The organism is Algibacter sp. L1A34, assembly GCF_009796805.1.
Lineage (GTDB): Bacteria > Bacteroidota > Bacteroidia > Flavobacteriales > Flavobacteriaceae > Algibacter.
The window spans coordinates 2278529-2509214 of the sequence record NZ_CP047029.1 but is presented as its reverse complement, the minus strand read 5'-3'; the positions used below and the strand labels follow the sequence as shown (position 1 = coordinate 2509214).

Genomic DNA, 230686 nt, shown 5'->3' with positions numbered 1-230686 from the left:
TAAAAAAAAGTTAAATTTGTACCGCCCAAAATCTATAACTAATACCTCTCAATTATGCTGAAACTAAAAAAAAACATGAGTAATTTTGATAGACTTGTAAGATTTATAGTCTCCTTACTATTGCTATCATTATTTTTTATAGGAGAAATAAGAGGTGTTTTTGGCATAATGTTAATTGTTGTTTCTGTTATGTTTGCCTTTGCAAGTATAACCGCTTTTTGTCCTTTTTATAAAAGCGTTAACTTCAATACAAATAATAGAGACGATTATATTTAATTATAAAACTATGTAACTTTAAGTTCGTATTAATTAACACCTATATGATCTTTATTGAGCTATAATTTTCATGCTTTCTCGACACTGAAGTATTGACAAATCGATAACATTTTTATTCTTACTAGAGTTTAGTATAGATAATTCTGTACATGCAATAATAACAATATAATTCTCTGAATACTTTTCAATCAACTTATTGTAAATTATAATATCCTCATTATTTTCAGTATTAGCATATACATTTTTTCTTAAATCATCCAAAAAGAGAACCTCATCATCCCTTAATTTCTCTATTGATCTATCCTTAATATACGATGCTATATAAGAATCATTATTGGTAAACTTGGTTCCGAAAAACACCAAATTACTCAATTCACTATTTTCTAACTCCTTATTTAACAACTCGTAAGGGTGAATAATCTGTAAATTAAACTCAATCCTATCCAATATTTTATGAATGGTAATGTTTGGAACTAACAACTTAACTTCTGCGCGATTGTAATCTTTAAGTTCACGCTGAAGTATTGGCGCTATAACAGAGGTATTATTAGGTAAATATGGGTTAATAGAATTAAAATCGAGTTGCTTTAATATAAAAGGAAATGTACTGTAACCTCCTTTTTTACAGAAATATAACTCATGTAATTTCTCTTGATAAAACAATGTGCTTCTAGCTCCTAAACCTAAAATAATTAACTGCTCCATTGTTAAACACGTTCTAAAATATAACTATTAAAAATAATTATTAGAATCACTGATTTTAGAAATCTGAACTAAATTTGTATTTCTTAAAAGCGTCTGTAAAATACGGTCATTATATTTTCTGGACGTTTCAGTTTGAATTTTTTCTCCTTTTGAAAACTTGTAATATGTTTTATCCCCATTGAAACTTACTTTTTGTTCTTTTTTACTAACTAAAAAACTTTTTGCAATACCTGTTTTTTCATCATACTCAGGTACATGATCAAAATTCGACACATCAAAATCGGCATGAAGTTCTTTGTTTATTCGATGTAGTAAGTTTAAATTAAATGCTTTAGTCACGCCTTGGCTATCGTTGTATGCAGGTAGCACAATCTCTTCCGGTTTGATACAATCTAATCCTAAAATTATTTTATCGCCCACTTGTAAAGCATTACTCAGTTTGGTTAAAAAATCTTGAGCAGCTTCATCTTCTAAGTTACCTAAATTAGAACCTAAAAACATAATTATTTTTTGCGATTTATTTGTTTTTACATCCTCTAAAACACCAAAATATTCACCTTGTTTTATTTCTATATCAAGATTAGAAAACTCCATTTTACAAGATGTTTCTAAAGCCTTCAATGCATGTATAGAAATATCTATTGGTACATATTTAAAATTATATTTTTTCTCTAATAATACCTTTAAAAAGGTTTTTGTTTTTTTACCATCTCCAGCCCCTAACTCTATTAAATCGATAGTATCCGAAGGATTTATTTTTAATTTACGAATTATATCTTCAGATTTCGTATCAAAAATCTCATATTCTGCACGCGTTAGATAATACTCGGGTAAGTTCATGATTTTAACAAAGAGTTTATCCCCTATTTCATCATAAAAATACTTTGAAGGTAAAGTTTTTGGTGATTTGGTTAAACCACTAGAAACATCTATTTTAAATTGTATATTCATATTATTTTGCTAAACGTATACCAGAAAACTGCCAACGTGTTTCCGGTGAAAAAAAGTTTCTATAAGTTGGTCTACTATGGTTTGGTGATGTTGCAACGCTATGCCCTCTCAAAACCATAAGATTAATCATAAATTTACCATTGTACTCGCCAACAGCACCTTCATCTTGTTTATAATTAGGGTATGGTAAATAGGCAGAATTAGTCCATTCCCAAGTTTTTCCCCAATTAAATTGCGCATTGGCTATTTCCCACTCAAACTCGGTAGCCAATCGTTTATTTTTAAAGCTAGCATAAGCATTTGCTTCATAAAATGAGATGTGAGTTACCGGAGCATCCAAATTTAAGAGCTCTTTTCCTGCCAATGTATAAACATACCAAATCTCATTTTCTTGTTCCCAATACAATGGGTATTCTATGTTATTTGTATTAATAAAATACCAACCATCATCTAACCAATATTTAGATGTGCTATATCCATTTGCATTTATAAACTCAATGTATTCTCCATTAGTAATTAATCTATTTGCAATAGCATAATTTTCTACAAATACACGATGAAAACCAAACTCGTTATCATAACAAAATTCATTTTTATTATAACCAATATTATAAATACCTTCCTTTATATCAATAAATTTTAAAGGATCTGTTTCCTGTAACATGTTTGCATATGCTACTTCATATAATTTTGGATACGTAGGGTTTCTAGAAAGTGTATATTTAATATCCGTAATTAATAACTCCTGATGCTGCTGCTCATGATTAATTCCTAAAACAATTAGCTTAGAAACGTCTTCATTAATTTGAGAATCTCCCAAAAGTTTTTCTATATGCTTATCTACGTATTCTCTGTATTTATAAATATTTTCAACACTTGGCCTTGTAATTAAACCGCGTTCATGCCTAGCTATACGCTTACCTAAAGTATTGTAATAACTATTAAACAAAAAACTAAACTCAACGTTAAACACCATATAATCCTTTAAAAATGGTTTTAGAATCATCTCTTCAAAAAACCATGTAGTATGAGCTAAATGCCATTTTGGTGGACTTGCAAAAGCTGCAGACTGCGGTGTATAATCTTCAATTTCTAAAGGTTTACAAAGCGAATTAGTAAGATTTCTTGTTTGCTTATAGTGTTCAATAATATTCATTCTAAATCATGTAATTAAATATCAGACGGGTTTTGTATTAGAAACTTACCTTATATCTCTTCTAGAATTGGTAAATTAAAGAAAATAAAGATTAAAACAATTTTTACTAATTGCTTTGGTTATTCTATTGGTAATCTATCTGTATTCCGGGTTTTTAAAAGCCCAATGTGTACCATCATCCCATTTCTCTCGAGAATTACCATAATTGGAATAACCATTATTTTCTTTTAGCATTTTTGCCAAATGCAGTAAGTTGTAAGTCATAAATGTAGCGTTTCTATTGGTGAAATCCGAATCAAAACCGGCGGGAGCATCTAATTTTTCCTTTTTCCATTCTGTATCTCCATAACTTGGACCAGGACCAACTTTACCAATCCACCCACAATCTGCTTGAGGTGGAATGGAATAACCAACATGTTGCAAAGCATACAAAATACCCATAGCGCAATGCTTAACACCATCTTCATTCCCTGTTATCATACAGCCTCCAACTTTTCCATAAAATATGTATTGCCCTTTATTATTAGTTTTAGAACTCATAGCATACAAACGTTCTATAAGTTTTTGAGCTTCGGAAGATTTCTCGCCTAACCATATTGGTGTGCCAATAATTAGAACATCTGCAGCCATTACTTTATCAAATATTTCTGGCCAAGCATCTTTATCAAAACCATGTTCCGTCATATCAGGATATACACCAACGGCAACTTCTTCATCTACTAATCGAATAGTTTCAAAAGACACATTTTCTTTTTTCAAAATATCTTGAGAGATCCCCATTAAGGTATCGGTATGACTTTTTTGAGGTGATTTTTTTAATGTGCAATTAATGTAAATAACTGAAAGGTTTGAAAAATTCATAATTATAGTTTTTTAAATTTAAGTTGAAACATGCCCGATTTAAGACAAACAAAAACACATCTATTATAATATAATGATAAAATTAAAGTCAAAAGATGACTAACCTGTGCTCAACCGCTTATAATGTTAACTCTTTTGAATACCCTCCTTATATATTTCTATTCCTCTTGTTTTGCCATTCCAAAAAATTATCACTCTTAGTTAAGTTCTTTGTAAACATAATAACAAGTTGAATTTTAAGCATAAAAAAAACGGCCTAGAGAAAACTAAACCGTTTTTTTATGAGTTAAAATTTGTGACTCAGACTATAGCTAAATCACTATTATTAATTAATTCCAAAACGAAGCATACAATGCCGCCACAATAAGAAAAACTGCAAAAGCACCTATATTAAACAACGGACTCGTTTTAAAAGACTCTTTTGTAATTTCTATTCCTTTTTCATCATCTGCGCCTTTATGTTGAATGTAACTATACACTGCAATTACAATCATAGTTAATAGAGTGGTATACCCCATTTGGTCCATAAATGGCACATTAACAAAAATTGCTGAGCCAGACCAGCCATTTGGTGCTACTTTAAAATACATAGCTATTGGTACTGATACTAAAGCTCCAAAAATGGCTGCCTTGTTTGTTGTTTTCTTCCAGAATAATCCTAACATAAATACAGCTAAAATACCAGGACTTACAATACCTGTATATTCTTGTATAAATTGAAATGCTTGATCTATACCACCTAACAATGGCGCCATAATACATGCTATAATTAAAGCTGCAGCAGCAGATAATCGACCTACATTAACCGTTGCTCTATCTGTAGCTTTTGGATTAATATATTGCTTATAAATATCCATTGTAAAAATAGTTGATGTTGAATTTAGCATCGATGCTAAAGACGAAACAATGGCCGCTGCCAATGCTGCAAATGCAATCCCCTTCATTCCTGTTGGTAAAAACTGTAATAACCAAGGGTATGCTTTATCTGCTTGTTCTAATGATGGTAAATTATTCAAGGCTGAATCTCCTAACCTTGCCATAATCTCAGGATCGTTAATCATAACATAAGCTGCAATTCCAGGAATCACTACTATTAATGGAATCACTAATTTTAAAAATGCGGCTAATAATATCCCTTTTTGCGCTTCTTTTAATGATTTTGCCGCTAATGTTCTTTGAATGATATATTGATTGAAACCCCAATAATAAAGGTTTGCAACCCACATACCACCTATTAAAACACCTATACCTGGCAACATATCGTAATATGCGTTCGATTTATCAAAAATCATAGTAAATCGATCTGGTGCTGCTTCGTAGACTATTTTTATACCCGAGATAACACCTTCACCTCCAGAAACTGTATTTAAAGCAATATAAGTTGTAACTAAACCTCCTAAAACTAAGAAGATGACTTGAATAACATCGGTCCAAGCTACTGCTGAAAGTCCACCATATAATGAATAAGCCGCTGCAAATAATGCCAAGCCAATAACACCATACATCATAGGTATTCCCATAATAGTTTCTAAAGCCAAACTACCTAAATATAATACTGATGCTAAGTTTACAAACACATATAATGCAATCCAGAAAACGGCTAAAATGGTTTTTAAATTGGTAGAGAATCTCTTTTCGACAAACTCAGGAATGGTATACAATCCTTTTTCGATAAAAATGGGTAGAAAATATTTACCAACAATTATTAAGGTTATAGCTGCCATCCACTCATAAGATGCTATGGCGAGTCCTAAAGCAAATCCAGAACCAGACATCCCTATAAATTGTTCTGCAGAAATATTGGCTGCGATTAGTGAAGCTCCAATAGCCCACCATGGCAATGATTTACTTGCTAAAAAATAATCTTCTGCATTTTTTTGATGTCCTTCTTTATCTCTAGAAACCCATAAACCGACGCCTAATATTAAAACAGCATAGGCTACAAAAATAAAGTAATCCCAAAATTCAAAATGTGTTGTCATATTCTATTAATTAGTTTGATTGTTTTTTTAGTTTGAAACTATCCTGAAGTAATGCTCCAGAATCGCCCCCAATATAAATATTAAATTCACCCGGTTCTATGACATATGTTTCATTATTATCATAAAAACCCAATTCCTTTTCTGATAATGTAAAATGAACAGTCTTAGTTTCTTTTGGCTCTAATTCTACGAGTTCAAATCCTTTTAATTCTCTTACAGGTCTAGTAACTGAAGCAAATAGATCATGGATATATAATTGAGCAACTTCCTTTCCTTTTACTTCCCCTGTATTAGTTAAATCGACAGAAATTTTAATCTCTCTATCACTCACGGTATCAATTTTTAAATTTTCATATGAAAAAGTAGTATAACTCAAACCGTATCCAAACGGATATAAAGGCGTATTTTCTTCATCTGAATAATGAGACCAAAAAACGTTTTCTGCACTTGGTCTACCTGTATTTTTGTGATTGTAATAAATAGGTACTTGCCCCACGCTTCTAGGAAACGTCATGGGTAACTTACCACTTGGATTATAATCACCATAAAGTACTTGTGCAATGGCATTTCCACTCTGCACACCTAATTGCCATGCTTCAACAATAGAAGGAATATTTTCATCGGCCCATGGAATAGCCAATGGCCTTCCGTTGGTTAGCACGAGAACAATGTTTTTATTCACTTTATAAACAGCTTCCAAAAGCTCCTGTTGCACTCCTGGTAAATCAATATTCGCTCTACTTTTTGCTTCTCCACTTTGCATACCATGTTCTCCCAAAACCATAACAACAACATCAGATTTTTTAGCCAATGCAATAGCTTCAACAAAACCAGAGGTATCCGTTTTATTTACAACAACCTCATCAGCCCAAGCAGCTTTAGATTTTGGAACAACTACATCTGCTCCTTTAGCATAAGATAAATTATTTCCTTTATACTGCTGTAATCCTTCTAAAACTGAAATTGCAGATCCTGGTTCTCCTGCCAAACTCCAGTTTCCTAATGGACTTGTTTTATCATTTGCTAATGCACCAATTAAAGCAATTTTTTGATTCTCCTTTTTTAAGGGTAATAGGTTATTATTATTTTTAAGAAGAACAATCGATTTTTTTGCCATATCTAAAGCATCATCAATAAACTCTTTTTTTCCGGTTATTGCTTTTTCTCTTTCTTCATCACAATACCTATAAGGGTCTTCAAAAAGACCCAATTCAAATTTCACTTTTAAAATACGTCTTACAGCATCATCTACAAGTGAGACATCGACAGTGCCTTCGTTAACTAAATCGGCTAAATGCTCTACATAAACATAAGATTCCATATCCATATCTGAACCTGCTTTAATAGAAAACTCGGCAGCTTGCTTTAAGTCTTTCGCATGTCCGTGGGCCGTCATTTCCATCATAGATCCCCAATCTGAAACAACAAATCCATCAAAACCCCATTTCCCTTTTAAAACTTCTCGTTGTAAATATTTGTTACCTGTAGCAGGGATTCCATTAAGTTCGTTAAAAGAATTCATAAATGTTTTAACTCCAGCTTCAGCCGCAGCTTTAAAAGGAGGAAAAATGATATTATTTAAAGTAGAAGTACCAACATCCACCGTATTATACTCTCGGCCTGCTTCTGCAAAACCATAACCTGCAAAGTGTTTTGCACATGCCGCGATAGTATTTGAAGTGGATAAATCTTCACCTTGAAAACCTTTTACTCTTGCAATAGCTATTTTAGAACCTAAAAAAGGGTCTTCTCCTCCACCTTCCATAACCCGTCCCCAACGTGCATCTCGAGAAGTATCTATCATAGGAGCAAAAGTCCAGTTTATACCTGATGCAGCAGCCTCTTCGGCAGCATTTTGGGCAGATTTTTTTATTGTTTCCATATCCCAACTTGCAGATTCTGCTAATGGAATAGGTGCAATAGTTTTAAACCCATGTATCACATCGAAAGCTATTATTAACGGAATACCCAATCTGGTTTCTTCTACTGCTATTTTTTGGACAGCTTTCACTTGTTTTACCCCTCCTTTGATATTAAGCATAGAACCGACATATCCATTTCTTATGTGCTCATATTTCATTGCCGATTTTCCTTTATCTGGACTTGGGCCAGTAGCATCCCAAAACCCATTGTATTGATTCATTTGACCAATTTTTTCTTTTAAGGTCATTTTAGCCATTAAATCGCTAATTTGATCATCAAAACCCGAATGAATAATCTGTTGTCCTGGATCTTTTTGAGATACACTTGTGTTATTTTTTAAATCGTTGCATGATGTAATGATGCAAATAAGCAAGATGTAGAGTGAGTAGTTTTTCATATTTTTAATATAGTATAGATTGCATAGCGTGAGGTTCAATTTCTAAAGAAACCTTACGGTTTTTTACAATTAAGTTGTAAGTTATTTTATTATCAGTTTTATTCATTACTACTGTTACAAATGAACCATCTGTATTTTGGAATGTTGTACTATCTAGTGTACTTCTACTTGAGGTAGTGCTTACACGCAAAGCTCCTTTTTTTATAAATTTGGAAAAGTGTCCAATATAATAGTAAGCAGGTGTATAAATAAGTTCTCCAGTTTGTGTATCTGCATGCACAGGGGCAAAACATAAATTACCAACATGATTAGGGCCTCCTTTTTCATTTAGGAGAATATTCCAATCTGTCCAACCTACGGTGCCATTATTAAAATCGCTAATCATAGAATTGCCATAACGTTCGGCATTTGGCCAATATTGGTATTTATCGGCATCAAACTTTTCGTTACATCCTTCTGTAAATAATAAATTTTTAGAAGGGAATGATTCTTTAAAATTTTTAAGATTATCATACATGGGTTCTCCTCCTGTCCATGTCTCATACCAATGAAAACCAGTTCCCCAAGCGTATTTTGCAGCTTCTGGATCTTCAAAAATTGTATTAGAACGCTGCGATAATAAATCTCTATTATGATCCCAAACTACAATGTTTTTATCACTCATTCCAGCTTTTTCAAACGTTGGTCCTAAATAGTTTTTTAGAAAATCGCGTTCTTCTTCCGCAGTGTAAATACAAGATTCCCAAATTTGCACCGCCATTGGTTCGTTTTGTATGGTTACACCCCAAACAGGCAATCCTTCAGCTTCATAAGCTTCAATAAATTTTACATAATAATTTGCCCAAGCTTGATTAAACTCTGGTAGCAACTTACCACCATGCAGCATATCTTTATTAGATTTCATAAAAGCAGGAGGGCTCCAAGGGCTAGCATAAAACACCATACTATTTCCTATTAACGCTGCCGCCCTTTTTATCATAGGCAATCTAAATTGCTTATCTTTTTCTATAGAGAAGGATTTTAACTCAGCATCACCTTCATCTATATAAGTGTAACTTCCAGAACTAAAATCACAACTATGGATATTAGTTCTAATTACATTATAACCAATACCATCTTTACCAAAATAAGATTGCAAAAGTTGATCTTGTTTTTCTTGGCTAAGCGTTGCAAAAACCTCAGCCGATGCATCTGTAATTGCTCCACCAATACCCAAAAATTTCTGAAATGTTTTATTTGGATTTACAAAAATTGAAATCTCAGTTTCTGTTGGTTGGCTACTAGGTTTAAAAGTTGTTTCTTTAGTTAGGGATAGTTTTAAATTACTGTCTTTAGCGGTTGTATATACTTTTACATTTTTTTTATTAAAGCCTTGTTCTCGAACCATATTTTCTTGTGCATTAATAACTCCTAAAGTAATAAAAAACAAAACAGCAAACTGCCCTATTTTAAAATTGTTTCTCTTTCCCATTTTTTATGTTTTCGATTATATTCAAACCAAATACAACTAAGTTTAATTTAAAATAAACCCTGTAATAAGCTTAAGTACAAAGTTATTTTAAGCGATAAGTAGACGATAGCAAAAATTGCGCATATACTATAAAAAATGTTGTATAATTCAGTTTAGCAGCTTTAAATGTTTATAAAAATTATACGAATTGAATTAAAAACTTTAGTTTAGAGCATTGCTAAATTAATTGAGATTATTAATCTATTTAAAAACGAATATGTCTTTATCTTAGAATTAATTCAGATACGATTTATATTTTAAATATTTTCCTTAATTTCTAATCCTAAAGTTTCGTTATTTTTTTGAAAATTTAAATTTTATAGGATAAAAGAGTAATGTTTTTATGAAGAAAAAATACTGGTTTTTTGTTTGCTATCTCCTATTATTATCATTAAATATTTGGGCCCAAAAGCCTAGTAAAAAATTCGCTTTTGTTAATATAAAGGAAAGTGTTTCAAAAATTGGGGTACATACTATAATTCAGGATCAGCATGATTTTATTTGGATAGGCACCAATGGTACTGGTTTAAATCGTTTTGACGGCATAGATTATAGAAGCTATAAATCTGAAATAAACGATTCTACATCATTAAGCAGTAATACAGTTAACTGCTCTTTCCTTGATTCAAAAAACAGACTATGGTTTGGAACCGATAACGGAATTAATTTATATGACGATAAGAATGATCGATTTAAAAGAATTAAATTAATAGGTAATGAAGAAAGCAAAACAATACTTCGTGTAACAAGTATTAAAGGTGACAAAAAAGGAGATTTATTTGTAGGCACCTACGGCTTAGGCTTGTATAAGATTAATTCGGATACTTTTAAAGCCGAGAAGATAACTGAAAAAGGAGTCGGTTTTTCAACCCCTTTAATTGTAAATGCTCTTGAAATTGATGCTAACGGACAAGTTTATGTTGCAACAGATGAAGGAATAAAACAATACAACCCTGATACAAATACGCTAGATTCATTTTTGTATAATAGTAACAAATATAAAGACATTGTTAAAGAAAACTTTCAATGTTTACTTATAGACCAAAACAATCTATGGGCAGGTTCTATGTCTAAAGGTCTTTATAAAATTAAAAATATTGATAACGACAGCATAGAAAGTAGAAAGCTCGATAAAATTTTAATTTCGGAAAACAGAACTTTATCTATTCTCAAATTACCAGATGGTTCAATAATGAGTACTATCGAAAACGATGGCTTATACCACATGAACAATAAGGGAGACGTTTTTAATCATTACCTATCTAAAAAAACAAATGCAAAAGGTATAATGTCTAATTCAATATGGGTTCTATTTTTAGACCATAATGAGCGTATTTGGATGGGATATTATAACGCAGGAATAGGACTTTATGATGAACTATATGATAAGTTTGATGATATAGAAAGCTTACCCAACAATCCAAATTCATTACAAAATGCTGCTGTAACGGCTATAACAAAAGACGAATTCGATAAAATATGGATTGCCATGGATGGAGGTGGTATTGATGTTTACAACCCCAATTCAGATCAATTCACCCATATTAATAGTTTAACAAACGGAGCATACTCCGGCATAACTAATGATTACATTGAATCTCTTTTTATAGATAGTAAAAAAAATATTTGGGCAGGTAGCTGGAACCAAGGCTTGTATTTTTTAAAGTACGGAACCAAAAAATTTATTAATTACAATAAAACGAATAAAGTAGGAGAATTAGAATCTAATAACATCTTAAGTATTGCAGAAGATCTAGAAGGTACCATTTGGTTTGCTAGTTGGGATAAAGGTTTGCATTCTTACAACCCCAATACCAAAAAATTTACGCATCATGAAAGCGATGTTTTCATTAAACATGGCATTGTAGATGCTTACTCAAGAAAGATAATAATAGATAAAAAAGGCAACCTATGGTTAGCTACCACCAATAAAGGCCTATTTAAAATTAATAAATTAAGTGATGGTAACTTTTCAATAACATCTATGGCAAGTAGAATGTCTAAAGAATTTAATAATCATTCTACAGCTAAGCATGTACTATCCTTAGCAGAAGGAACCAATGGATCCATATGGATTGGAACAAGAGGAGCCGGCTTATGTAAATACAACATTAAACTTGATACTCTCTTTTGGTATAACAAGCTAAATGGCCTAGAAGCAATAAACATAACTAGCGTTACTGAGGATTTAGAAGGTAATATTTGGCTTAGCTCTAACTCTGGAATTACAAAATTAGATGTAAAAACAGATACATTTACCCAATTCACAAAAAACGATGGGTTACTTTCTAACGACTTTTATATAAATTCAACTTTTAGAGATGACGACGGAAGTCTTTATTTTGGAAATTATAAAGGAATCGACTATTTCAAACCTTCAAATATTTTAGTTAACAACACCGTTCCTTCTTTATATCTAACAGGTTTCAAGCTATTTAATGAGACTATTTTCCCTAATAAAGATAAATCGCCTCTAGAAAGTGTTATTGGAGAAACAAATCATATTACCTTAAATCATAAAGAATCTGTTTTTACTATTGAGTACACTGGAATTAATTATACAAGACCAGAGAAAAACCAATACGCTTACTACTTAGAGGGCTTAGAAGAAAACTGGAATTATGTTGGCGATTTAAGAAGTGCCACCTATACCAATTTAGATCATGGTGAATACACCTTTAAATTAAAATCGTCTAATAGCGACGGGGTTTGGAATGATGAACCACTAAGCTTAGATATATGTGTATTGCCACCATGGTGGAAAACATACGAGGCTTTATTTATATATATAATTTTATTTGTTTCTGGAATCTATTTTTTAAATAGACTAGCACAATTAAGAATGATTGAAAAACAGGCAATAACCTTAGAACAAAATAAAAGGTTGCAAGAAGCAGCTTTAAACGAGAAGAAATTTCAATTTTTCACTAATATTTCTCATGAGTTTAGAACGCCACTTACTCTCATTATGAATCCTATAAACGATATTATAAAAGATCATAGTTTAAATTTACCTCTTGCTGTAAAGCAAAAACACAACATAATTTATAAGAATACGCAACGGCTTTATAGATTAATAAATGAACTCTTAGATTTTAGAAAACTAGAGTTGAATAAAGCTAGAGTTAAGGCAGAGAATTTAAATTTAGTAGATTTCACAAAAGATATTGTTGGGTATTTTAAAGAAGAAGCATTGTCTAACGGAATAGATCTTAACTTAGATGCAGACGTAACAAATATTCCGCTGTGGTGTGATGCAAGTATGATGGAAAAAGTAATATTCAACATACTATCAAATGCTTTAAAAGTAACGCCAAGAGGTGGTTCTATAAGTATAGATTTAGAGTCTACCGATACGCTATACGTATTACCTTTGGTTAACGAAAAAGAACCTGTTCAAGTTGTGAAAATAATAATTTCTGATACAGGACCAGGAATTGAAGAAGAAGAAGTCGAACGTATTTTTGAACGTTTCTATCAATCTAAAAGCCTTAATAAAGGTTACTATGGAGGCACAGGAATAGGCCTAGAAGTTGTTCGAGATTTTATAAGCTTGCATAAAGGTGCCATTAAAGTTGAAAGTAAAATAGGAGAAGGCACAACTTTTACGATAAAATTACCTGCAGGAAACACACATTTTAACGAAGCTGAAATAAGATCTGAAAGTACAGAACTCCAAAACCAAAAAGAAAGGCTTGTAGCTACAAGTGTTTTAACAGATACTGAAGTTAACGATACCCCAGACGCTCATAAATACACATTATTAATAGTAGAAGATAATATAGAACTCTTAGATTATTTAAAACAAGAAATAGGAAGTGAATATAAAGTACTACTCGCTAGTAACGGAAAAAAAGGACTTGAACTAGCTAAAGAGTTACTTCCAGATGTAATTATGACAGATGTTATGATGCCTGAAATGGATGGAGTCGATTTTTGTAAACATATAAAAAGTGATATTCGCACAAGCCATATCCCTCTATTAATGCTAACGGCAAAAGCTAAAATTGAAGATAGAATGGATGGTATAGAAGTTGGCGCAGATGCTTACATGGTAAAACCTTTTGATATGAGGTTGTTAAGGCTACGTTTATCTCAGTTAATAACCAGCAGACAACTTATATTTAATAAATACTTTAGTGCCATTAGTGAAATGCCAGAAGGTATTAGAACCTCCTCAATAGATAAAGAATTTATAGAAAAAGTACTAAACCATATTCATAAAAATATTGAAAACCCAGAGCTAAATGTGGGTATGCTAGCCGATAAATTAAGCTTAAGTAGAAGCCAATTTTACAGAAAAATTAAAGCGCTTACAAACCAAACTGCGAATGAGTTTTTACGAAATATTAGACTCCAAAAGGCGAAACAAATTTTAGAAACAGGAAATGTTAGTATTAGTGAGGTTTGCTTTAAAACAGGTTTTTCTTCACCTTCGTATTTTACAAAATGTTTTAAAAGTTACTTTGATATTTTACCTACCGAGGTATTTAATAAAAATAAATAATTATTCAAACTATTAGGCTACTCCCCTTTTTTATTTCTTCAACAGAAAATTTAATGTTAAAATTAATTCAACCTGACTGCTTTAGAATAAAGCACTTACCTCTAATAGCTCTAGTTGTCCAACTTCATTTATCATATAAAGTTGCAAACCGTATGGGCCTTTTACTCATTAGCCTAATCAAACTTCAATATAATTTAATGCTCATATTCATATAAAACAAAACCTTTTTCAGAATGTTATTAAGCCTAAATACGTATTCAATTGTAAAACTAAAACCTACCTTCTACAATGTTTTAAATCAACGTCTTAAAACCTCTTATTACTTCATAATAATTGTTGCATAAACTATAATAAATGTTGCATTGAAAGTGTGAAATCAATAAATGCTACAAAAATATCATAGGTCGCTCTAAAGTTCATATTAATATTTTAATATTTTCTTAACATTTGTATTGTATGAAAATCGATTTTTCCAAATGGTATAAAGTTATAGAAATAGTATTATTAGTAGCTATAATAGCTCTAGTAGTATTTGTTATAATCTATATTTTTTAGAAATCTCTTTTCTTGTATACAACTTAAACAAAACCTAATTCTAAACTAAATTTTATGAAAAACAGATTACTAAAAAAATTAGTACTTCCCGTATTTTTATTAATAGGAAGTATTATTTATGCGCAAACAACCGCTAAGGGTACGGTTTCCGATGTTACAGGACCAATTCCCGGTGTTAATGTTGTTGTTAAAGGAACTACTGTAGGAGCTGTAACCGACTTTGATGGAGAATTTGAGGTTAAAGCCAGTAAAGGAGATGTTTTAATCTTTTCTTTTGTTGGATATGTTACACAAGAACTCAATTACACAGGACAATCTTCAATAAAAATATTATTAGAAGAAGATGCAGCCCAATTAAACGAGGTTGTTGTAGTTGGTTACGGTACAAAACAGAAAAGTTTGGTTACTGGAGCCATTTCTAGTATTGACTCTAAAGATATTCAAAACAACTCAGCGCCTCGTATAGAGGGTGTTTTACAAGGTAAAACTTCTGGGGTAACTGTAGTATCTTCATCTGGAGCGCCAGGATCAGGAGCAAAAATAAGAATTAGAGGTGCAGGATCTAATGGAAACTCAGATCCATTATATATTGTTGACGGAATTAAAGTAAGTTCTATTGATAATATCTCTCCTAACGATGTTGCCAACATTGAGGTTTTAAAAGATGCAGCCTCTTGTGCTATTTATGGTACACAAGGAGCAAATGGCGTTATTATAATTACAACTAAACAAGGTAAAGTTGGTGAAACGGTGGTTAGCTACAGTACGCAAATAGCAACGCAATCGGTTAGAACATCAATGGAACTAATGGATGCTTCTCAATTTGTAACCTATTTTCAAGAAGCAGGCCAAACTCAAGTAGTTGATAATGGAATTAACACCAATTGGTTAGATGAAACCTTTAACAACGCTTTTAGCCAAAGACATGATATTAGTGTTTCTGGTGCAAACGAAAAAACATCATTTTATTTTTCAGGATCTTATGTGGATCAAGAAGGTGTAGTTGGAAATGATTCTGATTATAAAAGGTTTACCGGCAGGCTTAATTTAAAAACCCAAGTGAATGATTGGTTAGAATTAGGTACTAACATTACATATTCAAATATAGCATCATCACCTATTGCAGAAGATGATTCTACTGGAGGAATTATAAACCATGCATTACTTATAGATCCATTAACACCTGTTATTTATTCGGGAACATTACCACAAAGAGCTCAAGATGGAGTTGCAGCAGGTACTGCTATGGTAGATGAAAATGGTAACGTTTATGGATACCCAACATATTCTACTGGAGAGGTTACAAATCCTGTAGCATCTGCTAATTTTAGATATAGAGGCGGTATTGATACAGATAAAATTTTATCATCAGTTTATGCCAAATTAAAATTAGCCGAAGGTTTATCATTCACATCAAGATTTGGATATGAAAGATCCAATACATTCGATAATAGATGGACACCTATCTGGTCTGTTTCATCTGAAGCACAAAACACTTCAGTACTTTTAAATAATAAAATCGATAGAAACTCAAGATGGTTATGGGAAAACTTTGCAACCTATACTAAAGAATTAGGTAATCATAATTTAACTGGATTATTAGGATATTCATCTGAAAAAGTTAAAGCACCATCATATACTTTAAGAGGATCTGATGTTCATGAACAAACAGATGAATTTGCTTATTTCGATTTTGCTAACAGAGATAACGATGTTATTGGTGGTGGTATTTTTGAAAGAACAGGCAAATCTGTTTTTGGCAGATTATCTTATGATTATTTAGGAAAATATTTACTAGAAGGATCGCTAAGATATGATACCTCAAGTTTCTTCCCTACAGATAAAAAATCAGGATATTTCCCTGCTGTTTCCGCTGGTTGGGTTGTTTCTAAAGAGAGTTTTTGGAATGAAAATTCTAAATTAAACTATGCTAAGTTTCGTGCTAGTTGGGGACAAAATGGTAGTGATAATAATTTAGGAACTTATATTAACAGTTTAATATTTCAAACAGTAGCTCGCGAAAGCGGTGTTGTACCTGTTGTTTATGAGGGTGTTACAGGGATTACACCAGGTAATTTACCAAATCCAGATTTAGGTTGGGAACGTTCTGAGCAATTAGATCTTGGTGTAGATTTTAGAGCTTTTAATAGTAAACTAAACTTCTCTGTAGATTATTATATTAAAACAACCAAAGACTTACTTCTTGTTGATGGAAACATTATTGCTCCACCTTCTTTAGGAGTAGGTGTACCTTCAATTAACGCAGGAACCGTAGAAAATAAAGGACTTGAATTCGAAATTGGCTATGGAGACACCACAGAAAGTGGCTTTACTTATGGTATTAACTTAAATTTATCTACCCTTAAAAATGAAGTTACCGAAATTAATTTTGTAGGTGATGATGGATTTATTGTTGGTGCTGGTGCGCCTCAAAATAATGATGGTGTTACACGCTTTAAAAAAGGATTACCGCTTTGGTATTTTCATGGATATAAAACAGATGGTATAGATCCTGCCACAGGCGAAATTATTATTGTAGATACCGATGGTGTAGCAGGAATAACATCTAATGATAAAACTAATATAGGTTCTCCACATCCAGATGTACTTTATGGAGGTAGTATAAATTTAGGATATAAAAACTTAGATTTAAATGTTAGATTTCAAGGTACACAAGGCAACGATATTTTTGCAGCTTACCATCAACCTTCAAGACCAATTACTAACAAACCTGTTGAGTTTTTCACAGGGAGATGGCAACAAGCAGGAGACAATGCAACATACCCATCTGCAGCGAATGCTACTACAGCATACGACACAGATTTAATGGTTGAAGATGGATCCTATATGAGAATTAAACAAATTCAATTAGGCTTTAATTTTCCTTTAAATTTAGTTGAAAAAATTAAGCTTAAAAAGTTAAGAACTTATATTTCTTTAGATGACTATTTCACCTTTACAAAATACAACGGTTTAGATCCAGAAGCAGGAAGTTTTTCTGATAATAGTATTGGTGTAGATAGAGGATTTTATCCAATACCTTCAAAAATATTGTTAGGGTTATCAATTGAATTTTAATAAAAAAATAATAAATATGAAAAAAATATTATATAGCGTTGTACTTGTATTTTTTGCAGGTGTATCGTGTAGCGAAGATTTTACAGAAGTAGCACCTGTAGGTGTTCTAGAGAGTTCTACATTCTTTCAAAGTGAAAGTAATGCGGAAGAAGCCTTAATAGGTTTGTATGATATCATGCAATATAACTATTCTAAGGATTGGAGTAGTGCCTTCTTTTTAAAACAATTACCAGGTGATGCAGCAAATGCAGGCGGAGGAAGCTCAACAGATCAAACTCAATTACAAGACATCGATGATTATACAAGCATCTCAATATCAAACCCTTCCATAGAAAGTGTTTGGTCTGGATATTATAAAACTATTGCTTTAGCTAATACTATTATAAATGAAGTTGAAACAGGTACGTTAAGTAACAAAGAATTTGTTCTTGCAGAAGCTAAATTTATGAGAGCTTGGTGCTATTTTGAATTAACAACCATGTGGGGAGATGTACCATTAAGATTAGTAAATCCTACAGCAATTAGTCCAGAAGCGTTTGCAATACCAAAGAGTACAAGAGCACAAATTTATACACAAGTAGAATTAGATTTAGTTGATGCCATAGCTGGTTTGCCAGATAAAAGCGCCGTAAGTCATAACTTTAGAGTATCAAAAGGTGCAGCTCAAGCATTTTTAGGAAAAGTATTAGTCTTTCAAGGAAGAAATGATGAAGCGATTCCGTTTTTGGCAGCTGTAATAGCTAATCCAGCTCACGATTTAGAACCAAACGTAGCAGATATTTGGTTAGAAAGCACAGAGTTTGGAGTTGAATCATTATTCGAATTAGGTTATATATCAACTAATGGTGTCGATTGGGGTAATGTAGCTTGGGGAGGTAGAATGGAAAGTAATTTACACATCCAATTAATGGGACCTCGTGGTGATGGTTTCTTCGATTTAACAGGAACAGGACTTATAAATGGTTGGGGATTTAATTTACCAACAGCTAAATTAGTAAGTGCATTTGAAGCAGCTGGAGATGTAGATCGCAAAGCCGCTACCCTAATGACGGAAGCCGAACTTGTTGCCGTAGGTGGAAGTCTTACAGGTACGCCTTGGGATTACGAAGGCGCATTTAGAACCAAGTATGCTACACGTTCGTCACAAACAGTTAGTGATGGTGTTGCAGAACTAAATTACACCACAAACTGGAGAGTGTTTAGGTATGCGGAAGTATTACTTTTAGCAGCAGAGGCCTATAATGCAGAAGGACAAGATGATAATGCGAGAACAGAGTTAAATAAAGTAAGAGATCGAGCAGGGTTAGATGATGTAGATGCAACCTTAGCAGATGATGCTTTATTTGATGCTATTGTAAATGAAAAATATTTAGAGTTAGCACATGAAGGTCAACGTTTTTGGGATTTAGTGAGATGGGGAAAAGCAAACGAAGAATTATCTTCTGCTGGTTATACATCAAAAAATGATTTATTTCCAATTCCAGCATCAGAAATTGATAAAAATGACGCACTAACCATTGCAGATCAAAACTCTGGATATTAATAAAAAAGAATTTCATAGTTTGAGTTTGTTTAGTTTTGAAAAGCAGCGTGGTAATTCACGTTGTTTTTCTATTTAAGAAAGCTTGTATATCTATATTAAAACATAAAAAAGAGTAAAGATGCCATATAAAAACATATTTTTTCTAATAACTTTATTGGTTTTATCTAGTTGTAAAAAAGAGGAGAACAAACTTACTGGCAAAATATTTACAAGCTTAAAGGCTAATTCTACAGGAATTAATTTTAAAAACATTTTAATTGAAAATGATTCTATGAATTACTTCAACTACACCTCTATTTATTTCGGAGGAGGTGTTTCTACTGGAGATATTAATAATGATGGTTTAATCGATGTGTTTTTTACAGGAAACCAAGTTGAAAATAAATTATTTCTAAACAAAGGAGGTCTACATTTTGAAGACATTACTAAAAAAGCAAACGTAGCAGGAGATAAACGTTGGTATACAGGCTCTACAATGGCAGACGTTAACGGTGATGGCTTTTTAGACATTTACTGCTCGGTAGCAGGAATTTCGAATGAAAAAAGAAATCAACTTTTTATGAATAATAGAGATGGTACTTTCATTGAAATGGCAGGAAAACTTGGTATTGATGATGCCGCGAACTCTGTACAAGGCACTTTTTTTGATTATGACAAGGATGGCGATTTAGATTTATATGTTGCTAATTATCCAATTTCTAATGTAAATACTTCAAACTTTACTTATTTAAATAGAATGAAAACGGTTACAGATAAGGAGTCCGATAAACTTTTCAGAAATGATGGAGATATATTTACAAACGTTTCAGAAATATCTGGGGTAAAAAGCTACGGGTTTTCTTTAGGTGTAACAGCTGGTGATTTAAATAATGATGGATGGCAAGATTTATATATTTCTAGTGATTACAGCGTTCCAGATTACTTCTATCTCAATAATAGGGATGGCACATTTAAAGAAGTTTTAAAACAAGCCACAAGCCAGACCGCCTTTTATGGTATGGGTCTCGATATTGCCGATTTTAATAACGATGGGAATTTAGATATTTTTCAAGCAGATATGGATGCTAATAGTAACCGCAGACAAAAAGCCAATATGTCTAGCATGAACCCTAGCGTATTTAAAGAGATCATTTTTATGGGTTTTCATTATCAATACATGCATAATTGCATGCAGTTAAATAGCGGTATATTAGTAGATAGTGTTCCGCAGTTTTCAAATATTTCAAGATTAACAGGAACCTCTTCAACCGATTGGAGTTGGGGACCTCTCTTTGCCGATTTTGATAACGATGGAAATAAAGATTTATTTATTACTAATGGCATACGAAGGGAAATTAATAACACCGATTTCTTTAATACTTATTCAAAGAACGATACAACCAATTATACTAAACTTGAAAAGAGTTTAAAAATTCCTTCAGAAAAAACTGATAATTTTATCTTTAAAAATAAAGCAAACTTAGACTTTGAAAAAGCGAATCAAGAATGGGGTATTGAATACAAAGGGTTTTCTAATGGTGTTGCTTATGCCGATTTAGATAATGATGGCGATTTAGAAATAATCACGAATAATATTGACGATTTTGCTTCTGTGTACAAAAACAATAGCTCGGAAACGAATAACTATTTAAGCATACGTTTTGAAGATGAATCTCAGAATAAATTCGGAATAGGCAATAGAGTTTATGTTACCACAGAAAACGAAACCCAAATGCAAGAATTAACCTTGAGTAGAGGCTTTCAATCGTCTGTATCCACAAGACTTCATTTCGGTTTAGGAACTTATAAAAACATAGATAAACTAAAGATTGTATGGGCAGATGGGCAAGTACAGACTATGGATAATGTAAAAGCAAACCAAAACCTTGTTTTAAATCATAAAGATTTGGAGATTTCCGCTAATAAAATCAATAAAACAGCGACATTGTTTAAAACAGATACTACAAGTTTTTTTCCAAAACATAAACACATTGAAAATCAATATGACGATTTTTCAACACAAATATTACTACCACATAAAATGTCTGCATTTGGACCAGCTCTAGCCATAGAAGATTTAAATAATGATGGTCTAGAGGATATTTTTATTGGAGGCGCATACGGGAATACGGGAAGTATTTATTTTCAAAATAATAAAGGTTTTAATGAAGCTACAGTAAACTTTTTAAAACAAGATAATTTAAGTGAAGATGTTGGTGCCTTGATATTTGATGCTGATGCCGACGGAGATAACGATTTATACGTAGTAAGTGGAGGTTATGAGTTTGCAAAAGAATCTAAATTATGTCAAGACAGATTGTATTTAAATAATGGAAAGGGTGAATTCTTAAAAACACCACTTCCAGAAATGAAAACTAGTGGTTCCAAGGTATATCATGCCGATTTTGATAAAGATGGAAAAGAAGATTTATTAGTCCTTGGAAGGCAAATTCCTGGACACTACCCTACTCCTGCTAGTAGTTATTTATTAATGAACAGAAGTTCGGAAAAAGGAGTTCTTTTTGTAAATGAAACGGATAAATTAGCGAAAGAATTTTTAAATTTAGGAATGGCAACAAGTGCTATTATTTCCGATTTTGATAATGATAGTTGGTTAGATATTATAATTGTTGGTGAATGGATGCCGATAAAAGTATTTAAAAACATTAAGACCGGTTTTAAAGATGTATCTAAAAAAATGGGTTTAGGCCCTGATACTGCCGGTTGGTGGTGGAGTATTAATCAAGGTGATTTTGATGGTGATGGTGATATGGATTATCTCTTAGGAAATAATGGCTTAAACTATAAATACAAAGCTACAGAGAATGAAACTTTCGATATTTATTTTAATGATTTTGATCACAACAATCAAGAAGATATAGTATTAAGTTATTATAGTGAAGGCAACCAAGTTCCTGTAAGAGGGCGTTCGTGCTCTTCTCAACAAATACCTGGTATTAAACAAAAATTTAAAGATTACAATACTTTTTCTGAAGCTACACTAGTAGATGTTTATACTAAAAAAGGATTAGAATCGTCGTTGCATTATCAAGTAAAATCGTTTGCAAGTATTTATTTAGAAAATAAAGGCACTCAATTTGTATCTCATAAACTACCAGTTGAAGCACAGTTTTCAAGTATTAATAAGATATTGGTGGATGATTATGATAAAGACGGCAATTTAGATGCTTTAATTGCTGGCAACTTATATGTTTCGGAAGTTGAAACTCCACGAAATGACGGCAGTTTTGGTAACTTTTTAAAAGGAAATGGAAAAGGTGATTTTAAAGCAATTACCCCAAGTAAAAGTGGTTTCTTTATTAAAGGCGACACAAAAGATCTAGCAGAAATTGAAGTGCAAGGTGTAAAATATATTGTTGTTGCAAAAAATAACGACTTTTTACAATTTATAAAAGCCAGCCATTAATTGGTTGGCTTTTTTTGGCAGTATCTTATTCCTGAATAATAAAAACTAAATAATCTTTTATGAAAACAAATTGTGCGATTATATTCAGATTAATAAAAATTAGAACTTTTGGCATTTCTTTAATTATTGTTTTTAGCGTGATAAACTCATAATAGCGGGCAGGTTTCTTATAATTAATTTCAAAAGAAATTACAGGTAGTATTATATTGTTATTTTCTCGTTTTAGCATTGCGATCCCCAATGTTCGTCTATATTTTATTTATCAGGTTTCTTTTTAAAGATTGGCGTTAATTTATTTTCCCTCAAATTTTCTACTTTCAAAATAGAGATGAATTTAAATAGATATACTTCATAATTATGCTTAAGCTTTCTTTATTTTTTTTTTGATACTCATAACTTCTTATGAATTAACTACTTTCCTGAAGGAAGGTTGATAAAATAGTACCTTTAAAGGTGTTTTTATTTTTAAATATTCAAATTAATTATCTTTATTTACAATATTTACATTTTTAATTATTATTTTTCAACCATATTAAATAATAAAGCTCCCTTCATTATTATTAATAGTTCTAACTTTTTTAATAGCATATTACTAGTAATATGCTAAACTAAAAAATAGAATCTATGCAAAAACACAGAAAAGAACTAAAACCCATCGTTTTTAACGATCATATATTAAAACCATTCATTAATCAGATTAATAAAGATTTAAATGCTTTCTGTATAAATGAAACATTTTTTACATATAAAGACTTTACTAAAAGTATTTCTAAAATTAGAGATTGTTTACAACTACAAAAAGTTGTTTCTAAAAATGTAGGCTTAGTTGTAAATGACGATTTAGAAACTTACGCCTCAATATTTGCTATTTGGTTAGAAGGTTTAGCCTATGTACCTCTGCATCCGCTACAGCCAATTGAAAGAAATATTGAAATAATCGATCAAGCAGAGGTGAGTTTAATATTAGACTCGTCATTGGTTAGCAAATATGAAAAATTCGAAAAAATAGCTACAAACGAATTAGTCTTTAATAAATTCAATTTAGAAATAAAGGAAATAGCAGATAGCGAACTCGCTTATATATTATTTACTTCAGGAAGCACAGGAAAACCAAAAGGTGTGTCGATTACAAGAGGAAATGTTGGAACATTTATCAAATCTTTTTTTGAAATAGGATTTGATATTACCGAAAAAGACAGGTGTTTACAGGTTTTCGATTTAACGTTTGATGTTTCTGTTCAATCATACTTAGTCCCACTAACTAGAGGAGCATGCACATTTACAATACCCCACGACCAAATAAAATTTAGTTATGTATTTGGCCTTTTAGAAGATCATGAAATTACTTTTGGAGCTATGGCACCGTCTATGTTAAGATATCTTCGTCCTTATTTTGATGAAATTAATATTCCTAGCATGAGGTATAATATTCTTACAGCCGAAGCCTCTCCTATTGAATTGGTTGATGAATGGAAAACATGCCTGCCAAATGCACGATTATTTAATTTTTATGGACCAACTGAAGCTACAATATATTGTACATATTATGAGATTCTTAGAGATTCTAAAAATAAATCATTAAACGGCATGTTTTCTATTGGTAAAGCAATGGAAGGTTTAGAGGCTGTTATTCTTATTGATGGTGATATTACGAAAGCGCCAGGAATTAAAGGAGAATTATGTGTTGCTGGAGACCAAGTTACTCCTGGTTATTGGAAAAATGATAGCAAGAATAAAGACTCGTTTATCACTAAAATAATTAATAATAAAGAGCTAAGGTTTTACAGAACTGGCGATTCATGTAATTTTGATAATGATGGAGACATTTTATTGTACGGGAGAATTGATTACCAAGTAAAAATACAAGGGTATAGAATAGAGCTTGGAGAAATAGAATATAAAGTTAGAGATTATCTTAATGGTGTAAATGCTATATCAATCGCTTTTACTAACAATACCGGTAATACTGAACTAGCATTATTTGTAGAAAGCAAAGAGGTTTCTGGCGATGACATTAAAAATTATTTATCAACACAGTTACCTCCATACATGCTTCCTTCTAAACTATATTTTTTAAATGAATTTCCATTAAATACGAGTGGAAAAATTAATCGACTAGAACTAAAATCATTAATAAAATAAGGTGTATTATGAACATTAACTATAAATTTCATCATATAGGGATTGCAACAAAGAGCATTAATAAATGCATAACATTTTATGAGAAGCTGGGGTATTCACCGTCTGACATTAAAATCGAACCTTCCCAAAATGTACGAATTTGTTTCTTAAAAAAAGAAGATAATCCAATAATTGAGATAATTGAAGAATTAAATGAAGATTCAGCCATATCCTTAATACTGAAGAAAATGGGATCAACAGTATATCACACTTGTTATGAGGTAACTGATATTGTTGCCGCAGCAGACGAATTAGAAGATAGTGGGTTTAGATTGTTATTTGAACCTAAAATTTCAGACACAATGGATAATGGTTTATTTTGCTACCTATATTCTGTTAATTGTGGATTTATAGAATTATATCAAAAACAAATTTAAGATACTCGTTAATTATATTTATATAATAATACTAATAGGAATTCATTCTTTTATTCTTGCATTTAAATTTAAAATATAAAAAAGAGCTATAAAATAAATTTTCAGCCTATTCAGTTTAAGGTCAGTATTTTAAAACTAAATATGTTAAAAAAAAAAGATTAATTAAATCTCATAAAATAAAGTTTAATACATACTCTATACCTTAGCTATTAATAGATCATAGAAAAATATTACTAACCATAAAATAATTAATATGAATAAGACTAAAATAACACAAGAAGTTGAAGATATCTTCAGAAAAGTTTTTGATGACGATAAATTAGTAATTAACATGACAATGACTGCAAACGATGTTGATAATTGGGATTCTTTAACCCACATGTTACTAATTGTAGAAGTGGAGAATACTTTTAATATAAAGTTTAAATTAAGAGATTTGAATAAAATGAAAAATGTTGGAGATATGATTGATCTTTTAGTATTAAAAACAGAATAACCAATCATGATTTTTAACTCTCTCAGTTTTTTAATATTTTTTGTTATTGTATTCTTTTTATATTATTTCTTATTTAAAGAAAATACCAAGTACCAAAATTGGATATTACTTCTTTCAAGTTATTTCTTTTATGGATATGTAAATTGGAAAATTATCCCAATACTCTTAATTGCTACTGTTATAATATTTACTTTAGGTATTGCAATTCATTCAACTGAAGAAAATGAAAAGAAATCTTCTTGGTTAGCAACCCTAGGTATACTGCTAGGAGTTGGTTTATTAGTTTATTTCAAGTATTTCAATTTTTTTATTGATTCATTTTCATCCGTTTTAAACACGTTAGGATTAAAATCAAATATAGGAACCTTCAATATTATTATGCCTATTGGTATAAGTTTTTTTACTTTTAAACTAATTAGTTATATTATTGAAGTTCATAGTGGCCAAATTGAACCATCTAAAGATTTTGGAGTCTTTGCAACGTATATAGCTTTTTTCCCTACAATTATGTCTGGCCCAATAGATAGACCAAATAATTTTATTCCTCAACTTTTAAGCAAACGATCATTCAAATATGATTTGACCGTAAATGGTTGTAGACAAATTCTGTGGGGTTTATTTCAAAAAGCAGTAATTGCAGATAATTTAGCTACGATTATTAATGAAGTTTGGGATGATATCCCAAACCAATCAGCGAGTAAATTACTCCTTATTGCAATTCTTTATAGCTTTCAACTATACACCGACTTTTCTGGATATTCGCATATGGCAATTGGTGTTGGTAAAATTCTTGGTTTCCATATTACTAAAAACTTTAATTACCCATATTTTTCGCGAAATATAGCAGAATTCTGGCGAAACTGGCATATATCTTTAACATCTTGGTTAACAGATTATATTTTTATGCCATTAAGTTTCAAGTTTCGATCTTTTGGTAATTGGGGTTTAATTTTGGCTATAATTATTAATTTCATATTAGTTGGGCTATGGCATGGAGCAAATTGGACCTTTGTTATTTATGGTCTTTTTCATGGGTTACTTTTTATTCCTCTGATTCTTACAGGAACAATTTTTAAAAAGAAGGAACTAAATGTAAACAAGTATGGGCTACCATCGATAAACGATTTTTTTAGAATTATTGGTACATTTTCAATTTGGACATTAAGTTTAATCATTTTTAGAGCTGATAATATTCTTCAGGCTTGGAATTATTTCTTAAACATTTTTTCTCCCTCCATTCTTAATGCTCCAAAATTCACAAGTCACAATTTAGCATTAATTTTTATAATTATTATTTTTATAATTATTTTTATGCTGATTGAATGGTATGGTAAAGAAACAGAATGTCCATTATTCCAACTAGATAAAATGAAAAATAAATATAGCCGTTGGGTTATCTATATTCTTATTTTATTATCAACAATAATATTTACTGGAGGAAAACAAGTCTTTATTTATGTTCAATTTTAAATGAAAAAATTAAATGAAAAAATTTATTGGAAATATAATTTTATTTTGCTCAATTATAATCTCCATTTTATATTTATTAGATTATACTGTTACAAAAGGTTTAAGAAAAACGCATTTTCATACATTTAATAATTTAACAAAAATATACAATAGTGAGTTAAATTCTGATTTAATAATTAACGGTAGCTCTGCAGCTAAATTTCAAATATCACCATACTTACTTGATTCTATTTTGGAGCTAAACTCCTATAATCTTGGTATGGAAGGAATAGGATTTATCCCTCAAAACTTACAAAGTGATCTCTATTTAAAATATAATAAAAAGCCAAAAATAGTACTTCAAATATTAGGTGACCTTGAATTATTTAAAAGAGAAAAATTAATTGGTTATATGCAATTCTCTCCTTATTTAGATACGAATGAGGTTAAAAAAGTAACCAAAATGTATAAAGGGTTTTCAGTTTTAGATTATTATATTCCGTTTATTAGATATTATGGAAGTCCTTTAGATATTATAGATGGATTTTTCAGTTTTTTCGGTTTAGAATTAAGAAAACCCACTGGATATAAAGGCTATTTTGAACAGAACTTGGAATGGAATAGTGCTTTTGATAAATTCAAAAAAAACTATAAGGACGGTAGATTTATAAAAATGGATCCTGAATCAATGAAATTATTTGAGATTTATATTGCAAAGTGTAAAAAAAGTAAAATAAATATCTTTTTTGTTTATCCTCCAAACTACTACGAATACAACCAATATATAAAAAACCAAGATCAGATTATCTCATACTACACTAAAATATCTAAAAAATATCAAGTTCCCTTTCTTAATTATTCAAATAATTCACTTTCACTTTCAAAAGAATACTTCTATGATTCACAACATTTAAATAAAAAAGGAGCTGAGTTATTTACAAAAATACTAGCTCAAGATATTAAAAAACTTACAAATTAAAAAAAATCTAAATCATTACAGATGCACAATAATTCTATGTTGAACTATTTTAATAACAGAAGTACCAATGTCTCTGCCGAATCTTTTAATGCCAAATTTAAAGAATTTAGAACTCAGTTCAGAGGCGTAAGAGGTGTAGAATTCGTCTTCTTTAGACTAACTAAATTATATGCATAAATTGAGTTGCCTCCTATAACATTACTTGATCCTTGAAATGTTGTGCCCAAGGCATAAAAAAGCTCTCAAATTCCTGTAAAGGCTTAATTTTTCTAGTAGCGGGAACTGGAATCGAACCAGTGACCTTTGGGTGATGATCTCCGAGACCTTCATTTTTTAAACCATTTTACTGGTGTTTAGTGCTATTGTTTTGTAGAATTGTGTTCAACTTTATGTTCACTTGTTGTATAAATATTTGAATAAAATATAATAGATTATTTTATTACTCCATATACTCCTGCCATTTTATTAAAATGTATTTTTCAACATTATTTTCTTTCTTTTTCAAAAAGCCAAATTCATAAACAAAAAGATAAACATCCCCTTTTGCATTTTTCCAATAATGTGTAAAAAAGCTAGGATTAAAACCTAAACCTAAAACTGTCAATGCTCGTATAGTTGCTTTTCCAGATTTATTGTAGTTCTTAAGAATTTTTCGATTCAGTTTTAACTGATTATCTACTTTACTATAAAACCTAGGAGTTTCTTCTAAAGATTTACGATAATGATAAGAACTTTTGCAATGCAAATCACAAAACCTTTTATCCGAACGTCCAATCAATTCTTTTCCACAAGCTAAACATTCTTTTTTCTTTAATTTCATAAATAAATTTAAGTGTGTATTACACGAATACTATTCGTTTAAGATACGACTATTTCGTTTCATATAAATACCTTGTATTCAAAATATTTATATGCTAAATAAACATATCACATTGAAACATCTTTTTATTAAAGAAAAACAATGTATTGGCTTACAATTCAACTCAGATAAAGTCATTCAAGCTCTAATTAAAGAATTACCAAACCCTAAATGGAGTAAAGAGTTTAATATGGTATATATTCTAAACAACAAATCTAATGTCAGTTTGGTTTTTGAAAAATTTAAGGGTGTTGCCTGGGTTAATTGCAACTACTTTTTTAAAGACAGAAAACTTAATAGTGATAACAAAACTACGGATGTATCTTGGTTTAGAGAACGATCTATAAAAAAAAATTTTAGAACATGTCCTGATGAATTTCTACAAAAATTAGAACTAAAAAAATATTCGAATAGCACAGTAAAAAACTATGTTCATAGTTTTGAGAAATTTATTAATCATTATAAACAAAGGGAATTATTTAGTATTAACGAAAATGATATTAGGCTCTATCTTCAAAAACTAATTAAAGAAGACAAGTCTAATTCATATATTAATATGTCTATCAATGCTATTAAATTTTATTACGAAATGGTTTTAGGAATGCCTAACCGGTTCTACTCTATTGAAAGACCTAGAAAAGAATCTAAATTGCCAAAAGTATTATCGAAAGAAGAAATAATTACAATAATTAACTTTACGAACAACATAAAACATAAATGTATTATAAGCTTATTGTACTCTTCTGGCTTACGAAGAAATGAACTCTTACAATTAAAAATAAAAGACATTGATAGTAAAAGAATGGTTATTAGAGTTGAACAAGCTAAAGGTAATAAAGACCGCTATACAGTTCTCAACAAAAGTGTTCTGGAAGACATGAGAACGTATTTTAAAATTTACAGACCTAAAACATATTTGTTTGAAAATCCCATTCCTGGCAATCCATACAGTAGCTCTAGTGTATTACAAATTGTTGTTAAATCTGCCAAAAATGCAGGTATTAAACAAAGAGTTACTCCCCATATGTTAAGACATAGTTTTGCCACGCATTTACTGGAAAGTGGTACAGATATTCGCTACATTCAATTACTTTTAGGACATAACTCTACTAAAACTACAGAAATTTATACACATGTTGCTACAAGTTCCTTTACAGAAATTAAAGATTTACTATCTTAGTGCGCATATAATAGATATATAGTTAGTACTACATATAATAGATATATAGTTAGTACTAACTATATACAATTGTTACCAACAATGTGGTTCGTGAAAAGCAAAAACCTGTTCCGAATCCGAATTTATCGCTTTCTGAATTTTAAGAAAAATACGTTACCAAAAATGAAAAAACTTATATTTATATCGATTGTTCTTGTTCAAATTAATTTATTTGGACAGAATAAAGAATATAAAGAATATAAAGAAATAACTAGAATAGAGGATTTTAAACCAGCTCGAATTGTTAGCCTCTCAGATACTATTAACTCTAAAAAATGGGAAAGTTTCACTCAAAAAAGAAAAGAAAAAATAAAACTGAATGCATTAGAAAAGCAAATAGCGATTAAAAATGACACATCAAATGTTATTCAACTTCTATATTATGGAATAAAGGAAAATATTGAAATTAAAATTAGTGATACTCTATATCTGACTAAAGACTTGAGTAAACAATCTGATAAATATGGTTATGTAATTAATGACCATCCAAGTAGCTCAAAAACATTTGAAATAGGAACTTTAATGAGACACAATGGTATTCAACAATTGACTATTTATTTTAAAAATATAAAAAGATTTGGTCGATTAGATATCGATACAGATTATTCGCAAGTTTATATAATTCCAGAGACCAATATTGAACTGATTGAATTTGATGAATCAGAACCGCATCAAAAAGAGGATAACCAAACACCAAAACCTGCAAAAACGAAGTTAGTCAAAATTGAAGATAGGATTTCGATAAATTATAGAATCCCAGATAGAAAACACAGTTGGTAACACCGTGTATAATTAATTGCTTGGTTCACTGCCGACTTACGAACATTCCTGCGGAATATTCTATCTGTGATTTATTTACTAAATTAGTTGCTTAACCACGCAACTAACCATACACAATCACGTTGCCATTCATTGCGTAACGCACTCGAAAAGGGAAAGCTGAATTTAGAAAAAGCTAATTTTTGACAAATAAAACGTTGAATAAAAAACTGAATTGAATAACTTTACGAAAATCTAACTAAAACAAATTGAATATGAATTACATAAAAACTGGATTAATAATTTCGACAATTATTATTTTCCTTTCGATGATATTTTTACAATATGACGTTCTGGGAATAAACACAGTTAAAGATGTTTTTATAATTCCTGCATTTATTATTAATGCTTCATTAATTTTTAAAATTTTCAGGAATAAAAAGCAAACGGCTGAATAAAAGACTCTGTATAATCACTCAAACGCTGAATGAATTTTGAGTAGAATTTAGCTAGTTTCGGAATTGAAAATATTGCGGAATAAAACGCTGAATGAATTTACTCAATCGCTGAAAAGTGGAAAACGGAGTTTAATCGGATAATTTGAACTCTGAAAAACAACGAAATGGCAACACCGTATAAAAATAATTGCGGTTTAGTGCTTAATCAAAGGTCGTTGCGTGTTTGTAACGTCTGATTTTCCTTCGGAAAATCTTCGCATACAAACCCGCAACTATTCTTATACATAAACGTTGGCAGTAATTATGAAACACCTGTACATATTAATAATTTTTATTTTCATTTTGAGCTGTAAGAATGATATCTATTCTGACAAAGAAAAAATTGTTACAACAAAAGACGGAAATACAAATGTGTTTTATAAAAACTCGTTTGAAAATGGACTGATTAAAGACTCAATAGCTGCTTTTGACTTTGACAAAGGTATTGAGCAAAGTTCCCAACTGAACTTTAAAAGCTCTAGAGGATTTTATGAATCCGCAAATAAACTAGAACCTAATAATACAATTATAATTAATGCTTTAGGGAATGTAAGTGCTGACCTTAAAGACTTTGATAAGTCCTATGAATACTTTGAACAATCTTTGCGGATTGATAGCCTTGATGCAATAACCTATTTGAATTATGGCTTTTCAAGAGCAAGAAACGATGAATTTAATAAAGCAATCGAACCTATACAACAAAGGAATTAGTCTTGAAAAGAAGTGGAGAAAAAAGAGGTTATTTTCATTATAATATGTCACGAGCATATTATCAACTGTATGACGATAGCAATGCTAAAATTAACATCAATAAATCAATTCAATTGGTTAACGACGAAGTTTTGAAAAAAGAGATTCTGAAATTTAGAGAAACAATAAATGAAAAATAACTACTGCCAACATTGTATATAAAAAATTGCTATTTTTAGCTTAACCAATCTTAGTTGCTTTGTTTGCTAGCTGCTGATTTTCCTTCGGAAAATCCTCGCATACAAACACGCAACTTTCCATATACGTAACCGTTAGGCACAATTTGACAGACCAATGAAATTAACGATTTTAATATTACTTTTTTCTACCATTTCTGGATTTAGTCAAGAAATTAAATTCAATCTATTTTTGAAAGATTCTTGCTCAAACGAAATTGAAAGAAGTGATTACTATCATCTTGAAAAGGACGGAACCAAGTATAATATATCGGACTTTGACGGAACAATAATTCTTCTGACTAAAGGAGAGTATAAACTTGTCGCAACCGAAATTGGAGAAGTACGTAAAATTGTAATTGACAAACTAATAAATTCAGACACTTTAGTTAAACCGAGAATCGAAGAATATATAAAAAAGACAAATGTTTCCTATAAAAAAGGCACAAGTCGGGAACAACTTAAAAAACTTGGAATAATTCCTAACTATAAGTTTATGAATTGCGAAAAGGTTTGTGACGGAATTGAAACTGATTATTACTCAAACGGAAAAATTCGGCTGAAAGCGGAATTTAAAAACGGACTTGTAATCGGAGAATTAAAAAGATATTATCAAAACGGAAAAATTAAAGAAGTTTCTGTTTATGACAATGACGGAATTTTAATAAAAACAACTCTGTTTAACGAAAATGGAGAAATAAAAAAAGAATAAAAACTGTGCCTAACACCGTATAAAAATAATTGCGGTTTAGTGCTAAAAAAAAGGTAGTTGCGTGTTTGCTACATCTGATTTTCCTTCGGAAAATCCTCGCATACAAACCCGCAACTATTCTTATACATCAACGTTGCCAGTAATTTGAGAATGACGAAATCAGAAAAAAAATTATTTATCGGAATTGGAGTTCTGATTTTATTAATTGACATATTTCTACTGAAAATATGGGTTGCTGATATTGAGCCGAATATATTTATGTCTAATGGAATTACATTCCCTAGATTTATAACTATCGGAATAAACTTATTGATTGCAATAATTCTATACTTCATAAAAAAAGGATATTCAGCTTTGTTCCTTATTAACGGAATTATTTGTCCCCTACTTTTTACTTTCTTTTGGAATTCTTGGTTGGAAAATCATCCATTCGATTATTCGGAATTTAGTTTCACGAACGATAACAGAAGTTTTATAATACACATTGAAAAAAATCCTGATGGAGTAAGTTTAAGAGAAATAAAGAAACATTCTAAAGATTCTATTTTGACTCTATATTATGGAGAATATGAAAAACTTGGAGACAGTCTGAAATTATCATTACGGTTTCTAAATAACTATGATTATAAAATAGAAAAGGATAGTTTAATAATGAGAGATAGAGTAATGTATATCTTTGAAAATAAACTGATAGGTTTTCCCGAAAGTTCGATTGAAATAAAACTGACCGAAAAGGAATAAAAACTACTGGCAACACCGTGTATAATTAATTGCTTTGGCAAGTGCTTATTTGGAAAATTCCTTCGGAATTTTCTCGCGTTCGTTTTTGTTTACTAAATTAGTTGCTTAAACACGCAACTAACCATACACAAAACCGTTGTATGCAAGTACTAACCCACTCATACAGTATAGAAGTATATAAAAGAGTTGTTGAAATAACAATGACTTATGAATACTGAACTTGGACCAAGCCTTGTAAAAATAACTGGAGATGATTTATCAAGATTTATGCTTGGAAAATTAGTATATATTGAACATCCAGAAAAAGGTGTATGTGAAGTAGATTATAAGTGTATCTACATAAATACTTTGAAACAAATAAATACAGAGCCTTAATTAAGAGTTACTTTTTCTATAGAAATGTTCAGGGTTTTTAAAAAGCCTTTAAAATCTTCATTATTAGAATATAAAGGGTATCTAACACTACAGTCAAAACCGTAATATTTCATAATAGATTCTAACATAACTTTCATATTACCATACTTTGACATACTCTTATCACTGAAATTATAATCGTCTATCTCTTTTAGTACAGAATTTAAAATAAAGTCTTTATGAGCTTGATAATCACCTTTTATAGCTAAATGAATATCATCTATTAAAAACTTATGGTTAAAACCTGTCTGCACAATAGTAAACTTATTACCGTCATATTTTAATGAAGACTTTCTCAAATTAGAAGGTTTGATGGTATTAAGATTATCCAAAAGAGTATTAGCTAACCCTAAGTTTTGGTTTTGTTCGCTAGTTAAGTTTTCTAAATTATGATTGATTGACATTGAAAATATATTTTTTACTAATATAATAAAAATCTGACTGACCAAAGCACAACGCAACTGTTACGTATGACTGACAAGTAGTACGTGAAAAGCTCACTCAATCGGAATTACTAACTGTGCGGCATATAACGCACGAAATGAAATAAGAATATGACAGAAGAATTAAAACAGTTTATAGAAAAGGAAGAACGAACAGAAAAGAGAATGGTATTAATTGGAAAAATAACAGATATAGCTATACCAATATTTATAGTAATTTCAGTTATACTCTCTATCTATCTGTAAAATGAAATATGGAATTTAGAGTTCCAAATAAAGCGAGTGCTAACCCAATAACTTTGAATATGTTATCAGTCTTATAATACCAAACGAAGTTGTTTTCGGATATAGCATTTCGTCCTTTATCAGTTATTCCCCAAAAATCAGTTTCGCCTTTACCGTGTAATCGGAATTTTTTAATATAGTCGTTATAGTGGAGAGCACCTATGAGTAAATTAACTGAATCTAAACTATAATTAGTTTTTCGATGGATATCCTCAACACTTAATGTTTTACCACCATCTGTTGTTCTTGACGTTGTATAACTATTGTCATCATAGACTTTTAAAAGCAGTTTTAGAATTTTATCTTTTTTAATACCTGACATAAATTATATTTTTGAACAAGTTATAAAAAAGAATTAACTTACAATCTGAAAATAAAAACACCTGACATACAACACAGTATATAATCAATAAGGAGTTAAGTAATCAATTTGAGTAAATCGCGCGTTTAAAAAAGACAGTTAAACATCTGAAAATCAGTTAATTTTAAATTCCTTACTGAATTATATACATAAACGTTGTGGTGCATTTACCAAAACGAACGCTGGAATCAAAAACTGACTAAAACCGAACTGACATTTTAATGAATTTTTCACGACATTGTGATTTATGCGAAAACCAAATAACGAGTCTTGAAAAAGGATTGACTTGTAATTTGACCAATAAAAGACCTGATTTTAATAATATTTGCTCAAAAATTACACTTGACAAAAAATTTCAAGAAAAATTAGAAATTGCAAATCTCGAATTGGAAATAATCCGCAGAAACCAAAAGTCAACACATCTGACTTTTTACGGCACAATAATTATTGGTTTTCTTTTAATACTTCTTGGGTACTTTTTATCTGACTGGAAAATATTTAGCTTGTATTTATGGTATGTGAAAATTGGAATGATTGCAGCTGGATTTTCATTTCTGGCAGCTGCTTACTCTAAACTGAATAAATATAGAGGAGAATATAAAAAAGCGGAATTGGAAAAAAACAAAATTGATGAAGTCCTAAATAAATATGGAATTTCATATCAAGAAAACTTTGATTTTAAAGAAAAAATTCACGGAACACAAGAAGTAATTGTGAACGTTGAATTTAAAAATTGGAAAAAAGGACATACAACTAATTCGTATAAATTTGATTATTAATAGAAGTAATAAAAAACGACACCACAACACCGTGTATAATTAATTGCTTATTTTAAGCCTACTTACGAACATTCCTGCGGAATATTCTATCTGTGATTTATTTGCTAACTTAGTTCCTTAAATCACGCAACTAACCATACACAATCACGTTGGCATTCATGTCTCACTCAGCTCAAAAAAATATATAAACGAGCTTAAAAGTTGTTAAAAAACTCACTCAACCGACTTCTGACCATTTAAAGCGCAACTGTTGCTTACGACTGACTTTACTCTTGCGCAAAACATCTGACTTTTGACAAACGAAACTCAAAGATTACGCGCGACTGACTTTACTCATGCTCAAAAAAACTCTCACTTTTCTAAATTCAAACGCATATCTGTCGTAAAATAAGTCCAACAAAAAAAACACGCATGCCAACATTGTATAAAAATAATGCTTAGTTTAGTACCTAACCAAGAGTAAATGCGCGTTTGGTTGCATCTGATTTTCCTTCGGAAAATCCTCGCACACAAACTACGCACTATTCTTATACGTAACCGTTGTACGTAATGTGAACCAAATGAGAAACTTCATTCTTATATTAATGATTTTGACTTTTTTATCGTGTGATACGAATAATCAAATCGAACTGGATGGGAATTGGATTATAACTGAAATGACTTATGATGGAAAAAGTGTATTTCCAAAAACTCTGAATCAAACAATCCGAATTATTTATGCTGGATATGAAAACTCTGAAAGTTTGACTTTTAAAGTTGCTGACTCAACTATAACTCTTCCTGGATTTGAATCAGAGAAATTAAAAACAGAATTCACTTTTGATAAAGGGAAATTGAAAATTAACTCTAATCACTCAAACTCTGAATCTGAATTGACAAATAAAATTTTTAGCGGAACTTATGATTGGAGCTTTTCGAATATAGAAAAAACATTAAAATTGAAATCGGATAAAACCTATATAAATATGATAAGTCAAGAAAAAGTTATAAGTGATGCTGTTGACAAAGTATTTGATGGATTTTAAAAACACTACGTACAACAAAGTACTGTGGTAAAAAACAAGTAAAAATGTATTAATTTTTCACTAAAGTACTTTTATAGTTTCCATCATATATTAATCCTGATTTAGCTAGTGCAAAAGCCTGTTTTAGTAGCTTATTACACACGGCAATTAATGCTAATTTTTTGCTCTTTCCTTTCGCTACGATTCGCTCATAAAGATCGCGGCAAGCTTTGTTGTATTTACACGCATTAAAACTGCACATAAATAATAAATTCCGAAGCTTTTGATTCCCCATTTTACTTATTCGTGGCCTCCCTTTTACACTACTTCCACTTTGCCGGATCATAGGTGTAAGGCCAGCGTAACTACAAAGTTCACTTGCGCTCGTAAAACGATCAAATCCACCTGTTAATACCACTAACATAATGGCTGTTTTTGGTCCTATACCTGGAATGGTTTTTAAACGGGTAAATAAATCTTGATGTGATTGTTTTACTAATATTAACAGCTTATCCTCCAAAGTTTTCATCTCTTTTGTTAGTTGTCTTAAACTACGTTTTAAAGACGTTACAACAAGCTTACTTGGATTTCCCAAAACCGCTTCTCCATGTAGTTTGTTTTTTAGCATAGTGCTTTGTTTTGTATATACAGAAAGGGTTCTAACGATTTGAAGACATTCTATTTCTTCCTTAGAATTTCCTTTCCATAGCTTTAATTCTACTTGCTCTGAGTAAGCACAAATAAGTTTTGAATCGCTCTTATCTGTCTTAACTTTTGATAGTCCCATCTGTATAAAGCGTTTTACTGACAATGGATTTTCAACCGATACTTTGATACCAGATTCTAGCAAATGATACGCTAACTGATAATGATAATAGCCTGTGGCTTCCATAACGCAATGACTCTTATTATTTAAAAGTTTCGTGAACTTTTTAAAGCCAAGTTCATTGTTTTTAAACTGATAGTAATTACCATCAGAGTCCGTGACATCGAACACCAAATGACTAATGTCTATTCCAAAATATTTAATATCTTTATTCATAAGAAAATGTTTTTTTGAAAGGACGATCTACGCGAGTTTCAACGACTTAAAATCGAGGTCTAAAAGCCTCATAGAACTGTACGAAATCTGTGTAGAAAAGAGAGGGGATTTTCAATGTTGACGAAGTCTAAAGCTTCTGCGTGTATATTAACCTTACTCCTCTCTTTTGTGCTTTCTTATTTTTAGGCCTTAATTTAGTGTTTTTATTAAAATGCTAACTTAAGCCGTGTATATTTAATTGCTTCATTGAGCTTACTTGCGAATATTCCTGCGGAATATTCACGGGTTCGTTAAAGTTTACTAACTTAGTTGCTTAACCACGCAACTAACCATACACAAACACGTTGCCATTCATTGCGTAACGCACTCGAAAAGGGAAATCTGAATTTAGAAAAAGCTAATTTTTGACAAATAAAACGTTGAATAAAAAACTGAATTGAATAACTTTACGAAAATCTAACTAAAACAAATTGAATATGAATTACATAAAAACTGGATTAATAATTTCGACAATTATTATTTTCCTTTCGATGATATTTTTACAATATGACGTTCTGGGAATAAACACAGTTAAAGATGTTTTTATAATTCCTGCATTTATTATTAATGCTTCATTAATTTTTAAAATTTTCAGGAATAAAAAGCAAACGGCTGAATAAAAGACACTGTATTATCGCTCAAACGCTGAATGAATTTTGAGTAGAATTTAGCTAGTTTCGGAATTGAAAATATTGCGGAATAAAACGCTGAATGAATTTACTCAATCGCTGAAAAGTGGAAAACGGAGTTTAATCGGATAATTTGAACTCTGAAAAACAACGAAATGGCAACACCGTATAAAAATAATTGCGGTTTAGTGCTTAATCAAAGGTCGTTGCGTGTTTGTAACGTCTGAATTTCCTTCGGAAATTCCTCGCATACAAACCCGCAACTATTCTTATACATAAACGTTAGCGACAATCCACTTCGCAAATTTTTGCCAGCTTCTTTTCTCGCGATTTTTTTTAGAATTTTAAGCCAAATAAAACAAAAAACTCAACTCCTAAAAAACAACTTTGACGTCGGACTCGTTTCTCATCAGCCAAATTCAGTTCCGTAGTGATCTGCCTCGCTCACCTACTCTACTGCGTCGGACTGACAAGCTGAACGGCCAATCTGGAGTTATAATACCCAACTATTACGCTGGACTTGTTTCTAATCCGCCAAATTAGAGCCTTAGAGATTGTCGCAGTCAATCAGCTTAACAATGTCGGACTGATAAGCTGAACGTGATTCTCTGATTCTTAAATCAATAAACTGTCGCTAACATTGCCTATAGTTCATTGCGCTGGAATTTTCCGCTGGAAAATTCCTCCCATTTTTACTATCTTAGTGCCTTAACAAAAAAACCGTCTATGTTTCGCGCAACGAAACCATAGCCGTGACCGTTAGCCACAAGCAATGAAACCGAACTACACATATAAAAAATCATCGGAATTTATTGAAAATATAGATTTTGAATACTTTGAAACTTATTCTCTTCAGCGAGGAGAAAAGTTTGAGGAAAAAATAAAATCTTTAGAATCTGAATTTGCTAATATAAAATCCAAAAATGGCGGAAATGAAACGCAGAAAAATCGCTTGTCTGAATTAAATGAATTATTGAATTTCACTCAAGTAATTATCAATAAAAAAGGACAATTTCATTTTTCAGCAGAAAAGATAAACCGAATTGAAAAAACAGATTCTAAATCAAAACGCTTGATTGAGATTCTGAAAACAGAAATAAAAGATATTCCGAATTGGATGTGTGCGCCAATTTATCGAGATGCAATTTTATTTTATGACAAAAATGAAAATCTTGTTCAACAATTGAATATTTGTTTAAGCTGTGAATATATGGAAACTGAATTGTTTAATCATATCAATGCTGATTTCAAAACTTATGAATTAATGCGTGAATTCTTAATTGAAATCGGACATAAAATAGAAACGGAAAAAGCCAATGGCTAACACCGTATAAACTTTATTGCTAGTTTTGGCTCACTTGGGAAATTCCTCCGGAATTTCGCCGTTCGTGTTTTATTTACTAAATTAACTGCTTAAACCACGCAACAAAGCTTATACAACAACATTAGCGTGCATTCCACTCTACTCTGAAAAGCAATTCCTTATCCCCTATTTTCTTTCGCAAAAATTTAATTTTAACAAAAAAATTAAAGAACTATTAGCTCTTGGAATCGAAGCGAAAACAGATGTTTAATAGATTACGCAACGGACAACTCACTCAACCGATTTCTGACCATTAAATACGCAACTGTTGCGGTGGACTAACTTTCTACACGGCAAAGCTAAATCTATAATTTCTGATCAAAGCAAAGCGCAACTTGTACGGCGGATTGAATTTCTGGACGTTTTAAAAATTACTTAACAAGAACGGATAAGTATTTTTGTGAAATATGTAAACGCACGCTAACAATATGTATAAAAAATTGCTATTTTAGGCAAACACTTTGGTTAGTGCTTTTTTCGATAGCGGCTGATTTTCCTGCGGAAAATCCTCGCACTCGAAAACGCAACTTTCCATACATGCAACGTTACCTACAATATTGAAAAAACTGCTTCAAATAATAATTCTGACTTTAATCACAGCTTGTGGTTCAACTAAAAATACGACTGACCTAATTGCGGACGAAAAGTTTGAATTATGCTCTGAAATCAAATATAATCGACTCGTTACGGAAGTTGGACCGATTGAGGGAAAGCTGATTTACAAACAAAATATTCATAGTTTATTAGAAAATTCACTAATTCAAGAAAAATATCTGATTGAAATAAGCAAAAACGGATATACGGAATTATTAAAAAAGGCAAGTCGCAAAGAAATAGAGCCTGAGTTTTTTGAGAAACTTAAATCGGATTTAGGATTTGACCCATATTTGTTATTTCCGATTAATTCCCATTTATCTTGCTATGGTTATTTATTTGAACAACTAAAAATTTTAGACAAGTCAAGTTGGCAATTTGAATTTGGATTAGCTTATAACAAATTTGAGGCTTACGGAGATTTAAAAACTGATAGCGAATATTTAATTGACGCGCTGAATAAAATTCCAGAAGATAAATTTCAAAAAATAATGTATCGGAAATTATTCTTGGATTTAATATACACGAATCTGAATTAAAAATACTGTAGGTAACACCGTATATAAAAAATTGCTATTTTTAGCTAAATCAAAAGGTCGTTGCACGTTTGTTACGTCTGATTTTCCTTCGGAAAATCCTCGCACACAAACACGCAACTTTCCATATACATAAACGTTGGCATTCATTTATGACAAAACCGCAAACATATTTACTAATTCTGATTTCACTCATAATTGGGTGCTCTAAAAAGAGAACATCTGAATTAAACGGAGTTTGGTACAATTTGGACTCAACGGAAAAAGAAAGATACTACGAAGCTCATATAACTGACACAGGATTCGTGGTTGTTTATCAAAGTGGATTGAGCTATTTATCATCTTATGAATTCAAATCTGACACACTGATTCAATATTTGAGAGACCCTTTCTCTAACCGAAAGATAATTGACACTCTGAAATTTCAAGTGGAACAAAAAAAGGATTCATTCAAAATGGTGAATTTAATAAACGGAAAATCTAATTCGAAATGGATTAAAATTCCGAATGTAAAACCTTTTGAATTCTATGAAAACCAATCTGTAGACTCTTTTGCATTAGGATTTAGGGAAAGATATTTTAAAAACTATGTTTCAAAATATGTTCCTGAAAACTATGTGAATTCGACAATGAAATATTTTGATTTAGATTGGAGTTTAAAAAAAGAATAAAAAACGAAATGCCAACAATGTATAAAAATAATGCGTAAGTTTATTCCTCAATCTAAAGTTAGTGCTTGTTAGCTTGCATCTGATTTTCCTTCGGAAAATCCTCGCACTCAAACTACGCACTATTCTTATACGTAACCGTTGGCAATAATTATGAGAAACCTAATCTTAGCATTTATAATTCTGACATTTTTGAGTTGCAAAACCGAAACTGACAAAATAATTTCTAAAAATTCTGGAGATTCAGAAATCTACTATTTGAACCTATTTAAAAGTGGCGAAATCAAAGACTCAATCGCTTCTCTGACTTTTGACCTAGCATCTGCTAAAAGCGCAAAAAACGACCATTTAAAAGCTAAAAGTTTATATAAAAAGGCAAATATTATCGAACCAAATAATAAAATAATACTTAACGCTTTAGGAAATGAAACAGCGGAATTATCTCAATTTAAAAAGTCTTCTGAATATTTTGAAAAATCACTTAAAATTGATAGTACATATTCACTTACTTACTTGAATTATGGAGTTGCTTTGAATAAGGATAAGGAATTTGACAAAGCAATTGCTATTTACAATAGTGGATTGAATTATGAACAGGACTCTGAACGAAAAGGATATTTTTTTTACAACATAGCTAATGTTTATTACAAAATGAATGATTTTAATAATTCCAACAAGTATAATAATAAGGCATTAAATTTGGTAAAAGACAAAAAAGTTAGAGAAGATATTTTGGAATTAAGAGATGTTATTTCGGATTAAAAAACTATTGCCAACAATGTATAAAAATAATGCTAAATTAGTTGCTTAATCAAAGGTTAGTGCACTTTTGTTACGTCTGATTTTCCTTCGGAAAATCCTCGCACACAAAACCGCACTATTCTTATACGTAAACGTTAGCGCACATTGCTCACTCAGCTCAAAAAAAACAATAAACCTTCTCAAAGTATTTTAAAAACAATTACTAAAACTTACTCAATTGATTTTTGTCAAATCAAAACGCAACTGTTACCTAAGTCTGATTTTACTCTCGCAAACTAAAATTAAATAAAAAATTAAACCGACTTCTGACAAAGCAATACGTAAAGTTTACGCGCAACTGACTTAACTCTTGTGTTTAAAAAATTCTGACTCTTGCCAAACAATACGAAACTGTTGCTTCGGACTTTTCTTTGTTGCGTGAAAAAATCATATTTAAATACTCTTGTGAGAAAAACATAACAACGTGCGCTAACATTGTATAAAAATAATGCGTAATTTAGTGCCTAATCAAGACTAAATGCGTGTTTGCATGCATCTGATTTTCCTTCGGAAAATCCTCGCACACAAACTACGCACTATTCTTATACGTAAACGTTGGCAAACATATGAAAAGACACTTACTAACTTCAATCGGAATTCTAATTTTATTGATTTCTTGCAAACAAAAAGAAACTCAAAAGATTGAAATTCACGAACAAAAACCAACAACTGAATTAAAAGCAGAAACGGAAAAAATAGTTGAGGAAATTCCTATTCCTGAACAATATTTTGAAAACGATAGTTTACGAATTCTACTGGAATCTGATTTGGAAAAACTTGCTCTAAACCCAAAGTTTGATTTAAAAACTGAACCAAGAATAAATACACATAACGAAACAATAACTGATACTGTTAAAACACAGACATTTGACAAAACAAAAATTTACTCTTATCGAGCTAAAGACAAAGAATGGATTTATGCTGCGAAAATAAGAAGTTCGGAATTTAAGTTTTTAGAATTTATCAAAATTGGAGTTAATAAAAAAACTCTTGAAAATATATTAAAATCGGAATTAGAAACTGATTTAGTCAAAATTGGAGATTTAGAGAACACATCTGTTTTCATTTTTACTTTTGAGAATGACACGCTGAAAACAATAGACTATCAAGGTTGGGTAGACTAAAAAATACGATTTGCCAACAAAGTACTGTGGTAAAAAACAAGTAAAAATGTATTAATTTTTCACTAAAGTACTTTTATAGTTTCCATCATATATTAATCCTGATTTAGCTAGTGCAAAAGCCTGTTTTAGTAGCTTATTACACACGGCAATTAATGCTAATTTTTTGCTCTTTCCTTTCGCTACGATTCGCTCATAAAGATCGCGGCAAGCTTTGTTGTATTTACACGCATTAAAACTGCACATAAATAATAAATTCCGAAGCTTTTGATTCCCCATTTTACTTATTCGTGGCCTCCCTTTTACACTACTTCCACTTTGCCGGATCATAGGTGTAAGGCCAGCGTAACTACAAAGTTCACTTGCGCTCGTAAAACGATCAAATCCACCTGTTAATACCACTAACATAATGGCTATTTTTGGTCCTATACCTGGAATGGTTTTTAAACGGGTAAATAAATCTTGATGTGATTGTTTTACTAATATTAACAGCTTATCCTCCAAAGTTTTCATCTCTTTTGTTAGTTGTCTTAAACTACGTTTTAAAGACGTTACAACAAGCTTACTTGGATTTCCCAAAACCGCTTCTCCATGTAGTTTGTTTTTTAGCATAGTGCTTTGTTTTGTATATACAGAAAGGGTTCTAACGATTTGAAGACATTCTATTTCTTCCTTAGAATTTCCTTTCCATAGCTTTAATTCTACTTGCTCTGAGTAAGCACAAATAAGTTTTGAATCGCTCTTATCTGTCTTAACTTTTGATAGTCCCATCTGTATAAAGCGTTTTACTGACAATGGATTTTCAACCGATACTTTGATACCAGATTCTAGCAAATGATACGCTAACTGATAATGATAATAGCCTGTGGCTTCCATAACGCAATGACTCTTATTATTTAAAAGTTTCGTGAACTTTTTAAAGCCAAGTTCATTGTTTTTAAACTGATAGTAATTACCATCAGAGTCCGTGACATCGAACACCAAATGACTAATGTCTATTCCAAAATATTTAATATCTTTATTCATAAGAAAATGTTTTTTTGAAAGGACGATCTACGCGAGTTTCAACGACTTAAAATCGAGGTCTAAAAGCCTCATAGAACTGTACGAAATCTGTGTAGAAAAGAGAGGGGATTTTCAATGTTGACGAAGTCTAAAGCTTCTGCGTGTATATTAACCTTACTCCTCTCTTTTGTGCTTTCTTATTTTTAGGCCTTAATTTAGTGTTTTTATTAAAATGCTAACTTAAGACGTGTATAATTAATGGCTGTATTATTCTCTACTTGCGAATATTCCTGCGGAATATTCACGGGTTCGTAAAAGTTTGCTAACTTAGTTGCTTAACCACGCAACTAACCATACACAATCACGTTGTAAATAATGCTAAAAAATGAAGAAGATGTTATGGAATGAGTGAATTCAAAAATCTCATACTTTTCATTAAGCTTGTAACCTCTAAATATCCTTTAAAGATTAAATAAAAAAATATGAAAAAACACAATCTCGCTTTTTTACTAATACTATTAGCGTTAAGTTCTTATGGACAAGTAAATATCGGAATAAGTAAATCATGGGCAAACATTTACGTTTCTGAATTAAAACAAGATGTATTTGATGAAATTAAAAATTCAAAAACAATATTTGTAATTCCCAATGAATTAGATGAAAATAGTTTCAAGCAAATAATTAATAATGTTTGGACAATAAATGATATTGAGTTCATTTCCGAAGATAATTTTGATTATAATAAGTTCTCCAAGAATGTAATTATTAAATTAATAAATAAAGAAGGACGCAAAGACAAAGTAACATTCGATAGTGCTGTTCCTGATAAAACAGTAAAAGAATATATTATATTTAATTTTAGTCTTTTTACTCCAAGTCAAAGTAATGCAGTCGCCCAAATATTTTTCACTCCAAACATTAAAAAGAGGGAGGTTATAACCAATTCTTCTAACAGAAAATCTATACTTGAGAAAGCTATAATTAAGAAAAAGCAGAAAAAAAATAAAGAAATTGCAGGTTTTTACAATTTCGAGTTAGGGTATATTAAAAATTATTTTCAATTTTTAAACAGTCATTTAGACAAAAATATTAATGCTAAATTGAGAGACCTCTATATTGATAAACATGAAATTAAAAATTTAAAAAAATCAACTTTATTTGCTCCTCATTGGATGATGAAAAGGTATGACCCTTTTTCATCTACAATTAAAAAAATAGAGAAACCTGAAAAATATTTTTCGAAATATAATCATAATTATGCTCTAATTTCTAATGAAGATTTAAATAATAAAATATTAAATTCGAAAGAAAATTTTTACTATTTAATGCATACTCAGGTAAATGAAAATAAAATTATATCAGTTATTAATGGTAAAACTGGGAACATAATATTTAGAAAAACTTCAAAAACATCTTACAATATTAATTCTAAAGATATTAGTGACCTAAACAAAGAAATTTAAAAAACATTTTAAAACAACTTTTTTTTTATGCTTTTCTATACAAAATCATAAGAAAGTTACTTATTATATACTACTCGTAACATGAATAAAAATGTAACTTTTAAATCTAAAAATGAAAAACATCATGAAATAAATATGGAGATTTATAAGTTAAAATGGTATAGAAATCACTATTTACAACACCGTATAAAAATAATTGCGGTTTAGTGCTTAATCAAAGGTATTTGCATGTTAGTAACGTCTGATTTTCCTTCGGAAAACCCTCGCATACAAACCCGCAACTAATCTTATACATAAACGTTAGCATTCATGTCTCACTCAGCTCTGGAAAATAAAAATCACTCAAAAGTAGTTTAAAATAGATTCCTTAAAATCTCACTCAACCGACTTCTGACCATTCAAAACGCAACTGTTGCGTGCGACTGACTTTACTCTTGCGCAAAAACATCTGACTTTTAACAAACATTACGCAAAGTTAACGAGCAACTGACTTTACTCATGCTCAAAAAATTCGAGGTTCTAAAAAATTAAACGCAACTATTTCGTAAAATAAGTCCGACAAAAATAAACACGCATGCTAACATTGTATAAAAATAATGCTTAGTTTAGTGCCTAACCAAGAGTTAATGCGCGTTTGCTTGCATCTGATTTTCCTTCGGAAAATCCTCGCACACAAACTACGCACTATTCTTATACGTAAACGTTGGCAGTAATTTAAGACAGACGAAATCTAAATGGAAAAATTAAGAAATAAAAAGAGTGTATTAATTTATTCAGCAATAGGAATGCTATTTACATTTGCAGGAATAATACTTATATCCTTAAAAAAGTATGACAAAACTGCTTTAATTTTAATAATTATTGGAATATTAATTGCGTTTTATGGCATTATGAGAACAGTAACTATAAAGTCAAATAAAAAAAATGAACAATAAATTATTCTTTCATTATTTAAGTTATTTACAATACCCTTTTTTAATAGGTGGTATGTATTTTACATTTAAATTAAACTCAAGTGAATTTAATTTCCTGAAAGCCCTTAATAATATGTTGATTTTTCTGGGACTTGCAATTAGTTTTGCTTCTCTTCAAGATACAAATAAAGTTTCTATTAAATTTGAAAAAAAACTTTGGGAAAATCCAAAATTTGGAAAAATATTTATTCGTTATCTTACGATATCAACTCTTTTAGTTTTGGCTTTTGGAGTTTTTGGATATTTTATTTCAGAGAATCAAAATATAAAAGAAGTTTCATTTGGAATTATCATTTTTGGAGTTGGATTAATTGGAATGCTAAAGACAGGAATGGAAATTTTTGAAAATCATAGAAAAGATAAAAATACTGCCAAATCTTCTATAAATAAAAATGAACAATTAACACAAACGGAATAAGACTCATTAATGAGGTATAAAAACTACTGCCAACAACATATATAATTTATTGCTGGCTTTTTGCCTACTTGCGAAAATCCTCGCGGATTTTGAACTGCCCCCAAAAAGTTAGACACTATTTGAGGGTATTATTATGGGAAGAAAAGTCAAGTATGATTACGCATTTAAACTTCGATGTGTAAAGCAAGTTTTAAAAAATCACCAAACAGTTGAAGATGTGTCTAAGTTATATGGTTGTCATCATACAACCCTTCATGATTGGATTCGATTTTATGAAAAATATGGTAAAAAAGCACTATTACCAAGAAAAACCAAAGTGTATAGCATTCCTTTTAAACTTAAAGTTTTAAAAGCTATTGACAAAGATTCATTATCTTTCAGTCAAGCTTGTTTAGAATTTAATATTCCTACTAAATCTGTAATTATGAAGTGGCAACGTAATTATAAAAAAGAGGGTATTGTAGGCTTAAACATTAAACCTAGAGGTAAACCAAAATCTATGCAATTTAAGAGAGCTAAAAAAAAGTCTAATAAACCTTTAACAAGAGAAGAGGAACTTTTATTAGAAAATGAATCATTACGTGCAGAACTGGACTTGCTAAAAAAGTTACAGGCCTTAATTCAACAAGAGCAAAACAAAAAGCAAAAGCCATAACAGAATTAAGGCATAAGTATGATTTAGATATTTTATTATATCATACGAACATGGCAAGAAGTAGTTATTATTATCATCATAAAAGAAGTCTTTTAGTTGATAAATATAAAGAGATAAAACTATTGATTCATCAAATATATCATCGTCACAAAGGAAGATATGGCTATAGAAGAATCTCTTTAGAAATCAACAAAATAGGCACTCTAATAAATCATAAAACAGTACTCAAGTTAATGCGTGAATTAGGTTTAAAAAGTTTAGTCAGAGCTAAAAGATACAAGTCTTATAAAGGGCGAATAGGAGAAACAGCTCCTAATATATTACAACGAAATTTTAAAGCTATTAGGCCAAATAAAAAATGGGCTACCGATATTACAGAATTTAAAGTTTTAGGAAAAAAACTATATCTATCTCCAATAATTGATCTCTTTAATAGAGAAATAATAAGTTATCAATTATCTGAAAAACCTGATTTTAAACAAGTAGCTATTATGCTGAAAAAGTCTTTTAAGAAAATACCAGATCAAACAAATTTAATATTACATTCAGATCAAGGATGGCAGTATCAAATGAAACAGTATCGAAGATTATTAACAGAAAAAGGAATTACTCAGAGTATGTCTCGTAAAGGAAATTGTTTAGATAACGCTGTGATAGAAAATTTCTTCGGTATTCTAAAATCTGAATTGTTTTATATAAATAAATATAAGTCGATATCTCAGTTAAAAAAAGAGATTAAAGTCTATATAAAATATTATAATAATGAGAGAATTAAACAAAATTTAAATGGTATGAGCCCGATTGAATATCGAGCTAATTATTATCAAAATTAATTATAAATTTGTCTAAACATTTGGGTGCACTTCAAAATCTTCTGAGTGTTGAATTTTATAATCTAAATTATAACCAATAGAGCGAAAATATTTTTGCATGTTTTTAAAATACAAACCTTTTTCAGCCGAAATAAGACCTAATACATTTTCAAAAACAAATGCTTTTGGTCTATAGTTTTTTAAAAATTTAGCATATTCTTTATAAAGGAAATTTCTAGGGTCATCTTTCATTCCTTTTTCATCTCTAGCTCTTCCAACTAATGAATATGCTTGACAAGGTGGTCCGCCAATAACTAAATCAATTTCGTTATTTCCAGCCAAGTCATCAATTTTCTTGAAAATATGGTCATTATTTTTGCCTCCAATACCAATATTTAAAATAGTATCTGATAAAGATTTATCGCCAAATTTAGATATGAAGTTTTCACGTGAAAATTTCTCGTTTAGGTAATCGTTGTAATGGTCTAGATTATTTTCGTTTTTTAGTTTGTGATAAACTAATCTGGTTTCTAAAGTATTACAAGCATGAGAGTCTATCTCAACATGAGCAATAGGATTGAACCCAGCTTTTATAAAGCCTTCGGAAAGTCCACCTGCACCTGAAAATAAGTCAATAAAATTCATAATGTGAATATACTAATAATATAAATTTGCGCAATATTTTCTTATAGAATTATTAACACATTTATCCACTCCACACAAATTTCACTTATCTCCTATCGTCGTTTCGTAAAAGCGTGTCCCATTAATATCATAGAGAAAGTTTTAGAAGGAAAAAATAACAAAATGTAGTAGTTTAAACTTTCGCTTTTAACCAAAGTTCAAGTTATATAACGCAGAACATTATAGTACATTCCATAATATTGGTTTATCGAATGGATAAATCACAATTAAAAGATTTGGTATAGAACCCAAATAACAAATTTATGAATGAAACAAAAACACCACATCCCCAGTTTCAACATCATAGAATGGAGATCTTCCCATTGAATCTTTGCCCGTATTGTTAACGGGTAAATAGCGACCGAATATAAGAGCTCTGAGGTCTTGAATATCTTTTTTTGTGGCTGGTTTGTTTTCAGGCGTAGTGAGTATATGTTTTACTCCTTCTACGACTACTGTTCCTACAACAGCATTTCCAATACCTGCTAGACTCATTGTTTCAACTTTTGTTTTTTGCTTTTCAACTTTTTCTTCAGTAGAATCTTTTACAACATCTTTTGTGTAATTTTGTTTCAGATACCAATATCTGGACTTACAGGATTTGGAACAAAATTTCTGCACACCTCTGCGGGTTGGGATATAATCGTCGTTGCAATGCAGACAAATTTCAGTTTTTTTCATATTTATGAGTCAATTATACGTGTAATTTACGTATAATTTTTATTCTAGCTGTTTAATATCTAAATTAAATACATGCTTTAATAGCACTGTTTCTGCCTCTAAATCTGTAACCAATAGTGTTTTGTGTAGTTTTTTTTGTTGTGGCTTCTTTTCCGATTGGTTATCTATTTGAACTATTGGTGCGGTAACCGTTCTTTTCTTTGAGTTGTTATATCCACTTTCAATATCTGGAAAATAGGTCTCTATTAAATGTTGGGCATTAAAGTTTCCCTTAGGAAGAATAGCCCTGCTTGGATAAAAGTTCTTGACCAAACTCTCGAAATGTTTTTTATAATTTAGGGACTGGATATGGAATATACCCAAAACGCCATCGCTATATTGATCCATTTGAGCCATGTTGTCTTTCATCCAATTCGTTATATAAAACAAACATTCCGCTAATTCAAAATACTTCTCCAGAATATAATCAAATTCATATTCCTTTACTTCGCTCTTCTTTTCCAATAAGCTAAATAAATTTTTGTCCAGATCACTTGTTTTTAACAAAAGGTGCTTATTACTCCTTGTATTTTTATATTCCATTGGACCTTGGTTATAATCCATGACATATATTTTATTGAAAATGTTTGTTGTTTTAAAAAATTCAAACTTTTCAATAATATCTTGACTGATTTCATTTTTAGGTATGAAGAAAAATAATTCCGTCAATAAATTCGGAATCAGGCTTAAATAAAACTGATGTAAAATAGGTTTACCCATGAGTATTCTTTAGCATTTCGGAATAATCGGCTGGCAATTCAGCGTCAATATCTCGTAAATATTTTTCTAATGCGCTCATTGAAGAATGACCAGTTATCAACATCAATTTACTTTTTGCCTCAAATGGTGACGAATCATTCATTAGTGCACGGTATAGTTTAGTTATATAGGTGTGCCTAAAACTATACAGTCCGTAATCTTTATTCAACTCAAAATGGTCTTTTACAACCTTTTTAAAGCGCTTTGAAAAGTAGTCCCTTTTGTTGTTAATTTGCGTTTCCCAGACACCTCCAATTTGCAGAGGTGTAAATAAAACCCATTCTTTATTTAATTCAGATAAATCCGGCAAATCATCCCATAAAATTTCTGGAATAATTTTTGTTTTTAACGGGCTATTCTTTGCCTTAAACTGTATGGTCCTATCTTTCGTGTTTATGTCACCTACAGTTAGCCTAGATACCTCTATGGGACGCAGAAAATTATAGGAGATAAACTTGATGTAAAGCAAAAGTATAGGGTCTTTCTTTTCCAAGTATTCAAAAATATCTTCTTGAATTTCGGTTGTATAGGTTTTGTTTCTTTCTGGTATGGATTTTAGAACTGGTATTTTTTTAATAAAATTTAATTTTACAATATCATTGTCTTCTAGGACTTGCATGATACTACTTAAATCCGTTCGAAAATTATTCCTATTCCGTGCACTTGTTTTCCCCAATATCTCGTTTAAAAAGCCTGAAACTACTCGTTTGTTTAAGTTGTTGATAGTCTTAAGCTCTGAATGGTTTTCATTCAGCCACACTAAAAAATTCTTTACACGATTGTCATAACTTCTTTTGGTAGTTGAATTTACGATCTTTTCTTTTTGTTTCAATCCAAAATCAAAAGCATCTTGCAAAGTCATTGCTGGTTTATCGTCAACAGTAGTCAAGCTTTTGTTTTCTGCATGATCTAAAACGTGTTGCTCTTTAAGGTTTTCCTTGGTCTTTAAACGTAAATAGAGCTCCGTATTGTTATCATATGGGTTATACCCCTGTTTTAAGAGCTTTAATAACACTTTTCTATAAGTAACCAGAACGGAGAGTCTTTCTTCCTTCGTTTTATATTTATTGGCATTGCCATAAAATGGGGTTACCCGTTTTAACTTACCGGTTTTTGGGTGTCGGTAAGAGAAATAGAGATACCAGCGCTTTTTTAAATCGCCGCTCGCTGAATAGATTTTTGGGGTTGAAAATTTTTTGTTTACTGACAAATCGTATGCACTTTCGTATTCATTTTGTGCATCTAAGGTAATTAATTCTTTTAAACTATGCATAAAAAAACGGCTTAGTGAAAACTAAACCGTTGTTTTTAAATAATTTATACTTTGTAGCGGGAACTGGACTCGAACCAGTGACCTTCGGGTTATGAGTTTGAAAAAAAACCCATTTTCCGTGCTATTTTGCTATATTTTAATAAAACCGTGTACCGAATTGTGTACTCTGATTTATAATTAATTTCTATTCAAATATACACATTATATAATAACGTATTACAAATAAAGTTTTCACAAAACAGAATAATTCTCTTTTGACTAAAAAACACTATTTAATCTTATCACAACAAAATAACATATTCGGCAGAGTATTCAATCTTTTATAATTTCTTGTTGAAAAGCAACTAACATTTCTGCTAAATTATCGGTCAAAATAAAATTAACTCCAGCATCCAATAACTCTTTTAGCTCCTCTTTTTTTTCTGAATGGAAGTAATTAACTTTAATTCCATTTTTTTTAAGCTTTTTAATATCCGATAACATATTCTCGTCATTTCTATTACTTTTTACTTGAAGAAAAGGAAAACCTTTTTTTATAGTTTCATTTATATAATCGGTTCGAGAAGACAACCTTTCCATATTACAAATTTTTATACTTGAATTTATCCGATTTACACCTTTCGATGCCTTTTTTCCACAAGCAATTATAGATTGACTTACTTTATTTTCAGCAGTCACCATTTTAGCGACTTCTACACCTGTTTTCTTATCCCCCTTTAAATGAATGTTTAACCATATATTATTCGGCATTATTTGTAAAACATCATGAAGAGTCGGTATTTTTTCACCCACATACTTTACAGATTTCCAAGAACCTGCATCTAGCTTTCTAATTTCTTCAAAAGTTAACTTAGACACCAAACCATGCCCATTTGTTGTTCTATCAACTGTATCATCATGCATAATGATAAGTATGTTATCTTTTGTGAGTTGCACATCAAACTCTATCATATGAGCACCCAAACGAATAGCTTCTTTAAAAGCTGAAATAGTATTTTCAGGGTGAGTGGCTTTTGCTCCACGATGAGCACAAACCCCTTGGGACGGCAACATTTCTAATTGCCCAAAAAGTAAAAAGTTAAAAAAAAGAAGAGGAATTAAAAATAAATATTTTTTTAAAAATAGTATTCTTTTCATAGTTGTTACTTTTAAGTATCTATCTAATAACTATAATAATGACTCCATCTTATTCTTTTACAAAATCTTTTTTAAGTCTTAAATTTACTTCGGGTTTATTATTTGTAAGCGTTTTTTCTCCTTTGTCATTTTTCACCAAATCAAAACTATCATAAACCTTTCCTTTTGTGGTATACGAATTGTATTTAATCGTATCATTTTCAACTGTTATAATTTGAAAAAGCTGTGTGAACTCACCTCTTTTAACCATCCATTCTTGATCTTGAGATTCGTACATTTTTGGACCACTAACAGATACTGCGTAAACAGTACCAGCATCTTTTACAATAGTTTTCCCCAAGCCTTCATTAGAAGCGTATCCTCTAGCATATGTATGATCGTGACCTTGCAAAACTAAATCAACATTATATTTATCTATTAAAGGTTTCAAATTTTCACGTAATTCTTTATTATCTCTACCTTTTTTGGTTGAGTAAATAGGATAGTGCATGGTAATGGTTACCCATTTCTTTGTATTACTAGCTAAAACAGAATCTAACCATTTTGTTTGTGCTTTTGCAGAATATTCACTGTTATAAAAACTTTGAGCATCAATAGAAACAACTTTCATATTTTGATAATCTAAAGCGTAGCAAGTTTCTTTTAACTCATCTAAAGGCCCATTCTCTGGCAATGTAAATTGTGGCCTCCATAAGGCTGATAAATTTTTACGATCTACACTTTTATCATATTCATGATTTCCTGGAGTCATAATACTGGGTACGGTTGCGTGTATAAAACTTCCTGCATAAAACCATTCTCCCCATTCTTTGTCAGATTCGCTATGATTGATTAAATCTCCAGCATGTAACATAAAATCTACCTCTGGCATCATTTTGTACGATTTACGAATCACTCTAGACCACATAGATTTCACATCGTTTTGTGCATCTCCAAAATAGATAAAGCTAAAAGGCTCGTTTTGGTTAGATGGAGGTGTTTTTATTTGAAACCATTCACTCCAAGTATCATCGTTTTTATTCCCATCTCCAACTCTATAAACATAGTTAGTTCCCTCTTTTAAGTTTTTTACAATTGCTGAATGAAACGCTGCATTCACTAAAGGTTCTTGATCTCTTGTGTTTTCTAATGTTATTAGTTCTGTTTTTGCAGTAAACTGTTGTTTGTTGTTATCCAATAAAAAATCTGGACCATGTGTTTCTTCTGCTATTTCAACATAAGCCGATTCAACTTCTTGATTTGTTCTCCAATTAACAGCAAAACTATGATTAGCATCCTCTGTTAAACTCACAATAATTCTATCGGGAACTTTAGATGGAAATATAAGTTTATGTGCATCTATACCAAACATTTCTGAATAATGTGAATGTGAATGAGGGTATTCATCATCATGATGGTGACCTTCTTTTACGGCTGTTTTACATGCTGCTAAAATGACAAGACTTAAAAGCACAATTATTATTTTTTTCATGATTTATGTTTATTTAATAATAAAAACCAGAAGTATAAAAATACCCCTGGTTTTTAGTTAATTATTGCAACAGCCACATAGTGGACCACTGATCGTTTTCCGACGGTTGTAAATTGTCTATAGCTTTTAACATGTTTTCTTCATTATAAGCATCTGTGTAAATAAACCTTACAGGCGTTTGTTTCCCTTTTGTTCCAGAAATAATATTACTGTTTAAATTAGGATAACCTGTTCTTCTAAAGTCAAACCATGATTCTGTTGTTAACCACAAAGCAATCCATTTTTGATGAATGATTGGCTCCAGTTTATCACTAGCATTGTCATAAATAAGTTTTACGTTTGCAATGTAATTCGCTTGATTAAAAGCAACTAATGTATTGTTTGCTTCATCATAAACCGCTTCGGATTCTCCGTCAGTAATTTGGTATTGATTAAAAGATAATTCTATTCCTTCTTTGTAATACTCATATGCATCGCTACTAATATAGCCACGAAAACTTGCTTCTGCTAATAGAAATTTTACTTCTGCGGCAGTCATTAACATAGAATTTACCAATTCATGGGTGTTTTCTGAATACATATCTGTTAAATAAGATGTATGCGGATTTGCCGCAGCATTTAAATATATGTTTTCATCTAAATTCCCAATATCAGTAATCACATCACTCAATGTACCACCTAAATTAAAATCGTTTGGAGCACTTAAAGCAATAGGTAACCCCACAAATAAATTTGTATTGATGTCATTCTCTAAATTAGCATCAGTATTAATAGCATTAATATCTACATCTATATAACGTTTTACTCTGTTGTTTTCTAATACTACTTGGTTTGTTGGTCCTTGTGCTAATTGAACATCTACAGGTTTTACCCACTTCGTTAAACGAGGATCTTTTAAATCTATCAAATTATTTACAATGGTAGATGATGGCTTTCTTCTATAAAACTCAGATCGGTTGCTATAATTTAAAGCTCCTCCTGGCCAACTATTATCGCTATCCGTCCCTACATAAGAAACGAAAGCATTATCACTATTATCTTGCATAATAGGAAACTCACTAGGGTTATTTACAATAGACGCAATTTCCGAAGAGACGTTTAAATCTGCATCATTTTTTTCAGACAAACGCATGTAAAACCTAAGACGTAATGAATTGGCTAATTTCCTCCATTTTTGACCATCACCAGCATATAAAATATCACTACTTATAGCTTCTGTACAAATATCTGTATTTTTTAAAAAGATGTTAGCTTCTTCTAAATCATTAAGAACACCAATAAACACATCTTTTTGTGAATCGTAAGTAGGTTTAAAAAACTCATCTCCTCCTTTTTCTGCTTGTAACGCACTACTGTAAGGAATATCTCCAAAAGCAGAAGTAAGAAACCCAAATTGGTAAGACTTCATGATCAATGCTACTGCTTGATAATAATTTTTTACCTCATCTGTTTTTTCTGTTTCTGCTCTTTTATAAATGTAATCACTATCTTTTAAAGGCTCATAATAATTAGAAAAACTATTAGCTCCCCATTGGTAATTATTTTCTTCGTAGCTCGTAAAATCTCTTTGTAAATATTGATTAGCAGCAGACAAATCTCCAGACTTATAAGCTAAATTTGTTGCTATTTTTGCTGTTTCAGAAATAACTCCAGCTAATACAAATTTAATATCTACTTCTGTATCTGGAAGCGTATTTGGACTTATGTTAATATCGTCTAAAGACTCACTACATGATGAGACCAAAAGGATAAATATTAATAGTGCTATTGATATTATATTATTTTTCATTTTTGTTTCGTATTTATAAATTAAAAACTAACGTTTAATTTTAACCCCATTGGTATGGTCCATGGTGTAAGATTCCATTTTTCAAAACCTTGACTTCCTCCATCATATGCTGTTTCTGGATCTATACCAATATCGGCTTTTGTCCATAACATGATGTTTTTAGCATATACCGAAAGTGAAATGTTTTCAGCTGAAATATATTTTGCTACCTTATTTGAGAACTTATAAGAAAGCGTAATGTCTCTTAATTTCACAAAAGAAGCATCGTACATAAATGTTTCTCCTGTTCTCCAGAAACTACCACTAGATTCAACAACTCTGTAAGCATCAAAAAACTGAGTTCCTTCTGCCCCAAAATTTTCGGTATAGGTACCATCTCCATTATCTATAACTCCTGGAAAGAAGGCTCCATTGTAGTTTCCATTGTAATCAAAACCACCTAATTCTTGGTTTCTACCTCCAACCCATACATTGTTATCTCGATAAATAGGATTTGTTTTAATTTCATTAGCAAGTGCTGCTCTATCTCCATTAAAAGAATTAGCGTTTAAAACACCAGTAAAAGTACTTGTACTAATACCATTATTCCAGCTTTCTATTTTACCAGAACGCGCCATTCTTTTCATAGATTCTGAAAAGAAATCACCACCTTGTCTCCAATCTAGGCTAGCAGATAAAGTAAAGTTTTTATAAGTAACAGATGTATTAAATCCTACGGCAAAATCGTTATTAGAGTTTCCAACTTTTTTCTGGTTCTCTTTAGTTCTATCTACATCCCATCTACCATTGGCATCCAATAAATTCCAACCTTCGTATTCGCCTTCTTCTACTTTTTTCACATAAGGCGCATATAAATCTCCAATAATTCCACCCACTCTTGTAAAGGATCCCATATCGGTTCCACCTCCAAAATCGACTCTATCAATACCATCTACCAAAGCCACTAATTTACTTTGCTGTTTGGTAAAATTAAAGTCCATATTCCACACCAAATCTTGAGTTTTAATTGGGGTGATGTTCATCCCCAACTCAACACCATAGTTTTCAACATTACCAGCATTAATTGTTGTACTAGTATAACCTGTTAAGGGAGATACAGCAACATTTAAAATTTGATTTTTATTTTGTGTTTTGTAGTAAGTAGCATCAAAACCTAAACGTCCATCAAATAATTTAATATCTGTACCAAACTCATAAGATGTTGCTATTTCTGGCTTTAAGTTTGTATTTGGCATGCTACTAGGCAAGGAATAGGTAAAATCATCTCCCCAATATCCTTGAGATAATGTAGGGTTTATTAAGTAAGGTGAAGTATCCTTACCTACTTGTGCCCAACTTGATCTAACTTTAAAAAGAGATACCCATTTTGGCATATCGACAAATTGAGATACCAATATACTTGTAGAAACTGATGGGTAAAAATAAGATCTATTTTCTTTTGGCAATGTACTAGACCAATCGTTACGAGCAGTGACATCAATATAAGCGTAGTCCTTATAACTAAGAGAAAGCATCCCATAAACACTATAGATTGATTTTTTGAAACGCGCACTATTGTAAGACAAACCACCTCTTGCCACGTTAGACAAAGTATATAACCCAGGTAAAACCAAATTATCTCCTCCTGCATTAATAGAAGTACTAAGCGTATTTAAAATATTTCCTCCTACAGATGGGTCTATTCTAAAATCTCCCAATTGTTTTTTGTAAGAAACAAGGAAGTCAATATTAGTTTCTCTAGAATTGCTATCACTAATATTATAAGAACCAAATGGTTTACTACTTCCAAAACCATCATAAGACCAAGGTCTAATAATTTCTGTTCTATTACTATTACTGCTATTAGAAACTCTTGCCATAGCATTTAAATCATCGTTAATTTCCCAATCTAATTTGATATTCCCAAATCCTCTAACTTTATCAAATTTGTTAATTCTTTCATTTGCAAAAAACCATGGATTATTATAGCCTTCCGTAATTTTACGTTGTTGTGCATTATTAACTTCCCAGTAATTGTCTTTCAAATCGTTAATATTAATATGTGGAGCAATATTATAAATATCAAAATATTGATCATCTCCACCAATTGAATTAATAGGATAGTTGTCTGAATTTGGGTTAGAAATATTAATACTGGTAGAAACAGTTACTTTATCAGTAATTTTAAAACTAGTCGATAGATTAGCTCCAATTTTTTGTAATTCTGTACCAGGAGTAAACCCCTCTCCTTTTAAATGAGAGATTGACAAACGAAAGTCCCCTTTGTCATAAGCTCCAGAAACACTTACATCGTTAATGGTAGTAACTCCCGTTTTAAAATAATCCTTTAAACTATTGTCATAAAACTCCAAAGGAACCTCTTCTCCATTACTATTCCACTGTACAGCAGGAGTTCCTTCTTCTGCTCCGTACCAATGTTGCCAAGTCGCTTCGTTAAAAATTCCTTTCTGTCCATTAGTAAATTGATTTTGTAACTCTACATATCTATAAGGCGTGTTAATAGTTGTAGTAGTATTAAAATTGACTCCAATGCCTTTTTTAGTGTTCTTTCCAGATTTTGTAGTTATTAAAATAACACCGTTACCCGCTCTAGAACCATAAAGAGCTGCAGCACTTGCTCCTTTTAAAACAGATATATTTTCAATATCCATAGCACTAATATCTCCCATAACATTAGTGTCTCCTACTGGTGAACCATCAATAACAACAAGGGGTTGATCATTTCCTGTTAAAGAGGTTTTACCTCTAATGTAAACATAAGTTTCGTTGTTTAAATCGTTTCCACCACGACGAATATCTAAACCAGAAATTTTACTAGATAACCCTCCTAAAACATTCTCTTGAGGAACAAGGTTTAATTTTTCATCATTTATTTCACCTACAGAATACCCTAAGGCTTTCTTTTCGCGTTTCATTCCTAAAGCAGTAACCACTACTTCACTTAAATCTGCTACTTTTTCTTGTAACGTAATATTAAAATTATTTTGATCATTAATTGAAATCTCTTGATTTTGATAGCCTATAAAAGAAATAATTAATATCGCATTAGAACTTGAAGTCGTGATAGAAAATTTACCATCAAAATCTGAGGTAGTTCCGTTTACAGTACCTTTTTCAATAATAGTAGCTCCAATAAGAGGAAGACCACTTCTATCTTTAATTGTTCCAATAGTTGTTTGTTGAACATTGAGCTTCTTAGTTTTTTTCACTAAAACAGTAGTCTCATCAACCTGGTATTTAAAATGACCTTTAGACGCTAAATCGTTTAATAAATTAGTAAGTAGTATGTTTTGGTAATTAACAGAGTACGTAGTAGGGTCATCAATAATCTTTTGCCCATAAGAAAAATTAATATCGTATTCATTTTTAAGTTTTGAAAAAATGGCTGTTAGTTTAGCATTTTCTAATTTTATGCTTATTTTTAACTCCGTTATTTTTTTTTGGTTTTTTCCAAAACTTGTTATTGGAACTAAACTTATAATAAGGAGTATAAATAACTTAGTTAAGTAATTTTTAAATTTCATTTTTAAGTGTTGTTTTGTTATATATTTCGACGCTTTCTATAGAGGAGAATCTGTGACCGCAGATTCTTCTTTTTTTTTAATTTCTATTTCACTTCTACCATATTATTTGCTTTTAAGGTTAATTTTAATTCACTTATGTAATTAATCTTTTTTATAATATTTTCTATACTTTCATTTCTCTTTATAGTAATTGACATCTGAACGTTTTCGGTATCTTTAGATATAAAATAAAAATCTATACCATAGCTGGTTTTCATAAAATCTGCCAATTTCTTCATACTTATTTTTTCTAAATAAATAGCGTCTTCAAACCATGCCATTGAAAGTTCGTGATGTACATGTTCTATTGAAAATAACTGGGTTTTTCGACTGTATTGTACACCCTGATTCGGTTTAAGCAACACCGAATTATTGGCATCGGACACTTCTACTAATCCAGTAGCAACTACAACATTTACAATAGAATCTATATCTGCTACATTAAAACTAGTACCAAGTACTTTGGTGGTTACATTTTTTGTTTTCACCACAAAAGGCTTTTCCTCATTACGGCATATCTTAAAAAAAGCCTCCCCTTCTAATTCTAAATATCTGGTACCATTAAAAGTATCCTTGTATTCTATAGAACTATTTTTATTTAAAATAACGGTACTACCATCTGCTAAAATGACTGTTTGTATTTTATTTGAGGTATTGAATACCATAAGTTCTGAATCTTCCTGTGGGTTCAAAAACAGCATACTCCCTAAACCTATTAACAAAACAATAGAAGCAGCTATACAAACCTTAAAGATGTTGTTAGGTTTTGTACGCTTTTTAATGTTTTTATATACGCCCTTTTTAATTTGATTTTTTTCTAAATCACTTCTAAAAACCTCTTCTTTACTTTGCTGAATAGCTTGGTCTTCAAATCTTTTTAAAAGATCTAATTCGTCTTGAGTTATTTCTTTATTTAAAAATTTATCCAGTAGGATTTTAAATTCTTTCTCTGTCATAATAAAGTATCTATAGGTAAATACCCAAACAGTTAAAGTGCACGTAAAGAAAAAGTGTATCTTTAGGTTAAGTAATTGTTAAGAGAAGTTAACACCTTAAAAAACAAAGACTTAAATATTATATTTTAAAGAATTTAATATAAATTTGTTTCTCTTTTAATACTTTTAAGCGCTAAAGAGATATGAGTTTCAACAGTGCGCTTAGAAATACCTAGCTTTTTTGAAATCTCATAATTTGAAAGCTCATTATATCTGCTTAACGTAAAAACCTGTTGACGTTTTTTAGGTAAACGCTCAATAACTTTATCAATTTGTTTTTTTGTTTCATTTAATTGAAAATCATCCAACACACCACTAGCATGTGGAGTATTTATAGAATCCAATAAATCTATATTGGTTTTATTAAGTTTTGTATCTCTTAACTCCTTATAAACTCTAAAACGTATAGCCTTAACAAGATAAGCTTCAATATTATTGTTTTCAATTTCTAATCTTCTAATCCAAAAATCTGTAAAAACGTCTTGTACAATATCTTTAGATAATTCTTTTTTCTTTAATAATGAAAATGCAAATGCATACAAACGCTCCCATAACTTATCATAAAGTATAGAGAAAGCATGCTCATCAGAACATTTGATCTTCCTCATTAATTCTTTATAAAAATTAATATCATTAGATTGTTGTTGCATATGAACAAAGCAAACAAAAACAGAAAGAAACTAGATTACCAAAAAGTAAAGTATTTGTAAAGAAAATTATTTGTTTTACTTTAAAGAATCGAAAACCAAAACATTAATTTTAGAAAACATCCACTACGCGCTAAATAAACTGTTTCAATTTACTTAAAAGATAATCCCCCTAGTTATATTCCGAATAACATAAGTTTTTATAATAACACAACCTGCAATAAAACCTTTACCTAAATTACAATCCTTACTTTGAGCTATAAATTAAACTTTTATAGCTCAAAATTAACGTATATTTGAGCTATAAAATACATATTTATAGCTCATGGCACGTAATATCTGGAACTGGCAGCAAAAAAAATGGCCTCATTTTACATACAATGAGGATGCTCTAAACGCTTTAGAACTGAAATTCTCCCAAAATACAGGAACTGTTCTAGGTGCTTTTAAACATGTTAATGAGAACGAAAAGGAACAGTTAATTATTGAAATACTATCCAACGAAGCTCTTAAAACATCCGAAATTGAAGGTGAATATTTAGATAGAGATAGTATCCAATCTTCTATTAAGAGAAACTTAGGTTTAAAAGTTGATAATAAAAAGATAACTCCTGCCGAGTTTGGTATTTCTGAAATGATGGTAGATCTATATAAAAACTTTAGTACGCCACTCACCCACCAACAATTATTCAATTGGCACAAAATGCTTACTAATGGCAGGCGTGATTTAACAGATATTGGTACATACCGCACACATGAAGATCCTATGCAAGTTGTTTCTGGACGTTTAGATAGACCAACCGTTCATTTTGAAGCACCGCCTTCTCATGAGATGCATAAAGAAATGGAACAGTTTATTTTATGGTTCAACAACTTGTCTTACAAAAAGGAAAATAATGTATTACCAATTGCTAAAGCTGGTATTACACATCTGTATTTTGTGTGTATCCACCCTTTTGAAGATGGTAACGGACGTATTGCACGTGCGCTCACGGAAAAATGTGTAGCTCAAAGTGTAGGACAACCTGCTCTTATATCCTTATCCAAAACCATTGAAGCCAACAAGAAAACATATTATGGCGCTCTTGAAAACAATAATAAAGATTTAGACATTACAGATTGGTTGCTCTATTTTGGACAAACTATATTAGATGCGCAAGAAGACACTCTAAAACTTATAGATTTTTTAATTGAAAAAGCAAAATTCTTTGACCGTTTTAATACCGAAATGAATAAACGTCAACTAAAAGTGGTCACACGTATTTTTAATGCAGGACATCAAGGTTTTAATGGTGGGTTAAGTGCAGATAACTATACCAAAATAGCTAAAACCTCAGCTTCTACTGCTACTCGTGATTTAAAAGCTATGGTAGACAAAAAGATGTTTATTAAAACAGGGGAATTGAAGGGCACTCGGTATTGGTTGAATATAAACCTTAAATAGCATTCCCGTAAACATTACCTCAAAAACATCTTACTTTGTATTTCGAATAAACTTTACATCTTCTCGGTATTTTACAATTTTAATGAATTAAACTTAGACATTTACTCAAAAAAACATTACTACTACTACTAAAAGAATCAAGTACACCCTTCTCAAGTTTTCTGTCATTTTTTTTATTAAATTAGGCACCTAATGTTTGAACAAACTATTAACGCTCATAACATGTTCAAAATAAACTTAAAATCTCTTGCTTTTTTAAGCTTAATCCTACTTATGGCCTGTAAAAAGGATGACGAAGGTATTACTCAAAATGAGGAATCAGAAACAGAGTTAAATATATCAATTGAAAATACTGATGTTAAAACTTTTGAAGTATTAAGCTTAACGTCTTCTCTTTCTAGTTTAAGGACAGCTTATTCAGGAAAATTAGGAGAGACAGAAGTAACATTAGCCAACTTAACCCCTGCCTAATTCAATGCTATTTTTTTATAAACCTGTCACTTAATAAATTAAAAAAACAACTGCTTACAAAGCAAAAGATAGAACACCATCCATAAATAGATGATATTCTATCTTTTATAAAAAAGAGCCTCGAACTCTTAACCAATGAGATGATCATGATTGGTAAAAGCATGTTTATTAAACTATTGAATTAAAAGGAACTAAATATTGGTTAAGATTAAAAGACAACTTTTTCACCTATTTAAAACCAAGAAGTAAGTCATGGCACTCATAAAAACCAACCAACCAACCAACCAACCAACCAACCCATCACTTTTAATTAGCATTTTTCTTCTTTAAAGCTCCCAAATATTCGAAAATTGGTATATCAAACCCAAAACTTACCATTGAATTATCATAAGACATGGAATTATTTATTACTGGTACCGAATAAGATATATTAAATTCTAAATTATTAAAAAAAGTTATCCCTCCTCCCAAACCAACTAGAGGAAAATCAAAATTATCTTGAGATTTTAAATCAACAACATTATATAAAATACCCGAACCATAAACTGAAAGATATACATCATCAATTAACGGATCTGCGGATGGCACATTCCATTTACGGTATTTCCCTCTATACTTATACCATTCTTTAGGCTTTTGCGATCGAGTATATCCAAAATCGAATAAAATCAACTTAACTCCAATCTTTTCACTCACATAAGATATATCAGAAATATTATCTGTATTATCATTATTCAATATTGTTGAGTTAGAACCTGTAAAGGAACCGTAATTGAGTCCGATAATAAAAAATGGTTTTATTCCTATTTTATGTTCTTTTATACTCGAAATACCAATATTTATAAACTCTTCTTCAAAAGATAAAATAATAGATTCTACATCTATTTTAAATTCAAACACCATGTCATTATCACCTTCAAATGATTCATAAATAACATATTTGTTTATTATTTCTCCTATTTTAGCCAAAAAACTATTTCTTCCAATTTCTTGTTCAAAATCGGACAACGATATAGAGAAAAGATCAAATACTACTTTAATTACACCCTCTTTGGCGCTCTTTAATTGATCAAATTGTAAACTATTGTTTTTTAAAGAATCAATCAAATTAAATACCTCATAAGAAGCGTCTGAAATAGAATCAATATCATCTATAAACACCTGCATCTTATTGCTTATATCAAGTTTAATATCAGAATCTATCTTTTTATAACCTGTATCTAAGCCGTATGTAAATTTTTTTTCTAAATCCTTTTTGTCAAATAACCCATTAGACTCAAAGAAAGAAAATTCACTCGACAATAATTTATCATTCATTTCATCCATGATGTAATTAGCTATTAAAGCAGCCTCTAATTTATCTTCATCTTTAGTTCTAGCTTCAACATTATTATTAGCACTAAACTCGTCATTTATTAAAAAATTTAAAGCATTTTTATCTGGGTTAACTATCAAAGAATCCAATGCAAATTCAGGCTGAGAATTTGAAAGATTGACTCTGAAATAATTGGCTAATGAATAGCAAATTGCATATTCTGTAATTTCAGCTAAAATACTTTTAGTCATTACCGTTTTATTCTTCTCATTGGTAATAACCTCCATTAAATCATACATGGTTTTATAAGTTGTATAATTTGTGGTCTTTATATTCTTAACTATTAAATTTTTTAATATTCGCTGTTTTACTTCATCTTGTTTCTGACTGACCAATTCGGAAATTAAATCCGTATCCGGTGTAAGTTTTTGTGAAAATGCATAGCAGGAAAATAAAAATAATAACAATAACGAAAAATGATTTTTACAAGTCATAAATAATTGGTTTTAAGTTAGTCGCTATTAAAGAGTATATAAACACTTAAACGAAGTCAAAAACTTAATTAAAGCATCGGGAAAATTTCAAATTTGTAAGTAGAAATAAATAGGCAAAGAACAGTTTTGTAGAAAAGGTATTCTCAAAACATAATAATTTCTATTCCTATTCAAAAGAACACTAAGGCTCCCAACTTCGCTTAATGATGACCAATAAAAACTCATTCATTAAAAATGAATTAATACAGCATAATTGTAAAATAACTTTGTATCGCATTAAATTAAGTATTAGATATTAAACTTAATGCTATTATAGTTTTATAGGGAGAAAAAGTAAATATAAAAATTTTACACAACTAACAATCAATTACTTAATATTTTTTTTATCAAACATTAATTCTACTTCCTTTTTTCATTTATGCTTAAAGTATCCCTATCAATACCATCAAACAACTCATCTTCCTTCTCAACTAAAAGTAGTTACACGTATTTTTAATGCAGGACATCAAGGTTTTGATGGTGGACTAAGTGCAGATAACTATACAAAAATAGCTAAAACCTCAGCTTCTACTGCTACTCGTGATTTAAAAACTATGGTAAACAAAAAGATGTTTATTAAAACGGGGGAATTGAAGGGGACTCGATATTGGTTGAATATAAAAAACTAAGCTACAATTATAAATTTAAATAGTACCCCTATCAATACCATCAAACAGCTCATCCTCCTTCTCAACTAAAGGATCATACCAATCTGCTTTATCTTTTATCCACTTAAGCCAATCTTTTAACTCCTTTGTTAACTTGTCATTTTTTATAGCGTTAGATTCGACAACTTGGATATAGTTTCTTAAATCCATTGCTTTCTGCCAACGACTAGAATGATTTATTACAGACTTAAAAGCTTCCAATTCCTTGTTTCTTTTAGCTTTTAGTTCTTCTTCAATCTTCCGCTTTCGTTTATATTCTTTATGCCATATTTCACGTTTAATACGCTCCTTTATTTCTCTTTTAGCTCGAAGCTCCAAATAGGCTAAAATATTTGGCAACTTATACTCTAAAAGTTGATTCTTTGTATCTGTCCAAGCATAATCATGTAAATCATCTAACTTCAGCATTAATTTACCTGTTGGATAATACTTAGCCTCTTTCCAACTATAAGTTGGGTGATCTTCCATAATTCGATAATCTGGTTCACGAATCCTAATATTATAATACTCTCCAAATACTACAAGTTTGTCGCCATTACCAGAAGTGTATTCACTATCTGTAACATTTATAAAATCATGACCTCTTGCTTTCATTAACTTTATCAAAGTATCTGCGAATAAATATGCTCTTTTTTCAAGTGATTTTGAAACTTGTATAGTAAAAACATATTCTTTTGGTTTGTCTACTTCTCTGGGATATTTCGTTTTTGCTACAGCATTATAATACCGTTTTGTTCGAACTATGATAGCATCAGTTTTATTAAAATTTTCAGGTACTTTTAATGGTAATGACTCATCATTTTTTATTGCTCTAACAAGCTCATTCAATTTAGACAAAGTCTTTAAATCTTCCTTTAAACAAATTTCACCTTGTTCTTTATCTAATTCTGGTAAAGGAATAACAATAACCTTTTTGTTATGTTTTATTTTTTGCCAGTGCCCGTTTTTAGGTAGAGGAATATTATTATCCTTACATAGTGCCTTAAAAGTTGAATTTGATATAGAGTATTCTTTTATAATTTGAGATACTGGTTGAGACCAAACCAAATCATAAAGCTCTTTTCTTGAGAATTTTGAAGACATAAGCTAAACATTTACGCTTATACTAATTTAATCTTTTTATTTATTTTTTTCATCTCACTCAAATTATATTATATAAACAAATAGAAACCAACAACTAACATATCGAATTCGTTATAAATTCAATTGTGAAAAGCATTACTAAACAATCAAAGATGATTTCACGGGTAATATCAATCCCTCATTCCATAAAGCCAAAACAACATCCATTTGTGAGTTGTGAGCTTTTTTTTCAATAAATAATTCTTCTTTTACTTTTGCCCAAAGTTCCTTTGGAGTGTAATTGATTTTTGTATTACTCCTTAATATATCAATAGCTTTTACAGCATAGGCTTTATTGTCAATGGATCTAGTATATTTACCTTCAGTTATTCCTTTGACTAAACCTTTTTCACACAAACCCAAAAAAGCACTTTTCGGACAACTTTTTTTCTGAGAACTTTCGGAATTAGGAAAAGTATTTTTTACTTCAGCTTTCCAGCTATCCTTTGGGTTTCCATTTTCTTTCGCGACTGTTATAGCTACTTTTCCGTATTGATTATAATTGACCATTATTTATTTTCTTTTTAACTCATCTAATGTTACTCCGTTTTTATCTTTCCACGACGTCCAACCATTAGCAGAACGACCTAAAACAGTAGCTGCTGCTGCACTTGGTGAATTAAATATATAATCTTGCTGAAAAACATAAGTATTATTCTCATTCTTAAGAATATCCTCTTCTATTAAGCGCTTACGTAAAACTCCAATCCATTTATTCATACCCTTGGTTGTTTCCAAATTAGCTTTACCATCTTTGTAAACTAAGAAACCATCATCCGTTAACTCACCAACCGCAGAAGCCTCTTTACCTTGACAATAAAATAATTCTTTTGGGCTTTTTGCTTTACGTTTTTCTTCAAAAATTGGATAGCCTAATGTTGCTAATAGTATTTTGGCGGTATCAAAATTATCTAACAAATCATACTCTCTACTTTCACTTATAGAAGGCTTTTTTGAGCCTGTATCATTATCTGTAATATATCTACCAATTTCTTTGGCTTTCGCTAAACAATAATGCTCTAAATACTTTCCATCTGTTTTGGTGTACTCGTCTGTTTTTGTTGTGATGATGACGCAATGTGTCCAGAAATCTTTTTTACGGTTATGCGACTGTATACGTGTAAAACAATCTTCACCTTCTCCTATATATACTAATGGTTTTGCACCATCGTCTGTACTACCAAATAAAAAATAAACACCAGTAAAATGTACCATCTCGCGTTTGGCTACTTCTTGCATTTTATTTCTAGGAAACAAAATAGCTTTTACCAATCTATTGGTTAATTCTGCTTCACGAATACTAGTTGGTGAACCGTCTGGTAAAAAAATTTGTATGGTTTGTGGTCTTGTTATCTCCATTTATCCTCTTTTAAAAAGTGGTTTCCAATCCGTAGTTTCTTTCCACAGTATTGGTAACGAATTATTTGGACAAGTTGTAGGAAAAACAACTGTAGCTTGACAATTACCATAACCCAATGGGTGTCTTTTTTCAAGTTTAACACCAATTTTTTCACATATTCTTTTCGCTTTTTCTCTTTCTATTGGTTTAGGATAAATTAAAGAATTGTCATCAAAACATTTATCATTATTATTTAATGGATCTAGTAATTTAACTTCAATTGCAAACTCTTCTTTCTTTGCGAATTTCAATATTTTGTGTTTCGCTTCTTCAAATCCTGTTATTACACCAATTATAACAATTATATTTCGTTTTTTTATTTCATCTTTATTAACGAGTAAAATTGGTTTTAAATTTTCAATAATACTATTACCGCTACCGACAAAATCATCTACAAAAACTAAAGAATTAATATTTTTTAATTCAATAAGTTTCCTATCAATCTTATCTGGATTAGTAGAATTATCCTTATAAATATTGTTTGTTTCAACAAATATTTTAGCATATTCCGGACCACTTTTAGCCGGATTTTTATCAAGATAACTAACTAAAATATCATCTCTCTTTAATTTCCCTTGCTCTTTATAAACTATTTTTTTGCTTTTTGCAATTTCTTTTCTAACTTCATGAAATAAGTCTTCCATTTTTTCCCTTACTTCATTTGTATCATAAACCTTTAGGTTACTCAATAATCCAAAAACACTACGTTGTTCTTCAAAACCTCCAAATTGTTCTAACCATGATCTGATTGCATCATTCGAAACCTTGTTACTCCTATAGTTAGGCCAACTTTGTGCCAATAAATTTATTTCGCTGGAACTTACTTTGATTGTATCCTCATATTGTTTTCTAAGAATTAACCTTTGCTCTTCTTCAAAAGTAGTAATGATTTTGTTTAATCCATGTGAAATTAACCAATCTTCAAAAAACTTGACAACAAAACTATACTCGTTTGTATCGATTTTAATTATTTTTCTTTGAACAAATTCATCTAAAGTTTTTTCAGCCTCTAAAACGTTTAACCCACTTGCCATAGATTTATCAATAACAGATTGTTTTGTTGTTTTTATCTTACTTTCTAGTAACTGACCTAATGCCAACAAAACTTTACGTCTATTAATTGAAATCTCCTCTTCCTTTGCTTCCTTTTCTTTTATACCATCCATCCAAAAATGAGAAAAATCAGTAGCTGCGATATTATTACTACTTCTTGCGTTTTGAGTCGCTTGTTTTGTTTCCTCTTCTGTTGCATGACTATCTCTGTTTTCAACCATTAACTGAAATAATTCGATGCATATTTTTTTTGTGAAATAAGGATTTCCAGAAGTTTGCTTATATAAATAATCAATTGCTTTATCAGAAATCTCTATCATGCCTTTTACTGGTATTCTAATTAAATTTTTAAAATCTTCCCATTCAGATTTTTTGTCAAAATAATCTATTCTTATAGGCTTGAATTTATTAAACTCCTGCCATTGGCTTAAAATATATTCCATCTTTTCTCCACCAACTAGCACAAAACCAAATTGATCTCTATTACTAATTGAGCGAATTGTTAAAAGAAAGGATTTAGCAATATCTCCAGGATAAAGTAGATTATTTGTAATTCTATCAAATTCATCTAAAATAATTAAAACTTTATATTCAGAATCTATTTCCGAAATTTCATCTAAAAAATCTGTAATACTATTAAATGAACCACTGAATTCTGGGACCGATAAATATTTATATTTTATATGTGATTTGATAATCTTATTACAAATTTTTCTCCCTAAATCATTCATGCTTTTTTGAGGACTTGTTGCACTACACCAGTCTCCAGCTTCTAAATAAATTATTAGCAGATTATCAGATTTAATACTTGACTGTATCGTTTTAACAATTGATGTTTTCCCAACACGTCTTTGACCAAAAATATATGAAGAGCCTACTTTTTTACCTATTTTTTTTAAGGCATTAATTATTTTCTTTCTCCCAATAAACTCTTCTTCATTTGTTACAGCCTCAAGATCATACGGCTCAATACTTTCTATTTGCTGCCATTCAATATTTGAATTTTGACTATCTAGTTCAATAAAAAAATCATTTTTACATTTTTTTCCATCAAAATTAACCCATTCAACAAAACCTTCTATAATCAAACTATCCGATACCTTAGTTCCTATGTAGTCAAAACTCAGCAAAGCGAAAGTCTTAACTTGACCGACGAATTGGCTGCTCTCGATTAATTGAATATTTGTTACATCTTTAATATACATTTTTGTATCGTTTGCAAAACCTGTGCTTTTATTTTCAATTCGGAATTGTAATTTATGTTTAACATTCGGAATTATTGGGTACTTTTTTTCGGTTTTTAAAACATGTAAATCTGCAGGTTTAGAATTAGGATTACTTGCAAAATCTTGAATTAGCCCATTTTTAATTTTTTTAAATGGCTTACAACAATAATCTATACTATATTTAGTGTCAACTTCTTCAGAAGAGTCTATTATCTTGTATAATAATTTGATAATACGATTATATGTTTTATACTTATTGATTGGATCTCCTTCAACATATTCAAGAAGTAAATCAAAAAGCAAATCCAAATATTTATTAACAATACTAAAATCAGCAAAATCATCAAGTAAGAATTTATTTGGCCTTTGATTTATAGAAGCTAATATCGATTTTCTATATGTTTTTACTGATCGAAGATCAAATTCCTTAATGATGCTTTCATTAATTTTATTTTCAACTGTGGTCACATAACTACTTAAATGACTTTCCTTTTGATAACTTTCAGTCTTATCATCTATTTTTAAATATTTATAAACTTCAGGTGTTGAATCTTCAATCAGTTTAAATATTTTATGCTTTACTAATCCCTCTGTAAGTAAAGAAGAATTTAGACTGTAAACACGAAGTAAACAATAAGCGATGAATCTTTTATTTTTTTGATTTAACCCCTTATCAAAAAGTTCTCGATTAGAAGTACTTTTTTCTTCTGACTTGTTCAAATAAGAAAATATCAGACTTGACAATTTATCTAAAAAAATATCAGATTTATTATGTGACTTTGCGTTTAATATATATTTGTCTACAGTTGAAATCTTTACTTCTGCCATTTTTAATAAATTTAATTGTTAATTACTTTCCCCCGCAAAAACCTCACGCAAACAACTCTGCATTAACTGCTCACTATGCTCTTGGCTTTGTTGTACTTCTTGCTCTAAACTATCACATAAACCCATTAAAGCATTTACTTTTTCTACGATGGCTTTTTGTTCTTCTTTAGAAGGTATTGGTATTATTAATCTTGAAATTTCAGTACTATTAATATTTTTAACACCACTTGTTGTTCTTAATGGTCCTTCAATTGCTGTTCTTATCATTGCTGATTCTAACACTGTGTGTAAATAACTACTTTCAACATAATCAGTAAAAACCTGTAATCTAACGAGATAACCCGCAAAAGAATAACCTACACCAACATTAGTTACGACAGAACTTCTTCCTACTAAATTTTCACTGCCATTTGACCTAATTATTAATAAATCTCCTCTGCCTAATGATAAATCTTTTAATTCTCTTTCTGAAAGATTAGTTGTTTTTAAATCTGTTACATCTATTCCTCCATATTTTAAATTTGGTATTCTTAAAACTGGATTCACTCCTAATTTATAGTCACATTTTTTTGATGTGCCATATCGCAAATCTTTAAAAACATCCTGCATCCTACACCAAACCCAACCTTCAGGTAACTCATAAGGAATCTCCTCTTTAGTAATTTTCGGCAACGCCTTTTCCTTTTTTATTTTTTTGTCTTTAATGAGTTGCGCTTTCTCTTCTTGTATGCGTTTTAACAAAACAGAAGCATCTTCTGTATCTGGATTATTTACTCTCCAATCTGCTGTTAACTTACCTTGTACAGCTAATTGCAAAACCGTTTCTCGTAATTTTTTAATGTTGGTGGTTTCATTAAAGAAACTTTTAAAATGTTCTTGTAAAAAAGTCCATTCTTGGTTGGCATTATTGGTGGTAAGTTGGTTTAAAGCAGAAGTAACAAAGTCTTCTTTTAAACTAATACGCTCAACCGTTAATTGCTCTAATTGTTCTACTTCTTTAAAAAGGGTTTCTACTACTTTTACAATTTCTTTTTGTTCTTCTAGTGGCGGAAGTGGGATTGGTATTTCTCCAAAACTATTTATGGAAACACCTCCAATTATTCCTGTCATTTTACTTAGAAAAACCTCAAAGAAAACAGGTGCTTTATAAATTGATAAAATATAAACAGATTCAATATCTCCATACTGTTCTAAAGCATATAATTTATTTCCAAAACAAATATCTTCTGTTGTAATACCACATTTTTTACCAGCACTACCACCTTCAGAACAGATTAAGGCTGTATTCTTGTGAGCAATTTTAAACTTAGGCTCATCAAATGGTATTTTAACGCCATTATCATAATTTAAAGCTTCAAAACCATAATTAACATCTTTAGTACCTAAATAAGGTAAGCCCTCTTCAAGTCCCTCATACTTTGATTCTTTAATCGCTTTATTAACACTATTACCGTTGAATATATTACCTGTTTCAATTAGCCTTATCCAAACCCAATTTTGTGGTATTTCTAAATATTTTTCTTCCTTTTTTATTGGTTGAATAGGTTTTCCTTTTCGGACCTTTTTTTCTTTAATTAATTGAATTCTTTCTTTTCTTATTTCCTTCAATAATTCAGAAGCAGATTTAATATCTTTATTTTCACTTCTCCATTTACCTGTTAACTTTCCTTGAATTGCCAATTGTAAAATCAATCCTTTTAACTCTTGGGCATTTTTGGGTCTAACCGTAAGTTCTTTAAAATGTTGTAGTAACTGCATATTATTTTAAAGCTTCAGTTAATACATTTATAATTTCGTCTTGTATGCTAGAAATTTTTTGTTCAGTAGTTCTAAATTTTTCTAACAACACTTCTGGACTTGCTAATGTATCTAGCTCTTGGTGTGGGTTTTTAATATCTAAATTATAACCTCGTTTTTTAATCTCTTCAATAGAGACTTTCCAAGCTTGTGTGTTTTCTTCACGATTATTCCACCACGCCTTTTCTGTATCAAACTCTTTAATATGGATAGGCTTTCCTTTATTATAGCTTTTTACGCCATCTGGATAAGGATGCTCATAATACCAAACGTCTTTGGTTGGTGTGCCTTTTTCAAAAAACAACAAATTAGTTCTAATACCTGTATATGGATTAAATACTCCATTTGGTAAACGTACTATGGTATGCAGGTAGCATTTGTCTAACAACTCTTCTTTTAGGCGCGTTTTCATCCCTTCGCCAAACAAAGTGCCGTCTGGTAATACTATAGCGCAACGCCCATTGGTTTTGAGCAACTTAATTATTAAGGCTAAGAATAAATCGGCGGTTTCTTTGGTTCTAAACTTTTTAGGGAAGTTGGTTTCGGTACCATCTTCCTCTACCCCACCAAAAGGTGGGTTAGAGAGTATAATATCTAGTTTGTCTTTTGCTCCCCAATCTGCATAGGGTTTGCTTAGTAAATTATCTCTACGTACTGCTGGTAAATCAAAACCATGTAACATTAAATTAGTGGTACATAGTAAATGTGGTAATGGTTTTTTCTCAATACCACGTATGGATTTTTGTAATACGTCTCTATCTTTTGGTGTTTTTACTTGATTACGAACCGCATCAATAGTACAGGTTAAAAAACCACCTGTTCCACAAGCAGGATCTAATACGCTTTCTCCTAATTGTGGATTTATCATATCTACCATAAACTGCGTTACCGCTCTTGGTGTGTAATACTCACCAGAAGAACCTGCAGATTGTAAGTCCTTTAAAATGGTCTCATAAATATCATTGAACACATGACGTTCTGTGGTGCTATTAAAATCAATCTCATTGATAACATTGATGACTTGACGGAAGAGTGTTCCGTTTTTCATAAAGTTATAGGTATCGTCAAATACCGAACGTATAATTTTTGCTTGTGGACTTATGGTAATATCCAACTCTTTTAAAGCAGGGAATAATTCGGTTTCTATAAACTCCATCAAGGCATCACCTGTTAAGCCTTCATCGTCAGCTGCCCAGTTTTGCCATTTAAGATGTTCAGGAATTGGGCTTTCGTAATTATCTATTGTAATTTCCCATTCTTCTTCTTTGTCGGCAAAAATTTTCATAAACAGCATCCACACCATTTGCGAGATACGTTGTGCATCTCCATCTACTCCTGTGTCTTTACGCATAATATCGCGTATGCCTTTTATGTTGGTTGTTATGTTACTCATTAAGCTATATTGTATATTTCGTTTTCTAATTCTTTTATGGCTTGTTCAAAATCTTTCTTTTTTCCAAAAGCGCGTACTAATTCTACAGCAGAACCCATTTGGTTTAAGGGTTGTACTTTTAAAATAGAACCTTGTTCTATAGATGTTATACCTTCTTGTTCGTATTTATCTAAAAGACTATTTAATACTTTTTGTGCCGTTTCGCTGTATTTAGCAAAGTAGTTACGTTTGCGCACGTTATTTGCACGTTCTTGTCTGGTTAATGCAGGTTGGTCGAAGGCGATGTGACAGATTAAATCGAAATCATCCAAATCCTGACCTACTTCTTCACGTAATGCTTCTAATAACACTCCGTGTTCTGCTAATTCTTTTATGAGTTCTTCTTTCTTTTCAGAGTCATTCCATTTTTGGATAAAATCATCAAGCGAAGTAAACTCTTTTTCTATGTTCTTTTTAGAATAATCTTTTAAAGATTCTGTAATTAACTTTCCGTCTTTTCCATAATACTGTACACGCTCATTTACTACAGAAACAGGAATATTATTTACATAGTATTTTGTTACTTCGGTTTCTCCTCCTTCAATATCAATGTTTGGGTTAGTAGGTCTAAAATCGTCTGGATTTAAAGGCTCCTCTCCATTTGTAGGTTGTGTATTGTCTTCTTCCTCTGGCGGTACCACAGGTTCGTCTGGTGTAGGCTCATAAATTTGAACAGGATCACCATCAAAATCGGGTCTTGCAAAAATATTAGTAGCTTTTCTAAAATCCATTATGGTAAAAAACACTTTGCCTTCTGCTTCTCGTATTCTTGTTCCTCTACCAATAATTTGTTTAAATTCTGTAACGGATTGTATGTTAGATTCCAATACAATAACCTTTACCATTTTGGTATCAATACCTGTAGTTAACATTTTAGAAGTAGTGGCAATTACAGGGAAGCGTTCCTCTACATCTGTAAAATTATCTAATTCTTGTTTTCCTACTTCATCATCCCCCGTTATTTTTACACAATAGTTCCAATGCTTCGCTACTAAGTCTGCATTTTCATTTATTAATGCTTGTCTCATTCTATTGGCATGATCTATATCTACGCAAAACACAATGGTTTTTGCAAAACGATCTGTCGCTTTTAAGCATTCCGTTATTTTCTTTGCAACAACTTCTGTGCGTTCATCTATGGCTAGTTTTCTGTCATAATCTTTTAAATTGTAAATACGGTCTTCTACTTCATTTCCGTATTTATCGATTAACCCAGCAGTAGGACGCCAACCTTCATCTACATTCGTGGTAATTCTTACTACTTTATAAGGCGCTAAAAAACCATCAGAAATACCTTGTTTTAAAGAATAGGTATATACAGGTTCTCCAAAATATTCCATATTAGAAACATCTTTGGTTTCTTTAGGTGTTGCTGTTAAACCTATTTGTGTTGCAGAATCAAAATATGTTAGTACATCTCTCCAAGCAGAAGCTTCGGATGCAGAACCTCTATGACACTCATCTATGACTATTAAGTCGAAAAAATCCTTACTAAACTCTTTGTATGCGTTTTTATCTTCATCAGTGCTTGTTAATCCCTGGTATAATGCAAAGTATATTTGATACGATTTATCAATCTTTCTGTTTTTAATGATATGCATAATATCATTACCAAAAGGAGAAAAATCACCATTTTTGGTTTGGGTTAAAAGTGCATTTCTATCGGCAAGAAATAAAATACGTTTCTTGATTCCTGTTTTCCATAAACGCCAAATAATATTAAATGCCGTATACGTTTTTCCTGTACCAGTTGCCATGACAAGGATAATTTTATCTTGTCCTTTAGCAACCGCTTCTAAGGTTCTATTCACCGCATTTTGTTGGTAATATCTTGGCGTCATACCACTATCATCTGCATAATAGTCTTTTTCTACAATTTCTTTTGCCTCAGGAGTATCAATATTTGTATGCTTTAAGTACTTGTTCCATAAAGTTTCTGGAGACGGAAAATTATCTAACGTTAATTCTTCTTCCAAAGTTCCGTCTGATCTTGTTTTATCATGAAATACAAAAGAATCTCCATTGGAAGTAAATACGAATGGAATTTGCAGAATTCCTGAATACTCTAAAGCTTGTTGCATGCCATGTCCAACGGCTTTTTTATTGTCTTTTGCCTCAATTATAGCTATGGGAATATTGGACTTGTAATAAAGGATATAATCTGCTCTTTTACTTTTTCCTCTTGTGTACATTTTACCTTGTACAATAATACGACCATCCGTAAAAGAAACTTCTTCTCTTACTTGTGTTCTCATATTCCAACCTGCTTTTTGAATGGCAGGATTTATAAATTTAGTACAAATATCTCTTTCAGAAAGGTCTTTCTTATTCATAAATTTATCTTATTCAAAAGTCGCTACTGTGTTTAATAATCTTGATATTATCAATTAATTATTAGGAGAGCGTTAAAAATATGAAATCCGTTGGATATACGACTACGGTTTTCCGTAATTATAACCAATTAAAATTATTAATTTACAAAGAGGTAAGAAACACATCTACTAAATCACTACCATCTTCTAGGTCTCTATTTTCTAATAGATTACTACAACTTATAGCAAACTCCGATTTCTGTAATCTTAAAACCCTTGTATTCCAATCTTGGAATTCCGTTTTATCAGGAAACACAACGATATTATAATCTTTTATAGGCTTAAGAAGCTCCTCTTTTAAGTTAGCTTTAGACCCTGTAGCTAGCCATAGGCAGTGAGGAAATAATATACTCATAATTATGGTTGTTTTCTCGGACTCTACAATACAAACCGTATTACTGTTATCGTAATCACATAAATTATGTAATCCAAACAGACATTGCTGCAATACAAAGCCTTTTACTTGTAATACCTTATGCATCCAATTGATGTGTGGATATGGTTTTTTAACTCTTTTGCCAGTAATATTGTCATACAACATGACTTTACCTGCACAAATATTCATTTGTTCATCTACTTGCCAAAAAATGGTTGATCCATACCAATGGCTGGAAGTACCTATAAAATATTTTTTTATCGCATGTTTTACATCTACAGGTGCAAAGTACTTTAATAAATAACTTATAAAGTTATTATTAGTATAGTTTCGACCATAAGCGCCTAAAACAGATTCGTTGTGAGACGATGGCAGTTGCTGTACAACATGTGTATTACAATTAACTAAAGGTTGATTTCCTTTTGGTGACTTATGATATTGGCATTTACTTTCTCTATCACATCTACCTGAATCTTCATTTATATAATTATTTGTTTCTACATCTATATACCGCACAAAAGTTTTCTTGCCGCAAGATGGACATTTGTATTTTTTACTGCTTTTATCTAAAGTGTATTTGTAATTCATTTTCAAATTTTATGTTTCGTACCACTCGTACCTATAATTAGGTACGAGTGGTACGAGGTATGTTTACGGGGTTCTTATTTTATTAAAATGATTATCTAATAAATATCTGATACCATCTTCCTCCGTAAAACTTGGTAATGGTTTTACTTTTCTTTTTATACTTTTTTTAGGTTGTGTTTTAATTTCGAGCATATTACATAGCCTTGCTAACTCCTCTTTAGGAAGCGCACTTGCTATATTATATACATCGTTAGCATTCATGGATTACAGACCTAAGGCTTTTTTACGTTTTCTAATAGCCCCTTCAGACAAACCAAACTCTTCTCCAATTTTAACGTTGGACATACCTTGACTAATTAAATCTTTCATTAACTCATCACGTTCTGATACATCATTATAAACAGACTGCTTTAAATGCTCTTTTTCTGATCCATACTCAACAAACCCGAAAGACAAAAAGTTATACTCCTTTTTTAACTCACATACAATCACATTTTCATTGTGAAACACGTGCTCTGTATTTCTCTGTTTCACCTGCAATAAGTACCTTAACGAGGGACTCAGAGCACTTCCTCCAATAGCAAAAGAGCTATCACAAAAATTCATTAACATTTTACTCCCTGCTAAATCATTTTTAGTTATTGGTTTTGAGGCATCACGTTTAGGTGTATGTGCCAATACTAATATTGACACATTACTCTTCTTAGTGAGTTGTTTTAAAAGCTTCATGAGCACTAAAGCATCTTTTGCTCGCTCGTTATCGCTTTTCAAAAAGGTTAAATTATCAATGATCACAACACCTGCATCTCTTTTAAGAATTGTACTTTCAAGAGATTTAGTCAAAAAATCTTCAATACCATTGTATTCTTTTGGAATATCCACCTCAGTATTTATTTCTGCCCTTAAAAAATTAGTATTAAAATTGTAATGGTTTTGGTAGTTCTCTGAACATCGATTCTCAAATTGTTTATCTGAAAGCTCAAAATCTAGATACAACACTTTTTTAGGCAGACATTCATTAATAAACCCTGGAATTGCAATCCCTTGACTTAAGCTATCGGCTATTTGCACTGCCAAAATAGACTTACCTATATTAGTATCTGCATATAAAATACAGAGTTCGTTTTCATGCCAAAACTGACTAAAAAGCATATTTGGAATAGGACGATTTTTGGCTTCATCAATCCATTGATTAGCCGTTTTAACAATAAGACACCCGCTTTCTGCTTTTTTATTGTTCAATATCACTTCTCTCTTCTGGATTTCCTTATTAATTTCATCACAGAACTTCTGTTTATTTTTTACAGCCATAACATCTATGATTTATGAGACCATACCTCATTCATTAACATATTGTAATTAAATGATAAATGGTTATTAGGAATAGAAAAAACAAAATGTTTGTTCTCATAGCTAGACTCAACTAGAAATCTATTAATATCGCTTAGGACTTTTACGAACTCAAGCTTTAATTCTCTAGAAAACGAACTTTCTAAAATTACGAGTTCAACTTTATTTTTTAAGTTATTAATAACATTATGACTATTAATTTCAACTGGCTGCATATACTTACAGAAAAGCCATGTGAGCAGATAAGTAAAATCAAATGATTCCTCATATCTTTTCTGTGAAGTCTCTTCAATTGGTCTTAAATATATCGATTCGGGCAAATCAAGACAATCATCTTCATAACTATCTTCACTCACATGATTAGTAAGTAAATCTCTTAAATACACAGATAAACTCATGTCATTTAGAGTAGCTAGTTCTTCAAGCTGATGTTTTACAGCTTCATCTATTCTAAGATTAATTTTTGCATCCATAATTTTTAGTTTTGAAGTGAATAATTAGCATCATCAGATTTTTTAAACCTAACGCTGTTTCTAAACTTAGAAAATAGATGTTCTATAATGTTGGTAATTTCAAAAGACTCTATTAAAGAGATAAGTTCTTTCTGAAATTTGTTCTTAGAGGTATTCTTGGAATTCGCTTTAAGCGCCTCTTCTTTTGTAGATAATCGTATTAAGTTATCTGATTGACAGATAACACGATTTAATTTTTTAAAACTTGATTTTAAATACATAATTATAATAGATTTTAATTTATCACAATTAAGACCTATTATAACTCTGCATCAAGGGATTAAAAAGGGTAATTCAGGGTAATTCAGGGTAAAAACATAAAGATTAGGGTAATAGTACTTATACCCCTTCTGGTTTTGAAAATAGCTCCCATTTTTTTGTGTAATAATCCAGTCTTTTTACATATTCCTGATTGCTCGAATCAGATACTTTTAAAACCCCCAATTTTTTGATTTTATAATGTTTTGCGATTTCTTCTCGAAAAACTTTTTCAACAACATGAATTTTATGAAGATTCTTTAGACTAAAAAATAAGGCTACCAAATAAGAATGATACTTATCTCTAATTTCATTAATACAAACATCTATAAACCGAAGGACATCTATTTCCATTTTGCCTTCAAATGCTTCATAGAGTAAATCTACTCTTGATTTAGGAGAAAAACAGGTTTCCTTTTCAAATTCATATTCATTATTTAGATCCAATAAAGTAATTAAATGACCTTCGAAGTTAACAATATCTACAACTGTGAGGTTAGTTTCAAATAATTCACGATTGAAATAAGCTCTATTACCCGTCAAGAATTGAATAATTAAATTACGCTCTTTTTCTAAATCAAAAACAGCCATATCTTGCCGATTTTTTAAAGACTTAAAAACACTTTCTAATCTTGGTGTTCCATTATTATCCATTTTCAAAAAGTGGTATTGCTTAGGGCATATTGATTCAAATATATTCATAAACTGATCTCTAGCATATTGGTAAGTATCTCCCTTCTGCTTTCCATAAGTCAATTTATCAAAATCACTAAAAAAACTGTATGACGCCCCCTTAATACCTCCTTTATAAACAGCAATAAAAAAAAGGTATATCTCTTTAAGTAATTCTTTGACAGGTTTACAATCATATACCATATCCTGTATATATCCACTCCCAATTATTTGACCTATATTTAAATCATCACGTTTTGTTGTTAATTTGAGCACCTCTTTCTTTCTAAAAAGATTTTTTTCAACTAAATAGCTATCTTGATGAATGGCTTCTTTATTAATAAAATCTTTATCCGTAATAATCCCGAAATACTTTGAGTCCATTTAATTTAAGAGATTTGAATAGTCATTAGGAAGTGCGGCATCTATATCTCGAAGATATTGTTCAAGCGCTTTCATTGTAGAATGACCAGTTATTAATTGTAATTTACTTTTCACTTCAAAAGGAGAAGCCGCCTTAGCCATTTCTCTGTATAACTTAGTTATAAAAGTATGTCTAAAGCTATATAACCCATAATTTACCCCCAAGCCAAAGTGATCTTTAACCTTTTTATATTTTTTTGTGTAAAAATCCCTTTTATTGGTTTCTGCTGTCTCCCAAGCTCCACCTATTTGAGTATCTGTAAAAAGAAAATCATCTTTACTGAAACTAGACAAGTCGGGTATTTCATCAATTAATATATTGGGGATTATTTTAATTTTTACAGGCTGATTTTTAGCTTTCAGGTATAACTTCTTATCAACTAAATCAATATCACCAACTTTGAGTCGACAGACTTCTATTGGCCTCAAAAAATTGTAACACACAAATTTCACAAACAAAAGCAATAAAGGATCTTCCTTTTTCATGTAACTAAAAAGATCTGCTTGCTGTTTAGGAGTATAAGTCTTATTTCTTTCTGGTTTTGCTTTTAAAACATTAATCTTTTTGACAAAGTTTTCTTGTATCACTTCATTGTCTTCTAAAATTTGATAAAAAGACGCTAAATCTGTACGTGTATTATTTCTATTTCTAGGGCTAGAATTTAGTAATACATCATTCAAATATTGTATTACCGTTTTTTTATTGATTAAAGTCATGGATTTCCCTCCCTTTATGTCATTTAAGTCTAACCATTTTTTAAATCTCGTAATACGACTTCTAAACTTCACAAATGAGTTAGGGTTCATGACTTTACTTTTGAGACTTAAAGCAAGCTCAAAAGCTTCATCAAGACTTAATGACACCTCCTGAATTGGTTCAACAGTAGGCTCAATACTTACTACAGGAGCATGAATGACATTAGGCTTTTTATCAGTAAGCTCTTCTTTCCCATCTAACCTTCTCTTTAAATAATCACTTAACTCGCTATTATCTTGATAAGGATTAAAACCTTCTTCCAAAACAATAGACAAACTTTTTGCCATCATTTTTAAAATATGATGTCGCGATCGTTTATCAGCATATTTATTTACACCTCCCTTAATATTGGTTTGGCGTTCTAACCTATTTGTTTTTGGATTACGAAAAGAGTAGTATATGTACCATGGTTTAGCTAGTGCTGCTTTTTGCTCTTTTTTAGTAAGCTTTGACCAAGAACTAATGTCAACGCCTCCTGCATAAATTTTAGGCTCTGAAAAGTTTACCTTCATAGGGAAATCGTGTACTGTTTCGTGTACTCTTTGTAAAAGTAAGAAAATTGACGACATAAAAAAACGGATTGTGAGAACACAATCCGTTAGTTTTATTAGCATGAAGCTTAGTAGCGGGAACTGGACTCGAACCAGTGACCTTCGGGTTATGAGCTCCGTGTTTAACAATTTTTAAACACGTTTACTGACTTCACAAGCCTTCAAATTATAAAATCGTATGCAAAAACGTATGCAGTTTTTAGTTTTCGGATTATTAAAATAATACGTGCAAGTTAATCAAAATTTCGCATACTGAAATTTTAAAATATTTAACATAAAACTTTTGGACTTGCAACAAAAAGTTGAACAATTAATTACGAAATTTAAGCTGCCACATTTTCGTTGTAGTTTAGGATTCACTAAAAAGGAGAAGTCTACACTTCTATTTACTTGGCAGGAATACTTTAAAGGTTTGTTCAAATTTACGTTGAAAAGTAGACAAACTCATGTAACATAAAAAAGCTATTGATAATTTCATCAAAATAGGGGAAGATCTGAAAGTTATTTAAGTTTTTAATGTCAATCTCAGTTTTATTAAAATCAACTAGACATAAGAATAATTATAGTACAAAAATATAATATGAGTAAAACGGCGAATAGAACTTTTTCTGTTCTATTTTACATAGATGCAGATATTGCGCCTTTAGGTCTATATCGTCAGCATTTATGTAAAAGCCGTTTTATATCCTGAGTTTCATTTATATTCGTAAGCTATAATGTAGTATTATGTAAAATATCCCAGAAGCATTTGTTTTCATAAGAATAATTGGAACTTGGGTCATTAAACTAATAAGCGGTTTGCTTCGCAGCGTTTAAAAAACATTTGTATCTATAATTAGCCGTTATGTAAAATAGCCGCTACCAAGCGCTCGATTGTTTTATAAAATCAAATTGCTCTGGCAATTTATTTTACACACAATTATCCAACGCTTGCCAGCACCAAAATAAAAGCTAACCTTTTTGCTCTTATTAAAAATCGCGTATTCGATAAAATGTACGTAATAAAAAATTTTAGACGATTCTCGTGGCTTTCCGTAAGAGCTTAAATTTTATGAAATCGACTTTCCAGGAGATTCACGAACACCTTTAAACTTCAACAGTACATAAAGATGTGAGTAAAAATAAAATTCTAAGCACTTACTATATTCTCTAGTTATTATTTAAACTTTCTTTTTTGATTGCAACTATTAATATTATGTAAAATAGAAATTAATATTTTAAACTTCTAAAGGTTTTATTAATTCTTTTTTTCTTGATAAAAAAAGAAACAAAAAAATCAAGACTGCATAAACTTTTGGAAACAATTACGCCTCGTTACGCTATATTTTAGGAAGCATTTTAACTAATCAAGATTGCTTTGAAATTCGTTGCATATTTTGTAATAATTAAAAAGCATTACTACTAAACCCCTAAAATATGTACGCTCCTCTCACCTATTGTTTTACCAAAATTTTAAGAGGTCAAGTTTAACATCGAGGTTCTATTTTACATAAAATAATAAAAAACATTTAACTTAAACCCACATAATTTCTTTTTGTGGAATAACAAAATACAGAGGGTTTTGGGTACTAACTCCAAGTCATTTTCTGTAATCGTACAGCGTTTAAGATTGCTAATAAAGCCACACCAACATCTGCAAATACTGCTTCCCACATTGTAGCTAAACCACCTGCTCCTAAAATCAGTACAATTACTTTGACACCAAATGCTAAAATGATGTTTTGCCAAACGATTTTTCTTGTGGAACGACTAATTTTAATCGCCTTTACCACTTTTGAAGGTTGGTCTGTTTGAATAATAACATCTGCTGTTTCAATAGCGACATCACTTCCTAAACCACCCATTGCAATTCCTACATCACTTGCTGCTAAAACTGGCGCATCATTAATTCCATCACCAATAAACGCAATTTTATTTTCTGGGTTTTGTTTTAAAAGCTCGACTTCATTTAGCTTGTCTTCTGGTAATAAACCGCCTTTAGCTATTTCGATTTTTAATTCGGAAGCTACTTTTTGAGTAATGGAATCCTTGTCGCCAGAGAGCATCATTATATTTTTGACACCTACTTTATGTAACGCAATAATCGTTTCTTTTGCATCTTCTTTTAATTCATCTGCAATGACAACATAACCTGCAAATGAATTGTCTACAGAAACTAATACTATAGATTCTACGATAGTTTCCGTTTCCTCTAAAACATTAATATTATTGGCTGTCATTAGGGCTTTATTACCAACTAAAACAGTCTTGCCATTCACGATACCTTTTAAACCTTTGCCTGCGATTTCAGACACTTCGGAAGCTTCATAATCTTCGCCTTCTGCTTTATATTCCAAAATGGCTTTAGCGATTGGATGTGTTGATTGTTCTTCCATAGCCATCAGGAACTTCATAAACTCTTTTTCATCCCAACCAATTGCTTTGATTTCTTTTATTTTGAAAACACCTTTAGTAACTGTTCCTGTCTTATCCATTACCAATGTATTTATCTTGGTCATTGCATCTAAAAACGAAGCTCCTTTAAATAAAATTCCATTTTTTGAAGCTGCTCCCAAACCGCCGAAATAGCCCAAAGGAATAGAAATAACCAAGGCACAAGGACAAGAAATCACCAAGAAAATTAAGGCTCTGTATAACCAATCTCTAAAAACATAATCATCTACAAAAAGGTATGGTAGAAACGTAACTCCAATTGCTAAAAACACAACTATTGGCGTATAAATACGTGCAAATTTTCTAATGAATAATTCTGTTTTAGATTTGCGAGCTGTTGCGTTCTGTACCATATCCAAAATTCTTGCAATGGAACTATCTTTAAATTCTTTGGTGGTTTCTATTTCAATTACACCGTCCAAATTAATGCTCCCAGCAAATACTTTTTCGCCTTTTGCAATCGTATCAGGTTTGCTTTCGCCTGTTAATGCTGCTGTGTTGAATGAGCCTTTGTCGGAAAGTAGAATCCCATCCAAAGGGATTTTTTCTCCCACACGTACTTGCACTTTTTCGCCAAGTTCAACCGTTTCGGGACTTACCAATACATAATCATTGTTACGATAAACCAAAGCTTCATTAGGTCGTACATCAAGCAAGGCTTTTATATTTCCTTTTGCTCTGTTTACTGCTGCATTTTGGAATAATTCGCCAACTGCGTAAAACAACATTACTGCAACACCTTCAGGATATTCGCCAATGATGAATGCGCCAATTGTTGCAATGGACATTAAAAAGAACTCTGTAAACACATCGCCTTTTTTAATACTTTCCCAACCTTCCTTTACAACAGGAAGTCCGACTGGCAAATAAGCAATACCATACCATATAATGCGAATCCAATCCTTGAAAAAGGTAACATCAAAATAGTCTAACCAAATACCAATAATAAGCATTGAAAAACTTATGATTGCTGGAATATAGGCTTTTATATTACTGGAATTACCACTATGATTATGACCATCATCGTGACTGTGTTGCTCTTCTGAATTTGGTTTTAAATCTCTTAAATTGATTTTCTTTTTTTTCATCATTATTTAATTCTTTAGATAAGAAATATTTATATCCAACGTCTTACTTTTTTTGCATACTCTAAATAATTATTCTCGAATTCTCTTTTTAAAAACTCTTCTTCTAATCTAATTTGGGTATTTATACTAATTGTTGATAATGAAATTATTAATAATGTAAAAGTGTTTGGTATCACTAAAAACAATCCGATATTTGCTATCATAATACCAAGAAAAATTGGGTTTCTTGAAATTGAAAACATTCCATTTGTTACTAATTTAGTTTTGTTATTTTCATCAATCCCAATTCTCCAAGAATTCGCCATTTGGCTTTGAGAAATCCATACTACAATTAACGATAGAAACAAAAGTGCCCAACCAATCTTTTGTAAAGTAGAGTTTTCTAAATACCAAAATGGAAGCAAGTATTCATACCATTCACTTTTAAAAGCATAGATTCCAACAACTATTAATTCCAAAAACGAGATAAATGTAAATACCTTGCCATTAAATCCGTGAGCATCATCAGTTTTATTAAACGTAAATGGGTTTATACCTGTTTTTTTCCATAGTAATAAGGACCTTAATACAAAGACTAATAAAAAATATAATACGAGATAAGCGAATAATAACATAGTTTCTAATTTGATACAAAAATGCTTTAAATTTCAATGCAATGGAAGTGCATTATTGTCCACTACATTTATCACAAATACCTTTTACCACCAAGTTTACATTTTCTGAAACGAAGCCTTCTGGCACTTTAATCTGGGGAATTTTATGATCTGTTAAGCAAATGGTTACATTACAGTTATTGCAATGAAAATGCAAATGCAAATCGGTTTCAATCTCGCAATTACATCCGTTTTCACACAAAGCATATTTAGTAATTCCTGTGCCATCATCTATTTGATGCACTATCGCTTTTTCCTCAAATGTTTTTACTGTTCTATACAATGTCGTTCTATCTGCTTTATCAAAAGCATTTTCGATATCACTTAAAGTTACTGCTACTTGTTTCTCTGCAAGAAACTTATAAATAAGTAAACGCATTGCCGTAACTCGTATACTTTTTGACCCTAATAATTGTTCTATTGTTTGCATAATTAATGTTCGTGTTCTGTTTCGCCTTTTTTCATTTCAGCTATTAAATAATACGCATTATTATAAGCAAATTTTGTGGTTTTATCTTGTTCTTCAGTAAATTGAACTGCTATCCAATTGCCATCTTTTGCACTCAAAATAACTTCAATGGGTTTAAAGCTCCAATCATTATTTTCTCTTTCTGCCGAAAACACGAAAAATCTATCGCCTTCTTTTACTATGGCACTTTCGGGCAACGCCATAGTTTCCGTATTTTCTGTTTGAATTTTTCCTTGAATATACATTCCAGGAATAAGAATCCCTTTTTTATTCTCAATTTCTGCATGTACGTGTACCGCTTTAGGATTGTCTTCGAAAGTTTTACTTACCGAATATATTTGTGCTATTAATTCTTCATCTTGCATTGTTTGTACATTAAAGGTTACTTTTTGACCTTTCTTAACTTTATACACATCTTTTTCAAACACCATTAAATCAGCGTGAACGTGATGTGTGTTTACGATTTCAAAGAGTTCGGTTTGTGGTTCAACATACTGTCCTGTTTTTACTTCTACTGTTTGCACATAGCCTTCAATAGGACTGCGTAATGATATACTTTGAGCAATTGTTCCATTTCGTACTGATGAGGAATTAATGTTTAATAATCTCAATTGAGCTTCCAATCCCTTAACCATTGCCTTTGAGGCTTCATATTCTGCTTCAGCTTTTTGGTAATTTGCGCCAGATCCTACACCTGCATTGTAAAGTTTTTGTTGACGCTCATAATTTTTCTTTAAAAAATTACTATCACTATACGCATTTAAATAATTGGTTTGCATTTGAATAATATTTGGATGTGACAGATATGCCACTACTTGACCTTTATTCACTTTGTCTCCTTCAATCACTTCAATAGAAACTACATTAGCACCAACTACTGATGTTATGGCAGCTTCGTTTTGTGGTGGCACTTCTAAAGTCCCATTGGCTTCCACATAGCCACTCATATTGCGTGAAGCAATGGTGTCTATTTTCATTTTTAAGGCTTCAAACTGTTGTTCTGAAAGCATCACTTCTTCGCCTTCGCTATGGTCATCTTTTTCTTCAGTTTTTTGTTCTTCGTTATTAGAATGACCATCACCTGCTTTGTGGCTTTCTTTATTTCCGCAAGCAGAAACAAAAATGGATAACATTATTATGGTTAAAAATTTATATAATCTATTTTTCATTTTCTTATTGATTAAAATATTGTAATTGAAATATACTTTCTAAATAGTTTGCTAACGCTGTTTGTGCTTCCAGTTCCGATTGAATAGCTTCTTTAATAAGTTGTGTAAACGCTGTGTAATCAATCTCTCCTTCTCTATAAGCAAACAAAGCACCTGTTTTTTGTTCTTTAATAAGTGGTAATACTTCATTCTTATAGAACAGCCAAGATGTTTTCCATTTTTGGTAATTTTCTTTAGCTTGATTAAATTTAGATTGTACTTCCTTTTGTTTGAACTGCATATTTGATTCGGCAATTTGTCTATCAATTTTGGCTGTTCTAATTTGTGCTTTTGTTGTACCTGATAAAAACGGTATGGAAATACCAGCCTGATAGCTATAAAATCCAGAATTTCCATTTACTTTTTGCAAGCCACCTTGAAGGTTGAATTTTGGTAAATTTTCGGCTTTAGCAGCTTTATAGTTTGTTTCTGCTTCTGTGACTTGAAGTTGAGAAATAGTAAATATAGGGTGTGCTTCTAAACTGAAGGAATCTACATTTAATTCGCTCTCAATATTAATTTCATCTGAAACCGTAAAAAATCCATCTGAAACCAACCAAAGGTTTAACTGTTGTAATGCAATAACATAGTCACTTTTTGATTGCATAAATTTATTCTGAATTTGTAAGGCTTGATTTTTGGCAGCCGAATATTCTAAACGTGAAATTGCTTCGACTTCATAATTTAATGCAACTGATTTTTCAAAGTTGGTATAAATAGAATCTAACTCTTTGTATAAATTATAATTCCTTTTACTCTGTAAGGCATTTGCCCAAGCTTTTTTTACTTCCAATTCTAAAGCTAATTCTGAAAGCTGAAAGGCTTTTTGGGCTAACTGAATACGTTGCTCCTGTAATTTTCTCTTTGGTGAAATACCAAACACGTCTATATTTGATTGACCAATACCTATAGTTGTATAAATACCTGTACCATTGTTGATTTCTTCGCCACCCGTAAAAATTTGGGTAGTACCAAAATCGAAAGCAGTTCCTTTTAATTGTTGTTGCTTATCAATTTCAAGCTGTTGTTGTTTTAAACTTGGATAGTTTTCTTTAGCCAATTTCACAGCTTCTTGCATTGAAATATTAGGTAACGAATCGTTTATTTGTTGTGCGTTTCCTGTAATTGGCAACAAAAACATAAAAGCTACCATAGCAGTAACTGTAATTACTTTTTTGCCTGCTCTAAAATTGAATGATTTGTTTTCTACCCAATGATATAATATAGGTAAAACGAATAATGTTAATAATGTAGACGTTAATAAACCACCAATTACAACGGTTGCTAAAGGTCGCTGAACTTCTGCACCAGCTGATGCTGAAATTGCCATAGGTAAAAAGCCTAAAACATCTGTAAAAGCGGTTAACATAATTGGTCTAATTCTTCGCTTTGTACCTTCAATGATTCTATCTTTTAGATTGGTAACACCTTCTTCTTTTAACTCATTCAGACCACTAATCATTACCAATCCGTTTAATACTGCAACACCAAATAAAACAATAAAACCAACACCTGCCGAAATACTAAAAGGCATATCACGCATCCATAAGGCAACAACACCACCAATGGTTGCCATTGGGATTGCTATGTAAATCATCAACGTTTGTGATAACGATTTTAGAGCAAAATAAATTAGTACAAAAATGAGTAACAAGGCAATAGGAACAACAGTTTGTAAACGGTTACTGGCACGTTCTAAATTTTCAAAAGCACCACCATAGCGAATGAAATAACCAGAAGGCAGTTCTAATTGTGCATCTAATTTTGATTTTATTTCTGTTACCAATGATTTTACATCACGCCCTCTTACATTGATACCAACATAGGTTCTTCTATTGGTATTGTCCCTGCTGATTTGCATTGGACCTCCTTTGTAACTTACATCTGCTACTTCGCGAAGTGGAATTTGTGCACCAGAAGGTAAGTTGATATACAAATTTTGCACATCTGTTATGTCTTTACGATTATGAGAACTTAACCTAACCACCAAATCAAATCGTTTTTCACCTTCAAAAATAGTTCCTGCTATACCTCCTGCAAAAGCTGATTGTACAATTTGATTTAATGTGTTTATTTGAAGTCCGTATTGTGCCAATTTACTTCTGTTATACGTAATTGTCATTTGTGGCAAACCTGTTGTAGCTTCCGCTTTCATATCGCCAATACCTTCTGTACCAGCAATGATTTTAGATATTTCTTCTGCTTTTTGAGACAGTAGATCTATATCTTCTCCATAAAGTTTAATCGCAATATCTTCTCTAACACCTTCAAGTAATTCATTAAAACGCATTTCAATGGGTTGTGTAAATTCATAGTTAACACCAGGAATTATTTCCACAGCTTCTTTCATTTTTTCAATGAGTTCATCTTTTGTCTCTACAGTAGTCCATTCGCTTTTTGGTTTCAGTATTACAAAAACATCAGCAATATCCATTGGCATTGGATCTGTTGGTATTTCTGCAACACCAATTCGACTTACAATTTTTTCGACTTCTGGAAACTTTGCTTTTACAATTTGCTCAATTTTTGTAGTTGTTTCAATCGTTTCTGTAAGTGAGCTACCGGGTTTTAAGATAGCGTGAAATGCAATATCACCTTCATCTAATTGTGGAATAAATTCGCCACCCATTCTTGTAAACATAAAAACTGCAATACCAAATAATACAACAGAAACACCAATTATTAATTTTCCTTTCTTTAAGGCTTTTTCTAATAGCGGTTGGTATTTACGTTCTACCCAATGCACAAATTTATCACCATATGATTGTTTGTCATTTTTTGGTGCTCTTAAAATAAGTGCAGACATCATTGGTACATACGTCAAACAAAGTACCATTGCACCAATCATTGCAAAAATGAAAGTCAATGCCATTGGTTTGAACATTTTTCCTTCAATACCTTCTAATGCTAATATTGGTAGAAATACAATTAGGATAATCAGCTGGCCGAAAAAGGCAGCATTCATCATTTTTTTTGAGGCATTTGCTGCAACACCATCACGCTCTTTGGATGTCAATTTCCTTTTCTTTAGAACTTGCGAAGCAATTAGGAAAACGGTACTTTCTACAATAATCACAGCACCATCGACGATAATTCCGAAATCTATTGCTCCCAGGCTCATTAAATTAGCCCAAACATCAAATACATTCATTAGTATAAATGCGAATAATAGTGATAATGGAATTGTTGAAGCTACTATTAAACCACCACGCCAATTGCCTAATAAGAAAATAAGAACAAATATTACTATTAATGCACCTTCAATTAGATTGGTAGCGACTGTTGAAGTTGTTTCTGCTATTAATTTACTTCGGTCTAACAAAGGTTCGATAATGACTCCTTCTGGCAATGATTTTTCAATTTGAGCCATTCGCACTTTTACATTCTCAATAACATCGTTTGAATTAGCGCCTTTAAGCATCATAACCAATCCACCAACTACTTCGCCTTCTCCATCTTGGGTTAAAGCGCCATAACGAATAGCTGCACCAAATTGTACCTTAGCAATGTCGCCAACGGTAATTGGAATATTGTTTGTGTTTTTAACCGTAATCTTTTTAATATCATCTAAACTACGCACCAAGCCTTCGCCACGAATAAAATTGGCTTGATGGTTCTTTTCAATGTATGCACCACCTGTATTTTGATTGTTAGCCTCAAGTGCTTCAAAAACATCGGTAATTGTTAAACCAATAGCTTTTAGTTCGTTTGGGTCAACAGCAACTTCGTACTGTTTAATTTTTCCACCTATTGCGTTTACTTCAACAACACCTTCTACCATAGCCATTTGACGCTGTACAATCCAATCTTGCATTGTGCGCAAATCAGTAACCGAATATTTGTCTTTATACTCTGGTTTTACTTTAAGTGTGTATTGATAAATTTCTCCTAATCCAGAAGAAATTGGACCCATAGTTGGCTCTCCAAAACCACTCGGAATTTGTTCTTTGACTTCGTTTAGTTTTTCAGCTACTAACTGACGCGGTAGATAAGTTCCCATATCATCGTCAAAAACTATAGTAACCACAGATAAGCCAAAACGAGAAATGGAACGGATTTCCTTTACATCAGGTAAGTTACTCATTGCGACTTCCACAGGATACGTAACAAATTGCTCAATGTCCTCTGTACCTAAATTGGGTGCTTGCGTAATGACTTGTACTTGATTATTGGTAATATCTGGAACAGCATCGATTGGTACTTGGGTCATACTCCAAATACCTGCTCCAACAATGGTAAGCGTTAGCAAACCAATAATGAATTTGTTATTGATTGAAAAATCAATGATTTTATTAATCATAGAAAATATTTTAATTCAGTTAAACTTTTCGATACAATTCTGCTATAAGAAATAGAATTACACGAAATGAAAAGAACCATATAGGCTCGAAATTGGATATAGTTATCCTTTAAAAAACTGAATTATGCCCTTGGTGGCTGTAAAATGGAAGTAGTAAAATCTTTTTCTGTACCGTTTAAGTAAAGAAAATCTTGAGTAGAAATATAAGGAAAATCAAGCTTTAAATCTGCAAATTGAAAATGTGTAGCACTAATATGGCAACATTGACAAATACAAAAAGGTGAACAAGAATCTGAATCTTGGTGATGATGTTCGTCCGTAGCTTGAGATATTTCAGTTTTAGCATCATCATTAGTCGGTATATAATCTGCACAAGGTGCTAAATTAAGTACGAAGATGTAAATTGATAATATGAATGCTAAATATTTCATTGTAGCAAATATATAAATTATTTAATGCAATGGTCGTGCAAAGGTATATTTGTCATTCCACACACATTATGCTTCCCTCCTACGTCGTCGCATAAAAAGTGTTCCATTAACATTGTAGAAGAAACATTTTAGGATAAATTTTTTCAAGAAACTTAAGAGGAACTTTCGCTTTTAACCAAAGCTCAAGTTACATAACGCAGAACATTATAGTACAAATATAATATATGAGAAAAATAGTGATCGGTTTTGCTTCGCAGCGTTTAAAAAACATTTGTATCTATAATTAGCCGTTATGTAAAATAGCAGCTACCAAGCGCTCGATTGTTTTATAAAATCAAATTGCTCTGGCAATTTATTTTACACACAATTATCCAACGCTTGCCAACGCCAAAATAAAAGCTAACCTTTTTGCTATTATTAAAAATCACGTATTTGATAAAATGTACGTAATAAAAAATTTTAGACGATTCTCGTGGATTGCCATTTAAATAAAAAAAGGGTAAAACCCCTCTTCAAATATAGGTTTTACACTCTTTTATATAGATGTTTTAAAGATTACTCTTGTATTAAACAAATCATTCACCTAATGAAATCATACTTGCTATTAACCTACTTTGTAGGACTGTTTTTGAGTTTTACCGAATGTGGAGGAAGTTCGTTCCTAAAAAAAGAAAGCAAAGAAATGGCTATAAATAAACAGGATACCACGATTACGGTTCTTCAACATTATCGCATAACTGTTCCAGATGTTTACAATATAAAATTTGGAGAGGGCGATGATACTGAGTTTTTTGAAGTATCGCGTCCGGACCAACATCTCTTAATTTCGTATGAAATAGGCCCAGGTGCAAAGAAAAAAAACATCACTGAATATATTGAAAAAGCAAATGTAAAAACCATTTTTATTAAAACGTTAAATTCAAATGACTTAAAGTTTTCATATATGAATACAGGAAATAATTTTAGGCAATTGGAGGGTATCGTTTATTTGGAAAGTAGAACAGACTCATTACTTACTCCCCTTTTTGACTTCAGTGTAAAAAGAGAACTCTTAAAAAACACCATCATCATATTTGAAACATTAACTATAATTAAAAACTAGAATTATGAAAACTCAATTCATTTCAGCAATCTTATTATTCTTTTCCGTTGCCATATTTAGGGCACAAGAAACACAATGTACAGCAAAACCATCTCAGCAACATGTAAAGGCATGGAGTAATTCTAATTCTGTATTCAATAAACGATTAAAATTTGTAAAAAACTATTCTATCGAAACGTTGAAGAATGTTAAAAAAATAGAGTTTCAGCAAAATAATTTTAAACTAAAAGAGCTGACATTAAACAAAAAAATTAATGGAGGCGAACTTTTTGGATCCGCAAGAAGCATCCCTATAGCCGCCCATATTGTTCGAAGAAGTGACAAAACAGGAGGACTTTCAGAAGCTGATCTTCAGGTATCCTTAACTAGAACTAACGTAGCGTATGCTTCTCTTAATATGAATTTTTTCGTTGACGCCATTTATTATATTGATTCGGATCAAATATTCAATAAGTCATACGGATACTTAGACGAGATTGTTGGTTTATCAGTCAATAGTCGAAACATTGCTAAAAAATTAAACGTCTATTTCGTACCGAGTTCGAGTACATCTTGGGCAAACTTTCCTAGTAAGGATGCAAAAGAACAACATATTTTAATGAATAATTCACACGTTAAAAACGAATCTACATTTGCTCATGAATTAGGACACTGGTTTGATTTATGGCACACCCATGAAACCGCTGCTGGATCCGAATTGGTAAATCGAAGTAATTGTTCATCGGCAGGAGATCAAATATGCGATACACCTGCCGACCCTAGCTTGTCTGGAAAAGTAAACTCAAATTGCCAATACACAGGAAATAATATAGATTCCAACGGTGAAACTTATACCCCAAACCCAAAAAATATGATGAGCTACGCTCCTAAAATATGTAGAACAGAATTTACAAACGAACAGATATTTAGAATTCAATCTGCATATCTAGGCATGGAAACAGACCGCGGATATACTTTTGATGAGGCTAGCAATGGTGTAATTCAAAGCTTTGGGTCGTCTTTTGCTACTGGAGACTTTAATGGTGATGGATTTAAAGATGTGGCCATTGGCGCTAAGGCCAGCGAAAATAACGAAGGAAGAGTTATAATTTACAAAGGAAATGCAAACAATTTTCTTGTTTATGACAAGACTTTAGATCAACAAGGATTGGGTAAAAATGAGGAAGGCGACCAATTTGGTGCATCGTTGACAGCTGGTGATTTTAACGGAGATGGGAAAGATGACCTTGCTGTTGGACTACCAGGGGAATCTCCTGGCAATTCACCTAAGTCTGGTTTTGTAATGACTTTTAAGGGTTCTAGCAATGGCCTCATTCCGTGGCAAGGCATCGATCAAAAAGGACTTGGTAAGAATGAGAATGGAGATCAGTTTGGTGCATCGTTGACGGCTGGTGATTTTAACGGAGACGGGAAAGATGACCTTGCTGTCGGACTACCAGGGGAATCTCCAGATAATTCGCCTAAGTCTGGTTTTGTAATGACATTTAAAGGTTCTAGCACTGGCCTTAAGCCGTGGCAAGGTATCGATCAAAAAGGACTTGGTGAGAATGAGAATGGCGATCAGTTTGGTGCATCGTTGACGGCTGGTGATTTTAACGGAGACGGAAAAGATGACCTTGCTGTTGGACTACCAGGGGAATCTCCAGGTAATTCACCTAAGTCTGGTTATGCCATGACTTTTAAAGGTTCTAATAATGGTCTTAGCCCATGGCAAGGAATTGACCAAAAAGGGTTAGGGAAAAATGAAAAAGGAGACCTCTTTGGAGCATCAATGATTGCAGGCGACTTTAACGGTGACAACAAAGACGATCTTGTTATTGGTCTTCCCGGAGAAGCTCCTGGTCAATCCCCAAAATCTGGATATGTAATGTCTTTCAAAGGTTCTACAGCCGGTCTTATTCCATGGCAAGGAATTGATCAGACGGGATTAGGGCAGAACGAAAATGGCGATCAATTCGGGGCGTCACTCACAGTTGGTGATTTTAACGGAGACGGAAAAGACGACCTTGCTGTTGGCCTTCCTGGTGAAGCTCCTGGCGATTCACCTAAATCAGGTTATGTTATGATTTTTAAAGGGAATAATAGTAAATTGACGCCATGGCAAGGCATCGATCAAAAGGGACTTGGCCAGAATGAGAATGGCGATTTATTTGGTGCCTCTTTGATTGGTTCTGATATTAATAATGATAATAAGTGTGATTTATTGGTTGCTGCTCCTAACGAAAAGCCAGGAAATAGCCCTATTAGATCTGGATTTGTTTTTCTTTTTAAAGGAGGAGTATCAAATTTATCTACTGTAAAAGGTGTAAACCCTTAGTTGAATGCCCTCGAGGGTTCAAACAAAAGAAGGAGGACTTATAAGCCATTTATATCCTTACCACTTCAAACCGCTTCAGGTGTTTATATTGTGATAGTGGAAACGTTAACAGGTAAAGTAAAAAAGAAAATAATTATTTATTAACTGATAATTGGCTACTTATTAGATTAAAAAAGACACTATCCTAAAAAGTGTATAAGTTGAAAATTTCAGGGTTAAGTTATTTATAGCTTAATCCTGTTTTCAAATATAGCTAAAAATTGATTTAGTATAACTCCCCAATTTCTAATGGGCATCGTCCATTTTTTTAGTGCTTTTGTAGGCTTCCATTTTTTGTAGGCTTTTAATCTTAAATTAGAATTTTATAATTAATCCATTTCACACATATTACACTTCCCTCCTAGGTCGTCTCATAAAAAGTGTTCCATTAACATAGCAGAAGAAACTTTTGAGAATAAAATTTTTCAAGAAACTATAGTAAAAACTTTCACTTTTTACCAAAGCCCAAGTTACATAACGCAGAACATTATAGTACAAATGCTATTATTGGTGTTATATGAGAGAAGTCCATTTGATAGCTATAATTCTATATTAAGTTAAATAACCCAGAAGCATTCATTTTCATTAGAATAATTTGAACTTAGGTTATTAAACTATTAAGCCGTTTGCTAGGCAGAGTTTATAAACATTTGTATCTATAATTAGTCGTTATGTAAAATAGCCGCTACCAAGCGCTCGATTGTTTTATAAAATCAAATTGCTATAGCAATTTATTTTACACACAATTATCAATCGTTTCCAGCGAACAATATAAAAACCTTTACTTTTTTTTACTTACTCGATATTAAAACTAATCTATTATAATAAGACAGTGCCCTTAGTTAATTATACCTACTTTCGCATTTAAGTGATAATTGAAGCCCCAATTATACAAATTCACAGGTAGCAAATGGTTGTTTGACAACTTTCACCTAAAGGGTATGATTAGTACAAATCTTAATACCCAAATTTATGATTCCGACAACAAAATTCTTGTTTCCCATTTTTCTGATTATTATATTTTTCTTAAGAATTGATAGAGCTGAGTCTCAAATTAATCTTGAATCCATTGAAAATTTTTCTCTTTACACAAACACCGGCGCGGTATCGAACACTAGTACTTCATATATCTCAAATGATATTGGCACGAATTCAGGTGCGATATCTGGTTTTGGACCTCCGTCAGTTGTAAAAGGGAGTATTCAAAACACAAATGCTATTTCCTCACAAGCGGCCTTAGATTTAAATGCTGTTGTTGTTCAAATAAACACTGCCGTAACTACAGACACTCATCTTCCGGTTTTTGGTAGTGAGACGTTAACTCCAGGGGTTTATTATCAAGCCGGTGCAGCCTCTATAGCTGGGACGCTTACTTTAGATGCTCAAGGAGACCCAAATGCGGAATTCATCTTTAAAATAGGCGGTGCTTTATCAACTGCTGCAGGTACGACCGTAGTTTTGATTAATTGCGCTTCATCAGATAAAATATTTTGGTTGTCTGGTGGTGCCATTTCAATGGCGGCTTCAACAACTATCAGCGGAAATCTAATTAGTAATCCTGGAGCGGTCGATATAGGTTCGGGCGGTAAAATAACAGGTAGAATGCTTTCTACGACTGGGGCTATTTCTGTTTATGGATCGGAAGTAGATCATGGAATCCCGAGAGTAGGTAACGTTACTCAACCAACATGCGGTATGACATCAGGAAGTTTCCAGATTATAAACTACAATGCTACCAGCACCTATACCTTTACACCAAGCGTGGTTAGTATTTCGGGTACAGGATTGGTAACCGCAAATGCAAATACCTATACTTTTACAGTTACAAATGCTGGTGGTTGCAGTCCTTCGGTTGGTTCAGTAAATGTGGTAATTACACCAACCATAAATTATTGGACAGGAGCAACCAGTTCAGATTGGAATGATGCAGGAAACTGGACCTGCGGTACTCCTACTACTTTAAATGATTTAATTAATATTATTCCTGTAGTAACAACATACCCAATAATTGGAGCGGAACCTGATAATGCTGGTCTTGCAAAAAATCTTGAAATTCAAAGTGGTGCTTCATTAAACATAATAAGCAATAGTTTACAGGTTACCACGAATTTAATGCTGAATGGCAAAATTGACTTAGAAGGAGGATCGCAATTATTACAAAATACCGGAAGTATTTTTGATGCGGCAAGTACAGGCTCTATAGAAATTGACCAACAAGGAACGGGTAATAATTTTAGATATAATTATTGGAGCTCGCCGGTTCACTCAATTGGAGCAAATTATACGATTGGAGACGTTTTAAATGATGGTACAGACCCAAACGCTATTAAAACTATTGATTTTGATGCACCTTATACATATGCTGACGGGATACCAAGTTCACCAATTAAACTTAGTACCTATTGGATGTACAAACTAGAAGATTCTAATTTGGGTTATAGCGCTTGGACTAGAGTTGGTAATTCAGGGGATTTAAAGGTTGGACAAGGCTATTCCATGAAAGGTTCAAATACCGATGCCACAGAACAAAACTATACGTTTTTGGGCCAACCAAATAATGGTATTATTGAATTAACTATAGGCGCTAATAATGAATATTTGATTGGAAACCCTTATCCTTCTGCCATAGATGCTAATAAGTTTATTGATGACAATGGATTAGCGCTGGGAACAGGTTCAATAACTGGAACTATTTATTTGGGGGAACATTATGGCGGCGACACCCATTATTTGGCAGATTATCAAGGAGGTTATGCAACCTATTCTAAAGGTGGTGCCATTTCAGCGTCTTCAAACCCACCTGTTCCAGGCATGAGCACTATAGGAACGTCAGTAAAAGGCGTACCAAAGCAATATATTCCTGCTGGTCAGGGCTTTTTTGTTGTGGGTGATGCAGATGGCGGACAAATTCAATTTAATAATAGTCAGCGTGTTTTTATAAAGGAATCTTCTGGAAATTCTATTTTTATGAAATCCAATAATTCAAAATCGGAAACCGCTACTATGCAAGGAGATGATTTCAGGCCAAAATTCAGAATTGGTTTTGATTCCCCTGAATTAAATCACCATCAAATTTTACTGACTCTTGATAAAAACACGTCGGATGCTGTAGATTGGGGGTACGATGCCGAAATCTACGAGGTTTCTGATAATGATATCTATTGGGATCTTGACAATAAAAAATACGCCATCCAAGTCACTAATGAATTTGGTTTTGACAAAGAAATTCCCATAGGGATTCAAACAAAAACAGGTGGACTTATAAGTATTAATGTGGATGAGTTAGAAAATGTAGAAAAAAACACTTCTCTTTATATTAAAGACATTTTAACAGGTGAAACACATGATATTACAAATAAAACTTTTGAAATTAATTTAGAGGCAGGTGAATATAAAAATAGATTTTTACTTGTATTTCAGTCCCTTTTAAAAACTACGGAAGCGGTGGCTTTATTTGAAGGTGTCGATGTTTATATGAATAATTCAATTTCCAAATTAGAATTGAATAGAATTGCAGATATAGAAATACTCAATGTTAGTTTGTTTAATTTTTTAGGACAACAAGTAAAAGCATGGAGTATTAAAAAAAATGAGCCATTTATATCCTTACCACTTCAAACAGCTTCAGGTGTTTATATTGTGATAGTGGAAACGTTAACAGGTAAAGTAAAAAAGAAAATAATTATTTATTAACTGATAATTGGCTACTTATTAGGTTTAAAAAAACACTATCCTAAAAAGTGTGTAAGTTCAAAATTTCAGGGTTAAGTTATTTATAGCTTAACCCTATTTTAAAATATAGCTAAAAATTGATTTAGTATAACTCCCCAATTTCTGATGGGCATCGTCCATTTTTTTAGTGCTTTTGTAGGCTTCCCTTTTTTAGGACACCTTAAAATTCGACAAATAATCATTATTAAGTTCAGATTTGATCAAGAATTTAAATTCTTGATCAAAGAAGAAAGAAAAATCAAGACTACATATTATTTTGACCAATTGCTTTTCCAATGAAATAAGACTTATTAATTCTTCTTACACAATAAAGACCTTTACTGTCATATTTCATTAACTTCCATAAGACTTCTCCTCCAAAATCAATAAACACATCGGTTTTGGATCTAAACCAAACATCTCGTCTTTTTACCCAATCAAATAAATGATGACCAATATAAGATTCTTCTACTTCATTCTTTATCTCACTATAATCATGCAATCTAACTAGTATTATTTCATCATAGCTACTTTTCCAATCTGGGTTTTCCGAATATTTAAAGAAACCTCGACCTAAGTGGTCTTTTTTTGTAGATTCAAATGCAATATCTATAAAAGTCTTATCCCTAGGGTTTGGAAGTTCACCAAGAATATGGAAGTTCTTTACAAATTTTTCGCCATTAACAATCCACAACATTTTTTTATAAAATTTTTCTCTGGATTTAAGTTCTTCAATTGACATTGGAGAATTTTGAATTTCTATTACAAAGTCTTTTTCTGTTTTTATGTCTGCAATATGTTTCTCACCAGTTATTTTATCATATTGAATGACTTCTTGCCATTCAATTGGAAAGTAAGATTTCCACTTTCGATGCCACTCAGTTTCATTTTCCCACCAATTATCGCAATGTTCAAGAGTTTTATGCGCCCAATGGTGGATTATTTTTGAACCACATTTAGCAACAGTTTCTTGATTACAACATATACAAAGCCCTTTACCTTTTGGAAACGCTTCAACCCTATTACCATTAACAATTGAGAACTTCATACTTGTTTTTTGAACTTAATTTAGTCAGAATACAATTATATTAATGCTTTTCATTTAGAATAATTTTTTTAATCAAATTTTTAAAGTTCTTCATCTTTTTTTTTTGATAAAAAAAGAAACAAAAAAATCATGACTGCATATAATTTCGGAAACAATTACGGCTCTTTACGCTATATTTTAGGAAGCATTATAACTCGTTAAGATTGCTTTGAAATTATTGTGTATTTCCAGCTCTTAAGAAACTTTATTACTAGACCCCTAAAATATGAACGCTCCATTAACTTATTGTTTTACCAAAATTCTATGAGGTCGTAAATTGATGTTTTAAATAATAATTATTCTATATCAACAATGTCTTTGTATTCGAAAACCCATTCCTTTCTATCAATTGGAAGACTAATATCAAGTTCGTTTACAACTATTTGTAAAACCATTTGTATTGAATTTCTATCTTTATGATCAATTTCTTTTATACTTTTTATTATTTCAGATAACTCTTGTTTACTACCAACATACTCGTTTTTAACAGCGTTTATACTTCTTTCAAGAACAAATGGGAGTAAAATATTTTTTCTAATACTTGTATGCGTTTTATAAATATTAATTAAATATGGAAAAATGTTAATTATCTGTTCAACAATATTGTTTTTAGTTAAATAAATTACACCTAATTGACTTAATATTTGCAAATTTTTTAGATCGCGATTACCATAGTCATTAGCTTGCTCAATTAAATCTCTTTTTGATAATTTATTTTGTAATATTTCTTGAGTTACATTTAAGACTTCTGTCCACAGGTTACTATCTGAGGCAATACTTTGACAGCCTTCTATTCCTTCGATAAAATTTATTCTTTTTTTTGTTTTATCAATATCTTCAATTAAAAAGGCATTTAGTAGTTTAATGAAAAGTGGAATTACAGCAAAAGTAATAGTTAGATTTTCAGCAATACCCCATTTTTTACTTGGCTTTTCTTTGATAAGCTCTTCAATATCTATGTTTTTAATTTGATCAAATTTCTCTTTCCCTTCTCCTTGAATATGAGTATTTATAGCTGAAAACATTAAATTAGCTTCTAAAGTTTCTTCAACTTTAAAATTAACAAGTGAATATTGTGAACATAAAGCAGAAACCATTAGTAACACATCGTTACTTTCTACTTTTCTAGCTAAATCAAAAGCCTTCAAAGACCAAGTATATGCTTTATTGATATCATCAACTCCATCAGCAAATGAAGCCATTAGAGCCATAGTTAAAGGCTCCTTCTTAATATCATATAAATCTGATAAATCTTTTGTATTAAATGTTAATATACCTTGATATGGTTTTCGGTAATCACTTCCATCATGTACAAATTTAGGTATATCTTCTTTCCCTACAGCAGATGAAATATAACCTATTGCATGAGAAGACCAAGAAAATAAACGTATCCAAAACTCATTAAAATGTTCATTTTTTGATTTAAATAACCTATTTATAAATAGTTCAAAATATTTAAAACTATTTTCAAAATCATTATTCAACCAGTATGCAATTGCAAGTTCACCTTGTATTTGAATAAAATCTAATTCAAAAGTATCTTCATTTAACTGAGCTAATTCATAAGCTTCTTTGAAATAATCTACTGCTTTTGAAGTGTTTGATTCTGATATAGATGTACCTGCATAAATCAAAGTATCAATATAATTTAATTGATTGACACAATTCAATTCCAAAGCTTTACCTAGATACATATTACTAGAATTTATATCATCATTTCTATATTGTAGTTTTCCTAAATTTTCATACAATAAATACTTAGCCTCTTTTTTCTCGTATAAATTAGCCTTTTCAATAGTTATTTTTTCAGATTTAGCATAATCTTTATTTATATTACATTCAATTGAAATTATCTCTTTGATTACTACTGCTTCTAAAATTTCTTCGTTACGATTACTAAAGTATTCTGCTAAAAAAATCAAATTAGACAAGACTATTTTCCAGTCACGATCTACTTCATTTTTTTCATCTTCTCGATTAATAATTTTTGAAGAAACTAGAGATATTATTGTTTGGGAAATTTCATTTTCAAAAAAATTAAAATCAAATTTTTCTTCTAAAATATTTACTGTTACTAACCATTTTTTAATATCACTCCATTCAATGAATTCATTAATTGGATACCACAAAATTCCTGATAAAGTTTCCTTATCAATTACATCTTTATACAGTTTGTCTAGTTCAGTTATATTATTTAAAACAGCATCAATGTGAAACCAAAATTTTGAAATATTTTCGTGTGCTTCAAAACCAAGACATTGAAGATGTATTAATATCCTCTCTGAAGTAGTTATTCCAGATTCATTTAAATATTCCTCTAAAAATATCTTTTGTCTACTAGAATCTTTTCCTATAATTTTATGCAATCTAATTTGTTCAGTTCTGATATGTGACCTTAATATAATGTCCATCTGAATGGGAATTTTTAATTCTGTCCAAAAACTAAAATACCCCCAACTTAATAAATGATTTACCTGTGATGGATTTGTTGCTGTTTTATATATATTAATTAATACTAAACCTGCATTGTTATAGTCTTTACCATTTAAAAAAGAAGTTATACATCTAGATGCATTTATCTCATCAATCAATCCATCTTGAATTATTGAATTAGCAATTGCTAAATGTATATTTTGTATTGTATCATCTGATAAATTTTTTTTACCGATTTCGGATATTAATGGAGAAACATTAAATAGTTTATCATTAGATTCTTGTATCCATAAATTAAGTAAATCTTGCAATCTTTCATATGGATGAGGGATTTTCAAATTTATGTTTGATACTAACTTTACAGTTGTAAAATCAAAATCCCAATAAATCAAACTAAGTCGATAAAGTAACTCTTTAGAATCATTATTTGATATAAATTTTTTAATTAAAAGTTGAGAATCATCTAGTACTCCATCAGTGAAGTTCTTTTTTAATAGCGTGTCAAATATGTCAGTAGATTTTTCTCCCCAATCAATCGATTTTAAATGGTTTAAAATACCACTTAAAAGTCTTGGGTTTCTTTTTGAAAAAGATACAATTAAATCAATGTAATCGTGTACATACTCGTTTGCTTTGATATTTTTTAAATATTCTTTTATTTCTTCATCTGAAAATTCAAACTTATCTATTTCTATAAGTGAACTATCTGATATAACCGACTTTATAGACTCAGTAACTTTATAATTCGAAGTAGTCAACAACTTTATTTTGGAATTCTCGAACTTGTTTACTATTAATACGAATAAGTCTCCGAATGAAGTTCCTAACTCAATTTTAGGAATATCATTTAAAATAATTAATGTATTATTTGGTACTGAGCTTATTATATTGTCTAGCCAAAAACTTCTAATATGATCTATATTCTTTTTAGATATAATGGACAAAAACGCTTCTAATAATGCAGATGATTTCTCTAAATCTTGATTGTAAGCTCTTAAGTCTAGCCAATAATAGCTTTCAAATTTTTGACTAATTAATGAGGCTAGTTGAGACTTCCCTGTTCCATTTATTCCTTGAAATCCAACCCAAGAGTGACTATTAAAATAGTTTAAAATAGTTTCAACTTTTTTTTCTCTAAGTGAACCATTTCGAATCACTGGAGGCGATTTTATCGATAAGTTTTTCACTTTGTATTCAAAAACAGCATTAGAATTTGCAATTAATTTAGCATCACCAACCAATTCAGCTATTTTGCCACTATTAATAGCAACTTTATCCTCCAATATTGTAATTCTACCATCAATATCAAACAATAGTTTATTCAATATTTCTAAAACTTCTAAATCACTCGAATCTAATTTTGGTAATGCAGCTTGAATATTTAATTTTTCTTCATCTAATTGCTTTAATTCTTTTTTACATAAAAGTTTAAAAACAAAAAGAAAAAGTCTAGAATATATTAACTCAGTAGAATCTATTTCTGTACTAAAATTATCAGATATTTTATTTTTAACTCGATTAGCAATTTGTTCAATATTCTCATTATTAAAACTCCATTCAAAATCTTTAATAAAACCAATTAATTTTTTTTTATCCTCAATTAATTCATTAAAAGCTATCCAATCTTTTTTTAATTCTGATTCTTCAGAAATTTTTTTATTAATTTTTTGAGTTAAATGTGTTTTTATTTTTATTAACCGTTTATCGTCTATTTTTATATCTTTTATATTTCTTAATTCGTTCCAAGTCTCTATTCCACTTTTACTTTTCACAAATAGAGCTGGTCTCTCTAATACATAGCTAGTATTCGTTATAAATCTATATAAGATTCTATTGGATGGGTTGTTCTTTTTATGAATGAAAAAATTTAATAATAGTTCAAGTACTTCTGTTTGATTTAATGATAGGCCACCTTCTCTATATTTTACTTGTTCTAAATCTCTAGATATCTCTTGATTAGACAAATCTCTGGTAACTATATCAATGTCTTCTCCTTTTTCTAACTCTAAAACTTCATTCGATTTTAAATCCAACCACCTCAAAATAGTAAGATCGACTTGATATACAAAACCTCTTATCGTAGACCAAGCATCTCTATTTTTGATTTTTTTGAACATATGATTTTATAATTAATTTAATACTAATTTATTCAGGTTTTGGAATATGCAACCTTTATTCTTATTCTAAAGAGGTATTACATTGGTTTCACCAAACCATTCTTTAGCTTTTGCAATTACGTCATCACTTGGTGAATTGAAATAGATAGCCAATTTTTCTTTAGACCTTGTACAACAAACATAGAATAGTTTTTGAGTTCTTTCTAGTACAGATTCAGAACCTGCAACTAAAAAGAGGTTTTTAAAATTATAATTATTCCACCCTCCATTGTCCAAAATCACTAATACATTATCAAATTCCGCTCCTTTAGTCTTATGTTGAGTTGAAAAGGGAGTAAAACCTTCTAAGTAAATAAATAATTTTTGGAACTCCTTATATTTTACATTTTTAACTCTGTTAAATAAATACTCCTTATCAATTTTAAACCTTTCTAATTTATCATCAATTAAACAAACACCATTTTCATTGGCTTCATTTATTACTTCTTCAATCGTTTTTTCTCCAACATTAATTAATGATTCGATACTCGCTTTTAAAACTCTTTTGTCTTCTATTCTTCGAATGTTAAATCTATAATCTGTGTCTCTTAAAAACTCATTATAACGTTTGTTAGAATAAAGAAAAATATTAGTTTCTATTTTAAACAAATGTCTAATTAAAGCATCTCTTTTTGAACCTTTTTTGTTTTCATTATCTTCATTTTGTTTCTTATCATCAAGTAATTGGTCTTTATCTACATATATTTTTGAAAAAACATCCCAATTTTGATTCCTGGCGACATCATATAATTCTGGATTATTATCGATAAACTGTTGCATACTATTTGTAGGGTTTACACCTACTAAAAAATCTAAAACTTCTCCAAAAGTCATAACAGAGAAATCTTCATCAATTCCATTATCTTTAATGTATTTGCGAACTCGATTTTTGTATTTTAATACCCCATCACTATTATAGATATTCATTAAGTTTCTAATTCCAGCTTTATCTGCAATTAGATTATGAGTTAAATTAAGTTCTTTTGTGTTTTTTGAATCACTAAAATTCCAACTAAGATGTTCTTTTATCTTTTTAATGTTTTCATTGTCAGAGTATAAAAATTGAATATCTCCAACTTTTAAAACACCTCCTTCATCCATATTTGGAGCATTTTCATCATCCGATTCAGTTTGTACTAAACCATCTGTTCTAAGTCTATTAGCCAAATCGATAATTAATTTTGGGTTTCTTCTATTTTGTAGTTTTTTAACTTCTCGAACTTCGTCATCTTCTTCACCTTTATATGCATCTAAATTACCAACAGTGTTATCATAAATACATTGCATTGCATCTCCAAAAAAACCAATAATATTTTTTTTATTACTTAGCTTAAAATGCTCTAAAAAAATCTCTATCACCAATTTGCTGGTATCCTGATATTCATCAACAAAAATGAACTTAAACCTATCTTTTAGTATGTCATTTAGTTTTGGGTATGTTTTAAATAAGTGATTAGCTAATATCAATAATTCGTCGTGAGATATTATACCATCTTGTAAACGTAAATACTCTTTATATTGAATTCCTTTTTCTAAATCATCAAAAAAATCATTAGGAACTGGATTAACACTTGAAATATTAATTCTAGTAATTAAATCATCATTAGCCAAAACAGTAAGACTTTGTTTTAGTTCTTTTTGAAAATGCTTTATATTATCCCATAGGAAGTCGTGAATTGTAGTAACATTTAAGTTTTTATGATTTACTCTTTCTTCAATTTCTTTCACAGCTGCATTCGTATATGTCATACAAGCAACTTTTGCAGTAGGAAAATCTTCAATACATTTTTTAATAACTTGAACTAAAGTATATGTTTTTCCACTACCAGCTCCACCACTTAATAAGAAATTGTTACCATTTCCAATATGGTTCATTATCTGTTGAAATTCATCCATAGATCTTTAATTTTTAATCTTTTTGTAGCCATAATAAACCTTCTGAAATATATAGTGGAGTATTCCAATTAATAAACTGATTACCTTCAGGTGACATTTCACTATTTAATAAAACTTCTATTGCAAATGGAGGCTTCTTTTCAATAGCCTTTTCGGCTAGAATAAATTCATCAATTTCGTTATTTCGATATTTTTTAACCCATTTAGAAGTTAAAGAAGGAAAAGTATTGTTAAGGATAAAATCTCTATTGATTTTAAAAAAGGCATCCTCAAAACTTCTTGCATGGTAACCATCTTCTTCAATTTGGTACGCTAATAACAGCTTGCCTTTTCGATTTGAAACCCATTCTTTTTTTCTGTTTTTCCTCAGTATTTTCCAATCAAACGAGAGGTTTTTAAAATAGTTTAGATTCTTGGTCTTTTCATGAAAGAAAATCAATGAGTTATTAGAAGTATAATTTGCATTTGGATTACTGGGAGTACATTTTATGGTTTTCATTTTATCGTTACCATTAGCGTGCTTCTTAGCCGTAACTCCATCATCTTCAAGTTTTAATTCATCGTAGTTACTATCGATATCGGTTATAATAAGACATTTTTTTAAATCAATAAAATCAATAAATTTTTCAAATATTTGAGAATGTGCACCAACTTCTATAATTGAAATATTTTGAGATAATAATTGATTGGTGGTGCAATCTTGATCAATTTTCTTCATCATCGCAGGTAAAAGTAATCTTTCAGTATCACCTTCTATTAATATTGCTTTATCTGCAAAAAATAATTCTGACCTATTTAAAGTTAAATACTGTTTTAAAAATCTATAGTTTTCTTCTTCCCCATTATCAGTGTACTCTTTCTCTAGGCTTTTTAGATTTTTAGAGATAACACTGTTCTCTCCATCTTTTTTTAAATACTTAATATCATCAAAAACACTTTCAGCAACGATATGTGAAGAATGTGTTGTTATTGCTGCTTGTAACTCTCTATTATCACCATCTTCACGAACAATCCCCCTTTTAAGCAAAGATTTAATGTTTTTAATAAAAACATACTGCATTTGAGGATGTGTATGTGCTTCAGGCTCTTCAATAAATAATAAGTTTATATCAGCAGGCTTTTCATCTTTACTCTTTTTAAATTCTTGTATTAATATTTCAATTTGAAATATCATACTAATCAAATTCATATACCCCAAACCATTGTTATATTCAGGTAAAGTTGTATCATTATGTTTGTACATAACTGTTGTATTTCCTGACAATAACTCCCTGTGTTGTAAAGAAGATTCTATTTTAATGGTGGAATCATCACTTTTTATACCTCCAAATAATCGAACTTGTTCAATAACATCTTCAAATAGAGTTTCATAAATTTCTGATAGAGTATAATCTGTTGATATTAGTTCTTCTTTAAATTGCTCTATTTTCTCATTTTGCTCATCAGTTTTCTCTGTTTCATTATAAATTTCTGACGTTTGACCTGACAATGCTTTATCATTCTCCTTATTGGTAACACTTCTTTTAGCGCTAATAAATTTAAAGCTTATAATATCTTTAGTAGATATTTTCTCTGGAGAATCTAAATCAATGAAATTATCATCATTTTCAATTTCATCAATTCTATTGTACTCTATAGATTTTCGACTAGATTTAAAAAAATCTCCTTGATATACCTTTAAAAAATAAAATATATCTCTCTGTCTATAGTTTTCGTCTTCACCAAGTTTTACAACTTCTTTAGCTTGAAATTCAGCATACTTATGCTTAATTCTCTCTAATGAATCATATGTTAAATGATATTCAAAACCTAAAACAACAAACTTGTTTTCAGGATCTAAGTCCATCATAACTCTACTAAGGTTAGCTAAGTTATCATCTTCATTATATTCTATAAAAAGCTTAAGCTTTATACCGACTGATTTATAATTCTCTTGTTGCGGTATATCTTCTTCAATTAAAGTTCTTAATTCATTTTTAAAATCGATATTGAAATCATCAAATGAAAACCTGCTCTTATCTGAACCATTTAAAAAACTATTTATAACCGTTAATAGTGAAGTCTTTCCTGTATTGTTTTTTCCAATCACTAAAGACATTATTTCTTCTAAATCAATTGAAAACTGTTTTAAAAGTCTATAGTTTTCAATTTTAATCTTCTTAATTTTCATACATAAATAGTTGTGACTTATAGTACAAGAACTATAAAACAGTATTAGTTTGAGATAGTGTTTAGGGAGAATTTATTACTCAAAACGCTGTCTCTCAAAGATAGAAAAAATTAACAAGAAGTTATTTACGGAATTCCGTAATTGATTGAAAATTAGAAATAATAATCCCATTCCATACACATCAGGAACATCATAATATTGCCAACGCGCCATCTGTGTTCTAAATAGATTCATCCCCAGGATAAAACTATAACATCCTTAGCTTAATAATACAATCTAAAATCAAGCAGTTTACAAATTTTATAATGTCTTTGATGCAACTCTTCCACCACATCTAGCATATTATCATCTTCGTTAAATAAGTTAAAAAAGGCTATATCCAGACTTGAGCTAGTAATTCCGTTAGAAACATTACCGTATCCAGAAATACCTCTTGCTCCAGTAATGTCTAAAAAATATTGAGCTTCTTCTTCGTCTAAATCTAAAACTTTTGCATTGGAAAAATGTAAAATCTTTCCGTCTAATCGTCCTTCAAAAATTTCTGCAATTTCTTGTAAACTGTAGTAATAGTCATTTAAACAAATACTATTAGCTTCACCTGTAATAACTAGGTAAATTATTTCGTAATCTTTAAAACTATGATCTCCTAAAACTAATGTGTTTAAGTTGTCTTCTAATCCTTCAATGGTGTCGCATGTATTATAAATACTAGCAACTCCATATTGCGTGGTTAAATGTTTTAGTTTTTTTTGAGCTTCAGTAACCAGATTTATTTCTACATCTTCTACCGCTTCTAAGCAGTAAATGAAATAATCTGTATCTATGAATTGTTCTTGGGGTAATTGTTGTCTTTTTTCTAACAAATCTCAGAATTTAGGAAAGTATTAAAACACAAAATTAATGTAAATCTTTTATTCTTTTCAGTAAGTTAATGTAAAACATGTGAAAAAATGTACGCACCACTCGCATATTATAAAGAAAAGTTAAATAATCCATTTAAAAAAATTGTTTTATCGAGTGGATAAATCACAATTAAAAGATTTGGTATAGAACCCAAATAACAAATTTATGAATGAAACAAAAACACCACATCCCCAGTTTCAACATCATAGAATGGAGATCTTCCCATTGAATCTTTGCCCGTATTGTTAACGGGTAAATAGCGACCGAATATAAGAGCTCTGAGGTCTTGAATATCTTTTTTTGTGGCTGGTTTGTTTTCAGGCGAAGTGAGTATATGTTTTACCCCTTCTACGACTACTGTTCCTACAACAGCATTTCCAATACCTGATAGACTCATTGTTTCAACTTTTGCTTTTTGCTTTTCAACTTTTTCTTCAGTAGAATCTTTTACAACATCTTTTCTGTAATTTTGTTTCAGATACCAATATCTGGACTTACAGGATTTGGAACAAAATTTCTGCACACCTCTGCGGGTTGGGATATAATCGTCGTTGCAATGCAGACAAATTTCAGTTTTTTTCATATTTATGAGTCAATTACACGTGTAATTTACGTATAATTTTCATTTTAGCTGTTTAATATCTAAATTAAATACATGCTTTAATAGCACTGTTTCTGCCTCTAAATCTGTAACCAATGGTGTTTTGTGTAGTTTTTTTTGTTGTGGCTTCTTTTCCAATTGGTTCTCTATTTGAACTATTGGTGCGGTAACCGTTCTTTTCTTTGAGTTGTTATATCCACTTTCAATATCTGGAAAATAGGTCTCTATTAAATGTTGGGCATTAAAGTTTCCCTTAGGAAGAATAGCCCTGCTTGGATAAAAGTTCTTGACCAAACTCTCGAAATGTTTTTTATAATTTAGGGACTGGATATGGAATAGACCCAAAACACCATCGCTATATTGATCCATTTGAGCCATGTTGTCTTTCATCCAATTCGTTATATAAAACAAACATTCCGCTAATTCAAAATACTTCTCCAGAATATAATCAAATTCATATTCCTTTACTTCGCTCTTCTTTTCCAATAAGCTAAATAAATTTTTGTCCAGATCACTTGTTTTTAACAAAAGGTGCTTATTACTCCTTGTATTTTTATATTCCATTGGACCTTGGTTATAATCCATGACATATATTTTATTGAAAATGTTTGTTGTTTTAAAAAATTCAAACTTTTCAATAATATCTTGACTCATTTCATTTTTAGGTATGAAGAAAAATAATTCCGTCAATAAATTCGGAATCAGGCTTAAATAAAACTGATGTAAAATAGGTTTACCCATGAGTATTCTTTAACATTTCGGAATAATCGGCTGGCAATTCAGCGTCAATATCTCGTAAATATTTTTCTAGTGCGCTCATTGAAGAATGACCAGTTATCAACATAAGTTTACTTTTTGCTTCAAAAGGTGACGAATCGTTCATTAGTGCACGGTATAGTTTAGTTATATAGGTGTGCCTAAAACTGTACAGTCCGTAATCTTTATTCAACTCAAAATGGTCTTTTACAACCTTTTTAAAGCGCTTTGAAAAGTAGTCCCTTTTGTTGTTAATTTGCGTTTCCCAGACACCTCCAATTTGCAGAGGTGTAAATAAAACCCATTCTTTATTTAATTCAGATAAATCCGGCAAATCATCCCATAAAATTTCTGGAATAATTTTTGTTTTTAACGGGCTATTCTTTGCCTTAAACTGTATGGTCCTATCTTTCGTGTTTATATCACCTACAGTTAACCTTGACACCTCTATGGGACGCAGAAAATTATAGGAAATAAATTTGATGTAAAGCAAAAGTATAGGATCTTTCTTTTCCAAGTATTCAAAAATATCTTCTTGAATTTCGGTTGTATAGGTTTTGTTTCTTTCTGGTATGGATTTTAGAACTGGTATTTTTTTAATAAAATTTAATTTTACAATATCATTGTCTTCTAGGACTTGCATGATACTACTTAAATCCGTTCGAAAATTATTCCTATTCCGTGCACTTGTTTTCTCCAATATCTCGTTTAAAAAGCCTGAAACTACTCGTTTGTTTAAGTTGTTGATAGTCTTAAGCTCTGAATGGTTTTCATTCAGCCACACTAAAAAATTCTTTACACGATTGTCATAACTTCTTTTGGTAGTTGAATTTACGATCTTTTCTTTTTGTTTCAATCCAAAATCAAAAGCATCTTGCAAAGTCATCGCTGGTTTATCGTCAACAGTAGTCAAGCTTTTGTTTTCTGCATGATCTAAAACATGTTGCTCTTTAAGGTTTTCCTTGGTCTTTAAACGTAAATAGAGCTCCTTATTGTTATCATATGGGTTATAACCCTGTTTTAATAGCTTTAATAACACTTTTCTATAAGTAACCAGAACGGAGAGTCTTTCTTCCTTCGTTTTATATTTATTGGCATTGCCATAAAATGGTGTTACCCGTTTTAACTTACCGGTTTTTGGGTGTCGGTACGAGAAATAGAGATACCAGCGCTTTTTTAAATCACCGCTCGCTGAATAGATTTTTGGGGTTGAAAATTTTTTGTTTACTGACAAATCGTATGCACTTTCGTATTCATTTTGTGCATCTAAGGTAATTAATTCTTTTAAACTATGCATAAAAAAACGGCTTAGTGAAAACTAAACCGTTGTTTTTAAATAATTTATACTTTGTAGCGGGAACTGGACTCGAACCAGTGACCTTCGGGTTATGAGCCCGACGAGCTACCTACTGCTCTATCCCGCGATATAATCTAGAAAAAATTTACTTAGCTTTTAACTCTTGGCTCATAATACCAATCAAATTATTTCCGACTGCAAATATACAATGCTTTTTAGATATTACAAGCTTTTTTTTACAAAAAAATCACATTATTTACTAACTTACTTAGAACCTGCATATTCCAAATCAATATTTTTTTTCATTAATATAATTAACACTTTTTACTTAAATAAATGCAGAAAAAAAGGTAACCCTTCAAGGTTACCTTTTTAGTCTTAACTGTAAAATACTTTTCCTTATATACTATTCTTTTTCAATGTCTATACTTGCAGCTGTATTGCTATGAAAAATAATATTAGATAAGTTTTGAGGACGATTACCAGAAACCGTAATATAATCCTGTTTTAAATTATTATCGCTTACCATTAAAGTTTTTAGTTTAGCTAAATTAACAAACTCTACTGGCAAGTTACCAGTAAAACTATTTGAAGATAACAATAACTCTTCTAAATTATCAAGTTGAGCTAATTCTGCTGGAATTTCTCCATCCATTTTATTATCCATTAAACCTAACTTCTCTAACTTCTTTAGAGATTTAATACCAACAGGAATTGTTCCTGTCAAAAAGTTACTACTTAATAATAACTCTTTTAAATTGGTTAAATTCATTAATGAATCTGGAATATTTCCTGTTAGTTTATTTCCATAAAGCTTTATACTTTCTATTTTTTTTAACTGTCCAATTCCTGAAGGTATTTGCCCTTCTAAATTATTCATAAATAACACTAAAGCTTTTAAGTCCTTTAAGTTCTCCAAAGAAGCTGGTATTTTACCCGAAATTTTATTGAATCCTAAATTAAGTATTTTTAAATAGCGTAAACTTCCTAATTCATTTGGTAACTCACCTTGCAAGTTATTAAACTGAAGGTTTATCTCTACAATATTATCATTTTTAACTGTAACTCCAAACCATGTACTTACATCGGCATTTAAATCCCAAGAAGTATTCCATTCTGTTCCATGAGTAGATTTATATAGAGCTACTAAAGCACTTTTTTCATTTTTAGTAACACTAGCAAATGAGTAGCTAGAAATCAAGCAACATATCAATATAAGTTTTAGATTTTTCATAGGAAATACAGTTTTAATGTTTATTGTCCTACAAAATATTACGCTCAAATCAGATTAATAACTATTTTATTCGTTAAAACGCAAGAAATTTTAACATTTGACTTCAGACAAAATACACTTTTAATCGACAAAACGTATAGATCCTAATAGAAAAGGTCTTTAAAACTCAATATTCAAAAGCGCTCCACAAATTTGAAGCATTTGAATTTCAGCTACTTTAGCCAAATATTTAGCCTGGTTACGGCTCAACTCAGCATTTAACAAATTAAGCTGCTTGTCTAAACTCGATAGAATTTACCTGACCTAATTTAAACTTCTCTTCTGTTCTATCAAAATTATTCTGAGATGTTTTAATATTATGCTCCTGCAGTTTATAAATACTTAACTTATTTTCATAATCATCCCAAGCATTATTAAAATCTCGCACTACAGAAACTAAAAGTTGTTCTTTCAGAATATTTTGTGTTTCCAAATTCAATTTAGCATTTCTTACATTAGTAATTGTACTTCCTCCATCAAACAAGTTCCAACTTAAGTTCAAACCTGCAGAAAGTCCGGTATTAATAGAATATGCTGCAAATGAGGCTGCATTATTATTATTTTTATTCCACCCATAGCTCCCAGTTAATCCAACCGTTGGTAAATAGGCTGATGTTTCAGATTTCACTCCCAAAGTATTAATTTCAATATTTTTATTCACCTGTAAAACACTAATATTATTCATCTTAGCATTTTCTAACAACTCATTTTTATCATAAAGCGTATTAAAAGACACTTCTGTATTTATGGTAAAGTCTTGAGAAATTGTATTCCCTAATACAAAATTTAAATCACGCTTAGCATTCTTTAATTCTTGAGTAGTATTCATTAAACTAATACTATCATTATTAATATCAACTTCCGCATTAAGGCTTGCTAATCTTGTGCTTTGCCCATAATCAAACTGATATTGAGAACGTATTAATCGGTCTTTAGAAATGGTTAACGTTTGTGAAACGGCATCTTTATTTTCTATGAGTTCGGCTACATTATAATAAATTGAGAACAACTGTACTATGGTGTTTTCAATAGTTTCACGAGCTTGTAACTCAGTTAACTGTTTGGTTTCTTTATTTTGTTTATACGTATAAGATCTTCCCAAACCATCAAATAACGTGTAATTTAAATCTACCGATGCATTATAACTAGAACTCTCTGCACCGTTTAATACTCGATTAGTTCCATCTGCAAAACCAACTTCTGTATCATCTAAATTATAATTTGCTCCCGCACTTCCTGTTACAGTTGGCAAATATCCAGAATTTAAAATATCGGCATTATTCTCAGCAATTTCCACATCGGTTTTGGCTAACTTAATACCGTGATTATTTTCTAAAGCCAAACTAACAGCCTTCTCTGGCGTTATCAATTCTTGTGCAAAAACAATTGTTTGCAACATTACTATTATACTAAAAAAAACAAATTTAATGTTCATGAGCTTCATTTTGTTCTTTAATTGCACGTTCTACTTCTTCTTTTGTTACTTTATTACCAGTAGCCAACCACTTCGCATTCTTTTTAACACTATTACTAAATGATAAAAATAAAGGTAAAACCAAAAGGGTTAAAATGGTAGCATATGCTATCCCAAAGGAAATTGAAATGGCCATAGGTTTTAAAAACTGAGCTTGTCTACTTTTTTCTAATAACAATGGAGCCAAACCTGCAACCGTTGTTAACGAGGTTAAGAAAATTGCTCTAAACCTAGATTTACCCGCATCAGAAAGCGCCAAATCAAACGGCATACCATCTTTTAAATTGGAATTAAATTTCCCTATTAAAACCAAACCATCGTTCACCATAATACCTATTAATGCAATTATACCTAAAAGCGATAAGATGTTTACCGGAAATCCTAAAACCCAATGTCCCCAAGCCACAGCTGTTAAACTAAAAGGTACTAACAAAATAAGCAAAATAGGTTGACTATAACTTCGGAAAGTAAAAGCAATGGTTATATAAATAAGACACAAAATAGGAATCCCTGCATTTGCAAGTGAGCTCGATAATTTTGAAGCCTCTCTATTTTGACCTTCATAAGATGCTGAAATTGTTGGATATTTAGAATGAATCTCTGGTATAATATTCTTCCGAATATCATCAATAATATCTGTAGCACTTGTGCTTGGGTCTTTTAAATCTGCAGAGACTTGAATTTCTCTTTGTCCTTCTAAATGATTTATAGCAACATCTCCTCTTTGAATAGTGTAACTCGCAATATCCTTTAAAGTTACACGAGCTCCAGATGGTGTTACAATACGCATATCATCTAGATTATTTATGGACTTTCTATTGGATAAATCGTAACGTACCCAAACTTTAATTTCATCTTGTCCACGCTGAAAACGTTGTGCCTGTGTTCCAAAAAAACCAGATCGTACTTGCGTCATAACCGTTTGCAAATCCAAACCTAACAAGTAAGCGCTTTCTTTTAATTCTAAACGAATTTCTTTAATTCCTGCAGGATCATTATCTTCAACATCCTTTAATAGTGGGTTAGTTTTTAAAACCTCTTTCAATTCTAATTTAGCCGCCTTTAATTCGTCTATATTATTACTTAACAAGGATACCGAAACAGGGCTACCTCCAAAATTACCACCCGATCCAAAAATTAAACGTTCCGTACCAATAACTGGGCCAACAGCTTCGCGTAATTTATTTGTTACCAAACTAGCATTTATAGCATCTGGACGCTCTTCGCCAGGCAGCATATTTATTTGTAAACTCGCACTAGATGAACTTGATAAAGACAAAATGGTATTTTCGAACAATACCTTATCTGTTCCTTTAAGGTATTTTTCCGTTAGTTCCTTATTTACCTCATATGCTTTTTCTTGAATCATAGAAATAATAGAATCTGTAACTTTTACATTGGTACCATTTGGCATATCTAATTCTACCGAAACGCGATCACTGGCAACAGATGGAAATAGAGTTACACCAATTATACCTCCTCCAACAGAACCAAATGTTAGTATTAAAAGTGCTACAAAAAAACCTAAGGATAACATTTTATATTTTAAAACAAAATCTAAACTCGGGCTATAAACCTTATCCCGCAAAAACACCATAAACCTATCACCTAGCTTATTAATGACACGCATTTTAGAAAAAAACTGTTTTAATCTAGAAGGGTTTTTATCTTCTACTTGCTTATGAAGCGCTTTGGAATGTGCTAAATGCGCAGGTAATATTAATAAAGCCTCTATCAAAGAAACAACCAAAGTAAGAATTACAATGACTGAAACTTCACTAAAAAACTCACCAATTCTACTATCTAAAAACAAGAATAATGAAAAAGCCAAAAGTGTGGTAATAATTGCAGAAACAACTGGTGGAAGTACCTCCATCGTTCCATCGATCGCGGCTTGTATTGGTGTTTTACCTTTTTCGTAATGCTGATAGATATTCTCGGCTATTACAATACCATCATCGACTAAAATACCAATAACGATAATCATTCCGAAAAGCGATAAGATATTAATAGTAACATCAAACTGACCTGCAAAAACAAACATTCCTAAAAATGAAATAGGCAAACCAAATGCAACCCAAAACGCTAAACGTGTATTTAAAAATAAGGATAAGAAAACCAATACTAAAATCATCCCAGCAATAGCATTCTCTGTTAATAGTTGGGTACGTTGATTTAGCGTAACAGATAAATCTCTAACAATATGAAGCTTTACGTTGTTATGACTTTCATTATAGCCATCTATATAAGTCTTCACCTTATCGGCCGAAGAAATTAAATCTTCATTATTTGTACTTGTTACTGTTATATTAACGGCTAATTCACCATTAAAATAGGTGGCGTTTGGCGTTTCGGAAAATCGATCTCGAATTATAGCAATATCATGTAAACGTACAGTTTTACCATCGTCGGTAGCTTTAACAATAATATTAGAAAGTTCTTTTCCATAATAAGATCTATTATTGGCCCGAATTAAATATTCTTCGGTATCGGTTTTTATATTTCCTCCGGTAACTAAAATGTTTGATGCACTTACTGCTTTTGAAACATCGGAAAAACTAATATTGTAAGCCAGAAGACTCGCCTCGTTAACAGCTATTTCTATTTCTTCTTCAGGATATCCCGAAACTTCAATTTGAGAAATACCATCAATAGCTCTTAAATCATTTTCAACTTCCCTACCAAGTTGTTTTAAAGTTGATAAGGGGATGTCTTTTCCGCTTAAAGCGAAAGAAATAGTTTGACGAATAGCCTCTTGTTTTGCTACAATTAAAGGTTCCATTCCCGTTGGAAAAGAAGGCACACGATCTACCGCGTTTTTCACTTCCAATAGCATGAAATCTATATTTTCACCTTTTTCAATTTCAACAGTAATAATCCCGCTATTTTCTCTAGAAACCGAAGTTACTCTATCTACACCTTTTAAGCCTTTAAGATTATCTTCAATTTTTAAAACAACACCTTCCTCAATTTCCTGAGGAGAAGCTCCAGGGTAAGCAACGCTTACATTAATAATTTTAGATTCTGTTAAAGGAAAAAACGAAGACTTAAGTGACAGTATTCCTATAATACCAAAAACAAAAAATGCCAAAATAAAAATATTTACAGCAACGTGATACCGAATAAAATAAGTTATTAATTTTCTCATTATTGATCTTCGGTTTTATCTATATTTTTAAAAGGTTTCACAAGCATTCCTGCATAGGCGCCTGGTACTGGCTTTTTAAGAATTACTGTTCCGTTTGGCACATTTTTTAAAACCACTTTAGTCTCCGAGAAATAAACTGGTTTTGCAGAAATAACATCCAACAAACTATCTCGAACAATAAAAATCTCTTGGCTTTCAGAAAGTAAGCCTCTATCTATTTCTATTGCATCATGCTCCTCTTTTGCATTTAAGTAAGCTTCTAGATATAAACCTTCTTTTAAGGCATCGTCCTTCACGTCAATATAAGCTGCTATGGTTTGCGTAGTTGCATCTACACTACCATTAATACGAGAAACTATACCCGTATAGGTTTCCGTTTTATCTAAATTATTAAGCTTAACAGTTTCTCCAACCTTTAATAAGCTAGCATAGCTTTTACTCAAAGCGACTTCCATTTCGTAAACCGACGGATCTATAAATTCACCAAGTTTCTGTCCGCTTCTAACCAAAGTTCCTTCAGTTACCAAAGCCTCTGTTAAAATACCGGTAAATGGAGCGGTTATAGTATATTTTGATAAACGCTGTTCTAAATTCTTAACATTGTAATATCTAGAAATAATACCACGACCAGTTATAAAATAATTTTCCTTATCGGAAGTCATTTCTGGTAACTTCGGTGTCGCTTTATCTAAATCAAAACCATTAAGATAACTTTGCCATTTTTCAAAAACTTCAGGAAAATCTAAACGTAAATCCGGCATTATTGCGGCTATATCATTATAAAGATTACTTTTTTCCGACTGAACACTTGCATAATGCTCCGCAGCATCTATTCTAATTAATGTCTGGCCTTTGCTATATTTTTGCCCGGGTTTAAAAAGTACACGAGAAGCTTTAAAAACACCTTGAACTTCGGCGTAAAGTTCCACACGTCTTTTAGCAGCCAAACTACCATTAGCAGGAATTACAATCTGAATAGTTTTGTTTACAACAGTATCTGTTAAAACGGTTTTTACAACTTTTTCCTTTACAGGTTTGGGTTTGTTTTTTTCATCAATAAGTTTTTTGGCAAAAAAAACAGAAAATATAATTAATAAAATTCCAATGCCAGAAAGGATAATGTTACGCATGTTAGTAGTTTTGAAAATATATTTTCAAAACTACCTAATAACAAGATGTTATAAAGTTAAAGAAAACTTAAAATAACGCAATAACAGTAACTTACCATTATTTAAGACAAACTGAAACAATTTTGTTTTTAAGGTGCTATAAATTTCGAATATGACACAAAAAGGAATAAAAAAAGCTAAATGAATATCATTTAGCTTTTTTTATTATTATTCTATCCTTCAAATTTCTCAATTTCTAAATGAATATCTTCCCATTTCTGCATAAAGTCTTGCAGATCGGATTTCATTTTCTGATAATTCTCAAAGAAGTTTGGTTTAGAAGACACTTCTTCATAATTAATTTCTAACTCTAAATCTATCTTTTTAATCTGGCGTTCAAAATCACTTATTTTAGACTCTACGTTGCTCAGTTTATTATTTAAAGATTTTAATTTCTTCTGATCCTCGTAAGATTGCTGATTCTTTTCCTTTGGCGTTTCTTTAATTACAGTACGTTTTTCAACTTCACGTAAATTTTCAACATTACGTTTTTCTAAGTAATAATCAATATCCCCAAGGTATTCTTTTATTTTTTGATCTTTAAACTCATAAACCTTGTTGGTTAAACCTTGTAAGAAATCACGATCGTGAGATACTAAAATAAGTGTACCCTCAAATCTAATTAAAGCTTCCTTCAATACATTTTTAGATTTAATATCTAAGTGATTAGTAGGCTCATCCATTATAAGCACATTAAAAGGCTGTAGCATTAATTTTGCCAATGCTAAACGGTTACGCTCCCCACCCGAAAGTACACGTACATATTTTTCAGCCTCGTCACCACGAAACAAAAACGAACCTAAAATATCTCGTACTTTACTTCTATTCGTTTCATTAGCAGCATCGATCATCGTATCTAAAACAGTTTTACTACCATCTAAATACTCAGCTTGGTTTTGTGCAAAATAGCCTATTTGTACATTATGGCCCAGTTTTAAACCACCATCGTGCTGAATATCTCCAACCATAATTTTGGCAAGTGTAGATTTTCCTTGTCCGTTTTGCCCAACAAAAGCCGTTTTGCTATCACGTTCAATAAGTAAATCAATGCCATTTAAAACCTGATTATCACCATAGGTTTTCGATATTTTATTAGTTTCTACAACCACTTTCCCTGGTGTAATAGATACTGGAAAATTAAGAGTCATCACACTATTATCATCCTCATCAACCTCAATCCTATCTATCTTATCAAGCTTTTTAATCAGCGATTGCGCCATAGTAGCTTTAGATGCTTTTGCTCTAAACTTCTCAATTAATTTTTCGGTTTGCTCAATTTGCTTTTGCTGATTTTTTTGAGATGCCAATTGCTGCGTACGTAATTCTTCACGCAATACTAAAAACTGAGAATACGGTTTTGGGTAATCGTAAATACGCCCTAAAGATATTTCAATAGTTCTATTTGTTACATTATCCAAAAACATTTTATCGTGAGATACTATTGCTACAGCACCAGAATAATTCCTTAAAAACCCTTCTAGCCAAATAATAGATTCAATATCTAAGTGATTGGTAGGCTCATCGAGTAATAAAATATCGTTATTTTGAAGTAGCAATTTAGCTAATTCAATACGCATACGCCAACCTCCAGAAAAGGTATCGGTTAGTTTACCAAAATCTTCACGTTTAAAACCTAAACCCTGTAAAATTTTCTCGGTATCTCCTTGGTAGTTATAACCTCCAAGAATATCATATTGGTGTTGTAAATCGTTAATATCAACCATTAACTGGTGGTAACCTTCACTTTCATAATCGGTACGCACAGCCATTTGGGTGTTTACCTCTTCCATTTTGGCCTCTAAAATCTTAATTTCGACAAAAGCTTCATAAGCTTCTTCCAAAACGGTACGCCCCAAAATAAAGTCAATATCTTGTTTTAAAAACCCAATTTTAAGTTCTTTATCTGCGGCAATTTGCCCTGTATCAGGTTCCATTTCTTTCGATAAAATTTTAAGCATGGTCGATTTTCCAGCCCCATTTTTACCAATAAGGCCGATTCTATCGCCGTTCCCGAGTTTAAATGTAATATCTTCAAACAAGTATTCGCCTTGAAATGAAACCGATAAATTATGAATGTTCATCATAGAAATGTAACTTTTATTACAAAGTTTTAATTGAAAAAAACTTACTTTTGCTTTGTAATTGCGGTTGCAAAAATACACAAATAATATGTTTAAAAAAGGTTCAAAAGTATATAGTATTTTCACGGGCACTTGCCCCAAATGCCAAGAAGAATCTATGTACAAAAACAAAAACCCGTATGTACTAACCGAAACCTTAAGCATGCACGAAAAATGCAGTAATTGTGGTACAAAATACAAAATAGAACCTTCTTTCTTCTATGGTGCTATGTACGTGAGTTACGGCGTTGGCATCGCTTTTGCTGTTGCCGCATTTGTAATAAGTGGTCTTATTTTTAATGCAAGCTTAAATGGTATATTTGCATCTATTATAGCTACACTCATTGGTTTTATGCCCGTAATTATGAGAGTTTCTAGAAATATTTGGATCAATCTTTTTATGAGTTACGACAAAAAATTGGCTAAAAAATAAATTGAATTTTATTTTGGACGTTACCTTTTACAATCTTCCAAGGTTAAAATAACCTCGAAAAATTGCAAAAGGTCGGGCTTTCACTACTCGCTCCCTCCTACCGTCGGGGAGCTTAAACAAACCGTTCAATCCCTAACGCAAATCTATCTGCTAAGTTTAATAATAAATCTTAATATATAGTAAGCTCTATTTAAATCGTTCTATATTGATTTCAGCCTCTAAAGGCGTTTCAAATTCAATAAACTCAAAAAGTGCTTTCGCCACATAAGGGCCAATCATTACACCTCGCGTCCCCAAACCGTTTAAAACATATATGTTCTTGTAATCGCTATGTTTGCCAACTAAAGGACGTCTATCCTTCACTGTAGGACGAATACCAGCTAATTGCTTCATAACTTTAAAATCGCACTTAATTACTTTTTCAAGTTTATCTAAAAGTTCTATTTTAGCCTTATCTGTTGTTTCGTGAGTAGTGTCATGCCAATCGTAAGTAGCACCAACCGTATACAAATCTTCTCCTAACGGAATTAAAAACACACCAGCCTTTAAAACAAAATCCATATTCAATTCTGGAGCATAAATAGTAAGTAATTCACCCTTGGTAGGTACCATTGGTAAATAACTAAAAAACGGATTTTTAGCGACTCCAAAACCTTCAGCAAATACAATATGCTTTGCGTTAGTGTTTTGATATGTAATAACATCATTTTCTACATCTAGAGCTTCATAATCAAAAGCTGTTTCAAATAAAATACCTTTCTCTAGTAAATCGGTTTTATAAGTTTCAATCAACGTTTTTACATCAATTCTTCCGGTAGTTAAAACTTCTCCAAAACTGAACGGCGCATCAATAGACTTATTCTCATTCTTAATTAACTTTGATGATAAGTATTCTGCCAACCTAGGCTTATCTGAAGCGGTAAACCAATCGTTCTGCTCTTCAAGTGAGGCAAACTTTCTATAAACAGGGATTTTATAATCAAGTTTCACATTGAGCTCGTCTTCAATATTTACATATAAATGTAAAGCCAAATTGAGCTGTTCTTCACTTTTCCAAACCGAAGTAAAGCGTTTTAAAACTACAGGATTGTATAAACCACTTGCTACGGTAGATGATTGTTGCGATGCATTATCGAACACTACAAAACTTTTATTATGCGCCTTTAATTGTTCGCAAAAACTAATTCCGGCTAATCCAATTCCAACAATAATATAATCTACTTTCATGTAATGCGAAGATAAATATTTACAACATCTATTAAACAAAAAAACGCCCACTTAAAAGTGAGCGTTTAATATTTTTATAAGGTAATAGAATTTAATATGTCCACATATCTAATTCAAAATCTCTAATTTTATCTTTAATCCTATCTGATTCTAGTAATTGCATTAAAGAATTATCAGATATATATTCGGTTATAGCTCTATCTCCTTGTACATTTTCTTCTTTATAAGTATAACCATGAAAACGGCGTGCATTCAAAATATGATCGAATGAAAATGGCATTGAGCTATTTTTATTGTTAAAAGATTTTGCTTCGTGTAAAACCTCGCGAGCATCTGGGAAAAATACCCAAAACAACTCAACTAAATCCGGCTCATCATCATCAATAAAGTTAACATCTGGAGCCACTGGAGCAATACCTAACAATCTGTATTTCATTTCAGCTTGACGCTTATCAAAATACCAAAGTCCTTTAATATGATATTCTCTAATCTCTGCAGCTGTAATATCTCTTCTATTGATATATTCAGCAGATAAAGTTTCTCCAGCATTTAATTGCTCGATACCAACACCTGTTGTATCAATTTTGGATAAAGAAGCTTCAATATCTTTTAATGTTCTTTTAGCATTAAAATACGAGTCATCATAAATATTTTCAATCTTACCGTTTTTAATGTTCTTCATTAGAACATGGTATAACGAGCGTCTGTTACTACTAATATTATTAGTATCAATAGGATAGTATAACGGAAAGTTAGATCGTTCATCTAAAACCACTTTTTCCCAAGTCATTTTAGAAAATAGAATATCACGATCATCTACATAACCGTATTCTAGAGGTTTATCATTGTCTACAGCTTTTTGAGCATCTGTTCTAACACCAATTTCCGCGGGGCTTTTCGCATTTAAAATATTCGCCTGAGCAAACATACCAGATACGGTACAAACAGTTGTTACGGTCAATAAAAAACTTTTCAAATTCATGTTCTTACTATTTATTGTTTTAATGAAGCAACTAAATAAAATATTAATATTTAGTTGCTCATCCTAATAATACTCTTTATTCAGTAATAACTAAACGTTATTTATGCTTTTTTAGTTTGTAAGCTCAATAATAATTGGTGATACTTTTTTAAGTATTACGCTAACACCAGTTGCTTTGGCCTGAATATCAAAAATTGTAACATCAGATCCACGTTTTGCTTTACGTAATGCTCCTTTTGCTCTACTATCTAACTTACCACCACTAACACTTATTGTTGGTTGTCCTGGTACTTTAAATTTAAATCCAGTTACACGTAATGGTAATTCAAAATCAAAATCATCAAATTTAGCTCCAATAGTTGAAATTTCAAGACTATTACGTTGCATTTTCACAGCACCATCTTCACCTCTAATCGTTCCTGTTGGTTTTGGTAAATCTTTAATTCTAAAGGTTGCTTTATCTCCTACGTTACCACCACCATCAGGTAATGATGCGCTTACATTAATAGTTATTTCTCTACCTTTAATTCTAGTAGCATCCATAACATATTTACTTCCAGAAACTTTAGATAAACCTTGAGCTTTAGCATTCACTTTATTATCAGGCACTCCTGCAAAAGAAATAGTCATTGGGTTTTTAACACCTCTATATACTACATTCATTTTATCGGCAGAAATAGTTGCTGAGTTTGGTTTTGCCACTGTTGCAAAAGATGAGTTCACAGGTACTTCAACCTCTTCACCATCTTGAGCAAAAAATAATGCTCCTGCAATTTTATGCTCACCAACTCCACCAGTTCCTACTTTAAGCTTCACTTTTCCACCTTCAATCGTGTATTGCTTATCAGAAAGTTTTCTTCCGTCTAAAGTTAATTCTACTCTACTTGGTTTTGTTGAAGCATCTGTACGACCTAAAACAATTTGTCCGTCGAATTGCTCTCCATTAAAATAAGCCGATTTAGAAGTTTCCATTAAAGTTGTGTAATTTGTCATAGATACTTCACTAGAAAGTGTTCCTTGTAACATATTACCTAAAATTTCCGATTCTGTAGTTTTAATATCAGATTGTAATTGAGTCATTTTTGTTAAAGAAGCTACTAAAGGAAACCCTTTGAAGTTATGATCTAACCACTCTACAGTTCCTGCACCACGCTTAACATCTTCAGTATTAAATTTGTCTTTAACAGATTTAACAACGTCTTCCATGCCTTTTTGGCCTTCTATAACTTTAAGAACTCCTTCTCTAAAACTTACTATTTTAGCTTTAAACTCTTCACCTTCTGGTTTTAATTTTCCGCCTTTAAAAAAGTTTTGATCTAGGTAATCCCCCTTATCCATACTTTCGTATTCTTCAGGATTATCAACAGTCGCGATCATTTTACCTTTTAATTCTGCAAGGTAAGAATTAAAATCATGCGCCAATTTGTCTATCGCTTCTCCTTTAGCCTTTAAAGGTTCGTATTTTTCAGGTTGCTCACCTGCTTTTAACTTTAAGTTATCTACAAAAGTTTTATTTCTTAATTCTGCAGACTCGTTAGATTCAACAAGTCTCTCGTTCATTAATCCGAATGCTGAAAGTACTTCTTTCGACATATTTAATGCTAACATTGCAATAAATATGAGGTACATTAGATTAATCATTTTTTGTCTAGGTGATAAATTTCCTCCTGCCATGGTTAATTAGGTTTTTATAATAGTTAATTAATAATAATTTGGGGTTATTAATTAGCCTAATTATTTATTCATTGCAGATAACATTCCTCCGTAAACACCATTTAATGATGATAAGTTAGATGCTAAAGATTGCATTTGTTCTTTTAATTTTGCTGCATTCTCAACAGATTCTTCATTAATAGAAGCTTGTTTACTAGCACTTTCTAATTGTACTTTATACAAGCCGTTTAATGATTCCATTTGAGATGCTGCTAAAGATAATTCCGCACCATATTTTTTAGTTGCTTCCATAGAATCTACTGTAGGTCCCATATTTTTAGCTGCTCCTTCAAAACTTTTGATACTAGTACCTAAACTTGCGATTAATTCTCCGTCAATTTTAGCCTCTTTCAATAAACTATCTAATTTTTTAGATAATAATCCTTGAGCGTCATCATTTTGAGCTGCTTCTTTTTTTGTTCCCATACCTCCAGATAATTCCGGATATACTAAAGACCAATCTAACTCATCATCTACAGGTTCAAATGCAGATACAGCAAATATAAGCGCTTCTGTTACTAAACCAATTGTTAAAAGAGTATTACCATTTAAGGGTCCAAACTCCATGTGAGTAATTTTAAATAATGCACCAAGGATAACAACTGCTGCTCCTAGGCCATACATCATGTTCATGATTTTTTTACTTGATTTTGACTTTGCCATAATTTTTGATTTTAATTTAAGTACGAATACTTAAGTAGGTTAATTAATAAAAATTTATAATTGATTTGATTTGATTAAATATAATTTAGCTTAGTTACCGTTTTTTGTTACTTGTGTCCCCATATAATCTTGAACGGTTCTAAAGCCAATATAACTTCTTGCAGAATCTGCATATTCATAATCTCTTGAACTTACTTGTAAAAAGTATGCTACATCTTTCCAAGAACCACCACGAACAATTTTACGTTTATTATCTCTATCATTTACACTTGGGTTAATACTTGATGTAAACTCGTAAGATGAAGGATCGTAAGATGCATTTACCCATTCTGAAACGTTTCCAGACATGTTGTATAAATTGAAATCGTTAGGTTCGTATGATTTTGCTTCTACAGTATATAAAGCTTGATCGGCAGCATAATCACCACGTACAGGTTTAAAGTTCGCCATAAAACAACCTCTATCACTTTTTGTGTAAGGTCCACCCCAAGGGTAAGTTGCTGCTTGAAGACCACCACGAGCGGCATATTCCCACTCTGCTTCCGATGGTAATCTAAAGGTATTTACCATAGCTGCACCTTTTTTAGATTTCTGGTATGAATTTTTCTTTAATGTTCTCCACTCACAAAATGCCTTTGCTTGTTTCCAAGTAATACCAACTACTGGATATTCTCCATAAGCATCGTGCCAGAAATAATCGTTGTGCATTGGTTCGTTATAAGAGTATGCAAAATCTCTAATCCAAACTGTTGTATCAGGATATATTTCCAATTCTTCTTTTTTAATGGCATCTTTACGTTCAATCCCTCTGTTTTTCGCAGCTTCTTGAATATCCATATAACTGTATTGGAATTTAAACTTTTTAACATCCCAAGTACGTTGCCCGTTGTAAGAAGCCTCTAAAGGTAAATACATAGTATCCATAACCTCTGCATACCACTCATCTGGGTATTCAGCTGTATCAAAAACTAAATCTACATCTTTATTCAACTTTCTACCTTCATAACCCGTTGGGCCTAATCCAGTATAGTTTTCAAACATGTATTTTTCATAAACAGACATATTTGCAGTATCCGCATCTTTAAATGCATACTCACCAATACCTCCATCTTCTGGTACTTTACCAATTTCATCTGCTAAAACAGCAAGTTTCATTCTAACAATAGAATCTCTTACCCAATTAACAAACTGGCGATATTCACTGTTTGTTATTTCGGTTTCATCCATATAGAATGAACGTACTGTAACAGTTTTTGCGGGAGCATCTTGTACTCCTGCTAAATCGTCATCAGCTTTACCCATTATAAACGATCCACCAGGAATTAGTGCCATTCCGTAAGGCTTCTCTGGATGCCATTTTTTTCCTTGTACACCAACTAATTCGCCTCTGTCATTTGAGCCGCAACTTGCTAGCAATACTAATACTGTGGTTAATAATATAAACTTCTTCATAATCATAGAAAACTCGCGGTTAATTATTTAAGCTCCAATTTCGAGAGCGTAAACATATTTATATATTATTTAAAAAACAACTTTTTAATTAAAAAAAATACATTTCGTCGTAAAAAAAACACATTTCACCGATAAAATGCGCGTTTAAGCCTTTTACAGCTATCAAATACTATTTTTCCTAATGGCTTTGTACCAGCGCTCTGGCACTTTATTATTGCATGCATCTTTATAATCTTGGTGCATGCAAGGTAATAACGTATGCCTTTTTAATTTATTATTAACTTCTGATAAAAAAGGTATTTCAATCCACCATCTACCTGTCTTATTACTCTTATAAAACACTAATTCTTCCGACTCAACCAAAGTAATAAATTTTTGGTAAGTATGTTCATCTGAAAAATCATCATCTTTTATTCTATAGTTTACACCTTCAATAAAATACCACAGCATTTGCGACACCAACATTGATGTAATTTCATCATCACTAGATGGCTTATACTCATAAATACCAAAGGAAGACACTTTATTGCTAATCCCGGCGTATCTTGCTATAGCACAAATCTCCTTGCCATCTAAACCGTTTGGCGATACTTTTTGATTTAAACTTACTTCTGAGCTTTTTACAGATCCTAAATCTATACTTACAATGTTAGCATCTCGTAAAACAGGCTCTACTATAGTAATATCGTGTGATATCTGTCCCAATCTATACGATTCAAAATACAAACTATCCATCAAATCTATTTCTTCTTGCGAATTAAAATAAGTTTGATAGCCAATTGTAGAGTAATTAAATAGGTTATAGGGTTGATCTAAAATTATTTTACCTACAAAACTATTGTTTTTAATAGATTTGGTTGAATCGCCTAAATCGAATTTACTATCAACATTTACAATATTTACCATAGGTGCAAAGCTATCGTAAGCCCGGTAATTAGCATAAGTAAGATCTTGAGATCCACCTAAAATTACCGGTATTATATTTTTCTTTATTAAAATATGGATGGCTTCTTTTAAAGCGAAATAGGTATCGTCTACACTTTCTCCTTTTTCAATATCACCCAAATCGGCAACACTAACACTCCAACTTCCTGGAAAAAGGCTATAAAATCCTTTACGTATTTCATCTAAGCAAAATTCTTCTCCAATATAATTAATATCGTTTCTATTTTCTAAAACACCAATAATTGCAATTTGAACCCCTTCTAAATCTGGAATCCCCAACTGCGCAGAGTGAATTTTTATTTTTCGTCCCAAAGCTTGAGCCGAAAGTAACTCATTATGAGCCAATACAAAATCTGAAACAGGAGACAGAAAGTTAAAATTCATTAAAGTATACTATATTATGCTGTTTTGCTTATATACAAATATCAATAAAAAAAGAAAATTAATACTACAAATCTAAAAATTTATATCACAAATAAATACCTAGAAATATCAATTATCTATAAAATTACTTCTTTTTTGCTGTTGTTTTTTTTACTGTTGTTTTTTTCGCAGCAGCCTTTTTAGGTGCTGCCTTTTTTCTTGGTTTTTTCTTCGGGGTTTTGGCTTCAATTAACTTTGCAGCCTCTTCCAATGTCATTTTAGTAACATCAACCGTTTTGGCTAATTCTACTTTAATTTTACCTTTTATTACATTGTGGCGGCCCCAACGTGCCTTCTCCACACGAATACCTTCTTCTTCCCAATTATGAATAACCTTGTCGATTTCTTTTTGAATCTTAACTTCAATAAGCTCTACAATTTCATCATCGGTTAAATTATCCCAATCGTATTTTTTATTCACATTAATAAACAAATTGTTCCATTTAATGTATGGCCCAAAACGTCCTTTACCTTTTTGTACAGGTAAATCTTTATACATGTAAATTGGCGCATCGGCTTTTTGCTTTTCTTTAATTAAAACAATAGCATCATCGAGCTCCACACTTAATGGGTCTGTCCCTTTTGGAAGTGACACATAAGCATCACCAAACTTTACATAAGGTCCAAAACGTCCGTTATTAACAACAACTTCTTCGTCTTCAAAGTTTCCTAAATTTTTAGGAAGTTGAAATAAATCCATCGCCTCCTCGAAGGTTATAGAATTTAATTGTTGATCTGGGCTTAAACTCGCAAATTGAGGTTTCTCTTCATCATCCACCGTTCCTATTTGAACCATTGGTCCAAATTTACCTAAACGCACACTTACTCGTTTACCTGTTTTAGGATCTTCACCTAAAATACGCTCACCAGATTCTCTATCGGCATTTTCTTTTACATCTTCTACAATTGGATGAAAATTAGCATAAAAAGATTTCATCATTTTTTTCCAATCCTCTTTCCCTTCAGCTATTTCATCAAAATCGGCTTCTACTTTTGCTGTAAAACTATAATCTAATATAGACTCAAAGTGATTCACCAAAAAGTCAGTTACAATCATTCCAATATCCGTTGGAACTAACTTCCCTTTATCTGACCCCACTTTCTCTGTTAAAGTCACATCTTTTACATTACCATCTTGAAGTTTTAATTGCGAATAACTTCTTTCTTCTCCCTCTATAGTTCCTTTTTCAACATAATTTCTATTCTGAATGGTAGAAATTGTTGGCGCATAAGTAGACGGACGACCAATACCTAATTCTTCTAACTTTTTAACCAAAGCAGCCTCTGTATATCTAGCTGGGGGACGCGTATAACGTTCCGTCGCGCTAATATAGCTATTAAGCAATGTTTCGTTAGTTTTCATAGCTGGCAACATACCATCTTGCTCATCTAAATCCTCATCATCGGTACCCTCTAAATACACTTTTAAAAATCCGTCGAAAGTAATAACTTCTCCGTTTGCTGTAAAAGTTTCTTTATGTGTTGATGCACTAATTTTAACATTGGTACGCTCTAATTCTGCCTCACTCATTTGTGATGCAATAGAACGTTTCCAAATTAAATCGTATAAACGTGCTTGATCGTAATCAATATCTACAGAATGTACAGCAAAATTGGTTGGACGAATCGCTTCGTGAGCTTCTTGAGCACCTTTGGCTTTTCCTTTATAATTTCTTGACTTACTATACTTATCACCGTAAGCGTTTCTAATTTCTGCCTCTGCTCCTTTTTTAGCTTCGTCAGATAAATTCACACTATCCGTTCTCATATAAGTAATTAAACCTGCTTCGTAAAGGCGTTGAGCCATCGTCATGGTTTTACTTACCGAGAAATATAATTTTCTAGATGCTTCTTGTTGTAATGTTGATGTTGTAAATGGTGCTGCTGGAGATTTTTTCGCTGGTTTCTTTTGTAAATCTGCTACTTTAAAATCTGCCTTAGCATTTTTTTCTAAAAATTTTTGTGCTTCTTCTTTAGTTGAAAAGTTCTTCGGAAGTTTTGCTTTAAAACTTTGTCCATCTTCATTAGAAAATTCTGCATCTATTCTATATGATGCTACAGGACTAAAACCTTGTATATCGCGTTCTTTTTCAACAATTAATCGAACAGAAACTGATTGTACTCTACCAGCAGATAACCCTCCTTTTACTTTTCTCCATAACACTGGAGACAGCTCGTAACCAACAATTCTATCTAATACACGACGTGCTTGTTGTGCATCTACTAAATCGTAATCTATACCACGTGGATTTTCAATCGCTTTTAAAATAGCCGATTTTGTAATTTCGTGAAAAACAATACGTTTTGTTTTGTCTTTATCTAATTTTAACGTCTCGGCTAAATGCCAAGCAATAGCCTCACCCTCGCGATCCTCATCACTAGCTAACCATACCATTTCGGCTTTCTTAGCTAAATCTTTCAGTTTTTTTACAACTGCTTTTTTATCTGTGGAAACTTCGTATTTGGGATCAAAATCACCTTCAACATCAACCCCTAATTCCTTGGAAGGTAAATCGGAGATATGTCCGAAACTAGATTCTACTTTAAAATCCTTTCCTAGAAATTTTTCAATGGTTTTTGCCTTTGCAGGTGACTCTACTATTACTAAATTCTTCGCCATAAATCATTTTTTGAAGCTACAAATGTATATCAAAAAAAGTTTATCTGCCTAATTATACAGATAATCTGTATAATTTTAATACAAAAAACCCCGCTTTTAATAGTAAAAAGCAGGGTTTTATTTTTTTATCCTTCAATGATTTTGAAAATCAACTAATCGATTTCTTACAAAACATTGTAAAAACCAATCGTATTTACATTATTCTACAGAAGTTCCTATTTCTTCAATAGCATTAGTTGTTTCATCAAATCCTACTACTTTTTTATAGATTAAATATATAGGATGCCACAAAAAGGCTTGTAAAAATAATGAACCTAATCCACAAGTAATCATCGATATTACCATAACACAAACGTAACTTACAATAAATAAAGCTATGGTTATTCCCCATTTTTTGGTTCCTATTTTAAAACTCGCTTTAACAATCTCTCCTGTACTAAACTCTGGATTAAAAGCGAAAATTAACATAAAATACGAAACAGGTACCATTGTATATATTAATGGTATGTAACATAATAATGCAGAAGGAATAACAATACCAATAGAAATAAGCATTAACACAAAGGCTTTACTTAAATGTTTACCTTTTATATAATGAAAAAAGTCTGATGTGGAAACAACTTCATTATGATCCATTCTTTTTATAATTCTGAAAAACGACGCTTGCAATGCTAATGATAAAGTTCCTAAAACAAAAACGCCTATAACTACAAACAGAATATAGATTAAAGACATACCTCCTAAAAATGTATTTAGAGCTTCTTGATCATTATAACCACTATCTTGTTGCGCAACCATTAACCCTATTAAAGGAATGTAAAGCACTATTATTAAAGGTAGCATTATTACTATAGTAAAAACTTGAAGCAAGAAACCTTGAACCCAAGTTTTCTTATACAACTCAATAGCTTCACTAAAAATAGAGCCAAAATCGAGCTGTCTTGCATTATTTACTTTTTCTAAGAAACTAGTAATTGTATTCATATTTAAAAATTGGGGTTAAATTAGTTAGGACGCAAAAGTAATTTAATTTCTGAAAACAAAAAATTGTGTTAAAAAAAGTGTGTTTCTAATTCTAATTAATAAAACTATAACATGAATTCTTGATAATTACTTATACTAAAAACCTGATTTATAAATGGTTTATTTAAAGTGAAAAAATCATATTAAACATAGGAATAATGCTTTTAAAATTAAAACTGCCACTTTGTCATAAAATATAAATAATTTGTATCTTTGCACACTTATTGAACAATACCAGTTTCTAGCAAACTATGGAAAAAATTATAGACGAAAACAAACAAGGCGAATCCTTAACTCTGGATAAGAAAGAGGGCAATACACGTAAACTTTTTATTGAAAGCTACGGCTGCTCAATGAATTTTAGTGATAGTGAAATTGTAGCTTCTATCATGAAGGATCAAGGTTTTAACACCACACAAAACCTAGAAGAAGCCGATTTAGTTTTAGTGAACACCTGCTCTATTCGTGATAAAGCTGAACAAACAGTGCGTAAACGATTAGAAAAATATAATGCCGTAAAACGCGATCTTAACCCCAAAATGAAAGTGGGTGTTTTAGGTTGCATGGCCGAACGCTTAAAAACAAAATTTCTTGAAGAAGAAAAAATTGTAGATTTAGTAGTTGGCCCAGATGCATACAAAGATTTACCCAACCTTTTAGCCGAAGTAGACGAAGGGAGAGATGCCATAAACGTAATTCTTTCTAAAGAAGAAACCTATGGTGATATTTCGCCAGTACGTTTAAATACTAATGGTGTAACCGCTTTTGTTTCTATAACACGTGGTTGCGATAATATGTGTACCTTTTGCGTTGTACCTTTTACACGTGGGCGTGAACGAAGTCGCGATCCTCAGAGTATTTTAGAAGAAGTTAACGATTTATGGAGCCGAGGCTACAAAGAAATCACGCTTCTTGGGCAAAACGTAGATAGTTACCTTTGGTATGGCGGCGGACTTAAAAAAGATTTCGTTAAAGCCAGCGATATGGAAAAAGCCACAGCTGTTGGTTTTTCTAAACTATTGGAGCTTTGCGCAAAAGAACAACCAACCATGCGTATTCGTTTTTCAACATCGAACCCGCAAGATTTAACGTTGGATGTGGTTGAAACCATGGCGAAATTCGATAATATTTGTAATCATATTCATTTACCAGTACAAAGCGGAAGCAACCGTATCTTAAAAGAAATGAACAGGTTGCATACGCGTGAAGAATATTTTGAATTAATAGATAACATTCGTCGTATTATTCCAAAGTGTACTATTAGCCACGATATGATTGTAGGTTTCCCTACTGAAACAGAAGAAGATTTTCAAGACACGGTGTCCTTAATGGAATACGTGAAATACAATTTTGGATATATGTTTACCTATTCTGAACGCCCAGGAACTATGGCCGGAAGAAACATGGAAGATAATGTTCCAGAATTAGTAAAAAAACGTCGTCTACAAGATATTGTCGATTTACAACGTATACATAGTGAGATTAGAACTAAAGAGCATATAAACACCATTGTAGAGGTTTTAATTGAAAAAGAATCGAAAAAATCTACAGAACAATGGTCGGGTCGTACCTCGCAAAATGTTGTGTGTGTATTCCCAAAAGATAATTATAAAATTGGCGAATTCGTAAAGGTTAAAGTTATCGACTGTACAAGCGCAACGCTAATTGGTGAAGGCATAGAGTTATCAATGAATAATTAAAAAATTATTATAAATTGAGACTAAGCATTTTTCATTATTCACTTTTAATTTTTAATTAAGAACATGGAATCAGTTCAAGCAATAAAACAACGTTTTGGTATCATTGGTAATACACCAACGCTAAACCGTGCTATAGAAAAAGCCATTCAAGTCGCTCCTACCGATATTTCGGTTTTAGTAACTGGTGAAAGTGGTGTTGGAAAAGAGAGTATTCCTAAAATTATACATCAATTATCACACAGAAAACACAATAAATATATTGCAGTAAACTGTGGTGCTATACCAGAAGGCACTATAGATTCTGAGCTTTTCGGACATGAAAAAGGAGCATTTACCGGAGCAACACAAACTCGTGAAGGTTATTTTGAAGTTGCCGATGGTGGCACCATTTTTTTAGATGAAGTTGGCGAATTACCGCTTACTACACAAGTTAGACTTTTGCGTGTTTTAGAAAACGGCGAATTTTTAAAAGTAGGCTCTAGTAAGGTTCAAAAAACCAATGTCCGTATCGTGGCAGCAACAAACGTTAACCTATTTGAAGCTATCGAAAAAGAAAAATTTCGTGAAGATTTATACTACCGTTTAAGTACTGTAGACATTAACTTACCGCCACTTCGAGAACGTCCAGACGATATTCATTTATTGTTCAGGAAATTTGCCAGCGATTTCGCTTTAAAATACAAGATGCCTACGGTAAAACTTACCGACACAGCTATACAAGTGTTAGTAAAACACCGCTGGAATGGTAACATTCGTCAGTTGCGAAACATTGCTGAACAAGTGTCTGTTTTAGAACAAAACCGTACAATTAGTGCAGACACGCTACGTGGTTATTTACCAACCACAGGATCTAATTTGCCTGCAGTAATTAAAACATCAAAATCTGAAAGTGATTTTAGTAGTGAGCGTGAAATTCTTTATAAAGTTCTTTTTGACATGAAAAGTGACTTAAACGATTTAAAGAAACTCACCATGGAACTCATGAAAAATGGGAATTCTAAAGATGTTGAGAAAAAAAACGAAAGTTTAATTGAAAAAATTTATGGTGAAGAAAATGATGAAGATGTTCTTGATTTTGAAGAAAGCGTAACCAATACGGAATTACTTTCAATACCCGAACATGCCTCAAACAAAGAAGAGCCAGTAAATCCGCAAGATAAATATCACTTTGCCGAAGAAATAGAAGAGGAAGAAACCTTATCTATACACGATAAAGAATTAGAATTAATTAAAAAATCACTAGAACGTCACAGCGGAAAACGTAAATTAGCAGCCACAGAGCTAGGCATTAGCGAACGTACTTTATACCGTAAAATTAAACAATACGATCTTTAAAAGAACGTTAATAAGGAGTACAAGGCATTACAAAATAGGTACGGATTCAAGAAAATAAAATGAAACACGCAAAATATATCATTATCATATTAACTATCGCAACCTTAACGAGCTGTGGTATTTACTCTTTTACAGGAACCTCTATTGCTTCCGATATTAAAACTTACCAAGTAAACCGATTTGAAAACAATGCCCTTTTAGTAGAACCCGGTTTAGAACGTGATTTTAAATTAGCTTTAGAAGATTTAATTCAGAACCAAACCAATTTGAGTCTTGTTCCTTCTAATGGTGATTTGGTTTACGAAGGTGAAATAACTAATTATAGAGTATCACCTACTACAGCAACATCAGAAAATACAGCGGCACAAAACAGATTAACAATAAGTGTGAAACTTAGATTTTTCAACAGAAAAAAAGAAGAAGACGATTTAGAACAAAGTTTCTCTTTTTATTATGATTACGAAGGGACTTCGCTACTTACAGGAGCAACAAAAACAACAGCTCACGAAGAAATTTTTGAGCGTTTAACGCAAGATATTTTTAACGCAACACTCGCGAAATGGTAGCAAGCAACTTTTAGTTGTAGTATAAGTTTTCAGTTAAACATCAATAATTATAAAAACACTTGGCTTAGCCCAATGAATCGAACAGATTTTACATATTTACTACAAAACCCGCATGCCATAACGCATAACCAAACCGAGGCTATAAAATCTATTTTAGATCAATATCCTTATTTTCAGTCGGCACGCGCTATTCATCTTAAAGGATTAAAAGACCAAAGTAGCTTAGAGTATAACCAAGCGCTTAAAACAACTGCTGCTTATACTACAGACCGCAGTATTTTGTTTGATTTTATTACTTCGGAAGATTTTATTCAAAATGAAATTTCAAAATATATCAAAAAAAACAGTTTATCTTTAAATGAGATAGAAGTTGATGTTGAAGATATTAGCATTAATAGAAACATTAAAATTGATGATAATCTAAAGCAACAAATACAAGATACAACGGGTGTTTTAGACCCTTCACTATTTCAGCCTAAAGAGGCACGCCCTAAAAAAGAGACTGTTTCTATTTTAGATAAATCGGAAAACATTGAAACCTCAACCAAGGAGATAACTAAGCCCGAAAAAATTACACCAGAAGATGTTTTGAGTTTAGGAACACCACTTCCTTTTGATAAAAAAGAATCGCATTCCTTTAATGAATGGTTAAAAATTAGCCAATTCAAACCTATTGAAAGAAAGACTGAGGTTGTAAAAAAACCCGCTAAAATAAAAACATTAGCAGTCCTAAAAAAGGAGAAAAAGTTCGATTTAATTGATAAATTCATCATTAAGAACCCAAAAATTAATCCTACAAAGCCACTTTCTCAAAAAGGAAATTTGGCTAAAGCACAAATGATGGAGCCAGAAGCCTTAATGACAGAGACTTTGGCGCGAATTTACGTTGAACAAAAAAATTATTCTAAGGCTATTCAATCTTATAAAATATTAAGCTTGAAATATCCAGAAAAAAGTGGTTTCTTTGCAAACCAAATTGAGGCAGTAAAACAATTACAAGAACAAAATAACAAGAAATAATGAGTACGTTTACAATATTTTTAGCATTAATAGTTGTGGTAGCATTTTTACTAATTGTAGTAATCATGGTGCAAAACCCTAAAGGAGGTGGATTATCTTCTTCTTTTGGAGGTGGTGGAACACAGCAATTAGGAGGTGTAAAAAAGACAACCGACTTTTTAGACAAAAGCACATGGTATTTAGCTACATTTTTGTTAGTATTAATATTAGCATCAAACATAGCAATTAACAGAGGCGATTCTTCTTTAGAATCTAAAGCTTTAGATAGTGATGCACCAAGTGCACAACCTTTAGCTACACCTGCTAACACAGCAACTGATGCTGCTACTATAAAAGATAGCGTGAACTAAGATTCTCAAAACATATTAGATTAAAAATGCCAACTTATATAGTTGGCATTTTTTATTTCTGCAAGTTTGTCAGTCTATTGCTCTTGGCATATTTTTAGCTTATTGCTAAGGGTTAATCATAATTTAATTAATTAAAAATAATATAAAAATGAGCTTAAACATTAAACCATTAGCAGACCGCGTTCTTATTGAGCCAGCTGCCGCTGAAACTAAAACAGCTTCAGGAATTATTATTCCAGATAACGCCAAAGAAAAACCACAAAAAGGAACTGTTGTTGCTGCAGGAAAAGGCACCAAAGATGAGCCTATTACTGTAAAAGTTGGTGACACTGTTTTATATGGTAAATATGCTGGCACAGAACTTAAATTAGAAGGTACAGATTATTTAATTATGCGTGAGAGCGATATTCTTGCAATAATATAATTCTGCTTTTTTTATTTCCGTGAAAACGGAAACCTTATTAAACAAAGACTAAAATAACATTAAATAGATTCCCGCCTTCGTGGGAATGAAAAATAAAATTTTTCAAAATGGCAAAAGATATAAAATTTGATATTGAAGCACGCGACGGTTTAAAACGTGGTGTTGATGCATTAGCAAACGCAGTAAAAGTAACGTTAGGACCAAAAGGACGTAACGTAATTATTAGTAAAAGTTTTGGTGCACCACAAGTAACTAAAGATGGTGTAACTGTAGCTAAAGAAATTGAGCTTGAAAACCCATTAGAAAACATGGGTGCACAAATGGTTAAAGAAGTAGCCTCTAAAACCAACGATTTAGCTGGTGATGGTACTACAACAGCAACTGTATTAGCTCAAGCAATAGTAAAAGAAGGTTTAAAAAACGTTGCTGCGGGTGCAAACCCAATGGATTTAAAACGTGGTATTGACAAAGCTGTCGAAGCTATTGTTGCTGATCTTGAAAAGCAAGCTAAAAAAGTAGGTAATTCATCTGAAATGATTAAGCAAGTTGCTTCTATTTCTGCAAATAACGATGATACAATTGGTGAATTAATCGCTACTGCTTTCGGAAAAGTTGGTAAAGAAGGTGTTATTACTGTTGAGGAAGCTAAAGGCATGGAAACTTATGTGGACGTGGTTGAAGGTATGCAATTCGATAGAGGATATCTTTCTCCTTACTTTGTAACGGATGCTGATAAAATGATTGCCGATTTAGAAAATCCATATATTTTATTATTTGATAAAAAGATTTCTAACTTAAACGAAATTCTTCCAATTTTAGAGCCCGTTGCTCAATCTGGTCGTCCATTATTAATTATTGCTGAAGATGTTGACGGACAAGCATTAGCTACTTTAGTTGTAAACAAATTACGTGGTGGTTTAAAAATTGCCGCTGTTAAGGCTCCTGGTTTTGGTGACCGTCGTAAAGCAATGTTAGAAGATATTGCTACCTTAACTGGTGGAACTGTAATTTCTGAAGAAAGAGGTTTCACTTTAGAGAATGCCGATTTAAGTATGCTTGGTACTGCAGAAACAGTAACAGTTGATAAAGATAACACTACAATCGTTAATGGTTCTGGTGATGCTGAATCGATTAAAGCTAGAGTAAATCAAATTAAATCTCAAATTGAAACTACAACTTCAGATTACGATAAAGAAAAACTACAAGAACGTTTAGCTAAATTAGCTGGAGGTGTTGCTGTACTTTATGTTGGTGCTGCAAGTGAAGTTGAAATGAAAGAGAAAAAAGATCGTGTTGATGATGCATTACACGCAACTAGAGCAGCCGTAGAAGAAGGTATCGTTGCTGGTGGTGGTGTTGCGTTAGTAAGAGCTAAATCTGTTTTAGAGAAGCTTACAACCGAAAATCTAGATGAAACAACTGGTGTTCAAATTGTAGCACGTGCTATTGAAGCACCTTTACGTACTATCGTTGAAAACGCAGGTGGTGAAGGAAGTGTTGTAATTGCTAAAGTATTAGAAGGTAAAAAAGACTTTGGTTTCGATGCTAAAACGGATAAATACGTTGATATGCTTAAAGCTGGTATTATCGATCCTAAAAAAGTAACGCGTGTAGCATTAGAAAATGCAGCATCTGTTGCAGGAATGATTTTAACTACAGAGTGTGCTTTAATTGATATTAAAGAAGATGCTCCTGCTATGCCTATGGGTGGTGGCGGTATGCCAGGCATGATGTAATCATCATACCAAACTATATTAAAAACGCTTCTTCCAAAAATTTTGGAAGAAGCGTTTTTTTATGATTAAAATTTAGCTTTATTTTCAAACTAAAAATGAGCCTCTCGTTATTCTTCATCTAAAACAAATTCTGATTAAAACAAAAACTCCAAGCATAACACTTGGAGTTTTTTCCTTTTAAAAAATAACAATAATATTAAACAAATATTATAATCTTTCCATTCGTTATTCCGATACAAAATTATCAGGAATAGTATAAGGTAAATACCAGTTATCTGGGTTAAGTAATTTTGCACGAATGGCTTCTCCTGTGCCAGCATCTCCAGCAGTAATAAACTTATCGGCAATGGCATCGGCTAAGATACTTGCGTCTGAGTCTCTACGAGCATAGCGCATTAAATCTTCCCAACGGTTACCTTCAAAAGCTAACTCTAAAGCTGCTTCATTAAGAATTAATGCACCAACTTCATCCATAGCTGTAGTTATGTTAGACATATCTATATCTAAACCTACAGGCGCTAAACTTGCACGACCACGAACTCCTAAATTACCGATTATTGGTTCATTGTCATCAAAAAGATAATACCATTCATCGAAATTTAAAAACTCTTCTTCATTGAAAAATATTGGAGCATCAATAGGGTCTACATTCGGGTTATTAAATATCCCATTTATTACAACTAAAGCTTGCTCTGGGTAACCAGCGTAATTAATAGCCTCTGCATAACGTAAATATATTTTTGCAACTCTATTCCAAGTAAAATACTCATATTGGTATTTTAAAATTAAAGGCTCTACATCTTCAATTGTTGCAGACACCGCCGCTCTTTCATCTAGGTTGTCTACAACAGGAAGCCCCTCATATCCCATAGACTGAGAATTCCAATTCGCAATAATTGATGTTGATGCTTGCATTTGTGCTGTAATAACCTCAAAACTGCTATTTGGTTGTCTATACTGTTCACTAAAAGCTACATAATCAATAACAGCAGTAGAACGAGGACTTTCTCCAAAAATATCTGCCCATCCATCGGGATTGTAAGTATATTTTCCATTATTTTCAGTAACACTTATTCTATTAGTGCTTAAAGTACTAAATTCATCTAAAAACAGCTTATAATTTGTTGCTGCTAATTCGTAATTACCTTTCCATAGATACAAATCTCCTAAAAGAATATGTTGATCTGGAATCATTTTATAAACACTAAACCCTTCAGAACCTGCATAATCAGTAACATTATCAACACCTTCTACTTCGGCTAAGTTTCTAATTAATTGATCTAAAGCTTCATCAATACTTAATAAAGGATAAGTATCATCCAATTCATCACTTGTTTTAATTGGAACGGTAATATATGGTAACTTTCCATAATTAATAAGAATTTGCATTTGTGCCCAAGTTCTAATCCTTAAAATCCCGGCGTAATCATCTAATAAATCGCCTTCAAAAGCCTCTTTATCAATGCCTTCTAAGGCAAAGTTACAGTTGTTAATAATAGAGAATATTGTTGTTAAATCCGCATAGCTATTATCGGCACTAATAGCATGATTATTAATTTCTCTAAGCTCATCATTTGTACTGGCGTTAACATTGGTTAAATCGCCACGTAACTCTCCCAATACAACATATTGCCCAGCAACATCTTGTAATTGCGAAAGCACTCCAAATAATGCAGATCTTGTTTCTATCTTACTAGCTCCTAAATAATCTTCGGTAAGCAATACTTCTTCTGGGTCCACATCCAATAAATCATCGCAAGAAGTAAAAAGCGTTAATCCTAAAATGATGCTAAACGTAATGTTTCTATATTGTTTCATTTATATATGTTTTTTATTTTGAATCTTTTATATCAAAAATTATAGCCCTACTCTAAGACCTATTAATACTGAAGTGTATTGAGGTGTAAAACCGGCATCGATACCTTGTAAATAACTTGTTTGAGATGAGCTTACTTCTGGATCGAACCCTAAGTAATCAGTAATAGTAAATAAGTTATTTGCAGTAATAGAAAGCGTGGCATTAAAAAAGTCTGGACTATAAGATACTGACAAAGTTTTTAGACGAATGTATGACCCATCTTCTATCCAACGGTCTGAAAATCTAGAGTTTCCCATAGCATCACCGTAAACTGCACGAGGAATATCTGTATCTTGATTTGCCACTGCCCAACGGTTTGCAACCGCTGTACTTTGGTTTGCTAAACCAGACATAGATTCTGTTTGCCAGCGCTGTGCATTATACACATCGTTTCCTTGGCTGAAAGAAAATATAGCTGATAATGATACATTTTTATAAGTAAATGTATTGTAAACCATCCCCGTAAAATCTGGATTTGGATTACCAATAACCACACGGTCATCTTCATTAATTACGTTATCAGAAGCATCAGAATTCACAAAACGAACATCACCTGCAACAAATGATTGCTCAAATCCAGCAAAATCAGTCCAGTTTAAACCATCAGCAGAAGCTTCGGCAGCATTGTTATAAATTCCATTTGTTTTATAACCATAAAACAAGCCTAATGCGCTACCTTCTTTATTGATAATAGTAGCATTAACACCATCTATATCAAGAATTTGTTGGTCGCCTGGCAGAGACACTATTTCATTTTTGTATTGTGAAATATTTCCACCAACATCCCAACTAAAGTTTTCCGTATTAACAACACGGGCATTTACAGATAATTCGAAACCGTTATTTTTAAGTTTCCCTTCATTTGACAAAAAGCCTTCACTTCCGTAAACTTGATTTATTTCATTCATATTTAATAAACCAGAGGTTCTATTATCAAAATAGTCAAGATTTAAAGATAATCGTTCGTTGAGTAAACCAACATCTAACCCAAAATTAGCTTTTGCTGTTTCTTCCCAACCAATAGAACTTTTTGCTATGTTACCGTTAACAAGCCCTGTTCCTTCTAAAAATCGAGTAGATACAAAATAAGATTCTGCATTATAATTTCCAATACCATCATTACCTGTTAAACCATAACTAACTCTAAGTTTTAATTTATCTATTACTTTATTATTAGCCATAAAATTTTCTGAAGAAATTAACCACCCCAAACCTAAAGCTGGAAAAATCCCAGTAGATTTATCATCACCAAAACGCGATGAGCTATCTAAAGCTAAATTATAACTAACAAAATATTTATTCAAAAATGAATAATCTCCATTAGCATAAATAGAAGCATATTTCCAGTTACCAATATTACCAGAAGTAACAAAAGTATCTCTGTTACCATTATTTAAAGATGTAAATTGATCATCTCCAGAATTCCCACTAATAGAATAAGAGTTTTCATAATTATTTTGGTTATAGCGTACTCCAAGATTTAATGAAAAATCGTGCTTATTATCTACATTTAATACATAGTTTAATCGTGTATCATTATAAACAGAAAATAAACTTTCTACACTTACTTTTGATGTACGGTAAAAAGCATCACCATACTCGTTAAATTCTTCAGATAATCCTAAATCTGGTAAAAACACATTCTGTCTGTTTTTAATATAATTTACACCTGATAAAGATTTCAAGGTTAATTTATCTGAAATTTTATAACCAAAATTTAATTGACCATAAAGGTTATAATCTTTAGCAACAAATGTAGCAACATCTGTAATAACTACAGGGTTACTAAATCCGCCAATATTATCGACATCTTGATATACATCTGTAACAACACCGTCGGCATTTTCTGTATAAGGAGCCAAGAATGGTGACTTATTTAAAGCTGAAGATATAGGAGATGTGCTTAACAAGCCATCATCATATAAACTTCTATCTGTATAACTTACACTTAGATTTGTAGATAACGATAATCGATCTGTTATGCTTGTATCTGCATTAAAACGTGTAGTAAAACGACTAAATTCTGAATTAGAAATTACACCTCCATTAGTCGTGTATCCAATAGATAATCCGTATTTCGCAATTTCATCACCTCCAGTTACTTTTAAATAGTATTCATTAACATAGTTGTCATCAAACACTTCTTTTTGCCAATCGGTAGAATTATGATATTTTTCGTAATCTTGAAACGAAGGACTTTCATTAAAATATGGTAAACCACTAATTTCGCTATTGGTATAAAGCCCAGAACTATTTAATTGATTTGATAAATAGTTTTTATATTGACTAGCATTCATCATTCTAATATTATCTGGCGCCGAATTTAAACCTGCCGATGCATAGAAATCAATTTTGGTTGTAACATCATCCGTTTTGTTAGTTTCAATAAGTATTACACCGTTTGCAGCTCTAGACCCATAAATAGAAACAGCATCTTTAATCACTGTAATATTTGCAATATCTTTAGGGTTTATATCAGACAAAGGATCATAACTATACCCATTAATAATAGAGTTGTTATTAAAGGTATTAGTTTCTATCATCATCCCATCAATAACTATTAAAGGTTGTGTAGAACTATTTAATGTGTTGTATCCTCTAATAAAGTTATTAGAACCAATTCCAGGAATCCCAGAACGCATGATACTTCTCATACCACTTACTTCGTTTCCTGAAAGCATATTTGCCGCAGACTCACGTGAGGTTGCTAAATTACCTTCTCTAACTGAAACAGCACTTACTACAGACGAGTTACTTTGATCTCCAAGCGGAGAATGAATGGTACTATAATACGTATTGAAATCTTTATTATTAATTTCAATTTCAACTTTAGATCGTCCTTTTAGCGCCACTTCTTTGTTTTGAAACTCTTGACTACTTAATACAAGTGTAGCTCTTCCATCTGGTACTTTTATTGAGAATGCTCCTTTTTCGTCTGTTATTACAGAAGAAAACTTGCCTACCCGCACATTAACGCCCACCAAAGGTTCTTTATTAATGGCGTTAACGACTGTTCCCGTAACTATTTTATTCGATTTTTCCTGTCCTTGCAATGCAAAAGTAATTCCGAAAAATAGAATGAAAAGCAGGGAATATGTATTTTTTATTTTCATCATAATCTGATAATTCATGTTTATTTTTTAGTTAAAATACTTATTCTACTGGCGTTAATTCTACGTAATCAAGTCCAAACTTACGCTCGTACAATATAAGTTCTGGTTCACTAACGTCTATTATAATTTTCAGTTTAACAGTATATTCATTATCAATTTCCTCGTTTATATACACAGGAATATCATAAGTATCTCCAATAGGAACAATACCTTCTTCAAGATTGCTTATTACCATAGAATCAATGTTATTTACTACCGTATTTCCACTAGCATCTACATAACTAAATTCAAATTTCAACTGTGTATCTTGAGCTGCTCCAATAGCAGAAAATTTCAAGTTAATATTATAACTTGCAGATAATACATTACTAAAAGCAACTTCAAAATAGTCGTTACCATTTTCTGGATTCGCTAATAAACTAACAATATTAGTAAACTTACCCGATGCCACATCTTGATACTTTTGTACCACTGAAAAATCGGTTAATGAGCCTATCTCTCTTCTTTTATTATTTTCCACCTCGTAACGTATAGGCTTGTACATCACATTTTTCGCATCGTAATTCAAAGTATTTACAACAAATACATTTCCATTACTTAATGATTCAACACTTGTTCCTGTTCCATCTAGCAACACACTATTTCCAACAGTATTTTCTATTAATGAACCATTTAAGTCTTCTAAATCTAAAACAGGAAATGTTAAATTACTGAATATTGTTCTGTCAGTATTACTTTTTACAGAGTCTTCAACAGGGTATTGATAATACTCTTTAAAGGTGTCATAAATCCCTGCATAAGCATCATCAGTTAAACCTATAAAAGTGAAACGATCATCTTCAGAGCTTAGATCTCCAATAGTTTTAAATTGCGTATTCGAAGAGCTAAAGATAGAATCGTAAACCGTTTGTCCTAATGAATTTGTTCCCGTTTTAACACTTTTTGCTTCATCGAAAAGTGTTTCATTATACTGAGAAAAATAATCCATTAACGTAGGGAACTCAGCTTCATTATCGTTAAGGAATCCCCAAATATTAGGTTTTACACTTAAAACACTAGATAATTTATGAAGAATTCCGTTAGATGTTAATATATCTTTTTCCAATAGATCTACATCACCAAAAGTAACCTGTCCATCTATATTAGAAAACTCAATAGACTTATCGTTAAGCATTTTAACAAATAGAGGGCTTTCATTTATAGTTGAACCGTAAGAAAACCTAGAAATATGGTTTCCTATTAATTCGGTTAACGCATCCGGATCGTTTAATACATCGCTAGATACTAATGCAAGCGCCTCATTGTTTGGTGCCCAAACCGTAAAGGCTTGCGATGAGCTAAGCAATTCTTCAAAACCTGCTTGCTTAACGAGTTCTACAAAGGTTGAATAGTTAGTATCACTAGATAATGTTTCTAAAATACTAGATTCTAAACCTTTATCTTCCTGTCCATAATGCTCGTCCATGGCATCATCTTTACAGCTAAAAGCTACAAGGATAACTAGAACGGCACATATACGGCCAAAGTTAATTATGAAATTATGTTTATTATTCATTTAAAAATTCTTTAATTATTATTTTTATTAGTCCACTGGTACAAACTCAACATAATCAATAGGTACACCTCCTGATCTTATCGTTTCTAAACGAATAACATGAGATTGTTGTACAGGACAAAGCAAATCGCTAGTCACAATAAATCTACCCCATCCAGAAGAATCATAAGCAGAAACACCATATCTATCAATATTTTCCTTAAGGCCTCTAACATAGCCACCTTGTCTTAAAGTAAGCGAATCTACATCTGCCCAATTGCTACCAAATATATCTTTAAGGCTATCTCTCATATCCCATTGTTTACCAATAGGTTCGTTATCCCAATATATTTGAAATACTGGTCTACCATTGTTACCTTGATTTCCAGACACTCTAACTTCATATTTCCCTTTTGGAAGTACTGGTGTATCAAATTCAACCCATGTAAACGCAGCTGAATTCCAAACTGTAAAGTTTTCTGTTGGAGTTTTACTTGAAGCCAGTATTCTAACTTTAATTGCTGGAAAAGTACGTGGATTAGTATACGGGCCTCTATCTTCATCTGGACCATACCATTTACCATTACTTAATTTACCTATAGATGGAGTAAGAGTAAAATCCATAAGTTGATATTTTGCTTTTGGGATAAATATAGTTAGCAATTTATCAACCGTGTGGTACACACCATTTTTTGCAGGTAAATTACTTTCTGCTGCAATCAAAGAAGTCCAGGTTTCTACATCACCACCTGTTTCCGATTCATTAATTTTAAGTTCTTTATCTGTTTTAAAAGACTTTAAAGCATTATTAGGTAAAATAGTACTAAGAAACGCATCATCAGGAAAATCTGATGAATAATAGAAATCATTAGTAGCATGGTACGCCATAAATCGATTTAACGCATTATTTTCATCTGTATAATCTGAATCATCTGGAGAAATAACACTTGCTAAATCTGCAAAAGAATTAATGTTGTTCTCAGCATATATTATGTCAGATTCGGCTAAAATGGTAAAATTTATTCTAATTCCATCGTCATTATAAATTTTTGAAAACTCATCATAATACCCTGTTTGTTTTAAAGCTTCAATAAAAATGGTATACTTACCTGTATCTTCCATAATTTTTGGAACAGCTTCTACGAAAGGTGGTAAAACAGCGTCTATACCATGTATTACACCGTTATTAGCTTCAATATCATATTGAACTAGTCTAGCCTCTCGGTTTATAGTTACATTAGAAATACCACCGCCATCTACAAAAGACGTTGTTAAATAATCACCAGAATAAGTTAATTCATCAATACGTCCTTCAACAAATCCATTAGTTCTGCGTCTTGATGGTAAAGTATGAAATTTTACAAGCGTTTTTAAAAATTCTTGTTGGTCTTCAGTAGTTAACTCATCAACCGTAGTCGCATTCCATTTTTCTTGTATATAAGCTTTAACAGCCGTATTTGTTGGTACAAAACAGGTATAATCACCATAACTTTTAAATGCGTTATAGTATTCTGTTTTTTTAAGAAACTCAACATACATAGAAAATAACTCTGGATTATCGTCTAATACTTCTATAATTGTCATTTCGTCTGTTTCACCATCCGTGGTAAAAAACGTTGTTCCATCTAAATTATCCTCACAGCTGTTTATAAGCAGCATACATAAGCAAAGACCTCCAAGCCAAGTAATTAATTTATTATTTTTCATAATGTTTAGTTTTTAGTTTTTAGTTATCGTAATATGGATTCTGCACTAAATTATCATTTAAATCAAGTTCAGATTGATAAATTGGTAAAAAATACGAATCTGAATCTGAGTAATAACTCAAAATTTGTTCGTAATCGTCTGCACCGGATTTAAAATCAACCAAATTAATAATAAGATCTTGGTCTTGAAAATTATCACGACGTGCAAAACGTAATAAATCATACCAGCGTTTCCCTTCGAAAGCAAATTCTTTTTGACGTTCTAATAATAGAGCATTTAATAAAGAGACTTCATCTATAGTTACACCCAAGGGTATACCAACGGCACGTTCATGTACTTGACTTATAAGAGTATTTGCTTGATCTAAATTCTTATTCTCAGCAGATAAAATATAAGCTTCGGCCTGCATCAATAAAACATCGGCATAACGATAAAAAATAAAGTTGTTATAATACTCGTCACTACCACGATATTCACCAGTTTGATCTACACCAGCATATTTAAAAACAGTATTAGTATTTAGATCGAAAGTTGCTAAATTTCCACGAATATCATCAGGGAATTCCATGTATAACTCAGCTATACCTTGATATGCCACATAATTACCTCCCAATTGAAAAGAATTTCTAAGTGTTGATGAAATATCACTAAACTGAAGTTCGAAAATACCTTCGCTTGAATTACCTTCAAAAAAGATACTATTAAACCACTCGTCTCCATCCACTAAACTATAACGTCCTAAATCTATTAAACTTTGCGTAGCCGTAATACATTCTGTGTACTGCTCGTTCCATAAATAAGCATCTGCCAATATAGCTAAAGCAGCGCCTTTAGTCATTCTTCCTTTATCATGAGCTGGAGATTCTGAATATCCAAGATTTAAATCATCAACCGCAGACGTTAAATCACTAATAATTTGATCTAAAACTTCTTGCTCTGTGTTTTTTACCGGATAAAAATTAATTTGATTTGTTGCTGTTGCCGTTAAAACTAATGGCACTTCCTTAAAGTTTTTTACCAAGATTAAATATGCTAAAGACCGAATAGTAATCGCCTCGGCTTTAAATGTATTTAATTCAGCAATAGAAAACGTTTTATCTTGTGCTTGCGCATCATCTGAAAACTCCAATACTAAATTACAGTAGTTAATAGTAGCATAAAAGGTACTCCAGTTTGTTAAACCATCTGAAGGAACCATATAATTTTTCATGATGTTCTCTAAACCTCCACCAGAAGACACCATCATTTCTGCTCTAAATTCGCCCCATTTTAATACTCTATCGGTAAACCCCGATTGGTTCATAGATGCATAACATCCAGCAACAGCCGAACTCACCTGTTCTTTATTATTCCAAAACTCTTGTTGGATTAAATCGTCTTTTGGTTCAAGATCTAAATAATCACTACACGATGCTAGTGTTGCAAAAATCATGGGAACCATTATAAATATTTTAATTATGTTTCTTTTCATAATATCTTAACTTTTTATGCTATTTAAAATGATAAATTTACACCTACGGTTATTTGTTGCGATCTTGGTGTTTGTTCCGAGTCGTAACCTAATCTTGTCCAATCGCTACTTGTTCCGCCTTCAGGATCTACGCCTGTATATTTTGTAAACGTTAGTAAATTGGTTCCTGTAACATAAATCGATGCATTTGTAAAATTCAATTTATTAATAAACGGTTTTGGAAGGTTATATCTTAAGGTAATGTATTTCATTCTTAAAAAAGAAGCATCTTCCATAAAACGATCAGACCCTAAAGTATTAACAGGATTATTATAACTAGCGCCTGGTATATCAGTTTCATCACCTTCAAATCTCCAACGGCGTAATACTGCCGTACTTTGATTATCATAGCTATCCATACTTTCTGTATTCATACGCGCTATATTCATTAACTTTTGATTATATCTATAGTTAAAAGACGCATTTAATTGAAAGTTTTTATAACGAATAGTAGGGCCAAATCCACCAAACAGTAACGGGTTGGCATTACCTAAATACACCACATCAAGTTCATTAATATTTCCATCTTTATTAACATCTTCATACATGGCTTCTCCAGCTTTAAATTCTCTAGTTTTATTAAATACTAAATTTTTAGGTGTTCCGTCCAAATCATAAATAATATCGCCACTGCCATCACGAGCAACTAAATCCTCTGAGGTACTAAACACCCCTAAATAACGGAAGCCATAAAAAGACCCAATTGGATTCCCTTCTTGAATTCTTTTTTCATACCCTCCAGAGCCTGTTGTACGCCAATCACCATCGTCTGTTGTTTGAGCTTCTGTAAGTCGTGTAACAATATTAACATTACGTGCTACATTAAAGCTGAAATCTAATCCAAAATCTTTATTATTTATAATTTTAGCTCTTACATTAAACTCAATACCTTTGTTACTAACATCACCTAAATTTAGATATGGGATATTTGAAAACCCAGAAGTTGAAGGTATTGCCGTGTTTTTGGTTAATAAATCTTTAGTATCTTTTTGATAGACCTCTATATCTCCACTAATTTTACGATCAAAAAATGAGTAAGTAACCCCAAAGTTTTTTTGAATTGTAGTTTCCCAACGCAAATCTGTTAATTCCATACTGTTTGGAATAACTGCAGGCTCACCTAAATACGTATAGTTATATGTTTTGTAAGTGTTATACGAACCATAGTTTACACCTGGCGAGTTCCCATTTTCACCATAACTAGCACGAAATCCTATCTCGTCTACAAATTCTACTGATTCCATAAAAGGTTCATCAGATAAAATCCATTTTGCAGCAACACTAGGAAAGGTTCCATATCGATAATTACTACCAAATTTTGAATTCCCTTCTTGTCTAATACCACCACTTAAAATATAACGATCTAAGTAGGCATAGTTAAAAGCAAAATTAGCACCAATAGTTGTGTTTTTCTGAAAAGTAGAATTTAATGAGTTTCCAGACCCCTCAATTCTAATATTAGCAATAGGCGTTTGTATATCACTACTTGGACTATTACTAGCTACTGCAGTATAGCCTTGACTTGTTTTTTCGAATGTTTGAAAAGAAAAACTTGATAAAAAAGAATGTTTATCACCTAATTCCGGCACCCATATCAATTTATTATCGGTACGCATTACAAAAAATTCACCATCATAAAAGGTAGACCTATTTGCTCCTGAATTTGTCCATGCTACTCCAATAGCTTCCTCTGGTACAAATACAGATCGCTTATCTACATTAATATCAAATGAAATGATAGACTGGAAATTAAATTGTTTATTGGGTTTATAACTAAATCTAAAAACCGGTGTAATTCTGTTATTCTCGGTATTATTTTTAGACAGTCTAGCCATAGCAACAGGGTTATAATAAGTAAGCCCATCATCCCCTTGAACCGAAGTTGCTGGTGTAAAATACTCATCGGTTAAATTACCATTTTCATCAACCTGATAAATAGACTGGTTTGGCATTTTAATTAAAGCTAAAGACCTTAAATTAGCTTGACCTAAGCTGTTATCTTTTTGGTATGAACGATCTAAAGACCCGTGACTATAAGATAACTCGGAAGCAATAGTAATTTTATCCGAAATATTATAATCTAAAATAGCACGTGCAGTAAACAACTTAAATCCACTACCAACCGTTGTTCCTTTTTGGTTTTTATAACTCCCAGATACACGGTATGATGATTTTTCACCACCACCAGATACACTTAAAAAGTGCTCATTGGTGTTCCCTGTTTGGGTAATTTCGTCCAACCAGTTAATATTTTTGTTGTACAAGTTGTAATCTTTATATGTTGGATCTTGCGTAAATGCGCCTTCTGTACTAATACCTTCTGCATCAAGAGGAAAAGTACCGTTTGTAGCAATAAATTCATCCTTTATTAAGGTAGAATATTGATCTCCATTTAACATAGAGATTCCATCGGGTTGTCTTGCAACACTCCCTTTATAGCTATAAGAAAACCTTGCTTTACCCTTAGTTCCACGTTTGGTTTTAATCAATAATACGCCGTTTGCTGCACGCGACCCATATTGTGCCGTTGCTGCTGCATCTTTTAAAACTGAAATTTCTGAAATATCATCTGGTGATACTCCAATCATGGCAGCATATTGATCCTCATCTGCTGTAGAAAAATCAAAACCTGAGTCAATTTCTGTTTCATAAGGCACTCCATTAATTACAATTAAAGGTTCTGATGATGCGTTTAAAGATGATGTTCCACGAATACGGATAGATAAACCAGCACCTGGCTCTCCCGAACTAGCTACAATATCCACCCCACTTAAACGTCCTTGTAATTGATCGACAACACCCCCAGATACCGTCTCTGCTAGTTCTTTAGTTGAAATGGTTTCCATAGCCGTAGCAATTCTACGTTTTTCCATTTCGAAATCTCCGTTGAACACTTTTTTTGTACCACGTACAATAATAGCATCTAATTGTGCTACATCTTCTTTTAATGCAATATCAATTAAGGTTTTACTTCCTGGCTCAACTGTTTTTGTAAGAAACCCAATATAGGAATAGGTTAAAACATTACTAGCATCTACCATTTTAATAGAATAATTACCATTAAAATCGGCAACTACACCATTAATAATTCGATTATTTTTATCTTTCTCTGCAATGGTTGCTCCCGTTAACGGTTGCCCATCTGATTCTGATATTATCGTTCCTGATATGTTTACTTGTTTTTGTGCCGACATACTTAGCGCCGAAAACAATACACATACTATCATTAAGACATATGAATATGACCTGTATTTATCCTTCATATTAAAAACTTTTAGTTTTATTATTTTATATAATTATTAATTTCATGTATTACGACTCTTTTTGACAATAAATTCGTAGTACCATTAGTTGTTACAGATTCTCCTGAATCTTCATTTGTAATGGTAATTGAAGATGTTGTATTAACAACTAAAAACTGATCGTACACTGGTGCGAAATCAATAATTTGACTGAAATACATTGAAGAAAAAGTTCCTGTACTTTTTCCATCCGTAGGTAAGGATTGTTGAATGAAATGTTTCTTAGCAAAATTAAGAAGATTCAATTTCGCTGTGGCTTTATCTAATTCCCCCATACCACTCACAGTACTAGGCTCTGCAATTACACCGTCACTAATTGCCTGTGCCACAGCAGCGTTATTAGGAGCAAACAATGTAAAGGTTCTTGTTAGGTTTAGAAAATTAATTAATTTATCATCAGAACCTACAATAGTAATTAATGCATCAGCAGTTTCTAAAACTTCTATAAAAGAAGAAAAATCTGTAACACTATTCTCTAGAGCACCATAGGTGAAAGCTGTAGGTCTTTCTGTAATACTATTCATTTCATAAAAATTGCCATTGTCTGTCACCTGAATATTCTCTACTAGAGCCGATTCACCTTTTTCAATATCACCACCTCCTTCTGCTAAATTTCCACCAAAAACATGAACAAACTCGCCACTTCTAGTTTGGTAATAATTATCAGAACTAAAATCGATATCTTCATCAATAACTTGATTAAGAACAATATCCTCCAATGTTTTTTTAACATAAGCAACATCTGCTGAATATGTAGAAGTATCATCTGGATTTGGGTATACGCGGTTATTGCCACCTGAAGGATCCCCTTCAACTCGTATATATACTAAAGATGTATCAGTAGGATCATAAAGTTCAGGATCATCTGTAATCACTGTAATTGTTCGGGTGGCACTATTAGGATCGGCCACGTTAACAAACTGATCATTTCTAATGCCTAACATGGAGAAACGTACCGATTTACTTTCTAATGCCGTATCAATTTTAAGACCTTGAACAGCTTGAAGCATAATTGAATAATTAGGATCCAATAAAAGTGGTCCCATAATAGTTCCAAAACTACTATTGGTATAAACCGTATTTACACCTGTAAAAAAACCGTTGCTACAGAATTTTTTATCTACAACATGTTCTTCTTTAAAATCCACTAAACCTAAACTTGTATCATAACTCTGACCAAAACTACTAGGACAAATATTATAATAATCATTAAAGAAAAAAGGCGATATAAACTTCCCTAAAACCTCTAAAGGCATATCATCATAAGAATTATAAAATTCACCTAAAATACTATTTCCATTTAGATAATTTTCTAAAGCATCATTAGTTGGCGCCAATAGTCCCCATGCCTGAGCCTCGGTTCCATCAATATTTGTTGAGTAATTTTCATCATAAGGATTGAATGGTAAATAGTCGTTTTCAATTCCTGTTTGAAACACAAGTCTATATATTTCTTCTGTTTCACCGGTTTCTTCATTTATCTCATCCCTATTATACCTTAGGTAAGAAAAACGTTCTAACATTTTTTTAAACATGGAGTATTTATCACCATATTCTTCCGATGATAGATTATCATACAAATTCTTTTGAGGTTCAAACACTTTATCTAAAGCATAGATAATTCCATTCTCTGCAACCACATTTTGTTGCGAGACGTTAGCTCCAAAAACCTTCATATCACCTTCGTTAAAAGTCTCTCCCGAAAACATATAATCGTAATCTGAATTTTCAACACCGTTGGTTTCCATATAAGATGGAATAAAATAATTAGTCGTTTTTAACCTACCATTACTATCCTCTATCAAATACTCTCCTGGCTCTATCTCATCCCATCTATCAATATGAGCGTAATCATCAGAATTAATAATTTTATTTGGTGCCGTAAATTGTGTTCTACGTCTAAAACTTTGACCTAAATAAAATCTACTTTTAAAATAGGTTAAAGTTGTAGTATTCCACCCGTCAATAATGATTGAATAATCAACAATATCAAGTATTGTTTGCTCTGGAATAGCTTCAAAAGTAGATATTCCATTTTCAGTCATATAAGCTTCGAAAGCATCATCTGTAGGAGCAAAAACCGTCCAAGATCCTCCTTTTTCTAAAGGCTCTTTATAAGGCGTTTGATCCAATGCCTTTAAATAATTTTCAAATCCACCCATAGATTCTAGTTGCTGATAAATTGTACCAGCTAAATTGTCCGGTCGCGCAAACTCCTCCGAGTCGGGTCTACATCCAAAAGTAGTCATAATTATAAATAATATAATTATACTATTTCTATGCTTCATTTTTTGTACCATATTAATTGTAATTAATTTTAGAATTATTGTTTAGTTATTTAATCAGGTTCGGTTTATATCTTTAAACTTATTTTCCATCAATTTTAATTAGAAAAGCTATTTAAACACAAATGCTAAAATTTGTTAATTAATGTTAACTATTTGTTAAGACAAAAATATAAAACAATGATGATTAAGGGTATAAATTATAGTTACTTAGAGATAAATTATTGCCTTTTTACACCGTTTCAAGTCAATAAAAACGGTATTTATTGTAAATTCTTACAAAGAAAAAATATCTATTTTATTTATTCGTAAAAAATTACAGCTTTAATTATCATATTATCAAATTGACATATTTAATTTTGCTTAAACGTTTAACAAAACAATATTTCACCTATTTTTTAATATTAGTTCGATATGAAAATAATGCTTTATTTTACTAAAAACAAAGCGTCATTTTTTCCATAAAAAAAGCCTAATAAGTTTTTATCTTATTAGGCTTTTAAAAATCTAAGATTAAAATTTAATCTTAGATTTTCTAAATACGTATCGTTTTTAAATTTATTTCTAGGAAGAAATTACTCAGTTTCATTTTCTTTCTGTTCGATAAACTGACTTGGAGTAACATCAAACAATTCTTTAAACGTTTTACTAAAATATGCCGTAGAATTAAAGCCCGACATATGCGAGATTTCTTTTATAGAATGATTGTTTTTTATTAATAATTCTGCAGCATAACGCAAACGAATGGTTCTAATAAAATTACTCGGGTTACTACCTGTTAAACTATTTATCTTCTTATAGAATTGAGATCGACCAATACCCATTTCGTTCAGTAAATCACCTTGTTTAAAGTCTATATCGCTAATATTGGCTATAATTACCTTTGTGGCCTTATCAAGAAATGCTTCATCTAAATTATTAGAAGTTACCTCACTAGACGGGAAAACACCACCAATTTCAGAAAAACGCTGACGCAATCTCTTCTTCGCTTCTAATAAATTATTAATTCTAGCTTTTAGCACATTGGTAACAAAGGGTTTCGAAATATAACCATCGGCACCATGCTCATAACCTTCAATTCTATCTTCCACCAATGTTTTTGCCGTTAATAGAATTACCGGAATGTGGCAAGTTTCTAAATCTGTCTTTATAGAATTACACATTTCAAAACCATCCATTTTAGGCATCATAACATCACTTATTACCAAATCTGGTAGATATTTATGTACTTTCTTTAAACCATCAACACCATTTACTGCCTCCTTAATATTATAATTTTCTCTTAAATCACTACTTAAATGCACACGTAACTCCTTATTATCTTCAACTATAAGAAGCAATGGTTTGTTAGAATCATCACGATCCTCATCATCTCCAGAATCTTCGTTTACATTTGGTAAATTATCGTTAGAGATTAACATATCATACTCGACGGCTTTCATTGAATTAATTAAAAACTCATTTTTAACATTCTCAACGTCGTCCGGCTTACCATCAATATTTAAAGGTATTTTCACTATAAATTTAGTTCCCTTTTTATGTTTACTCTCTACATCTATTTCACCGCCATGCAACTCGACCAAACCTTTAGTAAAATTAAGGCCAATACCTGTTCCTGCTTTTGAAGCATCTAAATTATAAAATCGTGAAAAAATACGCCGCATTTGTTCTTTATCTAATCCTACACCAGTATCTTCCACAATAATCTCAACATATTCTGTAGATTTTGCTTTTCCTAAAAGCAAATAATTCGAGTTACTTTTACTTGTATTAATCTTATTAATTGTTATCGTAATATCACCACCGCTATTAGTAAATTTTATAGCATTTGAAATTAAATTTGTAATTATTTTTTCCACTTTATCAAAATCAAAAAGAGAAACGATCTTATCGGAAGTGGCATTAAATTTATAATGAATCTCTTTTTTAAAGGCTAAATCTTTAAAAAGCGAAAAAATATCTTCACTAAACTTAACAATATCTCCTTTTTCTAATTGAAGTGGAGCCATACCAACATCCATTTTACGATAATCTAATAGCTGATTTACTAGATGTAATAATCGACGCGCACTTCGTTGAATAGACAATGCAGATGTTTTTACAACTTCAGGATTATCGTTGAAATTGGATAATATTTTATCTACCGGATTTAAAATAAGCGTTAATGGTGTTCTAAACTCATGAGACACATTCACAAAAAACTGCAACTTCATTTGGTCTAATTCGTGCTCTTGCTCTTCTTGTACTTTAAGCTCATAATAATACATTAAAAACCTAATAATTAAAGCACCCATGATAATATAAATAAGATAAGCCCACCAACTACGCCAAATAGGCGGCAATATTTTTATGTTTAAAAAAGTTACTTTAGCAGTATCCCATTGCCCGTTTATTGTTGCCTTTACTTCAAATTTATAGGTTCCAGATTCTAAATTAGAGAGATTTACCACACGGTTAGACCCCAATTTAATAAAGTCACTATCCAAACCTTGCATTCTGTAGGCATATTTAACCTGCTCAGGATTATCAAAATAAGGAGCTACAAACTCTAAGGAAACGTAATTCTCTTTGTATTTTAAAATTAAGTCTTTGGTTTCTGATATCCCTTTATTTAAAAGCACTCTATCATTAATTGAATCGCCAGCAAAAACAGTTTTATTATTTAGTTTTAATTTACTTATTTGTGGCTTAAGATCCACAGAAGCTGGAATGGCGATATCATTTGGATTAAAAATATTAAACCCATTTAGCCCTCCTACAATAATGCGACCATCTGTAGTTTTTTCTATAGATTGGGTTTGAAATTCTGACCCTTGTAAACCATCATGCGTGTTGTAATTTATAATTTGATCTGTTTCTGGATTTAATAAGGACAACCCGCCTTTTGTTGTAATCCAAATATTAAAATTATCATCTTCTTTTAAACCAACAACCAAATTATTTGGCAATCCATTTTGCGAAGAATAGGATTTAATTAAATTTAAATTTTCATCTAACTTATATACCCCATTATCTGCACCTATCCATATATTACCGTAGTGATCTTCTGTAATATTATTTACACCAACTTCTATTAAGCCATGTACTTTAACATCAATAAAATTAATATTACTCGGAATGAAATCTTCAAATTCATTCAAATCCACCATATTTAAACCAAGAGCTGTACCAACAAATAAGCGTTCTTTAGAGTCAATAAATGTACTTATAATCGAGTTACTAACTAAACTATTCCCGCTACCATAAGTACTTTTATAATTCTTAAAATACTTAGTTTTTGGATTATAAAGACTAACACCTTCATCTCTTAAGCCAAACCAAATTCTATTTTTAGAATCTTCTACACCACTCCAAACGGAACTTTGCCCAATAGACAACGTATCATTAGCATCGTGCAAAAACGCTTCACTTTTCTCTGTCTCTGGATTAAACTTATTTACACCGCCATCAATGGTACAAACCCAAATAGCACCTTGATGATCTTCAAAAGTGTATAGAATTTTATTAGAACTTATAGTTTTAGAATCATCCAAACGACTACTATAATGCTTAAAAGTATCTTCTTTTTCATTAAATAAACTTAAGCCTCCATTATAGGCGCTTATCCAAATTCTTCCTTTTGAATCTTGTAAAACAGATTGAATACTCTTTTGGCTTACCCCATCGGCTTTATTCGCCTTATAATAATAATGTTTAAATGAATAACTCGAGGGATCTAATTTACTAACACCAACATCATAGCTTCCAATCCAGAAAACACCTTTCCGGTCTTCAAAAATTTTACTTGGTTTATTATTTGGTAAAGAAAAAGGATCGGAAAAATCATTTACAATATGTTGCTGTAGTTCTACATCTCCATCTTGTTTCTTAAATAGATACAAACCAAAAACATCTGTAGATACCCAAAACAATCCGTTTCTATCTTGATAAATATCGTAGATAGGAACCTTTTTATCTACTAATGAGACGTGTTTAAAGGTGTTTTCTTTAGTATTCCATAAGATTAGATTAGACAAATCGTTACCAATCCAAAAATCACCATCTGCATCAATAAATACTTTTTTAGTAATATGGTTTAGTGCGTATGCTTCATTTTCACCAATTAAAACACGATCAAAATTATCGTTTTTTCTATTATACTTATTTAAATGTTCTCCATTTGTTCCCGCCCAAATATTATTATCTTTATCTTTTAAAACAACATTAACTCTATTATTATCAATAGTTTTTAAATTGGTTTGATCGTTTATGTAATGGGAAAATTTAAAATTATCTTCATTGGTATTAACATCATATAGCTGAATTTTTATAATACCAATATTTGTTGCAACCCAAAGTGTATTATTTATACTATCATAAAGCAAATCGTTAATTACTTTTTGAGAACTCTTTGACAACGACAGTTGTTTATACAAATTTATCCTAATAAACTCATTGGTATGTTTATTAAATAAATTAAGCCCATTGTTTGTCCCAACCCAAAGGTTACCTTCATTATCCTCTTCAATAGCATTTACTCTGTTATTACTAATAGAAGTTGGATCGTTTAAAATAGATCTAAATACCTCAAAATCATACCCGTTATATTTATTAAGTCCATCAATAGTACCAAACCATAGAAACCCTTCTTTATCCTGAAATATTTCGGTACAGGTACTACTTGAAAGCCCACTAAATGTATCTAAATTTTCAAACTTTATATTATTTTTCTGCCCAACAATAATATTTGTTAGTAAACAGAATAAAGCAATAAAATAATTTTTAAAATTCATTTTTATTTGAAATTTCAACAACTAAATGTTATTAATTTACTGAACACGATACTTTCGTTAATTTGTATTTAAGTTTAAATAAAGATAATTTAACTGGAAACCATGCAGGCTCGCTAAAGCTAAAAGACACCTTATAATGCGAATACAAAACGAAAACCAGTTTAAACTAATATGATAACGGCGTTTTTGGATATTAGCAAAAAGCAAAGTTTTTTACTAATATAAAAAACTCTGCTTTACTAATATTATTTTTAACTAATGTCTCGATTTGTTAAAGATAAATCTCTAATAAATCGGCTTGAGAAGCTTTAATTTTTACGGTATCAATACTGGCTGGTAACAATATGGTTTCACCTGTATTTAAAGTATAGGTATCATCAGCATGACTAATTTCTAAACTTCCGCTAACGCACATATAAATCACGAAAGAATCCAAATTAGAATAATCCTTTTCCAATTCATTTTCAACCTTAATAAAATTCGTTTTAAAATATGGAGAATGCACTAACTTGTTCGCCGTGTTCGCTTTAGTTTCATAACTCGTTTTAAACTCGCTATGGTAAGTAAAATCTATTGCATCTAAAGCTTGAGCGTTATGTAATTCTCGTTCTTTACCTGTAGTAGCATCGACTCTATTATAATCATAAATACGATAAGTAACATCAGAAGTTTGTTGAATTTCTGCCAACAACACCCCAGAGCCAATAGCATGAATTCTTCCTGTAGGAATGTAAAACGTATCGCCTTTGGCAACAGTTTCATGATGCATAACATTTAAAATAGTATCATCTTCTAAATGTTTTTGATATTCCGTTTTATTAATTTCCTTTTCGAAACCTACAATTAATTCAGCATCTTTATCAGCCTGCATAACATACCACATTTCGTTTTTTCCGAAGGAATTATGACGTTTTTTCGCCAACTCATTACTTGGGTGTACTTGTATAGATAATGGTGTTTTAGCATCAATAAACTTGATAAGCAAAGGAAAATCTTCTCCAAAAGCTTTGTAAACAGCTTCTCCAACAAAATCACCTTTAAAGGTTTTAATAAGTTCTTTTAGCGTTTGGCCTTTAAGCTCTCCATTTAAAACCTGGGTTTCGTCGCCTTTTACATCCGAAATTTCCCAAGATTCACCAATACTACTTTCGCTGTAATTTTTGTTAAGTTGTGTTTTTAATTTTTCACCGCCCCATAATCTATATTTATAAAGTGGTTCGAATTTTAAAGGGTAAAGTTTCATTTTTCTTAGTATTAAATTTATTTTTTAGATGAATTCCGCTCAATTAAGTGCGTATCAATTAATATGGTTTTTGCTTCTTGATTAACTTCTTTTTTAGCAATATGCTCGAAAATTAATTCTGTCGCTATTTTTCCTATTTCAAATCCCGATTGATCGATTGTTGTTAGCGAAGGCTCGATAACACTAGAAATCGGTTCGTTACTAAAACCAACAAAAGCAATATCTTCAGGTATTTTTATTTGTTGCTCTTTTGTATATTTCATAGCACCAATTGCTGATAAATCGTTAGCAGAAAACACCGCATCAATGGGTATATTTTTCGCTAATAATTTCTGCATACTAATATAACCATCTTGTTCCATAAGTCGAGAACTAATAACGTATTCCTTATTAAAAACTAAATTATTTTGTTTTAGTGCGGCTTTATAGCCTTCAAATCTATTTTTATATATCTCTAATTCTTGTGGTCCCGATAAATGCACAATATGTTTACAACCCTTTGATATTAAATGCTGAGTGGCATCAAAGCCTCCTTTAAAATCATCAATTAACACATTAACAAAGCCTGGAATATCGCAATGTCTATCGAAAAATATAAGCGGAATATTACTGTTTTTCAATACTTCTAAATGGTCGTAATTCATGGTTTCCATAGACACCGAAATTAATAAACCATCTACTCTATTTGCAACTAATCCTTCAACTATTTTTTTTTCGCGTTCTAATTGTTCTAGAGACTGACAAATAATAACATTATAACCAGCCAAATACGCCATTTCTTCTATACCTTGAATTGCCGATGAAAAAAAGTGTCGCGATATTCTTGGCACCACAACACCTATGGTATTAGTAATGTTTTTACGCAAGTTAGAGGCCAACATATTACGCTGATAACCTAGCTCTTCAGCCTTTGCTAATATTTTATCTTTTGTAGATTGAGTTACACGCGGACTATCATTTAAGGCTCTTGATACGGTAGAACTATCAATTTCTAACGCCTTAGCAATATCGTGTATGGTAGGTTTATTATTCAATAGCAAATTGAAAAATTTTAGTTTAGTGTTGACAAATATAACAAAATCCAATCGATTGTATTTGGATTTTATTTATTATATTTACATCTTCTAAAGAAATGTAAAACCTTATATAAAAACTAAATATTATGAAAACCAATTATGAAGTGCGTTATGCTGCGTCACCACAAGATGTTAAATCATACGACACTACAAGACTAAGAGATGAGTTTTTAATTGACAACTTAATGTCTCCAGATCAAGTGAATTTGGTGTATTCTCATTATGATAGATTTATTTCAGGAAGTGCTGTTCCTGTAAAAGAAGAATTAAAATTAGAAGCAATAGACCCATTAAAGGCGGATTATTTTCTTGAACGCCGCGAATTAGGAATTATCAACATTGGTGGTTCTGGTATTGTTACTGTCGATGGCCATGTTTACCATTTAGATAACCGTGAAGCTTTATATGTTGGTCGTGGAAACAAAGAAGTAACTTTTGCAAGCAATTCTGCTAGCGAACCTTCTATGTTTTACTTAAACTCTACACCCGCTCACAAAGAATTTCCTAATAAAAAAATTGGAATTAACGATGTTGAAGTTGTTCAGTTAGGAGCTCCAGAAACAGCAAATGCTAGAACACTTAGAAAATATATTGTAAATAGCGTTGTAGATGTTTGCCAATTACAAATGGGGATGACAGAGTTAAAAACAGGATCTGTTTGGAACACCATGCCAGCTCACGTACACGATAGACGTATGGAAGTTTATTTCTATTTCGATGTACCAGAAGATCAATCTGTATGTCACTTTATGGGGCAACCACAAGAAACTCGCCACATTTGGATGCAAAATAATCAAGCAGTGATTTCTCCAGCTTGGTCTGTACATTCAGGATCAGGAACCAGCAGCTACACATTTATTTGGGGTATGGCAGGTGAGAATTTAGATTATGGTGATATGGATCATTGTAAAATTAACGAATTAAAATAATAAACTAAATACCAAAAAAAATTATGTCGATTAACTTATTTGACCTTACAGGAAAAGTTGCTTTAATAACAGGTGCAGTTCACGGATTGGGAATGGCAATGGCAAAAGGACTTGGTGGCGCAGGAGCTACTATAGTTGTAAACAACAATTCTCAAGATAAATTAGATGAAGCTGTAAAAGAATACAAAGCTTGTGGTTTTAAAGCCTTTGGTTATGTGTTTGATGTTACAGATGAAAAAGCTGTAATTGAAGCGGTTGCTAAAATTGAAGCAGAAGTAGGACCTATTGATATTCTTGTAAATAATGCAGGAATTATTAAAAGAACACCTATTGTTGATATGGAAGTTGCTGATTTTGAATTAGTACTTAAAGTAGACCTTGTAGGACCTTTTATTGTTTCTAAACAAGTAGCAAAAGGTATGATTGAAAGAGGTGGTGGGAAAATCATCAACATCTGTTCAATGATGAGTGAATTAGGTAGAACTTCTGTTAGTGCTTATGCAGCTGCAAAAGGTGGCTTAAAAATGCTTACAAGAAGTATGGCTACAGAGTGGGCTAGATTTAACATCCAAACCAATGGTATTGGACCAGGTTATTTTGCAACAAAACAAACAGCTCCTATTAGGTTAGACGGCCATCCATTTAATGATTTTATTATTAATAGAACTCCTGCTGCGCGTTGGGGAGATCCAGAAGATTTACAAGGTACCGCTATCTTTTTAAGTTCTAAAGCTAGTGATTTTGTAAATGGACACGTAGTGTATGTTGATGGTGGTATTCTTGCTACTATTGGAAAACCTTCAAACGAAGATTAATTTTAATATTATGAATAGAAATAAAATATTAGTCGGCATTTTTTGTGCAGCTATACTTTCTTCTTGTAATCAAAAAGAAAACACAAAATCTATTGTTGTTAAAAACACTTTAGATTTTGAAAAAACTTTTGAAACAGTTGAATTAACAGCAGCATTTTTAAATGTAACCGACTTAAACACTGTTGGTATTCGTGATGCTGAAAATGGGCAGTTACAAGTAACGCAAACCGTAGATAATGATGGAGACGGCACTATGGACGAAATTTTATTTCAACCTAAAATTGCTGCAAATTCTGAAAAAACGTTTGAAATTGTATCCGTTACAGAAGCTGAAAAACCAAAAGCTGAAGAACTTTGCTATTCTCGGTTTGTACCAGAACGTACAGACGATTATACTTGGGAAAACAATAAAGTAGCTTTTCGAGTTTACGGACCTGTTGCCCAAAAAATGATTGAAGATAGCATACCTGGAGGCACACTTTCTAGTGGTGTTGATGCTTGGTTGAAAAAAGTAGAATATCCAATTATTAATAAATGGTACAAAAAGAATTCTATTAAACCAGGTGCTTATCATGAAGCTTCTCCGGAAGGTCGTGATAATTTTCACGTTGGTGTTAGCCGTGGTGTTGGTGGTATTGCTGTAAAAGCAGACACAACTTACTATTTCTCTAAAAACTATACCAAATGGCGTACAATAACAACAGGACCGCTTAGAACTAGTTTTTATTTAGAATATGCTAATTGGGATGCCAATGGAAAAACAATTAAAGAGTCTAAAGTTATTAGTCTTGATTTAGGAAGTAATTTCTCGAAATTCACTACGCACCTTGAAGGATCGGATACTATTTCTGCTGGTTTAACTTTACATGAAAAAGATGGCGAAGTTTCTGGCAGTAATGATAATGGTTGGGTAAGTTATTGGCAACCACATTTCGAAACAGAATTAGGAACAGCAATTATTGCTCCTAAAGGAACATTTTTAGGTTTTGAAACGTATGACACCAATCAAACAGACTTAAGTAATGCTTACGCCGATTTAAAAGTTGTAAACAATGAAGTTGTTTATTATTCTGGTTTTGCTTGGAGTGATAGCGGACAATTTAAAGATCGTCAAGAATGGGAAGCATATTTAGATATGTTTTCTAAACAAATTAATACACCTTTAGAAGTTACTTTGAAGTAATAATTAATCTTCAAAACTTTTAATAATTACATAAAGTGATTGTTCTTTTCTTCTAAATGAAGATTGAAACAATCACTTTTTTTATGCTTCAAAATTATTTCAATCTAATTTATTCCTAATAAAATATAAATTGAAACTGTAACTACACACAGAAAAATAGACATTGGTTTTGTGTATCTCCATGTTTTCATTTCAACAAAAACAATATTATCTTGCTTCATTTCTGATGTCACCGGATAAAAATAAGAAACGGCAAACATCACTATTATATTCAGAAGAAATTCAATACCCCAAATATGCACAAAATGAATATCAACTTTTAAAATAAAGGTAGTTAGAATATAAAATGCTAACCCTACAAATAAAGCAACCTTCGCTCCCATCGCTGATACTTTTTTTAAGAAAAACCCCGCTAACATAATGGATGCTATTGGTATAAAGAAAATCCCGTTTAACTGTTGCAATAATTGATATAATCCATCGGGAGCATTGGCTACCATAGGAGCAACTAAAATGGCAAAAATCGCCAGTATTAAAGACGTTAATCGGCCTACTTTTACTAATTTTTTATCACTGCAATTCTTTCCTAAGTGCCTTTTGAAAACATCAATACTAAAAATAGTTGCTGCACTATTAAGTACACTATTAAAGGTGCTTAAAACAGCCCCCATAACAATAGCTGCAAAAATACCAACAAGGCCAACAGGCAACACTTTTTTAATTAATTCAGGGTAAATCATATCCTGCCCTTCAAACATAGAATCTCCAAAATAGTAAAAGCCAATAACACCAGGTAAAATGATAATAATAGGAACTAAAATTTTTAAAACACCAGTATACAATAATCCTTTTTGAGCTTCAACTAAATTTTTTGCTCCTAAAGCCCGTTGAATTATGGTTTGGTTCATACTCCAAAAATAAAGCTGATTAATTATTAAACCTGTAAAAAGCACTTCAAAAGGTAACACTGAATCTTTAGCTCCAATAACATTAAATTTTTCTGGACTATGATTATAAACCTTAGTTAAACCTGCCAACGGATTACCATCACCTATACTTACCAAAGCTATTAATGGAATCGCTAAACCACCAATTAAAAGTCCGTAACCATTTATAGTATCTGAAATAGCAACGGCCTTTAAACCCCCAAAAATGGCATATACAGATCCTAAAACACCAATACCAACTACTGTTATCCAAAGCCCTTCTTTTTTGGTGACTTCCAAAACTTCCGAAACATTAAAAATACTTTCTAAATTTATGGCACCTGTGTATAAAACAATAGGTAAAAGTGTTACTATAAACGAAATCATTAAAAACAAAGCCACTAAAGTCCGTGTGGTGCTATCAAAACGTTTTTCCAAATATTCGGGAATAGTTGTTAAACCCATTTTCAAATATTTTGGAACAAAATAAATAGCTGCAACCACCAAAGCTAAAGCAGATGTTACTTCCCAAGCTATAATAATAAATCCGTTTTTGTAAGACGAGCCATTCATACCAATAAGGTGTTCGGTAGAAATATTAGTAAGTAACATGGAGCCGGCGATAACAACCCCTGTTAAACTTCTTCCGCCAAGGAAATAGCCATCTTTAGAGTTTAGTTTTTCTTTACGAAGTTTATACCAAGAATAAAAAGCTACAAAGACCGTAAAGCCAATAAAAGTTAGCGTAGTGTACATAAATTTAGTTTAGTTAGTTAGGATGCAAGAAAATCTGCATATTCAATTAAGCCTGTTGAAACAATAAACTAAAAAAGTTTAATTATTTCACAAGCTTAAAAAAACACAGGAGGTGATGAGAGTTTATTTTTATTGAAATTAAAACTTCAATTTCTCGGGTAAATATTTCGCTACCAATTCTTTATAATAAGGTAAAAGCTCCTCTGCATTTGGTGGAACTGGTGCTTTGGAATACAAATCGTAAGGATTAAATTTCTTAACCCATTCAAACATTTCAATATCTTTTGCATTCATTAAATGTGTGTAATCGTTTTCGCGATGTTGAGAATAGAACGAGTGATAACGAATCATATATAAGGCTGGATCAGGTAAGTAATCCTTCATAATTTGATACAAATACTCATCGTGACCCCAACTCATTTTCACGTTATCTAAACCGCAATTTGGTTTGTAAACACCATACTTTGTATTGAAACGTAAATCTGAATAATCCGGATTCGCTTTAAAAAATTCAGGATAAACAATTTTATCAGAATATGCACAACCAACAGGGAACGTATCTCCAACAACAGCCCACTGCGGCTCGCCAAATAAACATAAAATTTTCCCTAAATCGTGAATAAAACCGGTAAGTATAAACCAATCTGGGTGGCCATCTGCACGAATAGCTTCCGAAGTTTGTAATAAATGCTGTAATTGATCTAAATCAATATCAGGATCACTATCATCTACCAAAGTATTTAAAAAATCTACGGCACCCCAAATAGACATTTCTTTTCTATCGAATTTTAAAAACTCTGCTTCTTTTTCGCAAACAAAGTCATAAGTTTGAAATTCATGATTTATTTTATAAAACTCGCGAACGGTATCTAACCTATCAGAGTCTTCATAATTCCTAAATTCCTCTTCTTCTTTTTTATTCTCTTGTGGATCAGGATATCTATCTAATAAATTATCTTCCCAATCGTCAATATCTTTCATTGGATTTTGGACACTCTTATTCTCAGATGGTTTCATTGGTTAAAGCAGATTAGTTTAATTTCTATTCGCAATTTAAAAGATAACACTACAAACAGAATGGACTAATACATCAAAAACATGGAGAAATTATAAAGACAAAATCTATTTAAGCAATTTACTTGGTGGGTAACCAAACTGTTTTTTAAAGCAACGACTAAAGTACAAAGGGTCGTTAAACCCAATTAAATCAGTAACTTCCGATACATTATACTTCTTCGTTTTTAAAAGCTGTACTGATCTTTTTAGTCGTACCGTTCTAATAAATTCGTTTGGAGCCAAATCGGTAAGTTCTTTAATTTTTCGGTATAATTTTGATGAACTCACCCCCAACTCTTCGCAAATATAACCTGTTGTTAAATCGGGTTTGCTAATATTTTTATCAATAAGTTTAGATATTTTTCCCATTAACACCTCATCTACAGGCGAATGTGTAATGAGGCCTATTTCACTTTCCGCATCATTAGAGAATTTCGATTTCAACTCTAATCGCGACTTGATGATATTAACAATTATAGATCGTAATAAAGACGGATCAAAGGGCTTTACCAAATACCCATCGGCACCAATATTATATCCTTTTACCTTGTCTTCATTTTCCGAAAGTGCGGTTAATAAAATTACTGGAATATGACTAATAAACTCATCGTTTTTAAGTTCCTCACAAAACTCAAGCCCACTTTTAATAGGCATCATAACATCTGCAACACATAAAATAGGTTTTATTTGTCGGCAAATCCTCAAGCCCTCTTCCCCGTTTTCAGCTTCGTAAACTTTGTAATAATTCGATAAATAATCAATTAAATATTTACGGAGTTCTATATTATCCTCAACGACTAATATCTTCTCTTTTATTTCAGTATTAGTTGTTATTTTCTTTACCTGTACTTGAGGTATTGGCGTTTCTTCATTTGTATTAGCAACAAATTCAAAAACTTCATTTTTACTATAAAACTCTCGTTTTATCGGTATTTCAACTGAAAAAACACTTCCTTTTTTAGGTGTACTTTCAACAGTTATTTGTCCTTTATGCAGATCGACCAAGGCCTTAACTAAAGACAAACCAATACCAGAACCCGTATTATTTTCTTTACTATTTGTGGCTTGATAAAATCGCTTAAAAATCTTTTCTTGACTCTTTACGGGAATACCTATTCCATCATCACTTACTTCCAAAACTACAACCTCTTCTTTCTCGTCCTTAAAACGTACATATAAATCAACATGTCCATATTTATTGGTAAACTTAATAGCATTAGACAATAGATTATAAAGAATTTTATCCAATTTATCATGATCAATCCAACCAAAAAGAGAATCGTTTTCGGTGTTAAAATTCATTTGAATTTCTTTATTATAGGCAAACTCTTTAAACGAATCGAAGGTGTTATGTGTGTATTGTAATATATCAGTTCGTGATACTTTTAGTTTTAATTCTCCCGTTTGCGCCTTTCTAAAGTCTAAAACTTGATTAACCAAATTTAATAGTCGGCTCGCGTTTTGATGAATCAAATTATAACGGCTTTTTTGGTACTCGCTACTATAAGTTTTACTCTCTTCTATTAATTGCTTTACAGGTCCTAAAATGAGTGTTAAAGGCGTTCTTAACTCGTGAGATATATTGGTGAAAAATCGTAATTTCTCGTTGTTCAATTTAATATCCCGCTCACGGTTTACTTTTTCTGTTACTAACTCTTGTTTTAACCTCAATCTATTTTTTACTTCACGCCTCACAAAATGTAATATTACCCCAATTAGCAATATCAATAAAATAAGCGCCTGATAAGTAAACCAAAACGGACGTTCAATTTTTATTTTATATGAAACAACATTACTCCAATGCCCATCACTATTACACGATTTTATTTTGAAAACATAATTACCAGGAAATAAATTGGTGTATTGAACCGTTCGAGAATTACTACTAGTAGCAATCCATTTTTGATCGAAACCTTCTAACTGATATTCAAATTTATTAAGCTTTTCATTAGCATAAGATGGCGTAGAAAACTGCAACGAAAAATTCCTGTTTTTATAATTTAGAGCGATACTTTTTGTTTGATTAAAATCCTTTGCAAGCGGTATTTCTCCATTTATTTCTTTGGTAGGAAATAATATCTCATTTTGAATTTTCACTTCGGTTATTACAGGTTGGGGTGATAGTTTATTTTCTTTAATAGTATAAGGCGAAAAGTAGATAACACCCTTTTTTCCTCCCAAATAAATATTAGAATCTCCGAACTTATAAAAACCACGAGAGCTAAAATAATCTAATCGATTCCCACTGTTTACATGGTAAATATTATAATCTAAACTATTAGTTTTTAGCCTTGCAACACTGTTATTATTTACGTTTAGCCATAAATCACCTTCTTTGTCTATCAATAAATCTGTTATCCATTTCCCTGCAAGTTCTTTAGGGTTTTTTAAAGGTAAAAAGTTGTTTTCAACTTCATCAAAAAAGCATAAACCATTACGCGTTGCTGCCCAAAGTTTACCGGAGTTATCAAAAACGATATCACTAACATTATTGTGTAATAACCCTCTATCCTTACTTAAAGATGAAGTGTAAACCATTTGATCTCCATTTACCAAGTTGTGTTTTACAACCCCCGTTTCGGTAGCAAACCAGAGATTATTATCGGTATCTTTTATAATTTCATTAATCTCATACCCTTTTAATAACTGTATCTTCTTTGTTTTTTCTGAAACATCTTCTGTATCCAAAATCACAGCACCTTCGCCAAAGGAACCTATTACGAGCTTACCATTCCCTAAATTCTCAAAAGCTATAACAGGAGATTCTTCAAAACCAATACCAATTTCTTTTGAACTCCGATTTACATAATCGTAAATTAATATTTTACCATCCCAAAGTCCACAATAAAACGTTTTACCATCTGTAGAACAGATACTAGCAATATCTTTTTGGTTGATTTCTAAAGGAATAAAATTTTCTTTTTCAGAAATAAAAAGTCCATTGTGCCGTGTTGCCACAATAATTTTATCATCATAAGTTTTAGAAAACCCACGAATTCTAGGTGCTTGATTACCAATAAAATTAGAAATATCCTTATTAAGATTAAATTGATTTTCAAACGGATCATATTTATCCAAACCATCCTCGGTACCAATCCATAAAATCCCAGAAGTGTCAAAATATAAAGCCGATACAAGATTATCAATCAAGGAGGTTTGATCTGTTAAAACCGAAAAATAACGCTTATACTCGCCTTTACTAATCGCTTCCAAAGAATCACAAACTAACAATCCGCCTAAAGTTCCTACCCAATATTTTCCATTAGGAGCTTGCGTAACTGTTAAAAAATAAGGACCTAGAGCTTCTCTATCCGAGTTGTTTTCGATATAGAGATTCACAAACTTATTTTGGTTTTTATCTAATTTATAAAGTCCTTTACGAGTACCTACGAATATATCGTTTTTAGCATCCTCGTAAATAAAATTAACATAAGGATTTATCTCAGTAGAATTTGGAATTTGAAGAACAAACGTTTCTATCTGCTGTATCTTCCCAACAGAATCTAATATTATTTTGGCTACCGATGCCGAACCATAACTTCCAATCCAAATATTACCTTTTGTATCTTCAAAAATTTCTTTAACATAATTAAAACCCTGAATTTCTACTTTTTCAAACCGTTTTTCTTCAGCAAAAAATAAAAAAATACCACTATCTTTAGTTCCAACCCAAACACGGCTAAATTTATCAATATAGATAGATCTAATTTCTTCATCTTGTAAACTGCTTAGATTCCCGTCTTCATTTAAAAAAGTGGTAAACTCCTGAGTTTCTATATTAAATAGAGTAAGCCCTTTTCTTGTTCCAATCCAGATATCCCCCGTTTCTTTATCGATTTCTAAAGCTGTAATATCGTTATCGTTAATTTTACGATCACCTTCGGAAGTATTTAAAAACGTTTGAAATTCATAACCATCAAATCGGTTTAACCCCGAAAAAGTTCCTAACCACAAAAAGCCATGTTTATCCTGTACAATATGCCGCACAGAATTGTGAGACAAGCCATCGTTATCGTTATAATGCTCGAATTTAAGGCTTTGTCCAAATGAGCACAAAGCAAAAAGTAACATGTAAAATAATATGATAAAGCGGTTTGCCATTAAAAATAGTCGTTTAAGTTTAGTTTAAAATGCGTTCGATACTATTTTGTTCTAGATTAATTTTAAAATGATTAGCTGGTTGCCCATTTTTGCTTTTTTCGAAAATATTAGCCCATAATTTAAACATGTCATTATCCGATGTTTTTAACGCATGGCACACCAACTCATATTGTTTTAATCTACCTGTTCCAATATCTTCAAAGGCCAACTCATCTGCACTTCTTAGTTTATAAAAATCATTAATCATATCAAAACCTGTCCAGTTTTCGAATGATTCTAAAGTTACATTATTCTCCTCTAATACTTTTTTTAATAAAGTAGTTTCAATGGTATTCTTCAATAATAAATCTTTTCCTGACAACGTCAATAAACTATCGGCAAAGTTTTCTGGCCAATCACTTGGTAAAAAACGAAGACGCACCAATTCTTTTAAATGAAACTTAGTAAATTCTTTATAGTTTTTAGTTAAAAGAATCTCTTTATCCCAGATTGAAGGTGCACCCGTTTCATTCAAATAAGCATACTCTTGTTTGTATAGAGGAAATAAACTATTGAAATTTTTAGCCGATTTAATAACCACAGTTTCTACTTCAAATTCCGATTTATTATGAATTGATAGTATTTTATAGCCTGGTGCATAAGCCGCTAAAGATGGTGTTTGAATATTAAAAAGTGTATTTCCTTTTTTACTTTTGTAAACGCCCGTATCATTAATATGCATGTGGCCTCCAAAATGAATTTTAATTCCTGCATCGGCAAATGTTTCGGCTACTTCACTTTTAGGAACGCGATGTAATTGCATTTTATTTTCTCCAAAAACGGCTTTCATTTCTTCCGAGGCATCGTCATTAAATTCAACCATGGGATAATGACTAAAGGCAATTAAAACCTTGCCTTTTTCTTGTGCTTCCTTAGCTACTTTTTTAACCCAACTTATTAAATGCTGTTTTTGTAAAAGCACATTATTATATCCAATACTAGCGCCTGAAAAATCGTTTGGATTATTAGAAACGCCTGACAACTCTTTATTCGGCATATAGACGTTGGCATCAATAGCTAACAACCACAAACCCTCGGTTGGTTCTACCAAATAACTGGCGTCTGGGTGCTTATTAAAAGCATCAATAGCATAAACTCTTTTGGTTAACGCAGATGCTTCTAAAGCTTTTTCAAAACTATAATTGATGTAAGTATAGTTTGAAAAAGGTGTTTCCCAATACACATATTCCTTTTGAGGATAAAACCCAAAACTCGACATTTCATTTAAAATATCTTTATAACCCCATTTTTTAATTTCCGAAGTTATAATGGGTTTCAATTGCGTTTTATTAATTGATTTTAAGTTTTTATTGGAACTTACAATAATCTGTTCCTTTCCTCCTTCTCCTAAAAAATCAGTTTTTCCAGCATCTTGAGTAAATGGTTTTACAGGATCGTGATTACCTGTAGTTGCAAAAAACAACAAACCATGCTTTTTAGAATATTGATCTAGAATTTTACGCAAACCTTTAACATGTACAGGTTGTCCATCGTCGCTAAAATCGCCAGGTAATGCGACGTATTTTATGCCACGCGCTACAATATCATCTAAAGCTTCTAAGAAGGCGAAGTAGTTCTCATTAAAAATTCGGGTGGAATGTAATTGCGCTTCCATGGTTCGAATATTTACATATTCGCCAGTCTCAGGATGTTTTACACCTTGGTAATTGGCATCATCAAAATGCGCATGAATATCTTGAAAATGAGCGTCAGCAATAAACGCTATCTTAATAGGTTCAAAAATTTCAGTTGTTTTTTTTTCACATGAAAACAGTACTGTAAAAATTAATAGAATACCACAACTGTTATAAAATTTATTCAAATCTGTTTTTATTTTTTAACTGTTTCTTTAGGGAATGCATAACTTTTTTTCCAACCTCCCAAATCAATCAATACTTGATCGAGCATAACACCTGCATCTACCATCCAAATTTTTAATGTATGTTTTCCTGCGGTATTTACAATTTGTTTAACCGATTTTACAGTAGCATTTTTAAGTACATTCTCTTTCCATGTTTCGCTGCGCCCAAACGTTTGAAAATCTACTATTACAGGCTCAGCATTATCTATAGAAACGGCACAACGCACTCCAATTCCGGCATGTGGTGCATGGGTTGGTACAGCTTGTAAATTCACACTTACTTCTCCAAAATTAAAAGTATAAAAATCGTATTCTAAAACGGCACTATTTGTTTTTATTTTTTCAATATCTGTAATCGACTTTGTGTCTCTAGGCAAAGCTGTTATCACTTTATTGGTATAACCAATACCTTCAAAAACTTGCCACTGTGCTTCTTTACCGTCTTTTTTTCTAGTGAAATTTTCAGCATTAATAGAGACATAACCTTTATCTTCAACAAAGCCGTTATAGTCTTTTAAAGATTCAAACTCTGGATTATAAACAGAAACACCTATGCTTGTTGTTTTTCCATTTGAAATAAAATCGATAGCACTATTCACTTTAAAACTTGGTGGAATTAATTGAAAATCATGACCCAAAGGTGCTTCTTTTTTATTTTCCCCTTTTGGTACTTTAGCCCAATCGATACTTACCCAAATACGTTTTTCAGTTTCACCTATATAAGCATTAAGCATTCCTTTTTTTTCTGATAGTGTAATCCAATCAGCCTTTGGTGTAGCTTCCCAATTAACTTCCCCCTCACCTTTTACAAATACATCAATAAAATATTTGCTATCTGTGTAGCTATTAAAAACAGGTAATACATTGGCATAACTATTAATAATTTCATCGTTAACTTCCATTTGATATCCTTCTAAAGCTAAGCCTAAACTTGCTTTTTCTTTTGTATCTACTTGAGACATGGCAGGTTTAGAGAAAACGGGTAAAAATCGAGGAGCCATCGTCATAATATGATTCCATTTACCTTGTTGAAGTTTTGTATTATAGTAATCTGTTTCTTTTTCTATACGATGAAAAGCCGCGTTAGATTGTTCTCTAAAGTAATTTGCACTCTGTCTGCCCTGTTGTGCTGTAAACTTATTTTTGAAGTTATATAACCATTTCTGATTAAGTTTTGAAGCTCCAATTATGGGATAATAAACTAATTGAAAAAAGGCATCTTTTCTATTCCCATCTATATTTTCATACAGTTTTTCTGTTGTATCAATAATATCTTGATAGTTCTTAATTCTTACTGAAACCTCATCACCATAATGATATTGCGTTAGCTCCGTTTCGCCTGCTTTAGTAACGGGCTCCACTTGGCTCCACGCCATAAATTCCGGACGGCGTATATATGCCAATCTATTATTTTCGAATAGCACATTTGTGATTTCGGTTGCAGAGTGGCTCCCAAATTCACGAGTTGCCCAATTGTTCATGTGTGATTTTACAGAACTGCTTTTTTCGAAATCATCCATATTCCAAGCCATATCTAAAAATAGCTCGATATTGTATTCGTGCGGCTTGATATCTCCACAATTTAAAATCCAAATATCACGCGATTGAAATTGATATGCCTTAGACATTTCTTCCCACATTAAAACAGGATTTGTAGAGTTTAACCAAAGATAATCGTGCGGACGCCCCCAATACGAGGTATGATAATAAACACCAGCTCCTCCCGGTCGTTTTTGCTCTTCAGGGTTACTTAATTGGCGAATATAACCGTAATTATCATCGGTCCATACTAGTGTTATATCTTCTGGTAATTTTAATCCGCTTTGGTAATAACTCAATACTTCTTTATACGGTACAAAGGCCTGCGGAATAGTATTTGGATGCTTTTTTGTTTCCTTTTTTAGAATAGCACGCTGATCTGTAATAACACGCTCTAACAATTTCACTTGGGCATCGGTATCGTCTTCTCCAACAATCATAGGAGAATCGTGTTCACCACGCATACCTGTGGTATAAATACCATCAAAATCTGCCGTTTCTTTAACCCGTTTTGTAAATAACTTTTTTATGGTTTCCGAATTAGTATCGTATCGGTATTCTCCCATGGTATCATGATTCCATTCCGTGTTTATGTTACTCAACATAGGCTCTGCGTGAGATGTTCCGATAACTATAGCATAATTATCTGCCACAATTTTATTTTTAGGAAATGAGTAAAATGGCTTGGTACTAGAATGCATGGCAGGCCAAATAGTATTAGCTCTTAACCGCAATAACAACTCGAATACCTTAGCATAGGTTTTCGGTCCCATATCTCCCGTTTCTGGCTCAAAATTTAAGGCCGCCCAACGTTGTAAACCCCAATCTTCATCATTTAAAAAAACACCTCTATATTTTACAGAAGGACGTTTCGATGTTTCATTTTGTATTGAAATAGTAATATTTTCTTTTTTCCCTGGAGTAACATCTGCCCACCATTCCCATGGAGAAACACCCATTTTTCTAGATAGTTCTAAAATACCGTAGGCAGTACCGCGACGATCACTTCCAACAATAATTAGTGCTTTTTTAATGCCTTTTATTGGATTATCTACTAACTGAATACTATAACGCTCCCAATCTCCTTTAATCTCTGAAACTTCAATTTTTCCGCTTGAAATTAATTGATCAATAATCTTGTTTTTACCAATAGTCCCAGCGATAATAACATTCGATTCTTTTGATGATTTTGAAATAATATTTGGTTTTTTCCCTGAAATTTCAAAAACATCTTCAGCAAATATATTAGAAGCTATACTTACTACTTTAGAATCACTTTTATCGATTAATACGGAAACCACCTGATTACCTTCAACAATTGAAAATTTAGAATCCCCAATAGTTTGAGCCGACAAAACCGACATATGAAAGCATAAAATAAGTAATCCTATATTTTTTAACATGCTATTATTCTTTAATACGTTCATAAGTTTCATCTTCAAAAATTACTTTAAAATCCGATTCAAATAAAGTCGATGGTACATAATAGTCTGTAGAAATCACTTGTGCTCCCGATGCTTTTGCTTTTAGAAACCTATCATAATTATTTGCTCTCGCTTCTTTAGTCCCTGCATCTGAACGGGTTCTCACCATATATCCTTTAGCAACCAATTCTTTTATATAATCGAAATCGGTAATTGGATTGTTTATAATCCTAAAGGCAGCTTCTGGGCTACCTTCTTTACTATTTACAAACATCACTCTCCCATCTAAATTGGGGTGACCTTTTATGTATTTGTTTATTTTATCTTCCTTTTCATCTAAAACAAATAAGAACTTTCCTTTTGTTAACCCTAACTCTGGCCAACCTTTTATTAAAATGGCTTTCTCCAAAGTTGCAAATTCACTACGAACATCATTAGGCGTAATTAATTGTTCTTTTGAAAACACACTCCTAATTTCTGAATCTATACTATCTAAAGCTTCCGAAGTAAATGGCAACGGATTTCTTGTTCCATCCACTCTTTGATCTTTTGCATTTATTAAAATAACTACTGGTGTGTGGTTTGAATTATTATTAGACCATTTTTTTAATACTCTTAATCCATCTTTAAACAATAATTGGTGGCTTCTAAAATCAATATCTTGAATATGAAACATTTTTAAACCAGGCTGTTTCAACTTCTCTTCTTTATCAAATGCCAAAGTTTCTATACCTTTAGATTTCATTATATCTAAACCTTTTGGATTAGAAAAATGACCTCCCATTGGATCATAAAAAACATCTAATTCTAAATTCCGTAAACCTAAACTTAACTGTTCTTCTAGTGAAACATGACCATATTGTAAACTTTTCATTCGCTCATTATCTTTAGTTGATAAAAAATCGAACAATGATTTTTCTATTTGAATTTTATAAGAATTATGACTTCCTATAACTTGTATATCATTAAATTTCTTGGCTGGTATTAATAAATTATCAAGCCATGTTTTAGCTAATTTTGGCCAAACTTCAGCGGCTTTATTTCCTTTTCGTAAACCATACCCATGTCCACCTTCACTATACATGTGTTGCTCTACAACAGTTTTGTTATTACGAATAGCCTGAGCCATCACCAAACCACTATTTCCGTAGTGATCATCGGCAGTTCCAAAAATAAAAAATGGAGGAATATATTTATCAAACTCAAAATTAGGTTCAATGGTTTTGTTTTCACCTTTATCTAGATAAGCTGGATAAATTAACATGGTGAAATCTGGACGGCTAGAAAAAAGATCTATATCATCCTGTTTCTTGTAAAAATTATTTTTATAATTGGTAGAAGCTAACGCTGATAAATGACCCCCAGCCGAAAAGCCTATAAGTCCAATTTTTTGCGAACTCAAGTCGAATTCAGAAGTCTTACTTCTTACTAATTTTATAGCTCGTTGCACATCTTGAGCTGCTCCTTCTTTATTTTTAGGAACACGATATTGTAACACAAATGCTGTATATCCAATAGAATTTAGCCATTCAGCTATTTCATAACCTTCCTTATCGATTGCTAAAATACCATAGCCACCACCTGGACAAACAATAATTCCGGCCTTAGACTTATTGGGCTTTTCGGGTTTAAAAACAGTTAGTAACGGATTTGTTACTTCACTTATTCTAGTAACCCCACCCGAAATATTATCGGATAATTTAGCAGGTTGTTTTTTTTCAACTTGTCCAGGAACATCGTTTGGCCATAAATCGATAATCTTTCTTCCTTGTCCTTCTGAAATGAAAGCTAATAACAAGAAAACAATGATGAGTTTTGTTTTAATACAATTCATTAATACATGCTGTTATTTATAAAAAACTCTAAAATTTATACTTTTAGAATAATTACAATTCTATTTTAAAACCTGTAATAGGGATTTCATTTTCGGAATAATTTGGAATATTTAAGACTAAACCAGCATCGGTTTGATTCCATTTTACTTTTTCCGAAGTATCTAATCGTGTTACAGATTTAATTTGCCTTTCATTTTTGGTTGAAAGTGACTTTATGAGTACTTCATTTTCGGTCGCACTACAAACATAAGCATATACCGCACCCGCTTTAGAAGTAAAGCGAACCTCTGGAAAAACATCTTTTGATGTGGCGTCATTTGCATTATCTTTCATTAGGTTTTCTTCTTCAGAAAGATTAGCTTTTTTTATAGACTTCTGAATTTTATTAAGACGTTCCCCTTGTACTTTCCACGGTTTAGAACCGTAAACACCTTCGCCATTTTGTTTCATCCATTCCCCAATTTGTGCCAATCGCTCTTGCGCCAAATTAGTTATTTCGCCCTTTCCTGTTGGCCCATTATTCAGTAATAAATTACCACCTTTACTTACTATTTCTAGTAACTGTCTTGTCATTAATTCCGAAGATTTATAAATCGTATCATACTCAATATATCCCCAGTTTTTCCCCATAGTAATGCAGGCTTCCCATGGTTCTACTTCTAAATTCTCACTTATTTTTTGTTCTTTAACTTCGTAATCGCCAAATCCATGTTTTATACGGCTATTAATGATACAGTCTGGTTGAATATTCAATATCAATTCTCTTAACTCTTTACTTTCATCTGGACTAATAAGCTCTGGTGTATCAAACCAAATCACATCAATTTTTCCATACTGCGTTAATAATTCCTTTATTTGAGGCTTTACCTTTCTTTCAAAGTAACGACTAAACACTTTTATATCTTCATCAGGATAATCTACCAAATTACTTCTCCCGCCTTTATGTGGCCAATTTGTAGCAACATCTGGATCTTCCCAATCTCGACCTAAAGAATAATAAAACCCAAATTTCATATCGTGTTTATGGCAAGCATCTACAAGTTCTTTCATGGGATCTTTAGCATACGGTGTACGTTCTTTAATATTATAGTCATTGGATGGCGAATTGAACATTGCAAAACCATCGTGATGTTTAGAGGTGATAATAATGTATTTCATGCCGGCCGCTTTCGCAGTAAGCACCCATTTTTCAGCATTAAAATTAACAGGATTAAAGTCGTCGGCAATGGTGGCGTATTCCTTTAATGATATCTTTTCATGAATCATAAAATGCTCATTCCCTTTTGCTTTATGACCATCCCAATAACCAGCAGTTTGAGAGTATAAACCCCAATGCATAAACATACCAAATTTGGCATCTTTCCACCAATCCATTTTATCCGGTGTCTGCGCGACGCTGAAATTGAATGCTAAACAAAGAACTACTAAACTGTAAAGCGTATTTTTTTTAATTAGATTTTTCATTTTTAATGGATATAAAACGCGTTTGTAAAACAGAAATTTATAATTTTTGAATGTCGGTTCGCTAATTTATTGAAATTATTTTCTTTAATCGAATGTCTTTAGATGAAGTGCCAAGCATAAACTCATAATCTCCACTTTCAAAACTCCATTGTTTTTTTTCTTCATCCCAAAACTGTAAATCTTTTCTAGATATTTCGAATTCGACTTTCTCAGATTTTCCAATATTTATTGAAGTTCTATTAAAACCAATCAATTTCTTAATAGGTCTTTTAGACACTGTTTTAGGTAATTTATAATATAATTGAACAACTTCATCTCCATCATAATCTCCCGTGTTTTTAATAGTAGCAGAAATCATGATTTTATCGTTATTCTTTTTAAGTTTAAAACCGCTATAATCAAATTTGGTATAACTTAAACCGTAACCAAAAGGATATAATTCTTCACCTTGAAAGTACATATATGTTCTTCCATTAGAAACTTCATAATCATCCATTGGAGGTAAATCTGTAATTGATTTATAAAATGTAAACGGCAATCTTCCAGCAGGATTATAATCGCCAAATAATACATCTGCAATAGCTGTACCACCAGATTCCCCAGGATACCAAGCATCAACAATAGCTGGGATGTTTTCGTCCATCCAATTAATAGCCAAAGAACTTCCAGCTACTAAAACCACTATCATGTTCTTGTTTTCGGCGTAAATCTCTTTTATATAATTAATTTGATCTTCTGGTAAATTTAGTGAGGTTTTATCTTTTCCTTCCTTTTCAATAGTTTTATTGATACCCATTACTGCAATTACATAATCACTAGTTTTTGCAGCTTCAATATCTTCGTCATATAAGGTTCCATTTTCATTTCCTGGCACTTCCCAAAGTAATTGGCATACGGCATCGCCTCCATTATCAAAATACTCTAATTTAATAGCATATTTCTCCCCGGCTTCCATGTTAATTTCTACTTGATCGGTAGTTGTTCCACGATTATGCCAAGCATCCACAACTAATTCATTATTTAGCCATAAACGTATCCCATCATCCGAGTTTACTCCAATTTTATAAGTTCCAGAAAAATTAGGCTTAATATACCCCGTCCATCGCATCGATTTATGTCTGTAATTTGTGTACGGATCCGGCGGATTATTTACAGGATCGAAATTCACCACCTTATCTACTCGGGTTTGAGGTGTGCCTTCTAAAAATTTATCGTCAAAATATTCACCATACAAACCAGGTTCATCATTAAAGTCATTTCGTAAATTCTCGGCTTCCAAAATATTTAAATTTCTTGCAGCCGTTTTCCATTTCACGTATTTTACTTCAACCTTATCACCTACTTTATTTTTAATACCTTCGAGTGGTGATATTGGTTTTATAACAGATAACCCGCTATAATCGCCAAAAACAACCTGATTCGCATTAAAACCAACAACCGTAATTTTCTTTATTTTATCTGAATTTAAAGGTAAAATATGGTTTTGATTCTTTAGAAGAACAATTGATTGTCTTGAAGTTTCTAAAGCTAAATTTTGATGTTTTTTAGACCCAATAACTTCAGGTGAAATTTTAGTGTATGGATTATTATCTGTTGAATCGAAAATACCAAGTTTAAATCTTGCTTTTAAAACTCTTTTAACCGATTTATCTATGGATGATTGAGAAACCATCCCTCTTTTAAATGCAGATAATAAATGTTTTGCATAAATATCATTACCACATTCTAAGTCTAAACCAGCCTCAATAGCAACTTTAGCAGCGAGTTCCTTAGTATCAACATAGTGATGAGATTTCACTAAATATGTTGGTGCTCCACAATCACTAACTACATAGCCCGAAAACCCCCATTCGTTTCTTAAAACCGTATTTAAAAGCCAATTATTGGCTGTGCTTGGCACGCCGTTTATGGCATTATAGGCACTCATAATAGATTGTGCGTGTCCTTCTTTCACAGCTGCTTTATATGCAGGAAAGTAATATTCGCGTAATGATTTTTCTGAAACTACAGCATTATAAGCAAATCTATTATCTTCTTGATTATTAGCAACAAAATGTTTTGGGGTTGAAACTACTTTAAGATAGTTTTCATCATTACCTTGAAGTCCTTTTACAAACGAAACACCCATTTTACTGGTTAAAAAAGGATCTTCCCCGTATGTTTCTGGCGTTCTGCCCCATCTAGGGTCTCTCGCCATATTAATGGTTGGCGACCAAAAAGTTAGTAAATCACTGTAAACATTTTTTTGATCTTTACCTTGATTATAGAAATTCCACTTTCCTCTAGCTTCGTCTGAAATTGCCGTTGACACCTTATAAATTAAATCTGGATTCCAAGTTGCAGATAAAGCGATTGCCTGCGGAAAAACAGTAAAACGCCCTCCTTTTACAACACCATGTAAGGCTTCATTACCATGATAATATTTCTCAACATCTAACCGCGGAATGGCTTCTGCTGTAGACACTAGTAATGATACTTTTTCTTCAACAGTTAATCGCTCTATCAAATCATTTACCCGTTCTTCAATAGATAAAGTTTGATTTTGATAAGGATTTAACGTTTGTGCTATTCCTAAAACAGGAACCAAACATAGAATAATTACAAGCCTGTATAGTCTCATTGTATTACAAATATTTTTTTTGAGTTTTTCAATTTTAAAAAACGTTATTAGGCAAATACAAACAGTACAAATCGAATAATTATTTTCCGATGAATTCAACGTTTGTAATTTTAACCACAATAGGGTTTGGCCAAATTTTATCGTTATAAAGTCTTTGTGCTTTACTCACCGAAATTTCCAACAATTTATCATGCTGAATATATCTTGTTGTTGGCGTGTTTTCTGGCCAATATTCTACAACCAAATCATTTTGTCCTAACACAGAAATTATAGAACTCTTAGTTGCCTTTATATTTTTAAGCATAAAATTTCTTCTAAAACCTTTAAACCAATTTTTCTGGTTTGTTATAAAAACATAGGCCGTATTTTCATCTTTAGCTTTGGTAAACCATAAATCGCCATCTTTTATAATATTAGGTACTGTTCTTACATCCTTAACCGCTTCATTATTTACAAACATCCAAAGTGCCATTTCGCGTAAACGTTCCTCTTGTTCTATAGCAAATTCCCCATTAGGTTTTGGTCCCACATTCATTAAAAAATTACCGCCTTTGGCTCTTATTTCAATTAACTTTTTTATTAAATCTCCCCCATCTTTATATTCCTCGTTCGTTGGTTTGTAAGCCCATTGTGTTCCCATCGTCATACAGGTTTCCCAAGGTCCTGGCATGGCGCCATCTGGAATTTTTTGTTCTGGTGTTTTCATTTCTCCTCGAGTAACCACAACATTTGGTGCTATTTCATGTACATATTGCGCCATCGGTTTTGTATGAAATGCATCAAAAAACATAACATCTATAGGTCCATAATTATCAATAAGTTCCTTAACCTGAGATTTATCATAATCAAACAATTCTTTATTAGCTGTAATTTGAGTCATTGGTCCTTTTCTCGAAATTAAATGCCCTTGCTTATGTAGCATACTAAAATCTTCTGGTGAAAAATAAAGTCCCACTTTTAAACCATATTTACGTAAAGATTTAACCAACATACCGGTTATATCTTTTCCGTAAGGTGTGTTCATAATATTAAAATCTGTTGTTTTTGTATCCCACATACAAAATCCATTATGGTGTTTTGTTGTAAACACCACATATTCTGCACCTGTTAATTTAAATAACCTTGCCCACTCATCGGGATCAAATTTATCTGGAAAAAATGTTTTTGGAAGGTCGTTCATATAACGATTCACATAATCATCAGAAGCACCAACCATAGAGTGACTAATAACACTACCCAGCTGTGAATCCATACTCCAATGTATAAATATACCAAACCCCATATCCATAAACTCTTCATTGAGTTCTGGCTTATTTTTAAGCTGTGCAAAAGTTGAAAAACAAATAGTTAACAACAATACTGTGGTTAGTTTTAATTTAGAACTCATTATTTTAGTTTGACTTATTTGACATTTCTAGTTTTAATTCGCCGCCTTTAATAATATCATTATGAGATAGTTTATAGCTTTCAACCTTTTTATTATTCAACTTTACTCTATTAATATAAACATTGGACTCACTATTATTAACTGTTTTAATAGTGAAACTTTCGTTTGAATAATAATCTGGATTCAATTTAATGATAACCTCATCAAAAATAGGACTTCCAATTTGATAATTAGGATTTTCTTCTGTTCCTCCATTCATTTGAAATAATCCAATTTTCATAAGTACCGAAAGGCTTCCCATTAATCCCTGATCTTCATCTCCATTAAAACCTGTAGCTGGAGACAGCCCGCTAAAAGCTTTATTTACAACGGCTCTAGACCAATATTGAGAAAGATCATTTCTTCCTAATTCATTAAAAACAAATGCTGTTTGCATAGAAGGTTGATTACCGTAATTTATAGGAATTCGGCTATATTCCGGATGTAATTCTTGCGAATGTGAATTACCTGCGGTAAACCCAAGTTCTTGTGCTGTTTTAAACTGTGCGTTTAATTTTTCGACCGCTTTATCTGTTCCGCCCATTAAATTTGCTAAACCTTGTAAATCGTGAGGTACAAACCATGTGGATTGTGCGCCGTTAGATTCAATAAAACCATTTTCTGGTTGGTATGGATCAAAATCTTGTTTCCAAACACCTGCTAAGTTTTTCGGGCGCATCCAACTACTTTCTTTATCAAAAACATTTTTGTAATTATTAGATCGTTTTAAGAAGTAATCATAATCGGCTTCGTGATTTAATTTTTTAGCTAATTGAGCTAACGTCCAATCTTGATATGCATATTCCATAGTCATGCTGGCACCATCTTGATGTCCGCCAAACTTCCCTTCTGGAATTGGATATGGCACATACCCGTTTTCTATATAATGTTTTAAACCACCACCTAGATTGGTATCATGCTCGTAACCTGCTTTACCCATAATACCATTAAGCATGTGGTTCCTTTTTAAAGCCTGATAAATGCCTTCTAAATCTTCTGTAATTACACCTTTTTGAATAGCACTTACAATAAACGGTGTAGATGATGCTCCCGTCATAACATAAGTGTAATTTCCACCAGATGGTCCACGAGGAACCATGCCTCCATCTTTATAATATTGCATTAAAGAATGTGTAAAATCGGCCATGATTTCTGGATAAACCAAACCCCAAAGCGTATTGATAGTCCATTGCGCACCCCAAAAAGAATCGGAATTAAAGTGATTGAATTTAGGTTTCCCATTTTTATCTAATGGCAACTGCCCAATTCTAAATGCAGCTCCCGTATTATCAGGATATGAACCGTTTACATCGTTTATAATTCTACGACCTTGCAGTGCGTGCCATAAATCTGTATAAAAACGCCTTTGTGCTTGTTCTGTATTTCCTTTTACATCTATTCTTCCTAATAAATTATTCCATTCACCCTTAGAATCATTTACAATTTGGTCGAAATCCCAATTTGGTAATTCTTCATTTATATTAAGATTTGCATTTTCCACGGAAGTGTACGATATGCCAACCTTCATTAAAATGCTCTTTTTATCTTCTTTTAAACTGACGAGGTAATTACCCGTTTCTTCATCTTTTTCTAAAGCTTCAATTTCAGTATTCAACTTCACTTTAAAATAAACAGTTAACGGTTTTGGTCGGCGATGTGTTGGTTCCATAACCAAATGCCCCGAAAGTTCATTTTTATTATTTTGTTCTAAAACCCCATTCGAATTTTCACAAGGCCCCAAAATAGTATTCAAATTAAAAAGAACGGCTGCATTTTTATTTTCAGGAAACGTAAATTGATGTAAACCCACGCGTTTTGTACTTGTAAGTTTAGTTTCTATTTGGTAGCGCTCCAATTCTAGGCTATGAAAACCAGGTGTTATTTTTTCTTTATCATGGCTGAATTTTGAATAAAAATCTTTAAAAATATTACTTTTATTTTCTTCGGAAATGGTAACTGGCATAACAGAAACACCAGACATTTGCCATGCATGAATATGGCTAAACCCTTTAATAGTATCTGTTTTAAAACGATAGCCACTACCCCAAGCGCCTCCTATTTGTGTATCGGGACTTAAATTAACCATCCCAAATGGGCGATTAGCCGACGAGAAGAAAAACCAACGTGAATTTTCGGTATCTAATAATGGGTATACTTTTGCGGTATAGTCTACAGTAGATTCCGTATTTGTTTTTAAATCCTGATTTACCTCTTGTTTACAAGAAAACATGGCAACACACATAACACTTAAAATGTAAAATCTATTCTTTAGGAGGGGATATAACTTCATTATTCTAGGTTTTTAAGGCGTAATTTTATTTAAATTGTCTTCAATAGCCACTAACATATCGTGCGTAGGAAAACCATTGTTTTGTCTTCTATTTTTTATTGCGTACCAATCTTTCCATTTATCATCTAAATCGCCAGATGCTCTACGTTTGTAAATAGCTTCTAGTTGTTCTTTAGCCGAAGGAAGCAATGCTTTAGCTTCATTTAAAAACGTTACATCTTTAGATGCTTCGAATTGGTTTTTAAGTTTTGTCATACTATGAAGCGTAGTTTCAAAAGTAATTAAATCACTATATAATTGAGTAGGTAACAAAATGTAAGCGTGATAAAAATGAGTGGCTTCTATTTGATAACCTTGCTCTGCTTCCGTTAAGGCCTTCTGTACATTTTTAGCAACATGCTCTGTAGTTTGATAATCTCCTATAACACGTTTATAATCAAAAGGAATTGGAGTTTTTCCTGGTCTTCTAATTGGTGCGTTTGATAAATATGAAACGGCCTCACGAATTTCCCATAAATGTTCTACATAACCTTTACGTCCTTCTTGCGCTTCATGTAAATATTTCATGGAAGCGATAGCATGCTTTGATACTTCATCTGAAAAATATCGAGATGTCCAATCCTTGTAAAATTCATCGCCGTTAAAAGTTTCTGGATTATTACAAACGGCACTGTACGCTTCTAGATTTAATAAAAATGGTCTAAAATTTTGTCCGTTTACCAAACAAAATTTATCAGCATTATAGGTTTCAAACATCTCCTTCATTATGGTTTCTACTTTGTTTGGGTATGGATTATGAACCGTATGGTTTAACCAATATCCTGCATGCATGTAGGTTCCAAACTCATAATTATCGGTAGTATTTGGTAGATGTTCGAAATCGCCAAAACCATGATCGGACCAAAGGACCGTCCAATCTTCCGGAGGTCTAAAACCTTCGTTCCACATTTCCATCCCATCGGAATAGCATACCAAAACTTTTGAAGCATTAGGCTTATATTCGTCTATTAATTTTCCGAATTCTACATATACTTCATTAAACACATCTATTTTATTCTCGCCGCATGAGCTTTCGTATTTCCAGTCCCAAACTTGATGACGTGGACGCAGAATAAAAATATCGGTTTTAGCCAATGGTGTTTCTTCTAAATAGTATCTCCAAGCGCTTAACCAATCTTCTTTATAAGTTTTCCAACAATCGGCTTTATCGGCCGACATAGGGTGTATTTGGTATCCTAACTCAAAATCTATAGCCACTTTCATGCCTTTTAACTGGGCATAATCGATCATTTTATCTATAAAATTAATATCTACTTGATAGTCTGGTTTTAGTTTTTTGTACTCTGGTCGGACATAAAATTCTGGTCGCCCTAACATATCGAACAACTGTATGGCGTTGTAGCGCATACGTACTAAAGCATCTATTAATTCAGTATAAGTTTCCCAATCGTATTCTAGTAATTCACCTCGGTAATTTGCTAGCTCGTCCACATCGTTTTCAAAATAGGCCAAAACGGGTACTTTTGGTGGTGCTATGGTTTTTGCTGTGAAGTTAAAGACGGCTTCATTAGATATTTTATTGGGTGTTTTACCTGTCCAATATTCTAAAGGATCAATTCCTAAAACGTCTTTTGAATAATCGTAAATCGCATACTGCAATCCTTGAACGTCTGAACCTCCAATTACGATAGCGTTTTTATGATTTTTGTGATTTACTTTTGCCCAAATTCCACCACGACTTCCTGGTATTTCAGTAGACAAATTAATATTTTTTTGAATGGCTAATTCTTCGATTAACGCATTTGAAGTTGGTGTTCCTAAAATGAAAACTGTGCCATGTTCTGGAAAAGCTTCTTTTTCTGAAACGATTTTAACTTCGGAAGTAATTACTTTTTGTAAATCTGTTTTTAAATCATTTATAGTGTTTAATTCAACTTTTGATAAATTATCGCCAACCACTAAATAAAAAGATTCATCTACTGTTTTTGTACATGAAAAGCATAAAACAACTATTAATAGAATACTTAAAATGTAATTTTTTTTCATGTTTAAAATGGGATTCAAAATTGATTTTATCTATAATTTTGAGTAAACACTGTTAACGGTTTCTGTTTACTAAAACAAAATGACTCTTGATTAATAAAAATATAGGCAGACATATTCTCGTCTGCCTATATAAACTAACTTAAAACAACTAAATTTTTTAATTTACTATTAATTAATAATTTGGATTTTGAGTCATTGTATTAGGAGAAAGTGTTAATTCTCTATTTGGAATTGGACGCAATAAATGTTTATTAGCATCAAACGCTCCATGGTTTACTACATGTGGATTATAAAGTTCTATCCTTTCTTGTAATTTACCAGTTCTTTTTAAAACAGCCCATCTATTATCCTCTCCTGCAAGCTCTAATGCACGTTCATTTAAGATATCATCTATAGTGATTGAAGTATACTCATTTGCAACACCTGTCGCTCTTTCTCTAACTCTATTAAGATGAGTTAGTGCCGACGTTGTATTACTAGCTCCTAAATAAGCTTCGGCTGCTATTAAATGTGTTTCTGCTATTCTAAAAATAAAAGTATCACGCGCACCTTCTCCTGCTTCACTAAAATCTTCATCATCAAATTTTTTGAAAATCGGAAAATTTGTTTCTTGCGTATTTCTAGAATATGGATAATTAACTTCGGTAGAAAGATCCGAAGGTCTTCCAAATAAATACTGATCTGGTTGATATACCCAATAAAGATCTAAATGTTTTATTAGCTCTGTAGCATCTAAAGCAACCTTTGGAAAGTATACGATAGTATCTCCCACAGATACATTTTCCAAAACAATAGTATCATCAACTAAATCTTTCCATGTACCTTCTTCATCTGCTATAATCGCTCTATGTATTGTAACATCTTCTCTTGAATCATTATCTGTAAATAAAGAATAAAAGAATGGCGTAGGCATATTGCTTCCACTTTTTGATCCATAAGGATTAGCTCTTGACACACCTATTGGTAACTCGAAAACTTGATTCATAAAAATCGCATGCTTATTATTATTCTTTTGTGTAGAAGTACTACCTCCATCCCATTGTGCAGCAAACAAGATTTCATCATTTATTTGATTATCATAATCAAAAACCTGTTCAAATGTCTGACTTCTAATATCATATCCTCCAATGGCTGATTCGGCCAATGTTGCAGCCGTTGAAAAATCAGTACTTAAACCATACGATTTGTATGCTCTTGTTAAATACACTTCAGCCAGTACATGTTGCGCAGCTCTTTTTGAAAACCGCCCTGTCTCTGGAGCAACTTCTAAATCTAAAATAGCAGATTCTAATTCTGAAATAATAAAAGTATAAGTATCTTCTTCTGAAGACCTTGTGTAATCTGAACGGATACTTTGAGGCTCTTCTAAATCCAATACAACACCGCCGTATTGTTGAGCTAAATTGAAAAAAGCTAATGCTCTTAAACCTTTTGCTTGTGCGATACCATAAGCTTTTTCACCTAATTTTCCTTCACTCCAGTTTATTTCATTTTCATAACGATTAATGGCTGTATTAGCCTTTGCTATTACGTCGTAATTATTAGACCAAACACTATTTGTTTCTGGAACCGTAACTCCCACGTAATCATTTCCAGCACTAATAGAGGTAACATCGTTTTGAGTTGTAAAGATATCAGTACCTTCAAATTTATAACCGTAGTTTTTATAAACCGTCCGTACTTGAGTATAAATACCAACTACCAATTGATCGGCATTACTTTCGTCAATAAAATTCTCAACAGTTATATCGGAGAATATATCTTCTTCAATATAGCTATCACAAGCTACAAGCACAGAATTGATCGCTACAAACAATGCTATATATTTTATATTTTTTAATATTTTCATTTTAATATGATTTAAAATTAGTAAGATAATTTAAGTCCAAATAATACAGTTTTAGTCAAATACCCTCCATTATAGTTATTTTGAAGACCTGTTTCAGGATCCGAACCATAATAATCAGTAAATGTAAATGGGTTTTGAACATCTAATGTTACACGTAAACTAGACATTTTTAACTTATCTAATATTGCGTCTGAAAATTGGTACCCCATACCGATGTTACCTATACGAACAAAATCAAAATCGGTATAATACCAGCTAGTATCTGCTCCATATTCTAGAGCTGGATTTTTAGCATCTGGATTATTAGGTGTCCAGTAATCTGCATCTACCTTATTTAATTTAGCATCATCACCTTGCCATGGCACAGAAAGCGAATTAAATTCAGAGTGACCAAAACTACCTTGTCTTGTATAAGCCATTATAGAAAAATCAAAATTCTTGTAAGTGAATGTATTTGTCATACCTCCTGTCCAATCTGGAGATACTTGACCTATTACTCTTCTATCATCATTATCAATATCACCGTCATTATCTTGATCTTTAAATTTATACTCTCCAGGAATTCGATCATATACTGCTGCTTCAGCTATCTCATCTAATTGCCAAATACCAATTTTTTCTAAAGCATAAGTAGCATCAACAGCTTCACCAACTTGTAAAACACCGTGATTTCCGTAAGGAATTAAATCTAATTCTCCTTCTAAGTCTAAAATTTCATTATTGTTTTTAGCAAAATTAAAACTAGTTTTCCAGCTAAAATCTTCTGTTTTGATGTTTACAGTATTCAAAGTTACTTCAACCCCACGGTTACGAACAGAACCATAATTACCAGTGGCAATAGCAAACCCTGTAATAGGAGACAATGTTCTATCCAAAATACTCCCTACTGTTGTTTTGCTATAAAGCTCTAAGCCTAATCGTATTCTATTATCTAGAATTCCTAAATCTAAACCTACGTTATATTCTTTAGATCGTTCCCAAGTTAAATCATAATTATTTAATCCATCTACTACAACTCCACTAGTATAATTCCCTCCAAACACATAGTCAGTATTACTTAAAAAAGCAAGAGAATCATAAGCAGAAACTGTAGTATCATTACCTGCTTCACCATAACTTAATCGTAATTTTAAATTATTCAACCAATCTGCATTTTGAATAAAATCTTCTTCAGATACTTTCCAAGCAAAAGCAGCGGAAGGGAAAAACGCCCATTTATTACCAACCGCTAATTTAGAAGAACCATCATACCTACCGGTAAACGTAAACAAGTATTTATCCAAAATACTATAGTTTAATCTACCTGCAAAAGATGTTAATGACTCTTTTTCATATTCGGTGTCAGCATTTCTAATATCATTATTATTTGACTCTGTATTATAAAATAAATATGCGTCCGTATCAAAGTCTCTAGTTTGTATATTACTAGTCTCTCTTTGATAATAATACACTGAAGAAATAAGGGTTGCTTTTAAATTATGTCCTTCTGCTACATCAAAGTTGAAATTAGCTATATTATCCCAAGTATAAGACGTATCAAAAGAAGTATCATAATATGCCCGAATTCTACTAGCCTCATTACGAGAAGACTTAGTTAACAAACCTCTATATTCTCCAAATCTTGCATTTCTGATATTCGGTGAAAATTGCGTTTTAAAATCAACCCACTCCGTAGGCTTATAGTTCAAAAATATATTGGCTATTACATTCATTGACTTTGTATTTACAGTCCAAGCGCCATTAGCATCATAATACGGATTAAGAAAACGTGAATCTTGATCGTCTGGCGTTAAAATTAGATTACCATCTGTATCACGAGAATTTACTGTTGGAGGAAGACGTTGTGTACTTCTATACAGTTCTCTACTTCCTTCTTCTCTTTCAGAATAAGCTAAATACGCTTTTACACCTGCAGTAAAATTATCTGTAACTTTTTTAGAAAGCGAAGCGCTTAAATTATAACGTTCAAAAGCCTCAATACCTATAACACCTTCGTCACTTAGGTAACCTAACGAAGCACTATAAACTAAACCATTACTTCCTCCAGACATCCCTAAATTATGAGTCTTTTGTATTCCTGTCTTTTGGTAATCCTTAATCCAGTTTGTATAGCGTCTATTAGCAACATTATTAGCTTCTTCATTTGATACTTGAATCTCATTTCCTATGAGAGAAGATATATCAATATTATTATAGTCAGCTACAGTACCTACTCCTGTCGTAAACAGTTTTCCCCACTCTTCACTTCTAATAACATCGCCTACAAAACTAACGTATTCATCTCCATTAAAATAATCAGGCTCATTAGCAACTGTGCTTACCCCTAAAGTAGTCTCATAAGTAAATACTGTTTTACCTTCAATACCGTTTTTAGTTGTTATAATAACCACACCGTTTGAACCACGAGAACCATAAATAGCCGTCGCAGATGCATCCTTTAAAATATCCATTTGTTGAATATCTGCAGGATTTAAAATATTAATATCTTCAAAGAAAACACCATCTACAACATATAAAGGTTTTGAACGATCATCCGTAGGATCATCACTAAGTCCATCTCTACCTGCTACGTTATTTGTAATCGCTGTATTTCCTCTTATTCTAATATTAAGAGGAGCTCCAGGCTTATTACTAAGCGATCGAACATCAACCCCTGCTACTTGACCTTTAACAGCTTGTCCAATATCTGTTTTCTTACGTTCTGTTAAATCACCTGCACTTAAGGATGCTACAGCACCTGTTAAATCTGTACGCTTCACAGAACCATATCCAATAACAACAACCTCATCTAATTGAGCTGCATCTTCTTCTAACTTCACATTTAATGATTTTTGTCCATTATATGTAAGCTCTTGTGTTATAAACCCAATAAAAGAGAAAGTAAGCACATCTCCACTTTTAGCATTAAGCTGAAATTTCCCATCGAAATCTGTGGCGGCTCCATTCGATGTTCCTTTTATAATGACATTTACTCCCGGAATAGGCACATTTTGCCCATCGGTTACTACTCCTGAAACTTTTGCCTGACCCCAAGAGGTACTCGCATAACCTATTAACAAGGTCATTAATAAGAGTTTTAGTTTTTCCATATTATTATTTAGTATTAGTTATACCGCTAATGTATAGTTAAAAGTTTGTTAAAGAATGGACAATTCGCTCCAAATTATGGATACAATCGTCAGTTCCTAAAAACCTAATCCTTACAAAAAACCCAGTATTCATAGATGTTAAGCACAAAAAAATTAGACCAATTAATCCATCACTTTGCAGAATACGTCCATTTAAAAATGGATAAAAAAAAGTATATTAGTAGAATAATAACTAAGCTATTTTAAAATGAAAAAAACCACTATTTACAGTAAAGTCCTATTTATTGTTTTAGCAACTGTGTTCCTTAACTGTAAAGAAACCCCGAAAGACAACACGCCATGGCAAGCACTTTTTGATGGAGAAACCCTTAACGGCTGGCACCAATTAGGCGGAAAAGCGACATATGCTGTTCGTGACCAATCTATTATTGGTACAACCGTACATAATACACCAAATTCATTTTTAACTTCGGATAAAATGTATGGTGATTTTATTTTAGAACTCGATTATAAAGTAGATTCTACAATGAATTCTGGTATTCAAATTAGAAGTAATAGTTTCCCTGATTATAGAGACGGACGCGTTCACGGATATCAAGTTGAAATCGATCCATCTAAAAGAGCCTGGAGCGCAGGTATTTACGACGAGTCTAGACGCGGTTGGTTAAACACTATGGAAAACAACCCTGAAGCACAAAAAGCTTTTAAACAAAACGATTGGAATCATTACCGTATTGAAGCTATTGGTGATACATTAAAAACATGGATAAACGATGTTCCTGCATCTTATTTAATAGATGATAAAACTGCAAGTGGGTTTATTTGCTTACAAGTACATGGTATTCATGCTGATAAAAAAGAAGGCACAGAAATTATTTGGAAAAATATTAAAATATTAACTGACAACCTTAGTGAATATGCTAAAAAATCGCCACTTGAACCTATAATTACAAAAAACCATTTAACTATAGATGAAAAGAAAAACGGATGGCAACTACTTTGGGATGGTAAAACAACCAACGGATGGCGTGGTGCAAAACTAGAAGAATTTCCTGAAAATGGATGGAAAATCGAAGACGGTGTACTTAGCGTTCTAGCTTCTGGTGGTGCCGAGTCTACTGCCGGTGGTGATATTGTTACAAAAGAACAATTTGGTGATTTTGAATTAAAAGTTGATTTCAAATTAACACCTGGTGCAAATAGTGGTATTAAGTATTATGTAGATACTAATATTAATAAAGGAGCAGGATCTTCTATTGGTTTAGAATATCAAATTTTAGACGATGCTTTACATCCTGACGCAAAATTAGGAAACCATGATGGTAGTAGAACCGTAAGTTCTTTATACGATTTAATTCAAGCCGATGTAAACAAACCTATACATCCAATTGGAGCATGGAATACAGCACATATTATCTCTAAAAACAACCATGTTGAACATTGGTTAAACGATGTAAAAGTTTTAGAATACGAAAGAAAAAGTGAAGATTACTTAAAATTAGTATCGGAAAGTAAATATGCCAAATGGCCAAATTTTGGAGAATTAGATAAAGGAGAGATACTACTTCAGGATCACGGCGATTTAGTATCCTTTAAAAATGTAAAAATTCGTCCTATTAACTAAATTCAAACCAACTAAACCCAAGATTTAAATATTATGAGTTCAAATAGAAGAGATTTTTTAAAAAAAACAGCTTTAGGTGCTGTTGGAGTTACATTAGCTTCTAACAGCTTAAATGCCATGTCGGCAAAAAGTTATTCTAAAATAATTGGTGCTAACGATCGTATAAACGTAGCTATCCAAGGCTTGGGTCGTCGTTACGGTGCATACATGTCCGCTATTGGAGATAAAAACAATAATATTGAGTTAAGCTATTTATGCGATGTCATGAAAAGCCAACGCGATAAAGCAGCTATTGCCGTATCTGAAAAACTAGGTAAAACACCAAAACTAGAAAACGACATTAGAAAAATAATAAACGATAAAGATGTCGATGCTATATTTATGGCAACTCCAGATCATTGGCACGCTCCTGGTGCTTGTATAGCTATGCAGGCGGGTAAAGACGTGTATTTAGAAAAGCCTTGTAGCCACAATCCAAAAGAGGGTGAGTTACTTGTTGCTTATCAGCAAAAATATAATAAAATTGTACAAATGGGGAATCAACAACGTTCTTCATTACAATCGCAAGAAATTATAAAAGCCATTCACGAAGGTGTTATTGGTGATGTGTATAATGCCATTGCTTTTTACACCAGTAAACGTGGGCCTGTGCCTCACCAAACAAAAACAGCTCCACCAGAAGGGTTAGATTGGGAATTATTTCAAGGGCCAGCACCAAGGAGAGAATATACCGATGATACTTGGAATTATAACTGGCACTGGTACGGTTGGGATTATGGTACAGCCGAAATGGGTAACAATGCCACACACGAATTAGACATTGCACGTTGGGCTTTAGACGTTAAATACCCAGAACATGTAGATGTTAAATCTGGGAAATTCCATTATAAAGATGATGGTTGGGAAATGTACGACACTATGGAAGCAACATTCCGTTTTGCGAACAACCGCTCTATTCAATGGGATGGACGTAGCAGAAATGGTTACGATAAATATGGTGCTGGTCGTGGAACTATAATCTATGGTTCTAACGGTTCTGCTTTTATTACTCGTGATGGTTATAAATTATACGATATTAAAGGAAAAGAACAAAAACAAAACCTAGTTCCGGGTATTGAAGATGGTAACAAACTGGGAGGCGGCGGCCAACTTTCTAAAGCACATACCGTAAACTTTTTTGATGCTATTAGAGGAAAAGCACCATTAACATCACCAATAGAGCAAGGCGCTATTAGCCAAATGCTAACCCATTATGCAAATATTGCCTCTAGAATAGACGATTCGTTTGAAGTAGATGAAACTACCGGACGTATTTTTAATAGAGAAGCCATGAAACTATGGTCTAGAACATACGAACCAGGTTGGGAAATTAAACCTGTTTAATAAAAGAAAATGAAACCTCGAGACTTTATGCCTCGAGGTTTCTGTTTAAATTACTATTCCTATTAAAACAGGAATTTATTACTATTCTTATTATAAAAAACCAAATGAAAAGAAGAGAATTTATAATTAAAGGAGCTATGGCCTCCGCTGCCATTACAACTTCGGCTGCAGCCATGACTAATGTATTTGATTTTAAACACGCAAACGATGCTTTAAACATTGGAATTATTGGAACTGGAGACCGAGGAACTGGCCTTTCTGCTAATATAAATTCCATTAATAATTTCAATATTATTGCCTGTTGCGATACCTTACCTTTTAGATTAGAAAACGGATTAAAAGCTGCTCTTGGAAAAGCTAAAGGTTATACCGATTATCGTAAACTTTTAGATAATAAAGATATTGATGCTATTTTAGTTACCACACCATTTAATACGCACTCGCAAATTGCAATGGATGCTTTAGATGCTGGCAAACATGTATATTGTGAAAAAACAATGGCCAAAGGTTTCGGAGGTATCCAAAATTTAGTAGATAAAGTCGATCAATCCGATCATGTTTTTCAAACAGGGCATCAATACCACAGTTCTAGACTTTACACCCATGTTGTAGATTTAATTAAAGGAGGAAAAATAGGAGAAATTTCAGCCTTTGAATGCCAATGGAACCGACACGGAAACTGGAGAAGAGACGTACCAAGTCCAGAATTAGAAAGACAAATTAACTGGCGTATGTATCGCGAATATTCGGGTGGTTTGGTTGCCGAACTTTGCTCGCATCAAATAGATTTTGCTAATTGGGTTTTAGGAGAAACGCCTAATCAAGTTATGGGAACAGGTGGAGTAGATTATTACAAAGACGGACGAGAAACTTACGATAATATTCACTTAATTTACAATTACCCAAGTGGTGTAAAAGCAAAATTTACGTGTTTAACCAGTAATGCAAAAGATGGATACCAAATAAAAGTTATGGGAGATAAAGGCACCATAGTTTTAGGTTACAGCAAAGCGTGGTTTTTCCCCGAAGGAGACAAGAAAAAAGAATTAGGCATTGTAGATGGTGTATCTGGAGCGACTTCCAAATGGGAAAAGGATTTAGGAATCCCTATTGAAATAGAACATAAAGAGGCTAGCCTACAAGCTTTAATAGATTTTAAAAACAGCGTAACAAACAATAGCAAACCAATTTCAGATATTAAAACAGGAGCAAATACGGCAATTTGCGTTCAAATGGGCTTAGATGCCATGTATACTAACAGTATTATTAAACAAGATTCTTTTAAAGGCTTTAAATTTTATGAATAAACACATTTCTCTTCTAATTATCCTAGTAGTAGCATATTTAAATTTAGGCGCTCAAAACTCAACAGACAAAATTGATTTAGAGAGCTCTTTAATTCAACCAAAAAACATAATAAAAATTAGTGATGGTCATTATTTTATAGACTTCGGAAAAGCTTTTTTCGGTAATGTTGAAATCACACCAAAGGCCGGCCAAAATGATTCTTTAGTATTTCATTTAGGTGAAAAGTTAGATTCAGAATTTCACATTGATAGAAACCCCGGAGCCACTATTCGCTATAGAAAATCAAAGATGAGTGGGTTAATAGCAAATCAAACCACATTACCAGAATTAGTACCCTATAAACGAAATACAACAGGCGCTGCTATTTTATTACCAGATAGTATTGGGACTATTATCCCCTTTCGTTATTGCGAAATTGAAAATTTAAAAATTCCGATTGAAGATCTTCAAATAAAACAAAAAGCCCTTCATTATAAATTTAATGATGATGCAGCCACTTTTTCGTCTTCAAATAAAATGATGGATTCCATTTGGGACTTTTGTAAACACACTATAAAAGCGACAAGTTTTACAGGTTATTATGTGGATGGCGATCGCGAACGTATTCCTTACGAGGCTGATGCATACATCAATCAATTAAGTCATTACAGCGTAGATAATAACTACGAAATGGCAAAACGTACCAATGAATATTTTATTGATAATCCAACTTGGCCAACCGAATGGTTACTACATACCGTTTTAATGTTTTATACAGATTATATGTACACGGCTGATATAGCGCCATTACAAAAATATTATGATAATTTAAAACTAAAAACCTTAATGGACTTAGAACGTGCCGACGGCTTGATTAGTTCTAAATCGCCAAAATTCACGGAAGCATTAGCTTTAAAACTTGGATTTAAAAAAGGAAGTAAAAAAATCCAAGACATTATAGATTGGCCTCCTGCACAAAAAGACACAGGTTGGAAATTAGCAACGGCAGAAGGAGAACGTGATGGCTATGAAATTGTTCCTGTAAATACCGCTATTAACTCTTTTTACTATTACAATTTAAAATTAATGACCGAGATTGCTGGTTTTCTAGATAAAAAAGAAGACGTTGCTTTCTTTAAGCAGAAAGCAGAAAAAGTAAAAGAAACCATTAACACCAAACTATTAGATACAAAAAAAGGCTATTATATAGATGGCGAAGGCTCTACGCACTCCGCTTTACACGCAAATATGTTACCCTTAGCTTTCGATTTGGTTCCCGAAAAACATATTGCTTCGGTTACAGAATTCGTAAAATCTAGAGGTATGGCTTGTAGTGTTTATGGTTCGCAATATTTACTAGAAGGTCTTTACAAGAATGGAGAAGCTCAATATGCCGCAGATTTAATAACTAGTACTACGGGCGACCGAAATTGGTGGAACATGATGAATGTTGGTTCCACAATGGCTATGGAAGCTTGGGATTTAAAATATAAACCAAATTCCGATTGGAACCATGCTTGGGGAACAGCTCCTCTAAACGTTATTACTAGATACATGTGGGGAATTAAGCCTAAAACAGCTGGTTTTAAAGTAGCACAAATTGAACCTCAATTAGGTGATTTGTCTTTTTCGTCAATTAAAGCACCTACTAAAAACGGTTTTATTTTAGCTGAATTTAAAAAGAAAAATGATAAAACAGATGTTTATTATATTACAATTCCGAATAATATGTCTGCTGAATTTATACTTCCTAAAAATGTGAAAAAAGTATTTTTAAATAATAAGAAGGTTAAAAATTATGATAGTTATTTAAATCTTAAAAGTGGTGAGCATGTTATTAGAATTGACCACTAAATAGTTGAAACTATTTAAAGAAATTATGTCTATAATATTAAATCAATACGGAATCTATTCTTGAATATATATAAAGATGAATATTAAAAAAATTTATACTTTTGATTTAAGAAATTATAATCTTATTTTAAGTCTAGACCTTGAATACACAACGTTATAAACATAATAATTATGAAAAAAGTTTTTAGTATCTCAATATTCCTACTAATATTTCAACTGACATATTCGCAAACTTGTGAAAACATTTCGCCTTATAAAAAAGGCATGTCCATGGAATACACTAATTATAATAAGAAAGGTAAAATACAATCGGTTGAGAACCATTTTATCGAATCTGTTACAAATGAAGAAGGGAGTCTAAACATTAAAATTAAATCATCTGAAGGCAAAAAAGCTAAAAACGAAAGAGAATATATTTTGAAATGTGTTAATGGAGATTTTTATGTTGACATGTCTAACTATACATCACTTCAAAATGAAGACCAGAAAGACACTTTCAAAGTAAAAGCTACTGGGGATTTTATAGAATTCCCTGAAGGCATGAAAGTCGGAACTGTTTTAGAAGATGGCAACATTGCTTTAGAAGTTGGAAGCGGAGCTTCTTTTGCACCAATGGCTAATATGAAAGTTCTCAACAGAACTGTTTTAGAAAACAAGTCGCTTACCATTAAAGCAGGAACTTTTGATGGATATAAAATCTCTTTTGATTATGTATTCAATTTAGGCCTATTAAAATTTAGAGGATCTGGAATAGAATGGTATGTAAAAGGAATTGGAATAGTAAAAAGCGAAAACTATAGTAAAAAAGGAAAGCTTCGTTCTTATAGAGAATTAACTAAAATCAATAATAATTAAACTAAACTTCTAATTTGTTTTATTTAACAGAAAAGAGATTATAATTCAAGCCTACTAAAAAAAGATTGGATTTCTTATCTCGTTCATTACATTTTCTCTAATTGAATAGATTTAATATACAAAAACACTTATTATAATCCGAAATAGAATTGGAACACACATAACAGAAAAATTCTTAACACTAAAATGAAAAAAAGTCTCTTAATCCCTTCCCTAATCCTTTTAATATTTATTTCAACTTTTGGGTTTGCTCAAGAATTAAAACCAAATAATTTATTCTGCAACGGTATGGTTTTACAACAAAACATGCCGGTTCCTGTTTGGGGAACAGCAAAACCAAATCAAAAAATAAAGGTAGTATTTGGTAAACAAAAAGTATCTACTACTACAAATAGAAACGGGAAATGGTCTATAAAACTAGCACCATTAAAAGCTTCTAAAATTGGTCGAGACATGATAATTTCGGGAAGTAGTAAAATTAAAATTTCTAATGTATTAGTTGGTGAAGTTTGGATTTGCTCTGGACAATCTAACATGCAATTCTCCGTAAATAATGTTCCTGAAATTAAATCACTTATTCCTTTTGCTAAAAACATTAGAACTTTTGAAGTAAAAAGACAAGTTTCCTTAAAAGAAGCAGAACAAGCATCAGGAACTTGGACAGAGACCAACCCGAGCAGCGCTGTAGCTTTTGATTTTGCATTCTTCTTAGAAAATATTGGAGATGTCCCTGTCGGAATTATTTTATCATCTTGGGGAAGTTCTTCAATCGAAGCTTGGATGCCACGAGATATGGAAAACGACTTACCTTATTTTAAAAGCATAATGGACGATTTTGATAAAGATACGGCAACTCGTAACCGACTTGAAAAAGCTATAAATACACCCAACGGTTGGAATAATAAAGAAGATATTTTTATGAGACGTCAACCAAATGTAGTATATAATGCCATGATGAAACCACTTGCACCTTACGCCTGCCGTGGACTTGTATGGTATCAAGGAGAGCGCAACGCCCGTTATCTTACGGGTGTTCCTGAAGTTACCGAAGCCAACTGGTTCCATAGAGTGGTTGGAATAAAAGAATATGGAGACGTTTTAAAATTATGGATTGAACGTTACCGCCAAGAATGGCAAAATAAAAACATGTACTTCTCTATCGTTATGCTTCCTGGCTACGGAAAAGGCACTCATACCACCCCAAATATCGATTCTAAAAATCCAACCGAAGAATCTTGGGCATGGATGCGCGAATCGCAATTAAAAGCTTTAGAATTACCAAACACCAGCGTTGCAAACACTATAGATTTAGGTAGTGAAACTAATATTCACCCAACAGATAAATTCCCCTTAGGACAACGTTTGGCTCTTTTAGCTGCTAAATACACACTAAACCAAAACGTAGTTGCCGAAGGCCCTATTTTTGATAAAGTAGACATCGAAAACAATACTTTAATTGTTCATTTTAAAAATAATATAGGCTTAAAAACGAATAACAGAAAAGCACCTTCAGGGTTTTGGATTGCCGATAAATCTTTAAACTGGCAAATGGCCGAAGCTGAAATTATTGAAGAAACAGTAGTCCTTCAAAATAAATCAATAAAAAAACCTCTATACATTCGTTACGCTTTCGCAGGAAAACCAGATGTTAATTTAGTGAATAATGCTGAATTACCTGCTTATCCTTTTCGAACGGATTTTTAAGGGTAAATCTAGATTTAGATAAAAAAGCACCGTTAATATCTAAATTAACGGTGCTTTTTATATAATTCTAAATATTTACTGATTATCTAAAACCAATTTTTCATAATATTTTTTTCAGTATTTGGTTTTTCGTTATGTATAAATTCATTTTTAATGGCGTTATACTCGTACTCTTTTCCCCAAGCCTCGTGATTTTTGGCAACTTGACTTATAGCCTCGCAAATAAACTCAACCTCAGCATTTGTAAAAGTTGGATGAATAGACATTCTAATCCACCCCGGACGCTCTATTAAACAACCTTCAAGTATCTTTACTTCAATCGATTTAGAAGTATTCTCATCAACATTTAATAAATAATGTCCATAAGTACCAGCGCAAGAACAACCACCTCTAGTTTGCACACCAAAACGATCGTTTAAAAGTTTCACAACTAAATTATAATGAGCTTTTTCAATATAAAATGAAAACACTCCTAACCTATCTGTATGCTCTGGTGCTAAAATTTTAAGATTTTCAATGGCTCGAAGTTTATCGAAAATTATAGAGTTAAGTTCATGCTCCCTATCTAAAAGATTCTGAATACCCATTTTTTCTTTCAACTGAATAGAAAAAGCAATTTTTATAGTTTGCAAAAAACCGGGCGTTCCGCCGTCTTCACGAGTTTCAATATCATCTATATAATCGTGATCGCCCCATGGATTGGTATAACTCACTGTACCTCCACCAGGATTATCTGGCACTAAATTTTTATATAATTTTTTATTAAAAACTAACACGCCTGAAGTTCCTGGGCCTCCTAAAAATTTATGAGGAGAAAAGGTAATAGCATCCAAATATTGTTCTTCATCTTCGGGGTGCATATCAATATGCACATAAGGTGCCGAACATGCAAAATCAACAAAACATAAACCATTATTTTGGTGCATGATTTTAGCAACATCATAATATGGTGTTCGGATTCCTGTTACGTTAGAACAACCAGTAATAGCGGCAATTTTTACGGGAACATGATTGTACTCCACCAATAATTTCTTTAACCCCTCTAAACAGGGTAATCCATTGGCATTAGATGGAATCACTTTTACGCATGCAATAGTTTCTAACCATGATGTTTGATTGGAATGATGCTCCATGTGCGACACAAAAATTATTGGTCGTTTTTCATCTGGAACCTCTGTGCTATCTTTTAAATTTTCATTCAATTTGATACCCAAAATACGCTGAAACTTATTGATAGCACCTGTCATCCCCGTACCAACCGTGATTAAAACATCATCTTTAGAGGCATTAACATGCTCCTTTATAATTGCTCTAGCCTTGTGATACGCATGCGTCATCACGCTACCAGTTATGGAAGTTTCTGTATGTGTATTAGCCACATAAGGACCTATATCCTTTAAAAGTTTATCTTCAATTGGGCGATATAAACGTCCGCTTGCTGTCCAATCGGCATAAATTATCTTTTTCTTACCATATGGCGACTCAAAATAAAGATCGACACCTACAACATTATTTCTAAACTGCTCAAAATAATGTTCCAAGTTATTACTTTCATCCTTAGATTTAAAAATACTTTTTAAGACATCCATTATTGAGAATTTAAAAATGATTTACATTGATTTTTTTTTAAACTTCAAAAGTTTATATAGCCAAAGATTCTAGTAAGGTCTTTAATTGTGGGCTAGATGGTCTTGGCGCATCTGCTTTTACAATATTACCTTCTGGATCGATTAGAATAAATCTTGGAATACCAGTTACATTATAAGCTGTAACAAAAGAGCGATCTTCTTTAGCAAACAATTGTACGCCTCCTAATTCTTTTTCTTCAATCATAGTACGCCATTTAGCATGCGCGTTCTGATCGTCTACCGAAATACTTACAAACTGAATATTTTTACCGTGATATTCTTTTTCAACAGCTTTTAGAGATGGTATTTCTGCCAAACATGGTCCGCACCAAGTAGCCCAAACATCAATATAAACATACTTTCCTTTTAAATCGTCTAAAGATGTATTTCCACCATTATAATTTTCGTAATCCACAAATTTAGGAGATTCCGTTCCGTTAAGAGCAGAGGATTGCTGTTTTTGTGCGTACATTTCCTGGAGCTGATTTTGTAACCCAACCGCTTCTTTTTCTTCGCTTACAATAAATAAAGAATCTAAATCGCCAGCATTATCAAGTAAATCTTTAAATGTTTTATTACTCTTTTTCACTTCTTCATTAAAAGCAGCTTGATCTAATTCAAATAGTGTTTCTATATCGAAAACCTCTTCCATTAACAAAGCCTTTTTTGCTAAATAATTACTAGCCTCGGCTCCTGTACCTTCAAAAGCTATTGTTTCATCGAAAGATTTAGTATCTAGCTTCATCTTTAAATCGTATCCGTTTTTTAAATATAGACGAGCTTGCTCTGCACCATCATACATTAGAAAAACACCTGGTTCTACTTTTAAAGTATCCGAAAATGTTCCATCAGGTTTAACCTTTATTACTTTTGAAACTGTCCTGCTTCTTACAAATAGAGAATCGGAATTCTGATTTGTAATCGTTCCCGAAAACGTAACATAATCTTTTGGTGCTTCTTCTTTACACGCTGTAAATACTAATCCTACCAATAATAAATAAATAAAATGCTTCATCTGTTATTTTTTAAATTTTGAAATTCCTGTTTCTAACCAATTGTGATACTCTTCTACATCTGGTGTATAACTTACTGGATCTAATAAATTCTCTTCGTTATGATCCATTAGCACATAAAATGGTTGCGTATTGGCTTTGTATTTTATAGTTTGAAGTTCACTCCATTTCTGACCAATATATTTTAATTTTTTACCTGGCTTTAATTTTGAATCTACAACCTCTCCAGCCTCAAGTGGGCGTTTATCATCCACATACAAGGATATTAAAACCACATCATTTTTTAAAATCCTTAAAACCTCTGGCTTTGGCCAAACATTTTGTTCCATTTTTCGACAGTTCACACAAGCCCAACCTGTAAAATCGACCATAACTGGCTTTCCTATTTTTTTAGCGTAAGCCAAACCTTTATCGTAATCATTAAAAGCTAAAATATCATGTGGTGCTAATAAATGAGCTCCATCTGGTATATCGGCATGAGCATCTAAAGAACCTGAGCCTTCTCCTAGTTTTGTGAATCCAACACCATAAGGCGACTCGCTATAATCTTGTGGTGGCGGGAAAGCGCTTATTAAATTTAATGGTGCACCCCAAAGTCCAGGAATCATATAAATAGTGAATGTTAAAACTACTAAACCTAAACTTAATCTACCTACCGAAATATGAGGTAATGGCGAATCGTGAGGTAATTGAATTTTCCCGAAAAGATATAAGGCTAATGTTCCAAAAATAGCAATCCAAATCGCGATAAAGACCTCTCGTTCTAGCAAATGACCTTGTAAAACTAAATCGGCTTGCGATAAAAATTTAAAAGCTAAAGCTAATTCTAAAAAGCCTAGAACTACTTTTACCGTATTTAACCATCCTCCCGATTTTGGTAAAGAATTTAACCAACCCGGAAATGCTGCAAATAAAGCAAAAGGTAAAGCAATCGCTAATGAAAAACCAAACATACCTACTATTGGTGCTAAACCTCCTTTAGATGCGGATTCTACTAACAATGTCCCTACAATTGGGCCAGTACAAGAAAAAGAGACTATAGCCAAAGCTAGCGCCATAAAAAAGATACCGATTAATCCACCACGATCGGCTTGAGAATCTACTTTATTAGCCCAAGAATTTGGTAACATAATTTCGAAAGCTCCTAAAAACGAAGTTGCAAATACAACTAATAATATGAAAAATATAATATTGAACCATACGTTGGTTGCTAGTGCATTTAAAGCATCGGCACCAAATATTCCGGTTACTGCCGTTCCTAATAAAACATAAATTACGATAATACAAATACCATAAATAATAGCGTTTTTAATACCAACCGCTTTGTTTTTACTTTGTTTGGTAAAGAAACTCACCGTCATCGGGATCATTGGGAAAACACATGGCGTTAATAAAGCTGCAAAACCAGATAAAAAAGCGATAAAAAAGATACCCCAAAGTCCTTTTTTAGAACTTGACTCGGTAGATTTTATAGCATTATCCTGGACTTTTTCTGCTGTTATTGCTGCTGCGTTATCTTCTGATATTTTAAAAGTTAAATCTACTTCGGTTGGTGGTAAACAACGCGAATCGTCGCAAACCATAAACTCGACAAAAGCATTTATTGTTGAAACACCTTCTGTAACGGTTACTTTTTGCTTGAAAGTGGCCGATTTTTCAAAGAATTTAATTTCCATTTCAAAAACAGGATCGTCAATGGTGTGTCCTTCTTCTTCTGATGTGTTTCCAACAATTTTGAATTGACCTTCACTATCATCATAAGTAAACGTTGTTGGAATTGGACCATCTTGAGGTACGTCTTGAGAATATAAATGCCATCCAGAGTCTATTGTTGCTTTGGAAATTAATTGATATTCGGTATCCGATAATTTTTTAACAGAAGTTGTCCATTTCACCGGGTCTAGAACCTGTGCTTGCCCAACCAAAACGGATATTAGTGCTAAAAATAAAATTACTTTCTTCATTCCTCAAATTTATTATTAATTATCTAATAGTCTCTAGTTTTTATATTTCTTTCAAAAAAGCCCCAATATTAAACATTTATTTCGGTTTGCTACGCTCGTGTTTTAAACTGCAAAAAAACGCTTTTAATTATAAAATAAAAAAGAATTATGCTACACAACCCCTTATAAAACCAGTGCCTTTTGCTAATTAACTGTAGTGTAACTCTTAATTATATTTAAACAAAATTTAGCTTAAGACGTATGCTTTTTAGATCTATCGTGAGAGCTTTACTAAATGACTTTCATTCTATATAGACCAAAAAATAGGCAAATCCCCTTATTAAAATTATGTTAAAATTTTATGTTTAGGTTATACTATTCCTTTCGAAATTGAATTTTGGTTGAAATTTACAACATATTTTAAATGAAGAATAATAGATTATAAAACTTTAACACCTCTTGCTTTTATTGATGATCCAAATAGATTTGTGATAATTTGAAATTGTATTAAAAAGAAAACAACGAACCTGAAATTTTAAACCTATTCATTTATTTAAATAAAACACCTTAACCATACGCCCGCGTTAAGGATTGCAGAGAAAAGCCCACAGCGCCCCTGATGAAATCGGGGCGCGAGGACTTGTAACGTAAAGCCTGACCCGATAGGGTAACGCCCAAAACAAAAAAAACGCCCACTAAAAAGTGAACGTTTTGACTATCTCGAATTATATTAACCAATAAAATTAAGAGATAATATTAAATGTTAATGGGTATGTTGGGTTTTCTCCACGGCTTGCTTTTATAGCGTTTACAATGGGTAAAATGATTGAAATAACTCCTAATGCAACGAAGCCTAATAAGCCTAATCCAAACAACAATATAAAGGGTACACATATTATGCACCAGATGATTAGACTGAGCTGAAAGTTGATTATGTTTTTTCCCTGGGTATCCATTTGCTCTACTTTCTCTTTGTTTGTGAGCCATAGTATTAATGGGAGTAATAAGCTACCAAAGCCTGTTACTAAACATATTAATTGACTTAAATGGGTGATGACTAATAATTGATTATCTTTTCTCATGGTTTTGTGTGTTTTGATTGATGTACTTATATGACGCTTAAGTGTTTAATTTGTTACAGACATAGTGCTTAATTATTTATAAATTAAATGCCCAATAATATTTTGCTTGTTGTATTTTTGGCACAATAAATGATTTATGCGACGTTATAACATAAAAACAAAAACACATATGATGCGTTTTACCTTACTTATAGCTTTATTTTTTTCGGTTGCTTTACAGGCACAGAATAATGCGATTTCTACTGATGAAAAATTAGTTTATACGGCATCTTACAACATGTCGGGCATTTTAAACGATATTGCTCAGGTTACCATGCAAACCTCTAAAGTAAACACATCTAAAGCGACATTAATGCGCTTAAAAATTACTGCTTTAACCTACAGCAAATGGGATAACTTTTTTAAAATCAGAGATTTATACGAGAGCTATGTGAGCCCAAAAACGTTAACACCTTATTTATATAAACGTGATATTAACGAAGGCGGTTATTATAAAGCCATGAAATATACGTTTAGCCACAAGACAAGTACGGTTAAAACGGTACAAACAAAGAAAAATAATTACGTAGAAAACAAAACGGTTTCGATTAGTAAAGGGACTAAAGATATTGTTTCGGCTTTATACTACATCAGGTTGTTTGATTATGATAGCATGAGTAAAGGTAGCAGCAAAAGCTTAAATATTGTTTTTGATAGAAAAGAATTTAACGGTAAGATTACTTATATGGGTAAAGAAACAATCTCGACTGCTATTGGTAGTAAAGAATGTTATAAATTATCTATTGGTGCGGGTAGCGCTAGTGGTTTACAAGGATCGAGTAACTTTTTATGGTTAACTGCAGACGAAAACAAAATTCCGGTTTATGGTAAATTTAAAATTCCTGTTGGAAATGGAGAGCTAAAAATAAAATCGGCTTCGGGTTTAAGAAACTAAACCTATTTTTTAATAGCTTGCTTTTTTGATTACTAGAAACATTAAAATTACAGACTCATGAAAAAAATTTTCACCATACTTGCCATAATAGCGTCGGTTTTTGCTATCATTTTTTCGGTATTACCTATTTCTAACTTAGCTATTATTCCCGCTGTAGCAGCACTTATTTTTGGATTAATTGCTTTTTACTTATCTAAAAAATCGGGCGAAGTTAAAAAAATTATTCAGTTTTCGTTTTTATTAACTATTGCTGCTTTGGCTATTGTAACCTATAAATCTGTTTTTACAGCCACGGAAGTAGCAAGTACAGAAGTTATAGATGCTAAAGAAATTGAATCTGAAGAAGAGGCCATGGACGATTTGGAAGACCTAGAAATTGAGGATTTAGAATTTGATGATGCTGAATTGGAATTCGATGAGTCGGAATTGGGAATTGATGCATTAGAAATTGAAGATTCTCAATTAGACATTAAAACAGAGCAACTAGAAATTAGCGAACCAGACTTAGAGATTCTTGAAGAAGATATTGAAATAGACGAGTCTGACTTAGAAGATATCGAATTTTAAAAAGTAATTCTCCTTCTAGAACGGGAATATTCTACCTTATTTTAAACAAAACTATATTAACGGCTTTATGCTAAATTATTTAGCATGAACTATGTGGATTTTTAATTTTGTAATATCTTAGCGGTTAAAACCTCTTTTTTATGAAAAAATTACTTCCGCTATGTTTAGTGGCATTCTCACTAATAGCTTGTAGTAGCTCTCAAAACAAATCTAAAACAGCTGTTAATGCTGAAACTTTTGCAAAAACAATAACTGCTGACGAATTAAAAGAGATGCTTTATACTTATGCCTCGGATGAGTTTGAAGGTAGAAAAACTGGCGAACCTGGGCAAAAAAAAGCGATTGAGTTTATTAAGCAAGGTTACATTGCTAATGGTATTCCTTCGCCAATTGCAGGTGGTGATTACTTTCAAGAAATCCCGGCTTCCTTCTTTAAAGATGGTATTAAAGCTTCGGAAAACGTTTTAGCCTACATTAAAGGTTCTGAAAAGCCAGATGAAATTGTTATTATTTCGGCGCATCTAGATCACATTGGTATTTCTGGAAGTGGTGAGATTAACAATGGTGCCGATGATGATGGTTCTGGAACTGTTGCTGTCATGGAAATTGCTGAAGCATTTAAGCAAGCTGCCGATAAAGGTTTTGGACCAAAACGTTCTATTTTATTTTTACACGTTACTGGTGAAGAAATTGGACTTTACGGCTCTCGTTATTATGCCGACGAAGATCCTGTTTTCCCATTAGCGAACACTGTAGCCGATTTAAATATTGATATGATTGGTCGTGTAGATCCAAAGCATGAAAACAACGAGAACTACCTCTATTTAATTGGAGCAGACAAATTGAGTAAAGAATTGCACGATATCTCTGAAGCTGTAAATAAAGAATATACAAAATTAGATTTCGATTATACTTATAACGACGAAAACGACCCGAACCGCTTCTATTACAGATCGGATCATTACAACTTTGCTAAAAACAATATTCCTGTAATATTTTATTTTAACGGTACGCATGCCGATTACCATAAACCTAGCGATACGCCAGATAAAATTAGATATGATTTATTAGAGACTCGTGCTAGACTTATATTTTATACCGCTTGGGAAATTGCCAATCGCGAAGAACGTTTAAAACTTGATTAATAAGAACCTGATAAAAAAATTGAAAATTGGCTACCATAGATAAATCCATAATTAAAGAAATAGCAGAAGACTTAAACTGCGGCTGTACCTGCTATTATAACTTTAAAACTAAAGAAGTAATAGCAATTCCAAATTTTCTGGATGGTTTTGATGATTTTGATGATGACGAATTTAAAGCGCCTACAGAAGAAGATTTTACAGAAATTAGACCTCTAGAGAGTTCTGAATCTTTCAAAATAATGGAATTATTTACACAACAACTCCCTGAGAACACATTAAAACAAGAGCTAGAGCGTGCGTTGCGCAACAGCAAACCTTTTCAAAATTTCAAGTATTTAGTTGAAACTTCTGAGTTTAGAGCGCCGTGGTTTAGCTTTAAGCAAACTGAAACTGAAAAACATGTTGCGTTTCAATTAAATGAGGAATAAACAATAGATAGACTAATCTTAACTTACATCCACAAAAAAAGCCTTTCAATTTCTTGAAAGGCTTTTACTTTTTGGGTGGAAGACCGGATTCGAACCGGCGACCCTTGGTACCACAAACCAATGCTCTAACCAACTGAGCTACAACCACCATGTAACTTGCATTTTGTAATGCGTGTGCAAATGTAGAATATTTCAACGTTATCTACAAAGACTTTTTAAACATTTTATTCAAAAATTTAAAAATATTTTATTCCACTGTTGTAACTACTTTAAATCGAACAAACTACCAACCACAGGCAAACGTTCCACATTAAAACCTTCGGCATATCTTACACCTACCAATCGCCCTAAGTCTTGTGCACGATAAACTACGCTATCCGTGAAGTTTTTACTAGATATTGGTGTTACAGGTGCTTTGCTGTCTGGATCGTAAAACTGTGTTTTATATGCTAACACCGATTCCATTTTTTTATCGATTACAGTAGAGATGTCTACTACAAAGTCGGGCTCAAGGTTTTTCCATTGTATATAATGATATACTTGCTTTGGTCTCCATGGCGCCTGAAGCTCTCCTTTATCATCTACTGTTTCTATTTTAATAAGTCCGCTTAAAAAGCAAGCATCACTTACTAACTTACTCCCTTTTCCATGATCAATATGTCGATCATCAATTGCATTACAGAGTATAATTTCTGGTTGATACTTACGTATCATTTTTATAACCTCTAATTGATGTTCCTTATTATTAATAAAGAAACCATCGGCAAAGCCTAAATTCTCACGAACTGCAATACCAAGTATTTTTGCTGCCTCACTTGCTTCTTCAAACCTCGTTTCTGCAGTACCTCGTGTTCCTAATTCTCCTTGCGTTAAATCTACAATACCAACCTTCTTACCGTTTTCAATTTCTTTTGCAATAGTACCACCACAACCTAACTCCACATCATCTGGATGTGCTCCAATGGCTAGAATATCTAATTTCATTTCTACTTCTTTTTAATTTTTAAATAACTTTTCAACATGCATAATCATAATACCTTACGAAAAATCTTAAATATCGCAATACTCTTAATAACGCAAACGTATTCGTAAATATTTTTTACACTTAATAAGGTGCAAATATAATAATAATGAAAAAATAGCTTGTAAATCGAAAGTATGACTTTCGTCATAATTACTTTTCTAGTTCTACTGTAATTTTACCATATAATAAAAACACAACATTTAAAGTGCTAAACTAACAAACAATTATAAATTATGATTCACTTAATCTTTTTCATTTTAACAACATTAACTCTAAGTGGATTCAACAACATAAATACGAGTGCCAATAACATGGCCATAATAAAATAATAAATATTATTAAAAATTTTAAATTAAGTAAATTAAAAACAACAGAAGACATGAAAACAAATCCTGATTTAAAACAGTACGGTATTGAAAATGCAAAAGTAAACTGGAATTTATCTCCAGAAGTACTTCAAAAAATAACAGTTGATGCTGGTCAAGGTAAAGAAACTGCAAACGGAACTTTAGTAGTTAATACAGGTAAATTTACAGGACGTTCTCCTCAAGATCGTTTTATTGTAAAAGATGACTATACTGCTGAAAGAGTTTGGTGGGGAAAAACAAATAAAGCTGTATCTCCAGAGAATTTTGATAAATTAGAAAAAGAAGTTACAAAATACCTTTCTGGAAAAGAAATATACGCAAGAGATGGTTATGTATGTGCAGAACCAGAATATAGAACAAATATTAGAACAATAACTGAATATTCTTGGTCAAGCATGTTTGTTTTCAATATGTTTTTACGTCCTAGTCCTAGCGAATTAGAAAACTTTAGCGAAGATTGGTTAGTACTTTGTGCTCCTGGTTATGAATGTCCAGATCCAAAAGCATACGGTATCCGTCAAGGGAACTTCTCAATTATAAACTTTACTAAAAAAATAGCTTTAATTGGTGGATCTGCTTATACAGGAGAAATTAAAAAAGGTATCTTCTCTGCTTTAAACATGGTTTTACCAGTAGAAAAAAATGTATTACCAATGCACTGCTCTGCTAACGTAGGTAAAAAAGGTGATACTGCTATTTTCTTCGGATTATCAGGAACAGGAAAAACAACACTTTCAGCAGATCCAGAAAGAAAATTAATTGGTGATGATGAACACGGTTGGACTGCAGATAACACAATTTTCAACTTTGAAGGTGGATGTTATGCAAAAGTTATCGATTTATCTGAAGAAAAAGAACCAGACATCTTTAGAGCTGTTAAACCAGGTGCTTTACTTGAAAACATTTTAATTAAAGAAGACGGACAACCAGATTATTTAGATAGTAGCATTACTCAAAATACACGTGTAAGTTACCCTATTTATCATATCGATAATATCCAAGAAACACTTTACGCAAACAACCCAAAAAATATTTTCTTTTTAACTTGTGATGCTTTTGGTGTATTACCTCCAGTATCTAAATTAACTCCTGGCCAAGCTGCTTACCACTTTATCTCTGGTTATACTGCTAAAGTTGCAGGAACAGAAGCTGGAATTACAGAACCAGTACCATCTTTCTCTGCTTGTTTTGGAGAACCATTTATGCCATTACACCCAACAGTTTACGGTGAAATGTTAAGTAAAAAAATGACTGAAGCTGGTGTAAATGTTTGGTTAATAAACACAGGATGGAGTGCAGGACCTTACGGTGTAGGATCTCGTATAAAATTAAAATATACAAGAGCAATGATTACAGCCATTCTAAACGGAGAGTTAGAAGGTGTTGATTACGATCAAAACTTTATTTTCGGATTACACATGCCTAAATACTGTCCAGGTGTACCAACAGAAATTTTAGACCCAATGAATACTTGGTTGAAAAAAGGTGATTATGTAGGGAAAGCAATTCAATTAGCTCACTCATTCCACTTGAATTTTGAAAAATTCTCAGCACAAGCTTCAGAGCAAATTATTGAAGGTGGACCACTAATTGATGAACACCATCACTTACACGAAAGCTTTTAATTAAGAATTCTTAATAGCAATAAAAGGAGCTCATAACAGAGCTCCTTTTGTATTTTAATAACTTTTCTAAATAGGTATTTATAGTCATAAATAATTACCCAATATCCCTAACCGTATTACCTACCTAAAATAACAAATCATGAAGTACTTATTAACTACATTAGTGCTTATTCTTTTCATCTCTAACAGTTATTCTCAATCATCGCCAGAAGATAAATTAGGAGCTTGGTATATGTTTGACGCTACACATAGAGTTGCAGACAAATGGAGTATTAAAACCGGAACTGAGTTTCGTACATTCGAAGTATTCGATAATATGAACCTCTTATTTTATTACTTAGGAGCTAATTATTATTTAAACAAAAAAACAACGTTAACCATATCATATTGCTATGTAGATATTGATAGAAGCTACACTATTTCGGGTGAAAGTCATTTATATGAAAACAGACCTTACGAACAACTTAGCTACAAGCAAGACACTTTTAAAATCCCTCTATTTCATAGACTAAGATTAGAACATCGTTTTCTAAACTATAAACATACCCACACTACATTACACAGGCTAAGATACCGCTTAGGCACTAAAATTAATTTAAACAAGACGCTATTTCTAAATGTAAAAAATGAAGTTTTTGCTAATCTTAAAGATGAAGTATTTACAGAAAATAGATTTTATGCGGCGTTAGGGTTTAATATTTCAAAAACAAATAATATCCAACTGGGTTATTTAAATCATGAAATAAACAAATCGAATTTTAACAGATTACAACTCGGTTTATTTATTAAAACCGATTTACGAAAAAAGACAAAGTAACCTTATAATTTTCGTTTAACAGAACCAGCAAAATCTTCGATATCGTCTTTAACTTGATCGAGTTGCTTTTTAATATCACCGGTTACACTAGTATCAATACCACTCTTTTCAGCAGTTTTAGTTATTTCGTGTTTAATATCATTGGTTGCATCTTTTAGAGTACGCATACCTTTCCCTAAACCTCGGGCTATTTCGGGTATTTTATCGGCACCAAAAACCATCACTACTATAAATAGAATGAAACCTATTTCTGCTCCGCTTATAAATAAAAATGTTGCTAGTTGTATCACGTTACAAATATAGTAACTTGTTTTATTAGATTAAAGAATTTTTAATTTGTTTAACGCAAAATTTAAAGTATAAAAAAAGCCGACTTTTTCAAGTCGGCTATAGTAAAGAATTTCATTGCTATCAATCAGCCCTTTACTTTTTGTTTAAACTTACTAAACGCATCGTTATCAGTCTTTTTAGGCCAAGAATTGTTAGATGTATCAACATCCGCAGTTTCTAAATCTGGATCAATAACAAAACTAGTTATTGCTTTTTCAGTTTTAAATACTTTAGAGACTTCAAACTCATTGTATCTCCATATTTCTGCTGGATATGTTTTTCTTTCTTTAGTACCATCTTCATAAGTCATTTCTAAAATAATAGGCATTACCAACCCACCTGGCTTTTCAAAAGTAACTTCGTAAAAATATTTTGGCGCTTCTTTTAACTGTGCTTTTTCTTCTGAAGATAAAGACCCTAAATAAGCATTAAGTTCTGGGAAATCTTGTGCACTTTTAGCATCTTTTGGTATAACACCATTTTCAGCTTCAGCATAATAAATTAATTTACCTTTATAATCATTAAGATTCATGTTATAACGCTTAGCATTCTCCTTAGCCTTTTCCGTAGGCTTATCTGTTAAATAAAATTGCTTAACATCTTTAACACCTATATCTGTATAATCTGTAGTATAAAACCAACCTCTCCAAAACCAATCTAAGTCCATGGCAGAGGCATCTTCCATAGATCTAAAGAAATCTGCTGGAGTTGGGTGCTTAAACATCCAACGTTGCGAATAGGTTCTAAATGCATAATCGAATAATTCGGGTCCCATAATGGTTTGACGTAACATATAAAGTCCTGCTGCTGGTTTTGCATAAGCATTTGGACCAAATTGATGTACATAATCACCTTGCGACATAATTGGAGAAATATTACTTTGATCGCCTCCCATGTAAGGCACTAGATCTTCTGGTAAGTTTCCAGTAATATAATTTGGATCGAAATCAAGTTCGGCTAATGTTTCTACAAACGAGTTTAACCCCTCATCCATCCAAGTCCATTGGCGCTCATCACTATTTACAATCATTGGGAAAAAGTTATGCCCAACTTCGTGTGTAATAACACCAATCATTCCGCGCTTCAATCTTTCAGAATACGTTCCGTCAGGATTTGGACGCCCATAATTAAAACAAATCATTGGGTATTCCATTCCCATTTCTGCATGTACAGAAACCGCTTTGTTATAAGGATAATCGAAAGTTAATTTAGAATATTCCTCTAAAGTATTAGCCACAACACGAGTTGAAAGCTCTTCCCATAATGGGTTTCCTTCTTTAGAATATAAAGAAATAGCCATTACAGAACGCCCATTAATATCTACAGCCATAGCATCCCAAAGAAATTTTCTAGAGGTTGCAAAAGCAAAATCTCTAACTCTATCTGCTTTAAAATGCCAAGTCTTTAATTCTGTACTACGTTGTTTTTCTGCTTGTTCAGCTTCGGCTTGCGTTACAATAAACACAGGGTCTTTAAACGATTTCTTAGCCTGCTCAAAACGATTAATTTGTTCTTTAGTTAAAACATCTTTCGGGTTTTGTAATTCGCCAGTTGCTTCCATTTTATGATCTGCAGGAACAGTAAGCTTTACATCGTAATTTCCAAATTCTAAAGCAAATTCACTTCTGCCCCAAAATTGCATGTTTTGCCAACCTTCAACATTATTATAAACACATAATCTTGGAAAAAACTGAGCAATAACATATGTATTGTTTCCATCAGGAAATGCTTCGTAACCAGAACGGCCGCCATCTTTAACGTGATTATTTACATTATACCACCATTTAATTTGAAATTTAAACTCCTCGCCTGGCGCTAATGGTTTTGCAAGATTGATACGCATCATGGTTTGATTTATCGTATAAGACAAATCAGATCCGTTCTCATTCTTTACATATTGTATATTAAACCCACCATCAAAGTTTTTCTTTAAGTTTGCTTTGGTAAAAGATTTGGCTCCATTAAAAGGTGCTTTAAAACTTTCTTTTTTTACATCTGGTGTTTTTGAATCTTGAGCTCGCATGTTTTGATCGAGTTGGATCCATAAATATTGTAAATGATCTGTTGAATTGTTGTGATACGTTATTTTTTCGTCACCAAAAATCTGACTAGTGTTTTCGTCTAAACGAATATCCATTACATAATCAACTTGTTGTTGGGTGTACTTGTAGCCTGGCGCACCAGAGGCTGTTCTAGTTTCATTTGGAGTTGCCAATACATCCTTCATTTGCCTAAACTTATTTTGATCGGTATGACCTTGTGGTTTAGATTTTGAAGATTCTTGGGCAAAAAGACTAGTAGAAATAAAAATGATTGATAGGAAACAATACTTTAGGATTCTCATTTTAGCTGTAAATAAATTTAACAAATTTTCGAGTTTCAGCTATAAAGAGTTAACTTTTAGTAACTAAAAACGGTCGAAAATAATAAATCTAGAAGTAAATTAACAGTAAATTAATTAAAATTTAACAGTGCAGAGTCATTTTTTTTTGTGAGTATAATACTTTTTTGCTTTGCATTTATTTTAGTTTTCACAATATTTTGCTGATCGGTACAAACATCAAAAAGCATTTTATTAGAAACATCAAAATCTTTAACCTCTTCAACATCAATTATTTCAAGATAAAAACGCACGATATCTCCATCGTATTCTTTACCAACAAATTGAAGTTGAGCGGGCTCCTTATTTATAGAAATCACTAAATTATTATTAATGTATTCTTCCATGTAACCATTTATCGAATCGGCCTCCTTATTTTCATCTAAAGTGATATTTTCATCATAATTATGGCGTAATGCTTTTTCTAAATCATCAATAAAAACACGAGAAATAATTTGAACGGACTGTTTTTCTTTAACAAATTCAATTTGCGTTACACTAATGTAGTATTTGTGCATACCTGTAAATGAAAAAAAACTAAATACCGAGAGAAGTAAAACTATTTTAAAACGATTCATTAATCTATATATTTTTTGCTAAAGTAATTATTTATAAGATTCAAAAAGTATTCCAAAAACATAAGTCGTTTATTTCTCGACCCAGATTCCATTTTTTTTTGATATAATACCTATAGCTTAAAATCACTCTTCTCTGTTCGCTACGTATTGTTTATACTTCATTCTTAAAAAAATAAGTATTCTAAAATCTGTTTGATTTTTACAGAATTTAAAAAAATTAGCATCATCGGAGCAGAAATATAAAAAATCCATTCTAAAATCTTCATCCAATGGGTTCGATGCAAAAAAGTCTTTACCCAAACGCCCTTTAATACTAAGGATGAGCGACTGTTCCTCATCTAACTTCACTCTATTTCTAAGCATTTTTGTTCGGCCTGTGATAGCGTTTATTATGGGCGTAAATCCAACTGAAGCTCCAAGTCCGTAGCCAGAGCCACCTAAACTTGGGTTAAAACTAGAGGCCTCACTTAATTGCCGTTCGCTTTGTGTTGCAATTCTTCCGGTGTATCCAGGAATGCCCACATCGAAAAAATTTAGAGGTCTATCGCCTTTCGTGTTCTTAATATCAGAAAATAAATCGCCCGTTAGTATTTTACCAATAAAAACCTCGTCGAGCTCATTAATTTGCTCATCTAACTTCACCAAAACAGCTTTATTAACAAGCATTCGGTGTGTTACAATAACCTCCTTCAATTTATACTGAATAGAAGAAAACACAATAGTATCATGAAGTCTTACAGGAATTTTAAATTCGCCATTTTTATCGGTAATAGTAAAAGCTTGAGCCGTACTATTAATAACATGTATGTTCTCCACATCACTTAAACTCGATACTTTACCCAATAATTCAATGGTTTGACCAGAGACACCAAGAGTCGCTAAAAAAAATAAAATAAGTAGTTTTCGTTTCACACTTTAAATTTAAAGCACGAATAACGGTTTTAGTTTCTTAAAGAAATTACAAAAAGTAACTAAACTTTTGTTAAACCTAATAGCCCTATTCCTTTGCTTCGGCATTTAAAAAGGCAACACTCTTTGCGTTTAGTAGCTCTAAAAAAGCCATTTCTTTACCTTCATTAAGTAAACTGAAATCAAAATTATTACGTTGTACATAATTTATAAACTCTTCAACGCGATGTTCGGGTATATTAAAATTATCGACTAAAAACTCCGAGCCAAAGTAATATTTAACAGCCTCAATAGGCACTTCCGGAATCCCTTTTTCTTTCTTATTTTTAATCTTAGATCTAAATAAAGGCAGTAATAACTGGTCTACTACATTTACAACATTCAACCCATTTACCATTGGCATATGTTCCCTACCAAGAGCATCATTAACTGTTTTAGTGCTATAATCACTAGCAAACTCAAATTCATCTTTATGTTTTATACCATAATAAAGCGCATCCAATTTAGGTTCAAACGGTTTGCTTACCTCCATATCTTTAGCCAAATTACCAGATAGTTTTTGTGGCAGTAATATAATTTCATCGAGCTTATTAATTTCCACTATCAAAAACAACTTCATACTCTTAGAACCTACAATAGCTTCATTCACATTAAATTTAATATTCTGAAACTGTAAAGCGCTTACCTCAATAACATCATTAAGCCGCACGGCAAGTGTAAATTCTCCATGATCATTGGTAATTGTACCCGTATTAGCCGATGCATTAAAAACAGTAATACCACCAAGATCGCTACTTTCAACAATAATTTTTCCAGAAACATTAAAACGCTGAAAATCTTGCGAAAAAGCTAATGAACTTATTAAAAAAACCAAAAAAAGCAATTTATTTTTCATATTCTATTTTTATTAAAAGTACATTATAAACAACGATTTTTCAAGTAAAACCGAAAAAATATACGATAAAAACATAAAATTATTTAGATTTACTCACTAAACCAAACCACATGCAACAAATAACAATTGCTAGCACATCTACCGTACACGGGTCGGGCTATTTAGAATATCTGCTAGATTATTTAAGCCATTTTTTTAAAGATGCAAACAGCATACTATTTATTCCATACGCAAGGCCAGGCGGCATAAGTCATGATGGGTATACAGAACTTGTACAAACCGCATTTGCTAAAATTAATAAAACCGTAACCGGAATCCATACCTACGATAATCCCGTTGAAGCCGTAAACCAAGCCGAAGCTATTTTTGTTGGAGGTGGCAATACCTTTGTACTCACCAATCAATTATATAAAAACAACCTCATCGCAACTTTACGCACCGTCATTAAAGCCGGAACACCGTATTTAGGAACCAGTGCAGGTAGTAATATTTGTGGGCTCACTATAAAAAACACCAACGATATGCCTATAATATATCCGCCAAGTTTCAATGCTTTGGCTTTGGTGCCATTCAACATAAACCCGCATTATTTAGACCCTTTACCAGATAGCAAACACATGGGCGAAACGCGCGAAACCCGTATAAAAGAATTCCATAATTTCAATACAAACCCCGTAGTTGGCTTGCGCGAAGGGAGCTGGCTAGCAGTTTCAGGGAAATCTATCGTTTTAAAAGGCGAATTACCAGCCCGCATTTTCGAATACAACAAAACACCTTACGAGGTCGTGCCAGAAACCGAGCTAAATCATCTAAAATAGCTAGAATTATAAATTAATCTTTTAAATATTTTTTTAGGCGGGTTTTTAAGAAGAATAAAAACCGCGCTATCCGTTATATCTTTTTGCGAAGTAATCTTAAAGCTTTTTTTAGGAACACCTCGCCTTAAACAAAGTTTAGTAAAATCAATACTATTTAAGAATTCGCAAAAAGGATGCCACTGCTATCGCTCCCGCGTGTATCCGCCAGTAAAAGTAACTATAGAAAGATATTGTTTATTTGCCGTAAATAGTTAGAAAACAAAATTACGCCTTCCATTATTTATCCGTCTCAGTTTTCTAATAATAAAAACATGATTTCGTCTCATTATAAATTCAAAAGAAAAAAACCGCGTTTAGTTAATTGTTAGGTTTGTATTAGTAATAATGTCATGAAACCTAATTCAATTTTAAAAAACCATAACAACCACAAAAAGAGACTTCAAATAATTCCTATTTTATTTGTTTTGAGCGTTTTATTGATAAAATAAAGCTGAAATTCTAGAATATAGCTCCCTAAAAATTTATTATAAAAAAAATATTAATTCTTATAAAAAAAGAGCCTTTCTAATTAGAATTACGAGTTTAGCAGTATTTTTTTATTTTTCTTTGAATTTCATAATTCCTTAAAGAAATAATACGTTTTTTCTCAGAATTTTAAACCTATTTCAATCAGATTATTATTTCTCCAAAAACCCAAAATATCCCAAATACAATCGACAAAACGTAATGTTTTATCTTTTAAACGCAAATAAATAGCTTTTAACCGATTTTAATAGTGTTTTTAGCGAATTACAAAAATCCCTTACCTATTTTATTAAAACAATTTCTATGTTTGTAAACTTAAAACAATACTGATTAATAGCGACGTATTCGTTTAATGATTAAAAGTACAAATGGCTTTTTAAACCCTTATTTAGGAAGTTTAACTTATAATTATTAGATAATTGAAATTTTTAATGCTAATCTGTGTTTTTATATCCACTTTAAAAGGTAGATATTACTTTCCTTTTTAGCGTAAATGAAGTTTAATGATAGATTAAAAACAAACCAGTAATCGAGGTATGATACAATCTATTTAAAATATTTATATCCTCCCTTAAGGTCATATTTATTAATTAAATCCAATTTATTATGAAAAAATTTAAATTAGTTTCGTTAGTATGTTTGTTGTTTACGGTAGTTCACCTATTTTTAACATTGCTATTATTATATATTAATGATTTAATAAGCAAAAAAAGAAATAGAATAATAGGGGATTTAAATTAAAAATGTAGCCCTTTCAATCTCTATGGAGGTTGTTTTTTAACAATATTAAGAAATGGACTGGAAAGTGATATATGTAAAACCCAGAACGGAGAAAAAAGTTGAATCTGCATTGTTAAAAATGGGGATTAAAGCTTACTGTCCTGTAGTTACAGAAATTCACCAATGGTCCGATAGAAAGAAAAAGGTAGAAGTTCCTATATTAAAGTCTTATGTGTTTGTTCAACCCGACGATAAAAAACTTGATGCCGTATTTCAAGTTAACCATGTAGTGCGTTATCTTTTTTGGCTAGGTAAACCTGCTATAGTTAGAGATAATGAAATTCAAGTCATGCAAAATTGGTTGGGAACAGGAAACACAGAATCTAGTGTAGAAAGTATTCAACCTGGAGATAAATTAGATATTAATACAGGCCCTTTTAAGGGACAGAAAGGTCTTGTAAAAGAAATAAGTAAAAATAGAATCCAATTATTACTTTTGGATTTAGAAATGAAAATTACTTTAAACAGAAATTAGACTTCGTTTAAAGTTTTTTTTTGCAATAATACTGGGGCCGTAATGGGACTCAGGAGGCGGAGCTGTGAAGAGCCGACATTAGTATCAGACTCAAATAAACTCAAATATATTTTCAAATTAAAAAAAAACAAAACAATGGCAAACAAAGTAGCATTTATCACAGGGGTAACAGGCCAAGATGGCGCCTATTTAAGTGAGTTTTTATTAAAAAAAGGATATACAGTACACGGTTTAAAACGCCGTTCTTCTTTATTCAACACAGATAGAATAGATCATTTATATCAAGACCCACATATTGAGGAGCGTAAGTTCATTTTACACTATGGGGATATGACGGATAGTACGAATTTAATCCGTTTAATAAAAGAAATTCAGCCAGACGAGATTTACAATCTTGCAGCTATGAGTCACGTACATGTATCATTCGAGATTCCAGAATACACAGCAAATGCAGATGGTATTGGTACACTTAGAATTCTTGATGCTGTTAGATTACTAGGTTTAGAAAAGAAAACTAGAATCTACCAAGCCTCTACATCAGAGTTATACGGTAAAGTTCAAGAAGTACCACAATCTGAAACAACACCTTTTTACCCACGTTCTCCGTATGCAGTTGCAAAAATGTACGCTTACTGGATTACTGTAAATTATAGAGAGGCTTACGGTATGTATGCTTGTAATGGTATTTTATTTAATCACGAGTCGCCTATTAGAGGAGAAACGTTTGTAACGCGTAAAATTACAAGAGCAACCTCTAGAATTGCTTTAGGTTTACAAGATAAATTCTATTTAGGAAACCTAGATGCCAAACGTGATTGGGGCCATGCTAAAGATTATGTTCGTATGATGTGGATGATCCTTCAAGCTGAAGAAGCTGAAGATTGGGTTATTGCAACAGGAAAAACAACAACCGTTAGAGACTTTGTACGTTTAAGTTTTGCTGAAGTTGGTATAACATTAGAATTTAAAGGCGAAGGTATTAACGAAAAGGGTTATGTAAAATCTTGTTCTAACGAAAAATACAAAATGGAAATTGGTAAAGAAGTTTTAGCCGTAGATCCAAAATATTTCAGACCAACAGAAGTTGAGTTATTAATTGGTGATGCTACTAAAGCAAATACCAAATTAGGATGGGAATGCCAATATGAACTTGCCGATTTGGTAAAAGATATGATGGAAAGCGATTTGCATTTAATGCATAAAGATTGCTATTTACAAGAAGGTAACTATAAAACGTTAAATTATTTTGAATAGATGATGGACAAAAATTCAAAAATATACATAGCTGGCCATAGAGGTATGGTCGGCTCTGCCGTATGGCGAGCATTAGAAGCCGCAGGTTACACCAATATTATTGGCAAAACCAGTGCAGAACTAGATTTGCGTAGTCAAAATGCAGTACAAGAATTCATCGTAAAAGCACAACCAGATGTTATTATAGATGCCGCTGCAAAAGTGGGTGGTATTTTAGCGAATAGCCAATACCAATTTGAGTTCTTGCTAGAAAACATGCAAATTCAAAATAACTTAATCGATGCTGCTCATAAAAATAATGTTTCAAAATTTATTTTTTTAGGGAGCTCTTGCATTTATCCTAAGTTAGCGCCACAACCTTTAAAGGAAGATTACTTATTAACGGGCCCATTAGAACCTACAAACGATGGTTATGCCATTGCTAAAATTTCGGGCGTACGTTTATGTAAAGCGATAAGAGACCAATACCAAAAAGATTTTGTAAGCTTAATGCCTACTAATTTATATGGTCCTTTTGATAATTTCGATTTAAAATCATCGCATGTATTACCTGCCATGATTAGAAAATTTCATGAAGCAAAAATTGATAATAATGCTACAGTAACATTATGGGGCAGTGGATCTCCAATGCGAGAGTTTTTACATGTCGATGATATGGCGCAAGCCGTTCTTTTCGCTGTTCAAAATAAACTCCCTGAACATTTATACAATGTAGGAACTGGTACCGATGTCACTATTAAAAATTTAGCAGAAACCGTACAACGTATTGTTGGGCACGAAGGTGCTATTATATGGGATGATACAAAACCCGATGGTACACCAAGAAAACTTATGGATATTTCTAAAATGAATACCATCGGCTGGCAATCCACCACACCCCTAGCCCAAGGTATTCAAAATACCTATAATTGGTTTCTTTCAAACGAAGAATCTTATAAAAAAATTAAATTATAAATTAAATATTATGTTTACACAAATAGATAACACCGCTATGCTTTCTACTGCAAAAAAAATCAAGTCAATATGTTGTATTGGTGCTGGATATGTTGGTGGGCCAACTATGGCTGTCATGGCTCAAAAAAATCCAGATATTAAAGTCACTGTAGTCGACCTTAATAAACAGCGTATTGCAGACTGGAATGATAGTGATTTAACAAAATTACCTATTTTCGAACCCGGTTTAGATGTTGTGGTGCAAGAAGCAAGAGGTCGTAATCTATTTTTTTCTACAGATGTTGATAAAGCCATTCACGAAGCCGATATGATTTTTATTTCGGTAAACACACCTACCAAAACCTATGGCGTTGGTAAGGGTATGGCAGCAGATTTAAAATATATTGAGCTTTGTGCCAGACAAATTGCGCGAGTCGCTACAACCGATAAAATTGTTGTAGAAAAATCTACTCTACCCGTTAAAACAGCACAAGCCATAAAAAGTATTTTAGATAATACAGGCAACGGTGTTAAGTTTCAAATTTTATCGAACCCTGAATTTTTAGCAGAAGGTACGGCTATGACGGATTTGGAAAATCCAGATCGCGTGTTAATAGGTGGCGAACAAACTGAAGATGGTCTTAAAGCCATTCAATCCTTAGTTAATGTTTACGCGACTTGGGTACCCAAAGCACAGATTCTAACCACTAATATATGGTCTTCAGAGCTGTCTAAATTAGTGGCCAATGCCTTTTTAGCGCAACGTGTTTCTTCTATTAACGCCATTTCAGAACTTTGTGAAGCTAGTGGTGCTAATGTGGAAGAAGTTTCTAAAGCTATTGGAATGGACTCTCGTATCGGACCAAAATTCTTGAAAGCCTCTGTAGGTTTTGGAGGATCTTGTTTTCAAAAAGATATTCTAAACTTAGTCTATATTTCAAAATCCTTAGGTTTAAATGAAGTTGCAGATTACTGGGAGCAGGTTATTATCATGAATAATCACCAACGTAACCGCTTTGCAAAAAATATTGTATCGACACTATACAACACTGTAGCTGGTAAAAAAATAGCGTTCTTAGGTTGGGCCTTTAAAAAAGACACCAACGATACTCGAGAATCTGCTGCCATTTACGTAGCCGATCAACTTATCGAGGAGCAAGCTAACATTAGCGTTTACGATCCTAAAGTAACGGCTTCACGAATGCAAGCAGATTTAAATTATTTAGAAACAAGATCTGAAACTGAAAACGAGACATACGTTAAAACAGAAACCGATCCATACAAAGCCGTAGAAGGTGCACACGCTATAGCGGTTCTAACCGAATGGGATGCCTTTAAAACTTACGATTGGCAACGCATTTACGATCAAATGAGCAAACCGGCCTTTATATTCGACGGACGTAATGTTTTAGATAAATCGAGTTTGGAATCTATTGGGTTTCAAGTAAAATCTATTGGTAAATAATTAGTATTTAGTTCAACCAAAAATCACCAATTATAGATAAAAAATGAAATCCGTTTACAAAAAAACAAAAACCTCTATGAGAGGTTTTTGGAAAACGGCTATTTCTTTTTAAAAATAATACACATAAAGTTTAAGACTCCCAAATGATATGATTGAGAAGATATATTATAGATTATTCTATTTTATCAAAATTGGTTACAGGTTTAAATTACAAAACAGCACAATTAAGGGCTCAAAAAACTCAACGATAAAAATAGGCAAAAATGTTAAGATTATAAATTCTTACATTGATATATCAGCGTATTCTGAAATTGTGATTGATGATAATACAGTAATAAAAAATGCAAATATTAGTGTTAAGGGCTCTACAAAAATAGGTAAGGGTAATTTCATCAATAATGGTGGGGAGAGTTCAAATGTTTCTATTAGAATTGATGGTGAATTTGTATTAGGTAATAATAATAGAATTCAATCAGCAATATTATTAAGATATAATGCCAAATTAAATATTGGTGACTATAATAACATTAATAAAGGATCTGAAATTCGATCTGATGAAAGTATTAGAATTGGTGATTATAATCAGTTATCCTACAATATTATCATTTGGGATACTAACACCCATAATATTTATAGTGCTGAGGTTAGAAGAGAATTAGCTCAAAAGCATTACCCTGTATATGGTTATGAATTTGAGAAACCAAAAACTAAGCCAGTAATAATAGGGAATGATTGCTGGATTGGAAGAAATGCCTCATTGCTTAAAGGTACTAATATATCAAACAAATGTATTATAGGATATCAGACTTGTTTGTCTAATTGTAAAATTGAAGAAAACACAACTGTTATAACAGAAATCTCAAATAAGTTAATTTCAAATAATATATAATTATTTTTCTTAAACTAATCTTTAAGAAAGATGTTCTAATTAAGTACTAATAATCAATCTAGTCTTTGTTTAGAACTTATTACTTTAATAGCTAAAAACATAAATGAAAGAAGCCAAGCGCGTAGCAAAAAATACAGGAATTTTATACGCACAAATGTTCATCACCGTGCTGATGTCTTTATATGCTACACGTTTAGTTTTAGCAGCTTTAGGAGCAGAAGATTTTGGAATCTTTAATGTTGTTGGTGGCGCAATAGCCATGTTAACGTTTTTAAATACGGCCATGGCTTCAGCTTCACAACGCTTTATGTCGTTTGCGCAAGGGCAAGGTGATTTTAAAAAACAAAAAAATATTTTCAACATAAGTTTAGTATTGCATTTTTTCATTGCCATTGTTGTTGTTATTTTATTAGAAATTGTTGGCTATTTTTTATTCAGTGGTATCTTAAAAATAGACTCAAACAGATTAGATATTGCTATTTTAATTTATCAATTTTTAATAGTAAGTACTTTTTTTACCATCATTTCTGTGCCTTATGATGCTATAATTAATGCGCATGAAAACATGTTACTGGTTGCTATTTTGCGTATTATTGAAACCATCCTAAAATTAGCAATAGCCCTATTTATTACTTACACAAGTTTTGATAAATTGTACATGTATGGGCTTTTAATGGCTTCCTTATCTGTGTTTCTATTAATCATACGCCAAATATATTGTCATACAAAATACGAAGAGGTAACTATTAATTTTAAAAAATATTTTAACAAACCATTATTTAAGGAAATGACCGGTTTTGCTGGTTGGAGCTTTTTAGGATCTTCTAGCAGTTTACTTACTAATTATGGCCAAGGTATTGTAATTAATATGTTTTTTGGTACAGCGGTAAATGCAGCCCAAGGAGTTTGTAATCAGATCGCTGGACAATTAGGTGCTTTCGCAGGCACCATGCTTAAAGCACTAAACCCCTTAATAGCAAAAAGCGAAGGTGCTGGTGACAGAAACCTTATGCTGAAAGCTTCATTTATTGGTAGTAAAGTTGG

Annotated in this window: 161 protein-coding genes and 2 tRNA genes (1 of these 163 only partly in view); 64 read left to right on the top strand and 99 right to left on the bottom strand. The window is 31.9% G+C overall.

Annotation, left to right across the window (positions count from 1 at the left end):
* Positions 1–54 precede the first annotated feature (54 nt).
* The gene (locus GQR97_RS19975) at positions 55–276 is read left to right on the top strand and encodes a DUF2892 domain-containing protein (RefSeq protein WP_158848210.1); all 222 of its coding nucleotides are present in this window, start codon (positions 55–57) and stop codon (positions 274–276) included.
* A gap of 51 nt (positions 277–327) precedes the next feature.
* Here GQR97_RS19975 and GQR97_RS10670 read toward each other — a convergent pair whose 3' ends face one another.
* The 7 genes from GQR97_RS10670 to GQR97_RS10640 form a co-directional block, all read right to left on the bottom strand.
* Complete coding sequence (locus tag GQR97_RS10670; protein WP_158848208.1) at positions 328–981, bottom strand: aspartate/glutamate racemase family protein; 654 nt, start codon at positions 979–981, stop codon at positions 328–330.
* Positions 982–1008: 27 nt separating this feature from the next.
* On the bottom strand, positions 1009–1932 hold the full coding sequence (locus GQR97_RS10665; RefSeq protein WP_158848206.1) for an L-histidine N(alpha)-methyltransferase: 924 nt from the start codon (positions 1930–1932) through the stop codon (positions 1009–1011).
* Between the two features lies 1 nt (position 1933).
* A complete protein-coding gene (gene egtB, locus GQR97_RS10660) occupies positions 1934–3088 on the bottom strand; it encodes an ergothioneine biosynthesis protein EgtB (RefSeq protein ID WP_158848204.1) in 1155 nt (384 codons plus the stop codon).
* Positions 3089–3223: 135 nt separating this feature from the next.
* A complete protein-coding gene (locus GQR97_RS10655; RefSeq protein WP_158848201.1) occupies positions 3224–3949 on the bottom strand; it encodes a flavodoxin family protein in 726 nt (241 codons plus the stop codon).
* Positions 3950–4278: 329 nt separating this feature from the next.
* Positions 4279–5931 carry a sodium/sugar symporter gene (locus tag GQR97_RS10650; protein WP_158848199.1) on the bottom strand — a complete coding sequence of 551 codons (1653 nt, stop codon included), beginning with the start codon at positions 5929–5931 and terminating at the stop codon, positions 4279–4281.
* Between the two features lie 10 nt (positions 5932–5941).
* The gene (gene bglX / locus GQR97_RS10645; protein ID WP_158848197.1) at positions 5942–8251 is read right to left on the bottom strand and encodes a beta-glucosidase BglX; all 2310 of its coding nucleotides are present in this window, start codon (positions 8249–8251) and stop codon (positions 5942–5944) included.
* Positions 8252–8255: 4 nt separating this feature from the next.
* Positions 8256–9722 (bottom strand): glycoside hydrolase family 30 protein, encoded by a 1467-nt coding sequence (locus tag GQR97_RS10640; protein ID WP_158848194.1) that lies wholly within the window; start codon positions 9720–9722, stop codon positions 8256–8258.
* Between the two features lie 382 nt (positions 9723–10104).
* Here GQR97_RS10640 and GQR97_RS10635 point away from each other — a divergent pair, with 382 nt between their 5' ends.
* From GQR97_RS10635 to GQR97_RS10590, 10 genes are all read left to right on the top strand, one after another.
* Positions 10105–14268: a two-component regulator propeller domain-containing protein gene (locus tag GQR97_RS10635; protein WP_158848192.1), complete on the top strand. Its 4164-nt coding sequence runs from the start codon at positions 10105–10107 to the stop codon at positions 14266–14268.
* Positions 14269–14877: 609 nt separating this feature from the next.
* Entirely contained in the window at positions 14878–17901 is a 3024-nt protein-coding gene (locus tag GQR97_RS10630) for a SusC/RagA family TonB-linked outer membrane protein (RefSeq protein ID WP_158848190.1), read from the top strand.
* A gap of 16 nt (positions 17902–17917) precedes the next feature.
* On the top strand, positions 17918–19444 hold the full coding sequence (locus tag GQR97_RS10625) for a RagB/SusD family nutrient uptake outer membrane protein (protein ID WP_158848188.1): 1527 nt from the start codon (positions 17918–17920) through the stop codon (positions 19442–19444).
* A 118-nt stretch (positions 19445–19562) separates the two neighbouring features.
* The gene (locus GQR97_RS10620) at positions 19563–22850 is read left to right on the top strand and encodes a VCBS repeat-containing protein (RefSeq protein ID WP_158848186.1); all 3288 of its coding nucleotides are present in this window, start codon (positions 19563–19565) and stop codon (positions 22848–22850) included.
* A gap of 624 nt (positions 22851–23474) precedes the next feature.
* Positions 23475–24992 carry an AMP-binding protein gene (locus GQR97_RS10615; RefSeq protein WP_158848184.1) on the top strand — a complete coding sequence of 506 codons (1518 nt, stop codon included), beginning with the start codon at positions 23475–23477 and terminating at the stop codon, positions 24990–24992.
* 8 nt (positions 24993–25000) lie between these two features.
* Complete coding sequence (locus GQR97_RS10610) at positions 25001–25408, top strand: VOC family protein (RefSeq protein WP_158848182.1); 408 nt, start codon at positions 25001–25003, stop codon at positions 25406–25408.
* A gap of 253 nt (positions 25409–25661) precedes the next feature.
* On the top strand, positions 25662–25904 hold the full coding sequence (locus GQR97_RS10605; RefSeq protein WP_158848180.1) for an acyl carrier protein: 243 nt from the start codon (positions 25662–25664) through the stop codon (positions 25902–25904).
* 6 nt (positions 25905–25910) lie between these two features.
* Entirely contained in the window at positions 25911–27374 is a 1464-nt protein-coding gene (locus tag GQR97_RS10600; protein ID WP_158848178.1) for an MBOAT family O-acyltransferase, read from the top strand.
* A gap of 13 nt (positions 27375–27387) precedes the next feature.
* On the top strand, positions 27388–28332 hold the full coding sequence (locus GQR97_RS10595; RefSeq protein WP_158848176.1) for a hypothetical protein: 945 nt from the start codon (positions 27388–27390) through the stop codon (positions 28330–28332).
* Positions 28333–28353: 21 nt separating this feature from the next.
* The gene (locus tag GQR97_RS10590; RefSeq protein ID WP_158848174.1) at positions 28354–28509 is read left to right on the top strand and encodes a transposase; all 156 of its coding nucleotides are present in this window, start codon (positions 28354–28356) and stop codon (positions 28507–28509) included.
* A gap of 262 nt (positions 28510–28771) precedes the next feature.
* Here the strand turns inward: GQR97_RS10590 and GQR97_RS10585 are convergent, their stop codons facing one another.
* Positions 28772–29152, bottom strand: a complete 381-nt coding sequence (locus GQR97_RS10585) for a hypothetical protein (RefSeq protein ID WP_158848172.1) — start codon at positions 29150–29152, stop codon at positions 28772–28774.
* Positions 29153–29243: 91 nt separating this feature from the next.
* Between GQR97_RS10585 and xerA the strand changes: the two genes are divergently transcribed.
* The 6 genes from xerA to GQR97_RS10555 all read left to right on the top strand — a co-directional run bounded on the left by xerA (position 29244) and on the right by GQR97_RS10555 (position 34420).
* Positions 29244–30371: a site-specific tyrosine recombinase/integron integrase gene (gene xerA / locus GQR97_RS10580; RefSeq protein ID WP_158848170.1), complete on the top strand. Its 1128-nt coding sequence runs from the start codon at positions 29244–29246 to the stop codon at positions 30369–30371.
* A gap of 162 nt (positions 30372–30533) precedes the next feature.
* A complete protein-coding gene (locus tag GQR97_RS10575) occupies positions 30534–31190 on the top strand; it encodes a hypothetical protein (RefSeq protein ID WP_158848168.1) in 657 nt (218 codons plus the stop codon).
* Positions 31191–31930: 740 nt separating this feature from the next.
* Positions 31931–32377 carry a tetratricopeptide repeat protein gene (locus GQR97_RS10570; protein WP_158848166.1) on the top strand — a complete coding sequence of 149 codons (447 nt, stop codon included), beginning with the start codon at positions 31931–31933 and terminating at the stop codon, positions 32375–32377.
* Between the two features lie 333 nt (positions 32378–32710).
* Positions 32711–33304, top strand: a complete 594-nt coding sequence (locus tag GQR97_RS10565) for a toxin-antitoxin system YwqK family antitoxin (RefSeq protein WP_158851749.1) — start codon at positions 32711–32713, stop codon at positions 33302–33304.
* A 150-nt stretch (positions 33305–33454) separates the two neighbouring features.
* The gene (locus GQR97_RS10560) at positions 33455–34045 is read left to right on the top strand and encodes a hypothetical protein (RefSeq protein ID WP_158848164.1); all 591 of its coding nucleotides are present in this window, start codon (positions 33455–33457) and stop codon (positions 34043–34045) included.
* A 207-nt stretch (positions 34046–34252) separates the two neighbouring features.
* Positions 34253–34420 (top strand): hypothetical protein, encoded by a 168-nt coding sequence (locus GQR97_RS10555; RefSeq protein WP_158848162.1) that lies wholly within the window; start codon positions 34253–34255, stop codon positions 34418–34420.
* On the opposite strand, the gene GQR97_RS10550 is transcribed toward GQR97_RS10555, so the two are convergent.
* Positions 34417–34863 carry a hypothetical protein gene (locus tag GQR97_RS10550; RefSeq protein WP_158848160.1) on the bottom strand — a complete coding sequence of 149 codons (447 nt, stop codon included), beginning with the start codon at positions 34861–34863 and terminating at the stop codon, positions 34417–34419. The two genes, GQR97_RS10555 and GQR97_RS10550, sit on opposite strands and share 4 nt — an antisense overlap.
* A 271-nt stretch (positions 34864–35134) precedes the next feature.
* On the bottom strand, positions 35135–35509 hold the full coding sequence (locus GQR97_RS10545) for a hypothetical protein (RefSeq protein ID WP_158848158.1): 375 nt from the start codon (positions 35507–35509) through the stop codon (positions 35135–35137).
* A gap of 260 nt (positions 35510–35769) precedes the next feature.
* Between GQR97_RS10545 and GQR97_RS10540 the strand changes: the two genes are divergently transcribed.
* Together GQR97_RS10540 and GQR97_RS10535 are read left to right on the top strand one after the other, a co-directional pair.
* Complete coding sequence (locus GQR97_RS10540; RefSeq protein ID WP_158848156.1) at positions 35770–36327, top strand: hypothetical protein; 558 nt, start codon at positions 35770–35772, stop codon at positions 36325–36327.
* Between the two features lie 560 nt (positions 36328–36887).
* Entirely contained in the window at positions 36888–37352 is a 465-nt protein-coding gene (locus tag GQR97_RS10535; protein WP_158848154.1) for a hypothetical protein, read from the top strand.
* A gap of 49 nt (positions 37353–37401) precedes the next feature.
* Here GQR97_RS10535 and GQR97_RS10530 read toward each other — a convergent pair whose 3' ends face one another.
* Positions 37402–38373, bottom strand: coding sequence for an IS110 family transposase (locus GQR97_RS10530; protein WP_158848152.1), 972 nt, complete (start codon positions 38371–38373; stop codon positions 37402–37404).
* A gap of 1440 nt (positions 38374–39813) precedes the next feature.
* On the opposite strand from GQR97_RS10530, the gene GQR97_RS10525 reads away from it, so the two are divergent.
* The 5 genes from GQR97_RS10525 to GQR97_RS10505 all read left to right on the top strand — a co-directional run bounded on the left by GQR97_RS10525 (position 39814) and on the right by GQR97_RS10505 (position 44127).
* A complete protein-coding gene (locus GQR97_RS10525; protein ID WP_158848150.1) occupies positions 39814–40365 on the top strand; it encodes a hypothetical protein in 552 nt (183 codons plus the stop codon).
* Positions 40366–40961: 596 nt separating this feature from the next.
* Positions 40962–41537 (top strand): hypothetical protein, encoded by a 576-nt coding sequence (locus GQR97_RS10520; RefSeq protein ID WP_158848148.1) that lies wholly within the window; start codon positions 40962–40964, stop codon positions 41535–41537.
* A 452-nt stretch (positions 41538–41989) separates the two neighbouring features.
* On the top strand, positions 41990–42205 hold the full coding sequence (locus GQR97_RS10515; RefSeq protein ID WP_158848146.1) for a hypothetical protein: 216 nt from the start codon (positions 41990–41992) through the stop codon (positions 42203–42205).
* A gap of 150 nt (positions 42206–42355) precedes the next feature.
* Positions 42356–42964 carry a tetratricopeptide repeat protein gene (locus tag GQR97_RS10510; RefSeq protein WP_158848144.1) on the top strand — a complete coding sequence of 203 codons (609 nt, stop codon included), beginning with the start codon at positions 42356–42358 and terminating at the stop codon, positions 42962–42964.
* Between the two features lie 605 nt (positions 42965–43569).
* A complete protein-coding gene (locus GQR97_RS10505; protein WP_158848142.1) occupies positions 43570–44127 on the top strand; it encodes a hypothetical protein in 558 nt (185 codons plus the stop codon).
* Between the two features lie 51 nt (positions 44128–44178).
* On the opposite strand, the gene GQR97_RS10500 is transcribed toward GQR97_RS10505, so the two are convergent.
* Positions 44179–45150, bottom strand: a complete 972-nt coding sequence (locus tag GQR97_RS10500) for an IS110 family transposase (protein WP_158848140.1) — start codon at positions 45148–45150, stop codon at positions 44179–44181.
* A 461-nt stretch (positions 45151–45611) separates the two neighbouring features.
* On the opposite strand from GQR97_RS10500, the gene GQR97_RS10495 reads away from it, so the two are divergent.
* From GQR97_RS10495 to GQR97_RS10475, 5 genes are all read left to right on the top strand, one after another.
* Positions 45612–46592, top strand: coding sequence for a hypothetical protein (locus tag GQR97_RS10495; RefSeq protein WP_158848137.1), 981 nt, complete (start codon positions 45612–45614; stop codon positions 46590–46592).
* Between the two features lie 734 nt (positions 46593–47326).
* Positions 47327–47527, top strand: coding sequence for a hypothetical protein (locus tag GQR97_RS10490; protein ID WP_158848135.1), 201 nt, complete (start codon positions 47327–47329; stop codon positions 47525–47527).
* Entirely contained in the window at positions 47517–47984 is a 468-nt protein-coding gene (locus GQR97_RS10485) for a hypothetical protein (RefSeq protein WP_158848133.1), read from the top strand. The genes GQR97_RS10490 and GQR97_RS10485 overlap by 11 nt, the downstream gene beginning before the upstream one ends.
* 133 nt (positions 47985–48117) lie before the next feature.
* Positions 48118–48639 (top strand): helix-turn-helix domain-containing protein, encoded by a 522-nt coding sequence (locus GQR97_RS10480; protein WP_136583671.1) that lies wholly within the window; start codon positions 48118–48120, stop codon positions 48637–48639.
* Complete coding sequence (locus GQR97_RS10475; protein WP_158851747.1) at positions 48558–49472, top strand: IS3 family transposase; 915 nt, start codon at positions 48558–48560, stop codon at positions 49470–49472. The genes GQR97_RS10480 and GQR97_RS10475 overlap by 82 nt, the downstream gene beginning before the upstream one ends.
* Positions 49473–49484: 12 nt before the next feature.
* Here the strand turns inward: GQR97_RS10475 and GQR97_RS10470 are convergent, their stop codons facing one another.
* The 10 genes from GQR97_RS10470 to GQR97_RS10425 all read right to left on the bottom strand — a co-directional run bounded on the left by GQR97_RS10470 (position 49485) and on the right by GQR97_RS10425 (position 62450).
* Positions 49485–50096 (bottom strand): DNA cytosine methyltransferase, encoded by a 612-nt coding sequence (locus GQR97_RS10470; RefSeq protein ID WP_233267518.1) that lies wholly within the window; start codon positions 50094–50096, stop codon positions 49485–49487.
* Between the two features lie 300 nt (positions 50097–50396).
* Positions 50397–50756, bottom strand: a complete 360-nt coding sequence (locus GQR97_RS10465) for a hypothetical protein (protein WP_158848131.1) — start codon at positions 50754–50756, stop codon at positions 50397–50399.
* A 99-nt stretch (positions 50757–50855) separates the two neighbouring features.
* A complete protein-coding gene (locus GQR97_RS10460) occupies positions 50856–51575 on the bottom strand; it encodes a hypothetical protein (RefSeq protein ID WP_158848129.1) in 720 nt (239 codons plus the stop codon).
* Complete coding sequence (locus tag GQR97_RS10455) at positions 51568–52887, bottom strand: tyrosine-type recombinase/integrase (protein ID WP_233267517.1); 1320 nt, start codon at positions 52885–52887, stop codon at positions 51568–51570. Before GQR97_RS10455 ends, GQR97_RS10460 begins: the two co-directional genes overlap by 8 nt.
* A gap of 312 nt (positions 52888–53199) precedes the next feature.
* Complete coding sequence (locus GQR97_RS10450; RefSeq protein WP_158848127.1) at positions 53200–54024, bottom strand: glycerophosphodiester phosphodiesterase; 825 nt, start codon at positions 54022–54024, stop codon at positions 53200–53202.
* Positions 54025–54073: 49 nt separating this feature from the next.
* On the bottom strand, positions 54074–55495 hold the full coding sequence (locus GQR97_RS10445; protein WP_158848124.1) for a purple acid phosphatase family protein: 1422 nt from the start codon (positions 55493–55495) through the stop codon (positions 54074–54076).
* A gap of 61 nt (positions 55496–55556) precedes the next feature.
* Entirely contained in the window at positions 55557–57284 is a 1728-nt protein-coding gene (locus tag GQR97_RS10440; RefSeq protein WP_158848122.1) for a SusD/RagB family nutrient-binding outer membrane lipoprotein, read from the bottom strand.
* A gap of 20 nt (positions 57285–57304) precedes the next feature.
* A complete protein-coding gene (locus GQR97_RS10435; RefSeq protein WP_158848120.1) occupies positions 57305–60808 on the bottom strand; it encodes a SusC/RagA family TonB-linked outer membrane protein in 3504 nt (1167 codons plus the stop codon).
* Positions 60809–60891: 83 nt separating this feature from the next.
* Complete coding sequence (locus tag GQR97_RS10430; RefSeq protein ID WP_158848114.1) at positions 60892–61803, bottom strand: FecR family protein; 912 nt, start codon at positions 61801–61803, stop codon at positions 60892–60894.
* 134 nt (positions 61804–61937) lie between these two features.
* Complete coding sequence (locus GQR97_RS10425) at positions 61938–62450, bottom strand: RNA polymerase sigma-70 factor (RefSeq protein ID WP_158848112.1); 513 nt, start codon at positions 62448–62450, stop codon at positions 61938–61940.
* Positions 62451–62814: 364 nt separating this feature from the next.
* Here GQR97_RS10425 and GQR97_RS10420 point away from each other — a divergent pair, with 364 nt between their 5' ends.
* Together GQR97_RS10420 and GQR97_RS10415 are read left to right on the top strand one after the other, a co-directional pair.
* Complete coding sequence (locus GQR97_RS10420; RefSeq protein ID WP_158848110.1) at positions 62815–63933, top strand: Fic family protein; 1119 nt, start codon at positions 62815–62817, stop codon at positions 63931–63933.
* Between the two features lie 192 nt (positions 63934–64125).
* Positions 64126–64404 (top strand): hypothetical protein, encoded by a 279-nt coding sequence (locus GQR97_RS10415; protein ID WP_158848108.1) that lies wholly within the window; start codon positions 64126–64128, stop codon positions 64402–64404.
* Positions 64405–64710: 306 nt separating this feature from the next.
* Here the strand turns inward: GQR97_RS10415 and GQR97_RS10410 are convergent, their stop codons facing one another.
* The 21 genes from GQR97_RS10410 to GQR97_RS10310 all read right to left on the bottom strand — a co-directional run bounded on the left by GQR97_RS10410 (position 64711) and on the right by GQR97_RS10310 (position 94218).
* The gene (locus GQR97_RS10410) at positions 64711–66213 is read right to left on the bottom strand and encodes a hypothetical protein (RefSeq protein WP_158848106.1); all 1503 of its coding nucleotides are present in this window, start codon (positions 66211–66213) and stop codon (positions 64711–64713) included.
* A 683-nt stretch (positions 66214–66896) separates the two neighbouring features.
* Positions 66897–68003: a hypothetical protein gene (locus GQR97_RS10405; RefSeq protein WP_158848104.1), complete on the bottom strand. Its 1107-nt coding sequence runs from the start codon at positions 68001–68003 to the stop codon at positions 66897–66899.
* Positions 68004–68141: 138 nt separating this feature from the next.
* A complete protein-coding gene (locus tag GQR97_RS10400) occupies positions 68142–68552 on the bottom strand; it encodes a DUF6979 family protein (protein WP_158848102.1) in 411 nt (136 codons plus the stop codon).
* Between the two features lie 3 nt (positions 68553–68555).
* A complete protein-coding gene (locus GQR97_RS10395) occupies positions 68556–69401 on the bottom strand; it encodes a GIY-YIG nuclease family protein (protein WP_158848100.1) in 846 nt (281 codons plus the stop codon).
* Positions 69402–72548, bottom strand: coding sequence for an AAA family ATPase (locus GQR97_RS10390; protein ID WP_158848098.1), 3147 nt, complete (start codon positions 72546–72548; stop codon positions 69402–69404).
* A gap of 18 nt (positions 72549–72566) precedes the next feature.
* Positions 72567–74306 carry a restriction endonuclease subunit S gene (locus GQR97_RS10385; protein WP_158848096.1) on the bottom strand — a complete coding sequence of 580 codons (1740 nt, stop codon included), beginning with the start codon at positions 74304–74306 and terminating at the stop codon, positions 72567–72569.
* Position 74307: 1 nt separating this feature from the next.
* Positions 74308–75738, bottom strand: a complete 1431-nt coding sequence (locus tag GQR97_RS10380) for a class I SAM-dependent DNA methyltransferase (RefSeq protein WP_158848094.1) — start codon at positions 75736–75738, stop codon at positions 74308–74310.
* Positions 75738–78110 carry an EcoAI/FtnUII family type I restriction enzme subunit R gene (gene hsdR, locus GQR97_RS10375; protein WP_158848092.1) on the bottom strand — a complete coding sequence of 791 codons (2373 nt, stop codon included), beginning with the start codon at positions 78108–78110 and terminating at the stop codon, positions 75738–75740. The genes GQR97_RS10380 and hsdR overlap by 1 nt, the downstream gene beginning before the upstream one ends.
* A gap of 142 nt (positions 78111–78252) precedes the next feature.
* On the bottom strand, positions 78253–79113 hold the full coding sequence (locus GQR97_RS10370) for a DUF6371 domain-containing protein (RefSeq protein ID WP_158848090.1): 861 nt from the start codon (positions 79111–79113) through the stop codon (positions 78253–78255).
* Positions 79114–79176: 63 nt separating this feature from the next.
* Entirely contained in the window at positions 79177–79374 is a 198-nt protein-coding gene (locus GQR97_RS10365; protein ID WP_158848088.1) for a hypothetical protein, read from the bottom strand.
* Positions 79375–79377: 3 nt separating this feature from the next.
* Positions 79378–80424, bottom strand: a complete 1047-nt coding sequence (locus GQR97_RS10360) for an AAA family ATPase (RefSeq protein ID WP_158848086.1) — start codon at positions 80422–80424, stop codon at positions 79378–79380.
* A gap of 5 nt (positions 80425–80429) precedes the next feature.
* On the bottom strand, positions 80430–80936 hold the full coding sequence (locus GQR97_RS10355) for a hypothetical protein (RefSeq protein ID WP_158848084.1): 507 nt from the start codon (positions 80934–80936) through the stop codon (positions 80430–80432).
* 5 nt (positions 80937–80941) lie between these two features.
* Positions 80942–81196, bottom strand: coding sequence for a hypothetical protein (locus GQR97_RS10350; RefSeq protein ID WP_158848082.1), 255 nt, complete (start codon positions 81194–81196; stop codon positions 80942–80944).
* A 118-nt stretch (positions 81197–81314) separates the two neighbouring features.
* Positions 81315–82289: a hypothetical protein gene (locus GQR97_RS10345; protein ID WP_158848080.1), complete on the bottom strand. Its 975-nt coding sequence runs from the start codon at positions 82287–82289 to the stop codon at positions 81315–81317.
* Positions 82290–83597: a tyrosine-type recombinase/integrase gene (locus GQR97_RS10340; RefSeq protein WP_233267516.1), complete on the bottom strand. Its 1308-nt coding sequence runs from the start codon at positions 83595–83597 to the stop codon at positions 82290–82292.
* A gap of 1607 nt (positions 83598–85204) precedes the next feature.
* Positions 85205–87157, bottom strand: a complete 1953-nt coding sequence (locus GQR97_RS10335) for a heavy metal translocating P-type ATPase (RefSeq protein WP_158851741.1) — start codon at positions 87155–87157, stop codon at positions 85205–85207.
* A 29-nt stretch (positions 87158–87186) separates the two neighbouring features.
* Complete coding sequence (locus GQR97_RS10330; RefSeq protein ID WP_158848076.1) at positions 87187–87771, bottom strand: methyltransferase family protein; 585 nt, start codon at positions 87769–87771, stop codon at positions 87187–87189.
* A 52-nt stretch (positions 87772–87823) separates the two neighbouring features.
* Positions 87824–88240, bottom strand: a complete 417-nt coding sequence (locus GQR97_RS10325) for a Fur family transcriptional regulator (protein ID WP_158848074.1) — start codon at positions 88238–88240, stop codon at positions 87824–87826.
* A gap of 2 nt (positions 88241–88242) precedes the next feature.
* Positions 88243–89448 carry an efflux RND transporter periplasmic adaptor subunit gene (locus GQR97_RS10320; RefSeq protein WP_158848072.1) on the bottom strand — a complete coding sequence of 402 codons (1206 nt, stop codon included), beginning with the start codon at positions 89446–89448 and terminating at the stop codon, positions 88243–88245.
* Positions 89449–89452: 4 nt separating this feature from the next.
* Positions 89453–93787: a CusA/CzcA family heavy metal efflux RND transporter gene (locus tag GQR97_RS10315; protein WP_158848070.1), complete on the bottom strand. Its 4335-nt coding sequence runs from the start codon at positions 93785–93787 to the stop codon at positions 89453–89455.
* 122 nt (positions 93788–93909) lie between these two features.
* A complete protein-coding gene (locus GQR97_RS10310; protein ID WP_158848068.1) occupies positions 93910–94218 on the bottom strand; it encodes a DUF6660 family protein in 309 nt (102 codons plus the stop codon).
* 586 nt (positions 94219–94804) lie between these two features.
* Between GQR97_RS10310 and GQR97_RS10305 the strand changes: the two genes are divergently transcribed.
* The 3 genes from GQR97_RS10305 (at position 94805) to GQR97_RS10295 (ending at position 101369) form a co-directional block, all read left to right on the top strand.
* Entirely contained in the window at positions 94805–95320 is a 516-nt protein-coding gene (locus tag GQR97_RS10305; RefSeq protein ID WP_158848066.1) for a hypothetical protein, read from the top strand.
* A gap of 4 nt (positions 95321–95324) precedes the next feature.
* Positions 95325–97637: an FG-GAP-like repeat-containing protein gene (locus GQR97_RS10300; RefSeq protein WP_158848064.1), complete on the top strand. Its 2313-nt coding sequence runs from the start codon at positions 95325–95327 to the stop codon at positions 97635–97637.
* A gap of 1011 nt (positions 97638–98648) precedes the next feature.
* Positions 98649–101369, top strand: a complete 2721-nt coding sequence (locus GQR97_RS10295) for an ice-binding family protein (RefSeq protein ID WP_158848062.1) — start codon at positions 98649–98651, stop codon at positions 101367–101369.
* A 283-nt stretch (positions 101370–101652) separates the two neighbouring features.
* Here the strand turns inward: GQR97_RS10295 and GQR97_RS10290 are convergent, their stop codons facing one another.
* From GQR97_RS10290 to GQR97_RS10225, 14 genes are all read right to left on the bottom strand, one after another.
* On the bottom strand, positions 101653–102435 hold the full coding sequence (locus GQR97_RS10290; RefSeq protein WP_158848060.1) for a competence protein CoiA: 783 nt from the start codon (positions 102433–102435) through the stop codon (positions 101653–101655).
* Between the two features lie 335 nt (positions 102436–102770).
* Positions 102771–107024: a hypothetical protein gene (locus GQR97_RS10285; protein WP_158848058.1), complete on the bottom strand. Its 4254-nt coding sequence runs from the start codon at positions 107022–107024 to the stop codon at positions 102771–102773.
* 66 nt (positions 107025–107090) lie between these two features.
* A complete protein-coding gene (locus GQR97_RS10280; RefSeq protein WP_158848056.1) occupies positions 107091–108959 on the bottom strand; it encodes an ATP-dependent helicase in 1869 nt (622 codons plus the stop codon).
* Between the two features lie 13 nt (positions 108960–108972).
* Positions 108973–111129, bottom strand: a complete 2157-nt coding sequence (locus tag GQR97_RS10275; RefSeq protein WP_158848054.1) for an ATP-dependent nuclease — start codon at positions 111127–111129, stop codon at positions 108973–108975.
* A 263-nt stretch (positions 111130–111392) separates the two neighbouring features.
* Positions 111393–111992: a DUF6642 family protein gene (locus GQR97_RS10270; RefSeq protein ID WP_158848052.1), complete on the bottom strand. Its 600-nt coding sequence runs from the start codon at positions 111990–111992 to the stop codon at positions 111393–111395.
* 203 nt (positions 111993–112195) lie between these two features.
* On the bottom strand, positions 112196–112555 hold the full coding sequence (locus GQR97_RS10265; RefSeq protein ID WP_158848050.1) for a hypothetical protein: 360 nt from the start codon (positions 112553–112555) through the stop codon (positions 112196–112198).
* Positions 112556–112654: 99 nt separating this feature from the next.
* Positions 112655–113374, bottom strand: coding sequence for a hypothetical protein (locus GQR97_RS10260; RefSeq protein ID WP_158848048.1), 720 nt, complete (start codon positions 113372–113374; stop codon positions 112655–112657).
* Entirely contained in the window at positions 113367–114686 is a 1320-nt protein-coding gene (locus GQR97_RS10255) for a tyrosine-type recombinase/integrase (protein ID WP_233267515.1), read from the bottom strand. The genes GQR97_RS10260 and GQR97_RS10255 overlap by 8 nt, the downstream gene beginning before the upstream one ends.
* Before the next feature lie 54 nt (positions 114687–114740).
* Positions 114741–114813: transfer RNA gene (locus GQR97_RS10250), tRNA-Met, on the bottom strand.
* Positions 114814–115092: 279 nt separating this feature from the next.
* A complete protein-coding gene (locus tag GQR97_RS10245; RefSeq protein WP_158848046.1) occupies positions 115093–115920 on the bottom strand; it encodes a Two component regulator three Y domain protein in 828 nt (275 codons plus the stop codon).
* A gap of 265 nt (positions 115921–116185) precedes the next feature.
* Entirely contained in the window at positions 116186–117394 is a 1209-nt protein-coding gene (locus GQR97_RS10240) for a TolC family protein (protein ID WP_317164041.1), read from the bottom strand.
* Positions 117384–120581: an efflux RND transporter permease subunit gene (locus GQR97_RS10235; protein ID WP_158848044.1), complete on the bottom strand. Its 3198-nt coding sequence runs from the start codon at positions 120579–120581 to the stop codon at positions 117384–117386. The genes GQR97_RS10240 and GQR97_RS10235 overlap by 11 nt, the downstream gene beginning before the upstream one ends.
* Positions 120581–121711 carry an efflux RND transporter periplasmic adaptor subunit gene (locus tag GQR97_RS10230; RefSeq protein ID WP_158848042.1) on the bottom strand — a complete coding sequence of 377 codons (1131 nt, stop codon included), beginning with the start codon at positions 121709–121711 and terminating at the stop codon, positions 120581–120583. Before GQR97_RS10230 ends, GQR97_RS10235 begins: the two co-directional genes overlap by 1 nt.
* A gap of 212 nt (positions 121712–121923) precedes the next feature.
* Complete coding sequence (locus GQR97_RS10225; RefSeq protein WP_158848040.1) at positions 121924–123834, bottom strand: ABC-F family ATP-binding cassette domain-containing protein; 1911 nt, start codon at positions 123832–123834, stop codon at positions 121924–121926.
* A gap of 85 nt (positions 123835–123919) precedes the next feature.
* Here GQR97_RS10225 and GQR97_RS10220 point away from each other — a divergent pair, with 85 nt between their 5' ends.
* Positions 123920–124303, top strand: a complete 384-nt coding sequence (locus tag GQR97_RS10220; protein ID WP_158848038.1) for a DUF983 domain-containing protein — start codon at positions 123920–123922, stop codon at positions 124301–124303.
* Between the two features lie 186 nt (positions 124304–124489).
* Here the strand turns inward: GQR97_RS10220 and GQR97_RS10215 are convergent, their stop codons facing one another.
* The 8 genes from GQR97_RS10215 to GQR97_RS10180 all read right to left on the bottom strand — a co-directional run bounded on the left by GQR97_RS10215 (position 124490) and on the right by GQR97_RS10180 (position 135312).
* Positions 124490–125530 carry an NAD(P)/FAD-dependent oxidoreductase gene (locus GQR97_RS10215; protein ID WP_158848036.1) on the bottom strand — a complete coding sequence of 347 codons (1041 nt, stop codon included), beginning with the start codon at positions 125528–125530 and terminating at the stop codon, positions 124490–124492.
* Between the two features lie 91 nt (positions 125531–125621).
* Complete coding sequence (gene gldN, locus GQR97_RS10210; RefSeq protein WP_158848034.1) at positions 125622–126512, bottom strand: gliding motility protein GldN; 891 nt, start codon at positions 126510–126512, stop codon at positions 125622–125624.
* Between the two features lie 111 nt (positions 126513–126623).
* Positions 126624–128186, bottom strand: a complete 1563-nt coding sequence (gldM, locus tag GQR97_RS10205; protein ID WP_158848032.1) for a gliding motility protein GldM — start codon at positions 128184–128186, stop codon at positions 126624–126626.
* A 60-nt stretch (positions 128187–128246) separates the two neighbouring features.
* The gene (gldL, locus tag GQR97_RS10200) at positions 128247–128888 is read right to left on the bottom strand and encodes a gliding motility protein GldL (RefSeq protein ID WP_158848030.1); all 642 of its coding nucleotides are present in this window, start codon (positions 128886–128888) and stop codon (positions 128247–128249) included.
* A gap of 90 nt (positions 128889–128978) precedes the next feature.
* The gene (gene gldK / locus GQR97_RS10195; RefSeq protein WP_199269841.1) at positions 128979–130340 is read right to left on the bottom strand and encodes a gliding motility lipoprotein GldK; all 1362 of its coding nucleotides are present in this window, start codon (positions 130338–130340) and stop codon (positions 128979–128981) included.
* A 162-nt stretch (positions 130341–130502) separates the two neighbouring features.
* The gene (locus tag GQR97_RS10190) at positions 130503–131669 is read right to left on the bottom strand and encodes a formimidoylglutamase (RefSeq protein ID WP_158848026.1); all 1167 of its coding nucleotides are present in this window, start codon (positions 131667–131669) and stop codon (positions 130503–130505) included.
* 124 nt (positions 131670–131793) lie between these two features.
* Positions 131794–134328 (bottom strand): type I DNA topoisomerase, encoded by a 2535-nt coding sequence (gene topA, locus GQR97_RS10185; RefSeq protein WP_158848024.1) that lies wholly within the window; start codon positions 134326–134328, stop codon positions 131794–131796.
* Positions 134329–134526: 198 nt separating this feature from the next.
* Positions 134527–135312 carry a hypothetical protein gene (locus GQR97_RS10180; protein ID WP_158848022.1) on the bottom strand — a complete coding sequence of 262 codons (786 nt, stop codon included), beginning with the start codon at positions 135310–135312 and terminating at the stop codon, positions 134527–134529.
* Positions 135313–135602: 290 nt separating this feature from the next.
* Between GQR97_RS10180 and miaB the strand changes: the two genes are divergently transcribed.
* From miaB to groL, 7 genes are all read left to right on the top strand, one after another.
* Entirely contained in the window at positions 135603–137051 is a 1449-nt protein-coding gene (gene miaB / locus GQR97_RS10175) for a tRNA (N6-isopentenyl adenosine(37)-C2)-methylthiotransferase MiaB (protein WP_158848021.1), read from the top strand.
* A 63-nt stretch (positions 137052–137114) separates the two neighbouring features.
* Positions 137115–138386, top strand: coding sequence for a sigma-54 interaction domain-containing protein (locus tag GQR97_RS10170; RefSeq protein ID WP_158848019.1), 1272 nt, complete (start codon positions 137115–137117; stop codon positions 138384–138386).
* 59 nt (positions 138387–138445) lie between these two features.
* Positions 138446–138952 carry an LptE family protein gene (locus tag GQR97_RS10165; RefSeq protein WP_158848017.1) on the top strand — a complete coding sequence of 169 codons (507 nt, stop codon included), beginning with the start codon at positions 138446–138448 and terminating at the stop codon, positions 138950–138952.
* Between the two features lie 72 nt (positions 138953–139024).
* Positions 139025–139972 (top strand): hypothetical protein, encoded by a 948-nt coding sequence (locus GQR97_RS10160; RefSeq protein ID WP_158848015.1) that lies wholly within the window; start codon positions 139025–139027, stop codon positions 139970–139972.
* On the top strand, positions 139972–140322 hold the full coding sequence (gene secG, locus GQR97_RS10155; protein ID WP_158848013.1) for a preprotein translocase subunit SecG: 351 nt from the start codon (positions 139972–139974) through the stop codon (positions 140320–140322). Before GQR97_RS10160 ends, secG begins: the two co-directional genes overlap by 1 nt.
* A gap of 148 nt (positions 140323–140470) precedes the next feature.
* On the top strand, positions 140471–140746 hold the full coding sequence (gene groES / locus GQR97_RS10150) for a co-chaperone GroES (protein WP_042498021.1): 276 nt from the start codon (positions 140471–140473) through the stop codon (positions 140744–140746).
* Between the two features lie 107 nt (positions 140747–140853).
* Complete coding sequence (gene groL / locus GQR97_RS10145; protein WP_158848011.1) at positions 140854–142482, top strand: chaperonin GroEL; 1629 nt, start codon at positions 140854–140856, stop codon at positions 142480–142482.
* A gap of 225 nt (positions 142483–142707) precedes the next feature.
* On the opposite strand, the gene GQR97_RS10140 is transcribed toward groL, so the two are convergent.
* The 10 genes from GQR97_RS10140 to GQR97_RS10095 form a co-directional block, all read right to left on the bottom strand.
* Entirely contained in the window at positions 142708–144300 is a 1593-nt protein-coding gene (locus GQR97_RS10140) for a RagB/SusD family nutrient uptake outer membrane protein (RefSeq protein WP_158848009.1), read from the bottom strand.
* A 39-nt stretch (positions 144301–144339) separates the two neighbouring features.
* A complete protein-coding gene (locus GQR97_RS10135; RefSeq protein ID WP_158848007.1) occupies positions 144340–147456 on the bottom strand; it encodes a SusC/RagA family TonB-linked outer membrane protein in 3117 nt (1038 codons plus the stop codon).
* A gap of 37 nt (positions 147457–147493) precedes the next feature.
* The gene (locus GQR97_RS10130) at positions 147494–149008 is read right to left on the bottom strand and encodes a fasciclin domain-containing protein (RefSeq protein ID WP_158848005.1); all 1515 of its coding nucleotides are present in this window, start codon (positions 149006–149008) and stop codon (positions 147494–147496) included.
* A 27-nt stretch (positions 149009–149035) separates the two neighbouring features.
* Positions 149036–150694 (bottom strand): fasciclin domain-containing protein, encoded by a 1659-nt coding sequence (locus GQR97_RS10125; RefSeq protein WP_158848003.1) that lies wholly within the window; start codon positions 150692–150694, stop codon positions 149036–149038.
* 19 nt (positions 150695–150713) lie between these two features.
* Positions 150714–152165 carry a RagB/SusD family nutrient uptake outer membrane protein gene (locus tag GQR97_RS10120; RefSeq protein ID WP_158848001.1) on the bottom strand — a complete coding sequence of 484 codons (1452 nt, stop codon included), beginning with the start codon at positions 152163–152165 and terminating at the stop codon, positions 150714–150716.
* Positions 152166–152188: 23 nt separating this feature from the next.
* Complete coding sequence (locus tag GQR97_RS10115; RefSeq protein WP_158847999.1) at positions 152189–155467, bottom strand: SusC/RagA family TonB-linked outer membrane protein; 3279 nt, start codon at positions 155465–155467, stop codon at positions 152189–152191.
* A gap of 20 nt (positions 155468–155487) precedes the next feature.
* Positions 155488–157794, bottom strand: a complete 2307-nt coding sequence (locus tag GQR97_RS10110) for a fasciclin domain-containing protein (protein WP_158847997.1) — start codon at positions 157792–157794, stop codon at positions 155488–155490.
* A 572-nt stretch (positions 157795–158366) separates the two neighbouring features.
* Positions 158367–162563: a two-component regulator propeller domain-containing protein gene (locus GQR97_RS10105; protein ID WP_199269840.1), complete on the bottom strand. Its 4197-nt coding sequence runs from the start codon at positions 162561–162563 to the stop codon at positions 158367–158369.
* A 271-nt stretch (positions 162564–162834) separates the two neighbouring features.
* Entirely contained in the window at positions 162835–163806 is a 972-nt protein-coding gene (locus tag GQR97_RS10100; protein ID WP_158847995.1) for a type I phosphomannose isomerase catalytic subunit, read from the bottom strand.
* 17 nt (positions 163807–163823) lie between these two features.
* Positions 163824–164840 carry a LacI family DNA-binding transcriptional regulator gene (locus GQR97_RS10095; protein WP_233267514.1) on the bottom strand — a complete coding sequence of 339 codons (1017 nt, stop codon included), beginning with the start codon at positions 164838–164840 and terminating at the stop codon, positions 163824–163826.
* A gap of 128 nt (positions 164841–164968) precedes the next feature.
* Between GQR97_RS10095 and kduI the strand changes: the two genes are divergently transcribed.
* From kduI to GQR97_RS10080, 3 genes are read left to right on the top strand one after another with little or no spacing between them, the layout of a single operon-like run.
* Entirely contained in the window at positions 164969–165811 is an 843-nt protein-coding gene (gene kduI, locus GQR97_RS10090; protein ID WP_158847991.1) for a 5-dehydro-4-deoxy-D-glucuronate isomerase, read from the top strand.
* A 23-nt stretch (positions 165812–165834) separates the two neighbouring features.
* On the top strand, positions 165835–166626 hold the full coding sequence (locus GQR97_RS10085; protein ID WP_158847989.1) for a gluconate 5-dehydrogenase: 792 nt from the start codon (positions 165835–165837) through the stop codon (positions 166624–166626).
* Between the two features lie 10 nt (positions 166627–166636).
* The gene (locus tag GQR97_RS10080) at positions 166637–167809 is read left to right on the top strand and encodes a DUF4861 family protein (RefSeq protein WP_158847987.1); all 1173 of its coding nucleotides are present in this window, start codon (positions 166637–166639) and stop codon (positions 167807–167809) included.
* A 104-nt stretch (positions 167810–167913) separates the two neighbouring features.
* Here GQR97_RS10080 and GQR97_RS10075 read toward each other — a convergent pair whose 3' ends face one another.
* The 13 genes from GQR97_RS10075 to GQR97_RS10015 all read right to left on the bottom strand — a co-directional run bounded on the left by GQR97_RS10075 (position 167914) and on the right by GQR97_RS10015 (position 196130).
* Positions 167914–169491 (bottom strand): solute:sodium symporter family transporter, encoded by a 1578-nt coding sequence (locus GQR97_RS10075; protein ID WP_158847985.1) that lies wholly within the window; start codon positions 169489–169491, stop codon positions 167914–167916.
* Between the two features lie 138 nt (positions 169492–169629).
* A complete protein-coding gene (locus tag GQR97_RS10070) occupies positions 169630–170508 on the bottom strand; it encodes an inositol oxygenase family protein (protein ID WP_158847983.1) in 879 nt (292 codons plus the stop codon).
* Positions 170509–170613: 105 nt separating this feature from the next.
* Positions 170614–174648 (bottom strand): hybrid sensor histidine kinase/response regulator transcription factor, encoded by a 4035-nt coding sequence (locus GQR97_RS10065; protein ID WP_158847981.1) that lies wholly within the window; start codon positions 174646–174648, stop codon positions 170614–170616.
* Positions 174649–174667: 19 nt separating this feature from the next.
* Positions 174668–176509 carry a metallophosphoesterase family protein gene (locus GQR97_RS10060; protein WP_158847979.1) on the bottom strand — a complete coding sequence of 614 codons (1842 nt, stop codon included), beginning with the start codon at positions 176507–176509 and terminating at the stop codon, positions 174668–174670.
* 8 nt (positions 176510–176517) lie between these two features.
* Entirely contained in the window at positions 176518–179490 is a 2973-nt protein-coding gene (locus GQR97_RS10055) for a glycosyl hydrolase 115 family protein (RefSeq protein ID WP_158847977.1), read from the bottom strand.
* A 4-nt stretch (positions 179491–179494) separates the two neighbouring features.
* Positions 179495–181345, bottom strand: a complete 1851-nt coding sequence (locus GQR97_RS19685) for a Ca2+-dependent phosphoinositide-specific phospholipase C (protein ID WP_199269839.1) — start codon at positions 181343–181345, stop codon at positions 179495–179497.
* Between the two features lie 52 nt (positions 181346–181397).
* Positions 181398–182810: an alpha-L-fucosidase gene (locus GQR97_RS10045; protein WP_158847975.1), complete on the bottom strand. Its 1413-nt coding sequence runs from the start codon at positions 182808–182810 to the stop codon at positions 181398–181400.
* A gap of 61 nt (positions 182811–182871) precedes the next feature.
* The gene (locus GQR97_RS10040; protein ID WP_158847973.1) at positions 182872–185430 is read right to left on the bottom strand and encodes a glycoside hydrolase family 3 protein; all 2559 of its coding nucleotides are present in this window, start codon (positions 185428–185430) and stop codon (positions 182872–182874) included.
* Between the two features lie 79 nt (positions 185431–185509).
* Entirely contained in the window at positions 185510–186817 is a 1308-nt protein-coding gene (locus GQR97_RS10035; protein WP_199269838.1) for an alpha-L-fucosidase, read from the bottom strand.
* A 4-nt stretch (positions 186818–186821) separates the two neighbouring features.
* Entirely contained in the window at positions 186822–189146 is a 2325-nt protein-coding gene (locus GQR97_RS10030; RefSeq protein ID WP_233267513.1) for a GH92 family glycosyl hydrolase, read from the bottom strand.
* A gap of 12 nt (positions 189147–189158) precedes the next feature.
* A complete protein-coding gene (locus GQR97_RS10025; protein WP_158847971.1) occupies positions 189159–191192 on the bottom strand; it encodes a glycosyl hydrolase 115 family protein in 2034 nt (677 codons plus the stop codon).
* Between the two features lie 172 nt (positions 191193–191364).
* A complete protein-coding gene (locus GQR97_RS10020) occupies positions 191365–193041 on the bottom strand; it encodes a RagB/SusD family nutrient uptake outer membrane protein (protein ID WP_158847969.1) in 1677 nt (558 codons plus the stop codon).
* A gap of 17 nt (positions 193042–193058) precedes the next feature.
* Positions 193059–196130, bottom strand: a complete 3072-nt coding sequence (locus GQR97_RS10015) for a SusC/RagA family TonB-linked outer membrane protein (RefSeq protein ID WP_158847967.1) — start codon at positions 196128–196130, stop codon at positions 193059–193061.
* A 247-nt stretch (positions 196131–196377) separates the two neighbouring features.
* Between GQR97_RS10015 and GQR97_RS10010 the strand changes: the two genes are divergently transcribed.
* From GQR97_RS10010 to GQR97_RS09985, 6 genes are all read left to right on the top strand, one after another.
* Positions 196378–197754: a DUF1080 domain-containing protein gene (locus GQR97_RS10010; protein WP_158847965.1), complete on the top strand. Its 1377-nt coding sequence runs from the start codon at positions 196378–196380 to the stop codon at positions 197752–197754.
* Between the two features lie 33 nt (positions 197755–197787).
* On the top strand, positions 197788–199137 hold the full coding sequence (locus GQR97_RS10005) for a Gfo/Idh/MocA family protein (RefSeq protein WP_158847963.1): 1350 nt from the start codon (positions 197788–197790) through the stop codon (positions 199135–199137).
* Positions 199138–199241: 104 nt separating this feature from the next.
* Positions 199242–200444 carry a Gfo/Idh/MocA family protein gene (locus tag GQR97_RS10000; RefSeq protein ID WP_158847961.1) on the top strand — a complete coding sequence of 401 codons (1203 nt, stop codon included), beginning with the start codon at positions 199242–199244 and terminating at the stop codon, positions 200442–200444.
* Positions 200437–202278, top strand: coding sequence for an alpha-L-rhamnosidase C-terminal domain-containing protein (locus tag GQR97_RS09995; protein WP_158847959.1), 1842 nt, complete (start codon positions 200437–200439; stop codon positions 202276–202278). Before GQR97_RS10000 ends, GQR97_RS09995 begins: the two co-directional genes overlap by 8 nt.
* 171 nt (positions 202279–202449) lie before the next feature.
* Positions 202450–203133, top strand: a complete 684-nt coding sequence (locus GQR97_RS09990; protein WP_158847957.1) for a hypothetical protein — start codon at positions 202450–202452, stop codon at positions 203131–203133.
* 186 nt (positions 203134–203319) lie between these two features.
* A complete protein-coding gene (locus tag GQR97_RS09985; RefSeq protein WP_199269930.1) occupies positions 203320–204837 on the top strand; it encodes a sialate O-acetylesterase in 1518 nt (505 codons plus the stop codon).
* 86 nt (positions 204838–204923) lie between these two features.
* Here the strand turns inward: GQR97_RS09985 and GQR97_RS09980 are convergent, their stop codons facing one another.
* The 4 genes from GQR97_RS09980 to GQR97_RS09965 all read right to left on the bottom strand — a co-directional run bounded on the left by GQR97_RS09980 (position 204924) and on the right by GQR97_RS09965 (position 210503).
* A complete protein-coding gene (locus GQR97_RS09980; RefSeq protein ID WP_158847955.1) occupies positions 204924–206426 on the bottom strand; it encodes an aminotransferase class V-fold PLP-dependent enzyme in 1503 nt (500 codons plus the stop codon).
* A gap of 52 nt (positions 206427–206478) precedes the next feature.
* A complete protein-coding gene (locus GQR97_RS09975) occupies positions 206479–207480 on the bottom strand; it encodes a TlpA family protein disulfide reductase (protein WP_158847953.1) in 1002 nt (333 codons plus the stop codon).
* A 3-nt stretch (positions 207481–207483) separates the two neighbouring features.
* The gene (locus tag GQR97_RS09970) at positions 207484–209442 is read right to left on the bottom strand and encodes a protein-disulfide reductase DsbD family protein (RefSeq protein WP_158847951.1); all 1959 of its coding nucleotides are present in this window, start codon (positions 209440–209442) and stop codon (positions 207484–207486) included.
* A gap of 722 nt (positions 209443–210164) precedes the next feature.
* Positions 210165–210503 (bottom strand): DUF4870 domain-containing protein, encoded by a 339-nt coding sequence (locus tag GQR97_RS09965; RefSeq protein ID WP_158847949.1) that lies wholly within the window; start codon positions 210501–210503, stop codon positions 210165–210167.
* Positions 210504–210672: 169 nt separating this feature from the next.
* Between GQR97_RS09965 and GQR97_RS09960 the strand changes: the two genes are divergently transcribed.
* From GQR97_RS09960 to GQR97_RS09945, 4 genes are all read left to right on the top strand, one after another.
* The gene (locus tag GQR97_RS09960; RefSeq protein WP_158847947.1) at positions 210673–211437 is read left to right on the top strand and encodes a DUF3108 domain-containing protein; all 765 of its coding nucleotides are present in this window, start codon (positions 210673–210675) and stop codon (positions 211435–211437) included.
* Between the two features lie 57 nt (positions 211438–211494).
* A complete protein-coding gene (locus GQR97_RS09955) occupies positions 211495–212004 on the top strand; it encodes a hypothetical protein (RefSeq protein WP_199269929.1) in 510 nt (169 codons plus the stop codon).
* A gap of 140 nt (positions 212005–212144) precedes the next feature.
* Positions 212145–213149: a M28 family metallopeptidase gene (locus tag GQR97_RS09950; RefSeq protein WP_158847945.1), complete on the top strand. Its 1005-nt coding sequence runs from the start codon at positions 212145–212147 to the stop codon at positions 213147–213149.
* Between the two features lie 26 nt (positions 213150–213175).
* A complete protein-coding gene (locus GQR97_RS09945; protein WP_158847943.1) occupies positions 213176–213577 on the top strand; it encodes a hypothetical protein in 402 nt (133 codons plus the stop codon).
* 73 nt (positions 213578–213650) lie between these two features.
* Here the strand turns inward: GQR97_RS09945 and GQR97_RS09940 are convergent.
* Together GQR97_RS09940 and bshB1 are read right to left on the bottom strand one after the other, a co-directional pair.
* A tRNA-His gene (locus GQR97_RS09940) sits at positions 213651–213726 on the bottom strand.
* Positions 213727–213841: 115 nt separating this feature from the next.
* Positions 213842–214561, bottom strand: a complete 720-nt coding sequence (bshB1, locus tag GQR97_RS09935) for a bacillithiol biosynthesis deacetylase BshB1 (protein WP_158847941.1) — start codon at positions 214559–214561, stop codon at positions 213842–213844.
* 419 nt (positions 214562–214980) lie between these two features.
* On the opposite strand from bshB1, the gene pckA reads away from it, so the two are divergent.
* Both pckA and GQR97_RS09925 read left to right on the top strand, forming a co-directional pair.
* Positions 214981–216594, top strand: a complete 1614-nt coding sequence (gene pckA, locus GQR97_RS09930; protein WP_158847939.1) for a phosphoenolpyruvate carboxykinase (ATP) — start codon at positions 214981–214983, stop codon at positions 216592–216594.
* Between the two features lie 139 nt (positions 216595–216733).
* Complete coding sequence (locus GQR97_RS09925) at positions 216734–217411, top strand: DUF2490 domain-containing protein (protein WP_158847937.1); 678 nt, start codon at positions 216734–216736, stop codon at positions 217409–217411.
* A gap of 2 nt (positions 217412–217413) precedes the next feature.
* Here GQR97_RS09925 and GQR97_RS09920 read toward each other — a convergent pair whose 3' ends face one another.
* The 5 genes from GQR97_RS09920 to GQR97_RS09900 form a co-directional block, all read right to left on the bottom strand.
* Positions 217414–217701: a twin-arginine translocase TatA/TatE family subunit gene (locus GQR97_RS09920; protein ID WP_158847935.1), complete on the bottom strand. Its 288-nt coding sequence runs from the start codon at positions 217699–217701 to the stop codon at positions 217414–217416.
* A 125-nt stretch (positions 217702–217826) separates the two neighbouring features.
* On the bottom strand, positions 217827–220085 hold the full coding sequence (locus GQR97_RS09915; RefSeq protein WP_158847933.1) for a M1 family metallopeptidase: 2259 nt from the start codon (positions 220083–220085) through the stop codon (positions 217827–217829).
* Positions 220086–220195: 110 nt separating this feature from the next.
* The gene (locus tag GQR97_RS09910; protein WP_158847931.1) at positions 220196–220699 is read right to left on the bottom strand and encodes a DUF6702 family protein; all 504 of its coding nucleotides are present in this window, start codon (positions 220697–220699) and stop codon (positions 220196–220198) included.
* A gap of 123 nt (positions 220700–220822) precedes the next feature.
* Positions 220823–221611 (bottom strand): hypothetical protein, encoded by a 789-nt coding sequence (locus tag GQR97_RS09905; protein WP_158847929.1) that lies wholly within the window; start codon positions 221609–221611, stop codon positions 220823–220825.
* 85 nt (positions 221612–221696) lie between these two features.
* The gene (locus GQR97_RS09900) at positions 221697–222503 is read right to left on the bottom strand and encodes a hypothetical protein (RefSeq protein WP_158847927.1); all 807 of its coding nucleotides are present in this window, start codon (positions 222501–222503) and stop codon (positions 221697–221699) included.
* A gap of 110 nt (positions 222504–222613) precedes the next feature.
* Between GQR97_RS09900 and pepE the strand changes: the two genes are divergently transcribed.
* From pepE to GQR97_RS09865, 7 genes are all read left to right on the top strand, one after another.
* Positions 222614–223321: a dipeptidase PepE gene (pepE, locus tag GQR97_RS09895; protein WP_158847925.1), complete on the top strand. Its 708-nt coding sequence runs from the start codon at positions 222614–222616 to the stop codon at positions 223319–223321.
* 1318 nt (positions 223322–224639) lie between these two features.
* Complete coding sequence (locus GQR97_RS09890) at positions 224640–225101, top strand: UpxY family transcription antiterminator (RefSeq protein WP_158847923.1); 462 nt, start codon at positions 224640–224642, stop codon at positions 225099–225101.
* A gap of 135 nt (positions 225102–225236) precedes the next feature.
* Positions 225237–226355: a GDP-mannose 4,6-dehydratase gene (gmd, locus tag GQR97_RS09885; protein ID WP_158847921.1), complete on the top strand. Its 1119-nt coding sequence runs from the start codon at positions 225237–225239 to the stop codon at positions 226353–226355.
* A gap of 3 nt (positions 226356–226358) precedes the next feature.
* Positions 226359–227309 (top strand): GDP-L-fucose synthase family protein, encoded by a 951-nt coding sequence (locus GQR97_RS09880; protein ID WP_158851719.1) that lies wholly within the window; start codon positions 226359–226361, stop codon positions 227307–227309.
* 10 nt (positions 227310–227319) lie between these two features.
* Positions 227320–228753, top strand: a complete 1434-nt coding sequence (locus tag GQR97_RS09875) for a UDP-glucose 6-dehydrogenase (RefSeq protein ID WP_233267638.1) — start codon at positions 227320–227322, stop codon at positions 228751–228753.
* A 148-nt stretch (positions 228754–228901) separates the two neighbouring features.
* Entirely contained in the window at positions 228902–229642 is a 741-nt protein-coding gene (locus GQR97_RS09870; RefSeq protein ID WP_158847919.1) for a hypothetical protein, read from the top strand.
* Between the two features lie 103 nt (positions 229643–229745).
* Positions 229746–230686: the 5' portion of an oligosaccharide flippase family protein gene (locus GQR97_RS09865; RefSeq protein ID WP_158847917.1), read on the top strand. The gene runs 595 nt beyond the window's last position; 941 of the gene's 1536 nt are visible here — the first part of the coding sequence; it begins with the start codon at positions 229746–229748; its stop codon lies beyond the right edge, outside the window.

What these genes read in the sequence shown, in the direction of transcription:
- GQR97_RS19975 (WP_158848210.1), top strand. Translation starts at nt 55, where the DNA reads ATGCTGAAACTAAAAAAAAACATGAGTAATTTTGATAGACTTGTAAGA.
- GQR97_RS10670 (WP_158848208.1), bottom strand. Translation starts at nt 981, where the DNA reads ATGGAGCAGTTAATTATTTTAGGTTTAGGAGCTAGAAGCACATTGTTT.
- GQR97_RS10665 (WP_158848206.1), bottom strand. Translation starts at nt 1,932, where the DNA reads ATGAATATACAATTTAAAATAGATGTTTCTAGTGGTTTAACCAAATCA.
- egtB (WP_158848204.1), bottom strand. Translation starts at nt 3,088, where the DNA reads ATGAATATTATTGAACACTATAAGCAAACAAGAAATCTTACTAATTCG.
- GQR97_RS10655 (WP_158848201.1), bottom strand. Translation starts at nt 3,949, where the DNA reads ATGAATTTTTCAAACCTTTCAGTTATTTACATTAATTGCACATTAAAA.
- GQR97_RS10650 (WP_158848199.1), bottom strand. Translation starts at nt 5,931, where the DNA reads ATGACAACACATTTTGAATTTTGGGATTACTTTATTTTTGTAGCCTAT.
- bglX (WP_158848197.1), bottom strand. Translation starts at nt 8,251, where the DNA reads ATGAAAAACTACTCACTCTACATCTTGCTTATTTGCATCATTACATCA.
- GQR97_RS10640 (WP_158848194.1), bottom strand. Translation starts at nt 9,722, where the DNA reads ATGGGAAAGAGAAACAATTTTAAAATAGGGCAGTTTGCTGTTTTGTTT.
- GQR97_RS10635 (WP_158848192.1), top strand. Translation starts at nt 10,105, where the DNA reads ATGAAGAAAAAATACTGGTTTTTTGTTTGCTATCTCCTATTATTATCA.
- GQR97_RS10630 (WP_158848190.1), top strand. Translation starts at nt 14,878, where the DNA reads ATGAAAAACAGATTACTAAAAAAATTAGTACTTCCCGTATTTTTATTA.
- GQR97_RS10625 (WP_158848188.1), top strand. Translation starts at nt 17,918, where the DNA reads ATGAAAAAAATATTATATAGCGTTGTACTTGTATTTTTTGCAGGTGTA.
- GQR97_RS10620 (WP_158848186.1), top strand. Translation starts at nt 19,563, where the DNA reads ATGCCATATAAAAACATATTTTTTCTAATAACTTTATTGGTTTTATCT.
- GQR97_RS10615 (WP_158848184.1), top strand. Translation starts at nt 23,475, where the DNA reads ATGCAAAAACACAGAAAAGAACTAAAACCCATCGTTTTTAACGATCAT.
- GQR97_RS10610 (WP_158848182.1), top strand. Translation starts at nt 25,001, where the DNA reads ATGAACATTAACTATAAATTTCATCATATAGGGATTGCAACAAAGAGC.
- GQR97_RS10605 (WP_158848180.1), top strand. Translation starts at nt 25,662, where the DNA reads ATGAATAAGACTAAAATAACACAAGAAGTTGAAGATATCTTCAGAAAA.
- GQR97_RS10600 (WP_158848178.1), top strand. Translation starts at nt 25,911, where the DNA reads ATGATTTTTAACTCTCTCAGTTTTTTAATATTTTTTGTTATTGTATTC.
- GQR97_RS10595 (WP_158848176.1), top strand. Translation starts at nt 27,388, where the DNA reads ATGAAAAAATTTATTGGAAATATAATTTTATTTTGCTCAATTATAATC.
- GQR97_RS10590 (WP_158848174.1), top strand. Translation starts at nt 28,354, where the DNA reads ATGCACAATAATTCTATGTTGAACTATTTTAATAACAGAAGTACCAAT.
- GQR97_RS10585 (WP_158848172.1), bottom strand. Translation starts at nt 29,152, where the DNA reads ATGAAATTAAAGAAAAAAGAATGTTTAGCTTGTGGAAAAGAATTGATT.
- xerA (WP_158848170.1), top strand. Translation starts at nt 29,244, where the DNA reads ATGCTAAATAAACATATCACATTGAAACATCTTTTTATTAAAGAAAAA.
- GQR97_RS10575 (WP_158848168.1), top strand. Translation starts at nt 30,534, where the DNA reads ATGAAAAAACTTATATTTATATCGATTGTTCTTGTTCAAATTAATTTA.
- GQR97_RS10570 (WP_158848166.1), top strand. Translation starts at nt 31,931, where the DNA reads ATGAAACACCTGTACATATTAATAATTTTTATTTTCATTTTGAGCTGT.
- GQR97_RS10565 (WP_158851749.1), top strand. Translation starts at nt 32,711, where the DNA reads ATGAAATTAACGATTTTAATATTACTTTTTTCTACCATTTCTGGATTT.
- GQR97_RS10560 (WP_158848164.1), top strand. Translation starts at nt 33,455, where the DNA reads ATGACGAAATCAGAAAAAAAATTATTTATCGGAATTGGAGTTCTGATT.
- GQR97_RS10555 (WP_158848162.1), top strand. Translation starts at nt 34,253, where the DNA reads ATGAATACTGAACTTGGACCAAGCCTTGTAAAAATAACTGGAGATGAT.
- GQR97_RS10550 (WP_158848160.1), bottom strand. Translation starts at nt 34,863, where the DNA reads ATGTCAATCAATCATAATTTAGAAAACTTAACTAGCGAACAAAACCAA.
- GQR97_RS10545 (WP_158848158.1), bottom strand. Translation starts at nt 35,509, where the DNA reads ATGTCAGGTATTAAAAAAGATAAAATTCTAAAACTGCTTTTAAAAGTC.
- GQR97_RS10540 (WP_158848156.1), top strand. Translation starts at nt 35,770, where the DNA reads ATGAATTTTTCACGACATTGTGATTTATGCGAAAACCAAATAACGAGT.
- GQR97_RS10535 (WP_158848154.1), top strand. Translation starts at nt 36,888, where the DNA reads ATGAGAAACTTCATTCTTATATTAATGATTTTGACTTTTTTATCGTGT.
- GQR97_RS10530 (WP_158848152.1), bottom strand. Translation starts at nt 38,373, where the DNA reads ATGAATAAAGATATTAAATATTTTGGAATAGACATTAGTCATTTGGTG.
- GQR97_RS10525 (WP_158848150.1), top strand. Translation starts at nt 39,814, where the DNA reads ATGAAACCGAACTACACATATAAAAAATCATCGGAATTTATTGAAAAT.
- GQR97_RS10515 (WP_158848146.1), top strand. Translation starts at nt 41,990, where the DNA reads ATGGTGAATTTAATAAACGGAAAATCTAATTCGAAATGGATTAAAATT.
- GQR97_RS10510 (WP_158848144.1), top strand. Translation starts at nt 42,356, where the DNA reads ATGAGAAACCTAATCTTAGCATTTATAATTCTGACATTTTTGAGTTGC.
- GQR97_RS10505 (WP_158848142.1), top strand. Translation starts at nt 43,570, where the DNA reads ATGAAAAGACACTTACTAACTTCAATCGGAATTCTAATTTTATTGATT.
- GQR97_RS10500 (WP_158848140.1), bottom strand. Translation starts at nt 45,150, where the DNA reads ATGAATAAAGATATTAAATATTTTGGAATAGACATTAGTCATTTGGTG.
- GQR97_RS10495 (WP_158848137.1), top strand. Translation starts at nt 45,612, where the DNA reads ATGAAAAAACACAATCTCGCTTTTTTACTAATACTATTAGCGTTAAGT.
- GQR97_RS10490 (WP_158848135.1), top strand. Translation starts at nt 47,327, where the DNA reads ATGGAAAAATTAAGAAATAAAAAGAGTGTATTAATTTATTCAGCAATA.
- GQR97_RS10485 (WP_158848133.1), top strand. Translation starts at nt 47,517, where the DNA reads ATGAACAATAAATTATTCTTTCATTATTTAAGTTATTTACAATACCCT.
- GQR97_RS10480 (WP_136583671.1), top strand. Translation starts at nt 48,118, where the DNA reads ATGGGAAGAAAAGTCAAGTATGATTACGCATTTAAACTTCGATGTGTA.
- GQR97_RS10470 (WP_233267518.1), bottom strand. Translation starts at nt 50,096, where the DNA reads ATGAATTTTATTGACTTATTTTCAGGTGCAGGTGGACTTTCCGAAGGC.
- GQR97_RS10460 (WP_158848129.1), bottom strand. Translation starts at nt 51,575, where the DNA reads ATGGGTAAACCTATTTTACATCAGTTTTATTTAAGCCTGATTCCGAAT.
- GQR97_RS10455 (WP_233267517.1), bottom strand. Translation starts at nt 52,887, where the DNA reads ATGCATAGTTTAAAAGAATTAATTACCTTAGATGCACAAAATGAATAC.
- GQR97_RS10450 (WP_158848127.1), bottom strand. Translation starts at nt 54,024, where the DNA reads ATGAAAAGAATACTATTTTTAAAAAAATATTTATTTTTAATTCCTCTT.
- GQR97_RS10445 (WP_158848124.1), bottom strand. Translation starts at nt 55,495, where the DNA reads ATGAAAAAAATAATAATTGTGCTTTTAAGTCTTGTCATTTTAGCAGCA.
- GQR97_RS10440 (WP_158848122.1), bottom strand. Translation starts at nt 57,284, where the DNA reads ATGAAAAATAATATAATATCAATAGCACTATTAATATTTATCCTTTTG.
- GQR97_RS10435 (WP_158848120.1), bottom strand. Translation starts at nt 60,808, where the DNA reads ATGAAATTTAAAAATTACTTAACTAAGTTATTTATACTCCTTATTATA.
- GQR97_RS10430 (WP_158848114.1), bottom strand. Translation starts at nt 61,803, where the DNA reads ATGACAGAGAAAGAATTTAAAATCCTACTGGATAAATTTTTAAATAAA.
- GQR97_RS10425 (WP_158848112.1), bottom strand. Translation starts at nt 62,450, where the DNA reads ATGAGGAAGATCAAATGTTCTGATGAGCATGCTTTCTCTATACTTTAT.
- GQR97_RS10420 (WP_158848110.1), top strand. Translation starts at nt 62,815, where the DNA reads ATGGCACGTAATATCTGGAACTGGCAGCAAAAAAAATGGCCTCATTTT.
- GQR97_RS10415 (WP_158848108.1), top strand. Translation starts at nt 64,126, where the DNA reads ATGTTTGAACAAACTATTAACGCTCATAACATGTTCAAAATAAACTTA.
- GQR97_RS10410 (WP_158848106.1), bottom strand. Translation starts at nt 66,213, where the DNA reads ATGACTTGTAAAAATCATTTTTCGTTATTGTTATTATTTTTATTTTCC.
- GQR97_RS10405 (WP_158848104.1), bottom strand. Translation starts at nt 68,003, where the DNA reads ATGTCTTCAAAATTCTCAAGAAAAGAGCTTTATGATTTGGTTTGGTCT.
- GQR97_RS10400 (WP_158848102.1), bottom strand. Translation starts at nt 68,552, where the DNA reads ATGGTCAATTATAATCAATACGGAAAAGTAGCTATAACAGTCGCGAAA.
- GQR97_RS10395 (WP_158848100.1), bottom strand. Translation starts at nt 69,401, where the DNA reads ATGGAGATAACAAGACCACAAACCATACAAATTTTTTTACCAGACGGT.
- GQR97_RS10390 (WP_158848098.1), bottom strand. Translation starts at nt 72,548, where the DNA reads ATGGCAGAAGTAAAGATTTCAACTGTAGACAAATATATATTAAACGCA.
- GQR97_RS10385 (WP_158848096.1), bottom strand. Translation starts at nt 74,306, where the DNA reads ATGCAGTTACTACAACATTTTAAAGAACTTACGGTTAGACCCAAAAAT.
- GQR97_RS10380 (WP_158848094.1), bottom strand. Translation starts at nt 75,738, where the DNA reads ATGAGTAACATAACAACCAACATAAAAGGCATACGCGATATTATGCGT.
- hsdR (WP_158848092.1), bottom strand. Translation starts at nt 78,110, where the DNA reads ATGAATAAGAAAGACCTTTCTGAAAGAGATATTTGTACTAAATTTATA.
- GQR97_RS10370 (WP_158848090.1), bottom strand. Translation starts at nt 79,113, where the DNA reads ATGAATTACAAATACACTTTAGATAAAAGCAGTAAAAAATACAAATGT.
- GQR97_RS10365 (WP_158848088.1), bottom strand. Translation starts at nt 79,374, where the DNA reads ATGAATGCTAACGATGTATATAATATAGCAAGTGCGCTTCCTAAAGAG.
- GQR97_RS10360 (WP_158848086.1), bottom strand. Translation starts at nt 80,424, where the DNA reads ATGGCTGTAAAAAATAAACAGAAGTTCTGTGATGAAATTAATAAGGAA.
- GQR97_RS10355 (WP_158848084.1), bottom strand. Translation starts at nt 80,936, where the DNA reads ATGGATGCAAAAATTAATCTTAGAATAGATGAAGCTGTAAAACATCAG.
- GQR97_RS10350 (WP_158848082.1), bottom strand. Translation starts at nt 81,196, where the DNA reads ATGTATTTAAAATCAAGTTTTAAAAAATTAAATCGTGTTATCTGTCAA.
- GQR97_RS10345 (WP_158848080.1), bottom strand. Translation starts at nt 82,289, where the DNA reads ATGGACTCAAAGTATTTCGGGATTATTACGGATAAAGATTTTATTAAT.
- GQR97_RS10340 (WP_233267516.1), bottom strand. Translation starts at nt 83,597, where the DNA reads ATGAAGGTAAACTTTTCAGAGCCTAAAATTTATGCAGGAGGCGTTGAC.
- GQR97_RS10335 (WP_158851741.1), bottom strand. Translation starts at nt 87,157, where the DNA reads ATGAAAAAAAAGAAAATCAATTTAAGAGATTTAAAACCAAATTCAGAA.
- GQR97_RS10330 (WP_158848076.1), bottom strand. Translation starts at nt 87,771, where the DNA reads ATGTTATTATTCGCTTATCTCGTATTATATTTTTTATTAGTCTTTGTA.
- GQR97_RS10325 (WP_158848074.1), bottom strand. Translation starts at nt 88,240, where the DNA reads ATGCAAACAATAGAACAATTATTAGGGTCAAAAAGTATACGAGTTACG.
- GQR97_RS10320 (WP_158848072.1), bottom strand. Translation starts at nt 89,448, where the DNA reads ATGAAAAATAGATTATATAAATTTTTAACCATAATAATGTTATCCATT.
- GQR97_RS10315 (WP_158848070.1), bottom strand. Translation starts at nt 93,787, where the DNA reads ATGATTAATAAAATCATTGATTTTTCAATCAATAACAAATTCATTATT.
- GQR97_RS10310 (WP_158848068.1), bottom strand. Translation starts at nt 94,218, where the DNA reads ATGAAATATTTAGCATTCATATTATCAATTTACATCTTCGTACTTAAT.
- GQR97_RS10305 (WP_158848066.1), top strand. Translation starts at nt 94,805, where the DNA reads ATGAAATCATACTTGCTATTAACCTACTTTGTAGGACTGTTTTTGAGT.
- GQR97_RS10300 (WP_158848064.1), top strand. Translation starts at nt 95,325, where the DNA reads ATGAAAACTCAATTCATTTCAGCAATCTTATTATTCTTTTCCGTTGCC.
- GQR97_RS10295 (WP_158848062.1), top strand. Translation starts at nt 98,649, where the DNA reads ATGATTCCGACAACAAAATTCTTGTTTCCCATTTTTCTGATTATTATA.
- GQR97_RS10290 (WP_158848060.1), bottom strand. Translation starts at nt 102,435, where the DNA reads ATGAAGTTCTCAATTGTTAATGGTAATAGGGTTGAAGCGTTTCCAAAA.
- GQR97_RS10285 (WP_158848058.1), bottom strand. Translation starts at nt 107,024, where the DNA reads ATGTTCAAAAAAATCAAAAATAGAGATGCTTGGTCTACGATAAGAGGT.
- GQR97_RS10280 (WP_158848056.1), bottom strand. Translation starts at nt 108,959, where the DNA reads ATGGATGAATTTCAACAGATAATGAACCATATTGGAAATGGTAACAAT.
- GQR97_RS10275 (WP_158848054.1), bottom strand. Translation starts at nt 111,129, where the DNA reads ATGAAAATTAAGAAGATTAAAATTGAAAACTATAGACTTTTAAAACAG.
- GQR97_RS10260 (WP_158848048.1), bottom strand. Translation starts at nt 113,374, where the DNA reads ATGGGTAAACCTATTTTACATCAGTTTTATTTAAGCCTGATTCCGAAT.
- GQR97_RS10255 (WP_233267515.1), bottom strand. Translation starts at nt 114,686, where the DNA reads ATGCATAGTTTAAAAGAATTAATTACCTTAGATGCACAAAATGAATAC.
- GQR97_RS10245 (WP_158848046.1), bottom strand. Translation starts at nt 115,920, where the DNA reads ATGAAAAATCTAAAACTTATATTGATATGTTGCTTGATTTCTAGCTAC.
- GQR97_RS10240 (WP_317164041.1), bottom strand. Translation starts at nt 117,394, where the DNA reads ATGAACATTAAATTTGTTTTTTTTAGTATAATAGTAATGTTGCAAACA.
- GQR97_RS10235 (WP_158848044.1), bottom strand. Translation starts at nt 120,581, where the DNA reads ATGAGAAAATTAATAACTTATTTTATTCGGTATCACGTTGCTGTAAAT.
- GQR97_RS10230 (WP_158848042.1), bottom strand. Translation starts at nt 121,711, where the DNA reads ATGCGTAACATTATCCTTTCTGGCATTGGAATTTTATTAATTATATTT.
- GQR97_RS10225 (WP_158848040.1), bottom strand. Translation starts at nt 123,834, where the DNA reads ATGATGAACATTCATAATTTATCGGTTTCATTTCAAGGCGAATACTTG.
- GQR97_RS10220 (WP_158848038.1), top strand. Translation starts at nt 123,920, where the DNA reads ATGTTTAAAAAAGGTTCAAAAGTATATAGTATTTTCACGGGCACTTGC.
- GQR97_RS10215 (WP_158848036.1), bottom strand. Translation starts at nt 125,530, where the DNA reads ATGAAAGTAGATTATATTATTGTTGGAATTGGATTAGCCGGAATTAGT.
- gldN (WP_158848034.1), bottom strand. Translation starts at nt 126,512, where the DNA reads ATGAATTTGAAAAGTTTTTTATTGACCGTAACAACTGTTTGTACCGTA.
- gldM (WP_158848032.1), bottom strand. Translation starts at nt 128,186, where the DNA reads ATGGCAGGAGGAAATTTATCACCTAGACAAAAAATGATTAATCTAATG.
- gldL (WP_158848030.1), bottom strand. Translation starts at nt 128,888, where the DNA reads ATGGCAAAGTCAAAATCAAGTAAAAAAATCATGAACATGATGTATGGC.
- gldK (WP_199269841.1), bottom strand. Translation starts at nt 130,340, where the DNA reads ATGAAGAAGTTTATATTATTAACCACAGTATTAGTATTGCTAGCAAGT.
- GQR97_RS10190 (WP_158848026.1), bottom strand. Translation starts at nt 131,669, where the DNA reads ATGAATTTTAACTTTCTGTCTCCTGTTTCAGATTTTGTATTGGCTCAT.
- topA (WP_158848024.1), bottom strand. Translation starts at nt 134,328, where the DNA reads ATGGCGAAGAATTTAGTAATAGTAGAGTCACCTGCAAAGGCAAAAACC.
- GQR97_RS10180 (WP_158848022.1), bottom strand. Translation starts at nt 135,312, where the DNA reads ATGAATACAATTACTAGTTTCTTAGAAAAAGTAAATAATGCAAGACAG.
- miaB (WP_158848021.1), top strand. Translation starts at nt 135,603, where the DNA reads ATGGAAAAAATTATAGACGAAAACAAACAAGGCGAATCCTTAACTCTG.
- GQR97_RS10170 (WP_158848019.1), top strand. Translation starts at nt 137,115, where the DNA reads ATGGAATCAGTTCAAGCAATAAAACAACGTTTTGGTATCATTGGTAAT.
- GQR97_RS10165 (WP_158848017.1), top strand. Translation starts at nt 138,446, where the DNA reads ATGAAACACGCAAAATATATCATTATCATATTAACTATCGCAACCTTA.
- GQR97_RS10160 (WP_158848015.1), top strand. Translation starts at nt 139,025, where the DNA reads ATGAATCGAACAGATTTTACATATTTACTACAAAACCCGCATGCCATA.
- secG (WP_158848013.1), top strand. Translation starts at nt 139,972, where the DNA reads ATGAGTACGTTTACAATATTTTTAGCATTAATAGTTGTGGTAGCATTT.
- groES (WP_042498021.1), top strand. Translation starts at nt 140,471, where the DNA reads ATGAGCTTAAACATTAAACCATTAGCAGACCGCGTTCTTATTGAGCCA.
- groL (WP_158848011.1), top strand. Translation starts at nt 140,854, where the DNA reads ATGGCAAAAGATATAAAATTTGATATTGAAGCACGCGACGGTTTAAAA.
- GQR97_RS10140 (WP_158848009.1), bottom strand. Translation starts at nt 144,300, where the DNA reads ATGAAACAATATAGAAACATTACGTTTAGCATCATTTTAGGATTAACG.
- GQR97_RS10135 (WP_158848007.1), bottom strand. Translation starts at nt 147,456, where the DNA reads ATGATGAAAATAAAAAATACATATTCCCTGCTTTTCATTCTATTTTTC.
- GQR97_RS10130 (WP_158848005.1), bottom strand. Translation starts at nt 149,008, where the DNA reads ATGAATAATAAACATAATTTCATAATTAACTTTGGCCGTATATGTGCC.
- GQR97_RS10125 (WP_158848003.1), bottom strand. Translation starts at nt 150,694, where the DNA reads ATGAAAAATAATAAATTAATTACTTGGCTTGGAGGTCTTTGCTTATGT.
- GQR97_RS10120 (WP_158848001.1), bottom strand. Translation starts at nt 152,165, where the DNA reads ATGAAAAGAAACATAATTAAAATATTTATAATGGTTCCCATGATTTTT.
- GQR97_RS10115 (WP_158847999.1), bottom strand. Translation starts at nt 155,467, where the DNA reads ATGAAGGATAAATACAGGTCATATTCATATGTCTTAATGATAGTATGT.
- GQR97_RS10110 (WP_158847997.1), bottom strand. Translation starts at nt 157,794, where the DNA reads ATGAAGCATAGAAATAGTATAATTATATTATTTATAATTATGACTACT.
- GQR97_RS10105 (WP_199269840.1), bottom strand. Translation starts at nt 162,563, where the DNA reads ATGAATTTTAAAAATTATTTTATTGCTTTATTCTGTTTACTAACAAAT.
- GQR97_RS10100 (WP_158847995.1), bottom strand. Translation starts at nt 163,806, where the DNA reads ATGAAACTTTACCCTTTAAAATTCGAACCACTTTATAAATATAGATTA.
- kduI (WP_158847991.1), top strand. Translation starts at nt 164,969, where the DNA reads ATGAAAACCAATTATGAAGTGCGTTATGCTGCGTCACCACAAGATGTT.
- GQR97_RS10085 (WP_158847989.1), top strand. Translation starts at nt 165,835, where the DNA reads ATGTCGATTAACTTATTTGACCTTACAGGAAAAGTTGCTTTAATAACA.
- GQR97_RS10080 (WP_158847987.1), top strand. Translation starts at nt 166,637, where the DNA reads ATGAATAGAAATAAAATATTAGTCGGCATTTTTTGTGCAGCTATACTT.
- GQR97_RS10075 (WP_158847985.1), bottom strand. Translation starts at nt 169,491, where the DNA reads ATGTACACTACGCTAACTTTTATTGGCTTTACGGTCTTTGTAGCTTTT.
- GQR97_RS10070 (WP_158847983.1), bottom strand. Translation starts at nt 170,508, where the DNA reads ATGAAACCATCTGAGAATAAGAGTGTCCAAAATCCAATGAAAGATATT.
- GQR97_RS10065 (WP_158847981.1), bottom strand. Translation starts at nt 174,648, where the DNA reads ATGGCAAACCGCTTTATCATATTATTTTACATGTTACTTTTTGCTTTG.
- GQR97_RS10055 (WP_158847977.1), bottom strand. Translation starts at nt 179,490, where the DNA reads ATGTTAAAAAATATAGGATTACTTATTTTATGCTTTCATATGTCGGTT.
- GQR97_RS19685 (WP_199269839.1), bottom strand. Translation starts at nt 181,345, where the DNA reads ATGAATTGTATTAAAACAAAACTCATCATTGTTTTCTTGTTATTAGCT.
- GQR97_RS10045 (WP_158847975.1), bottom strand. Translation starts at nt 182,810, where the DNA reads ATGAAAAATCTAATTAAAAAAAATACGCTTTACAGTTTAGTAGTTCTT.
- GQR97_RS10040 (WP_158847973.1), bottom strand. Translation starts at nt 185,430, where the DNA reads ATGAGACTATACAGGCTTGTAATTATTCTATGTTTGGTTCCTGTTTTA.
- GQR97_RS10035 (WP_199269838.1), bottom strand. Translation starts at nt 186,817, where the DNA reads ATGAGTTCTAAATTAAAACTAACCACAGTATTGTTGTTAACTATTTGT.
- GQR97_RS10030 (WP_233267513.1), bottom strand. Translation starts at nt 189,146, where the DNA reads ATGAAGTTATATCCCCTCCTAAAGAATAGATTTTACATTTTAAGTGTT.
- GQR97_RS10025 (WP_158847971.1), bottom strand. Translation starts at nt 191,192, where the DNA reads ATGAAAAAAAATTACATTTTAAGTATTCTATTAATAGTTGTTTTATGC.
- GQR97_RS10020 (WP_158847969.1), bottom strand. Translation starts at nt 193,041, where the DNA reads ATGAAAATATTAAAAAATATAAAATATATAGCATTGTTTGTAGCGATC.
- GQR97_RS10015 (WP_158847967.1), bottom strand. Translation starts at nt 196,130, where the DNA reads ATGGAAAAACTAAAACTCTTATTAATGACCTTGTTAATAGGTTATGCG.
- GQR97_RS10010 (WP_158847965.1), top strand. Translation starts at nt 196,378, where the DNA reads ATGAAAAAAACCACTATTTACAGTAAAGTCCTATTTATTGTTTTAGCA.
- GQR97_RS10005 (WP_158847963.1), top strand. Translation starts at nt 197,788, where the DNA reads ATGAGTTCAAATAGAAGAGATTTTTTAAAAAAAACAGCTTTAGGTGCT.
- GQR97_RS10000 (WP_158847961.1), top strand. Translation starts at nt 199,242, where the DNA reads ATGAAAAGAAGAGAATTTATAATTAAAGGAGCTATGGCCTCCGCTGCC.
- GQR97_RS09995 (WP_158847959.1), top strand. Translation starts at nt 200,437, where the DNA reads ATGAATAAACACATTTCTCTTCTAATTATCCTAGTAGTAGCATATTTA.
- GQR97_RS09990 (WP_158847957.1), top strand. Translation starts at nt 202,450, where the DNA reads ATGAAAAAAGTTTTTAGTATCTCAATATTCCTACTAATATTTCAACTG.
- GQR97_RS09985 (WP_199269930.1), top strand. Translation starts at nt 203,320, where the DNA reads ATGAAAAAAAGTCTCTTAATCCCTTCCCTAATCCTTTTAATATTTATT.
- GQR97_RS09980 (WP_158847955.1), bottom strand. Translation starts at nt 206,426, where the DNA reads ATGGATGTCTTAAAAAGTATTTTTAAATCTAAGGATGAAAGTAATAAC.
- GQR97_RS09975 (WP_158847953.1), bottom strand. Translation starts at nt 207,480, where the DNA reads ATGAAGCATTTTATTTATTTATTATTGGTAGGATTAGTATTTACAGCG.
- GQR97_RS09970 (WP_158847951.1), bottom strand. Translation starts at nt 209,442, where the DNA reads ATGAAGAAAGTAATTTTATTTTTAGCACTAATATCCGTTTTGGTTGGG.
- GQR97_RS09965 (WP_158847949.1), bottom strand. Translation starts at nt 210,503, where the DNA reads ATGAGAAAAGATAATCAATTATTAGTCATCACCCATTTAAGTCAATTA.
- GQR97_RS09960 (WP_158847947.1), top strand. Translation starts at nt 210,673, where the DNA reads ATGATGCGTTTTACCTTACTTATAGCTTTATTTTTTTCGGTTGCTTTA.
- GQR97_RS09955 (WP_199269929.1), top strand. Translation starts at nt 211,495, where the DNA reads ATGAAAAAAATTTTCACCATACTTGCCATAATAGCGTCGGTTTTTGCT.
- GQR97_RS09950 (WP_158847945.1), top strand. Translation starts at nt 212,145, where the DNA reads ATGAAAAAATTACTTCCGCTATGTTTAGTGGCATTCTCACTAATAGCT.
- bshB1 (WP_158847941.1), bottom strand. Translation starts at nt 214,561, where the DNA reads ATGAAATTAGATATTCTAGCCATTGGAGCACATCCAGATGATGTGGAG.
- pckA (WP_158847939.1), top strand. Translation starts at nt 214,981, where the DNA reads ATGAAAACAAATCCTGATTTAAAACAGTACGGTATTGAAAATGCAAAA.
- GQR97_RS09925 (WP_158847937.1), top strand. Translation starts at nt 216,734, where the DNA reads ATGAAGTACTTATTAACTACATTAGTGCTTATTCTTTTCATCTCTAAC.
- GQR97_RS09915 (WP_158847933.1), bottom strand. Translation starts at nt 220,085, where the DNA reads ATGAGAATCCTAAAGTATTGTTTCCTATCAATCATTTTTATTTCTACT.
- GQR97_RS09910 (WP_158847931.1), bottom strand. Translation starts at nt 220,699, where the DNA reads ATGAATCGTTTTAAAATAGTTTTACTTCTCTCGGTATTTAGTTTTTTT.
- GQR97_RS09900 (WP_158847927.1), bottom strand. Translation starts at nt 222,503, where the DNA reads ATGAAAAATAAATTGCTTTTTTTGGTTTTTTTAATAAGTTCATTAGCT.
- pepE (WP_158847925.1), top strand. Translation starts at nt 222,614, where the DNA reads ATGCAACAAATAACAATTGCTAGCACATCTACCGTACACGGGTCGGGC.
- GQR97_RS09890 (WP_158847923.1), top strand. Translation starts at nt 224,640, where the DNA reads ATGGACTGGAAAGTGATATATGTAAAACCCAGAACGGAGAAAAAAGTT.
- gmd (WP_158847921.1), top strand. Translation starts at nt 225,237, where the DNA reads ATGGCAAACAAAGTAGCATTTATCACAGGGGTAACAGGCCAAGATGGC.
- GQR97_RS09880 (WP_158851719.1), top strand. Translation starts at nt 226,359, where the DNA reads ATGGACAAAAATTCAAAAATATACATAGCTGGCCATAGAGGTATGGTC.
- GQR97_RS09875 (WP_233267638.1), top strand. Translation starts at nt 227,320, where the DNA reads ATGTTTACACAAATAGATAACACCGCTATGCTTTCTACTGCAAAAAAA.
- GQR97_RS09870 (WP_158847919.1), top strand. Translation starts at nt 228,902, where the DNA reads ATGATTGAGAAGATATATTATAGATTATTCTATTTTATCAAAATTGGT.